Source organism: Pseudomonas trutticola BRTCR10, assembly GCF_056155105.1.
Map to the genome: position 1 here is coordinate 2,603,323 of NZ_CM149552.1, position 230,686 is coordinate 2,834,008.

At 59.5% G+C, this 230,686-nt stretch carries 193 protein-coding genes and 4 pseudogenes (2 of these 197 running past the window's edge); 101 read left to right on the plus strand and 96 right to left on the minus strand.

From position 1 onward, the window contains the following. On the plus strand, positions 1-237 hold the end of the coding sequence (gene arsH, locus ACVVH8_RS11665) for an arsenical resistance protein ArsH (protein WP_401297556.1). It extends 462 nt beyond the left edge of the window; the window shows 237 of its 699 coding nt (coding positions 463-699); the start codon falls outside the window, past its left edge; it ends in the stop codon at positions 235-237. 21 nt (positions 238-258) lie between these two features. On the opposite strand, the gene ACVVH8_RS11670 is transcribed toward arsH, so the two are convergent. Genes ACVVH8_RS11670 through ACVVH8_RS11700 form a run of 7 tightly spaced genes read right to left on the minus strand, consistent with a single transcriptional unit; the run spans position 259 to position 6,598 of the window. After that, entirely contained in the window at positions 259-1,671 is a 1,413-nt protein-coding gene (locus tag ACVVH8_RS11670) for an ATP-binding protein (RefSeq protein WP_213028310.1), read from the minus strand. Then, the gene (locus ACVVH8_RS11675; RefSeq protein ID WP_103303375.1) at positions 1,668-2,330 is read right to left on the minus strand and encodes a response regulator; all 663 of its coding nucleotides are present in this window, start codon (positions 2,328-2,330) and stop codon (positions 1,668-1,670) included. Before ACVVH8_RS11675 ends, ACVVH8_RS11670 begins: the two co-directional genes overlap by 4 nt. 11 nt (positions 2,331-2,341) lie before the next feature. Continuing rightward, positions 2,342-2,986, minus strand: coding sequence for a tetratricopeptide repeat protein (locus tag ACVVH8_RS11680; RefSeq protein ID WP_123528894.1), 645 nt, complete (start codon positions 2,984-2,986; stop codon positions 2,342-2,344). Continuing rightward, positions 2,983-3,792 (minus strand): SDR family oxidoreductase, encoded by an 810-nt coding sequence (locus tag ACVVH8_RS11685; RefSeq protein ID WP_475230224.1) that lies wholly within the window; start codon positions 3,790-3,792, stop codon positions 2,983-2,985. Before ACVVH8_RS11685 ends, ACVVH8_RS11680 begins: the two co-directional genes overlap by 4 nt. Continuing rightward, positions 3,779-4,453: a TenA family transcriptional regulator gene (locus ACVVH8_RS11690; protein WP_475230227.1), complete on the minus strand. Its 675-nt coding sequence runs from the start codon at positions 4,451-4,453 to the stop codon at positions 3,779-3,781. The genes ACVVH8_RS11685 and ACVVH8_RS11690 overlap by 14 nt, the downstream gene beginning before the upstream one ends. After that, positions 4,450-5,931 (minus strand): AMP-binding protein, encoded by a 1,482-nt coding sequence (locus tag ACVVH8_RS11695; protein WP_475230230.1) that lies wholly within the window; start codon positions 5,929-5,931, stop codon positions 4,450-4,452. Before ACVVH8_RS11695 ends, ACVVH8_RS11690 begins: the two co-directional genes overlap by 4 nt. Continuing rightward, positions 5,921-6,598: a thermostable hemolysin gene (locus tag ACVVH8_RS11700; RefSeq protein WP_475230233.1), complete on the minus strand. Its 678-nt coding sequence runs from the start codon at positions 6,596-6,598 to the stop codon at positions 5,921-5,923. Before ACVVH8_RS11700 ends, ACVVH8_RS11695 begins: the two co-directional genes overlap by 11 nt. A gap of 208 nt (positions 6,599-6,806) precedes the next feature. Between ACVVH8_RS11700 and ACVVH8_RS11705 the strand changes: the two genes are divergently transcribed. The 8 genes from ACVVH8_RS11705 to ACVVH8_RS11740 all read left to right on the plus strand — a co-directional run bounded on the left by ACVVH8_RS11705 (position 6,807) and on the right by ACVVH8_RS11740 (position 12,453). Then, a complete protein-coding gene (locus ACVVH8_RS11705) occupies positions 6,807-7,361 on the plus strand; it encodes a cytochrome b (RefSeq protein ID WP_475230236.1) in 555 nt (184 codons plus the stop codon). A 127-nt stretch (positions 7,362-7,488) separates the two neighbouring features. Beyond that, positions 7,489-8,328, plus strand: coding sequence for an AraC family transcriptional regulator (locus ACVVH8_RS11710; protein WP_213028317.1), 840 nt, complete (start codon positions 7,489-7,491; stop codon positions 8,326-8,328). Between the two features lie 68 nt (positions 8,329-8,396). Further along, positions 8,397-8,975 (plus strand): LysE family translocator, encoded by a 579-nt coding sequence (locus ACVVH8_RS11715; RefSeq protein WP_475230239.1) that lies wholly within the window; start codon positions 8,397-8,399, stop codon positions 8,973-8,975. 311 nt (positions 8,976-9,286) lie between these two features. Continuing rightward, positions 9,287-10,090, plus strand: coding sequence for a tetratricopeptide repeat protein (locus tag ACVVH8_RS11720; RefSeq protein ID WP_475230242.1), 804 nt, complete (start codon positions 9,287-9,289; stop codon positions 10,088-10,090). Positions 10,091-10,197: 107 nt separating this feature from the next. Further along, a complete protein-coding gene (locus tag ACVVH8_RS11725; protein ID WP_103303384.1) occupies positions 10,198-10,413 on the plus strand; it encodes a DUF4287 domain-containing protein in 216 nt (71 codons plus the stop codon). A 13-nt stretch (positions 10,414-10,426) separates the two neighbouring features. Then, positions 10,427-10,906: a GNAT family N-acetyltransferase gene (locus ACVVH8_RS11730; RefSeq protein ID WP_475230244.1), complete on the plus strand. Its 480-nt coding sequence runs from the start codon at positions 10,427-10,429 to the stop codon at positions 10,904-10,906. A gap of 163 nt (positions 10,907-11,069) precedes the next feature. After that, a complete protein-coding gene (locus ACVVH8_RS11735; protein WP_475230246.1) occupies positions 11,070-11,591 on the plus strand; it encodes a GNAT family N-acetyltransferase in 522 nt (173 codons plus the stop codon). A gap of 499 nt (positions 11,592-12,090) precedes the next feature. After that, entirely contained in the window at positions 12,091-12,453 is a 363-nt protein-coding gene (locus ACVVH8_RS11740) for a DUF6124 family protein (RefSeq protein ID WP_475230249.1), read from the plus strand. Positions 12,454-12,534: 81 nt separating this feature from the next. On the opposite strand, the gene ACVVH8_RS11745 is transcribed toward ACVVH8_RS11740, so the two are convergent. Then, a complete protein-coding gene (locus tag ACVVH8_RS11745) occupies positions 12,535-13,302 on the minus strand; it encodes a hypothetical protein (protein ID WP_475230251.1) in 768 nt (255 codons plus the stop codon). Positions 13,303-13,678: 376 nt separating this feature from the next. Between ACVVH8_RS11745 and ACVVH8_RS11750 the strand changes: the two are divergent. The 3 genes and pseudogenes from ACVVH8_RS11750 to ACVVH8_RS11760 form a co-directional block, all read left to right on the plus strand. After that, a pseudogene (locus ACVVH8_RS11750) lies at positions 13,679-14,064 on the plus strand (DUF2931 family protein); the annotation flags it as partial. Between the two features lie 11 nt (positions 14,065-14,075). Beyond that, entirely contained in the window at positions 14,076-14,735 is a 660-nt protein-coding gene (locus ACVVH8_RS11755) for a DUF2931 family protein (RefSeq protein WP_475230254.1), read from the plus strand. A 32-nt stretch (positions 14,736-14,767) separates the two neighbouring features. Next, positions 14,768-15,424, plus strand: coding sequence for a DUF2931 family protein (locus ACVVH8_RS11760; protein ID WP_213028327.1), 657 nt, complete (start codon positions 14,768-14,770; stop codon positions 15,422-15,424). Between the two features lie 236 nt (positions 15,425-15,660). On the opposite strand, the gene ACVVH8_RS11765 is transcribed toward ACVVH8_RS11760, so the two are convergent. Genes ACVVH8_RS11765 through ACVVH8_RS11775 form a run of 3 tightly spaced genes read right to left on the minus strand, consistent with a single transcriptional unit; the run spans position 15,661 to position 18,004 of the window. Next, entirely contained in the window at positions 15,661-16,140 is a 480-nt protein-coding gene (locus ACVVH8_RS11765) for a YbaK/prolyl-tRNA synthetase associated domain-containing protein (protein WP_150602826.1), read from the minus strand. Positions 16,141-16,156: 16 nt separating this feature from the next. Then, positions 16,157-16,915 carry a sulfite exporter TauE/SafE family protein gene (locus ACVVH8_RS11770; protein WP_103303395.1) on the minus strand — a complete coding sequence of 253 codons (759 nt, stop codon included), beginning with the start codon at positions 16,913-16,915 and terminating at the stop codon, positions 16,157-16,159. A 3-nt stretch (positions 16,916-16,918) separates the two neighbouring features. Further along, positions 16,919-18,004 (minus strand): TauD/TfdA family dioxygenase, encoded by a 1,086-nt coding sequence (locus tag ACVVH8_RS11775; protein WP_475230257.1) that lies wholly within the window; start codon positions 18,002-18,004, stop codon positions 16,919-16,921. Positions 18,005-18,113: 109 nt separating this feature from the next. Between ACVVH8_RS11775 and ACVVH8_RS11780 the strand changes: the two genes are divergently transcribed. Continuing rightward, positions 18,114-19,046 carry a LysR family transcriptional regulator gene (locus ACVVH8_RS11780; RefSeq protein WP_475231160.1) on the plus strand — a complete coding sequence of 311 codons (933 nt, stop codon included), beginning with the start codon at positions 18,114-18,116 and terminating at the stop codon, positions 19,044-19,046. A gap of 167 nt (positions 19,047-19,213) precedes the next feature. Here the strand turns inward: ACVVH8_RS11780 and ACVVH8_RS11785 are convergent, their stop codons facing one another. From ACVVH8_RS11785 to ACVVH8_RS11810, 6 genes are all read right to left on the minus strand, one after another. Further along, positions 19,214-19,558, minus strand: coding sequence for a hypothetical protein (locus tag ACVVH8_RS11785; RefSeq protein ID WP_103303398.1), 345 nt, complete (start codon positions 19,556-19,558; stop codon positions 19,214-19,216). A gap of 215 nt (positions 19,559-19,773) precedes the next feature. Next, positions 19,774-20,046 carry a hypothetical protein gene (locus ACVVH8_RS11790; protein ID WP_475230259.1) on the minus strand — a complete coding sequence of 91 codons (273 nt, stop codon included), beginning with the start codon at positions 20,044-20,046 and terminating at the stop codon, positions 19,774-19,776. A 233-nt stretch (positions 20,047-20,279) separates the two neighbouring features. Next, entirely contained in the window at positions 20,280-20,600 is a 321-nt protein-coding gene (locus tag ACVVH8_RS11795) for an isochorismate lyase (protein WP_475230262.1), read from the minus strand. A 161-nt stretch (positions 20,601-20,761) separates the two neighbouring features. Next, the gene (locus tag ACVVH8_RS11800) at positions 20,762-21,868 is read right to left on the minus strand and encodes a DNA alkylation repair protein (RefSeq protein ID WP_475230265.1); all 1,107 of its coding nucleotides are present in this window, start codon (positions 21,866-21,868) and stop codon (positions 20,762-20,764) included. A gap of 2 nt (positions 21,869-21,870) precedes the next feature. Continuing rightward, entirely contained in the window at positions 21,871-22,476 is a 606-nt protein-coding gene (locus tag ACVVH8_RS11805; RefSeq protein ID WP_475230267.1) for a glutathione S-transferase, read from the minus strand. A 60-nt stretch (positions 22,477-22,536) separates the two neighbouring features. Further along, positions 22,537-23,457 (minus strand): MurR/RpiR family transcriptional regulator, encoded by a 921-nt coding sequence (locus ACVVH8_RS11810; RefSeq protein ID WP_103303402.1) that lies wholly within the window; start codon positions 23,455-23,457, stop codon positions 22,537-22,539. 313 nt (positions 23,458-23,770) lie between these two features. Between ACVVH8_RS11810 and ACVVH8_RS11815 the strand changes: the two genes are divergently transcribed. From ACVVH8_RS11815 to ACVVH8_RS11885, 15 genes are all read left to right on the plus strand, one after another. Further along, positions 23,771-25,708 (plus strand): bifunctional 5-dehydro-2-deoxygluconokinase/5-dehydro-2-deoxyphosphogluconate aldolase, encoded by a 1,938-nt coding sequence (locus ACVVH8_RS11815; RefSeq protein ID WP_475230270.1) that lies wholly within the window; start codon positions 23,771-23,773, stop codon positions 25,706-25,708. A 158-nt stretch (positions 25,709-25,866) separates the two neighbouring features. After that, complete coding sequence (iolE, locus tag ACVVH8_RS11820) at positions 25,867-26,757, plus strand: myo-inosose-2 dehydratase (protein ID WP_475230273.1); 891 nt, start codon at positions 25,867-25,869, stop codon at positions 26,755-26,757. Continuing rightward, positions 26,757-27,566, plus strand: coding sequence for a 5-deoxy-glucuronate isomerase (gene iolB / locus ACVVH8_RS11825; protein ID WP_475230276.1), 810 nt, complete (start codon positions 26,757-26,759; stop codon positions 27,564-27,566). The genes iolE and iolB overlap by 1 nt, the downstream gene beginning before the upstream one ends. 30 nt (positions 27,567-27,596) lie before the next feature. Continuing rightward, the gene (locus ACVVH8_RS11830) at positions 27,597-29,096 is read left to right on the plus strand and encodes a CoA-acylating methylmalonate-semialdehyde dehydrogenase (protein WP_475230278.1); all 1,500 of its coding nucleotides are present in this window, start codon (positions 27,597-27,599) and stop codon (positions 29,094-29,096) included. Positions 29,097-29,121: 25 nt separating this feature from the next. After that, positions 29,122-29,943: a TIM barrel protein gene (locus tag ACVVH8_RS11835; RefSeq protein WP_475230281.1), complete on the plus strand. Its 822-nt coding sequence runs from the start codon at positions 29,122-29,124 to the stop codon at positions 29,941-29,943. Positions 29,944-29,991: 48 nt separating this feature from the next. Next, entirely contained in the window at positions 29,992-31,923 is a 1,932-nt protein-coding gene (gene iolD, locus ACVVH8_RS11840) for a 3D-(3,5/4)-trihydroxycyclohexane-1,2-dione acylhydrolase (decyclizing) (protein WP_475230283.1), read from the plus strand. A gap of 29 nt (positions 31,924-31,952) precedes the next feature. Beyond that, positions 31,953-32,963, plus strand: coding sequence for a bifunctional inositol 2-dehydrogenase/D-chiro-inositol 1-dehydrogenase (iolG, locus tag ACVVH8_RS11845; RefSeq protein ID WP_103303409.1), 1,011 nt, complete (start codon positions 31,953-31,955; stop codon positions 32,961-32,963). 184 nt (positions 32,964-33,147) lie between these two features. After that, positions 33,148-34,008, plus strand: coding sequence for a sugar phosphate isomerase/epimerase family protein (locus ACVVH8_RS11850; RefSeq protein ID WP_475230286.1), 861 nt, complete (start codon positions 33,148-33,150; stop codon positions 34,006-34,008). Positions 34,009-34,168: 160 nt separating this feature from the next. Further along, a complete protein-coding gene (locus ACVVH8_RS11855) occupies positions 34,169-35,221 on the plus strand; it encodes a Gfo/Idh/MocA family protein (RefSeq protein ID WP_475230289.1) in 1,053 nt (350 codons plus the stop codon). Between the two features lie 111 nt (positions 35,222-35,332). Next, entirely contained in the window at positions 35,333-36,259 is a 927-nt protein-coding gene (locus ACVVH8_RS11860) for a sugar ABC transporter substrate-binding protein (RefSeq protein WP_103303412.1), read from the plus strand. 70 nt (positions 36,260-36,329) lie between these two features. Continuing rightward, positions 36,330-37,895, plus strand: a complete 1,566-nt coding sequence (locus ACVVH8_RS11865; RefSeq protein ID WP_475230292.1) for a sugar ABC transporter ATP-binding protein — start codon at positions 36,330-36,332, stop codon at positions 37,893-37,895. A gap of 169 nt (positions 37,896-38,064) precedes the next feature. Beyond that, positions 38,065-39,087, plus strand: a complete 1,023-nt coding sequence (locus ACVVH8_RS11870; RefSeq protein ID WP_103303414.1) for an ABC transporter permease — start codon at positions 38,065-38,067, stop codon at positions 39,085-39,087. Positions 39,088-39,414: 327 nt separating this feature from the next. Next, positions 39,415-39,819: a TraR/DksA family transcriptional regulator gene (locus ACVVH8_RS11875; RefSeq protein ID WP_103303415.1), complete on the plus strand. Its 405-nt coding sequence runs from the start codon at positions 39,415-39,417 to the stop codon at positions 39,817-39,819. 605 nt (positions 39,820-40,424) lie between these two features. Next, positions 40,425-41,648, plus strand: coding sequence for a methyl-accepting chemotaxis protein (locus ACVVH8_RS11880; protein ID WP_475231162.1), 1,224 nt, complete (start codon positions 40,425-40,427; stop codon positions 41,646-41,648). 112 nt (positions 41,649-41,760) lie between these two features. Continuing rightward, positions 41,761-41,964: a hypothetical protein gene (locus ACVVH8_RS11885; protein WP_103303573.1), complete on the plus strand. Its 204-nt coding sequence runs from the start codon at positions 41,761-41,763 to the stop codon at positions 41,962-41,964. A 6-nt stretch (positions 41,965-41,970) separates the two neighbouring features. Here the strand turns inward: ACVVH8_RS11885 and ACVVH8_RS11890 are convergent, their stop codons facing one another. Next, positions 41,971-42,207 (minus strand): DUF2789 family protein, encoded by a 237-nt coding sequence (locus ACVVH8_RS11890; RefSeq protein ID WP_103303417.1) that lies wholly within the window; start codon positions 42,205-42,207, stop codon positions 41,971-41,973. A 48-nt stretch (positions 42,208-42,255) separates the two neighbouring features. Next, a complete protein-coding gene (locus ACVVH8_RS11895; RefSeq protein ID WP_103303418.1) occupies positions 42,256-42,531 on the minus strand; it encodes a hypothetical protein in 276 nt (91 codons plus the stop codon). Positions 42,532-42,953: 422 nt separating this feature from the next. Between ACVVH8_RS11895 and ACVVH8_RS11900 the strand changes: the two genes are divergently transcribed. From ACVVH8_RS11900 to ACVVH8_RS11910, 3 genes are all read left to right on the plus strand, one after another. Continuing rightward, on the plus strand, positions 42,954-43,403 hold the full coding sequence (locus tag ACVVH8_RS11900; RefSeq protein ID WP_177431379.1) for a hypothetical protein: 450 nt from the start codon (positions 42,954-42,956) through the stop codon (positions 43,401-43,403). Positions 43,404-43,411: 8 nt separating this feature from the next. Then, entirely contained in the window at positions 43,412-43,609 is a 198-nt protein-coding gene (locus ACVVH8_RS11905; RefSeq protein WP_103303574.1) for a hypothetical protein, read from the plus strand. 127 nt (positions 43,610-43,736) lie between these two features. Further along, the gene (locus ACVVH8_RS11910) at positions 43,737-44,753 is read left to right on the plus strand and encodes an ABC transporter substrate-binding protein (RefSeq protein ID WP_315446626.1); all 1,017 of its coding nucleotides are present in this window, start codon (positions 43,737-43,739) and stop codon (positions 44,751-44,753) included. Between the two features lie 115 nt (positions 44,754-44,868). Here the strand turns inward: ACVVH8_RS11910 and ACVVH8_RS11915 are convergent, their stop codons facing one another. After that, positions 44,869-47,001, minus strand: a complete 2,133-nt coding sequence (locus tag ACVVH8_RS11915; protein ID WP_475230295.1) for a TonB-dependent receptor — start codon at positions 46,999-47,001, stop codon at positions 44,869-44,871. Between the two features lie 92 nt (positions 47,002-47,093). Beyond that, positions 47,094-47,480 carry a DUF2946 domain-containing protein gene (locus ACVVH8_RS11920; RefSeq protein WP_103303422.1) on the minus strand — a complete coding sequence of 129 codons (387 nt, stop codon included), beginning with the start codon at positions 47,478-47,480 and terminating at the stop codon, positions 47,094-47,096. 93 nt (positions 47,481-47,573) lie between these two features. On the opposite strand from ACVVH8_RS11920, the gene ACVVH8_RS11925 reads away from it, so the two are divergent. Next, positions 47,574-48,014: a DUF3995 domain-containing protein gene (locus ACVVH8_RS11925; protein ID WP_475230298.1), complete on the plus strand. Its 441-nt coding sequence runs from the start codon at positions 47,574-47,576 to the stop codon at positions 48,012-48,014. 160 nt (positions 48,015-48,174) lie between these two features. Here ACVVH8_RS11925 and ACVVH8_RS11930 read toward each other — a convergent pair whose 3' ends face one another. The 7 genes from ACVVH8_RS11930 to ACVVH8_RS11960 all read right to left on the minus strand — a co-directional run bounded on the left by ACVVH8_RS11930 (position 48,175) and on the right by ACVVH8_RS11960 (position 55,418). After that, positions 48,175-48,537: a Na+/H+ antiporter subunit G gene (locus ACVVH8_RS11930; protein WP_103303424.1), complete on the minus strand. Its 363-nt coding sequence runs from the start codon at positions 48,535-48,537 to the stop codon at positions 48,175-48,177. After that, positions 48,534-48,812, minus strand: coding sequence for a K+/H+ antiporter subunit F (locus ACVVH8_RS11935; RefSeq protein ID WP_007910754.1), 279 nt, complete (start codon positions 48,810-48,812; stop codon positions 48,534-48,536). Before ACVVH8_RS11935 ends, ACVVH8_RS11930 begins: the two co-directional genes overlap by 4 nt. Continuing rightward, positions 48,809-49,297 (minus strand): Na+/H+ antiporter subunit E, encoded by a 489-nt coding sequence (locus ACVVH8_RS11940; protein WP_475230300.1) that lies wholly within the window; start codon positions 49,295-49,297, stop codon positions 48,809-48,811. The genes ACVVH8_RS11935 and ACVVH8_RS11940 overlap by 4 nt, the downstream gene beginning before the upstream one ends. Then, positions 49,294-50,973 carry a monovalent cation/H+ antiporter subunit D gene (locus ACVVH8_RS11945; RefSeq protein WP_475230302.1) on the minus strand — a complete coding sequence of 560 codons (1,680 nt, stop codon included), beginning with the start codon at positions 50,971-50,973 and terminating at the stop codon, positions 49,294-49,296. The genes ACVVH8_RS11940 and ACVVH8_RS11945 overlap by 4 nt, the downstream gene beginning before the upstream one ends. Beyond that, a complete protein-coding gene (locus ACVVH8_RS11950) occupies positions 50,970-51,314 on the minus strand; it encodes a Na+/H+ antiporter subunit C (protein WP_008085854.1) in 345 nt (114 codons plus the stop codon). Before ACVVH8_RS11950 ends, ACVVH8_RS11945 begins: the two co-directional genes overlap by 4 nt. Beyond that, on the minus strand, positions 51,314-54,232 hold the full coding sequence (locus ACVVH8_RS11955) for a monovalent cation/H+ antiporter subunit A (RefSeq protein ID WP_103303427.1): 2,919 nt from the start codon (positions 54,230-54,232) through the stop codon (positions 51,314-51,316). The genes ACVVH8_RS11950 and ACVVH8_RS11955 overlap by 1 nt, the downstream gene beginning before the upstream one ends. Before the next feature lie 250 nt (positions 54,233-54,482). Continuing rightward, complete coding sequence (locus tag ACVVH8_RS11960) at positions 54,483-55,418, minus strand: DMT family transporter (protein WP_475230305.1); 936 nt, start codon at positions 55,416-55,418, stop codon at positions 54,483-54,485. An 85-nt stretch (positions 55,419-55,503) separates the two neighbouring features. Here ACVVH8_RS11960 and ACVVH8_RS11965 point away from each other — a divergent pair, with 85 nt between their 5' ends. Both ACVVH8_RS11965 and ACVVH8_RS11970 read left to right on the plus strand, forming a co-directional pair. Next, entirely contained in the window at positions 55,504-56,067 is a 564-nt protein-coding gene (locus tag ACVVH8_RS11965; protein WP_103303430.1) for a helix-turn-helix domain-containing protein, read from the plus strand. Next, a complete protein-coding gene (locus tag ACVVH8_RS11970; RefSeq protein ID WP_475230308.1) occupies positions 56,068-57,471 on the plus strand; it encodes an FAD/NAD(P)-binding protein in 1,404 nt (467 codons plus the stop codon). A gap of 206 nt (positions 57,472-57,677) precedes the next feature. On the opposite strand, the gene ppnN is transcribed toward ACVVH8_RS11970, so the two are convergent. Beyond that, positions 57,678-59,051 carry a nucleotide 5'-monophosphate nucleosidase PpnN gene (gene ppnN / locus ACVVH8_RS11975; protein ID WP_103303432.1) on the minus strand — a complete coding sequence of 458 codons (1,374 nt, stop codon included), beginning with the start codon at positions 59,049-59,051 and terminating at the stop codon, positions 57,678-57,680. Between the two features lie 224 nt (positions 59,052-59,275). Between ppnN and ACVVH8_RS11980 the strand changes: the two genes are divergently transcribed. After that, a complete protein-coding gene (locus ACVVH8_RS11980; RefSeq protein ID WP_475230310.1) occupies positions 59,276-59,803 on the plus strand; it encodes a DUF3087 domain-containing protein in 528 nt (175 codons plus the stop codon). On the opposite strand, the gene ACVVH8_RS11985 is transcribed toward ACVVH8_RS11980, so the two are convergent. Beyond that, the gene (locus tag ACVVH8_RS11985; protein ID WP_103303434.1) at positions 59,800-60,186 is read right to left on the minus strand and encodes a DUF2784 domain-containing protein; all 387 of its coding nucleotides are present in this window, start codon (positions 60,184-60,186) and stop codon (positions 59,800-59,802) included. The genes ACVVH8_RS11980 and ACVVH8_RS11985 overlap by 4 nt on opposite strands. Positions 60,187-60,319: 133 nt before the next feature. On the opposite strand from ACVVH8_RS11985, the gene ACVVH8_RS11990 reads away from it, so the two are divergent. From ACVVH8_RS11990 to ACVVH8_RS12000, 3 genes are all read left to right on the plus strand, one after another. Continuing rightward, positions 60,320-61,018: an AzlC family ABC transporter permease gene (locus ACVVH8_RS11990; RefSeq protein ID WP_475230313.1), complete on the plus strand. Its 699-nt coding sequence runs from the start codon at positions 60,320-60,322 to the stop codon at positions 61,016-61,018. Further along, positions 61,018-61,329 carry an AzlD domain-containing protein gene (locus ACVVH8_RS11995; protein WP_177431384.1) on the plus strand — a complete coding sequence of 104 codons (312 nt, stop codon included), beginning with the start codon at positions 61,018-61,020 and terminating at the stop codon, positions 61,327-61,329. The genes ACVVH8_RS11990 and ACVVH8_RS11995 overlap by 1 nt, the downstream gene beginning before the upstream one ends. A gap of 63 nt (positions 61,330-61,392) precedes the next feature. After that, positions 61,393-61,542 (plus strand): hypothetical protein, encoded by a 150-nt coding sequence (locus ACVVH8_RS12000; protein ID WP_177431380.1) that lies wholly within the window; start codon positions 61,393-61,395, stop codon positions 61,540-61,542. 44 nt (positions 61,543-61,586) lie between these two features. Here the strand turns inward: ACVVH8_RS12000 and ACVVH8_RS12005 are convergent, their stop codons facing one another. From ACVVH8_RS12005 to ACVVH8_RS12020, 4 genes are all read right to left on the minus strand, one after another. Further along, complete coding sequence (locus ACVVH8_RS12005) at positions 61,587-61,859, minus strand: hypothetical protein (protein WP_103303437.1); 273 nt, start codon at positions 61,857-61,859, stop codon at positions 61,587-61,589. A gap of 332 nt (positions 61,860-62,191) precedes the next feature. Beyond that, positions 62,192-62,872 (minus strand): SOS response-associated peptidase, encoded by a 681-nt coding sequence (locus ACVVH8_RS12010; RefSeq protein WP_475230316.1) that lies wholly within the window; start codon positions 62,870-62,872, stop codon positions 62,192-62,194. Positions 62,873-62,919: 47 nt separating this feature from the next. Beyond that, positions 62,920-63,762: an ABC transporter permease gene (locus ACVVH8_RS12015; protein WP_475230318.1), complete on the minus strand. Its 843-nt coding sequence runs from the start codon at positions 63,760-63,762 to the stop codon at positions 62,920-62,922. Between the two features lie 61 nt (positions 63,763-63,823). Next, positions 63,824-64,810, minus strand: coding sequence for an aliphatic sulfonate ABC transporter substrate-binding protein (locus ACVVH8_RS12020; RefSeq protein WP_401297468.1), 987 nt, complete (start codon positions 64,808-64,810; stop codon positions 63,824-63,826). Between the two features lie 293 nt (positions 64,811-65,103). On the opposite strand from ACVVH8_RS12020, the gene ACVVH8_RS12025 reads away from it, so the two are divergent. From ACVVH8_RS12025 to ACVVH8_RS12035, 3 genes are all read left to right on the plus strand, one after another. Beyond that, positions 65,104-66,051, plus strand: a complete 948-nt coding sequence (locus ACVVH8_RS12025; RefSeq protein ID WP_475230321.1) for an ABC transporter substrate-binding protein — start codon at positions 65,104-65,106, stop codon at positions 66,049-66,051. 131 nt (positions 66,052-66,182) lie between these two features. Next, a complete protein-coding gene (locus ACVVH8_RS12030; protein WP_475230324.1) occupies positions 66,183-67,082 on the plus strand; it encodes a polysaccharide deacetylase family protein in 900 nt (299 codons plus the stop codon). A 110-nt stretch (positions 67,083-67,192) separates the two neighbouring features. After that, positions 67,193-67,435: a DUF1652 domain-containing protein gene (locus ACVVH8_RS12035; protein WP_103303443.1), complete on the plus strand. Its 243-nt coding sequence runs from the start codon at positions 67,193-67,195 to the stop codon at positions 67,433-67,435. Between the two features lie 3 nt (positions 67,436-67,438). On the opposite strand, the gene ACVVH8_RS12040 is transcribed toward ACVVH8_RS12035, so the two are convergent. Further along, the gene (locus ACVVH8_RS12040; RefSeq protein WP_103303444.1) at positions 67,439-67,801 is read right to left on the minus strand and encodes an NUDIX hydrolase; all 363 of its coding nucleotides are present in this window, start codon (positions 67,799-67,801) and stop codon (positions 67,439-67,441) included. Positions 67,802-68,023: 222 nt separating this feature from the next. Between ACVVH8_RS12040 and ACVVH8_RS12045 the strand changes: the two genes are divergently transcribed. Continuing rightward, positions 68,024-68,221 carry a DUF2188 domain-containing protein gene (locus tag ACVVH8_RS12045; protein ID WP_103303445.1) on the plus strand — a complete coding sequence of 66 codons (198 nt, stop codon included), beginning with the start codon at positions 68,024-68,026 and terminating at the stop codon, positions 68,219-68,221. A gap of 59 nt (positions 68,222-68,280) precedes the next feature. Here ACVVH8_RS12045 and ACVVH8_RS12050 read toward each other — a convergent pair whose 3' ends face one another. Beyond that, a complete protein-coding gene (locus ACVVH8_RS12050; protein ID WP_103303446.1) occupies positions 68,281-68,520 on the minus strand; it encodes a hypothetical protein in 240 nt (79 codons plus the stop codon). A gap of 200 nt (positions 68,521-68,720) precedes the next feature. Here ACVVH8_RS12050 and ACVVH8_RS12055 point away from each other — a divergent pair, with 200 nt between their 5' ends. Continuing rightward, a complete protein-coding gene (locus ACVVH8_RS12055; RefSeq protein WP_103303447.1) occupies positions 68,721-69,056 on the plus strand; it encodes a hypothetical protein in 336 nt (111 codons plus the stop codon). 74 nt (positions 69,057-69,130) lie between these two features. Here ACVVH8_RS12055 and ACVVH8_RS12060 read toward each other — a convergent pair whose 3' ends face one another. Continuing rightward, a complete protein-coding gene (locus ACVVH8_RS12060) occupies positions 69,131-69,679 on the minus strand; it encodes an RrF2 family transcriptional regulator (RefSeq protein WP_475230327.1) in 549 nt (182 codons plus the stop codon). Positions 69,680-69,970: 291 nt separating this feature from the next. Here ACVVH8_RS12060 and ACVVH8_RS12065 point away from each other — a divergent pair, with 291 nt between their 5' ends. Beyond that, complete coding sequence (locus ACVVH8_RS12065) at positions 69,971-71,173, plus strand: NAD(P)/FAD-dependent oxidoreductase (protein ID WP_475230330.1); 1,203 nt, start codon at positions 69,971-69,973, stop codon at positions 71,171-71,173. A gap of 267 nt (positions 71,174-71,440) precedes the next feature. Beyond that, positions 71,441-72,046 (plus strand): annotated as a pseudogene (locus tag ACVVH8_RS12070) (DUF6338 family protein). A 203-nt stretch (positions 72,047-72,249) separates the two neighbouring features. Here ACVVH8_RS12070 and ACVVH8_RS12075 read toward each other — a convergent pair. Then, the gene (locus ACVVH8_RS12075) at positions 72,250-73,134 is read right to left on the minus strand and encodes a LysR substrate-binding domain-containing protein (protein WP_213028363.1); all 885 of its coding nucleotides are present in this window, start codon (positions 73,132-73,134) and stop codon (positions 72,250-72,252) included. Between the two features lie 159 nt (positions 73,135-73,293). Here ACVVH8_RS12075 and ydiJ point away from each other — a divergent pair, with 159 nt between their 5' ends. Further along, the gene (ydiJ, locus tag ACVVH8_RS12080; protein WP_475230333.1) at positions 73,294-76,320 is read left to right on the plus strand and encodes a D-2-hydroxyglutarate dehydrogenase YdiJ; all 3,027 of its coding nucleotides are present in this window, start codon (positions 73,294-73,296) and stop codon (positions 76,318-76,320) included. Here the strand turns inward: ydiJ and ACVVH8_RS12085 are convergent. Genes ACVVH8_RS12085 through ACVVH8_RS12095 form a run of 3 tightly spaced genes read right to left on the minus strand, consistent with a single transcriptional unit; the run spans position 76,253 to position 78,481 of the window. Then, positions 76,253-76,942, minus strand: a complete 690-nt coding sequence (locus ACVVH8_RS12085) for a paraquat-inducible protein A (RefSeq protein WP_475230336.1) — start codon at positions 76,940-76,942, stop codon at positions 76,253-76,255. The genes ydiJ and ACVVH8_RS12085 overlap by 68 nt on opposite strands. Beyond that, positions 76,939-77,535 (minus strand): paraquat-inducible protein A, encoded by a 597-nt coding sequence (locus ACVVH8_RS12090; RefSeq protein WP_103303454.1) that lies wholly within the window; start codon positions 77,533-77,535, stop codon positions 76,939-76,941. Before ACVVH8_RS12090 ends, ACVVH8_RS12085 begins: the two co-directional genes overlap by 4 nt. A 46-nt stretch (positions 77,536-77,581) precedes the next feature. Further along, positions 77,582-78,481 (minus strand): LysR family transcriptional regulator, encoded by a 900-nt coding sequence (locus ACVVH8_RS12095; protein ID WP_103303455.1) that lies wholly within the window; start codon positions 78,479-78,481, stop codon positions 77,582-77,584. 264 nt (positions 78,482-78,745) lie between these two features. On the opposite strand from ACVVH8_RS12095, the gene ACVVH8_RS12100 reads away from it, so the two are divergent. Then, the gene (locus tag ACVVH8_RS12100) at positions 78,746-80,281 is read left to right on the plus strand and encodes an MFS transporter (RefSeq protein WP_475230339.1); all 1,536 of its coding nucleotides are present in this window, start codon (positions 78,746-78,748) and stop codon (positions 80,279-80,281) included. A gap of 336 nt (positions 80,282-80,617) precedes the next feature. Here the strand turns inward: ACVVH8_RS12100 and ACVVH8_RS12105 are convergent, their stop codons facing one another. Further along, positions 80,618-82,009, minus strand: a complete 1,392-nt coding sequence (locus ACVVH8_RS12105; RefSeq protein ID WP_475230342.1) for an aldehyde dehydrogenase family protein — start codon at positions 82,007-82,009, stop codon at positions 80,618-80,620. Between the two features lie 103 nt (positions 82,010-82,112). Between ACVVH8_RS12105 and ptrR the strand changes: the two genes are divergently transcribed. After that, on the plus strand, positions 82,113-82,991 hold the full coding sequence (ptrR, locus tag ACVVH8_RS12110) for a putrescine utilization regulator PtrR (protein WP_103303458.1): 879 nt from the start codon (positions 82,113-82,115) through the stop codon (positions 82,989-82,991). Positions 82,992-83,068: 77 nt separating this feature from the next. On the opposite strand, the gene ACVVH8_RS12115 is transcribed toward ptrR, so the two are convergent. Both ACVVH8_RS12115 and ACVVH8_RS12120 read right to left on the minus strand, forming a co-directional pair. Then, the gene (locus ACVVH8_RS12115) at positions 83,069-84,646 is read right to left on the minus strand and encodes an aldehyde dehydrogenase (NADP(+)) (RefSeq protein ID WP_475230345.1); all 1,578 of its coding nucleotides are present in this window, start codon (positions 84,644-84,646) and stop codon (positions 83,069-83,071) included. Next, the gene (locus ACVVH8_RS12120; RefSeq protein WP_475230347.1) at positions 84,643-85,281 is read right to left on the minus strand and encodes a cysteine hydrolase family protein; all 639 of its coding nucleotides are present in this window, start codon (positions 85,279-85,281) and stop codon (positions 84,643-84,645) included. The genes ACVVH8_RS12115 and ACVVH8_RS12120 overlap by 4 nt, the downstream gene beginning before the upstream one ends. A gap of 99 nt (positions 85,282-85,380) precedes the next feature. On the opposite strand from ACVVH8_RS12120, the gene ACVVH8_RS12125 reads away from it, so the two are divergent. Next, positions 85,381-85,881, plus strand: coding sequence for a winged helix-turn-helix transcriptional regulator (locus ACVVH8_RS12125; protein ID WP_475230350.1), 501 nt, complete (start codon positions 85,381-85,383; stop codon positions 85,879-85,881). 6 nt (positions 85,882-85,887) lie between these two features. Here the strand turns inward: ACVVH8_RS12125 and ACVVH8_RS12130 are convergent, their stop codons facing one another. Both ACVVH8_RS12130 and ACVVH8_RS12135 read right to left on the minus strand, forming a co-directional pair. Further along, entirely contained in the window at positions 85,888-86,511 is a 624-nt protein-coding gene (locus ACVVH8_RS12130; RefSeq protein ID WP_475230352.1) for a glutathione S-transferase family protein, read from the minus strand. Between the two features lie 99 nt (positions 86,512-86,610). Further along, positions 86,611-88,026 carry a purine-cytosine permease family protein gene (locus tag ACVVH8_RS12135; protein ID WP_475230355.1) on the minus strand — a complete coding sequence of 472 codons (1,416 nt, stop codon included), beginning with the start codon at positions 88,024-88,026 and terminating at the stop codon, positions 86,611-86,613. Positions 88,027-88,392: 366 nt separating this feature from the next. Here ACVVH8_RS12135 and ACVVH8_RS12140 point away from each other — a divergent pair, with 366 nt between their 5' ends. Further along, positions 88,393-89,304 (plus strand): LysR family transcriptional regulator, encoded by a 912-nt coding sequence (locus ACVVH8_RS12140; RefSeq protein ID WP_103303464.1) that lies wholly within the window; start codon positions 88,393-88,395, stop codon positions 89,302-89,304. An 18-nt stretch (positions 89,305-89,322) separates the two neighbouring features. Here the strand turns inward: ACVVH8_RS12140 and argE are convergent, their stop codons facing one another. The 5 genes from argE to ACVVH8_RS12165 form a co-directional block, all read right to left on the minus strand. Next, positions 89,323-90,474 (minus strand): acetylornithine deacetylase, encoded by a 1,152-nt coding sequence (argE, locus tag ACVVH8_RS12145; RefSeq protein WP_475230358.1) that lies wholly within the window; start codon positions 90,472-90,474, stop codon positions 89,323-89,325. Then, entirely contained in the window at positions 90,471-91,148 is a 678-nt protein-coding gene (locus ACVVH8_RS12150) for a DUF1028 domain-containing protein (RefSeq protein WP_315449357.1), read from the minus strand. The genes argE and ACVVH8_RS12150 overlap by 4 nt, the downstream gene beginning before the upstream one ends. A 343-nt stretch (positions 91,149-91,491) precedes the next feature. Beyond that, complete coding sequence (locus ACVVH8_RS12155) at positions 91,492-91,908, minus strand: RidA family protein (protein ID WP_038367990.1); 417 nt, start codon at positions 91,906-91,908, stop codon at positions 91,492-91,494. Between the two features lie 58 nt (positions 91,909-91,966). After that, positions 91,967-93,286: a flavin-containing monooxygenase gene (locus ACVVH8_RS12160; protein ID WP_475230361.1), complete on the minus strand. Its 1,320-nt coding sequence runs from the start codon at positions 93,284-93,286 to the stop codon at positions 91,967-91,969. A 340-nt stretch (positions 93,287-93,626) separates the two neighbouring features. After that, positions 93,627-94,445: an alpha/beta fold hydrolase gene (locus ACVVH8_RS12165; protein ID WP_475230364.1), complete on the minus strand. Its 819-nt coding sequence runs from the start codon at positions 94,443-94,445 to the stop codon at positions 93,627-93,629. Between the two features lie 175 nt (positions 94,446-94,620). Between ACVVH8_RS12165 and ACVVH8_RS12170 the strand changes: the two genes are divergently transcribed. The 9 genes and pseudogenes from ACVVH8_RS12170 (at position 94,621) to ACVVH8_RS12210 (ending at position 101,067) form a co-directional block, all read left to right on the plus strand. Beyond that, complete coding sequence (locus ACVVH8_RS12170; RefSeq protein WP_315446537.1) at positions 94,621-95,070, plus strand: winged helix-turn-helix transcriptional regulator; 450 nt, start codon at positions 94,621-94,623, stop codon at positions 95,068-95,070. 230 nt (positions 95,071-95,300) lie between these two features. Beyond that, positions 95,301-95,558 carry a hypothetical protein gene (locus ACVVH8_RS12175; protein ID WP_475230367.1) on the plus strand — a complete coding sequence of 86 codons (258 nt, stop codon included), beginning with the start codon at positions 95,301-95,303 and terminating at the stop codon, positions 95,556-95,558. Between the two features lie 27 nt (positions 95,559-95,585). Further along, positions 95,586-95,855: pseudogene (locus ACVVH8_RS12180) on the plus strand (winged helix-turn-helix transcriptional regulator); the annotation flags it as partial. 356 nt (positions 95,856-96,211) lie between these two features. Continuing rightward, on the plus strand, positions 96,212-96,523 hold the full coding sequence (locus tag ACVVH8_RS12185; RefSeq protein ID WP_213028378.1) for a DUF7957 family protein: 312 nt from the start codon (positions 96,212-96,214) through the stop codon (positions 96,521-96,523). A gap of 1,253 nt (positions 96,524-97,776) precedes the next feature. Beyond that, on the plus strand, positions 97,777-98,178 hold the full coding sequence (locus tag ACVVH8_RS12190; RefSeq protein WP_475230370.1) for a hypothetical protein: 402 nt from the start codon (positions 97,777-97,779) through the stop codon (positions 98,176-98,178). A 91-nt stretch (positions 98,179-98,269) separates the two neighbouring features. Continuing rightward, positions 98,270-98,521 carry a hypothetical protein gene (locus tag ACVVH8_RS12195; RefSeq protein ID WP_475230372.1) on the plus strand — a complete coding sequence of 84 codons (252 nt, stop codon included), beginning with the start codon at positions 98,270-98,272 and terminating at the stop codon, positions 98,519-98,521. A 337-nt stretch (positions 98,522-98,858) separates the two neighbouring features. After that, entirely contained in the window at positions 98,859-99,200 is a 342-nt protein-coding gene (locus ACVVH8_RS12200; RefSeq protein ID WP_475230374.1) for a hypothetical protein, read from the plus strand. A gap of 663 nt (positions 99,201-99,863) precedes the next feature. Beyond that, the gene (locus ACVVH8_RS12205) at positions 99,864-100,559 is read left to right on the plus strand and encodes a transposase (protein ID WP_475230377.1); all 696 of its coding nucleotides are present in this window, start codon (positions 99,864-99,866) and stop codon (positions 100,557-100,559) included. 115 nt (positions 100,560-100,674) lie between these two features. Further along, positions 100,675-101,067 carry a hypothetical protein gene (locus ACVVH8_RS12210; RefSeq protein ID WP_475230380.1) on the plus strand — a complete coding sequence of 131 codons (393 nt, stop codon included), beginning with the start codon at positions 100,675-100,677 and terminating at the stop codon, positions 101,065-101,067. Positions 101,068-101,182: 115 nt separating this feature from the next. Here the strand turns inward: ACVVH8_RS12210 and ACVVH8_RS12215 are convergent. After that, a pseudogene (locus ACVVH8_RS12215) lies at positions 101,183-101,407 on the minus strand (LLM class flavin-dependent oxidoreductase); the annotation flags it as partial. A gap of 338 nt (positions 101,408-101,745) precedes the next feature. Between ACVVH8_RS12215 and ACVVH8_RS12220 the strand changes: the two are divergent. The 7 genes from ACVVH8_RS12220 (at position 101,746) to ACVVH8_RS12250 (ending at position 106,591) form a co-directional block, all read left to right on the plus strand. Next, entirely contained in the window at positions 101,746-102,117 is a 372-nt protein-coding gene (locus ACVVH8_RS12220; protein WP_475230383.1) for a hypothetical protein, read from the plus strand. Between the two features lie 407 nt (positions 102,118-102,524). Next, positions 102,525-103,049 carry a hypothetical protein gene (locus ACVVH8_RS12225; protein WP_475230386.1) on the plus strand — a complete coding sequence of 175 codons (525 nt, stop codon included), beginning with the start codon at positions 102,525-102,527 and terminating at the stop codon, positions 103,047-103,049. A 285-nt stretch (positions 103,050-103,334) separates the two neighbouring features. After that, complete coding sequence (locus ACVVH8_RS12230; protein WP_475230389.1) at positions 103,335-103,586, plus strand: hypothetical protein; 252 nt, start codon at positions 103,335-103,337, stop codon at positions 103,584-103,586. A gap of 171 nt (positions 103,587-103,757) precedes the next feature. Then, the gene (locus tag ACVVH8_RS12235; RefSeq protein ID WP_475230392.1) at positions 103,758-104,303 is read left to right on the plus strand and encodes a hypothetical protein; all 546 of its coding nucleotides are present in this window, start codon (positions 103,758-103,760) and stop codon (positions 104,301-104,303) included. Positions 104,304-104,442: 139 nt separating this feature from the next. Next, positions 104,443-104,862 (plus strand): hypothetical protein, encoded by a 420-nt coding sequence (locus tag ACVVH8_RS12240; RefSeq protein WP_475230394.1) that lies wholly within the window; start codon positions 104,443-104,445, stop codon positions 104,860-104,862. Positions 104,863-105,282: 420 nt separating this feature from the next. Further along, the gene (locus ACVVH8_RS12245; RefSeq protein WP_103303475.1) at positions 105,283-105,519 is read left to right on the plus strand and encodes a hypothetical protein; all 237 of its coding nucleotides are present in this window, start codon (positions 105,283-105,285) and stop codon (positions 105,517-105,519) included. A gap of 580 nt (positions 105,520-106,099) precedes the next feature. Next, complete coding sequence (locus ACVVH8_RS12250; protein WP_103303477.1) at positions 106,100-106,591, plus strand: hypothetical protein; 492 nt, start codon at positions 106,100-106,102, stop codon at positions 106,589-106,591. Between the two features lie 112 nt (positions 106,592-106,703). Here the strand turns inward: ACVVH8_RS12250 and ACVVH8_RS12255 are convergent, their stop codons facing one another. Then, a complete protein-coding gene (locus ACVVH8_RS12255; protein WP_315446542.1) occupies positions 106,704-107,747 on the minus strand; it encodes an LLM class flavin-dependent oxidoreductase in 1,044 nt (347 codons plus the stop codon). A gap of 157 nt (positions 107,748-107,904) precedes the next feature. After that, positions 107,905-108,390, minus strand: coding sequence for a flavin reductase family protein (locus tag ACVVH8_RS12260; protein ID WP_016987069.1), 486 nt, complete (start codon positions 108,388-108,390; stop codon positions 107,905-107,907). Between the two features lie 324 nt (positions 108,391-108,714). On the opposite strand from ACVVH8_RS12260, the gene ACVVH8_RS12265 reads away from it, so the two are divergent. The 3 genes from ACVVH8_RS12265 to ACVVH8_RS12275 all read left to right on the plus strand — a co-directional run bounded on the left by ACVVH8_RS12265 (position 108,715) and on the right by ACVVH8_RS12275 (position 112,267). Next, entirely contained in the window at positions 108,715-110,154 is a 1,440-nt protein-coding gene (locus ACVVH8_RS12265; RefSeq protein ID WP_213028385.1) for a purine-cytosine permease family protein, read from the plus strand. 292 nt (positions 110,155-110,446) lie between these two features. Further along, complete coding sequence (locus ACVVH8_RS12270; protein WP_401297420.1) at positions 110,447-111,547, plus strand: polyamine ABC transporter substrate-binding protein; 1,101 nt, start codon at positions 110,447-110,449, stop codon at positions 111,545-111,547. Between the two features lie 132 nt (positions 111,548-111,679). Next, positions 111,680-112,267: a LysE family translocator gene (locus ACVVH8_RS12275; protein WP_103303481.1), complete on the plus strand. Its 588-nt coding sequence runs from the start codon at positions 111,680-111,682 to the stop codon at positions 112,265-112,267. A gap of 184 nt (positions 112,268-112,451) precedes the next feature. Here the strand turns inward: ACVVH8_RS12275 and ACVVH8_RS12280 are convergent, their stop codons facing one another. Continuing rightward, complete coding sequence (locus ACVVH8_RS12280) at positions 112,452-113,285, minus strand: AraC family transcriptional regulator (RefSeq protein ID WP_213028388.1); 834 nt, start codon at positions 113,283-113,285, stop codon at positions 112,452-112,454. Positions 113,286-113,320: 35 nt separating this feature from the next. Next, positions 113,321-113,824, minus strand: coding sequence for a VOC family protein (locus ACVVH8_RS12285; RefSeq protein ID WP_315446546.1), 504 nt, complete (start codon positions 113,822-113,824; stop codon positions 113,321-113,323). Positions 113,825-113,972: 148 nt separating this feature from the next. Here ACVVH8_RS12285 and ACVVH8_RS12290 point away from each other — a divergent pair, with 148 nt between their 5' ends. Next, complete coding sequence (locus tag ACVVH8_RS12290; RefSeq protein WP_475230398.1) at positions 113,973-115,310, plus strand: FG-GAP repeat protein; 1,338 nt, start codon at positions 113,973-113,975, stop codon at positions 115,308-115,310. A 13-nt stretch (positions 115,311-115,323) separates the two neighbouring features. On the opposite strand, the gene ACVVH8_RS12295 is transcribed toward ACVVH8_RS12290, so the two are convergent. The 3 genes from ACVVH8_RS12295 to ACVVH8_RS12305 all read right to left on the minus strand — a co-directional run bounded on the left by ACVVH8_RS12295 (position 115,324) and on the right by ACVVH8_RS12305 (position 119,343). After that, on the minus strand, positions 115,324-117,765 hold the full coding sequence (locus ACVVH8_RS12295) for a TonB-dependent siderophore receptor (protein WP_475230400.1): 2,442 nt from the start codon (positions 117,763-117,765) through the stop codon (positions 115,324-115,326). A gap of 86 nt (positions 117,766-117,851) precedes the next feature. Continuing rightward, positions 117,852-118,814, minus strand: coding sequence for a FecR domain-containing protein (locus ACVVH8_RS12300; protein ID WP_475230403.1), 963 nt, complete (start codon positions 118,812-118,814; stop codon positions 117,852-117,854). Between the two features lie 4 nt (positions 118,815-118,818). Continuing rightward, the gene (locus ACVVH8_RS12305; RefSeq protein WP_103303488.1) at positions 118,819-119,343 is read right to left on the minus strand and encodes a sigma-70 family RNA polymerase sigma factor; all 525 of its coding nucleotides are present in this window, start codon (positions 119,341-119,343) and stop codon (positions 118,819-118,821) included. Between the two features lie 280 nt (positions 119,344-119,623). Here ACVVH8_RS12305 and ACVVH8_RS12310 point away from each other — a divergent pair, with 280 nt between their 5' ends. Further along, a complete protein-coding gene (locus ACVVH8_RS12310) occupies positions 119,624-119,866 on the plus strand; it encodes a transmembrane sensor/regulator PpyR (protein ID WP_475230405.1) in 243 nt (80 codons plus the stop codon). A 141-nt stretch (positions 119,867-120,007) separates the two neighbouring features. Here the strand turns inward: ACVVH8_RS12310 and ACVVH8_RS12315 are convergent, their stop codons facing one another. Together ACVVH8_RS12315 and ACVVH8_RS12320 are read right to left on the minus strand one after the other, a co-directional pair. Then, entirely contained in the window at positions 120,008-120,676 is a 669-nt protein-coding gene (locus ACVVH8_RS12315; protein ID WP_475230408.1) for a class I SAM-dependent methyltransferase, read from the minus strand. A gap of 100 nt (positions 120,677-120,776) precedes the next feature. After that, positions 120,777-121,139, minus strand: a complete 363-nt coding sequence (locus ACVVH8_RS12320; protein ID WP_103303491.1) for a DUF6124 family protein — start codon at positions 121,137-121,139, stop codon at positions 120,777-120,779. Positions 121,140-121,940: 801 nt separating this feature from the next. Here ACVVH8_RS12320 and ACVVH8_RS12325 point away from each other — a divergent pair. Next, a complete protein-coding gene (locus ACVVH8_RS12325; RefSeq protein WP_475230410.1) occupies positions 121,941-122,333 on the plus strand; it encodes a GFA family protein in 393 nt (130 codons plus the stop codon). A gap of 159 nt (positions 122,334-122,492) precedes the next feature. Here the strand turns inward: ACVVH8_RS12325 and ACVVH8_RS12330 are convergent, their stop codons facing one another. Next, entirely contained in the window at positions 122,493-123,323 is an 831-nt protein-coding gene (locus tag ACVVH8_RS12330) for an alpha/beta fold hydrolase (RefSeq protein ID WP_475230413.1), read from the minus strand. Between the two features lie 257 nt (positions 123,324-123,580). On the opposite strand from ACVVH8_RS12330, the gene ACVVH8_RS12335 reads away from it, so the two are divergent. From ACVVH8_RS12335 to ACVVH8_RS12350, 4 genes are read left to right on the plus strand one after another with little or no spacing between them, the layout of a single operon-like run. Continuing rightward, positions 123,581-124,036 (plus strand): (2Fe-2S)-binding protein, encoded by a 456-nt coding sequence (locus tag ACVVH8_RS12335; RefSeq protein WP_003224136.1) that lies wholly within the window; start codon positions 123,581-123,583, stop codon positions 124,034-124,036. Positions 124,037-124,049: 13 nt separating this feature from the next. Further along, positions 124,050-126,212 (plus strand): xanthine dehydrogenase family protein molybdopterin-binding subunit, encoded by a 2,163-nt coding sequence (locus ACVVH8_RS12340; protein ID WP_475230416.1) that lies wholly within the window; start codon positions 124,050-124,052, stop codon positions 126,210-126,212. A gap of 1 nt (position 126,213) precedes the next feature. Next, the gene (locus ACVVH8_RS12345) at positions 126,214-126,792 is read left to right on the plus strand and encodes a hypothetical protein (RefSeq protein ID WP_475230418.1); all 579 of its coding nucleotides are present in this window, start codon (positions 126,214-126,216) and stop codon (positions 126,790-126,792) included. A gap of 60 nt (positions 126,793-126,852) precedes the next feature. Next, a complete protein-coding gene (locus ACVVH8_RS12350; protein WP_475230421.1) occupies positions 126,853-127,818 on the plus strand; it encodes a GGDEF domain-containing protein in 966 nt (321 codons plus the stop codon). A 378-nt stretch (positions 127,819-128,196) separates the two neighbouring features. Here ACVVH8_RS12350 and fabI read toward each other — a convergent pair whose 3' ends face one another. The 8 genes from fabI to gloB all read right to left on the minus strand — a co-directional run bounded on the left by fabI (position 128,197) and on the right by gloB (position 139,013). After that, positions 128,197-128,991 (minus strand): enoyl-ACP reductase FabI, encoded by a 795-nt coding sequence (fabI, locus tag ACVVH8_RS12355; protein ID WP_007910591.1) that lies wholly within the window; start codon positions 128,989-128,991, stop codon positions 128,197-128,199. 19 nt (positions 128,992-129,010) lie between these two features. Further along, positions 129,011-130,621, minus strand: a complete 1,611-nt coding sequence (locus ACVVH8_RS12360) for an ABC transporter ATP-binding protein (RefSeq protein ID WP_213028400.1) — start codon at positions 130,619-130,621, stop codon at positions 129,011-129,013. A gap of 1 nt (position 130,622) precedes the next feature. Continuing rightward, positions 130,623-131,642 (minus strand): ABC transporter permease, encoded by a 1,020-nt coding sequence (locus ACVVH8_RS12365; RefSeq protein ID WP_475230424.1) that lies wholly within the window; start codon positions 131,640-131,642, stop codon positions 130,623-130,625. 1 nt (position 131,643) lies between these two features. Further along, positions 131,644-132,717, minus strand: a complete 1,074-nt coding sequence (locus tag ACVVH8_RS12370; RefSeq protein ID WP_454563581.1) for a microcin C ABC transporter permease YejB — start codon at positions 132,715-132,717, stop codon at positions 131,644-131,646. Positions 132,718-132,721: 4 nt separating this feature from the next. Further along, entirely contained in the window at positions 132,722-134,563 is a 1,842-nt protein-coding gene (locus ACVVH8_RS12375; RefSeq protein WP_475230427.1) for an extracellular solute-binding protein, read from the minus strand. Further along, positions 134,560-136,392, minus strand: a complete 1,833-nt coding sequence (locus tag ACVVH8_RS12380; RefSeq protein ID WP_475230429.1) for an extracellular solute-binding protein — start codon at positions 136,390-136,392, stop codon at positions 134,560-134,562. The genes ACVVH8_RS12375 and ACVVH8_RS12380 overlap by 4 nt, the downstream gene beginning before the upstream one ends. Before the next feature lie 290 nt (positions 136,393-136,682). Beyond that, the gene (locus ACVVH8_RS12385; RefSeq protein ID WP_475230431.1) at positions 136,683-138,146 is read right to left on the minus strand and encodes a transglycosylase SLT domain-containing protein; all 1,464 of its coding nucleotides are present in this window, start codon (positions 138,144-138,146) and stop codon (positions 136,683-136,685) included. Positions 138,147-138,245: 99 nt separating this feature from the next. Continuing rightward, a complete protein-coding gene (gene gloB / locus ACVVH8_RS12390; protein ID WP_475230434.1) occupies positions 138,246-139,013 on the minus strand; it encodes a hydroxyacylglutathione hydrolase in 768 nt (255 codons plus the stop codon). A gap of 66 nt (positions 139,014-139,079) precedes the next feature. Between gloB and ACVVH8_RS12395 the strand changes: the two genes are divergently transcribed. Next, positions 139,080-139,838: a class I SAM-dependent methyltransferase gene (locus tag ACVVH8_RS12395; protein WP_475230437.1), complete on the plus strand. Its 759-nt coding sequence runs from the start codon at positions 139,080-139,082 to the stop codon at positions 139,836-139,838. 91 nt (positions 139,839-139,929) lie between these two features. Further along, positions 139,930-140,400 carry a ribonuclease HI gene (rnhA, locus tag ACVVH8_RS12400; protein WP_064390484.1) on the plus strand — a complete coding sequence of 157 codons (471 nt, stop codon included), beginning with the start codon at positions 139,930-139,932 and terminating at the stop codon, positions 140,398-140,400. Between the two features lie 120 nt (positions 140,401-140,520). Here the strand turns inward: rnhA and ACVVH8_RS12405 are convergent, their stop codons facing one another. After that, positions 140,521-140,826, minus strand: coding sequence for a DUF2388 domain-containing protein (locus ACVVH8_RS12405; RefSeq protein ID WP_315446563.1), 306 nt, complete (start codon positions 140,824-140,826; stop codon positions 140,521-140,523). A gap of 188 nt (positions 140,827-141,014) precedes the next feature. On the opposite strand from ACVVH8_RS12405, the gene dnaQ reads away from it, so the two are divergent. The 3 genes from dnaQ (at position 141,015) to ACVVH8_RS12420 (ending at position 144,904) form a co-directional block, all read left to right on the plus strand. After that, on the plus strand, positions 141,015-141,773 hold the full coding sequence (dnaQ, locus tag ACVVH8_RS12410; protein WP_103303506.1) for a DNA polymerase III subunit epsilon: 759 nt from the start codon (positions 141,015-141,017) through the stop codon (positions 141,771-141,773). Positions 141,774-142,019: 246 nt separating this feature from the next. After that, positions 142,020-144,275 carry an Orn/Lys/Arg family decarboxylase gene (locus tag ACVVH8_RS12415; RefSeq protein WP_475230439.1) on the plus strand — a complete coding sequence of 752 codons (2,256 nt, stop codon included), beginning with the start codon at positions 142,020-142,022 and terminating at the stop codon, positions 144,273-144,275. Between the two features lie 14 nt (positions 144,276-144,289). Then, positions 144,290-144,904, plus strand: a complete 615-nt coding sequence (locus ACVVH8_RS12420) for a GNAT family N-acetyltransferase (protein ID WP_475230442.1) — start codon at positions 144,290-144,292, stop codon at positions 144,902-144,904. On the opposite strand, the gene ACVVH8_RS12425 is transcribed toward ACVVH8_RS12420, so the two are convergent. Both ACVVH8_RS12425 and ACVVH8_RS12430 read right to left on the minus strand, forming a co-directional pair. Then, positions 144,870-145,763: a LysR family transcriptional regulator gene (locus ACVVH8_RS12425; protein ID WP_475230444.1), complete on the minus strand. Its 894-nt coding sequence runs from the start codon at positions 145,761-145,763 to the stop codon at positions 144,870-144,872. The two genes, ACVVH8_RS12420 and ACVVH8_RS12425, sit on opposite strands and share 35 nt — an antisense overlap. A gap of 85 nt (positions 145,764-145,848) precedes the next feature. Further along, positions 145,849-146,079, minus strand: coding sequence for a hypothetical protein (locus ACVVH8_RS12430; protein WP_103303510.1), 231 nt, complete (start codon positions 146,077-146,079; stop codon positions 145,849-145,851). A 183-nt stretch (positions 146,080-146,262) separates the two neighbouring features. Between ACVVH8_RS12430 and ACVVH8_RS12435 the strand changes: the two genes are divergently transcribed. Then, positions 146,263-146,820, plus strand: a complete 558-nt coding sequence (locus ACVVH8_RS12435) for an NADPH-dependent FMN reductase (RefSeq protein WP_103303511.1) — start codon at positions 146,263-146,265, stop codon at positions 146,818-146,820. Between the two features lie 156 nt (positions 146,821-146,976). Further along, the gene (locus tag ACVVH8_RS12440; RefSeq protein ID WP_475230446.1) at positions 146,977-148,260 is read left to right on the plus strand and encodes an arsenic transporter; all 1,284 of its coding nucleotides are present in this window, start codon (positions 146,977-146,979) and stop codon (positions 148,258-148,260) included. A gap of 545 nt (positions 148,261-148,805) precedes the next feature. Here ACVVH8_RS12440 and ACVVH8_RS12445 read toward each other — a convergent pair. Beyond that, positions 148,806-149,756: a DUF1853 family protein gene (locus ACVVH8_RS12445; protein WP_401297378.1), complete on the minus strand. Its 951-nt coding sequence runs from the start codon at positions 149,754-149,756 to the stop codon at positions 148,806-148,808. 115 nt (positions 149,757-149,871) lie between these two features. Here ACVVH8_RS12445 and ACVVH8_RS12450 point away from each other — a divergent pair, with 115 nt between their 5' ends. The 8 genes from ACVVH8_RS12450 (at position 149,872) to pepN (ending at position 158,412) form a co-directional block, all read left to right on the plus strand. Then, positions 149,872-150,762: an NAD(+) kinase gene (locus ACVVH8_RS12450; protein ID WP_003224174.1), complete on the plus strand. Its 891-nt coding sequence runs from the start codon at positions 149,872-149,874 to the stop codon at positions 150,760-150,762. Next, positions 150,759-151,733 carry a metallophosphoesterase gene (locus ACVVH8_RS12455; protein ID WP_371919307.1) on the plus strand — a complete coding sequence of 325 codons (975 nt, stop codon included), beginning with the start codon at positions 150,759-150,761 and terminating at the stop codon, positions 151,731-151,733. The genes ACVVH8_RS12450 and ACVVH8_RS12455 overlap by 4 nt, the downstream gene beginning before the upstream one ends. A gap of 57 nt (positions 151,734-151,790) precedes the next feature. Then, positions 151,791-153,140 (plus strand): ATP-binding protein, encoded by a 1,350-nt coding sequence (locus tag ACVVH8_RS12460; RefSeq protein WP_103303516.1) that lies wholly within the window; start codon positions 151,791-151,793, stop codon positions 153,138-153,140. Beyond that, the gene (locus tag ACVVH8_RS12465) at positions 153,140-153,625 is read left to right on the plus strand and encodes a hypothetical protein (RefSeq protein ID WP_103303517.1); all 486 of its coding nucleotides are present in this window, start codon (positions 153,140-153,142) and stop codon (positions 153,623-153,625) included. The genes ACVVH8_RS12460 and ACVVH8_RS12465 overlap by 1 nt, the downstream gene beginning before the upstream one ends. Then, positions 153,625-154,548, plus strand: coding sequence for a tetratricopeptide repeat protein (locus tag ACVVH8_RS12470; RefSeq protein WP_475230448.1), 924 nt, complete (start codon positions 153,625-153,627; stop codon positions 154,546-154,548). Before ACVVH8_RS12465 ends, ACVVH8_RS12470 begins: the two co-directional genes overlap by 1 nt. A gap of 108 nt (positions 154,549-154,656) precedes the next feature. After that, positions 154,657-154,917 (plus strand): YeaC family protein, encoded by a 261-nt coding sequence (locus ACVVH8_RS12475; protein ID WP_008079610.1) that lies wholly within the window; start codon positions 154,657-154,659, stop codon positions 154,915-154,917. Next, the gene (locus tag ACVVH8_RS12480; RefSeq protein ID WP_103303520.1) at positions 154,914-155,744 is read left to right on the plus strand and encodes a DUF2797 domain-containing protein; all 831 of its coding nucleotides are present in this window, start codon (positions 154,914-154,916) and stop codon (positions 155,742-155,744) included. The genes ACVVH8_RS12475 and ACVVH8_RS12480 overlap by 4 nt, the downstream gene beginning before the upstream one ends. Positions 155,745-155,754: 10 nt before the next feature. Continuing rightward, entirely contained in the window at positions 155,755-158,412 is a 2,658-nt protein-coding gene (gene pepN / locus ACVVH8_RS12485) for an aminopeptidase N (protein ID WP_475230451.1), read from the plus strand. Positions 158,413-158,533: 121 nt separating this feature from the next. On the opposite strand, the gene katG is transcribed toward pepN, so the two are convergent. Next, positions 158,534-160,804, minus strand: coding sequence for a catalase/peroxidase HPI (gene katG / locus ACVVH8_RS12490; protein ID WP_475230453.1), 2,271 nt, complete (start codon positions 160,802-160,804; stop codon positions 158,534-158,536). A gap of 337 nt (positions 160,805-161,141) precedes the next feature. On the opposite strand from katG, the gene ACVVH8_RS12495 reads away from it, so the two are divergent. Continuing rightward, the gene (locus ACVVH8_RS12495) at positions 161,142-163,178 is read left to right on the plus strand and encodes a TonB-dependent receptor (protein WP_475230455.1); all 2,037 of its coding nucleotides are present in this window, start codon (positions 161,142-161,144) and stop codon (positions 163,176-163,178) included. Between the two features lie 70 nt (positions 163,179-163,248). On the opposite strand, the gene ACVVH8_RS12500 is transcribed toward ACVVH8_RS12495, so the two are convergent. Next, the gene (locus ACVVH8_RS12500) at positions 163,249-165,480 is read right to left on the minus strand and encodes an LTA synthase family protein (RefSeq protein WP_475230458.1); all 2,232 of its coding nucleotides are present in this window, start codon (positions 165,478-165,480) and stop codon (positions 163,249-163,251) included. A 380-nt stretch (positions 165,481-165,860) separates the two neighbouring features. Between ACVVH8_RS12500 and ACVVH8_RS12505 the strand changes: the two genes are divergently transcribed. Together ACVVH8_RS12505 and ACVVH8_RS12510 are read left to right on the plus strand one after the other, a co-directional pair. Beyond that, positions 165,861-166,460: a hypothetical protein gene (locus tag ACVVH8_RS12505; protein WP_475230461.1), complete on the plus strand. Its 600-nt coding sequence runs from the start codon at positions 165,861-165,863 to the stop codon at positions 166,458-166,460. Between the two features lie 56 nt (positions 166,461-166,516). Beyond that, positions 166,517-167,038, plus strand: a complete 522-nt coding sequence (locus ACVVH8_RS12510; RefSeq protein ID WP_475230463.1) for a DUF2846 domain-containing protein — start codon at positions 166,517-166,519, stop codon at positions 167,036-167,038. A 59-nt stretch (positions 167,039-167,097) separates the two neighbouring features. Here ACVVH8_RS12510 and ACVVH8_RS12515 read toward each other — a convergent pair whose 3' ends face one another. From ACVVH8_RS12515 to ACVVH8_RS12550, 8 genes are all read right to left on the minus strand, one after another. Next, positions 167,098-167,295, minus strand: coding sequence for a helix-turn-helix transcriptional regulator (locus tag ACVVH8_RS12515; RefSeq protein ID WP_103303527.1), 198 nt, complete (start codon positions 167,293-167,295; stop codon positions 167,098-167,100). Then, on the minus strand, positions 167,292-167,666 hold the full coding sequence (locus ACVVH8_RS12520) for a hypothetical protein (RefSeq protein WP_475230466.1): 375 nt from the start codon (positions 167,664-167,666) through the stop codon (positions 167,292-167,294). The genes ACVVH8_RS12515 and ACVVH8_RS12520 overlap by 4 nt, the downstream gene beginning before the upstream one ends. 88 nt (positions 167,667-167,754) lie before the next feature. Further along, positions 167,755-168,210, minus strand: coding sequence for a MarR family winged helix-turn-helix transcriptional regulator (locus tag ACVVH8_RS12525; protein WP_103303529.1), 456 nt, complete (start codon positions 168,208-168,210; stop codon positions 167,755-167,757). A gap of 184 nt (positions 168,211-168,394) precedes the next feature. Continuing rightward, on the minus strand, positions 168,395-168,847 hold the full coding sequence (locus ACVVH8_RS12530; RefSeq protein ID WP_315446576.1) for an Ohr family peroxiredoxin: 453 nt from the start codon (positions 168,845-168,847) through the stop codon (positions 168,395-168,397). A 206-nt stretch (positions 168,848-169,053) separates the two neighbouring features. Further along, positions 169,054-169,533 carry a copper chaperone PCu(A)C gene (locus tag ACVVH8_RS12535; RefSeq protein WP_401297358.1) on the minus strand — a complete coding sequence of 160 codons (480 nt, stop codon included), beginning with the start codon at positions 169,531-169,533 and terminating at the stop codon, positions 169,054-169,056. After that, positions 169,533-170,138: an SCO family protein gene (locus tag ACVVH8_RS12540; RefSeq protein WP_090284058.1), complete on the minus strand. Its 606-nt coding sequence runs from the start codon at positions 170,136-170,138 to the stop codon at positions 169,533-169,535. Before ACVVH8_RS12540 ends, ACVVH8_RS12535 begins: the two co-directional genes overlap by 1 nt. 157 nt (positions 170,139-170,295) lie before the next feature. After that, complete coding sequence (locus ACVVH8_RS12545) at positions 170,296-171,690, minus strand: efflux transporter outer membrane subunit (RefSeq protein WP_475230469.1); 1,395 nt, start codon at positions 171,688-171,690, stop codon at positions 170,296-170,298. Positions 171,691-171,970: 280 nt separating this feature from the next. Beyond that, complete coding sequence (locus ACVVH8_RS12550) at positions 171,971-172,765, minus strand: helix-turn-helix transcriptional regulator (protein ID WP_475230471.1); 795 nt, start codon at positions 172,763-172,765, stop codon at positions 171,971-171,973. Between the two features lie 487 nt (positions 172,766-173,252). Between ACVVH8_RS12550 and ACVVH8_RS12555 the strand changes: the two genes are divergently transcribed. The 5 genes from ACVVH8_RS12555 to ACVVH8_RS12575 all read left to right on the plus strand — a co-directional run bounded on the left by ACVVH8_RS12555 (position 173,253) and on the right by ACVVH8_RS12575 (position 213,939). Next, positions 173,253-179,657 carry an amino acid adenylation domain-containing protein gene (locus ACVVH8_RS12555; RefSeq protein ID WP_475230473.1) on the plus strand — a complete coding sequence of 2,135 codons (6,405 nt, stop codon included), beginning with the start codon at positions 173,253-173,255 and terminating at the stop codon, positions 179,655-179,657. A 204-nt stretch (positions 179,658-179,861) separates the two neighbouring features. Continuing rightward, positions 179,862-192,917, plus strand: a complete 13,056-nt coding sequence (locus ACVVH8_RS12560) for an amino acid adenylation domain-containing protein (protein ID WP_475230476.1) — start codon at positions 179,862-179,864, stop codon at positions 192,915-192,917. Continuing rightward, a complete protein-coding gene (locus ACVVH8_RS12565) occupies positions 192,914-210,763 on the plus strand; it encodes a non-ribosomal peptide synthase/polyketide synthase (protein ID WP_475230479.1) in 17,850 nt (5,949 codons plus the stop codon). Before ACVVH8_RS12560 ends, ACVVH8_RS12565 begins: the two co-directional genes overlap by 4 nt. A gap of 66 nt (positions 210,764-210,829) precedes the next feature. Continuing rightward, on the plus strand, positions 210,830-211,978 hold the full coding sequence (macA, locus tag ACVVH8_RS12570) for a macrolide transporter subunit MacA (protein ID WP_103303537.1): 1,149 nt from the start codon (positions 210,830-210,832) through the stop codon (positions 211,976-211,978). Positions 211,979-211,980: 2 nt separating this feature from the next. After that, a complete protein-coding gene (locus tag ACVVH8_RS12575; protein WP_475230482.1) occupies positions 211,981-213,939 on the plus strand; it encodes a MacB family efflux pump subunit in 1,959 nt (652 codons plus the stop codon). Between the two features lie 200 nt (positions 213,940-214,139). On the opposite strand, the gene ACVVH8_RS12580 is transcribed toward ACVVH8_RS12575, so the two are convergent. Further along, positions 214,140-214,889: a helix-turn-helix transcriptional regulator gene (locus tag ACVVH8_RS12580; RefSeq protein ID WP_475230485.1), complete on the minus strand. Its 750-nt coding sequence runs from the start codon at positions 214,887-214,889 to the stop codon at positions 214,140-214,142. Positions 214,890-215,215: 326 nt separating this feature from the next. Between ACVVH8_RS12580 and ycaC the strand changes: the two genes are divergently transcribed. Continuing rightward, a complete protein-coding gene (gene ycaC / locus ACVVH8_RS12585) occupies positions 215,216-215,848 on the plus strand; it encodes an isochorismate family cysteine hydrolase YcaC (RefSeq protein WP_103303540.1) in 633 nt (210 codons plus the stop codon). A 92-nt stretch (positions 215,849-215,940) separates the two neighbouring features. On the opposite strand, the gene ACVVH8_RS12590 is transcribed toward ycaC, so the two are convergent. From ACVVH8_RS12590 to ACVVH8_RS12620, 7 genes are all read right to left on the minus strand, one after another. Continuing rightward, positions 215,941-216,678: a Fic family protein gene (locus tag ACVVH8_RS12590; protein WP_315446600.1), complete on the minus strand. Its 738-nt coding sequence runs from the start codon at positions 216,676-216,678 to the stop codon at positions 215,941-215,943. Further along, positions 216,675-216,938, minus strand: a complete 264-nt coding sequence (locus tag ACVVH8_RS12595; protein WP_103303542.1) for a hypothetical protein — start codon at positions 216,936-216,938, stop codon at positions 216,675-216,677. The genes ACVVH8_RS12590 and ACVVH8_RS12595 overlap by 4 nt, the downstream gene beginning before the upstream one ends. 72 nt (positions 216,939-217,010) lie before the next feature. Further along, positions 217,011-218,246, minus strand: coding sequence for an MFS transporter (locus tag ACVVH8_RS12600; RefSeq protein ID WP_475230487.1), 1,236 nt, complete (start codon positions 218,244-218,246; stop codon positions 217,011-217,013). Between the two features lie 7 nt (positions 218,247-218,253). Beyond that, complete coding sequence (locus ACVVH8_RS12605) at positions 218,254-221,166, minus strand: PAS domain-containing hybrid sensor histidine kinase/response regulator (protein WP_475231164.1); 2,913 nt, start codon at positions 221,164-221,166, stop codon at positions 218,254-218,256. Positions 221,167-221,319: 153 nt separating this feature from the next. Continuing rightward, positions 221,320-222,858: a cryptochrome/photolyase family protein gene (locus ACVVH8_RS12610; RefSeq protein WP_213028427.1), complete on the minus strand. Its 1,539-nt coding sequence runs from the start codon at positions 222,856-222,858 to the stop codon at positions 221,320-221,322. A 103-nt stretch (positions 222,859-222,961) separates the two neighbouring features. Further along, entirely contained in the window at positions 222,962-224,086 is a 1,125-nt protein-coding gene (locus ACVVH8_RS12615; RefSeq protein WP_315446584.1) for an alkene reductase, read from the minus strand. A 108-nt stretch (positions 224,087-224,194) separates the two neighbouring features. Continuing rightward, complete coding sequence (locus ACVVH8_RS12620) at positions 224,195-224,872, minus strand: type 1 glutamine amidotransferase domain-containing protein (RefSeq protein WP_213028429.1); 678 nt, start codon at positions 224,870-224,872, stop codon at positions 224,195-224,197. 210 nt (positions 224,873-225,082) lie between these two features. On the opposite strand from ACVVH8_RS12620, the gene ACVVH8_RS12625 reads away from it, so the two are divergent. Continuing rightward, positions 225,083-225,667 carry a TetR/AcrR family transcriptional regulator gene (locus tag ACVVH8_RS12625; RefSeq protein ID WP_103303547.1) on the plus strand — a complete coding sequence of 195 codons (585 nt, stop codon included), beginning with the start codon at positions 225,083-225,085 and terminating at the stop codon, positions 225,665-225,667. Between the two features lie 55 nt (positions 225,668-225,722). Here the strand turns inward: ACVVH8_RS12625 and ACVVH8_RS12630 are convergent, their stop codons facing one another. From ACVVH8_RS12630 to ACVVH8_RS12645, 4 genes are all read right to left on the minus strand, one after another. Continuing rightward, positions 225,723-228,161 (minus strand): TonB-dependent siderophore receptor, encoded by a 2,439-nt coding sequence (locus tag ACVVH8_RS12630; protein ID WP_475230489.1) that lies wholly within the window; start codon positions 228,159-228,161, stop codon positions 225,723-225,725. 99 nt (positions 228,162-228,260) lie between these two features. Next, positions 228,261-229,229 carry a FecR family protein gene (locus ACVVH8_RS12635; RefSeq protein WP_475230492.1) on the minus strand — a complete coding sequence of 323 codons (969 nt, stop codon included), beginning with the start codon at positions 229,227-229,229 and terminating at the stop codon, positions 228,261-228,263. Beyond that, on the minus strand, positions 229,226-229,732 hold the full coding sequence (locus ACVVH8_RS12640; protein ID WP_315446589.1) for a sigma-70 family RNA polymerase sigma factor: 507 nt from the start codon (positions 229,730-229,732) through the stop codon (positions 229,226-229,228). Before ACVVH8_RS12640 ends, ACVVH8_RS12635 begins: the two co-directional genes overlap by 4 nt. Positions 229,733-229,828: 96 nt before the next feature. Next, a protein-coding gene (locus ACVVH8_RS12645; protein ID WP_315446590.1) for a LysR family transcriptional regulator crosses the window boundary here: on the minus strand, positions 229,829-230,686 show its 3' portion. The gene runs 66 nt beyond the window's last position; 858 of the gene's 924 nt are visible here — the last part of the coding sequence; its start codon lies beyond the right edge, outside the window — the gene reads right to left on this strand; its stop codon occupies positions 229,829-229,831.

A 230,686-nucleotide genomic window follows, 5' to 3' on the forward strand; every position in this document is an offset into this window, starting at 1 on the left:
ATGCGCATGTTCACCATCCCCAACCAGTCTTCGGTACCGAAGGCCTATATGGAATTCGACGACGCCGGGCGGATGAAACCGTCGCCGTTCTATGACCGTGTCGTCGATGTGATGGAAGAACTGGTGAAGTTCACCGTGCTGCTGCGCGACCGTCAGGAGTTTCTGGTCGATCGCTATTCGGAGCGCAAGGAAAGCGCCGAGCAACTGATGGCGCGGGTCAATCAGCGGTCGATTTGAAGCTACAGTTACGCGTTTCAGCTAGGGCGGTGGCTCGCGGGTGCTGCGCTGCGCCGAAGGGCGCGGCCCTCCGTCAGGGATCGACAACGTCGCCCGCAATCCGCCCTCGGCGCGATTGATCAGCGTAATCCGCCCACCCAAGCGCGTTGCGATGGTGTTGACGATGGTCAGCCCCAATCCCGCCCCCTGCACGTTGCCACGGCTGTAGAACCGTTCAAACAACCGTGCCCGATCCGCCTCATCAATGCCCGGCCCCTGGTCTTCGACGCTCAAATGGCAGAAGCCATCGGCTTGCCTCAGTGTCACGGTGATCACACCGTGCTCCGGGGAAAAGTTCGCAGCGTTGGTTATCAGGTTGTTCAGGGCAATGTCGATGGCGGCAACACTGGCCATGACGTGGAACGGTTTGGCACTGTCTTCGAAGGCCAGTTCCAGACGCTTGCTTAGCAGCCACGGCGTCAGTTGCACGAGGCTGTTGCGCACGGTGTCGCTGAGATCGATACGTTGCAGCGGCGGCGGATCGGGTTTGGGTTCCAGGCGCGCCATGGTCAGTAACTGGTTGACGAGGCGGCTGGTACGGTCGACGCCAGCGATCAGAAAAGCCAGCGAGTCGCGGCGCTCCTGCTCGGTACCGGCCTCCAGCAGGTTTTGCGCATGCACCCGCAGCACCGCCAGCGGGGTGCGCATTTCGTGGGCGGCGTCGGCGATGAAGCGGCGTTCGCGACCGAGCACTTCTTGAATCTGCGCGAGCATTCGGTTGAGCGCGGCTTGCATCGGTTCAAGTTCGCTGGGTAACGGTGTCAGTTGTAACGGCTCCAGTGATCCACTGTGACGTGCGCGCAGGGTCGCGGCCATGTTCGCCAGTGGCTTGAGCCCCCAGCCAATGGCGAGCCAGACCATCGCCGCCAGCATCAGACTGCCCAACACGTTCGGCCACAGCGTGTGGCGAACGATGCGGTCAACCAGGTCGGCGCGCACATCATCGCGCTCGCCGACCCAGATGCGCAGGCCGTTCTGTTTGTCTTCCAGCAGAAATGCGCGCCATTGCCGACCTTTCAAATCCACCACGTCACTGAAGCCGGGCAGGGTGGGCGGGGCGGTGAAGGAGGGCGCACTGGCGGTGTGTACCAACACTTCGCCTTTGGGATTCCACACCTGAAAGGCGATTTTGCTTTCGTAAGGATGGCCATCCACCCGTGGCTTGGCTTCGCCGAGGGCCTGATTGAACGCCTGATACAACTGCGTGTGCTCGGTACTCGCCATCGGCATGCGCATCACGCCTTGCAGCAGTCGGGCGTTCTGCGCCAGTTGCGCATCGTAGACTTCGGCAATTTCGTGGTTGCTGTCATGCAGGTTGAACGTACTGAGCACTGCCAGACCGGCCAGCAACAGGCCGATGATCAGCGTCAGCGTGCGGCGGCGGATCGAGGTCATCGGCGCTCCTCCACCAGATAACCCACGCCACGAATGGTACGGATCAGGTCAGTGCTGAACTTCTTGCGCAGGTGATGGATGTGCACTTCCAGGGTGTTGCTTTCCGCCTCTTCATTCCAGCCGTAGAGCAACTGGATCAGTTGATCGCGGGTCATCACCCGGCCCGGCGGCGAGAGCAGTTCATGCAACAGCTGATATTCCTTGGGCGTCAGCGCCACGGGCTGGCCTTGATAACTGACCTGCTGGGTGCCGGGATTGAGGCTGATGCCGGCGTGCTCGATCAGCGCCTGAGCGCGTCCGGCACTGCGCCGCAACAGGGCGCGCAAACGCGCCTTGAGTTCAGCCAGATCGAAGGGTTTGACCAAGTAGTCATCGGCGCCGGCATCCAGCCCGGCGATGCGGTCTTCGGTGGCATCGCGGGCGGTGAGGATCAGCACCGGCAGATTCGAACCGCTGTCGCGCAGACGCCGCAGCACATCGAGGCCATCCATGCGCGGCAGACCGAGATCGAGCACCGCTACGTCGAAGGTTTCACTGAGCAGCGCATGCAGCGCGCTGCTACCGTCCCTGAGCCAATCGACGGTGTAGCCTTCGCGCCCCAATGCCTGATGAATGCCTTCACCGAGCGCCACATCATCCTCAATCAGTAGTAAACGCACACGGACTCCTGTCAGTCGAGTTTCTTGTTGACGTCCACCAGCAGGGCGGCGATTTCTTTGCGGCGCCCGGCGTCGGCACTTTCGCGGCCAGGGCGCGGTGCCGCTTGCAGGGCTTTTTGCAGCGCCTGTTTGGCTTCAGCGTAGCGTTTTTCACGGTAGAGGTGATCGCCCCAGAAGTACAGGGTGTCGATGCCGTTGGGGTTAAGTTGCAGCGCTTGCTTGAGCAGTTGCTCGGCCTTGTCGCTGTCACCGAAGCCGATCGGCCAGCCGGGGACGCGGTCGTACAGGGCGGCGAGGCTGGTGTAGGCCGAACCTTGCAAGGCCTTGGGGTCGAGGGTCAGGGATTTTTCCAGATCAGCCTTGGCGTCCTTGGCTTTGCCCAACGCACCAAGCCCACCCTCGGCACCGGCCCAACTGCTGGTGACGATGCCTTTCCAGATCCACGCTTCGGCCACGGCCGGGCGTTGCGTGGTGAAAGCGCTGGTTTCGGCGGCGAGCTGTTCGAAGGCGGCGGCGCGCTGTTTCTCCGCCACTTCGTATTGAATGTGCGCCCAGCTCTGCTGGATGCCACTGAGGCGTTGCTGATCGGCGGCATCCAGCGCCCAGACGCTTTGACTCAGTACGGCCAACAACAGGCATGCGGAAAGTTTTTTCATGGCTTGTGGGTCTCGTTATCAGGTTTTTCACTGAGGCGGCGGATCAGCGGCAACTGCTTGCGCAGGCCGCGATCAACCAGATGCGGCAATAGATTGTTGAGGCGCACGAAAAAGCGTTCGGGCCAGCCCAGATACAGATCGCGGCGGTCACCGGCTATGGCGTGGATCACCGCCGAAGCCACGGTTTGCGGGTCGTCTACGTTGGCTTTCAGTGCATCGTTCAAGGCTTGCGCCGCAGTGCTGTTCATCGACGTGCGCGTGGCGCGTGGCGCGACGTAAAGCACGCTGACCCGAGTGTCAGCCAGCTCTCGACGCAGCGCTTCGGAAAACCCGCGCAAGGCAAACTTGGTCGCGCAATAACTGGCGTAACCGGCATAACCGATCGAACCATAGGTGGAGCCGACGTTGACCACCATGGCGCTGTCGGCCTCTTTGAGCATGGGCAGCAGCAGTTTGGTCAGGCAGATCGGCGCGCTGATGTTCACCGCCAGCATCGCGTTGATGTCGCTATCATCGAGCTGTTCAAGCATGGCGAAGTGATTGACACCGGCCGCGTTGATCAGCAGGTTGATACCGCCGATGCCTTCAGCGGCGGCCAGCACTTTGCGTCGGTCGCTGAGGAAGGTCAGGTCAGCAGCGACCCAGCACAGGTTCTGCGGATAACGCTCGAGCAGCGGCATCAGCGCTTCCTGATGCCGGGCCACGGCCAACACCTTGGCACCGGCGGCGCACAAGGCGCTGGCGATGGCCATGCCGATGCCGCCACTGGCGCCGGTCAAGACCACACGCGCATCACGCAGCTGCATGTTGAGCCTCCGCGTCACGCGGCAAGCCACGGAACATGTCGGTGTACAGGCGATAGACGACTTTCGAGGCGTGGATCACCGCCGCCTGATCTTCGGGATCCTCCAGTTTGTTCATCAGTCGGCGGTAGGTCTGCATGTGCTCGATGTCCAGCGAGCCATGGGAACTCAAGTAGCTGAACGCCGTTTCCGGCAACGCCAGACGCTCACGAATGCTGCCCGCCGCGTGGGTGGCCAAAGCGATGCTGGTGCCTTCAAGCACATTGACCATGCCGAACAGCCCGACAGGATTGCCCCGCGCGATCAGGTCGTAGAGGAAACTGACCATCAGCTCGATCGACAGCGACGGCTGGCCATCGCGCACCGCATCGCGGTCGCCGCCACACGCGGCAATGTCGTTGAGCACCCACTGTTCATGGCCGTATTCATCCTCGATGTACTCGCACACGGCTTTGCGTAACCACTCCAGACGTGTCGGCAGTCGAGCACCGCACGCCATCATCAGCGGCACGGTGTGGCGCACGTGGTAATAGGCCTGGGCGAGAAATGCCCGATAGCTTGCAAGACTGACCTTGCCTTGCAGGGCATCCAGAATAATCGGCAGGTTGAACAACTCGTGGCGTTCCTGCTGTGTGGCTTCTTGCAGGGTGTCGAAAAAATTCATGATGCGGATTCCTCGGAGACGGCGGATTCGGTCAGTTGGGCGTGGTAGTGCGCGACGATGGCTTCGCGGCGCGGGCGGCCATTGGCGGTGAGCAGGCCATTGGCGGCGCTGAAGGGGTGGGGTAGACGTGTCCAGCGATGCACCTGGGCGTAATCGGGCAGCGCCTCATTGGCTTCGGCGACGGCGGCGGCCAGTTCCGCGTCGCTGCAATCGGCGCGATGCGGCCAGAGCAGGGCGTGGTTGTGTGGCATCGCCTCGCCATAGACGAACGCCTGGGCAATGTGGCGGCGCTGGGTCAGCTCGGACTCGACCCATTCCGGGTTGACGTTGCGCCCGAAACTGGTGACGAACTGATGCTTTTTGCGGCCCTTGAGGTAGAGAAAACCTTCCGGATCGAACTCGCCCAGATCGCCGCTCGGCCACCACTCTTCGGCATACGGCGCATCGCCCAGATAACCCAGCAGCGGCGAGCCCTTGATCAGCACTTCGCCGTCCTCGGCCAGCCTTACTTCAACATGCGGCAACGGCCGGCCAACACTGCCCGGACGCCGTGCGCCGGGGCGATTGAGGCATACCACCGATGAGCATTCGGACAAGCCATAACCTTCATAAACCGGCAGGCCGACACGTTGCGCGCGGTGCAGCAGATCTTCGGACACCCGTGCGCCACCGACCGCGGCGAAGCGCAGATTTTGTGGGTCGAAGGCTTTCTGCTCAGCAGCGCTGACCAGCATCAGTAACAGCTGCGGCACCAGAATCAGACTCTCCGGCGCGCGGATGGCCAGATAGCCGAGCAGGCGTGGAATGTCGACACCGCTGGCGCCGTGAATGCCGAGGGTTTTCTGGCTGGGCAGGCTTAGCATCGCACCGGCATACAGCGCCGCGTAACAACCGAGGTTTTCCAGCAGAATCGCCAGCGGCAACAACGCCAGATGATGCTGCGGGCCGGTCGGTTCGCTGGCCTGATCCAGCTCACGCGCCACCCGCAACAAACTGTCGGCACTCAGGCAAACGCCTTTCGGTGTGCCGGTGGTGCCGGAGGTAAACGTCAGTTTGGCAGTGCCAGCGGGCAGGCGGCTCGGGCCGCTGAAGATTCGGCACCAGAACTCGCCATTCTTCACGTAACCGGCACCGAGCAATTCAGCTTCCAGCTCCGGCTCGGCAATCACCCGTTCAGCCTGGCTCAGCTCCAGACAATGGGCGCGTTGCGCCGGGCTGAAAAACGGCGGCAGCGTCACACAGGTCAGGCCTTCGAACAGCACGGCCAGATCCCAGAGCATCGCGTCGACCCCGTTATCCAGCGCCAGTGCGACCACTTGCACGTGCTCGTCGCGCAAACGCTCTTGGCGATACAGCACCTCGGTGTACAAGGTCGTGTAATCCAGCTTTAGGGTGTCGTCCCACAGGGCGGTGGCGTTGTCATTGCGCCCGGCATGGCTGCGCAAGGTTTCCTGAAAGCGTTGCAGTTCAAGCGACATGGAAAGCTCCTTCAATCGAAGTCGGCAATCCCAGCCGGTTAAACAGTCCGATATTGCGCAAATGGATAAACCCGGCGCGAATGTTGCCGACGTGAACCCAAGGTTTGCTTTCGTAATAACTGCCCCAATGTTGACGCTCGTCACCCAGTCGCTCCGGGTCGGCGGCGCACAATGTCACCGGTTTCAGACCTAAACGATGGAAGCTGTTGACCAACCCGATATTGCCGGTAAACGTCACCCACTCCAGACCACCCATGGCCAGCAAATAGGTGATAGCGATGATGCTCAGGCGCGCACTGCCGGTGTCGTTTGCCGCGAGGTTGCCGACCTCGACAATCGCTGCGCGATCCACAGGATGATCTGCCGCCGCGCTGATCAGCGGCTCGATCGGCTCATCCAGATAGCGCTCCAGAAACAACGGCTCCAGATGCGCGCGGCGTACACCGGCCACCGCACACAGTTCACCGTCGCTGTTGTGCATGCCGAACAGTTCGGGCATGAAGTGGCGGATGTCGGCGCCGTGAGCTTTACGAAAGCGTTGCTGGATAAACGCCTCAAAAGACGTTCGATGGGCGTCGTCCGGCAAGGCATGGGTCAGTGTCATCTGCGGCGTTTCGGTCTGGCCGAAATGCAGGGGCAGGGGGATGTTCCAGTCGAAATCGGGCATGGGCAGAACGCCTCCCTCATGGATTTGAGCGAAGTATCCGAGCCATTTCTTAACGAAGTCTGAAGGTGAAAAAAGGTTAATCTGCCGGCCGATCTTCAGACTGTCTTAAGACTCGCCGGGCAGGGTGACACCGTCGGTCAGCCCGGCCAAAGGAACGTGACCGTCGACGCCATCGACCGTCACTCACGACAATCACGAGGCGCTACTTATGACCCGCGACAATGCCGCAAGCCGTTATGGAAAACTCTCGATCACAATGCACTGGCTGATGCTGGTGCTGTTCGTAGGTGTTTACGCCTGCGTTGAAATCAAAGGCTACATGCCCAAGGGCAGCGTAGCGCGCGGTCTGCTGATGGGCTTTCACGGCCTGTTCGGTGCGAGCATCTTCGCCCTGGTGTGGGTCCGCCTCATCGGCCGCCTGACCCCGCGCCCACCGATCACCCCCAAACCCCCGACGTGGCAGGTCGGGATTGCGCACTTGGTGCAACTGGGCCTTTACGGCCTGATGATCGCCACCCCGATCCTCGCCTGGCTGATGCTCGCCGCCGGCGACAAACCGTTCCCATACTTCGGCTTCCACGTACCGGCCCCGGTCGCCATCGACCCTGACTTCGCCAAACGCCTGAAGTACTGGCACGAACTGATCGGCAGCACCGGCTACTGGCTGATCGGCCTGCACGCGGTGGCGGGGTTATTCCACCACTATTGGGTGCGCGACAACACGCTGGTGCGCATCCTGCCCGGTCGCTCGGGCAACCGCTGAACCGCTAAAAGCGCAGGCGGGCTACCACAGGGGGCGTCGGTTCAGCGGACGAACGTTGCACAAACCTTCTAGCCGCACGAGGTCAACTGTGGGTTACTAGCCCCAGCCCACCACTCTGTAGCAAGCCATGAGCAACTGGATCAACCTCACCCACGACCGGGAAACCGGCATTGAAACCCTGCATGCGCATTTTGCCGGGCACGCGCACGCGTACGATCCGCACTGGCACGAAACCTACCTGATCGGTTTCACCGAGCAAGGCGTGCAGCGCTTCAACAGCCGCCGGGCGCGGCATGACAGCACGCCGGGCAAGGTCTTCATGCTCGAACCCGGCGACATCCACGACGGTGATGCGCCGAGTCCCGACGGTTTCACCTATCGCATGCTCTACCTGCAACCCACGTGGCTGGAACAGGCGCTGGACGGTTTACACCTGGGCCGTTTCGGCAGCGGTTTGCCGGGTATCGGCAGCGTGCTCAACGACGATCCAGAACTGGCCCGCGCAACCCTGTTTGCCTTCAATGCGCTGCATCAGCAGGATGTGCGCATGGTGCGGGACGTCGCGCTGGATTCTTTCCTGGAACGCCTCGCCAGCCATTTGTACCGACGGCCGCAACCCACAACGGCAACCCGCGCACCCTTGATCGCCCGACAAGCCCGGGATTACCTGATGGCCTATCACGAACAGGACATCAGTCTGCAAACCCTGGCAGAGGTCTGCGGCACCGACCGCTTCCGCCTGACCCGTGCGTTCAAGGCTGCCTATGGTTTGGCGCCGCATGCCTGGTTGATCCAGTTGCGCCTCAGTCGTGGCCGACAGATGCTCGCTGCCGGTGTGCAACCGGTGGACGTCGCCAGCAGACTCGGTTTCTCTGACCAAAGCCATTTGGGCCGCTGGTTTGTGCGCGCCTATGGCATCACCCCGGGCGCCTATCAACAGCGCGCCACAGGCATCATCCGCCGCTGAACAAACGTTCAAGACCGCCGCACACCGCAACCGCCACAGTAGGCCCTGACTTCCTAAAGGGCCGTGCCATGCTTGCATTCATTCTCTTCGCCTTCGTCGCCTCCATCACCCCGGGCCCGACCAACCTGATCGTCCTCAGCACCAGCGCCCGGCGCGGTTGGCGACCGTGTTTGCCGATCATTCTGGGCGCCGGCGTGGGTGCCGCTTCGCTTGTCTGGGTCGCCGGCGCCGGCGCCAACACTTTGATGCTGCCCGGCGTGCGCCCGATCATCAGCGGCCTCGGACTATGCTGGATGCTGTGGCTGGCATGGCAGATCTTCACGGCCCCGGTCACCGACATCGATGCCGCCGCCGGGGAAGAAAAGGCTGAGATGGGCCTGATCGGCGCTGCACTGTTGCAATGGGTCAACCCTAAATCCTGGTTCATGGCGATTGCCGTGATCAGCGTGTTCACCGCGCAAGGGCAGGGGTTGAATGCGCTGTGTCTGGTGTTCTTCGTGGTATCGCTGCCCTGCCTCGCGATCTGGGCGCTGCTCGGCCGAGGGGCTGCGCGATGGCTGAGTAACCCGGCGCAGCTGCGCTGGCTGAACCGGATCCTCGCCGTGCTATTGGTGGTCTCATCCGCGACAGCCATTCTGCACAGCTGATCTTTGATCGCACGCAAAACCCCTGTAGGCCTTCGCCTGCTCGCGATAGCGGTGGTTCAGTCAATATTGATATCAACTGAACAGACGCCATCGCGAGCAGGCTCACTCCTACAGGGTTTTGTGCAAAGTTTGAGTAATCGAAGCTTCAGCTTTTGAGCAGGCCTGCCGATCAAGTCAGCACGATTTCAATGGAAGCAGTCATGAACAAGGTTGTCACTTTACTCGCGCTTACGGCACTCATCTCCGGGTGTAAAACCCTTGGCGAACCTCAACTCCAATCCTCAAAGAATCAGCTCCCCGATGCTCGTTGTGTGTCTTTCTACAAACAACAGTCGATCAGCGCCAGGCAAGTCGAGGAAATTCGTTATCTCAGTACCCAGTACGTCAACTGCGCAGTGGTGCTCGGCTTGATGTACGAGCATGGTCACGGCGTAGCGCAGGACTTTCCCAAGGCCAGAGGTCTTTACGAGTCGATGGTCGGCAGAGACCCCAGCGTCTATAGCCGACTGGGCGCCATGGCCGAAAACGGCGTGGGCGGGCCCGTCGATCTGGTGGCTGCCCGGGACTTCTATCAGCGCTCCGTGGTCAATCCCGGCCATGCCGACGCGGAGTTCAAAGTGGCCGAGTTCCTCGAATTCGGCAAAGGTGGCCCGCAGGATCTGCAAGGCGCGCTGAAGTATTACCTCAGCAGTGCCAATGGCGTCGACGGCGCCTTGAGTGGCCTGCAACGTCTGCGCTCCCGAGGCGTAACGATGACCACCGCGCAACAAGCGCGCTACAACGAAATCTTTGAAAGCGACGTGCGCTACCGCTTGAAAAACAGGGCACTGGCCATCGAAGAAACCTTGAAGAAAGAGCGAATGACCGCGCGCGACAGCCAACCGGTGACGGTGCAACTGGAAGGCATCCCCGGTGTGCCGGTGCCGACGATCTCACTGGTGCAAAGCTCCGGGAATAGCGCTGTCGACCAAAAGGTATTGCAGGGCTACGCCGATTACCGATTCCCTGCCGAGCCAATCCTGCCGCCGGAGCAGAAAACCTACTGGATCAGGTCCACCGTCATGACCGACGGCAAGACTGATCTGCAGAGAATGGCAGAACTCATTTCGAAGTAAGCGAACAACCCGGGCCACTTGCCGGATTGGCCTCTCCCGTCCACTCTATGGCTTGCCGACAAGGAGCGTCCGCCGACCCTCCGTCGCGATCCCAGGGAGCTTGCAGCATGAGCGAAGACAACAAAGTAAAAGGCCCGGCGTCGTACTTCCCCTCCATCGAAAAGAAGTACGGCCAGCCCATCGACCACTGGCTGAACCTGCTCGCCAGCATCACCGACAAGAAACACATGGAACTGGTGGCGTGGCTCAAGGACGAACACGGCATGGGCCACGGCCATGCCAACGCACTGGTCGCGCATCATCTGGCGGCCAGCAAAAAGTGAGGGCAGGGCAGCGATGAACTTCACCCACCGACCCGTGCTCGCCGAAGACGTCAAAACCGTCTGCAGCTTTCCCCAAGGCGAACAAGAGCTGTTTTTCATGTTCCCGAAAGCGCACTTCCCGCTGACGGAAGAGCAACTGCACACGGCGATCAGCCAACGTTTCGACTCGACCATTTTCGAGGCTGATGGATCAGTCGTCGGCTTCGCCAATTTCTACCGCGCCGAACACAACGGCATCTGCTGCATCGGCAATGTCATCGTCGCGCCAAGTGCCCGTGGCAAAGGCGTGGCCCGATACATCATCGAAACCATGACCGCAGTGGGCTTTGAAAAGTATCAGGCCAACGAAGTGCAACTCTCCTGCTTCAACGAAAACACCGCAGGATTGTTGCTCTACCCGAAACTCGGCTTCGTCCCGTTCGCCATCGAAGAACGCCCCGCGCCGGGTGGCAGGCGATCAGCGCTGATTCACATGACACGCCACAAAACCTGAGCAACCCACGAAACCTGTGAGAGCCAGGCTTGCCCGCGATGGCGTCCGTCCAGCCAGAAATGATCTAGGGTCTGGCCCGCCCCCTGTAGGAGTGAGCCTGCTCGCGATGGCGCCCGCCGAGCCAACCTGTGTTTCCGAGAATCTTCCAACAAGGTTTTTGATCATGTCTGCCACCAAATCCCGCCTGATATACCGGCAACCGCAACTCGCCGACCTACCCGCCGTTTTCGCCATTTTCGGCGACCCGCAGACCAACCTGTTCAACCCTGCCGGGCCCATGACCGACCTCGCCCAGGCTGAGGCGTTGCTTGAGCGCTGGATCAAGCACTGGGCTACCCGCGGCTATGGCTGGTGGACCATCAGCAGCGCCCAATCCCCTGACCACATACTCGGATTCGCCGGCATCGCGACGCATGACTATCTGGGAAAATCGGTGATCAACCTCGGCTATCGCTTCGCCGTCGAAGCCTGGGGCCACGGCTACGCAACAGAAGCGGGGCAAGCCGCGTTGACCCACGCCTTCGACCACCTCGGATTACCCGAAGTGTTCGGCCTGGTCAGGCCTGATCACGCCGCGTCGATAAAGGTGCTGGAGAAAATCGGCCTGCGCCGCTTCGGACTGCTCGACGACGTGCCGGGCAAAGCCCCCAGTCTGGTGTTTCGAATCCAGCGCAACCCCGCCTGAACAAGGCCGGTGATTCGAAACGCATACCGCCCGTAGGAATGAGCCTACCCAGCCGCTACCAGGCCCAAGCCAACCACATCCCCTGTGGGAGCGGGCTTGCCCGCGATGGCGCCAGCCCAATCACCACCTCATTCACTGAATGCAATAAACGGCAAACAACGCCGATGTTTAAACGAAGCCTCCCGTAACCACCTGCGCCCTACAACGTCTTGCGCCATCGCCTACGACTACGCCAGAATCCGCCGGCTTGTGCGTCTAGGTCGCGGGTTCTATCGTTTGTCGGTCACTAAAAAACAGTGATCGGGTTTGGTAGCCCGCCATAACTAGTCGCATCGCGCACCGTTCGCAGACCCTGTCGGGTCACTGCTCAATGGTGGCCATGCGCAGGACACCTTCGGGTGTGCCGGGTCCTAGTTACCGGTCTACCAACCCGCGTATGGCCGCCACCTTCGTTTGGTAGCGAATGTGAAGGCTCCTTTTATCAACTAGGAGTATCACCATGTTCAAAGTAACGCCGAACCCGCCACAAACCGACCCCGCATCCCCGTACGAATCCCCCGACTCCAAGAAATTCCACGAAGCCGCCGAACGCGCCCTCGACCACTACCTCAAACCCTCCGACCAAATCATGGCCAGCACCAACGAGCCCGAACCCATGTACCTCGCCAACCCGAAGTACGACACGGAATCGCTCCTGGCCAACGCCAGCGAAACCCTCGGTTCGGCCAGCGAAATGCTCCTCAACTTCGCCGCCACGCTCGACAACTCCCACCGCAAAACCGCACTGGGCATCGCCCAAGTCGTCATGCTCGGCGAACTCGCCGTAAACCGGGCGCTGGATAACGTAGTGTTGAAGGAGTAGTTAAGTAGTCCGCTGTGGCGAACGCTCTTCCGTCGCCACAGTGGGTGTTGCTGGTAACGAAAAAATCATTGCTTATATTAGCTACGCTGGGGTTGTTGCTTTGTCAGTCTTTCTCTGTGCTGAATCGGGAGGTGACTGCTTTTTTATTGGGTGGGTCTTTAGTCTTATTTCACCTGTGACTTTTGCTAGTCTTAATGCAATTGCTGCACCGAGTAAAATGGAAGCTGCGTACTTTATTTTGTCAAAGATTCTTTCAAAGTTTCTGAAATTGGTGTTCGCCTTTTCGATTGCGTCAGCTTGTATTACATGTTTGGCGTAATCTTGAATCAGGTCGTCAAATCGTTCTTTGATTAAGGGATTGTTGTATCTAATTATCCCTTTGTCCAGATCGGCAAAGTAATGCACAATTTTCAAATCAATTTGTGTTTTGGTCGGCTCATCAGGTCTGATTTTCTTAAATTCATCGCACGCTGCAGACAGCTCACTGGAAGAAATTTTCACGCGGCTATCAGCATTTAGCGATGAAGGTTGCAGGCAAATTGGGGAGTCGCTGAGCCTTGCGGCAGTCATATTGAGGTTTTGACTAGTGAGGCGGCCGATGCTTTCTTCCATATTTACAGTGGATTGATTAATTGCAGTTCCTGCCTGAATTGATTGGATGACCAATCCAAAAGCTCCAATTGTAATCCACCAATAATCAGCTTTTTTCCATCCTATGTCATCCAAGCGAGTCGGGAGGTACTTGGTTTCCCTAACAAATAGCCAATAAAAAACGAAGTATAGAAAGGCTATGCTGCTCGCAATGATGCATGCAATTACTACCATTTGCGTGATCGGGTCATACTCCATGACGCTGCTCCTATGTTTTTTGAAATGGTCAATATTCTCCATATCGGCAGAAGTTAATTTAGCTAAAGTTTAATGTTTGGGGGGGTAATTTTACTCATTGGAGTTGTGGAATCAAGGGCGCCTTATTAAGCGGCAGTCTTACTGCTGTTCTACAGTAACCCAACTCCAAGTACGACATCGGATTCAACCTGGCCACTGCAAGTGAAACTCCGGCCTCAGCAGGCTGGATCAACGAAGCTGGCACACGGCCACGCCTTGCGCCTACCAGTCTCGACTGTCACTCTTTCGGCCGTTTAAAAGGATCAGAACAAGGAATCAAGGATTGAGTGGCTACGTTCCCACCTCCCCGAAAAACCATCGCTACGCAGAAGCCGAAGGAATGCCGGTGACTGACGCCGATCTTCCAAGAATGATCTTCGTACGTTGGCAGTCCATATCAGAGCAAAAAACCTATAAAGGCTTCATAGAAATTCCAGAAGAAGCGAGGCAGTTGATGGTGAAATCAACACACCAACGCTGCCCGGAAACTCCAGAAAGAACCGCCCGATACATGGCGACACTGTAGGGCTAGTTCCCGGTGGTGTGCTGCAGGCTTGGGTCAGAGACTCGTGCCACCGCCCAATCAAAGTTGCCCATGCCCAAGGCGAGATCGAACCGCTCGGCCCGCAGCAGGGTAAGCACGGTGATCGATACGCCTATCCCGTGACTGAAAAGGCCAAGCGCTATATCGAGAAATTCGGCATTCCGTATGGGAGTTGGTAAACCCTAACCCAATGAAGCAACTCATTACGATGCTGTGCATGTTTCTGGTCTTGGGTTGCCAGGCTACTGATCCACTTTCGGTTAAGAGCGATCCGAAATCCGAGTGGTGGGAGTTGGCCTTTGTTGAGCCGGATTACATGAAAGTCTGGGTAGAGAACAGTTCTGTTCAAGACATCACCGGCAAAATTTTCCACAAAACTGGTAGCGGCACCGCTGCGGGTGGAGAACCTGAAGATGGCACAGAGTCAGCCCGTGGGTGGACGGGAGGGGTAGGCGGCAGCGGGAAGAGAGTCGTGGGGGCAGATCTGCCCGTCCGTATTTGGGTTCGTTGGCAATCGATTGTGGAACAGAAGACGTGGCAGGCTTCGGTGGATGTTCCTGAAGAGGCCAGGCAGTTGATGGTGTCTTCCGTCAATCAGCGTTGCCCGCAAACACCGGATCAAGAAGCTAGATTCATGGGGTCGGTCTATCTGGGATTAGCCCCCGGTGGAGTAGTGCAGGTTTGGGTCAGAGATTCGTGTAATCACCCGGTTAAAGTCGCACGCGTCCAAGCCGAGATTGAACCTTTGGGGCCGAGTCAGGGCAAGAACCAAGGGCGTTACGCATATCCCGTGAGTGAAAAGTCTGAGCGCTACATCCAGAAGTTCGGCATTCCATATGGAAGTTGGTAGCCGTGACACCTGCCTGAATGGAAGTTTTGGTAATGAAAACTCTTGTAATCTTGCTGGGCGCGCTAATCATGGCGGGCTGCCAACCTGCTGATCCTCTGTCAGCGAAAAACGATCCCAAATCTGACTCGTGGGAGCTCGCGTTCACCGAGCCCTATTACATGAAGGTATGGGTTGAAGACAGCGCCGTCGAAGACATAAACGGCAAGTTGTTCAGACGCACCGGGGGAGGCACAGCCGCAGGTGGGGAACCAGAAAACGGTAAAGAGTCCGCACGAGGCTGGCACGCTGTGGGCGGTGCCTCAAAAGCGGTGATTGGTGCTGATCTACCCAAGCGCATTTATGTACGTTGGCAATCCATTGTTGAACCGCAGACGTATAAGGTTTGGGTCGACGTGCCTGAAGATGCGAGGCAGTTGATGGTGAAATCAGTTAATCAGCGGTGCCCTGAAACGCCGGAAGAGCAAGCCGTTTACAGCGCATCTATTTACTTGGGTTTGGCTCCAGGAGGCGTTGTTCAGATTTTTGTTCGGGACTCGTGCCATCGCCCCATCAAAGTGGGTAAGGCCCAAGCCGAGATCGAACCGTTAGGCCCTAGTCAGGGCAAGAATCAAGGACGTTACGCATACCCGGTTAGTGAAAAATCCAAGCGCTATATCGAGAAATTCGGCATCCCTTACGGAAGTTGGTAAACGGTAAACCTATGAAGCTAAGCATCACGCCGCCATTCGTCGAAAGGAGCCTTTCGTGAATGGCGACTATTGGCCGATTGCTGTGGGTCCCGAATAGCCGCTTCTGGCAGATGGCGGCCGCTCAGGAACGAACGCATTTGGGCAAAAGCGGACTGATTTATTTCCAAGATCTGTTTTTCAAGACGTATGAAAATAAATCTGTCCCCCTCTTTTGCGGCGTAGGTGAAAACGTCTGCTCAGGCCTGGCTGATATCCAGCAATCGAGGCATGGCAATCGCCAGATAATCCTTCGTATCGAGCACCATCGACGCATCCAGCCGCCCCGCGTTGAAGGCTATTTCAGCGTAGCGTGTGGTCAATGCCGGATCGACTATCAATTGAATCCGCTCATCGAAAACAAAAGGAGGGATGGCGCCGATCCGGCACCCGGTCAGTTCCATGGCGGTTTCGGCCTTTACCAGTTCGGCTTTTTTCCCGCCCAGGGCCGCGCCGACTTTCTTCATGTCCAGCTTCTGGTCGCCCGGCAGGATCACCAGTGCATAGGGTTCGGCCTGACCCTTGAGGGAGCAAAGCATGGCCTTCGCGCCTTGGCCGGGCTCGGTGCCACGGATTTCGGCGACGCGCGCCGACTGGCCCTCGGCATCGTGCATCAACACCCGGTAGGAGGCTGAGCGGGCATCGAGTAGTGCCACGAGGCGATCGAACATGGGATGCATGTAGTTTTCCTCTGGTTTACAGGAACAGGTCGTAGGACAGTTTGCTGATCAGAATCACCAGCAACACCAGGAAGAGAGCCCGGACAAAGGGCACGCCTTTATGAACCGCCAGCCAGGTGCCGGTGAGCGCGCCCAGGATGTTGAATGCCGCCATGGGGATTGCGATCAGGTAGAGCACGTTGCCCGTCGGAATGAAGAACATCAGTGCCGCTACGTTGGTCGCGATGTTCACTAGCTTTGCCGATGCCGAGGCATGAAGAAAGTCGAAGGCGAAGCAGCGGATAAACAGGAAGATCAGGAAGCTGCCAGTGCCGGGACCGAACAGACCATCGTAGAAACCGATGGCACCGCCGATGACGATCGCCAGCAGTTTTTCCTTGGTACCGATGCGCATGGGTTTGTGCAGGGCGCCGAAATCCTTTTTCCAGAAGGTGTAGATCGCCATCAGTACAATCAACACCAGCACCGCCGGCCGGATCATCGACTGGGGTACGAACGACACCGTGGCGGCTCCGAAGAAGGCCATGACAAAAGCCGCGCAGGCGGCGGGGATCACAAGCCCCCAGTCGATCACCACCTTGCGCACGAAGGACCGGGCCGCGAATGCGGTGCCGCAGGCGGCCGCGACTTTATTGGTACCCAGCAGCGCCGCCGGTTGAGCGGTAGGTAGCACGTTGAACAGCGCGGGAATCTGGATCAGTCCGCCGCCGCCCACCGCCGCATCGATCAGGCCGGCGGCGAAGGCGAACACGCAAAGGATGACAATATCGACCATGAATCAGGCTCTGACTATATAGGGTTGATGAGGGTCCAGCGGCACGACGCGTGCCGGATCATTGACCCCGAAGACGCGCAACATCCAGCGATCACGGCCGTCGTAGCGGGGTGTAAAACCATCTCGGGCATGCAGGGTTTGCTGGTTCTTGAAGATCAGCATGTCGCCTGGTTGCAGCAGTATGTGGTGCACGACATCGGAATGATTGGCGGCGGCGGCGAACAGTTGGAGGGCAAACTGCGCATTGGCGCAGGTCGTTTCGACACTCGCTTTGTTGTAGCGGCAATACAGGCCATCGGTTGCGCTTCTGTACAGCAAGGGGACGTTTTCCAGCACATTCCCCTGTTTGCCGAAGGAGGCCGGCCGGCGAACGGTGAATTTCGGCCGTGACAATTCTTCTTCGACCCAGGCCGGCAGAATGGCCAGCACCTCGTCAATGGCGACGATACGCGTCGGTACGTCGAGCTCACAGCGCAGGCCGGTCAGGGACAGGTACTCCGGACAGGCCGACAACTGCGAGACGGGTTCGCAGGTCAAAGGCAGGTGAGGGTTGTCGACATGCATGTCCAGATCCGCGCGCGAGCCATAGGAGCTCTTTTCGGTCTCTCGCTTTTGCTTGGGCGAAACGTGACGGAACACGGTGTCGCTGCTTTCACCCTCGTACGCCAGTGGACGGGTTTGCAGCGTTTGCAGCACGGACAAAATAGCCCCGGCCAGCGTCGACAGGTTCTCGATACCCGGCTCCAGGTCATAGGGCGTGGCGGGCAATTGCGGGTCCAGCGGCAACCCCCTGACGATCATCGCCACTTCACGGGACTTTGGAAAGTTGCGTAGCTGCTGGATTTTCTCGGTGCACAGGATACTTTCCAGCAACTGCCCCAGGACCGGCATGTGGCGGATACCCGAGGCGCTATCGGTCACGTCCAGCGATGCCAGACCGACCTGAAGTGTGCGTTGTTCTTCGAGCGACAGATGAATTTGCGGTATCTCCCGTCGAATCGACGTCACTGGTTTTTTTTCCAGCCATTCATGAATGACTTCATCAACACAAGCTGCGACTTTCCCGATTTCTTTATCCAGCTTCGACACGTCCTTGCGCTCCTGTTTGCCCAATCCTTGTGGGTTAAACGGGAAGGTTAACGGAAGGGACTTTTTTGTGTTGCAATGCCGCGTTGTGAAAAATGCAATGAGGTGGAGAGTGGCATTGAATATGTTGGGGGAACTTGAAGCCTTCGCGACCGTGGCTCGCAAGCGCAGCTTCGTCGCCGCGGCACGGACTCTGGGGCGCTCCCCCAGCGCACTGACCCGCGCCGTTCAAGCCCTGGAGGAAAGTGTGGGGCTCAAGTTGTTCAATCGCTCGTCCAATGCCGTGAGCTTGACCGAAGCGGGTGAATGCTTATTGCACCACGCGTACAAAATGCTCGATCTGCAACGTGAGGTGGATGAAGACCTCGCCGGCCTCAGCGGTCTGGCCTCCGGCTGGATCCGTTTTTCCGCCCCCGAGATTCTCGGAAACGGGGTATTGCCCCGGTTGATCGCGCAGTACTGTGAGCGTTATCCAGACGTAAACATCGATGTGATTTTCACCGATGAGATCATCGACCCGGCCAAGAGCAAGCTGGACTTCTCGATTCGCGGCGCGTTTCCACAATCCAGCGAATTGATCGGCTTTGCGCTCTGGAGTTACTCACGTTATCTGTATGCCAGCCCCGGCTACCTGGCGCGCAACGGCATACCCGACTCCATCGAGGCACTGGACTCGCATTCGCTGATCCTGCATACGGCGCCACGGATTCTCAAGGAGTGGAATTTTCGCAGTGAGCAGCAGGCCATCAGCTTTCGGGTTCATCCAAAATTTCGTTTCAGCTCCGGTCTGGCGGTATTCCAGGCAGCCCTGGCAGGCGTCGGGATCGCCCGCTTGGCGGACTGGATGGCGGAGCCCGAAGTGGAAGCGGGGCGCCTGTTGCGGGTTTGTCCTGAGTACAAACTCACCTCCAGCAGCGGTGAGAGCCCACAGATGCACGCGGTATACCCGGCCGGAAATTTACCGCTGCGGGTGAAGGCATTGATGGAGATGATCCGTGGCTTGGGTGAAAGTCTCGAATGTAAACGCGGCTCAGCACTGATATGAGGTTAGGGGGCGTTCAGCCCTGTCCGCTCACTATCGAGAGCACGCTGGGTTTTGATGTTTACCGGACGACGTCATGAGTGCTTGGCCGATTGTGGCCTTTTACGAACGGCTGTAAGCCAGTCATAAAAGGCTGCTTTCGACCCAAAGTGGATATTGCAGAGATGAAATCACGCTTGTTTAAAAGCAACCTTAATCGCCGCACCAGCTTGACCGGCGAGCAAAGCAATCTCAGAGTTGATGACAACCTCGTTCCAAGACAATTTGGTTGCGACGCACACTATTAAATACAGCTCACAGTAGCGCCCGCCGAGTTCGGTTTTGACCCAGGCAAGGGTGCCCCCTGAGGTAGCCATCGTGACTGGGATAGAGATATACCTGCTTCCGTCCGTCACTCGCATGCCGCCACGACGACATTCGAAGTGAACGGCCAATCGTTCGTAGGTCTCAATGTCAACGCCATGCACGACGACGAAATAGCTTAAGCAATCATCTTGGCTCACTGTAGTAATCATACTTTTACAGCCTATCTCAAAGACCAAATCGCTATTGGTGTCATAGCAGATAAATTCCGCTTTTGACCCACTTCTGCCAGTGCAGACCGGCTGTATTGGGCCGTTTTCTCCCGTCTCGCGACGGGCAGAAGGCGACCCAAAGCTGCCCTTCGTGAAGGACAGCTAATGGCCGGTTGAGTCCACAATCCGAAGCGGACATCGGCGGGACATTCCGATTAGCTGAATTGACGCTCATACAGGGTGACGTGCTGAGGAAACAGCTCGCCATAGAGCGGATGTGGAATGCCGAAAATGTTCACTTCGATGCTCGGTGGCGCGAGCTCTTCGGAGTAATCCAAGATGGCCAGACCCGCACATGGAATGACCAGACCCGCTTCGGTCTGAACAGAAAGATCCAGAACGGTCTGGTCGAGATGGTTCGTGGAGCACTGGTTCTGGATAGCTGCGTACCCATCGGCAGGTTCGAATTGGCCGAAAGCAACGCCCATCGGGGGATCTCCGTAATCGAGCGCCGAGTAGCCCACCAAAACCAATCCGCTATAAATTGAGAATCGCATCTTGAGATTGCCTGTTTGTGTCATGCATTAGACCCAAGCGCGGTATATCACTTGGCTGGTCCTTAAGCGAGGGTGAAGCAGTTGGGCGACCGCTTTTGGCCGATTGCTGCCTGTCATGACTGACCGAAATCCAATCCTCACGGCAGACAGCCCGGCCACTGGTTTCAAGTGTCAGCTTGTTGAGCAGCCCAGTGCTTCATCTCTTCTGCAATGAAGTGATTCACCAGGTCGCTGTACATTTTCTCGACTGCATCCGGATTCAGTCCCTCCGCCTCTGCCCACTCGCGTCGAGTGACCAGCATGGCTTTGAACCGCTCTGGCGCACGAACTGAAGTCGCCGAGGTCTTGAACTTCGAGGCCGCGAGTACGTAGTGAAAGCGCTTGCCCAACAGCTGAATGACAGCCTGATCAAGGGCATCGATCTCGCGCCGGATTTCCTCCATGCCTGCACACGCTTCTGGCTGCAAATGATTGATGACTTCCATGTGGGGGACTCCGTTTGTTGAAAAAATCTTGGGACTTCATCGTCCTGTTCCGACCGTTAGCAGTCCTTCGTGAATAGCTGCCCAATATGGGCTAAAACTGGCTCACCCTCGATTTCGCACCTGTTCAACCCTTTCCAGACCCACTAAATCTCTTTGTGGCGTCATCCCGCAATGATGTTAAACGCGGTAGCTGCCAACACCTCCCCATTAACCATCACTTTCACCCCATGTCCCCCAGCAAAATGCTTGCGCGTCGTAAAATCCTTAATCACCTGGCGCCGTCCCACCACCACACTCCCAAACCCCGCCAATACCACCGTCTTCAACTTAAATACCTTGGCCGAAACCCCGCCATTCGCCTTCACATAGTCAATCGCATAATCAATCACCAGCCGCTGCTCTTCCGCCACCGTCGACTTCAACACAAATGACAACGTAATCGCTTCCCCCAGCCTCACCACCGCCGGCTCAACTTTCACATCAAGCAACTCGACCTCAGGCTTCCGCCCAGCCCCAATCACTGTCAGCGCCCGCAAATCCCCCTGTTTAATCAAACTCCGCAGCGCATGCTTGGCAATCCACGCCGTGTGTTTGTTTTCCAGCGACCAACCTTCAATCGTGTCCAGCACCCACTTCGGATGCACCTTCGTCACGTCATTCAAATGATTCGCCACGGATTTGCGCACGTACAAACTCTCATCCGCCTTCAACCGATCGAGTATCCCTGCGGCCAATTGCGGATCAGCCTGCACCGGTTCCAAGCGGAACGACCACGGCAGGCGAGGGCGGCTGCCTTCGCTGGCGAGTCGGCGGACGTGGTGGTTTTCGTCTTGGGTCCAGTCGTGCATCAGTTCCAGTGAGCGTTCGAGGTCGTTGCGCAGGAAGTGGCGGATGGCGAATTCGGAGGAGCCGAAGGTGGTGAAGTACTTCAGGGCTTGCATTGAGGTGTCGAAGGCGTGCGCGCCGTAGCTGGCGACGTAGTGCGGCAGGCACATGCTGACGAATCCGCTGTTGAGCCGTGGTGCGAGTTCGCGCAGCACGTCGAGGGAATCTTCGTAGTCCAGCGGCAGCACGGCGTGCAGGCTTTCGCTGACGCGGGCCATGCGTTGCATCACGGATAAATCAGCGAGGCCTTCATTGGCGTGTTTGAGAAACGCCTTGGCCTTGAACGCCGGATACACGGAGCTCATTTCTGTGGCGATGTGTTTCAGGCGTTCGGCGTTGAAGATTTCCTTGAGCGCGGGTGCGGCGGTTTCGGTCGCGCTCATGGTCAGGTCATCGGCGTGCTGACGAACGCTTCAAGCGTTTCGGCGTACGCGGTGTATCGGGCGATGTGGGGATAGCGCGCTACATCGATCTGATCGGGGACGACGAGGTCGGTGAAGCTCCAGGCGACGGCGAGGCTGATGCCGGCTTGGGTCAGGGTGCCGTCGGTGGGCAGGCCGGTCTTTTCTAGTTCATGTTCGAGTGCGGTGAACGCGGCGGCGAGTTGGCCTTCGACGCGTTCGACCCACGGCTGATACTGGATGTCGGCCGGGCGCAGGTTGCGTTCGTAATACAGCTGCACGGCTTTTTCGCAGGCGGCGAGGCTAAGGCCGATCAGGCGCAGGGCGTGTGCGCGCTGGCCCAACTCTTTGGGCAGGAGGCTTTTGCCGGAGGCGGCTTCGAGGTAGTCGAGGATGAGGGTCGAGTCCATGAGCACAACGCCGTCGTCGAGGATCAGCGTGGGCGCCTTGACCACCGGATTGATCTGCTGGAATTGCTCGAAGTGGCGGAACACCGAGACCGACTCGTGTTCGAGGTCGATCCCCAGGCGTTTGGCGGAGATCGCCACGCGGCGCACGTAGGGGGAGTCCAGCATGCCGATCAGTTTCATGACGCGTTCCTTCAAGTCGAACCGGGGGAAGGCATAACCTAGCCGAGCTTGAAGGAATTGTCAGTCCTCGAATCCAACCTGTTCGTGAATCTCGTCCACCTTCAGTTCGAGCCTATACGCCACGGCGATAAACAACGCCTGACACAAACACAGCGTCGCGCTCAACGAGCGGAAGGCGAACGAGCTGCCTTCGTTGACCAGCAGCACGGTGTTGGCGCGTTTCGCCAGTGGCGAGAGGTTGCTGTCGGTGAGGATCAGGGTTTTCGCCTGATGGTGCTGGGCGATGCGCAGGCAGTGTTGGGTTTCCTTGGCGTACGGGGTGAAGCTGATCGCGATGACGAGGTCGTTGGCGCGCACGCTGCGCATCTGTTCGCGGTAGCTGCCGCCGAGGCCGGAGACCAGGTGGATGCGTTTGTTGGTGTGTTGCAGGTTGTAGACGAGGTAGTCGGCGACCGCGAAGGAGCGGCGCACGCCGACCACGTAGATGTTGTCGGCGTTGACCACCAGATCGACGGCTTTTTCAAACGCCGCGTCGTCGAGTTCCTGGCCCAGGCGTTCGATGCCGGAGAGGGTGGCATCGACGCATTCGCGGGCGAGGTCGCCGGCGCTGGCCTTCTGCGACTTGTTGGCGATCATGCTGCGGATGCGTTGCTGGTAGTTCTGCACCGGCGTGGCTTTGTGTGTGTAGGCCTCGCGGAACAGCGCCTGCATTTCGCTGAAACCGCTGAAACCGAAGCGCTGCGAGAAGCGCACGATGGCCGACGGGTGCACTTCGCACTCGCGGGCGATGTCGCTGATGCGGTCGACCATGATCCGGTCGCTCTGCTGGCTCATGTAGCTGGCGATGCGTTTGAGCTGGCGCGGCAGGGCTTCATATTCTTCGGTGATCAGCTGCAGCAGACGCTCGGCATTGATCGGGGGGCTGGCGAGGTCGCTGTCGGTGGGGCGCTCGTCGGTAGCCGGCTGATCGGTGCGGGACATAAAAAATCCTTCTGGCTTGTTCTTATAGGCCTGGGGTGATGCGCGGCAGGCCATGACAATAGGTTGGCTGTGCGCAGTCTACAGGGTAGGCCCTAATAAAATCTTGGCTTGCACGGTTGGCGGTCGATGCTGAATCGATGCACCGCGTCTGGAGCGCCCGTACGAAAGTGTATTGGAAAAAATATTCCACGTAAAAAATAATTAGAATAAATATTGATTATTGCTGGCGGAGCGTTTTAGTCTGCGTCCACTCAATGTGTTTTCTTCGACGTATCGACGAAAACCACGGCTGATAAAAATAACAGGAGCCAGCATGGGCCAGACTCGTTTTGCCAGTGGGCGTCAATTGGATCTGATTTGCCTCGGGCGCCTCGGCGTCGACCTCTATGCGCAGCAGGTCGGGGCGCGGCTTGAGGACGTTTCCAGCTTCGCCAAATACCTCGGCGGCTCGTCGGCCAATATCGCCTTCGGCACGGCGCGGTTGGGCTTGAAGTCGGCGATGTTGAGCAGGGTCGGCGACGATCATATGGGGCGTTTTCTGCTCGAATCGCTGGCCCGCGAGGGTTGTGATGTCAGCGGCATCAAGGTTGATCCCGAGCGTCTGACTGCGATGGTCCTGCTCGGTCTCAAGGACCGCGAAACCTTTCCTCTGGTGTTCTACCGCGAGAACTGCGCCGACATGGCGTTGCGCGCCGAGGACATTAACGAAGCGTTCATTGCCTCCAGCAAGGCGCTGCTGATCACCGGCACGCATTTCTCCACCGAGTCCGTCTACAAGGCGAGCATTCAGGCGCTGGATTACGCCGAAAAACATAACGTCAGACGTGTGCTCGATATCGACTATCGCCCGGTGCTCTGGGGCCTGGCCGGCAAGGCCGATGGCGAGACGCGGTTTGTCGCTGACCGCAATGTCAGCCAGCACGTGCAGTCGATCCTGCCGCGTTTCGATCTGATCGTCGGCACTGAAGAAGAGTTTTTGATTGCCGGTGGTGCTGAAGATCTGCTCACCGCGCTGCGCAATGTGCGGCGCTTGAGCAACGCGACGCTGGTGGTGAAGCTCGGGCCGCAGGGTTGCACGGTGATTCACGGGGTGATTCCGGTGCGGCTTGAGGACGGCGCGATCTACCCCGGCGTGCGGGTCGAGGTGCTGAATGTGCTCGGCGCTGGTGATGCCTTTATGTCGGGGTTTCTCAGTGGCTGGATCGAGGACGCCACGGATGAGCGTTGCTGCCAGTTGGCCAATGCCTGCGGCGGGCTGGTGGTGTCGCGCCACGCTTGCGCCCCGGCGATGCCGACCCGCGCCGAACTCGACTATCTGTTCAACAGCCCGGTGCCGATCACCCGGCCGGATCGGGACGAGACGTTGCAGCGCTTGCATCAGGTCAGCGTGCCGCGCAAACAGTGGAAACCGCTGTTCATTTTTGCTTTCGATCATCGCTGGCAGTTGGTCGAACTGGCGCAGAAGGGTGGGCGCGATCTGGCCAGCATCAGCGCTTTGAAGCAACTGTTCATACAAGCGGTGGAGCGCGTTGAAGCCGATCTGCGCGAGCAGGGTGTCGAGGCGGATGTCGGGTTGCTGGCGGATCAGCGTTTCGGTCAGGACTCGCTTAACGCCGCCACCGGTCGCGGCTGGTGGGTGGCGCGGCCGGTCGAGGTGCAGAACTCACGGCCGCTGGCGTTCGAACATGGGCGTTCGATTGGCAGCAATCTGATTGCCTGGCCACAGGAGCAAATCATCAAGTGCCTGGTGCAATTTCATCCTGATGACGAGCCGATGTTGCGGCTGGAGCAGGAGGCGCAGCTCAAGGGTTTGTACCAGGCCTCGCAGGTCAGCGGGCATGAATTGCTGCTGGAGGTTGTGCCGCCGAAGGATCTGCCGTCGGCCCATCCGGACGTGCTCTATCGCGCCTTGAAGCGCCTGTACAACCTCGGCATCTACCCGGCGTGGTGGAAGATCGAAGCGCAGAGCGCCGAAGAATGGCAGCAACTGGATGCACTGATTGAAGAGCGCGATCCGTATTGCCGTGGCGTGGTGCTGCTGGGGCTGAATGCGCCGGCAGCGGCGTTGGCCGAGGGCTTTCAGCAGGCCAGCGGCAGCCGCACGTGCCGAGGGTTTGCGGTGGGGCGGACGATTTTTCAGGAGCCGAGCCGGGCGTGGATGGCCGGCGAGATCGATGATGAATCGCTGATCCGCCAGGTGCAGGGCACGTTTGTCGAACTGATCGAAGCCTGGCGCAAGGCGCGTGGCTAAGCATTCACACCGAACGTGTGGGAGCTGGCTTGCCAGCGATGACGGCGGCACATTCAGCATCGAAGGTGACTGACGAAACGCCATCGCTGGCAAGCCAGCTCCCACAGGGTTTACGGTCGTATTCAATGGTTAGGTAAGAACAATAAAAAGGTGCAGTCATGCCCGCAATCCGAATTGGCATCAACCCGATTTCCTGGAGCAACGACGATCTGCCGTCCCTCGGTGGCGAGACGCCGTTGAGCACAGCGCTGAGTGAGGGCAAGGAAATCGGTTACGCAGGTTTTGAGCTCAACGGTAAATTTCCCAAGGATGCCAAAGGCGTCGGTGACGTGCTGCGGCCTTACGATCTGGCGCTGGTGTCGGGCTGGTATTCGAGTCGACTGGCGACACGTTCGGTGGCCGAGGAAATCGACGCCATCGCCAGCCATGTCGAGTTGCTGGCGCACAACGGCGCCACCGTTCTGGTGTACGGCGAGGTCGCCGATTCGATTCAGGGGCAGCGCATTCCGTTGGTCGAGCGGCCACGTTTTCATAGCGAACAGGCGTGGCAGGCCTACGCCGACAAACTCACTGAACTGGCGCGCTTCACCCTGTCCCGAGGCGTGCGTCTGGCGTATCACCACCACATGGGCGCCTACGTCGAGTCGCCGTCGGACATCGACAAACTCATGGCCCTGACAGGCAGCGAAGTCGGTTTGCTGTTCGACTCCGGTCATTGCTACATGGGCGGTGGCGAGCCGCTGCAAGTTTTGAAGAAACACCTCGAACGCATTTGCCACGTGCATTTCAAGGATGTGCGCAAACCGGTGGTGCAACTGGCGCGCAACAATCTGTGGAGCTTCCCGGATTGCATCATCAACGGCACGTTCACCGTGCCCGGCGATGGCGACATTGATTTCGCCGCGCTACTGGACGTACTGGTGGCCGCCGATTACCACGGCTGGCTGGTGGTCGAGGCCGAACAGGACCCGGCAGTGGCGCCCAGTTACCTCTACGCAAAAAAGGGCTACGACACCTTGCGCGCCCTGCTCAACGAACGGGGTTTGTGATGAGCCTTCTAGTCAAGAGCCAGGCCCATGGCCGCACCATGGTCGAGCTGGAACAGGGACGTCTTCAGTATGTCGGGTTCGCCGCCTATCGACTGAGCCTCGGCGAAACTCTGCCGGTGACAGCCGGTGATCAGGAGTTGTGCCTGGTGCTGCTCAGCGGCCGGGTCAGCATCAGTGGCGAGGCGCCGGGGCAGGGCGCATTCGAGTGGGACAATCTAGGCGACCGGCAATCGGTGTTTGAAGACAAATCACCGTTCGCTGCGTACCTGCCGCCCGGCAGTCAGGCGCGGGTGACTGCGTTGAGTGACGCACAAATCGCCGTCTGCGCCGCGCCCGGTTCGCTCAGCACCAACCTCGGGCCACGGCTGATCCGTCCGGAGTCGATGAAACGCAGCGTGCGTGGCAAAGGCGCCAACACCCGTTACGTCTGCGACATCTTGCCGGACAGCGAACCGGCGCATTCGCTGCTGGTTGTGGAAGTGCGCACGCCATCAGGGCATTCGTCGAGCTACCCGCCGCACAAGCACGACACCGATGACCTGCCGCACCAGAGCTTTCTCGAGGAAACCTATTACCACCAGATCAACCCGCCGCAGGGTTTCGTGTTCCAGCGCGTGTACACCGATGACCGCAGCATTGATCAGGCCATGGCCGTGGAAAACAGCGATCTGGTGGTGGTGCCCAAGGGTTATCACCCGGTCAGCGTGCCGTACGGCTACGAGTCTTATTACCTGAATGTCATGGCTGGGCCGAAACGTGTCTGGCAGTTCCATAACGACCCGCAGCACAGCTGGCTGCTGGATCTCTGACTTCCCACGTTTGAACGGAGCACGATAACAATGAGCAATGCCCCGGTAATTGGCCACTACATCGATGGTCAGGTGCAGGACAGCGGCGAGCGGTTCAGCAAGGTGTTCAACCCGGCCACCGGCGAGGTGCAGGCGCAAGTGGCGCTGGCCAGCGTCAAGACTGTGGAAGAGGCTGTCGCGTCCGCGCTGAAGGCCTTCCCGGCGTGGTCCGAGCAATCGTCCCTGCGGCGTTCGCGGGTGATGTTCAAGTTCAAGGAGTTGCTCGACCGTCATCACAACGAGCTGGCTGAAATCATCACCCGCGAGCACGGCAAAGTGCTGTCCGATGCCAAGGGCGAGGTCACTCGCGGCATCGAAATCGTCGAGTACGCCTGTGGCGCGCCGAATCTGCTCAAGACCGACTTCAGCGACAACATCGGCGGTGGCATCGACAACTGGAGTCTGCGCCAGCCGCTGGGTGTTTGCGCGGGTGTTACGCCGTTCAACTTCCCGGTGATGGTGCCGCTGTGGATGATCCCGCTGGCGCTGGTCACCGGTAACTGTTTCATCCTCAAGCCTTCGGAGCGTGATCCGTCGGCGAGTTTGCTGATGGCGCGTCTGCTCACTGAGGCCGGCCTGCCGGACGGCGTGTTCAACGTGGTGCAGGGCGATAAGACGGCCGTGGATGCGCTGTTGCAGCACCCGGGCATCGAGGCGATTTCCTTTGTCGGCTCGACGCCGATTGCCGAGTACATCCATCAGCAAGCCACTGCACGCGGCAAGCGTGTACAGGCGCTGGGCGGGGCGAAGAATCACATGATCGTCATGCCCGATGCCGATCTCGATCAGGCCGCCGATGCCTTGATCGGCGCGGCTTACGGCTCGGCCGGCGAGCGTTGCATGGCGATTTCGATTGCTGTCGCGGTGGGCGATGTCGGTGATCGTTTGATCGCCAAACTGCTGCCGCGTATCGATCAGCTCAAGGTCGGTAACGGTATGCAGGGCGACAGCGAAATGGGCCCGTTGGTGACGGCTGAGCACAAGGCCAAGGTTGAGGGCTTTATCAGCGACGGTGTGGCCCAGGGCGCGCAGTTGTTGGTGGATGGCCGGGGTTTCACAGTGCCGGGGGCCGAGGGTGGTTTCTTCGTGGGTGCGACCCTGTTCGATCAGGTCAGCAGCGAAATGAGCATCTATCAGCAAGAGATTTTCGGCCCGGTGCTGGGCATCGTCCGCGTGCCGGACTTCGCCAGTGCCGTGGCATTGATCAACGCCCATGAGTTCGGCAACGGCGTTTCCTGCTTCACCAGCGATGGCGGCATCGCCCGCGCATTTGCCCGCACCATCAAGGTCGGCATGGTCGGTATCAACGTGCCGATTCCGGTGCCGATGGCCTGGCACTCGTTCGGCGGCTGGAAGCGCTCGTTGTTCGGCGATCACCACGCTTACGGTGAAGAGGGCGTGCGTTTCTACAGCCGCTACAAAAGCGTGATGCAACGCTGGCCCGACAGCATCGCCAAAGGCCCCGAATTCAGCATGCCGACTGCCAAATAATTCGTCTGCGCGGAGAACAACAAGAATGACTCACCCCCTGCGTTTTGCCCTTAACCGGATGGTCGCTCCACGGCTTTCCCTGCCTGCGTTCATTGATCTGGCGGTGAGCCTCAAGGCCGATGCCATCGAGATCCGCAATGACCTCAAAGGCGTGGAAATCGAGGACGGCACGGCCGCGCAAACCGTCCGTGAATTGTGTGCGGCGAAAGGCATCAGCGTGCTGTCGATCAACGCGCTGTATCCGTTCGATGTGTGGAATGACGAGCGTCGAGCCCAAGCCACAAAACTCGCCGCGTATGCCCGGGAGTGTGGGGCGCAGGGTTTGGTCATGTGCCCGCTGAACGATAGCGGCGACATGCGCACTCAAGCGCAACGCGCCGTTGGCCTGCGCACGGCGTTGAGCGAACTCGCGCCGATCCTGCGTGAGCACGGCATTCTCGGCTTCATCGAGCCGTTGGGGTTCGAGGAGTGCTCGCTGCGGCGCAAACGTACGGCGGTGGATGCGATCCAGGCGGTTGGCGGGCTGGATGTGTTTCGGCTGGTGCATGACACCTTTCACCATCACCTCGCCAGTGAGCACGAGTTTTTCCCCGAGCTGACCGGGTTGGTACATATCTCCGGCGTCGAGGATGCCGAGGCGCCGCTGGCGAGCATTCGTGATGGCCATCGGGTGTTGGTGGGCGAGGGCGACATTCTCGGTAACGCGGCGCAGATCGACACGCTGTTGAGCACCGGTTACACCGGCTATCTATCGTTCGAACCGTTCGCTGACAGCGTTCACGGTTTGCCGGATATCGAACAAGCCATCAACGCCAGCATGGCCCACCTACAAAAATCCCTGACCTGATACGGCTCCTGCAGGGGAATGGGATTTACCTTTGGAAAAGGTGCAAGCATGACCACAACAAGACTGACCATGGCCCAGGCCCTGGTGAAATTTCTCGATAACCAGTACATCGAAGTCGATGGCGTGCAGAGCAAGTTCGTCGCCGGGATCTTCACGATTTTCGGTCACGGTAATGTGCTCGGCCTCGGTCAGGCGCTGGAGCAGGACAGCGGCGACCTGATCGTCCATCAGGGCCGTAACGAGCAGGGCATGGCTCACGCCGCCATCGGTTTCGCCAAACAGCATCTGCGCCGCAAGATCTACGCCTGTACCTCGTCGGTAGGGCCGGGCGCAGCGAATATGATTACCGCAGCGGCCACCGCAACCGCCAATCGCATCCCGTTGCTGTTGTTGCCCGGCGACGTCTACGCCAGCCGCCAGCCGGACCCGGTGCTGCAACAGATCGAGCAGTTCCACGATCTGAGCATCAGCACCAACGACGCCTTCAAAGCCGTGAGCAAATACTGGGACCGGATCAGCCGCCCCGAGCAGTTGATGACCGCCGCGATCCACGCCATGCGCGTACTGACCGATCCCGCCGAAACCGGCGCTGTGACTCTGGCGCTGCCGCAGGACGTGCAGGCCGAGGCCTACGATTACCCGGATTACTTCCTGCAAAAACGCGTGCACCGCATCGAACGCCGGCCGGCCACCGAAGCCATGCTCGGCGATGCGCTGGCGCTGATCAAAGGCAAGCGCAAGCCGTTGCTGATCTGTGGCGGCGGCGTGAAGTATTCCGGGGCCAACGCCGCGTTGCAGGCGTTCGCCGAGCGCTTCGGCATTCCGTTCGCCGAAACCCAGGCGGGCAAAAGCGCGGTGCTTTCCAGCCATCCGCTGAACCTCGGCGGCATCGGCGAAACCGGCTGTCTGGCAGCGAACCTGCTGGCACCCGAGGCGGATCTGATCATTGGTGTCGGCACCCGCTACAGCGATTTCACTACCGCGTCGAAATCCTTGTTCAAACACCCGGATGTGCAGTTTCTCAACCTCAACATCAGCCCGTGCGATGCGCTGAAACTCGACGGCGTGCAACTGCTGGCCGACGCGAAAAGCGCTTTGCAGGCCTTGAGCGAAATTCTCGGTGACTACCGTGCCGAGTGGGGCGATCAGCCGCGTGCGGCCAAGGCACAGCTTCACGCCGAGGTTGAGCGGATTTATCAGGCCGAATACCAGACTGAGGATTTCGTCCCGGAAATCAACGACCACATGGACCCCGCCGTACTGCGCGAATTCATCGAGCTGACCGGTTCGTGCCTGACCCAGAGCCGCGTGCTGGGCGTACTCAACGAAACCCTGGCCGATGACGCGGTGATCGTCGCCGCCGCCGGCAGCCTGCCCGGTGACTTGCAGCGCAGTTGGCGCAGCAAGGGGGTCAACACTTACCACGTCGAGTACGGCTATTCGTGCATGGGTTATGAGGTCAATGCGGCGCTGGGCGTGAAGCTCGCCGAGCCGGATCGCGAGGTCTATGCGCTGGTCGGCGACGGCTCTTACATGATGCTGCACTCGGAGCTGGCGACCTCGATTCAGGAGCGCCGCAAGATCAACGTGGTGCTGCTGGACAACATGACGTTCGGCTGCATCAACAACCTGCAGATGGAACATGGCATGGACAGCTTCGGCACCGAATTCCGTTTCCGCAACCCCGAGACCGGCAAGCTCGACGGCGGCTTTGTCCCGGTGGATTTCGCCATGAGCGCGGCGGCCTACGGCTGCAAGAGCTACAAGGTGAACACGGTTGAAGCGTTGCAGGCAGCGCTGGCCGATGCGCGTTTGCAGACGGTATCGACGCTGATCGATATCAAGGTTCTGCCCAAGACGATGATCCACAAATACCTGTCGTGGTGGCGGGTCGGGGTGGCGCAGGTGTCCACCAGTGCGCGCACCGATGCGGTGGCGAAAACCCTAAATGAACGGTTGGCCAAGGCCCGCCAGTACTGATTGTCCTGAACCCGAAATGGAGAATGTTCATGTCTTTGAAGCTTGGCGTTATCGGTACCGGAGCCATCGGCCAGGATCACATCCGTCGTTGCAGCCAGACTTTGCTTAATAGCCAGGTCGTCGCTGTCACCGACATCAACTTGCAGCAAGCGGCCAGGGTTGTTGCCGATCTGAAGCTGACTGCCGAGGTTTACCCGGACGGTCACGCGTTGATCAAGGCGCCAGAAGTCGAGGCCATCCTCGTCACCTCCTGGGGTCCGAGCCACGAAGAGTTTGTGCTGGCAGCGATTGCCGCCGGCAAACCGGTGTTCTGCGAGAAACCGCTGGCGGTGACTGCCGACGGTTGCCGCAAGATCGTCGAAGCAGAAGTCGCCCACGGCAAGCGTCTGGTGCAGGTGGGTTTCATGCGTCCTTACGATGAAGGTTATCGCGCGCTCAAAGCGGTGATCGACAGCGGCCAGATCGGTGAGCCGTTGATGCTGCACTGCGCGCATCGCAACCCGAGCGTGGGCGAAAACTACAAGACCGACATGGCAATTACCGACACGCTGATCCATGAACTGGATGTGCTGCGCTGGTTGCTTGATGACGATTACGTGTCGGTGCAAGTGGTGTTCCCGCGCAAGTCGAGCAAGGCGTTGGCGCATTTGAAAGATCCGCAGATCGTCCTGCTGGAAACCGCCAAGGGCACGCGCATCGATGTCGAGGTTTTCGTCAATTGCCAGTACGGCTACGACATCCAGTGCGAAGTGGTGGGGGAGACCGGCATCGCCAGACTGCCGGAGCCGCAGCAGGTGCAAATGCGCAGCGGCGCCAAGCTGTCGAACGCGATTCTGATGGACTGGAAGGACCGCTTCATCGGCGCCTATGACGTCGAGTTGCAGGCGTTCATCGATGGCGTGCGCGCCGGTCAGGTGGGCGGCCCTTCGGCATGGGACGGCTTCGCCGCCGCCGTCGCGGCAGATGCATGCATCGAAGCTCAGAACAGTGGCCAGATAGTAAAAGTCAGCCTCCCTGACCGGCCACGCTTTTACGGTTGATTTTGAGATCACCCCCTCACCTCAACCCTCTCCCCGAGGAGAGGGGGCTGATCTCCTTGTCTTTGAGATATTCATTCAACCTGGACTTTCAGGTCGCTGCTCCTCCGGAGAAACACCCGGTCGGCTCCCTCTCACTCCGGGAGGCTGGGATGAGGGGGGCGCCAAGTACAATCAGGAGAAAAAGATGCGCATCGCACTGGATCCCTACATGTACCGCCATCTGCCCTTGGGCAAGATGGTCAACAAGGTCGCCGAGCTCGGTTACGAACACATCGAACTCTCGCCTCGCGAAGACTTTCTGCCGTTCTACAAAGCCCCGCGCGTCGACAAGGCGCGGATCAGGGAGTTTCGCAAAGCCTTGAGCGACACCGGGGTCAAACTCTCATCCTTATTACCGATGTACCACTGGGCCGCCGCCGATGAAGGCTTGCGTGTTGCCGCCGTGCGCAACTGGAAGCGGGCGATTCAGATTGCCGTGGAAATGGACTGCGAACTGGTCAACACCGAATTCACCGGGCAGTCGGACAACCCGCTGGTATGCGAGAACCAGTTCATGCGCTCGATGGACGAGTTGATCCCCGAGTTCGAGCGCGAAGGCATCCAGCTCGATATTCAGGCCCACCCTTATGATTTCTGCGAGCGCAACAACGAGTCAGTGGACATCATTCGCGGGCTTGATCGCGACTGGATCAACTACCTCTACGCCGCACCGCACACGTTTTTCTACGACGACGGCGTCGGCGATATTGCCTCGATGCTCAAGTATGCCGGCTCGAAACTCAGCCACCTGATCATCGCCGACACCTACAACCACAAGGCCTCGTCGGGGTTGCGCTACATCGTCAACCCGCCGGGTGTTACCGCGACCGTGCATCAGCATCTGGACATCGGGCAGGGCGAGGTCGACTGGCAAGCGTTTTTCAGCACCTTGCGCGAGATCAAGTTCGACGGCATTGCCACGGTCTCGGTGTTCGCCTGGGAAGACCGACCGGATGAATCCAACCGGATGATGCTCGAACGGGTGAAAAGCGAACTCTGCCGCTGACTCAGTGCGCAATACCCGTGGGAGCGAGCTTGCTCGCGAAGGCGGCAGTACAGTCAGCATCGATGTCGCCTGAAACATCGCTATCGCGAGCAGGCTCGCTCCTAAACAGGTCGCGCTTACCCAGTAAGCGGCTCACAGAACAATAAGAAGGAGTCGAATCATGCGTATCGGACTTGTCGGTTACGGCCACGGCGGCCGTTTTTTTCATGCGCCGCTGCTCAGCAGTCTGCCCGGTGCCACATTCGCTGGCGTGGTGACTCGCTCCCCGGAGCGCCGACAATTGCTGGCCGCTGAATACCCCGGCGTAGCCGCGTTCGACAGCATCGGCCAACTGGTCGAGGCCGGCGTCGATGTGTTGGTGATTTCCACGCCACTGAAGGGCCGTCCGGCGCTGGTGCTCGATGGCCTCGAACACGGGGTCATGGTTGTCAGTGACAAGCCGTTCGCCGCCGATGCGCAACAGGCGCAAACCCTGATCACCATGGCCGAGCGCCAGGGTGTGCGGCTCAGCGTTTATCAGAATCGCCGCTGGGATTCGGACTTCCTGACCGTGCGTAAACTCATCGAGTCAGGCGCCCTGGGGCAGGTCACGCGCTTTGAATCGCGGGTCGAGCGCTACTCGCCGCAGTCAGTGAACAACAGCAGCGGCGGTGGTTTTCTGCGCGATCTGGGCAGCCATCTGGTGGATCAGGCGTTGTTGCTGTTCGGCCCGGTCAGACAGGTGTATGCCGAGCTTGATTACCAGGACAAAGACCAGGCCTGCGACAACGGTTTTTTTGTCTCCCTGACCCACGTCAACGGGGTGGTCTCCCACCTCGGCGGCAGTTGCCTGCAAAGTTCGCCCGGTCCGCGCTTTCGCGTCACGGGAACGCTGGGTTGTTACAGCGTTGATGGCCTCGACGGACAAGAGGCTCAAGCGCTGGCCGGGCTCTCGCCAAAATCTGCCGGTGAACGCTGGGGTGTCGAAGAGCATCGGCGCTGGGGCTGGTTTGAACACGCTGGCGAACGCGAGCGCGTGCCGTCGGAGCGGGGTTGCTGGCAGCAGTTCTATCTACAGCTACAAACCGCGTTACAGACTGGCGGCCCATTGCCGGTCGAGCCCCGTGATGCACTGGCGAGCACTCGTGTTCTGGATGCTGCGCGGCAAAGTTTCGAGCAACGTCAGGTGGTCGAACTGAGCCCGTTTGCGGGCCATGGAATGGATTTGGAATAAAATTCTAAAATGAGTTGATATAGAAAATAAATTCCAATAGAGTCAATTTTGCCTACAGAAATCGTCACGACTGATCCATAAAACCAACAAGAATGTGGAGAAAGACAGTTCATGAAGACCCATCTGCGTTTTGCCTCGCTGGCCCTGTCCTTGATGTTTGTCAGCGGCGCTGCCCTTGCCGATATGAAGATCGGCGTCAGCATGTCCCAGTTCGATGACACCTGGCTGACTTACCTGCGCGAATCCATGGACAAGAAAGCCAAGTCCTACCCCGATGGTGTGCAACTGCAATTCGAAGATGCGCGCAGCGACGTGGTCAAGCAGTTGAGCCAGGTTGAAAGCTTCATCAGCCAGAAGGTCGACGCCATCGTGGTCAACCCGGTGGATACCGCCGCCACCCGAAAAATCACCGAAGCCGCGGTAAAAGCCGGAATACCGCTGGTCTATGTCAACCGTCGCCCTGATGATCTCAAGCTGCCAAAAGGTGTGGTCACGGTCGCGTCCAACGACTTGGAGGCCGGCGAAATGCAGATGCAGTACCTGGCCGAAAAACTCGGCGGCAAAGGCGAAATCGTGATTCTGCTCGGTGACCTCGCCAACAACTCCACCACCAATCGCACCAAGGGCGTCAAAGAGGTGCTGGCCAAGTACCCGAACATCAAGATCGAACAGGAACAGACCGGCATCTGGCTGCGGGATAAAGGCATGACCCTGGTCAATGACTGGCTGACCCAGGGCCGCAAGTTCGACGCGGTGGTTTCCAACAATGACGAAATGGCGATTGGTGCCGCCATGGCGCTGCAACAGGCCGGTGTCGAGAAGGGCAGTGTGTTGATTGCGGGTGTCGACGGCACGCCGGACGGCTTGAACGCGATCAAGAAAGGCAACATGGCGGTGTCAGTGTTTCAAGACGCCAAAGGTCAGGCAGACGGCTCGATTGACACTGCAGTGAAGATGGCCAAAAACGAGACGGTGGAGCAGAACGTCTGGGTGCCTTATCGCCTGATCACGCCGGAAAACGTCGACACTTTCAAATAGTGCTTCGGTTCAATAACAACAATAATCCTGCAGGGTTGCTGCTGCGACCTTGCTGACGGAGTACCTGAACATGTTCGCTTCAGCGACCGCTTCGAGCACCTCGTTGGTGGATATCCAGCCAACTGCAACACCTGTCGATGAGCCGTACCTGCTGGAGATCACCAACATCAGCAAGGGTTTTCCCGGTGTGGTGGCCTTGTCCGATGTGCAGCTGCGAGTACGTCCGGGGTCCGTACTGGCCCTGATGGGCGAGAACGGCGCGGGTAAATCGACGCTGATGAAAATCATCGCCGGCATTTACCAGCCCGATGCTGGCGAGTTGCGCTTGCGCGGCAAACCGGTGGTCTTCGAAACACCGTTGGCGGCACTTCAGGCGGGGATCGCGATGATCCACCAGGAACTCAACCTGATGCCGCACATGAGCATCGCCGAAAACATCTGGATCGGCCGCGAGCAGCTCAACGGCCTGCACATGATCGACCACCGCGCCATGCACCGCTGCACCGCGCAACTGCTGGAGCGCTTGCGCATCAACCTCGATCCCGAGGAGCAGGTCGGCAACCTGAGCATCGCCGAACGGCAAATGGTCGAGATCGCCAAAGCGGTGTCCTACGACTCCGACATTCTGATCATGGACGAGCCGACCTCGGCCATCACCGAAAAGGAAGTCGCGCACCTGTTTTCGATCATTGCCGACCTCAAGCGCCAGGGCAAAGGCATCATCTACATCACGCACAAAATGAACGAAGTGTTTGCCATTGCCGATGAAGTGGCGGTGTTTCGCGACGGCGCCTACATCGGCCTGCAACGGGCCGACAGCATGGACGGTGATAGCCTGATTTCGATGATGGTCGGGCGCGAGCTGAGCCAGTTGTTCCCGGTGCGTGAAAAGCCGATTGGCGATCTGTTGCTGTCGGTCCGCCATCTGAAACTCGACGGCGTATTCCAGGGCGTCTCGTTCGACCTGCATGCCGGGGAGATTCTCGGCATCGCCGGGCTGATGGGCTCGGGCCGCACCAACGTTGCCGAAACCATTTTCGGCATAACGCCCAGCGACAGCGGCGAGATCCGTCTGGATGGCGAGGTGGTGCGCATTACCGATCCGCACATGGCCATCGACAAGGGGTTCGCGCTGTTGACCGAGGATCGCAAGCTCAGTGGCCTGTTCCCGTGCCTGTCGGTGCTGGAGAACATGGAGATGGCGGTGCTGCCGCATTACGTCGGCCACGGCTTTATCCAGCAAAAGGCCCTGCGCGCTCTGTGTGAAGACATGTGCAAGAAGCTACGGGTGAAAACCCCGTCGCTGGAGCAGTGCATCGACACCTTGTCTGGCGGCAACCAGCAGAAAGCCTTGCTCGCCCGCTGGCTGATGACCAATCCACGGATCTTGATTCTCGACGAGCCGACTCGCGGCATCGATGTCGGCGCCAAGGCCGAGATCTATCGGCTGATCTCCCTGCTAGCCAGCGAAGGCATGGCGGTGATCATGATTTCCTCGGAACTGCCGGAAGTGCTGGGCATGAGCGACCGGGTGATGGTCATGCACGAGGGCGACCTGATGGGCACCCTCGGCCGCGACGAAGCCACCCAGGAACGCGTCATGCAACTGGCCTCGGGCATGGCCCAGGTCCATTGACAGCTTACGGTCTCTGTGGCGAGGGAGCTTGCTCCCGCTGGGCAGCGAAGCGGTCCTCCAGCATGGGCTTGCTGCGCAATCGCGGGAGCAAGCTCCCTCGCCACACGAAAGCAGCTTGCATCCAAAGGTATGTATTCGATACCGGGTTTTATTTGAAGGGTGAGTGGTTATGAACGCGATACTGGAAAACAAGCCTGCAACGGCACCGACCAAGAGTCGTCGGCGCTTTCCAACCGAACTGAGCATTTTTCTGGTGCTGATCGGTATCGGTCTGGTCTTCGAAGTGTTTGGCTGGATCGTTCGCGACCAGAGCTTCCTGATGAACTCCCAGCGTCTGGTGCTGATGATCCTGCAAGTGTCGATCATTGGCCTGCTGGCCATCGGCGTGACTCAAGTGATCATCACCACGGGGATCGACTTGTCATCCGGGTCGGTGCTGGCGCTGTCGGCCATGATTGCCGCGAGTCTGGCGCAGACATCGGATTTCGCCCGCGCGGTGTTTCCGTCGCTGACTGACTTGCCGGTGTGGATTCCGGTGATCGCCGGGCTCGGGGTCGGGCTGCTGGCTGGGGCGATCAACGGCAGCATCATCGCCATCACCGGCATTCCACCGTTCATCGCCACGCTCGGCATGATGGTTTCGGCGCGCGGTCTGGCGCGTTACTACACCGAAGGCCAACCGGTCAGCATGCTCTCGGACTCCTACACCGCGATCGGTCATGGGGCGATGCCGGTGATCATCTTCCTGGTGGTGGCGGTGATCTTTCACATCGCGTTGCGCTACACCAAGTACGGCAAGTACACCTACGCCATCGGCGGCAACATGCAGGCGGCGCGGACCTCGGGGATCAACGTCAAACGCCATTTGGTGATCGTCTACAGCATCGCCGGTCTGCTGGCGGGGCTGGCTGGCGTAGTCGCGTCAGCCCGGGCGGCGACGGGGCAGGCCGGGATGGGCATGTCCTACGAGCTCGACGCGATTGCTGCTGCGGTGATCGGCGGTACCAGTCTGGCCGGCGGCGTCGGACGCATTACCGGGACGGTAATCGGCGCGCTGATTCTCGGGGTGATGGCCAGCGGGTTCACCTTCGTCGGCGTCGATGCCTATATTCAGGACATCATCAAAGGCTTGATCATTGTGGTGGCGGTGGTCATCGACCAGTACCGTAACAAGCGCAAACTCAAGCGGTGAGCGCCGAATAATCGAGAAAATGCGCCACACCCGATCGGTGTGGCGTAGCCGTTTGTCTTCTATATACAGCCGCTCGACTGAATTTCTTGCTATAAACGCACTCCGATAATCGCCGTGAAGCCTGTATCAGAGCAGTTTCCGGGCTTTGTCGGACAAATTTGCTGGATTTCCAGTTGCTGAGGCCTCAAGTCGGCCTTAGACTGCCGCCCCTCGTAAATTGAGTGCCGGGTGGCGTTTGCCATAAACGATGCCTTTCCGTCGACCGGACACGGTTCGCCGGAACGCTCCCTAATTCGCCTTAATGCACGTTTTTTTATAGAGATATCAATGACAAAGGACAAGTTGCTGGCCATGCCGGCAGATGACTACATGAATTCCGAGCAACACGCTTTCTTCAGCGAGCTGTTGCAGAACATGAAAGTCGAAACCCATGAGCGCATTGAGCAAAACCGTATCGCCATCGAAAGCCTGGACACCCCGGCTGACCCGGCGGACGCGGCTTCGGTTGAAGAAGAGCGCACTTGGCTGGTCAACGCGATCGATCGCGACCAGCGCATGCTGCCGCAACTGGAACAAGCCCTCGAGCGCATCAAGGAAGACAGCTTTGGCTGGTGCGACGACAGCGGCGAGCCTATTGGCTTGAAACGTCTGCTGATCAGCCCGACCACCAAGTACTGCATCGAAGCTCAAGAGCGTCACGAGCAAATCGACAAGCACCAGCGTCAGGCCTGATTCCTGAGGCGACCCATGAAAGTGGGTCACCCCGAAAAGATCGCAGCCTTCGGCAGCTCCTGAACAGAGCTGGCGGGGCTGCGATCTTTGTTTTTGCTTGTCTGCGATATTCCCCGCCGTTCCATTGACCTGCCACAGGCCCCACGACTAACGGACCATAGATAATGGCGTTGTAGTGGCGTTTAATGCAGCCACAACAATGAGAACAAGCGTGGGGTGTTGATATGACGAGAGATGGATCTCTGGTTGGGGCGCTGCCTGCACCAGTGCTTTTGCCGAAAAACCGCTGGATCGCACCGACCCTGCAAAGCATCGCCCTGATGCTGTTGTTGGCCGGCATGACGCTGGGTGAGTGGTCGCTTTACGTTGGCATGCCGTTGGCGGTGCTGATTGTCTGGCTGCCGCGCCTGCGCTCCCGGACCCTCCCCGATGTACAGCCTGCCGACAATGGCAGCGCCATTTCCGAACTGACCCGAGACCTTTCTTACACCACCAGCCATAACGCCTTGTCGGCGGCCGGGGTGGCGTTTTCGGTCAAGGAGCTGGCGAGCAAACTTGAATCGCAACTCGATGCTGCGGCGCGAATCGTCAGCAATGCCGAAGTGATGATCGCCACGGAACAGGCGACTTCGCAGCTCAGCCGCGAAGCACTTGAGGCTGCCAGCGAGGCACATCACAGCAGTGCGGCGGGACGTACCGAACTGGTTGACTCAATTACGCGTATGCATCAGCTCAGTCAGCGCGCCAATGCCAGCCGTGAATTGATCGAGGCCTTGAGCCTGCGCAGCGACGACATTCAGCGGGTGACGCTGGTGATTCAGTCGATTGCCAGTCAGACCAATCTGTTGGCGTTGAACGCAGCGATCGAAGCGGCGCGGGCCGGTGAGCATGGGCGGGGCTTTGCGGTGGTGGCGGATGAGGTGCGCGGGTTGGCGGCGCGTACGGCGTCGGCAACCGGTGAAGTCGGCGAGATGGTCGCCGACATCCAGCAACGCACGGCGCAGGTGGTGGAGCAGATCCGTGAGCTGTCCAGCGATCTGCAAACGGGCGTCGAACAGGTCGAGCACACCGGTCAGCATCTGGAGAACATCGCGCGTCTGGCCGCCGGGGTGGAAAGTCAGGTCGGCGAGATCGCCCGTGGCGCGGAGACCAATCGCGAGCAACTCGACAGCCTGTTTAAAGCCATTGAGCAGATGCGCAGCGATTTGGCGATCAGCGATCAACAGACCCGTCGACTCGCCGAAGCGGCGGTGCAGATGGAAGGGCAGGCGGAAACCATCAGCGAACGTCTTGCTGAAGTCGGTCTGGATGACTATCACCAGCGCATTTATGACCTGGCGCGAGAAGGCGCGAGCCAGATCGCGGCGCGGTTCGAGGCGGATGTCGAGCAAGGGCGGATCAGCCTCGAGGATCTGTTCGATCGTCAGTATCAGGCGATCCCGAATACGCAGCCGGCGAAGTATCAGACACGGTTCGACCGCTACACCGATCAGGTTCTGCCGGCGATTCAAGAACCGTTGTTGCCGCACCACGAGGGGCTGGTGTTTGCCATCGCCTGCACGCAGCAGGGTTATGTGCCGACGCACAATCAGGCGTTCAGCCAGCCGTTGACCGGTGATGCCCAGGTCGATGCGGTCAACAATCGCACCAAGCGCAAGTTTGCCGACCGCACCGGGATTCGCTGTGGCAGCCATCAACAACCAGTGCTGTTGCAGACCTATACGCGTGATACCGGCGAGCTGATGCATGACTTGTCGGTGCCGATCATGATCAAGGGCCGGCATTGGGGGGGATTGCGTCTGGGCTATAAACCGGAAGGTCCGCGCTGAGCGATTGTTACGGTTGATGCAATGAATCTGTGCAGGGCCGTTGCTGTTTCCTCCTTGGGGAAATCATTAACATGCCGACTTAGTTAGGTGGCTAATGATTTTGGAGGTCAGCATGCAATGCAGAGTTGATGTCGCCGTGATGATCGGCAGTGGCGTGCCCGCCGGTTTGCGCGCAATGGGGCAAAGCGTCTGCTGGGTGGTGTTGCTCAATGGTGAGCGGCGCGGCACCGCGTTTGCCAGTCGCGATGAGGCCGAAGAGTGCAGGGCTGCGTGGCTCGCGCAGTTGCAGGCTGAGCCTGGGGACAGCCTGCACTGATCAGGGTTACTTGCCGTCGTGTATGCGTACGTTCAGTTCATCGAAGACTATTGCCCTGTCGTCGTCCTTGCCAATCCACTCTTCAAGCGTTTGCTTTTGCGATTCTGACCAGAAGGGGGCATCGACCAGTTTGGTGTCGGCATCCAGTGGATGGGCTTCAATGAAGTCGTCGATATCTGCGCTTTCTGAAGGCAAACCCAACTGATCGAACAGTGTTTTCAAGTTGTAAGCTTCCAGATCCATCATGTGCTCCTTTCTGAAATGCGCCGGTATGGCGCAGTCAATCACTCTTTATCTGAGGCAGCTGCTGGCCAGGAGTTCGATTTGCATTTCGAGTGAGCGAGCCAGCGCACACGCCTCGTTGTGATCTTCGCGGAAACCTCTTACGCGTCCGGTCGATTTTTCCTTTATGTGGTAAAAGGCATTGCCCGCCGGCACCACTTGAAAGCGTGGGGCCTGAGCGTTTTCGCCGGGGTGCTGCAGATCGTTCATATCGGTCACATGCAGGATCAGAGGCGATTTGAGTCGGGCGTCAGCGGACATGGCGAAGTGAGTCAGGGTGCACATGTGAAGTCCTTTTCATCAGTTGGCCGATAATTACAGGCCGTTTCGGGTAGTCGTGAAGAGCATCGCTGCTCTAGAATCGCCAGTACCTGTTGACGACAGGGCTTATCTAAAGCAATTTTTCGCGAGCGATATGTCGGAAAAGTGCTTTTTTTCGTGCGAATTTTCCCTAAAGTTCGTAGTCAGCTTTCTCTGTCAGCCGTTAAGGATTTTTCCTTCGAGCTTTGGCGACATCGGGTGGCGTTTCGCGAGTGACAATCCCGTAGTCTTGCAAACCTCGCGTTGAACGAGTTCGCTGCTCGGTTCGGGTTTTTATTTGAGTATTTCGCAGTTCCATCGGCCTGGCCGTTTTTTTGCCGTGCGCGTTTTCCGTGTGCGGTTTTTTCAGATCTGGGGATGTTTCTTTGGCAGTCAGTAATCTCGATATGCATGCTTTGTTCGTGTTGGGTGATTTGCGTGCAAAGCTGGTCAAGTTGTTCCAATCGCGTTTTGTTTACATCACCGAGCAAAACGCCGAAGGCATCTATGTCGCTGAAATCGACACCGAAAATGCTTTGGTGGTGGATGACAAGCCGGGGCTCAAGCTCAAGGTCGGCGATCATTTCAGCGCCTCGGTCTTGCCCAGCCGCGAAGGCGGCAAGATGGACATCCGTTTTCGCGAAATCAAACTGACGGTCTATGGAATTGGCGATTACGCCTTCGTCGAGACCGCTGATGGCCATGCGATCCTGTTCAAGGAAGGTCATAGCGTGGTGACCGTGTTTGCCGCCCATCAGCAATTGCAGGAAGGCCTGACCAAAACTCTGAAAGCAGTCACCGCCAAAGCCGCGAAGTGGCGCAAGGGCGAGCTGGTGACGTTCAAGGCCAGTGAGTGATCGGTGGTTTGAGCCGCGCCGATTTCCATTCGCAGAACCTCGACAGCGCGCGTGAGGACGCCAGGCGGTTGTTCGCGGCGAAGGCCGAATTGCGAGGCGCGTGGCTGGGTTGGGTGGCGTCGCAGATCTACGCGCTGCGTCCAGCGGAATACGCCAGCATGGTCAGACGCGAGTTGCAGAGCTTGCAGGAAAATTCTGATTCGTAACCTCGTCCGGGCCCAGGCCCTGAAAAAGCAGGAACCTCGTCTACAGTCAGTTGACTGAGTATTCAGAGGCTTGCGGTCTTCTCTCAGGCCATCCTGCCATTGCTGTGAACAGCACGAGGTGCAATGCATGAACGGATTTCGACGGTTACTGGCCGCCAGCGTGGCCACATTCGCTTTGCTGGGTTCGGCGCAATCGGTCGTGGCGGCACAAGCGCCGATCCATTTTGCCGACCTGAACTGGGAAAGCGGCAGCCTGATCACCGATGTCCTGCGGATCATTGTCGAGAAGGGCTATGGATTGCCCACCGACACCCTGCCCGGCACCACCATCACCCTAGAGACCGCGCTGGCCAACAATGACATTCAGGTCATCGGCGAAGAGTGGGCGGGGCGCAGTCCGGTGTGGGTCAAGGCCGAGGCCGAGGGCAAGGTTGTCAGCCTGGGCGATACGGTCAAGGGCGCCACAGAAGGCTGGTGGGTGCCGGAATACGTGATCAAGGGCGACCCGGCCAAAGGCATCAAGCCGCTGGCGCCGGACTTGCGCAGTGTCACTGACCTTAAAAAATACAAGGACGTGTTCAAGGACCCGGAAAGCCCGAGCAAGGGACGTTTCCTCAACAGTCCGATTGGCTGGACGTCGGAAGTGGTCAACAAACAGAAGCTGACGGCTTACGGGTTGCAGGATGACTTCACCAATTTCCGCAGTGGCTCGGGTGCGGCGCTGGACGCCGAGATCAGTTCTTCGATTCGTCGGGGTAAACCGGTGCTGTTTTACTACTGGTCGCCAACGCCGCTGCTGGGCAAATTCAAACTGGTGCAGTTGGAAGAGCCACCGTTTGATGCCGAGGCCTGGAAGACCCTGACCGACGCTGATAATCCCAATCCGAAACCGACGCGCTCGTTGGCGTCGAAGCTGTCGATTGGCGTGTCTACGCCGTTTCAGAAGCAGTATCCGCAGATTGCCGAGTTCTTCAGCAAGGTCGATTTCCCGATCGAACCGCTGAACAAGGCATTGGCGGAGATGAGCGAGAAACACACGGCACCGCGGCAAGCGGCGGAAGCGTTCATGAAGGCGCATCCGGAAGTGTGGCAGGCGTGGTTGCCGAAGGATGTGGCGGACAAGGTTTCAGTTGAGCTGAAATAGAGGTCGTTGCGGCTGGACTCATCGCGGGCAAGCCCGCTCCCACAGGTTTTATTGTCGGGCACAAAGTGCATGTACGACACTAAACAATGTGGGAGCGGGCTTGCCCGCGATGCTTTTAGAACCGGGTTTGTACCGCCAGTTCGAAGGTGCGCGGTGTGCCCAGGTAATACGCCGGCGACACATGCGCGAATTCGGCATACACCTCATTGGTCAAATTGCGCACGCGGCCGGTGACGGTGGTGTGCGAATCAACCTTGTAGCTGAGGAAGCTGCCAAACAACGTGTAAGACGGCACGGTCATGGTGTTGGCGCTGTCGGCGTACACCGAGGCCACGTAACGCGCATCGACTCCGCCTTGCCAATGCGGTGAGAAATCATAGGTCAGCCACAGATTGCCGACCCGGTCCGGAACGTTGGTCGGCGTGTTGCCCTTGCGCGACACCACCACGCCAGCGGCATTCTTTTCAGTGAAGTCATCGTACTGCGCGTCGACCCAGGCGAAGTTGCCCTCGGCCAGCAGTTTGTCGGTGATCCGTAATGAGCTGGCAATCTCGATGCCTTTTGACGTCTGCTGGCCGACCGGAATGCTGCTGGTCGGGTCCAGCGGATCGGTAACGGCGAAGTCCTTTCGTTCGATGGTGTAGGCCGCCACCGTGGCCGAGCCGCGTCCGTTCAGATAGTCGAACTTGCTGCCGATTTCCCATTGTTTGCCGGTCGAGACGTCGAAGTCCTGCGTGCCGTTCGGTTGCTCCGCCGCAGTGCTGTACTGCACGTAGACATTGGCCGACGGTATGAACTGATAGGTCAACCCGGCACGACCGGTCAGCGGTTCCCAGCTACGTTTGAGATGCTTGGGATTGGTCGCGGTGACGGTGCGGTGGTTGGTCACGTCGAGGTCGATATCGTCATAACGCAGGCCGGTAAGGAGCGACAGTTTGTCGGTCAGCGCCAGGCGGTTTTCCACAAACAGCGCTTTGGTGGTGACCTCGTTGGTCTTGTCGCTGATCAGCTTGGGATTGGTGCCGGGAATATCGTAGAAATGCCCGGGCCGATAGCTGTTCGGGTCCACCGTGCTCGCGCCTTTGATGTTGAGCGGCGAGTTGGTGGTCTGATTGACCTTGTACTCGAAGCCACCGGACCACGTCGTGTCCAGACCGAACAGCGTGTTGTCGTGACGCAGTTCGAACTGGTTGCCGTTCTGTTCGCCTTGATGCCGCACCTGATAGGCCGTCGAGCGGTTCACCGCGGAATTGTCGGCGTTGTACTGGTAGGTTTCGAGGTTGCGGTAATCGCGCTGGCTGTCGAGGTGATACAGCGTGTTGCGCAGTGTGGTGCTGTCGTTGATCCGGTAGTCGATGATCGAGCGTACCCAGATCGTCCGCTGCTCGTAGCGACCGTCTTCGACGTTGTAGTTGTTGAAGCGATTGTGTTTATCGATCTTCAACTCGCCGGCCTTGGGGTTGAGCACGGGGGTGCCCCAGTACGGACTGTCTTCGTGTTCATCCTGATATTCCAGAGCCAGGGTGTGCGACAGGTTTGGCGTGAGGTCGCTGAGCAACGAGAACGCCACGCTCCAGGCATCGCGCTCCTGGCGGTCGATGTAGCCGTTGCTGGTGTTGTGACTGACGTCCAGTCGCGCGTAGTGCTGCACGTCGCTACCCGGGTCGGTCAACGCATGGTTGAGACCGAACGCGGTTTCGGTGGTGTCGTAGCTGCCGTAGCTGACCCGGCCTTCAACAGTCTGTTCATCGCGGCTCGCCAGTTTGGTCACGTAGTTCAACGAGCCGCCCACTGAACCTGCGCCGTTGATCAACGACGACGGGCCGCCGACCAGTTCGACCCGATCGTAAATCCACGCGTCCACCGGCCGTGCGAGGCCGCCGGATACGTTAATGCCGTTGAACATCTGGGTGATCTGGCTGCTGGTGAAACCGCGATAGGAGACGAAGCCGCCAAAGCCCGGCGGTGCGCTGGCGTTGACTCCGGGCAGGGTGTTGGCGGCGTCCTGGAAGTTCTGCGCGCCGTGGCGTTCGATGTCGTTGCGGTTGGCGATGGCGACCGAGGCGGGCGTGTCGCGCATGCTCAAGCCGAGGCGCGAGGCCATGCCGCTGGATTGGTCGAGGCTCAGGCCCGGCTCCGTGCCGTATTCGCCATCGATGGTGATGGGCGCCAGATCTACGGTGGATTGCGCCCAGACGTTAACGGACAGGCAGCCGCACAGGCTCGCCAGCAGAGTGAGTTGTTTCATTGTTGAATCCTGAATGCTTGTCTAGGAATCAGCGCACAGGCAAACGCCGCGCATTGGCGCAGTGAGCTGAAAAATCAAAAAGGCAAAGTCACTCAGGCGAGCGGCGGGGCGCGAGGGTTGGCGGAGGGCCAGGTGAAGCGAGCAGGGAGGTCGGCACTGAAGATAGGGGCCAGTGGCGGGCTGTGTTGCTCCGGCAGGATCGCCAGGGTCAGGCTGGAGTTGAACGCCGGGCCCATGCCGCCAGTCGAGCACAATGGGCAGCCAAATGCTTTGGACAGCGTCGGCAGTTTTTCTTCGGTGGGATTGCTGGTGAGCGGCGCTTGAGTCGCCGGATCGACCGTACAGAACTGACCACCGATGCCGTTGAGCTGCATTCCGACCATTTGTCCGTGACCGATGCTGCAGGCGAACACGTTGAACAGGACGCAGCAGTAAAGCATCCAGGCCAGCAGTGAACGATCGGTACGGGAGAATTTCATGGGGCGGCACTTTACCGTACCGCTGATCGGTCGTGCACTTGAAAAAATTGCGACTAGGATGATTTGTTCAAATCCCTTTCAAGGATTTCAACCATGACCTTTGTGTTGGCTCAATGGCTGGTGACTGTTTTTGCGGTAATCGCCCTGGTGCATGTGTACTGGGCGCTGGGCGGGCAATGGGCGGCGGTGGCGGCTGTGCCACAAGTTCCGGTGGCAGGCTTGGTGCCGACAGTGCGACCGGCATTCAAACCGTCGGGCTGGATCACGTTGGTGGTGGCTGCGGCTTTATTGGCGATTGCCGCGTTGGTGTGTCTGCGGGTCGGCTGGGGCGTGCCGGCGGTGCATCACAAGGCGTTGCAATGGCTGATCAGCGCGATTGCGCTGTTGATGTTTGCCCGGGCGATTGGTGATTCGCATCTGGTGGGGTTTTTCAAGGACGTGAAGGGTTCGCGGTTTGCCCGGCTGGATACCTGGGTGTATTCGCCATTGTGCGCGATGTTGGGGGCGGGGTTGTTGGCGGTGGCTTGGGTTTGAGGTCAGGTCGGATTTGTGTGGTTGCTGAACTGGCCTCATCGCGGGCAAGCCCGCTCCCACAGTGATTGTGGGTGTACGCAAATACCGGACCCCACCTAAAACCCTGTGGGAGCTGGCTTGCCAGCGATGAGGCCAGCACCAACACCACAAGGATTCGGAATCAACTACCGCTTTCAGTGCGGCGGCTGCTGACTTCGGCCGGCACATCATCCCCGGCCATGCGCTTGCGGAACAACGCCGCCCGGGCCAGCAGCAGTGTGGTCACCGGCACGGTGATCGCCAGCAGGATCGGAATCAGCCACGCGTGCACCACCGGCCCGGATTTCAGCGCCGAAAAGCAGATGATCGAGGCCAGCGCCACGCACCACGCGCCCAGCGTCGAAGCCAGTGCCGGCGGATGCATGCGCTGGAAATAGTCCTTCATCCGCAACAGTCCGGTCGCGCCGATCAGCGCAAACAAACCGCTGAGCACCAGCAGGATCGCCACCGGAATCTCAACCCACAGAGACAGTTCCGCATTCATTCGATCACCTCGCCACGCAGCAGGAATTTCGCCAGGGCAAACGAGCCGACGAAGCCGAACAGCGCGATCAGCAGCGCCGCTTCAAAGTAAGTGTCACTGGAGTAACGAATGCCCAGGGTCAGCATCATCAGCATCGCCACGATGTACAGATAGTCCAGCGCGAGTACCCGATCCTGCGCCGACGGCCCTTTGAACAGGCGTACCAGCGTCAGCACCATGGCCAGCGAGAACAGGAACAGCGTCAGCAGAATCGCGTTCGACAGTAATGGGCTCATTCGAAAATCTCCATCAACGGCCGCTCGTAAGCACTCTTGAAATGCGCGATGAATTGCGCCTCGTCATCCAGATCCCAGACGTGCAGCAAGAGAATGCTGCGATCCAGTGCCAGTTCCGACCACACCGTGCCGGGCACCACCGTGCAGATCATCGACAACGTGGCCAGGCCGTGGGCGTCGCGCAGGTCCAGCGGCACTTTCACGAAGCACGAGCGAGGCGGGCGGCGACCGGCGTTGAGCACGCCCCAGGCAACGATCAGGTTGGAAACCACAACATCGCGCCCGACGAGGAAGAACAGGCGCAGGATCGTCAGCGGTCGGCGGATGCGCACTTGTTTCGGACGCAGCTTGCGCATCATCAAAGGTGCGGCGAATCCCAGTATTGCGCCGAGCAGCAGGTTGCCCGGGCTGATCGACAGGTTCAGGGTCAACCACAACGCACATAGTGCAAGAGAGAGTAACGGTGCCGGAAACACGCGCTTCATGGCTGCACCTCCAGCACGGCTGCCTTGGCTTCCGGACTCGGCACCGCGCGGGTGCCGAGCACCGCCATCACGTATTGCTGCGGATTGTTCAGGGCATCGGCCGTGGCTTGGGTGTAGCGCAGCAACGGTTCAGCCTTGAAGGTCAGGGCGATGCTCAAGCCCAGCAGCAGGAAAATCGGCGCGCATTCAAGTTTGCGCAGGAGCGGCGATGGGCGTTCTTCCGGTGTCCAGAAACGCTGGATGCCGAGGCGCGAGAACGCCATCAACGAAGCCAGACCGGACAGGATCAACAGCGCCAGCAAGGCCCACGCGGCATTGGATATCGGTGCGCCGGTGCCCAATCCCAGCGGATTGAGCAGCGCGCCGATCAGGCTGAGCTTGCCGATAAACCCGGACAGCGGCGGCATGCCGATGATCAGCAGGGCGCAGGCAATGAAGCTCAGCCCGAGAAAGGCCATGGTCCACGGAATGACCTGACCGACAACGGCCTTCTGCTCGTCGTCGAGGTTGATGCCTTTGGGCGGCTGCAGGGATTCCTGCGGTCGCGGCAGCAGCTCGCTTTCGTCTTCCAGCGGGATCTCGTTGGCCGAGCGCGAACGCTCGATCAACTCGGCCAGCAGGAACAGCGCGCTCAGGGCCAGGGTTGAGCTGACCAGATAGAACAGCGCCGCGCCGATCAGGTTCGGCTGGGCGAAGCCGACGGCCGAGAGCAGGATCCCCGCCGAGACCAGAATGCTCAGGCTGGCCATGCGCTCTAGGCGTTGTGCGGCAAGAATCGCCAGCGCCGCGCAGGCCATGGTCGCCATGCCGCCGTAGATCAGCCAGTCACCGCCGAAGAACGCCGACGCCCCGGCTTGCCCGGAGAACAGCAGCGTCCACAGACGCAGCAGGGTGTAGACGCCGACCTTGGTCATGATCGCGAACATCGCCGCCACCGGGGCACTGGCCGAGGAGTAGGCCGGCACCAGCCAGAAGTTCAGCGGCCACATGCCAGCCTTGGCCAGGAACGCTACGGCGAGAATCCCCGCGCCGGCATGCAACAAGCCACGGTCGGCTTCCGGCACCAGCGGAATTTTCAGCGCCAGATCGGCCATGTTCAGGGTGCCGGTCACGCCGTAGATCAACGCCGCGCCGATCAGAAACAATGACGAGGCCAGCAAATTGATCGAGATGTAATGCAACCCCGACGACACCCGCGCGCGACCCGACCCATGCAGCAACAGGCCATAAGACGCGGCCAGCAGCACTTCGAAGAACACGAACAGGTTGAACAGGTCCGCCGTCAGGAACGCGCCGTACAGGCCCATCAACTGAATCTGGAACAGTGCGTGGAAACTCGAACCGGCGCCGTCCCAACGCGCCATGGCGAAGAGCAGGGCGCTGACGCCGATGATCCCGGTCAGCACCAGCATCAGCGCGGACAGGCGATCGACCACCAGCACAATGCCGAATGGCGCCTGCCAGTTGCCCGGCAGGTACACGCCGATCGAGCCGGGCACGCCAGTGGTCTGCGTCCATTGCAGCAGCATCACCGAAATGAACAGGCCGAGGAGGCTGGAGAACAGGTTGATTTTCGCCTTCAACGGCCGGTGCCGTTCGCCGAGCATCAGCATGATCGCGGCGGTCAGCAGCGGCAGCAGGATCGGTGCGGCGATCAGGTGAGTCATCGCCATCATTCCTTGGGCTCCCGGCCGTCGACGTGGTCAGTGCCGGTCAGGCCCCGCGAGGCGAGCAGCACCACCAGGAACAGAGCGGTCATGGCGAAGCTGATGACGATTGCGGTCAGTACCAATGCTTGTGGCAGTGGGTCGGTGTAGTGCAACAAGTCTTGCGTCACGCCGTCCTTGATCACCGGCTCCTTGCCGATGAACAGGCTGCCCATGCTGAAGATGAACAGGTTGACTGCGTACGACAGCAGGCACAGACCCATGACCACCTGAAAGGTCCGTGGTCGCAGGATCAACCAGACGCCGGAAGCGGCGAGGACGCCGATGGCGATTGCGATGACTTCTTCCATCAGACGGCTCCTTTGCTGGCGACGGACTTGGGCAGCGATGCGGTCTTGTGACCCCGCACCGATTGGTGGGCAAGGGCGGTGAGGATCAGCAGCGTCGAACCGACCACGACGCCGTACACGCCAATATCAAAGAACAGCGCACTGGCGATATGGATGTCACCCAGCAGCGGCAGGGAGAAATGCCAGGTGTGCGTGGTGAGGAACGGATACCCGACCACCATCGCGCCGAGCCCGGTAGCAGTGGCGAACAGCAACCCGGTGCCCATCCAGCGCAGCGGCCGCAGGCTCATTTGCGCCTCGACCCACTGTGTGCCGGCAACCATGTATTGCAGGATGAACGCCACCGACATCACCAGTCCGGCGACGAAACCGCCGCCCGGTTGATTGTGTCCGCGCATGAACAGGTAGAACGAAACCACCAGCGCAATCGGCAGCAGCAGGCGCACCAGCACCGCCGGCACCATCATGAAGCCGAGCGCGGTGTCGCTGGCCGAACGCGGGTTGACCAGATCGGTGACCACGTCCGGTGCCAGCAGGCGTTGCTGGGCTGGCAGTTGCAGGCTTTCTTTCGGTGGGCGGAAGCGGCGCAGCAGAGCGAACACAGTCAGCGCTACGGCAACGAGTACAGTGATTTCGCCGAGGGTATCGAAGCCGCGGAAATCCACCAGCATCACGTTGACCACGTTGCTGCCACCGCCTTCGGGCATGGCGCGGCTGAGGTAGAACGAGGAGATGTCGTTTGGCGTCTGCCGGGTGAGCATGGCGTAGGACAGCAGCGCCATGCCGCCGCCCACGGCAATCGACAGCAGCAAGTCGCGCAGGCGTCGAATACGCGCCTTGCGCAGGCTGCTTGGCAGTGGCGAGACTTCTTCGATGCGTCGCGGCAGCCAGCGCAAGCCCAGCAGGATCAGCACGGTGGTCACCACTTCGACCGCCAGTTGCGTCAGTGCCAGATCCGGTGCGGAGAACCAGACAAAGGTTACGCAGGTCATCAGGCCACAGACGCTGACCATGGTCAGGGCGGCGAGACGGTGATATTTGGCCTGCCATGCGGCGCCGAGGGCACAGGCAATCGCCAGCAGCCACAGGGTTACGAAGACGATGGAGCCCGGAATCTTCGGCCGGTCGCCCCAACTCAGGCTGCTGTGCAGCATCGGGATCAGGCCGGCGAGTACGGCCGCCAACACCATCAGGAACAGTTGCATTTGCAGGCGCCGGGTACCGAGTCGACGTTCTACCCGACGGGCCATGCGCATCATCTCCACCAGACTGCGCTCGAACAGGCGCTTGCCGTTGAAGCGGCCTACCAGTGGCGGATATTTGAAGCGGCCCTGTCTGAACTGATTGCGTAGCAAGAGGTAGAGCACGATGCCGCCGGACATGGCGATCAGGCTCATGATCATCGGTGCGTTCAAGCCGTGCCAGATCGCCAGGCTGTATTCCGGCAGAGGACCGCCGACAACCGGCAATGCTGCGGCGGCCAGTAATGGACCGACGATCTGTGCCGGGAAAATCCCCACCAAAAGGCAGGTAAACACCAGCAATTCGACGGGGGCGCGCATCCAGCGCGGTGGTTCGTGCGGGGTGTGCGGCAGGTCGGTGGCCGGTGGACCGAAGAACACATCGACCGTGAAACGCAGCGAATAGGCGACGCTGAAGGTACCGGCGATGGTCGCGACAATCGGCAGCGCGGCTTCGACCCACGCGGTGGCGTTGATGAACACGGTCTCGGCGAAGAACATTTCTTTCGAGAGGAAACCGTTGAGCAACGGCACGCCAGCCATCGAGGCACTGGCGACCATGGCCAGCGTCGCGGTGAACGGGATCAGCTTGATCAGACCGCTGAGCTTGCGGATATCCCGCGTGCCGCTCTCGTGGTCGATGATACCGGCGGCCATGAACAGCGAGGCCTTGAATGTCGCGTGGTTGAGGATGTGGAACACCGCCGCGACCGCTGCCAACGGACTGTTCAGACCCAGCAGCAAGGTGATCAGGCCAAGGTGGCTGATGGTCGAATAGGCCAGCAGACCCTTGAGGTCGTTCTGGAACATCGCGCAATACGCGCCGAGCAGCAGCGTACAGGCGCCGGCGCCGCTGACTATATAGAACCATTCTTCACTGCCGGACAGCGACGGCCACAGGCGTGCGAGCAGGAACACCCCGGCCTTGACCATGGTTGCCGAGTGCAGATAAGCCGAAACCGGGGTGGGCGCCGCCATTGCGTGCGGCAACCAGAAATGGAAGGGAAACTGGGCGCTTTTGCTGAGTGCGCCGATAAGAATGAGAGGTAGCAGAATAGGGTAGAGGGCATGTGCGCGAATCTGATCGCCGGCGGCCAGGACCTTGTCCAGGTCATAGCTGCCGACGACATGGCCGAGGATCATGACCCCCGCCAGCAGGCATAAACCACCGGCCCCCGTGACCATCAGCGCCATGTAGGCGCCACGACGGGCGTCGGCGCGGTGATGCCAGTAGCCGATCAGCAGGAACGAGAAGAGGCTGGTCAACTCCCAGAAAAACACGATCTGGATCAGGTTGCCGGAAATCACCAGCCCGAGCATGGCGCCCATGAACGCCAGGAAAAACGCGAAAAAACGCGGCACCGGGTCGTCCGGCGACATGTAATAGCGGGCATATAAAGAGACGAGGGTGCCGATGCCCAGCACCAGCATCGAGAACAGCCAGGCAAAGCCGTCCATGCGCAGAACGAAGTTCAGGCCGAGGCTGGGCAGCCACATGAACTCTTCGCGGATGACGCCGCCATGGGCGATTTGCGGGTACAACAGCGCGACCTGGACGGTGCCGATCAAAGCGACCAGACCTGCCAGCAGGGATTCTGTATTACGCGCGTTATGTGGCAGCACCGCTGCCAGACAGCTGCCAATGAATGGCAGAAGCAGTAGAACTATCAGGGACATAGGCTTCTAATCTGCGGAAGTTTGTGAAGCATCATACGTGCCAGCTCCCCGATCACCAAACGCCAGGATGTCTCAGAATCCTACAAAGTAGTCTGAAATTTGTGTTTGGCCTTATTTCAGGAGGGGGACGTCGTCTTTGAGGGCCCCATCGCGGGCAAGCCCGCTCCCACAGTATTTGCGTCGTGCACAAACCCTGTGGGAGCGGGCTTGCCCGCGATGACTTTCGTTCAGACGCTCAAGACGTTGCGGATCAGCGCTGGGTTTCCCGCTCCAGTTCAGCCTCTGCTTCAGCAACCTTACCCTTGGTCTTCAACTCACTGACAATCACCGCCGCCACAATCAACCCGGCCCCCACCAAAGCAATTGCCGGCAGCCGCTCTCCGGCGATCCGCCCGACAATCCCGGCCCACACCGGCTCACCGGCATAGATCAAAGTGGCCCGGGTCGGCGAAACGCTCTTCTGCGCCCAGTTCATCGCCACCTGAATCGCTGCACTCGCCGCGCCCAGGCCCAAAGCTGTCACCAGCAGGGTCCAGGAGAAGTCCGCAATCACCTCACCCGTTGGCACCACCAGCAGAAACGACAACACCGACGTCGTCGCCAGTTGCACCACGGTCACCCGGCGCACATCGACCTGGCCGGCATAGTTACTGATCAGAATGATTTCGGCAGCAATCGCGATGGCGCTGATCAATGTCGCAATTTCGCCGGGACTGAAGTTCAGCGAAGCCCCGGACGGCCCGGACAGCAGCATCAACCCGGTGAACGCCAGCATGATGCCGATGCTCGGCATCAATCCCGGACGCCGCCCAAGCACCAGCCACTGCAGCAAGGGCACAAACGGCACATACAACGCGGTAATGAATGCCGACTGACTGCTCGGAATGGTCTGCAATCCGACCGTCTGCAAGCCGTAACCGAGCATGATTGCCACGCCGATGAAGGCGCCAGCCTTGAGTTCGAACAGGGTCAGTTCACGCAGATGGCGCCAGGAGAACAGCGCAACGATGCACGCTGCAGCGGCAAAGCGCAGGCCGACGAAGAACATCGGACCGCTGACGGTCATCGCGTGTTGAACCAGCAAAAACGTGCCGCCCCAGACCATGGTGATCAGCACCAGCACGCACTCGGCCTTGCTGAAACGGGAGAAACGGAGGGGGGTGTCGGGGCGATTCACTGACGTCATGTCCTTGCACGCTGGAGAAAGAGCGACGCACAATGCGCCAAATGTTGCGCAGTATACTGCCCAACCCCATCGAGTGAGCAATATAGTGCACAAAGATTCCAGCCAACGAGCCTCCGTTCTGCAACACGTCAGCCAGAATGTGCGGCGCTTGCGGCATGCTGCCGACATGAGCCAGACCGCGCTAGCGGAAAAGTCCGGGGTGAGCCGGCGTATGCTGGTGGCGATCGAAGCCGGCGAAAAGAATGTCAGCCTGACCACTCTCGACCGCGTTGCCGAAGCGCTCGACGTTGCTTTCAGTGATCTGATCCAGGCCCCCGATGCCCGCGATCCGAGCCGCATCAATGAAGTGGCCTGGGCCGGGAAGATTCCCGGCAGCAAAGCGGTGCTGCTGTCCAAAGCCACCGCCACCCGCGAGGTCGAGCAATGGGAGTGGTGCCTGCAACCGGGCGAGGTCTACCCCTCACAACCGGATGCCGACGGCTGGAGCGAGCAGATCTATGTGTTCGAAGGTTGCTTGACGCTGATGCTCGGCGACCAGCCGCAGCGCATCAACGCGGGCGAGTTTTTCATGTTTGCCAGCAATCAGCCGCATGCCTATCGCAATGATGGCAACGTGGCGGCGCGGTTCGTACGAAATGTGGTGATTTGAATGAGTCAGTGCGCAGACATCCTGATCATCGGCGGTGGCCTCAGTGGCACGATGCTGGCGGTGCAATTGTTGCGTCTGCCCGGTCAGCGCAAGATTCTGATTATTGAGCCGCGTGCCGAACTGGGTCGCGGCGAAGCCTACAGCGCGGTCGAATTGGGCCACACGCTCAACGGCAATGCTGCGCGTATGAGCGTTGATCCGGACAACCCGGATGATCTGACGCAATGGCTGACCGAACATATTGCTGCTGGAGGCTGGCCGCAGTCTTCCGAGCAGCAAGTGCCGGTCTGTGAACTGTTCCCGCCTCGGGGATTGTTCGGTGTCTACGTGCAGCAGCGCCTCGCTGAAGCGCGAAAGGTCGGCGAGCAATACGGTTCGACCGTCGGGCATATCTGTGCAGAAGTCATCGACCTGCAAACCGAAGCCGAATCGGTGCAAGTCACGTTGAATGATGGCCAGCACATTCGGGGTGCTTATGCGGTTCTTGCCACGGGCATGTTCCCCGCTGCACGTACGCCACAGAAAGAATCCAGCGGCCTGAATGCCGCCGCACTCGATCCATGGGCTGTCGCGGCCATGCGCCAGCTGGATCCGCAATCGACCGTGCTGATCATCGGTTCCGGTCTGACCATGGTCGATGCCGTGGTCTCGCTGGAGCAGGCCGGGCATCGCGGGCCTATCGAGGTGTTTTCCCGTCACGGCTTGCTGCCCCATGTGCGCCGGCAACCGCCGGCCTGGGTGGATTTCCTCGCTGAAGATCACAGCATCCGCTCGCCGCGCCAGTTGTTACGCGAACTGCGCCGGCATTGCCGTGATGCTATCGCCCAAGGCATCGATTGGCAGGCGCCGCTGGACACGGTACGGGTGCACATCGCTCGATTGTGGAGTCAGGCAGCTGACGTGCAGCGTCGACAATTCGTACGGCATGTGCGGCCGTGGTGGGAAAGCCATCATCATCGTTCGCCGCCGCTGAGTGCGCAGTTGGTTGAGCGTTTGCTGGGAGAGGGGCGGCTGCGGATTCATGCGGCTTCTTTCAAAGGGCTCGAGCCGTACGGGGAAGGTGGTGTGCGTATTCGCATTCGGCGCCGGGGTGAGACCGAAACTTGTGTGTTGGAGGGGGCGGCGTTGATCAACTCCAGCGGGATCGAATACGACTGGCGGCGTGTTGCCAGGCCGTTACCTCAACAGTTGCTGGCCCGTGGACTGGTGCGACCGGGGCCGTTGGCATTGGGGATTGCGGCTGCGATTGACGGTGCGGTGTTGAGCGAAAACGGGCAGGTCGCGAATCGGTTGTTCGCCATGGGGCCGCCGTTGCGCGGGATGTGGTGGGAGAGTACGGCGGTGACGGATGTGGCGTTGCAGGCCAAGGCACTGGCGGCGCGGTTGGGCTCTGAGCAAGGTTGAGGATTGAGGTTGTCGAGCGGGGCCTCTTCGCGGGCAAGCCCGCTCCCACAGGACTCTGGTTGTAAACACCATTTGTGCCACGCCACAGAACCTGTAGGAGTGAGCCTGCTCGCGATAGCGGTGGTTCAGTCGATATAAAAGGTGACTGATCTACCGCTATCGCGAGCAGGCTCGCTCCTACATTTGTAGCGTGGTAAGCGAAAGAGTTACGCCACGACTCGATAGCACGGCACATATGCCGCGCCGCCCGGCAGTTTCATTCGGTGCTGGGCGACGAAGGCTTTGAGCAGCGCGTCCAGCGGTTGCATGATCGCCGCGTCACCACGGATCTGATAAGGCCCGTGCTCTTCGATCAGGCGAATGCCCTTGTCCTTGACGTTACCGGCAACGATCCCCGAGAACGCCCGGCGCAGGTTGGCCGCCAGTTCGTGGGGTGGCTGGTCGCGGTGCAATTTGAGGTTGGCCATGTTTTCGTGGGTCGGATCGAACGGACGCTGGAAGCCCTCGTCGATCTTCAACAACCAGTTGAAGTGGAACGCGTCGTTGCGTTCACGGCGGAACTGCTTCACCGCTTTCAGGCCCTGAGTCATCTGGCGCGCCACTTCGGCCGGGTCATCGATGATGATTTCGTAGTGCTGTTTGGCGGCTTCGCCAAGCGTGGCGATGACGAACGCGTCGAGTTGCTCCAGATACGGCGCGGCATGCTTCGGACCGGTCAGGATCACCGGGAACGGCAAGCCCTCGTTGTCCGGATGCATCAGGATGCCCAGCAGATATAGGAATTCTTCAGCGGTACCGGCGCCGCCCGGGAAGATGATGATGCCATGGCCCACTCGCACGAACGCTTCCAGACGCTTTTCGATGTCCGGCAGGATCACCAGTTCGTTGACGATCGGGTTTGGCGCTTCGGCGGCGATGATGCCCGGCTCGGTCAGACCGAGGTAGCGGCCGCCGTGAATGCGTTGTTTGGCGTGAGCGATGGTCGCGCCCTTCATCGGGCCCTTCATCACGCCGGGACCGCAACCGGTGCAGATGTCGAGGCTGCGCAGGCCCAGTTCGTGGCCGACTTTCTTGGTGTATTTGTATTCTTCGGTGTTGATCGAGTGACCGCCCCAGCACACGACGATTTTCGGTTCGACGCCCGGGCGCAGGGTGCGCGCGTTGCGCAGCAGGTGGAAAACGTAGTCACTGATGCCTTGCGAGGTGCTCAGGTCGATGCGTTGGCTGTCGAGTTCGTTTTCGGTGTAGACGATGTCGCGCAGGGCGCTGAAGAGCATTTCCCGGGTGCTGGCGATCATTTCGCCGTCGACGAAAGCATCGGCCGGAGCGTTCAGCAGCTCCAGGCGCACACCGCGATCCTGTTGGTGAATGCGGATTTCGAAATCTTTGTAGGCTTCAAGGATGGTCTTCGCGTTATCGACATGGGCGCCGGTGTTGAGGATGGCCAGGGCGCACTGGCGGAAGAGGGTGTAGGTACTGCCGGATCCGGCTTCGCTCAGTTGCTGGACTTCACGTTGAGAAAGGGTTTCCAGGCTGCCTTTCGGGCTGACCGAGGCATTGATTACGTGTCGTTGGGTCATGCAATGATCCTTAAAACGATGTCATCCCAAAACCAGGCGAATGGCATCCGAATAGTGTGTATCCATGAATGAAGATGGCACGATCTGCGCTGTACCGCCATGTCCCCGTTGGACGCTGAAAAGATGAAAAGGAGCCCCAGCATAGCTAAATCCTTCGCAGAGGCGATAATGCGCGGGCGAGTTTTTTCCGTTGCTCTTTTTGTCGCTCAAGGAAGTCATAAGTGATGTTCGAGATTCAGCCGATGGACGCGGTCACCTTTCGCCAGCAGACCCGGCGCAGCACACTGATCATCGCGGTGCTGTTTTTGGTGCTGGCGATGTTGTTTTCGACGACGGCAGTGGCGCTGTTCGGCGAGCCCGGTGGCGATAACCTGCGCTTCAATGTCGGCGGGGTGTTTGTCGCGTTTCTGTTGACGGCGGCGCTGTTGCGCGGGCGGTTCTGGACCCAGACGTGGATGGCCCCGGCGGTCTATAGCTGGCGGCTCAAGCGCAGCCTGATGAGCGTCACCAATGTGATGCACCAGGTGACGGCAGCGGTTGAGAAAAATGATCCGACGGCCATGAAAGTGTTGCGTTTCTATCACCTGGGGCTGACGCAAATGCATGAATTGGACGGCAACTCCAGCGATCATGCGCAATTGCACCGGGAAGTCGAAACACACAAAGAGCGGATGCGGGCGCTGGGGCTCGATATCGACCAGCCACGCCTCGATCCGGCGTGGCTGGAAGCCTTGAAACCGGCGTCGCGTTAAAGCGCAATACGCCGGGCGCGGCGCTGTTTCCACGAGCGAATCAGGCGCCCATACACCAGCAGGTTGACCGCCAGGACCACGCTACCCAGCACCAGTTGAATCCCCGGTGTCAGCCCGGCCGGGTAGATGATCGGCCAGATGTAGTGCTCGATGAATCCGCCGGCGTATTCGGTTTGCCCGGCGGCGTGACGCATCAGGTTTTCCCAGTAGGTCAGCGGACAGGTCAGGTGCAACACCTCGACCGCAAAGCCCCATGCGGCGGCCGGCAGGTGCAGCCACATCAGCCGTGGCCACTTGAGGACCAGCAGCCCGCCGAACAGCACGAACAATATGAACAGCAAATGAAACAGCACCAGCCCGTCGGCTGCGATTCGGTACAGCATGTCGTCTCCCTGACGCAATTGTGAGTGGCGCTATGTTACGCGCAGGGCCTGGGTAATTGCGCAAGATTGTTCAAGACCGGGCGGCGTTTTTACTGGCACAGTCGTCGACCGTTTTCCTGGGTTGAAAAGCGTTATGTCTGACTCACTTATGCCGCGCAATGCGTTTCTTCGCGGCGCTGCTGCGATCATGCCGTTGTCTCTGGCGACCGCGCCGTGGGGGCTGCTTGCCGGTTCCATGGCGATTGAAGCCAACCTCACACCACTGCAAGGGCAGGGCTTGTCGAGCATCGTGTTTGCCGGCGCTGCGCAGTTGGTGGCAATCGGTATGCTCAAGGGCGGTGCCGGGATCTTCTCGATTCTGCTGACCACGCTGCTGCTGACTTCGCAACATTTGCTGTATGGCATGAGCATGCGCTCGGTGATTTCGCCGCTGCCGGGACGTTGGCGGATCGGGCTGGGTTTTTTGCTCACCGACGAATTGTTCGCCCTGACCAGCCAGCATGATCGTCAACAATTCAATCGCTGGTATGCCTTGGGGGTTGGCCTGACGTTCTACATCGCGTGGAACCTGTTTACCCTCGCCGGGATTGTCCTGGGCAGCAGCATTCCGGGCCTTGAGCATCTGGGCCTGGATTTTTCGATTGCCGCGACCTTCATTGCCCTGATCACGCCGGTGGTGCGCAACGTGCCGACCGTGGTGTGCGTGGCGGTCTCGTTGTTCTGTTCGGTGTTGTTCAGCTATTGGCAATGGGGCTCGGCGCTTGTCCTGTCGGGATTGGCCGGGATGACTGCAGGGTTTATCTGCAACAAGCTGTATCGGGGGCGCACATGATGGTTTGGGCAGTCATTGTCGGGATGGGATTGCTGGTGTTCCTCAACCGCTATGTGTTTCTTGAGCCGCGTTTGCCGCTACGTCTGAGCAGTAACGCGCGGCAGTTTCTCGGTTTTGCGGTGCCGGGCATGTTGACTGCAATCTGTGGGCCGATTGTATTCATGCCGGAAAAACAGCTGAATTTGCAGTGGGATAACCCGTATTTGCTTAGTTCGCTGGTGGCGATCGGACTGGTGATCTACACACGCAGTACGCTACTGAGCATGTTATTGAGCATGGCGTTTTTCTTTTTGCTGCGTTGGTGGTTGTAAGTTGTCCGATGAAAACTGATCTACGCTTTATGGAAGATGATTTGCTCTGAGAGCGAGGTGGGCATGGCAACCGAGAAAACGCGTCCGAATGATGACGATGAGCCGACAGAAGCGGAGATTGAGGAACAGGAAAGAAGAGAAAAGCAGACCTGGAAACACGACGACAGCAGAGAGCTGTCTGATCGTGATCAGGAAATGCCTTTGAAACCCTGAATGCTGCAAACAAAAAGCCCCGCTCATGCGGGGCTTTTTGCGTTTCAGAGGTCTTCCAACTGCGTGAAATCGGGGTGTGCCGCCCGATAACCCAGCGTTCTGTCGATCCAGGCATTGAGCTCGTTGACCATCACCGGCGGATGGCCGGGATAGCCTTCGAGGGTGGTGCGCAAGATACGTTCGATGTCAGGCACTGAACGCAGGTTTCGAGTCTTGATGTAGTGGCCGATAAAACAGTCGAGTTGAAAGCGTTCTGTCATGGACAGATAAATACACTCCAGGCCGTTGGCCTGTTTGATTGCAAAATCGTCGCGCAACTTAGTTCTCTGCAAGGCTTGTTAAAATTGTAGGGGATTCCTGGTTTTGTTGACTCTTTGGTCAACTGGTATGCCAAATGGAAATGCGGCGCGCATGCTATCCGTAGTGCAACTAAATGTATGTATGACGGTTGAAATGTCAGACAGGCGGTTAGTTCGCTCAAACGATCGTTTTGTCAGCCTTGTCTCAAGACTGAAACACCCCCTGTAAAGATCGCGCATCAGCCTGCAGACGGTGCCGAAGGCTCCGATCATTGACTTTGGATTTGCAGATCAAAAGATCACAGCCTTCGGCAGTTCCTACAGAAAGAACGGGCGCCGTCGATGGATTTTTAGACGAATTGGGCAATCAGGTTACGCCCCTGATTGCGTGCGTTGCCCACGGCTTTGTCGACTTTGTGCCATTCGAACGCCTCCGCAGCTTCACCCTCGAACAGCAGCATTTGTTCGGCGCGCTCCACGGCCGTGGCAGGATCGAGCCATTCGCGGGCCAACTCTGCACACAGCACCACAGGGCGGCGATCATGAATGTCGAGCATGCCGCCGGCACTGTCAGCGGTGATGATCACGAAACCATCATCGTCGCGAGGGGCCGTGCCGGGTGTGGGAAATTGCCCGATGCCAGCGCAGAAAACCGGCCCGTGATCCGCCCGACGGATCAGCCACGGTTGTCGGCTTTTATCCTCTGCGTCCACCCACTCGAACCAGTTGTCGACAGGCACGATCAGGCGCTGACGCCAGATCGCCCGGAAGAACGGCCCGTGGGCGACTTTCTCCACTCGGGCGTTGATCGGCGCCGCGCGGTCCTTGGCCCAATGCGGGCGCCAGCCCCAGCGCAAATTGTCGGCGTAGATACGCTGATCGTGCTGGTAGAGAACCGCCAGCGCGGTAGTCGGCGCAGCGTTGTATCGAGCCAGCGGCGCGTCGCCGACGTGATTGATCAACGCATCGGGAATGCTCAGCACCGCGACGAAGTCGTGAATGCCACGGTACTGCGAGAGTCTTCCGCACATCGGCTGAATCTCCTGGTGGACGATGTCAGCTTAGTTGGCTCTGCGGCTCACTTATTGGCGGCCTGACCGGTGAACGTGTCGCGCCATCTCAGCCAGCGACGTTCCAGTGCGGCGAGCAAGCCGTCGCTGAGTTTGCCGAGCAGGGCGAGGACGATAATCGCCGCCAGGACGATGTCCGGGCGCGATGTTTCGCGACCGTCGCTGAGCAGGTAGCCCAGGCCTTTGGTCGCGGCGATCAGTTCGGCGGCGACGAGGAACATCCACGCCAGGCTCATGCCGCTGCGCAGTCCCGTGAACAGGCCGGGCAGGGCGGCGGGCAGCAGAATCCGCCGCACCAGTTGCAGGCGGCTGAAGCCGTAGATATGGCCGACCTCGACCAGTTTGCGGTCGATGTTGCGAATCGCCGCAACCACGTTGACGTACACCGGAAAAAACGCGCCGATGGCGATCAAGACAACTTTCGAGGTCTCGTCGATGCCCAGCCATAGCAGCAACAACGGCACCCACGCCAGGCTCGGAATCGAGCGCAGCGCAGCGAAGGTCGGCTCCAGATACGCCTCGGCTTCTCGGCTCAAACCGACCCACGCGGCGAACACCAGGGCCAGACCGGCACCGATGGCAAAGCCCAGGACCACGCGAATCAGGCTGGCGCCGATATGTTTCCACAGCGCGCCTTCGGCAAGATCGGTGAGGGTCAGGGCGATCTCGCTCGGCGCCGGCATCTGATAAGACGGCAACCAGCCGACGCGCACGATGATTTCCAGCGCAATGACGATCAGCGCCGGCAGGGCGAGGCCTTTGAGTCGGCGCTGCCATGCGGGGTTAAAAATGGGCGGCTGCCGATGCGGCGCTGTGAGTGGCGCGGGCAGGTCTTTGCTGTGACTGGTCATGGTGATGGCTCCGCTCACGACGAATCCGCGACGCGCGCGGATTCGGGGTGAGTCTTTTCGATTACTGGCGGGCGACGGCTTGCTGCACACCGCTGTCGAGCAACTGGTCGATGACTTGATCGACATTCACGCCACGGCGCACCAGTTCTTCGGAGACCAGAATCGGCGCGGCCGCTTTCGAGGCGACGACATCATTGGCGGTCAGTTGCGGGCTGCTCAAGTCGGTGCGCGACAGCTGCAGTTTGGCCACGTCCAGCGGCAGTCCGGACTCCTTGGCGAGCAGGGCGGCGAACTCATCAGGGTTTTTCAGCGCCCATTCGCGGGCCTGTTCGTAAGCCTTGATCACCGTGTCGATGGTCTGCGGATGTTCCTTGGCGTACTGCTCGGTAACGCTGACCACGCCGTAACTGTTGAACGCCGGGTTGCGATACAACAGGCGCGAACCCGCCTGCACCTGGCTGGCGGCCATGTGCGGATCGAGACCGGCCCAAGCGTCGACATCGCCTTTTTCCAGCGCGGTGCGGCCGTCCGGATGTTGCAGGTGCACCAATTCCACGTCGTCCTTTTTCAGCCCGGCCTGTTGCAGGCTGCGTAGGGTAAACAGATACGGGTCGGTGCCTTTGGTCGCGGCGATCTTCTTGCCCTTGAGGTCGGCGATGCTCTGGTACGGCGAGTCTTTGCGCACGACCAGCGCAGTCCATTCAGCGCGGCTGTAAACGTACACCGATTTGATCGGGCTGCCATTTGCGCGGCTCAGCACGGCGGCGAGGCTTGCGCTGGAGGCGAAATCGACGCCGCCGCTATTGAGGTACTCCAGTGAGCGATTGCTGCCCTGGCTCAATACCCAGCTGACTTTGCTCTGCGGCAGGGCTTTTTCGAGGAAGCCGAAATGTTTAAGCACCAGGCTGACCGGGGAGTAATAGGCGTAGTCCAGGTGTACTTCCGCCGGAGCGGTTTCGGCGGCTTGGGCCAGCGGTTGCAGGCTCAGTGCCATTGCGCTGGCGGCGAGCAGTGTTTTGAGACGGGAAAAGGGCAATGACAATTTCATGGGGCGCTCCGGCAAAGGCACAGGTTCTTATGTCCAAAAAGATATTTTTTTTGAATGCTTCCTGCATGAATGGAATATTGCAGGCTCTGTGCCATGTGCCTCGAAGTGCCGGTTTACAAGGGGTTTATTGAAGAATGCCAAGGTGTCGCTGTTGCTCTGCGAACAGTGTGATTTGCCACTGTTGCTGGATGGACAGTAGAGATCCGAGGTGCTGAGCTTATGCATTAATCGAATTTCAAAGTGATCATTTAACGGCGTTATGTTCTATGCAATCTCTCTTTGCAGGACTCGCCATGAAGCTTTCCCGTTTCCTCCGTTGCGCGTTGACCGCTGCGCTGTTTGCGTCGCCACTTTCCTACGCTGCCGAACCTTTGGTCCTGCATGTCGGTGACCAGAACTACTACAACATTCGCGCTTCGGTGGAAGCTTCCGGTGTGTTGAAAGACGCGCCTTACACCGTAGACTGGAAACATTTCCAGGCGGCTGCACCGTTGGCGGAGGCTTTGCAAACCGGTGCGATTGATCTGGGATTCCTCGGCGATTCCGGTTTTCTTTTTCTGGCAGCGAAGCAAGCGCCGGTGAAGTTGATCGGCGTCTCCCGACAAAACCCCGACACGATTGCCTTGCTGGTGCCCAAGGATTCTCCGGTGAAAACCATCGCCGACCTCAAGGGCAAGAAAGTCGCCTATTGGCCCGGCGCCTGGAGCCAGCAATTGACCTTGCGCGCATTGGAGCAGGGTGGCCTGCCGGAGAATTACGTCGACTTCGTCAAACTGATGCCAATTGATGCCGCTGCCGCTTTGCCGCAGGGCAGCATCGACGCCTTTCCGGTTTGGGAACCGTACATTTCCCAGCAGATTGTCTTCTCTGGTGCTCGACCAATTCTCACGGCGAAGAATCTGATGCCGGGGCTCAGCGCGATCGCGGCTTCAACCCCTTCCATTGATAGCAAACGTGAAGCGATCGCCGATTTTCTCGGACGTTTGAAGCAAGCGCGGGCCTGGGTCGATAGCCATACCGATGAGTACGCCGACCTGTGGGCGAAGAAAGCCAATCTCGATCAGGAGGTTTCGCGGCACTGGCTGCGCCAGGCGCACATGACTGTCGGGCCGGTGGATCAACAGGCGGCCACGGATCTGCAAAGCACCGCAGACTTCCTGTTTAAAGTGAAAGCGCTACCGGCTCCGCTGGCCACGGCGGGGATTATCGACAGCTCCTTTCAGCAGGCACTGGCTCACTGAACGAGCGCCGGAACCAAACCCTGTGTACCTTATCCAACCTCGGCTCTCAGAACCGGGCACAAGGATGGATAAGGGCGAGGGAGTTTTGCCAATCGACAACATGACCGCAGTGGTCGGGCTCAAGGCAAAACATGACATCCGGATTCAGACTTCTTTGTGCAGCGGCCATGGTGTTGGGGTTGGCCGGCTGCATCGCCGCGCCCATCGAAATGACCGCACAAACCGAAACACGCCTGAAGGTTCAAGCCCCCGTGCGTTTTCTGCTGACGTTCGATGACGGCCCAAGCGCTTCGAGTTTCTGGAACCCGTCGGCCACCGTACTCGACAGTCTCAAGGACAATCCTGTGCAGCCGGGCATCAAAGCGGTGTTCTTTGTCCAGACCCGTGCGCCCCGGGCCGGCAACAGCGATATCGGCCGCGGCATCATGCGTCGAGAGTTTGCCGAGGGGCACATTCTCGCTTTCCACACCGCGACTCACTGGCACACCAATCACCGATCGCTCGATCCTCAAGAGCTCGAAGAGTCGCTGACCAACGGCACAACGGACATCGCCGCCATCACTGGTGCGCCACCGACGTTGTTGCGTCCGCCGTTCTGGAACTACGACAAACGTACATTCGCTGCCTATCAACAGCATGGGCTGCACGTGTTACTCACCGATTTGAGCGCCAATGACGGCAAGATCTGGGGCTTCAATGCCAGTCCGCGCCGGCGGGCAAACATGCTGCGGCAGTTATCGGAGGTTCGTGAGCGCATTGCGCTGGGGCAATTTCCGACCGTCGATGGCGTGATTCCGGTGGTGGTGACGTTTCACGACCTCAACCGTTACACCGCGCGGCACACTCGCGAATACTTGCAGATCCTTCTCGATAGCGCGGCGGCCATAGGTGTGAGGCTGGCGGACAAGCCTTTCTACGATGATCACGCCGATCTGGAACGGGCCGCGTTGGCGCGTACCGTGGAAAAAAGCTCGGAGCCAGTGCAGCTGCCGGGTATCTGGAACTGGATTTGGGATCACGACGCGCACTGAGTGACTGCGTTAAAGTTGTGACCGGGTTAACGGTTTTGTACCGGGCACGGTACAAATTGCTCATCTATGCTCTACGGATCGATTGATTTTCGCCTGCGAGGCGTCCGTCCATGCTTGCCATTGCCGAGATTTGCCGCATCGTCGAATCCGGGTTTCCGGCGTTCAAGTGCGACTGCGTTCCCTCCACGCAGGGGCTGCTGCAGATCAAGGTGTATGAGCCAGAAAGCGGACGCGTCGAATTGCTGCTCAATGGCGTTTCCCCAGAGCACCTCGTCACCATCCGTGACATTTCCAACTTCATTGGTGAGTTGCGCACGGAAATGAGCGCGGGTCGCCGGGCGTTCGCCGGTTAGTCCTCATAAACGCCGTTGAAATGCCTGGACGATGCGCAATGTCGCATCACTGGTGTTGAGGTTGCACACCGCATTCAGCGGGTGCCAGATGCAGTCGATAATTTCATTTTGCGGGCGCACCTGATCAATGTTCAGCACTGATGCCTCGTAGACGTGATGCCGGGTGCCACCGCTTTCCAGTTCCATCAGATACAACATTTCGTCGGCATTCAGGCCGGTCTCTTCCTGCAATTCGCGTACGGCGGCATCGGCTCGGGTTTCCCCGGGCTCGACCTTGCCGCCGGGCAATGTCCAGCGGCAGCGGGGTTTGCGCACCAGGAGAATATGTCGATCCTGTTCGCAAATGACGGTGGCACGTACTTTCATCTGTTACCTGTTTACTGCTTGTCACAAAATAGTCATAAAACTGCAATATTCGAGCCGGGCCTTTGGTTAAAGGTTCCTTCTCGGTTTGGAGCTTTTTTTTGTATGAAAAGTGCCAGCCCCCTGACTGGCAGGCATGACGACACCCGGTAGGCACCGCGGCGAAAACAGGGTGTAAGGTAAAAGCGTGAAGCTGAACCTGTCCGTTAGCGAAAGGAGGTGACCGTGAGCATTGCGATGCTGAACAAGATGCACATGAACGGTTATGACGTGCTCAGCGTGAACAACGGCCCATGGCGGGTGTGCACCCAGGGTGATCGGCTGGCGTCATTTGCCAGCAGAGAAGAGGCGCTGGCCTACGCGGCCGCACTTCCCGGTTACCAAAAACGCTCGAAGTGTGCGCAAAGTCACAAGGCAAGTTGAATGGCGGCAATGAACAGCCCCGGTTTAGGCCGGGGCTTTTGTTTGGGGGCGAGCCAGTGTCAGTGGACTTTGGTTCGACTGATCGCGCGGGCCTTCACTTCCTTGGCGTACAGTTGCAGCCGCTCCTCATCACTCTGCAGGACCTCGCAGGATCTCAGCACTGCCTGGGCGTCCGCCTCGTTGCCGGATTTGCGCAGTTGCTCGGCGATGCGTTTGAGGTCGACTGCCGACCAGCGCAGATCCGATGCAACGCTTTGCAGGTCGCGCTGAAGTTCGTGTTCGTATTCATTGAGCCGCATGATCACCTCCAGAACATTCTCGGTAGAAAATAGTAGTCGGATTTTTTGCGGGTAGCGTGTAGCTCGTCTGTCAGTGGCCAGAAAGGTTGTGAAAAATTGTGCCGTCTCCCCCGAGGGCGCGGTGCCATGATGGATGTGTATCCTGTTAGGCGTTACATTCGCTTTTTTTTCAGCACGCTTTCTACAAATAAGGAAACACCATGCGGATATGGATCGGAGGGCTGGCGTTAGCCATGTTGGCAGGCTGTTCATTGCCGACATCGTTGGTGCCGGGTGAACCGAACGTCAGCAAGACCAGTAACAAGGCGCCGAAGGATTACGCCGCGTGTGTATTGCCGTTGTGGCAGCAGGATGTGGCGAAAACGTCGCAGACGTCGATTTCCAACGGCTATCGCATTACCGCCCCGAGCATCATTACCGCTGACGAGATTCTCGATATCGTCAAGTACAAGGATGGCAGTCGCGTTTCGTTGTATCAGGGGCCGCCGTGGGCCAAGTCCGGCTCGTTGCGCAAATCGGTGCGTGATTGTCTGTAGCGCTCTCGTCTGGCGCAAAAAAGCAGAAACCGGATCAGCGGTTTCTGCTTTTTTTTCGATTTTTTGCGGGGCGGTCAGTCGGAAATGTCGGTCAAAGGGATGGTCGCGAAGTTGCCTTTTTTCTCGCGTCGATCCTGAATCCAGTCTTCCACCTGTTGGCCAAATTCTGCTGGTGCCTTGCGCCCGACCTTTCTGGCGATGTCGAGAATGGTCTGTTGGGCGAGGGCCTCTTCCATGCGTTGCTGCGCGGTCATCATCGCGGCGTGGATCGAGCAGGTGCCTTCGGTGGCCCATTCTGGCGGCTTGCCTTCAAACAGGGCGCAACGCCCACGGATGTCGCGACATTCGAAAATGTTCTTGCGCCCATCGATCGCTTTGACGATATCGAGCAGGGTGATTTCATCGGCCGGGCGCGCCAGGCTGAACCCACCGCGTACACCTTCGGACGCCACCACCAGTTTGCTCTTGGCCAGTTTGGTGAAGATTTTCGCCAGATATTCCACCGGCACGCCCTGCAGTTCGGCGAGGTCACGCGCGCTGGCCTCACGAGTATCGCCGCCGTTACCGACCAGAAATGCCAGGCAATGAATGCCGTATTCGACGCCTGCGCTGTATAGAGACATGGTTAAGTCCGACTTGATTTGTCGTAAATGTTATCAGCCATGATCCGAGTGGGCAATCTGCGGAGAGAGGTGGAATTGCATCAATAAAGGGCTGTGAGTGCATTCTCTGTGCGATTTGTCCGGATTTTAGCTACCGATGTCATCGATAAATCCGATCAAACCTATCGGATAATCTGACTTGTGAGAAATATATCCGACTAATAAAGTCGGCGCTATTGAGTTGGCAGTGACTGACTCAAAACGAATTCGATTTCTCTCTTACAGTCGCTGGGCGTTTTCTGGAGAAACACAATGAAGCAGCAGATTCTGGTTATCGGCGCAGGTTTTGGCGGCATGTGGTCGGCATTGAGTGCTACGCGTCTGGTCGACCTTCATGGCCGCAACGACGTTGAAATCACCGTTCTCGCGCCTCAGGCGGAGCTGCGTGTACGTCCGCGATTTTATGAGCCGAACGCTCATCAACTGGCTGCACCGTTGCATGAACTGTTCGAAGCAGTCGGCGTTCACTTCATCAAGGGTGCGGCGCAAGCCATCGATGTGGCAGAAAAAACCGTCGGTTACACCGATCAGTCGGGTCAGAAGCAGACGTTCCACTACGACAAACTCGTTCTGGCCAGCGGCAGTGGTCTGGCGCAGTCGGCGACACCGGGCGTCGCGCAATACGCATTCGACGTCGATCAGATCGAAGCGGCGATTCGTCTCGAAGCACACCTCAAAGCCCTGAAAGACCTCCCTGACAGCAATGCGCGCAACACGGTAGTAGTTGCGGGCGGTGGTTTTACCGGTATTGAAACCGCGACAGAAATGCCGACGCGCCTGCGCGCAATCCTCGGCGAACAGGCCGACATTAACGTCATCCTCGTTGATCGCGGGCAGAAGATCGGTGCTTCGATGGGTGAAGAAATCAGCAAGTCCATCGTCGAGGCCAGCGAGGAGCTGGGCGTTGCATGGCGTCTCGGTGTGTCGATACAGTCGGTTGATGCCGACGGCGTGACGCTGTCGGACGGTCAGCATATCGAGGCGAAAACCGTCATCTGGACCACGGGCGTACGCGCCAGCTCGCTCACCGAGCAAATCCCGGCCGAGCGTGATAAACAAGGGCGCTTGCACGTCGATGCGCACCTGAAAGTCATCGGTCAGGACGACATTTTTGCCACCGGCGACGTCGCCTACGCCGCCACCGACGACATCGGCAATTACGCGCTGATGACTTGCCAGCATGCGATCTCGTTGGGTCGTCACGCCGGCAACAACGTCGCGGCGCAGATTCTCGGTGTCGACCCGACGCCGTACAGCCAGCCGAAATACGTCACCTGCCTGGACCTCGGTGCCTGGGGCGCGGTGTACACCGAAGGCTGGGACCGTCAGGTGAAACTGGTTAAACAGGAAGGCAAGGCGTTGAAGACCCAGATCAACACGCAATGGATCTATCCGCCTGTGGCTGATCGTGCCAGCGCGCTGGCGGCAGCGGACCCGATGATTCCTGTGGCGTAATCCATGCTGCGCAGAAAAATCCCGCTCATTGAGCGGGATTTTTTTGTCTGCGCAATAGGCTGTTACCAGGCTTCTCGACGCATGCTTTTCAAGTTTGTCGCTGCGTTAGAGGGGGCGGCGCTGATCTGGCTTTGCGCAGATCGGCGCCTGCAATGAGAAGTGACAGTTGTGCGAGGGCGGCTTTCTTGGGTCGGCTAGGCTTTATCACGCCAGCCCTTGAAAGAGGCGAGGGAAGGATTGTTTCGATATCTGAAGGAGATGCGGATCATGGATGATCTGGTGAAAGAGGTAATTCCGCTGTTGCAGTACTTGATTCCCGGGTTTCTATCGACCTGGATTTTTTACTCGCTCACAGCGTTCAGGCGACCGGATACATTTGGTCAGATTGTGCAGGCTTTGATTTTTACGTTTGTGATTCAAGGAGCTGTGTAGGGGATCGGAGGGATATCTTTGTGGGTAGGGACCAAAGGCATCTCAGTTGGTCCGTGGAGTGCCAAGGCAGAAACACTGTGGGCTCTGGTTGTTTCAATCTCGCTCGGTCTGTTTTTCTGTCGCCTCGCCACCAGTGGCAAGTTGCACGGGTGGTTGCGTGGCAGAAATCTGACGAAACAATCTTCCTACCCCAGTGAGTGGTTCAGCACGTTCGCGCAGCATCATCGTCTGGTCACACTGCATTTGACCGATGATAGACGCCTTTTCGGCTGGCCCGCAGAGTGGCCTCCCGAGTCCGCCAAAGGTCAGTTTGTGTTGCAGAACCCCAGATGGTTGAAAAGTGATGGAACCGTGGCGTCTTTTGGCGCTGAGTATTTGGTGATAGATTCCGCGAAGGTCCAATGGGTTGAATTCAGCCCGCTATCAGGGGGTTCGACATGACTGCCAGAGCAACGCAACCAATGCCTCCCAGCGTGGCGCGCCTTTTTGTCGGCCCGGACGGCAAGCCTTCACCAAACCTGAAGGGACCCAGCGCACCACCTCCGGCACCAAAGCGCTAACACGCCAGGCGCGCCGCTTTATGAGCGGCGCTTCATTGGTGCGGCAGTTATCCAGGATTAGTGGTCCGCTGCCGCACACCGCGGTCAAACCGTCTCCACCAACCAATCCCGAAACGCCTTCAACGACGGCAACGCTTCATTGCGTGGCGGATACACCAGGTAATAGCTGCGCCGGCTGGTGATCGGCTCGCCCAGTTGCAGCAACTCACCGTTGAGCAACTCATCCTCGACCAGAATTCGCGGCACCAGGCCCACGCCAATGTTGGCCCGCACGGCCTGAATCAAATGTGAGGTCATTTCAAAGCTCGGGCCGATGCGCATGCTGCGGTGCGGCAAGCCGTGATGGCTGAACCATTCGGCCCACGCCTGAGCATTGCTGCTGACATTGAGCAGCAATTGCCCGGCGATGTGCTGCTCGGCGTCGTTGCGCTCAGCGGCCGACAATTGCGCACTGGCGATCACCACCAGTTCCTCGGTGTGCAAGGGCAGCGATGTCAGCCCTGGCCATTCACCCCCTCCAACGCAAATCGCCGCGTCGATTTCGCTGGTGTCGAAGTCGATGGCTTCGATACGCGAATGCAGGTGCACGGTCATGCCCGGGTGCGCGGTGTAGAAATCCTTGAGGCGCGGCAGCAGCCACTTCGAACCGAAGGTCGGTAATGTCGCCAGGCGCAAACTGTGGATGCCGGAACCGAACGCCATTGCTTGCAGCGTGGCACTGCGGATTTGCCCAAGGGCTTCAGCCAGTTCACGCTGATACATGCGCCCGACATCTGTCAGCACGACTTTGCGCCCCTCGCGATTGAACAGGCGCATGCCGAGCATCTTCTCGAGAATCTGTACCTGACGGCTGACCGCGCTTTGCGTCAACGACAGTTCGTGGGCGGCGCGGGTGTAGCTTTCATGGCGGGCGGCAGCCTCGAAGGCGAGCAGTAACGACATGGAAGGGGTGAGCGTTCGCGGATTCATTCGGAAAAGTCATTAATAACGGGTCGAATTTACGGTTGTCCCAACGAGTCTCAACAATGAACATGGGCAACATGAGATGGCGGAGCCTGACGCAATCATTCGTTGCGTACAACTGTTCACCGCCACACGGCCTGATTTTGACCCGAGATGCCCTGACCGATGATTGCCCAGCTGTCGCCCGCTACCGCTCTGACATCCGATTACCAGCAGTTCCTCAAAGCCCTGAAAACCAGTGGTTTTCGCGGCGAGATCAGCGCCGACTACGCCAGCCGCGTGGTGCTGGCCACCGATAATTCGATCTATCAGCGCCTGCCGCAAGCCGCTGTATTTCCCATGGACGCTGACGATGTGGCGCGGGTCGCACGACTGATCGCCGAGCCGGCATTCCAACAAGTGGTGATCACCCCGCGTGGTGGTGGCACCGGCACCAATGGTCAGTCGTTGACCGACGGCATCGTGGTCGACTTGTCGCGGCACATGAATCACATTCTTGAAATCAACGTCGAACAACGCTGGGTGCGCGTGCAGGCCGGGGTGGTCAAGGATCAGCTCAATGCCGCGCTGAAATCCGCCGGATTGTTCTTCGCGCCGGAGCTGTCGACCTCCAACCGCGCCACCGTCGGCGGGATGATCAACACCGACGCCAGTGGCCAGGGTAGTTGCACCTACGGCAAGACCCGCGACCACGTCCTCGAACTCGACATGATTCTGCGTGGTGGTGAACGTCTGCACGGTCAACCGCTGCAAGAAAGTGAACTGCAAACGTTGTGCGCCCGGGAGGATCGGGTCGGTGAAGTCTACCGTTGTGCGCGGCAGATCATTGATGAGCAGGGTGAGCTGATCAAACAGCGTTTCCCGGATTTGAACCGTTGCCTGACCGGTTACGACCTGGCGCACCTGCGCGAGGCGGACAACCGTTTCAACCTCAACAGCGTGCTGTGTGGCGCTGAAGGCTCGCTCGGTTTTGTGGTCGAGGCGAAGTTGAACGTGCTGCCGATTCCCAGGCACACGATGCTGGTCAACATCCGTTACGCCGGCTTCATGGATGCGCTGCGCGATGCCCGTGCCTTGATGGCGCTCAAGCCATTGTCGATCGAAACCGTGGACTCGAAGGTGTTGTTGTTGGCGATGCAGGACATCGTCTGGCACGGCGTTGCCGAGTATTTCCCGGAGAATGCCGAGCGAGCGACGTTGGGCATCAACCTCGTCGAGTTCTGTGGTGATGATCCCGAAGAACTGCAACGGCGGGTCGAGGCGTTTGTCGAGCACCTGAGCAGCGACCTCACCGTTGAACGTTTGGGGCACACGCTGGCGGTCGGTCATGCGGCGGTGAACAAGGTCTACGGCATGCGTAAACGCGCAGTCGGCCTGCTCGGCAACGTCGCCGGGGAAGCACGGCCACAGCCATTTGTCGAAGACACCGCCGTGCCACCGCAACATCTGGCCGAATACATCGCCGAGCTGCGCGACCTGCTCGACAGCCACGGTCTGCAATACGGCATGTTCGGTCATGTCGATGCCGGCGTGTTGCATGTGCGGCCGATTCTCGACATGAAAGATCCGCAGCAAGCGGCGCTGGTGCGCCCGGTGTCCGATGGCGTTGCTGCATTGACTCAACGTTACGGGGGCCTGCTGTGGGGTGAGCACGGCAAAGGTCTGCGCTCGGAATATGCCCCGGCATTTTTTGGCGAACTGTATCCGGCGCTGCAAGCGTTGAAAGCGGCGTTTGACCCGTTCAACCAGTTCAACCCCGGCAAGATCGCCACCCCGGCCAACACGGGCGCGGCGTTGTTGAAAATCGACGAAGTGACCCTGCGTGGCGAACTGGACCGGCAGATCGACGAGAAAGTCTGGCAGGACTACGGCGCCGCCATGCACTGCAACGGCAACGGCGCCTGCTATAACTTCGATCCTGACGACGCGATGTGCCCGTCGTGGAAAGCCACCCGCGAACGCGCGCAATCGCCCAAGGGCCGCGCCTCGTTGATCCGCGAATGGCTGCGCTTGCAGGGCGAGGCAGGCGTCGATGTGTTGTCCGATGCGATCCGCCGGCCGGGGTTTTTCACCACGTTGTGGCAGCGCTGGCGCAACAGTCGTACGCAGACTGAGGATTTTTCCCATGAGGTTTATGACGCCATGGCCGGGTGCCTGGCGTGCAAATCCTGCGCGGGGCAGTGCCCGGTGAAGGTCAATGTGCCGGAGTTTCGTTCGCGGTTTCTTGAGCTGTATCACACGCGGTATCTGCGTCCGGTGCGGGATTACCTGATCGCCTCGCTGGAGTACAGCATCCCGTACATGGCGCGGATTCCGGCGCTGTACAACGGTTTGATGGGCGCGTCCTTTGTCCGCAAGCAGCTGGAGCGTCTTGGCGGCATGGTCGATGTGCCATTGCTCAGCCGCTTCGATTTCCATGCGGCACTGCGTCGCTGGCAAGTGCAGCCGGCGACGCTGGCGACCTTGTCTGCGCTGACCCCGGCGCAGCGTGAGCGCAGTGTTGTGCTGGTGCAGGACGCGTTTACCCGTTACTTCGAAGCACCGCTGCTGGCGGATCTGCTCGAGCTGATCTCGCGCCTCGGTTATCAGGTGTATCTGGCACCGTTCAGCGCCAACGGCAAGCCGCTGCATGTGCAGGGTTTTCTGTCGGCGTTCAATCGTGCGGCGTTGCGCAATGCACGGCAACTGCGTGAGTTGGCCGATATCGGCGTGCCGCTGGTGGGGCTGGACCCGGCGATGACACTGGTCTATCGCCAGGAATACCTGAAAGTGCCGGGCATGGAGCAATGCCCGGAAGTCTCTTTGGTGCAGGAATGGCTGCTCAAAGTGATGCCGCAGCAGACGACTCACCGCAGCGCTGAGACCTTCCGCTTGCTGGCGCATTGCACGGAGAAAACCAACGCACCGGCCGCCACTCGGCAGTGGGAACAAGTGTTCGAGCGCGCAGGCTTGAAACTGGCGACCCAGGCCACCGGTTGCTGCGGCATGTCCGGGACCTACGGCCACGAGGCGCGCAACCAAGAAACCTCGGCGGTGATTTATAAGCAGTCGTGGGCGTGTCAGGTCGATGCGCCGGCGGAGCAGGGCGAGGCACTGGCCACCGGTTATTCGTGCCGCAGCCAGGTCAAGCGCCAGTCGGATCGGGCGTTGCGCCATCCGTTGCAGGTGCTGCTGGAGGGCGTTCGTCGCTGAGCGGCTCGTCGTCCGCGGCGTTGTCCCAGATCAGGCGTGGGTCGAAGCTCATCGCCGAGAGCATGGTAAATACCACCACCATGCCAAAAAACAGGATGCCCGGGCGCGGCTCGATGTCGCCCAGCGCCTGGAACTTCACCAGCGCCGCGACCAGCGCGACCACCAGCACGTCGAGCATCGACCAATAGCCGATCAGCTCGACGAAACGGAACAGCTTCGAGCGCTCCCGGCGCGCCCAGGCACTGTCGCGCTGCACGGTGATCAGCAGCAGCGACAGCGCGACAAATTTGATCCCCGGCACCGCGATGCTGGCGATGAAAATGATCAGCGCGATGTCCCACGCACCTCCTTCCCAGAACTCCAGCACGCCGCTCATGATCGTGCTGTCGGCGCCGTTGCCGAGCATCACCGTATTCATCACCGGCAGCAGATTGGCCGGCACATAAAACGCCAGCGCAGCGAACAGATAGGCCCAGGTGCGAGCCAGGGAATTGGTCTTGCGCCGGTGCAACGGCGCATCGCAGCGCGGGCACTCGTGTGGCTCATCACTCATGTCACAGGCCAGCCCGCAGCTGTGGCACAGGCACAGATTGAGTTCACTGGCAGTCGGTGGCCGTTTCATAGGATGTCCCAGAGCTCACGGATATCGCGGCCGGCAATGCGGATCATCATCAGGCTCAGCACGGCCAGCGCGAACAGGCCGATGCCGGGCAAGACATCGAGCAGCCCGGCGAGTTTGAACACCGCCACCATCGCCCCCAGCAGGCACACTTCGAGCATGCTCCACGGGCGCAAGGTTTCCAGCCAGCGCATGCACAACTTGAAGCCGGGTGCGCGTCGCGAGGAGAGGGCATAACCGAGCACCCAGGCCAGCAACACCAATTGAAACGCCGGGGCGATGATGATCGAAATGGCCGCGACCATGGCCATGAACGTGATCGGCCCCTGACTCAGCGCCAGAACCGAATCCCACAGCGTTGCGCTGTTTTTCAGGCCTTTCATGCTGATGCTCATCACCGGATAGAAATTGGCGAACAGCCACAATATCGCCGCCGTGAACGTCAGGGCCAGACGTTGCTCGACGGTCAGACCATTGAAGCGCTGGAGCACCCCGCCACAGCGCAGGCACAGGGTCTTCTGATGCTTGGCGAGCACGGCTTTTTCGTACACGCAATCGCAGTGCTCACAGATGATCAGGTGTTCGGTGTTGACCATGGACAACGCTCGACGCAGGGACCTGATCACTATAGACGCTGATCCGTCAGAGGCGCGGCGGGAAGTGGCGGGCGAAGTCGATGAACGCCTTGAGCGGAGCCGGGACGTGGCGGCGGCTCGGGTAATACAGGTTCAGGCCGGGGTAGCTGGGGCACCAGTCTGCCAGCACTTGCACCAGACGCCCGGCGCGCAGATGGTCGCTGACCATCTCTTCGAACACATACGCCAGCCCCAACCCTTGCAGCGCCGGGCCGACCATCAGGCTGACGTCGCCGAGGGTCAAGGGGCCGTTGACTTCGATTTCCTCGGCGATGCCGTCCCGTTCGAATTCCCAGCGATACATCGCGCCGCTGGGGAAACGATGGCGGATGCACGGCAGGTCATGCAGGTCCTCGGGTTTCTGTGGCGCGGCGTGGCGTTGGAAAAATGCCGGCGAACCGACCACCACCGAGCGCATCGACGGCCCGATCGGCAGCGACACCATGTCTGCCTCCAGGCGATTGCCAAAGCGCACGCCGGCATCAAAGCCGTTTGCGACGATGTCCAGCAGAGCGTCGCTTTCGACGACTTCCAGGCGAATGTCCGCATACGCCTGTAAAAATTCACTGGCAATTGGCAACAGCACCAGTTCACAGGCTTGGCGCCCGCAGGTGATGCGCAGATTGCCTGAGGGTTTGTCGCGAAAGTGGTTGAGGTCTTCCAGCGCATCGTCGATGTCGCGAAACGCCGGTTTGAGCCGCGCGTACAGGCGCTCGCCGGCCTCGGTCAATGCCACGCTGCGGGTGGTGCGATTGAACAGACGCACGCCGAGCCTGTTTTCCAGCGCCTTCACCGAATGGCTCAGCGCGGAGGGCGTCAGGCCGAGTTCGATGGCGGCTTTGCTGAAGTTCAGCTGCTGCGCCGTGCATAAAAATACCGAGAGATCTGCCGCTGAGGGGGATTTCATCTGTGAATGCCTTTCACAAAGCCATGCGATTTTGCTGGGATTATCACATCAGTAGCACGGCCTTAAAGTCGCATCAACTTTCGAGCAGGGCCGGCACCTCGGCTGAGTCGCAGATCCTGTGGGAGCGGGCTTGCTCGCGAAGAGGGCGTGTCAGTCGACAAATAGTGTGACGGTCGAATGGTCTTCGCGGCAAAGTTGCTCCCACAGCGAAAGCGCTGTGCAGTGTATTCACGCAATGATTTTCTTTTGACAAGGGATTGCCTCATGACTTCTGTAATTGAACAGCGCGGAGCACGCGACAAGCTGCTGATCCTCGCAGCCGTGTGCCTTTCAGCACTGGTACTTCCTTTGAGTTTTACTGGCGGCGCGGTGGCGACACCGGCCATTGGCCGTGATCTGGGCGGCAGCCCCGCGGCGCTGACCTGGATCACCAATGCGTTCATGTTGTCGTTCGGCAGTTTGCTGATGGCGGCGGGGGCACTGGCCGATGCTTACGGGCGCAAGCGGCTTTTCACGTTCGGCATGTTGCTGTTTACCGCGGCATCGATTGCGCAGAGTCTTGCGCCATCGGTGTTCTGGCTGGATGTGCTGCGTGCCGTTCAGGGCGTGGCCGGTGCGGCGGCACTGGCCAGTGGTTCGGCATCGCTGGCCCAGGAGTTCGACGGCCATGCCCGCACGCGGGCGTACAGTCTGCTCGGCACCACATTCGGCATTGGCCTGGCGTTTGGGCCTTTACTGGCCGGAGCGCTGATCGAGGCGTTCAGTTGGCGGGCGATTTTTGTCTTCACCGCGCTGGTTGGCGTGATCGCCATGGTCTTCGGCCTGCCACGCATGCATGAAAGCCGCGATCCGGACGCCAAAGGTCTGGATTGGCCGGGCACCGTTCTGTTCAGTTCAATGTTGGCGCTGTTCACTTTTGGCCTGATCCAGGCGCCGGACAGTGGTTGGGGCAGCCTGTGGGTGATCGGGTTGCTAGGTGCTTCGGCATGCTTGCTGGTGGCCTTCGTGATGGTTGAAATGCGCGTCAAGCGGCCGATGCTCGATCTGACCCTGTTCCGCTTCCCGCGCTTCATTGGCGTGCAGATGCTGCCGATCGGCACCTGTTTTTGCTACATCGTGCTGGTGGTCATGCTGCCATTGCGCTTTATCGGCGTGGAAGGCTTGAGTGAAATCGATGCCGGTCTGCTGTTGCTGGCGTTGTCGGCGCCGATGCTGGTGGTACCGATGCTTGCCGCGTCGATGACGCGGTTTGTCTCGGCAGGCATCTTGTCCGGTGTCGGCTTTCTGATGGCTGCCTTAGGCCTGCACTGGCTGAGCCTGTACAACGTTGGCGAGCCGAAATTCGCGCTTATCGTGCCGATGGTGTTGATCGGAATTGGCGCCGGGTTGCCGTGGGGCCTGATGGATGGTTTATCGGTCAGCGTGGTGCCGAAAGAGCGCGCCGGCATGGCGGCGGGGATCTTCAATACCGTGCGGGTGGCGGGAGAGGGGATTGCCTTGGCGGTTGTGGCGGCGATCCTGGCTTCACTGCTGCACACCGATCTGTCGAATACGCTGGCGGGCGGTGCCGATTCGGCACTGATTGCCGAAACGGCGCATCGTGTCACCACCGGCGACATGGCCCATGCGATCAACAGCGTGCCGGGGCTGGCCAACGAGCGACTGGTGCAAGGTTACGCCTCGGCGTTCCAGTATCTGCTGCACATCCTGACGGTCATCACCTTGCTGTCGGCGGTGGTGGTGTTGGGGTTGTTGAGCAGGGATCGCAACGTCACGGCGACGCAAAAGGCAGCGGCATAACACCATCCCTGTGGGAGTGGGTGTACTGAAATTCAGGGCCACGGCAAATCCCTGTGGGAGCGGGCTTGCCCGCGAAGGCGTCGGCCCGGGCAACATCGATTTCGCCTGACCCACCGCCATCGCTGGCAAGCCAGCTCCCACAAGTTTCACGGGTGTACTCAAAATCCAGAGCCACCGCATATTCCTGTGGGAGCGGGCTTGCCCGCGAAGGCGCCGGCCCGGGCAACATCGATTTCGCCTGGCCCACCGTCATCGCTGGCAAGCCAGCTCCCACCGGGTTTACGGGTGTACTGAAATCCAAGGGCCACGCAGCTTCCACAGGTTTCGGTCTCGCTTTTACTTGCGATCCAGCCACACCGTTTGCGCGTTGCAGAACTCGCGCACGCCGAAGTGCGACAACTCACGGCCGAAGCCGCTTTTCTTCACGCCACCAAAGGTCACGCGTGGGTCGCTGGCGGAGTAGCCGTTGATGAACACGCCGCCGGTTTCCAGTTCGCTGGTCAGTTGCTGGGCCAGTTGCACATTGGCGGTGTAGATCGTCGCGGTCAGGCCGAAATCACTGTCGTTGGCCAAAGTGACGGCATGCGCACAATCCCGGGCGGTGATGATCGAAGCGACCGGGCCGAACAGTTCCTGTTTGAACGAAGTCATGCGATCGGTAACGTCGGCCAGCACAGTCGGTTCGTAGTAGTTGCCAGCGCCTTCAGCCTTGCCGCCACCCAGCAACAGCGTTGCGCCTTCTTCGAGGGTGTCGCGCACTTGCTGATCGAGTTCGTCACGCAGATCGAAGCGCGCCATCGGCCCGATGTAAGTCTCGGCGGACAGTGGATCGCCGACCTTCAGCTTGCGCGTCGCTTCGACGAATTTGCGGGTAAATTCCTCGACCACGCCTTCTTCGATGATCAGACGCTTGGCTGCCGCGCAGACCTGGCCGGAATTCTGGTAGCGACCGATCACGGCGGCCTGAACGGCTTCGTCGAGGTCAGCGTCATTCAACACGATGAATGGATCGGAACCGCCCAGTTCCAGTACGCATTTCTTCAGTGCAGCGCCGGCCTGCGCGCCGATGGCCATGCCGGCACGCACGCTGCCGGTCAGGGTCACAGCGGCGATGCGCGGGTCGGCGATGGCTTTCGAAACGCCTTCAGGCGTCACATTGATCACCTCAAATACACCGGCGGAAAACCCGGCGCGAGTAAACGCATCGCGCAGCAGATAAGCGCTGCCCATCACGTTCGGCGCATGCTTGAGCACGTAGGTGTTGCCAGCGATCAGCGCGGGCACCGCACCGCGCAGCACTTGCCAGATCGGGAAGTTCCACGGCATCACCGCGAGGATCGGGCCGAGTGGACGGTATTCGATACGCGCCTTGCCACCTTCGACTTGCGTCGGCTCGGCGTCGAGCATCGCCGGGCCGTGTTCGGCGTACCATTCGCAGAGCTTGGCGCATTTTTCGATTTCGCCACGGGCCTGGGCGATGGGTTTGCCCATTTCCAGGGTGATCATGGTGGCCATTTCTTCGGCGGTTTCACGCAGGGCGCCGGCCAGCGCAGTCAGTGCGCGGGAGCGGTCTTGCAGCGGCTTGCGTTTCCATTTGCCAAAGCCGAACGCGGCGCGGGTCAGGGCGGCGTCGAGGGCTTCGGCGGATTCAAAGGCGTAGGCGCCGATTTGCTCGCCGGTGGCGGGGTTGATCGAGATGGCGTGGGTCTGGCTGGAAATCTGGCTCATGGCGTCGTCCTGCGTGTTCAGTGGATGGGCCTAGAGTAGGGTGGCGTTTGTCTTCTGGAAACTGAATAATAAAGATCGTTTCTTTCACGTTTGGAGAATGACTGTGGATCTGGTGCAGCTGGAAATCTTCAAGGCCGTGGCCGAGCACGGCAGCATCAGCGCGGCGGCGGCGCAGATCCATCGCGTGCCGTCGAACCTGACCACGCGGATCAAGCAGCTGGAGCAGGATCTGGGTGTCGATCTGTTTATTCGCGAGAAAAGCCGTTTGCGCCTGTCACCGGCCGGATGGAGTTTTCTCGAATACGCGCGGCGCATCCTCGATCTGGTTCAGGAAGCCCGGGCCACCGTCGCGGGCGAAGAACCGCAGGGCGCCTTTCCCCTCGGTTCGCTGGAAAGCACGGCGGCGGTGCGCATTCCCGAACTGCTGGCGGCGTACAACCAACTGCATCCGAAAGTCGATCTCGATCTGTCCACCGGGCCGTCCGGAACGATGATCGACGGCGTGCTTTCCGGGCGTCTGGCGGCGGCATTTGTCGACGGTCCGGTGCTGCACCCGACGCTGGAAGGCGTGCCGGCATTCGAAGAAGAAATGGTCGTGATCGCGCCGCTCAATCATCCGCCGGTGCGGCGCGCGGCGGATGTCAACGGCGAAAACATTTACGCCTTTCGCTCCAACTGCTCGTACCGCCATCACTTCGAAAAATGGTTCAGCACCGACGCCGCCGTGCCCGGCAAGATCTTCGAAATGGAGTCCTATCACGGCATGCTCGCCTGCGTCAGTGCGGGTGCCGGTCTGGCCCTGATGCCGCGCAAGATGCTGCAGAGCATGCCCGGCAGCGCGACGGTGAGTGTCTGGCCGTTGGCGGCGGATTTTCGCTATCTGACCACTTGGCTGGTGTGGCGGCGGGGCACGGTGTCGCGCAGTCTGAGCATGTTTGTGCGCTTGCTTGAGGAGCGCGGTGTCGTGCGGGCTGAAGAGTAACGGACACGTTGTGTCATGGCCGTAGCGTTCTTGGCCAGTCCTGAAACGGCTGTAAACCTTATTCAGGACCGGACATATCAAACAGCGCTGTGTGCCCCATCGACATTGCGCGGTAGATTCAGTGGATTGTCTTCGCGCAACACCTCGGGCAGCAACGCATCGGGAAACCCCTGGTAGGCCACCGGCCGCAAAAAACGCTCGATCGAAGTCATGCCGACCGAAGTAAACCGGCTGTCGGAGGTGGCCGGGAACGGCCCGCCATGGACAGTGGCATAGGTCACTTCCTGCGGATGAGCGAAGGCGTTAACCACGATGCGCCCGGTGCGGCGTTCCAGAATCGGCAGCAGGCGCCGGGCCAGTCCCAGATCGCGATCTTCAAGATGCATCGCCGCGCTGAGCTGTCCTTTGAACGAGCGGGCGACCGCCAGCAGTTGCGCTTCATCATCGACTGAAACCAGCAGCGCCGACGGGCCGAACACTTCGTGGGCCAGCGCTGGTTCGTTGAGCAAACGTTGCCCGTCGACTTCCAGCAATGCCGCGCGACCGTCCAACGTTGCATCGGCTGGCGTGCCCACGGCGATCAGGTCAGCCCCGGCACTTTCCATCGCCATCAGTCCTTTCACGTAGGCACCATGAATGCCCGGTGTCAGCATCGTGCGCGCCGGTGCCTCGCTGACCCGTTTGCGCAGGGCGCTGCGCAGCGTTTCAAACCCGGCGCCTTTGATGGCGATCAGAATCGACGGGCACAAACAGGCCTGGCCGACGTTGACCAGCATCCGTTCGATAAAGCCGTCACCGATCTCTGCGCCGCGAACGGCCAGGGCTTCGGGAAGGATGAACGTCGGGTTGACGCTGGTCATCTCGGTGAACACCGGTATCGGATCAGGGCGCAGTTGCGCGCGACGATAGAGGGCCATGCCACCCTGCTCGGAGCCGGTGAATGTCACCGCTTTGATCAACGGGTGATCCACCAGCGCCTCGCCAATGGCATTGCCGTCGCCGCGCACCATCGAGAACACACCTTCGTGCAGACCATGGGCCTGCACGGCATTGCGAATGGCGCGTGCCTGGATTTCCGATGCGCCGGGGTGCGCGTTGTGTGCCTTGAGAATCACTGTCGCGCCGGCGGCCAGTGCCGACGCGGTATCGCCACCCGCCACCGAATAAGAGATGGGGAAATTGCTCGCACCAAAAATCGCCACCGGGCCGAGGGCGATTTTTTGCAGGCGATGATCCATGCGCGGGCGCGGCTGACGTTCGGGTTGCGCAGGGTCGATCGCCAATTGCAGGAAGCGACCCTTGCGCACCACGTCGGCGAACTGGCGGAACTGGGTGGCGGCCCTTGCGGCTTCGCCTTCGAACTGAGAGTGCGGCAGACCGGTTTCCAGTGCCGTACGCGCCGCCAGCTCAGGACGAACGGCGTCGAGGTTGTCGGCAATGGTTTCTAGAAATGCCGCGCGTTCGGCCAGTGAGGTGTGGCTGTAGCTGTCGAATGCTGCATCGGCAAGCGTCGCGGCCTGATCGACCTGCGCGGGTCCACCGAAGGCAAACTCGGGCTCGATCAATTGGTTTGTTGCCGGATTCAACGCTTTCATCGTGCCTTCGCTGGCGGGCACATCAGCCGCGCCGATCAGCAGGTGGCCGCTCAGACTCATTTTGATTCCCCTTGCGGGTTGAGGTTGGCGATCAGTTCGTCGGTGCTGGCGATGACATGGGCAAAGGTCGGGCCATTGAGTTCGTGGGCGGCGTGCATCATCTCTGGCTTGAACGCGGCGGTCGCGTCGCGCACCAGGGTCACGTGGTAACCCAGTTCTGAGGCGTAACGCGCAGTGGCCTCGATACAGGTGTTGGCCAGCAGGCCGACGATGATCACGTGGGTGATGCCTTTCTGCTTCAGGCGAAAATCCAGATCGGTATTGGCAAAACCACTGGAGCCCCAGTGTTCCTGCACCACGATGTCGCCGTCCTTCGGCGCGAAATCCGGGTGCCACTCGCCGCCCCATTCGCCACGGGCAAAATGGTGCATGTGCATGATCTTGCATTGCGTGGGCGTCGGGTGCTGCCAGTTTTCGTAGTCGCCTTTTTCCCAGCGGTGATGGGGTACGATGACCACCGGAATTTCCAGCGCACGTACGGCGCGGTCGAGTTTGCGCAGGTTGTCGAGCAGGCCGTTGTCCTCGGCCATCGGTTTGATCAGCGGGAAGATCTTGCCGCCGTCCGAGAGGAAATCGTTGTACGGATCGACTAGCAGGTAAGCGGTTCTGTCCAGCGGATAGAGAGAGTTCGACATGACTGTTTGCTCCGGCGATGGGATTGATCGGTGCGCAGGGCTTGTCCCGGCATCATGTAGATATGATAATCATAGTAACTGTAAAAGAGGCAAGCCCTGATGTCAGTAAACGATAGTCCTGCCGCGCAGACGCTGTGCCCGATTGCCCGGGCCGAGGCGATCGTCGGTGACCGCTGGACGGTGCTGGTCTTGCGCGAGTTGTTCATGGGCAATCATCGCTATGACGAGATCCAGGCGCAGACCGGCGGCACGCCGCAAATGGTCGCCGCTCGTCTGAAATGCCTGGAGGCGGACGGGCTGATCGAGCGTCGCTTGTACAACGAGCGGCCGAAACGCTACGAGTACCACCTCACCGCGAAAGGCGAGGCGTTCTACCCGGTGGTCATTGCTTTGCGTAAGTGGGGCGAAACCTGGTGCAAGGCACCGGAGGAGGGGCTGGCGGTGAACATGACCCACAAGCTCTGCAATCACAGCGCCGGTCTGGGCCCGCTGTGCGATCACTGTGGCGAGCCGTTGCGCCGTGAGGATTTGATCAGCCAACCGAGAGAAGCCTACGCCGCCGAACGGCAGGCGCGGCGTGAGGCGTTCAAAGCGAAATAGTGTGCGTCATGGCGTGCCGTTGCGCCCGTGCAGTCGATAGCCGGGCCGTTGAGTCAGGCGTTCGTAGTAGGCGCTCACCGCTGGAAAATCAGGGTGATCCAGTGGCGTCTCAAACCAGCGATTGACCGACAGCCCGATAGGAATATCAGCGAGCGAAAACTGTTCGCCGCTGATGTAGGCGCCGGTTTTCTCCAGCTGTCGGTCGAGGATTTTCATGGTGTTGGACCACTGCTCGATACCGTTGGCCAATGCCGCGCGATCCTGATGGCCCGGCGACTTGCGCACCAGCGACAAAAACGCATATGACCACGAGCGATTCAGCTCCGACGCCTGCCAGTCGATCCACTGATCGACCCGCGCTCGGCCTTGCGCGTCAGTCGGGTAAAGGTGCGTGCCGTCATAGCGCGCCACCAGATAACGGATGATCGAATTGGATTCCCACAAAGTGAAATCACCGTCCTGAACCACCGGCACCATGGCGCACGGATTCAATGCGAGAAACTCCGGTGTATCGGTCGGTTTGAACCCGGAACCCCAGTCCTCATGCTCGAACGGAATCTGCAATTCGGCGCAGGTCCACAGCACTTTGCGCACGTTGATCGATGAAGCTTTACCCAGGATTCGCAGCATTGGAGTTCCCTGTCCGGTAGTCGTCGGTCGCAAACAAATACCACAGGACAATGCAAAAGGCCCGCACATGGCGGGCCTTCCTGGGGCATCGAAGCGATTTCAGAGACTGCTCGCCAGGTTGCCACCGGTCATCCGCCGACGGTAAGCGCTGTCACGATTGGCCAGCCAGAAATACAGCGGCGACGTCACCAACAACCCCACCAGCCACGACAGGTCTGCGCCGTTGATGTGCGCCGACACCGGGCCGACGTACAGCGGCGTGTTCATGAACGGGATCTGCACGGCGATGCCGATCGCGTAGGCCAGCAAGGCCTGCGGGTTGTAACGCCCGTAGATGCCGCCGTCGACCTGGAAGATCGACTGGATGTCGTACTTGCCCTTGTGGATCGCGTAGAAGTCGATCAGGTTGATTGCCGTCCACGGCACCAATACCACCAGCAGCACCAGCACCATGTCGACGAAGTGACCGATGAAGTCCTTTGAGGCGCCCACAGCGGCAAAGCAGCAGCCCAGCAACACGATGATCGAGATCACCGCACGGCTCTTGGCGGTCGGAATCCAGCGATAGGCGAAGGTCTGCACCAGGGTGATCAGCGACAGCACTGCGCCATACAGGTTGAGGGCGTTGTGGCTGATCACGCTGAGCAGGAACAGCACCAGCATCAGCGGGCCGATGGAGCCGGTGGCGAGTTTGACCGCTTCCATGGTGTCCATGCCCACCGGTGTCGCCAGCACGGCAACGGCGCCGAAGATGAACGCTAGGCTCGACCCCAGCGCCGAGCCCAGATAGGTGGTCCAGAACGTCGACGACACCTTCACATCGGCCGGCAGATAACGCGAGTAGTCGGAAACGTAAGGCGCAAACGCGATCTGCCACAACGCCGCCAGCGACACGGTGGCCAGCCAGCCGGAGAGGTTGAAGCTGCCCCGGGTGAGGAAATCATCGGTCTGGATGTGCGTGAAGATGTAGCCGAAACCGACGACGATGCCGATCCCCAGCACCCAGGTGCCGATGCGGTTGAGCACGTGGATGAAGCGGTAGCCGATGATGCCGATGATCCCCGAACCGAAGGCGCCGATGACGATGCCGACCGGCACCGGAACGCTGTCGACCACGCCATGCAGCGACTTGCCTGCGAGCACGATGTTGGAAGCGAAGAAGCCGATGTACATGACGCCGGCAATCAGCACCACCAGCAGAGCACCGAGGGAACCGAACTGGGCGCGGCTCTGGATCATCTGCGGAATGCCCATCTGCGGGCCTTGCGCCGAGTGCAGCGCCATCAGCACTCCGCCAACCAAGTGGCCGACCAGAATGGCGACGATGCCCCACACCAGATTCAAGTGAAACAACTGCACGCCCAATGCACCGGTGACGATGGGCAACGGCGCGATGTTGCCGCCGAACCAGAGCGTGAACAGATCCCTGACCTTTCCGTGGCGATCTTCGGGGGGCACGTATCCTATCGTGTGTTTTTCAATGAGCGGGGCGGACGTTGTTGCAGAGGTGGACATGACGAACTCCAAGGCAAGGATGAGTACGTGGACGTACTTCGGTAAGCGCCGACACGGACGGCGCATTTCTTGTTGAAGCGATCATGTGCAAAGGTTCGGGAGAGATAAATTAGTAAGTTTGTTGCTATAGACCTTAAAAAAAGTATGCCGCGCGTGGCGGGGCTGTCCGGTATGTTCAGTCTTCACTCTTATCTGAATTTGCACAGTCCTGTGGCGAGGGGATTTATCCCCGATGGGCTGCGCAGCGGCCCTTGGTTTTAGAGTCAAAAGTGTGGCCGCTGCGCGACCCATCGGGGATAAATCCCCTCGCCACAGATAAGTCCTTTTGCCACAAAAGTGATGTCAGGCTGATCCACCGGAGGTTCCATGGCCGCCTACAACCTGCGCCAGCTCAAATATTTCGTCACCACCGCCGATTGCGGCAGCGTTGCCGAGGCCTCGCGCAAGCTCTATATCGCCCAGCCGTCGGTGTCGACCGCCATCAAGCATCTGGAAGAAAGCTTTGGCGTGCAGCTGTTCATTCGTCATCACGCCCAGGGCGTTTCCCTGACGCCGAGTGGTTCGCGGTTTTATCGCAAGGCTATGGAACTGTTGCGGGTGGCCCACGAGTTCGAGCAGAACGCCCTCGCCGATAACGACGTGGTGTCCGGCCAGATCGATATCGGCTGTTTCGAAACGGTTGCGCCGCTGTACCTGCCACGGCTGATCGCCGGCTTCAAGGAACGCTGGCCGGGGGTGGAAATCCGCATTCGCGACGGTGAGCAACAGGAGTTGGTACAGGCGCTGACCGCCGGCAGTATCGACATGGCCATGCTGTTCGAACACGACCTCGACAGCACCATCGAAACCACGCCACTGATGCCGCCACAACAGCCGTACGCCTTGCTGCCGGCCAATCACCGCTTTGCGCAACAGGCGAAAGTCTCGCTGCACGAGCTGGTGCTGGAACCGATGATTCTGCTCGACGTGGTGCCGAGCCGTACCTACTTCGTGAGCATCTTTGAAGAGCGCGGCTTGACCCCGCACATCGTGTTCAGCTCACCGTCGATTGAAATGGTGCGGGGCATGGTCGGCAGTGGCTTCGGCTTTTCGATTCTGGTGACCAAACCGTTCAGCGACTACACCTACGACGGCCAGAAAGTCGTGTGCGTGCCGCTGGCAGAAAGCGTGACCGGTTCGGGATTGTCGGCCGCGTGGCTGCGACGCGTGCAACTGACCAAACCGGTGCAGTTGTTTGTCGATCATTGCCGGGAGGAGTTGGCTCGGCTGTACCCCTGAGTAGCGCCGAGCCGGTTTTCAGCCGCTGATAGACGCCAGCATCCGATGCAGCATTGCATCGCAGGCCTGCAGTTGAGCGAGGCTGACGAACTCATCCGGTTTGTGGCCTTGATCCATGCTGCCGGGGCCACAGACCACGGTGGCAATCCCTGCCGCATCGAACAGGCCGCCCTCGGTACCAAACGCCACCGTGCCGAATTCACTTGAACCGCAGAACGCGGCAATCAGCTCGGCGGCCTGACTGTGCGCATCGGTGGCCAGGCCCGGATAGGCCGACAATTCGCTGAAGCGGATATCTGCGTGTTCGCTGACTGCACGCATGCGCGGCAGCAGCTGTTGTTCGGCGTAGGTTTTCAGCGCGGCGGCGACCAGAGCGGGATCCTGCGAGGGCAGGGCACGGATCTCGAAGTCGAAGCGACAGTCGGCGGGCACGATATTCAAGGCCTTGCCGCCGCTGATCACGCCGGTTTGCACGGTGCTGTAAGGCGGGTCGAAGCGTGCGTCGTGATGCTCCGGCGCTTTCAGTTGCTGGCCGAGGCGCCCGAGTTCGCCGATCAATTCGGCGGCGTACTCGATGGCATTTACACCCAGCGGCGCATAAGCGGAATGACACGGGTGGCCGTGCACGTCACAGCGCATCGCCAGTTTGCCCTTGTGCCCGAGCACCGGTTTCAGTTCGGTGGGTTCACCAATGATGCACAGCAGCGGCTTGATCGGACGCTGTTCCAGGACCTTGAGCAGCGAGCGCACGCCGAGGCAGCCGACTTCTTCGTCGTAGGACAGGGCGATGTGCACCGGCATGCGCAATGCTGCGTTCACCAACGCGGGTACCAGGGCGAGCACGCAAGCGATGTAGCCCTTCATGTCCGCCGTACCGCGACCGAACAGTTTGCCGTCGCGCTCGCTGAGTTCGAACGGCGGCAATGTCCACGGCTGGCCATCGACCGGCACCACATCGGTGTGCCCGGACAGCACGATGCCCGGTTGATCCGCCGGGCCAATGGTCGCGAACAGGTTGGCCTTGCTGCGCTCATCGTTGTAGATCAGCGCGCACGGCACATCGAAGCGGGCGAGGTAATCGCGGACGAACTCGATCAACTGCAAGTTGGATTCACGGCTGGTGGTGTCAAACCCCACCAGCGCCTTGAGCAACTCGACGCTGCTGTTCATCGATCATCTCCGGCGACGCCATAGCCCGGGGCCTTGGCTGGGTCGAGGGCGCGATCGATGTAGTCCTGCAGCTGCGGCTGGTAGGCGTCCCAGAGTTTCTGCAACTGGCCGATCGGGTTTTCATCGGCCCAATCGACCCGCAGGTTGACGATCGGCCAGGTCTGCTCGCCGACTACCACCACGGCGGCCGAATGCACCGGACCGGCTTCACCGCCGAGTGCCTGGGCGGCGTGCAGGGCTCTGAGCAAGCGGTCGGTCAACTGGCCTTCAGCGTCTTCAAAGGCGCTGACCATGGCTTCGATCACCGAACGCCCGGCGAGCATGTTGCCGGCCGCCACGCATTGTTCGCCGGCCACCGCGTTGTGCACACCGAGGGTTTGCGCGCCGCTGAAATGTGCGGTCTGGCCGAGGTGGTTGATCGCGGTTATCTGGCGGTACTGGCTGTAGCCGTTGCGGGTCAGCACTTTGTCCAGTGCGTCGTCCGGCGCCAGGCCTTGTTCCATCAACGCGAGGACTTCAGGGCCGAGCGACGGCAGGGTGATGTTCTGGCTCGACACTGCGCCCACGCCGGGCAACAGCCACGGGCAGCGCGCGCCTACAGCGATGCTGGAGGAACTGATGGCGACACCGAACTGGCCGGTTTCGGGGCAACGTGCGGCGATGGAAAAAGTCATGGTTATGCTCCTTGTTGTGTGTGTCCCGGCCTCTTCGCGAGAAGGCTCGCTCCCACAGGGAAATGCATTTCAAGCAGGGAGGATGAGGTACCTGTGCTGGCCTCATCGCTGGCAAGCCAGCTCCCACAGTAATTTGTGTATGTCACAGACTTTGTGAACACCCCCGATACCTGTGGGAGCTGGCTTGCCAGCGATGGCGGCGATGCGGTCTGTCGACTTACCCCGGAAATACCGCCACCACATCAATTTCCCAAAGTGATCTGTGTATGTCACAGACTTTGTTAACACCTCGATTCCTGTGGGAGCTGGCTTGCCAGCGATGGCGGCGATGCGGTCTGTCGATTTACTCGGGAATCACTGCAATCACGTCAATCTCCATCAGCCACTGTGGCTGCCCCAGCGCCGAGACCACCAGACCGGTCGAAATCGGGAACACACCCTTGAGCCACTTGCCGACTTCGCCATACACCGCTTCGCGATAACGCGGGTCGATCAGGTAAGTGGTGGTCTTGACGATGTGGCTCATGTCGCTGCCGGCTTCTTCCAGCAGTTGTTTGACGTTGCGCATGGCTTGTTCAGCCTGCGCACGCGGATCGCCGAGACCCACCAGGTTGCCGTCGAAATCAGTGCCGACCTGACCCCGGACATAAATGGTGTTGCCAGCGCGGACGGCCTGGCACAGATCGTTATCCAGCGTCTGGTTCGGATAGGTGTCTTTGGTGTTGAACATGCGAATACGGGTGTGCGTTGGCTGGCTCATGGAAAGCTCCTGACGAATAAAGGCACGGCGCAATCGGCGCCGCGGCGAAAAAGTAAAATCAAGCGTCGACGGTGTCGGCAGCCTTGTGTTGGGCGCCCGCATGCAGAGCGGCTTCACGCTGCTCGGCATCGCGGTAGTCGAGGTACTTGCGCTGGGTGGCGATGTGATCAGCGACATGTTTGGCGTCATGCCACACGCCCCAGATAAACGACGAGCCCCGCCGCGACTGCCACGGCAGGCCGAGGAAATACACGCCCGGCTCACTCGACACGCCACGCTGATGCACCGGTTTGCCCTTGTCATCGAACGCCGCGACTTGCAGCCACGAGTAATCCACGGCAAACCCGGTGGCCCAGATGATCGAGGTGACACCAGCCTTGGCCAGATCCAGATCGGCCAGCGGATTTTTCACACACTCCGGGTCCGGATAGGTTTCGCGTGCTTCAGGTTCTTCCGGCAGGTCCAAGCCGTTACGCTCGATGTAGGCGTCAGCGGCATCCAGCAGCGCCAGATAGTTCTCATCACCGCGAGTGAGGTTGCCGAGCAGATCCTGCTTGAAAGTCACTACGCCGTCGTTGAACGACTCGGTCACGCCGACCAGGGTCATGCCGCGATGGGCCAGACCACGAAAATCGATGGTGCGCCCGCCATGGGCTCCGCTGACCGCAATGGTCACGTGCTCGCGGCCGGGTTTCATCGCCGCTTGATCCCACTCGCCAAGCACCCCCAGCCACCAGCAGAAATCACGATTGCGATAGGCGCGAGGCGGGCGGTCATGCGCGCCAACGGAGAGGTAAACCTGCTTGCCGGAGCGCTGCAGTTCATCGGCAATCTGCACGCCTGAAGAACCCGCGCCAACCACCAACACTGCGCCGGCAGGCAGTTGCTGCGGATTGCGATAGTCAGCGGAGTGAATCTGCAACAGGCGTTCGTCTTGGGGGGCAATCGCCGGGATCACCGGTTTTTGAAACGGGCCAGTGGCAGCGACGACGCGTGCGGCCTCGATCACGCCTTCGGACGTCTCGACGGTGAAGCCGGGGCGACCGACATTGCGCACCACGCTTTTGACGTCGACGCCGGTGCGGATCGGTGCATTGAATTTCTTCGCATAGGCCTCGAAGTAATCGGCCACGCGTTCTTTCGGGGCGAAACCGTCGGGATCGACGTCATCGAATTCAAGACCAGGAAAGCGGTCGTGCCACGCCGGACCGTTGGCGACCAGCGAATCCCAACGCCCGGTGCGCCAGCGCTCGGCAATACGATTGCGCTCCAGTACCAGGTGCGGCACACCCAGTTTGCTCAGGTGTTCGCTCATGGCCACGCCTGCCTGGCCGGCACCCACGATCAGCGTGTCTGTTTTTATTATTTCAGTGGTCATCTCTACATCCTTCCTAGCAAGGCAGTTGGATTCGGGCGCTGTTGGCTTGTCCGTTTTGCTTGCGGTCAGACTAGGGAGGAGGGGGATATCGGTAAAATATTATTAAGCTGGGATGTGAAGATAAAATTCTGATGCAGAGGGCTGAAAGCCTTTAAATACGGGCATTTCCTGGAAGAGCAATAGCAAGGTTTGCGTACAAAAAAGCAATGTCTGAGTGATTATCGTGGCGAGGGGATTTATCCCCGATGGACTGCGAAGCAGGCCCATTCTTTTCGGGGCCGCTGCGCGACCCATCGGGGATAAATCCCCTCGCCACAAATGCAGCAACACGCGAGCGCTATTAGCGGTTAAGGAACGCCAGCAGATCCTCATTCAATGCCTGCGCATGCGTCACCGCAAAACCATGCGGCGCACCGGTATAGACCTTGAGTTCAGCCCCCTTGATCTGCGCTGCCGCCAACTTGCCAGTGGTTTCAAACGGCACAATCTGGTCGCCGTCGCCATGGATCACCAGGGTTGGCACATCAATTTTGGCCATGTCCGGGCGGAAGTCGGTTTCCGAGAACGCCGTCACGCAATCCACAGTGCCTTTGAGCGAGGCCAGCAGCGCGACATTCAGGGTTTGCGTGAGCACGCCGTCAGAGACTTTCTGGCCCTGATTGGTGCCATAGAACGGTGCGGCGAAATCGGCGATGAACTGCGCGCGATCCTGCAGCAGGCCCGCCTTGATGCCGTCGAACACCGACTTGTCGACGCCCGCGGGGAAGTCGGCTTTCTTGCCGAACAGTGGCGTCACCGCGCCGAGCAACACCAGGCCGGCAACGCGCTCGCTACCGTGGCGGGCAATGTAGCGGCTGACATCACCGCCGCCCATGGAGAAGCCCACCAGGGTCACTTCATGCAGATCCAGATGGTTGATCAACTGCGCGATGTCATCGGCAAAGGTGTCGTAGTCGTAACCGGTCCACGGCTGATCGGAACGACCGAAACCGCGACGGTCGAAGGCGATGGTGCGATAACCGCGGCTGCTCAGGTATTCCATCTGGTATTCCCACATGTCGGCATCCAGCGGCCAGCCGTGGCTGAACAGCACGGGCTTACCGCTGCCCCAGTCCTTGTAATAGATTTCGGTACCGTCTTGGGTCTTCAACGTGCTCATGGAAACTCCTGCGTTTTGGGTTCAATCGTGGGCATGGCAGCCGCCACTATCTGCGCAAAATCCGCTGACAACTTGTACGCAGGTGCTAAGTTTTCCCGCCGCTTGCGCAACCAACTTTCATCAGGAGTTGTAAGATGCAACCGCATGGAACTGTAGTTTGCCGGAGACACCTGAAATGAAGCGCAAAAGTCTTGAGGGTAATGCCTGCCCCGTCGCCCGAACGCTGGATCTGATCGGCGACTGGTGGTCGTTGTTGATCGTCCGTGATGCGCTGGATGGCATTCGCCGATTCAGTGATTTCCAGAAGAATCTGGATATCGCCAAGAACATGCTCAGCGCCCGCCTCAAAAGTTTGGTGGAGCAGGGGATTCTGCAAACGGTTCCCGCCGCTGACGGCGGCGCCTATAAGGAATACGTGCTGACGGATCGCGGCAAAGCCTTGCAAACGGTGATCGTCGCGTTGTCGCAGTGGGGCGGCGAGTTCATGTACGCACCGGGCGAGCCGGGCTCGGTGATGGTCGATGCGAAGCATCGGCAGCCGATTCGCAAGCTGGAATTGATGGCCGCTGATGGCCGTCTATTAGCGCCGGAAGACGTGGCGACCAAGCTGAGTGTTGAGCATTGACGGACGAGGTCTGTTGCGGTTGTCTGTGACGTTCACCTGATAGTTGCCAGGCTTAATGGTTGTATTTTTATTGATGTTCTTTGACTGGCAGAAGGCGCAAAAGAGTTGGATGACTTTATGTCAGCGACTGTAAAGGTCATCAATACTCGCTTCTCGCTTTCTTTTCAGTACGAGTCGATCTACACCGTTAGAGATCGCGAACTGTTGACTTACAAGAGAATGATTGAACCTTGATGATAAGTGAGCTATTCCAGCGCTTCCTGAATGAGGAACTTGACTGGCGAATTTGTGAATTGTTGCGCACGGAAATTTTCACTGCCCAACAGTCCGACGGGGTCGTGTGCATTCGTGAGTTCACTTTTAATCTGTTTGATGTCGTGATTGATTTTGAAGCGCGCACAGTCGTGGTGACGGATGTGCTATTGCCGGAAAGTGATGCAGGTGCGGTCATGTCACTGGACGAGTTTACAAGTGTCTGCAAGCTTTGATGGAACAGGTGTGAGGCAGTCGTTTCGGTGGAGCAGGGGATTCTGCAGACGGTGCCCGCCCCTGACGGCGGCGCCTATAAGGAATACGTGCTGACGGAGCGCGGCAAAGCCTTGCAAACTGTGATTGTCGCGTTGTCGCAGTGGGGCGGCGAGTTCATGTACGCACCGGGCGAGCCGGGCTCGGTCATGGTCGATGCGAAGCATCGGCAGCCTATTCGCAAGCTGGAATTGATGGCCGCCGATGGCCGCGTGCTGGCACCGGAGGATGGCGCAACCCGCCTGGCTGTTGAGCACTGATTGGCTAAGGCGCTACGTCGCGGAGCCGTGGTAGCTCCCATTGTTCAATCCTCGATACAAACCCGACGCAAGGTCGAAACGATTGTTTGACGCCAAAATGATGGCCATCTAGTATCGCGCCACTATTGTGATGTCACTTTCCGTCTCGAGGGATCGAATATGTACCCACCCGTCCTCGTGACGAGGTTGTGCGTAGCGTTGCTGTGCCTGCCTTCAGTCCAAAGTGCTTTCGCTGCACCCACTCCTGGTGAAACCGACCTGATTCGCGAACGTCAGAATCGCTTGCTCGAAGAGCAGCAGCCAAGCCTCGAAGAACTGATACCAAGTGAAAGTTTTGGGGTTTCGAGGGCCTTGTGATGACTAGAGTTATTGAGATGGATGCAGTTTCAAAAGCTATTGCCGTTTCAGAGTTGTTTAGTGTTGTTCTACTTGATCGTCTGGGTCAGGAGGCGTTATACGGTTCGAAGGAGTGCTCAAGCAATATTTTTCTGGTTGATAACGTGGGAAACGTAGTTTGGCAGGTGAGTTCTGATTTTGATTCGGATGGGGGGGCATTCACCCATATTTTTGTGGAGGGGGGACAGCTTAAAGCTTACAGGTGGGATGGTGGTAGTTATAACCTCGACTTTCAAACAGGCAGAGCGGTTCCGAGCCAGCTATTGAAATGAGTCATCCCGGTGAGAGATGAATGGTGAGGAGTAAATGGGGACAGGCCACGTTTAGATAAAGGGGTTGGGCTACGGCTTTCAAATTTACTCAAAAAAGCCTGGTCTGTCCCCGTTTTCTCCCGTCTCTCTTTGACCGATTGCTAAAAGTGTTTGGGAGAAGCACATCAAAGGGATGAAACCTGAGGGTGTCAAAATCTCAAATAATTTAAAGGGTCTTTAGTCTATGAAGATTGAGAATGAAGAAGGCCAACTCCTAAATGTTATTGCTGATATCGGCGCCTTGGAGTGGCGGAAGTATCGGCAGAGGTTTCCTGAGGTGTGGGTTGGAAATGAAATTCGGCGAGAAGATCATTCTGCTTTTCCCCCTTTCATCGCTTTCAGGTTTAAGTGTGTTGCCAAGATAAAATTGATAAGTTGAGGGCCGCGGTGGATGGCTACAAGGGGGCTTTGCCATGGTCGTTTGTTGGTCGGGCACGCGAAAATCTACCGGGGACTAACTTTATGATCGCTCCCACAAGGCTGTTGGAGGCGAGTGAATGCGGTATGACAAATATGGCTGCTGCAGTGTATTTATCTATTCACGAACCGCTACTTGGCCCACTGGCGTACGAGGATTTGGTTGGGCTGGCGGATCATATTCGCTCGGAGTTTTCGTTTTGTTAACTACTGTTGTGTTTAGGCAAGATACTAAAGGTGGGTGTGTTTATCTAGATGATCATATCGAGATTGGAAAAGATTTAACGTTCACTGCGCTTATTGTGGGGTAAATGGGGACAGACCACGTTTAATCCATAAGTGGCGACAGGCCCTGAGGGATCCCCATAAACCTACTCCAAGCTTAGTGCCTGATGATGGGGAAGAAATGGGAATAGACCAGATTTAGACAGTACTCCGAAAGCATGGTCTGCCCCCTTTTTAACAACTATGTTCCATACGTGAATTAAGAAAATGTCGGGAATTCGAAAGGGGACAATCACGGCAGGCGAGTGCTGTGGCTGGAGGGTGATCGTAGATGATAATCGCGAAGGTGAGACCGGTGGTTATTATCTCTATATTAAAAAATAAATAATCTGGGATTTGATTATTGGTTCGAAGCTGAGGCGGGAGTAGAGGCGCAGCTTGAGGGTTTCGAGGTTGATTGGGGGGACTTAACTTAGAGAATATGGGGGCACGTTTAGAAAGCACTCCAAAAACGTGGTCTGTCCCAATTTTTCTCTTTTTGTGTATGGTGCCAGCAGAAGAGGGTTATAACCATGTCGTTATCGGCAATGATCATTTCATCAGAAAAGTTGAACACAGAAGACTTCAAAGAAGTCATCCTGGCGCACGGTGGATTTGTGAGTTCCGGCAAGCCCTTTCGGGGCAGCGTTAGCGAGGGCAATTCGGAAATCTGGCTGGCCTTGCATTCAAAAGATGTTCTTGAAGAATTTTACGATGCCGAAGATCTGCAAGGGTGGCAGGATGTCTTAGGGGGGGAACCGCAGGTAATGATTGAGCTTGACCTCGATCATACCGAGCATGCGAAGTTAATTTACTTGAAGGTTTTTTTGAGTTTTGCGAAAGCTTGGCCTTGTGTTTTAAATGACGTAGACGATTCTATTCTTTCCCAAAGTTCATTTTGTGTGAAATATGAGAACCTTCTGGGCGGGTTGTAAGAGGATAAAAGGGGACAGGCCACGTTTAAAAAGCACTCCGAAAACGAGGTTTTCCCCCTTTTTACCGCGTTCCCACTTTGAGGTTTTGATGATGCGTGAGTTGTTTCAGCGTATTTTAAGTGAGGAATTTAATGAAGGTACACTTGAGCTACTGCGTAGAGAGGTTTTAAGTGCACAAGAACCCGATAGTGTTATGTGCATTCGCGAGTTTAATTTTAATTTGTTTGACGTTTTGATTGATTTTGAGAAGCGGTTTGTAGTAATTCAAGACGTGCTGCTGCCAGAAACTGATCCAGGGTCAGTGATGTCGCTGGATGAGTTTATATGTTTATGTGGAATTTGAGGGTGCGAACCGCTGAGCAGTACCTTTACACCACAGTTGAGCAAGGTTTATCCGGTGGGGTTCCAGTTTGTCGGAGCGGGATAAATGAGGCAAATCACGTTTAGAAAGCACCCCAAGAACGGAGTAAATGGCGGAGTAAATGGGGACAGACCACGTTTAGCAGAAAACACTCGGAAAACGTGGTCTGTCCCCATTTTTCCAAAAACGTCGTCTGTCCCCGTTTTCCCGTTTTCTTTTGGGAGTTCTTGAGTAATTAAAAAATAAAATATCCAGGTGTTAGGGTGGGTCTTTTGATGATAATGGGGGGTGTTGCGCCCTGTGCCAAAGAGTTATTAAAATGAATAAAAGAGCTGTCTATTCAGAGATAAAAGAGTTGTTGCTTTCTTGCTATTGGAGAGGGTGTAGGGATCATGGCGTGTCTGGATGGAGTCACGAGGAAGTTTGTGCGTGGGCTTATGGTGAGTTTGAAGGTTGTTATGGTCTGCAAATTGAAAATCTGATGTTGGAGGTTGCTATCTATGTTTTGTTCGGATGTTGGTGTCCTGATCAGAGTGGTCATCATAGAAAAGAAGTGGTCAGGATGCTGAGTTTGTTGGGGATGGATGAGTCAATGAAAGAGTTACCTTCCGATGAATCTGAAGAGTTTATCAACGATCTCGCTATCCTCAAGCTTGTTTAAGGCGAATAATGGGGGCGGACGAATATGAGGACAGACCATGTTTAGAAAGCACTCCGAAAACGTGATCTGCCCCCTTTCTGCGCCAGAAGAACTCTTCAAGCCTAGGTAATCGCATTATGGACGAAAGAATAAAGGCGTTGTGTGTGAAACTAGCGGAAATGACTTCTGAGTTGGCTGCTGACTGGTTAATTTTCAACTATCCAATTGATTAGGTAGGTTGGGGGGGCGTTGTTGCTAATACCTCATCGTACTTGGAAGCGTTCTGATCAAAAGCGTTTAGCACAATACTATTTTGTTAAGTTGCCATTTTCTGGGGATAGAGGATATGAAGCCTTCGCATCTATTATGCGTCTGCGGGTACTAATTACCTGCATTTCGGATCATTTGCCTGTAGAGTTGTCCAGGGTCGAATTACTTTGCTACTACTTAATTCCTGTCCTTCGTCGTTATGCCAAAAATGAATCGGATCTCAAGATGGTTGATGAGTTTGTAACAATACTCAATGCGAAATAAAAAGGTAAGCTACAGTGACGAATAATTAGGGAGTAAATGGGGATAGGCCACGTTTAATCTAATTAGCTGAAACAATACGTAAAACTTTGCCATCATTTTAGCCTTGCGGCCCGCTAAGCTTTCAGTTCGACCAATTGAAAGGATTCAACGATGCCGCGTAGACCCCGAGTTTTGATACCAGGCGTACCACTGCACTTGATTCAGCGAGGGAACAATAGAACTGCCTGTTTTTTTACCGAGGAAGACTACCTTTTTTATTTGGAGCTTTTGGCCGAACAGGCCTCTAAAAATGATTGTGATATTCATGCGTGGTGTTTAATGACTAATCACGTTCATTTGTTAGTAAGTCCTTATAATACCAGCAGCGCAAGCCTGCTGATGAAGGGTGTCGGCCAGAGATACGTCCAATATGTAAATCGTACGTATCGTCGCAGCGGAAGTTTGTGGGAAGGCCGATATCGTTCATGTCTTGTTGAGAGTGAACGATATTTGTTGTGCTGTTATCGATACATCGAAATGAATCCAGTCAGAGCGAAAATGGTAGCTCATCCGGCACAATATCGCTGGTCAAGTTACCGTATTAACGCACAATCAGAGCACTCGCACATTGTTACCCCTCATGCTCAGTATTTGGCGCTTGGAGGGCAGGGCGGGCAGCCGGCAGATGCTTACCGCGAACTGTTCAAAAATGACTTGGAGTCAGAGTTGGTTGACCAGATTCGTGATGCGACCAATGGAAATAATGTTTTTGGCGGTTCAAAGTTTGCTGCTGATGTCGAGACAATGATCGGTCGTCGCGTGCAGCGGGGTAGCCCGGGAAGGCCGAAAAAATCGACAATCCGATGAAACGTGGTCTGTCCCCGTTTTTCCTGTCCCCGTTTTTCCAAAAGGGAATTGATATAGCTAATAAATATGTAGAGAAAGTTTGGGAGCAGAATCCCGATCAACTTAAGGCAGATGCATGGGTGCCGAAATGAACGATCTTCTTAAAGAATTTGATATGCTTTGCGATAAAGCTATAGCCGCATTTGACGAAGAACTCGCTATCTCTTATGAAATGTCTATGGTAGAAATTCTGAAGTTTGTTAAGTCCAACATGGAGCAGAGGGGTTTTTTTGTATCGCGATTTGAGGAGATATTGATGTCTAATAATTCCCCATTTGAGGTTGTGGCTTTCTGTATGCGGGAGTTGCAATGGCCTGAAATAAAAGAGTTTGTAGTTTCGAGAATGAATCCCTCACAAGATCCGCGGAGTGAAGCACTGCGAGGTGTGCTGACGGCATTTGATGAGGTTTGGCCTGATGCTGATCTGTACAGATATTATGACGCGGGTAATGATGCTTGCGAACATTAGAGTATTATTAGAGTAATGGGGGCGGACCACTTTTAGAAAGCACTCCGAAAACGTGGTCTGTCCCCGTTTTTCTTAGAAAGCACTCCGAAAACGTGGTCTGTCCCCGTTTTTCCACCAGTTCCTGGTAGTACTTGATCCGCGGAATAATCACTTCCGGCGTACCAATCATCGCCGTCTTGTGCAGGCTCTCCAGTTCAAACTCCGGACGCCCGGAAAACTTCTCTTCCGGGCTTAGCGCGAGGAAGCCATTGACCGGCGTCTCCTTGTTACCAAACCACGCATCGAAGGTGCGGTAGAAACGTGAGATGGCTTTCGCGCCGATTTTCCAGCCGTCCGGATCATAGAGGAAAGGGGGAGACCACGATAAAAATATTCTGACAATCGTGTCCGTCCCGTTTTGGTCCTTGTTCGACTCGCCTCTGCCGGTCTTCGACAACATGCGTACAGTGGGCGCGTTCCACCGCACTCCGTGCTTGGTTCGGATCGTCGCCAGTACGGTTGACGCCTATTTGGCGGTGAATTAGATGGGCCCGGGCATGAAGGATCCATGCAACGATGGTAAATAGAGTCGATCAACAACCCAACCTGCACAAATACTTGATCAAAACCAATCCGGCAAATACCCTTACAGTCAGCGGGATATTGATTTTGCTGAACAGCTAATAAAGGATGTCGACGATGCTCTTCGCCGATGAGTGCTTCAGAAAATTTGTTATATGGTTGGTTTCTTTGCCTTTCTTTTCCGTTGAAGCTTTGGAGGCTTCATTAAAAGAATTAGGTGGGGTGGATGGCGTTATTGAAAACTCATACTACATATCTGCGTACGAATTTTTAAGTTGTACTCTGGTGCAGATAAACTCATTTGATCGTGTGCTGGAATTTTTTCGGGATTTCGAGTTGAAGTTGAGTGAGGATCCTGAGCGTCTGTATTATTTTGTTGAGTATGTAGTCGGCCACTCTCTAGTTCGCGGTGGTGATGTCGAGAAGTTAATAAGTGCGGCGCCCGACAGCTACAAAACTTTTTTGCATAGACGATTTTTGTCAAAATAAACGGCGGTCGACCAAATTTTTTCGCAATTAATCCTTACGGGGGATTGGTTCACTATTGAATGTCGGGTGGAGAGTGGGGTACAGTTTTTATATTTTTGGGAAAATAGAAATGTCCCAGTTTTCCGTCAGAGTTAAGTGCAAGTGCGGTGGTGTAGAGGTCTCGTTGGGGCGTATTGAGAATGGAATGCTGCCTGTTGATGTTTTAAGGGCGTGATCTTGGTCAGTCCCGATATTTCCAATTCCGATCTCGCAGGGTTGATTTTCGACGGACTCCCGATGGTAGGCGGAATGGTATTTAAAAATATCGATTTTTAGGTCATGCTATCTAAATTAACACGGAAGGGCGGATTTGTTGTTTTTTATTTGTTCAAAAATAAATATATCCCGATTTTTTCAAGGTTGAAATAATGAAGGCTTATAAAGGTAATATTTCTAAAGAATCATTGAAGCTGTTTGCTTCGGATATTGGGTCCGGAGAATTTTTCTCGTATGCAGGAAATCTCGTTTCACTCGAACACACAATTTCTGTTCTAGGTTTGCTTTCTCCTGATTTTATTGAGTCTGATGGCCACATTTTCTGGTCGCCCAACGCCGAGCAATACGACCCGCAGAAGTTTCCTTTGACGGGGCTGGTCGAGACAGGGTCTGGTGTATTGGAGCAAAGTAAATCACGTAGAGATGTTGAACGATACAGAAATGTTTTTTCAATAAATCAGTTCTTTTCAAAGTGGGAAGATGCGCCGGATCGACTCATATTTAAGTCGGGGCTGTCGGAAGAAGATTATCGTCTTTGTCATTTGTTCGCCGATCAGCTCGCCGGATATTGGAAGCGAGCATTGTCAGACTGTTTTCCAGGAAAGGTTTTTCAATTTGAAATTGCTGATGATCTTCTCGATGAATATGGGGTTTGTCTGACGTTCTGGCAGTCCTAGTTGGGGGAAATAAATCTGTGCAGCTTTCCGGGTTGCATGTTTCAAGTCGGAAATAAGTTAATTTGGGAAGATGGCAATCTTTACAAAAAGGCATCCGTTGTCACCCATATTCCTACGGGCTTTAAATAGTGAAAACCGTTTCTTATTTTTGATTGCTTCCGGATTCGATGTCTGAAGAAGATGTGGGCGATAAAAGGGATAAAAGGGGACGGGCCACGTTTAAAAAGCACTCCGAAAACGAGGTTTTCCCCCTTTTTACCGCGTTCCCACTTTGAGGTTTTGATGATGCGTGAGTTGTTTCAGCGTATTTTAAGTGAGGAATTTAATGAAGATACACTTGAGCTACTGCGTAGAGAGGTTTTAAGTGCACAAGAACCCGATAGTGTTATGTGCATTCGCGAGTTTAATTTTAATTTGTTTGACGTTTTGATTGATTTTGAGAAGCGGTTTGTAGTAATTCAAGACGTGCTGCTGTCAGAAACTGATCCAGGGTCAGTGATGTCGCTGGATGAGTTTATATGTTTATGTGGAATTTGAGGGTGCGAACCGCTGAGCAGTACCTTTACACCACAGTTGAGCAAGGTTTATCCGGTGGGGTTCCAGTTTGTCGGAGCGGGATAAATGAGGCAAATCACGTTTAGAAAGCACCCCAAGAACGTGGTCTGTCCCCGTTTTTCCTAGGTGGTTGGAGTTTTGGAGTCGCCAGAAATGATTAGTGGGAAAGTCGGGCAGTTAGGTGTTATGCGTTTGTGGCGCGATGAGCCTAACAAGGTTCTTTGTATCGTAGACGGGGTGGAAGAGAGGCTTTCATACCCAGCGCGTTGCGAATCCATAAAATCTATTGAGCGCTATTTAGTCATTGAAGTGATGCTGCCCAGGGGGGCGAGAGCATTATACGGATTGTTAGGTGTGCGTCATATTGCCTCGACTGGCAGCGCTACTCTAAAAGTTAGGGTTGCAAGCTCTGGATCTACTGGTGCGATATACAAAGGGTCGCTAATTGATTCGTTTGAAACCGTAACTGTCGGATTGCCTGAGCTATACGCGGATGCTGCAGTTTCTGGGTTTGAGCGCGCTTTTGCAGGCGGTGTCGATGTGCAAGCTGGAGTTGTAGAAATTGCTTGTGCCGCTTTTGGTGAAGTTTCTTCGAGTGAACCATTTTTTGAGCGGTTAGGGTTTGCGTTGGCAAAAGCATTATCCTTGCCGGTTGAAGAAGTTTCCGTTGATACAGTTGGTTTATATTTATTTGAGTGAATGTGTAAATGGGGGCATGCCACGGATTTGAAATTTATTAAAAAAACGTGGTCTGTGCCCGTTTTCTTCACAAATGTTTATTCCAAATTTTGAGAATGTGTTGATCCATTTTGTTCAATTCCATTTAAGAGGTGATGTCGTGACTAGGCAAGATATTAAAAGTGGGTGTGTTTATCTAGATGATCATATCGAGATTGGAAAAGATTTAACGTTCACTGCGCTTGTTGAGCAGGGTGTTAAATTTGATGGTGAAATAGATATGGGTAATGGCTGGATGCTGTTTTCCAGTTGGAATCATTGCATTTTAGGTCGCCAAGTTAATGTGAGTTTCGGTTTTTTCAAAGGTTGTCTGAAAAAATTTGGCTTCGCATTGATAAGTGGTGATGGGCGTGATCTCGAAGGGCTAAAGATCAAGCACGACGCCTTATTAAATGAGCTGTTTGGTATTCCTCAGAAAAAAAATGAAATTCTAATAGCTTATGATTTTGTATGGGGGACTGTATCTTCACAATTGGACCCAAGAGGTGGTTCGTGTAGCGTGGAGTTCTATTGGAAGTGAATGTGGAGAAAAAGCCTGCATGGTTTCCGATTGAGATTGATAGCCACGTTTTCCGCCTACCTAACGCTAAGCAATACGATCCGCGAAATTCCAGTTGAGTAGACTGGTCGAGACATGGAGTAAATGGGGGGAGACCAAGTTCAATATAATTGGCTGAAAAAATACGTAAAATTTTGCCGACATTTTAGCCTTGCTGCCCGCTAAGCTTTCAGTTCGACCCATTGAAAGGATTCTGTACTTGAAAGTTTTTTTGAGCTTTGCCAAAGCTTGGCCTTGTATTTTACATGACGTAGACGACGCCATTCTTTCCTGTCGTTCGGTTTTGGTGAAATATAAAGCTTGTTCGGGATAGAGGTAAGTGGGTGTGTGATTTTTTGGGGCGGCGTATTTATTTTTCAATTGTTGAGTTGAGTAGCCGATATGGCGTTTTATATAGAGATGGATAAAACAGCAGAGACTGAGGAGTATGTTGAGTATACGTTTGGCCGGGGGGTGGAGGTGGGTTTGATAAGGCTGGATAAAATAAAGGGAACTATTGCTGTTCTAAAGGAGTGTCCATTGGATGCGAAAGGTCAATGGTCAGATAGAGTCGGTATGAAATTGGCTCGTTTTTTCGTGAGTGGCGAGTTTCCTGAAAAAACCCAGTGGGCGTCTTGATAGAAAAAGCGACGTGTGCAACGTTATGCTGGAGTTGATGTGCAGGAAGCCGATCCAGTAAAGACTGACGTAAAACACCAGCCATTGATGACTTCAAGCCGATGAGCGGTGTATAGCCGTTGCGGATCTGCAGAAGAGGCGAATCTTCGGATTATTGACTGTGGTAACCCCTAATGAATGAATCCTGCGGCGTGAAGTGCGAGCAGTGTGGGGGCAATTTGATCTTCTTCGAAGAAGGTCGTGCCCAGGGAACACGATGCGATCAGTGTGACTGGTCGGTAGTGACAACGAATATGCCCGGCATCCAGCTGGATAGGTGCAGGTATGAAGTTCGCTGTCGCGGCGACTATCGGAATCAAGCCCAGGTAAAGGCTGTCTCCGAGGTGACAGGTCAAAATTATTTGATTTCCAGGCTTACACTCCAGCAAGGCGATGCTCTGGTATTCAGCGGTCAGGCGCAGGAGGTCTTACAGGCTAGAAATATTCTTGCGTCAGCGGGTGTTGTTTGTGAAATCACGCCTGATTTTCCTGGATATGAATAGAAATCTGGCGATAAGAGCAGTTTTTTCGGAGGCGGGCTATGAATCAACAACAGCAGGACTTGATGATTGATCTGGTGTCGCATCGGATCTCAACAGACTGTTTTCTTGAGTCTTTATTTAATGGTGGGGATATCCCCGAAGATTACCTGCGTGCTGAACTGGAAACTGCGCTTGAAATTAAAGACGCTGACAGCGTGGAATGCTTGCTGATATTCGGTGCGGTGTTCGGTTTCACTCAAGACTGTGCGGATGTGTTATGCCGCTTACTCGTTGAAGAATGGCACATCAGTCACGAGAATATTGCAAGGGAGTTGAAGGTTTTCAGATACCCTGGTGCGGTCGACTATTTATTCAAGACGGCGCTGACCTGCTTTCCGTATATCGCTTCCGAGCATGCTCTGGGTGTGAAATGCATTTATGCTTTACACGAGATCGGTACCGATAAGGCTAGAGAAAAATTGCAATTGCTGGCCAAGGTTGATAACGCTGAAATGTCCGAGCGTGCACGCCGTTTATTGGCGCGAGTGTGATGTTGCTTTAAAAGTGGTTGAGTTCGCAGGCAGGAATATGCATTTTCCGATTTAAAATAAAAAGCCCCGAATTGCTCGGGGCTTTTTATTTCGGCTGGCCATCGGCAGTGACTTAACGAAACGCCGGCACCACGTGCTTGATAAACAACTCCAGCGACTTCTTCTTCTCCGCATGCGGCAAGCTGTTGTCACACCAGAAACTGAACTCATCCACCCCCAGTTCCTGGTAATACTTGATGCGCGGAATAATCTCTTCCGGCGTACCAATCATCGCCGTTTTGTGCAGGCTCTCCAGCTCAAACTCCGGACGCCCGGCAAACTTCTCTTCCGGGCTCGGCGCGAGGAAGCCGTTCACCGGGGTTTGCTTGTTGCCGAACCACGCATCGAAGGTGCGGTAGAAACGTGAAATAGCTTTCGCGCCGATTTTCCAGCCGTCCGGATCATCCGCCGTGTGCACGTGGGTGTGGCGCAGCACCATCAGTTGCGGGCGCGGCACATCAGGATTGTTGTCCAGCGCGGTCTGGAATTTGTTCTTCAGATCGAGGACTTCTTCGTCGCCCTTCATCAGCGGCGTGACCATCACGTTGCAGCCGTTGGCCACGGCAAAGTTGTGCGAATCCGGGTCGCGGGCGGCGATCCACATCGGTGGATTTGGTTGCTGAATCGGCTTCGGCACGCTGGTCGAGGTGGGGAATTTCCAGATATCGCCGTCGTGGGCGTAGTCGCCTTGCCACAGGGCGCGCACGACCGGGACCATTTCCCGCAGGGCCTGGCCGCCGGATGAGGCGGGCATGCCGCCGGCCATGCGATCGAATTCAACTTGATAAGCGCCGCGTGCGAGACCGACTTCCATGCGGCCGTTGCTGATCACGTCGAGCAGTGCACATTCACCGGCCACCCGCAGCGGGTGCCAGAACGGCGCGATGATGGTGCCGGCGCCGAGGTGGATGGTGGTGGTTTTTGCCGCGAGGTAGGCGAGCAGTGGCATCGGGCTCGGCGAGATGGTGTATTCCATGGCGTGGTGTTCGCCAATCCACACGGTGCTGAAACCGCCGGCCTCGGCCATCAGGGTCAGTTCGGTCAGGTCTTCGAACAGTTGACGGTGGCTGACGCTTTCGTCCCAGCGTTCCATGTGGATGAACAGGGAAAATTTCATGACGCTTCCTCGGATCTTTTGTTGTTATGGCTACAAAACTGTAGGAGCGAGCCTGCTCGCGATGGCGGTGTGTCAGAAAACTCATCGACATCGGATAAATCGCTATCGCGAGCAGGCTCACTCCTACATTTGATTTGTGCGGGGCTTGAGGTTTTGATCAGGCCAGAACGGGCAGGGCGCCCATCTTGCCGTGGCAGTACACCAGCGGCCCGGCGATCTGTTCGGGAACGATGAGGTTCTTCACCGCGCCGACCATGATGGCGTGGTCGCCGCCTTCATATTCGCGCCACAACTCACACTCGATGATAGCTGTTGCATTGGCCAGGATCGGGTTGCCCAACTCGCTCAACGTCCACTCGATGCCTTGCGCCTTGTCCTTGCCTTTACGGGCGAAGGCGTAGGCTTCGCTTTGCTGGCCGCCGGACAGGACGTGAATCGCAAAACGCTTGTTCTTGATCAGGACAGGATAGGAGTCGGAACTGTAATTGGGGCAGAACAGCACCAGGGCCGGGTCCATCGACAGCGAGCTGAAGGCGCTGGCGGTCAGGCCGACGATCTGTCCGTCGTCATCCAGGGTGGTGATCACGGTGACGCCGGACGGGAACGAACCCATGACTTGTTTGTAGATGGCCGCATCGATCATTGGACGATCCTCGGGTGTTGTGACGCTGTTTTTATGTGTTTGTTGGTCTGATGGTATACCGCTATTTTATCTTTGCAAGGGCTTTTAAGCTGAACCGATAAACGTACCGCGTTCGTCGGAAACTCAATGTTTATGGGGCTTTCGGCTGGCCGCTGAGCTGCGGTATCAGCGAGGATGGCGCATCAGATAGCGCCGTAAACTACGGATCAGTCTTGTGAATTGTTTGGAATACCATAATATGGTTTCCATCTGAGGGGTGACCAATACGTCCTCCCGGTTTGGCTTCATACAACGATAAGAACAGACAAACTCGAGTTCATGCATATGTCCCAGATGTCCCGGCAAGATCCGTTGATCGAGAATCACACGGTCGATTACGTCCCACTCGCGGAACGCCACGGGAAGGCCCGCGACCTTTTCACTCTTTGGTTCAGCACCAACATTGCGCCACTGCCCATCGTCACCGGCGCCATGGTGGTTCAGGTGTTCCATCTCGATTTGCTCTGGGGGCTGCTGGCGATTGTGCTGGGGCACATGATCGGTGGGGTGGTGATTGCGCTGGCGTCGGCACAGGGCCCGCGCATGGGCATTCCGCAAATGGTTCAGAGCCGTGGCCAGTTCGGGCGTTACGGCGCGCTGTTGATCGTGTTCTTTGCGGCGATCATCTACATCGGTTTCTTCATTTCCAACATCGTGATCGCCGGTAAATCCATCGTCGGGATTGCGCCGTCGGTGCCCGCACCGCTGAGTATCCTGATCGGGGCGCTGGCCGCTACGGCTATCGGCGTGATCGGTTACAACTTCATCCATACGCTGAATCGCATCGGTACCTGGGTGATGGGCAGTGCGCTGCTGGCGGGGTTCATCTACATCTTTGCCCATGACTTGCCGGCGGATTTTCTCACCCGTGGCAGTTTCAACCTGTCCGGCTGGCTGGCGACGGTGTCGCTGGGGATCATCTGGCAAATCAGCTTTTCGCCGTACGTCTCCGATTACTCGCGTTACCTGCCGGCGGATATCGGTATTGCCAAGCCATTCTGGGCCACCTATCTGGGCGCGACACTGGGCACGATTCTGTCGTTCAGTTTTGGCGCGGTGGCCGTGCTGGCGACTCCGGAAGGCACCGAAGCGATGGTCGCGGTCAAGCAGTCGACCGGTTGGCTGGGGCCGATTCTGATGGTGCTGTTCCTGCTCAATATCATCAGCCACAACGCGCTGAATCTGTACGGCGCGGTGCTGTCGATCATCACCTCGATCCAGACCTTCGCCAGCCAATGGACGCCGAGCATCAAGGTGCGCGTGGTGCTGTCGAGCGTGGTGCTGGCTGGTTGCTGTGTGGTGGCGCTCGGGGCGTCGGCGGATTTCATTTCCGAGTTCATCGGGCTGATTCTCGCGCTGTTGCTGGTGCTGGTGCCGTGGGCGTCGATCAATCTGATCGACTTCTACCTGATCAAGCGCGGCAACTACGACATCACCTCGATCTTCCGCGCCGACGGCGGGATTTACGGGCGCTTCAATCTGCACGCGATCATTGCCTATTTCATCGGCATCATCGTGCAGCTGCCGTTCGCCAATACCTCGCTGTACGTCGGGCCTTACGCCAACCTGGTCGATGGTGCGGATCTGTCGTGGCTGGTCGGCCTGGTGGTGACCGTTCCGCTGTATTACTGCCTGGCAACGCGCGGCCAGACGCAGCAGAGCAGGGCGGTGCGGTTGGGGCGTGGCGAGGGGATTTATCCCCGATCGGCTGCGAAGCAGTCGTGAAATCTGCGAATGCGGTGTCCTTTGGTTGAGGGGGCCGCTTCGCAACCCATCGGGGATAAATCCCCTCGCCACAAGTGATGCTCGCCCGGTCCTCCGCATTCGAGCGGTCATTCAAATTGGCCACATCGATCCCCTTTTGGCCAATCCCCCACTGTGATCCGTTTGCGCTGTCAGCAAGAATCAAAGCCATAACGAGACGCCAGACCTTTTTGCCCTCGGCTACCTTTAACGCCGCTGCCGTGTACAGAACATAAAAACCATCGAACTCACGCCGCTTTTTGGGGAAACAACCATGGTCACGATGAAACGTATTCTGGGTGCCACCGTGTGTGGGCTGACGCTGCTGGCCAGCGCCGTCCACGCCGAGCAGCGCGAACTGCGGGTGTACAACTGGGCGGATTACATCCTGCCGTCCGTGCCCAAGGATTTCGCCGCGAAAACCAACATCAAAGTGACCTGGGATACCTTCGACACCAACGAATCCCTGGAAGCCAAACTGCTGACCGGCAACTCGGGTTACGACCTGGTGGTGCCGTCGAACCAATTCCTTGATACGCAGATCAAGGCCGGCGTTTTCCAGAAACTCGACAAGACCAAGCTGCCGAACTGGAGCCATCAGGATCCGGAACTGTTGAAGCTGCTGGACAAAAACGACCCCGGCAATCAGTACGGCGTGCCCTACATGGTCGGTACCGTGCTGATCGGCTTCAACCCGGCCAAGGTCAAGGCGGCACTGGGCGACAACGCGCCGGTGGACAGTTGGGATCTGGTGTTCAAACCCGAGAACATGGAGAAGCTCAAATCCTGCGGTGTGGCGATGCTCGATTCGCCCTCGGAGATCTTGCCGCTGGCCCTGCATTATCTCGGCCTCGACCCTAACAGCCAAAACCCTGCCGACTATGAAAAAGCCAAGGAGTTGATGCTCAAGGTTCGTCCGTACGTGACCTATTTCAACTCGGCCAAATACATGACAGACATCGCCAATGGCGATATCTGCGTGGCCATCGGTTACTCCGGCAGCTTCTACCAGTTCGGCAACCGCGCCAAAGAAGCGGGCAACGGCGTGGTGGTCGACTGGCGTTTGCCGAAGGAAGGCGCGCCGATCTGGTTCGATACCTTCGCCATTCCGAAGAGCGCGAAGAACGTCGCCGAGGCCCATGAATTCCTCAACACCCTGCTCGATCCGAAAGTGATTGCGCCGATCAGTGACTTCCTCGGTTACCCGAATGCGAACAAGGATTCGATGCCGTTGATCAACAAGGAAATCACCGGCAATCCGAACCTGACACCGACCCCCGAAGCGCTGAAAAACCTTTACGTCGTCCAGCCATTGCCGCAGAAGCTTGAGCGCGTACGGACCCGGGTCTGGACCAGCATCAAGTCCGACAAATAACCATCAGCACAATCCTGCAAGGGATTGTCGATGGACGAAGTATTTGTGCGGTCAGGGCGATTTTCTTCAATACCGAGGGCAGGGCGCTGGTTACTTTGAGCGCCTTGTTCCTCGTTTTGAAGAAGGTGTGCAATGAGTCTGATTGTTTCGATGGCGGCGTTTGCCCTCGCCGCGTCCATCACCCCCGGGCCGGTCAATATTGTGGCGCTGAGTGCCGGTGCGCAGTTCGGCTTTCGTGCCAGTCAGCGGCATGTCGCCGGGGCGACGCTGGGGTTTGTGCTGCTGTTGGTGCTGATGGGGTTGGGCCTGCATGAAGTGCTGAAGCTATGGCCGTTCATGACTCGGCTGGTGCAACTGGCGGGGGTGGCATTTCTGCTGTTCATGGCCTGGAAACTCGCCAGCGATGACGGGCAACTGAACACTGGCGACTCGGCACGTGCGCCGTCGATGCTCTATGGCGCAGTGATGCAATGGCTCAACCCCAAAGCCTGGCTGGCCTGCGTGGCCGGGATGGGCGCGTTTGTCGCCGATGGCGAGGCGCGGCTGGTCTGGCAGTTTGCGGCGGTGTATCTGGTGATCTGCTATGTGTCGGTGGGCTGCTGGGTGTATGCCGGGACGTTTTTGCGCGGGTATCTGGGCAATCCGGCAGGGATGCGCTTGTTCAATCGACTGATGGCGGGGTTGTTGGCGGTGAGTGCGATCTACTTGCTGCTACCTTGACGAGGAGCAACCCTGACTCCAACGCTGACCTTTGTGGCGAGGGAGCTTGCTCCCGCTGGGTTGCGCAGCGACCCCAATCCGGCTCAATCAGAGCTGCCAGATGTAGCGCATTCTTGCGGATTTGGGAGCGCTTCGCCCTCCTGCGGGAGCAAGCTCCCTCGTCACAGACATCGATGCGTTCCGGTCAGCCGCGATACTGCCCCGGCGTCGCCGCCAGATGCTGTTTGAACGCTCGCTGAAAATGCGCCTGATCGGCAAACCCCGCTTCCAGCGCCACATCGGCGATCAACTGACCACTGCGCAAACGGCCACGGGCGAACTGGATGCGCTGGTTCACCAGAAACGCATGCGGGGTCATCCCGTAATACTGTTTGAAGGCGCGAATCAGGTACGACGGTGACAGCTGCGCCGCGAGGCAAATGTCATCCAGGCTGAGCAGATCCGTGCAATGTTCGCGGATGTAATCGGCGGCGCGTTCAAGCTTGAAATTCGGCTCGCGCACGGGAGCTTGTGCCGGGTTCAGACGCAGTTGCAGATCGCTGAAGAATTCCACCGCCACGCTCTGTTTGCGCAAGACGTCCTGCTGCTCGTCGATCAACACCTCGTACAGCCCGTTGAGATCGCCGAACAGCTTGGCGTCGGCGAGATGAGTGGTGGCAAACCGGCGAAACTCAAGCTCGGCACTGAAGCCCAATTGATGTTGCAGATCGGTCAGCCATGGCGTCTCGACGTACAGCATCAGGTACGACCACGGCTGATCATCGATCGGGTTGCACGCATGCACATCACCGGGATTCATCAGCACCACGGTGCCCGCCGTGACTTCGAACTGCGCTTGTTCGTGTACATAGGTGCTGCGCCCGGCGGTGATCGCTCCAATCGAAAAATGCGCATGGGAATGCCGGGCGTAACACACCTCGCGACCATCGGCGATCGCCCGCGCCTCGATGAAGGGCAGGGCGTCGTCGCGCCAGAAGCGCGGGGCTTTTTCAGGGTTTTTCGCGGCAGCGTGTTTCATCAACGTCATTCCCGGCAGGCCAGCGCCCGAGTGTATTAGCTCTGGCCGGCAAAGGCCCGTTCCAGTTCGGCGATATCGAGTTTTTTCATCTGGAACATGGCCTGCATCGCCCGCTGGGATTTGCTGGTGTCCGGGTCTTGCATCATGTGCATGAACGCCACCGGCACGATCTGCCACGACACGCCAAACTTGTCCTTGAGCCAGCCGCATTGCTGGGCTTCTACTGGCCCGCCGGCTGAGAGGTTGCCCCAAAAATGGTCGACTTCCTCCTGGTTCTGGCAATTGACCTGAAACGAGATGGCTTCGCTGAACTTGAACATCGGCCCGCCATTCAGCCCGGTGAAAGCATGGCCATCGAGTTCGAAACTGACGGTCATCACCGCACCTTCCGGCTTGCCGTGAAATTCCTGACCGACCTTGCTGTAGTGGGTCACGCCGGTGATTTTCGAGTGGTCGAAGATCGCGCAGTAGAACTTCGCCGCCGCTTCGGCCTGATCGTCGAACCACAGGCACGGTGTGAGTTTTTGAAAGCGTTGCATGACAGTCATCCTCGGCAGGTTAGACACGCAGGATTAACAGCGTAGTCAGTCCTTGGTCGACTGGCGGTGCCGTAGATCGACAAGTGCGCCGCGATTGGATTGTCGATAGACTTGCCGCCCCGATTTTGCCGCAAGGACGCTTCGCATCATGGTTGCCCCACGTTCCCTGTTTTTCACCTGCCTGTTCGCGACGGCATCAGCTAGCGCGGCCCCATTGAGCTGCCAGCTCCAGGACCCGGCCGGCAACTACCTTGTCGACGTGCGTGTCGAGCAGCCGCCGGCAGACAGCTTCGACCCGGTAGCGGCGCAGATCATCCTGCGCGATAAAGTCAGCGGCGATGTGCTGCAAACAATCGCAACACCCGACGCCTCCGAGCTGTTAAAGACTGACGGCGCAGCACCCACCTTGTGCTGCGAGGATCAGCGGTTGCTGGTGTTCGGCGACTTCAATTTCGATGGACAGCAGGACCTGGCCGTGCGCAACGGCAATGACGGTGGCTACGCGGCGGCGTCGTACGACGTTTATCTGTTCGATGCGGCGAATCCGCTGCTGATGCCGAACAAGCAATTCTCCGCCCTGACCCGTGAGCCGAACCTGGGCATGTTCGAGATCGATAGCGCAGGCAGACGTCTGGTCACCCGCTCGAAAAGCGGTTGCTGCTGGCGTCAGCAGGCGAGCTGGGAAATTCAGGACAAGCGCCCGGTGCGCGTGGCGGAAACCGTCGAAGTGGCGCAGGCGCCCTCCGAAGCCAATCCGTTCATGCCCAAAGGCTACACCGAAATCACCCAGCGCAATTTGCAGGGGGGGCAGTGGGTCGAGCAACGTCGTTTCGAAGGGCCGACAGGTGAGGCGCCGGTGATGTTGCGCGGCAAGCTCGACGGGAAAATCGCTTTCCAGTTGTGGTGGCAATTGCAGGGCGCTGTCTACATCGGCGAAGTGCGCTACACCGGTGGCAGCGGCAAACCCATCCGACTGGTCGGCGAACCTTACGACGATGGCGGCATTGCCCTGCATGAGATCAGTGAGCAGGGCACGATTACCGGCAACTGGTTTATTGACGGTGAACCCGATGAGAACGGCTTCCAAGGCGGGACCTGGCACAGCGGGGACAAGTCGTATTCCGTTGAATCGCGCCCGACCGCGTTCCATATTGCGCCGCAGAAACTCGCCGCGGTGGCGGCCGATCAACGTGAAGGACGCTACGTCATGGTGACCGATGATCAGCGCTCGGCATGGCTGACATTGAAGATCACCCGCGATCCGCAGGGTAGCGAAGTGGCGTCCCTGCAGATGGCGGTCACGCAACCGGACAAACCGGCCGGTCAGGTGAATGAACAGTGGCCATTGTTGGCGGGCAATCTGCTGATCGCACAGAAACAAGTGACTGAGCCGCTCTACCGCGTACGTCTGCTCGACGGTGCCGTGTGGGTGGAAGCCTATGGCGAGTACGACGCTTTCCGGGGCACGTATCTGAAGCAACCCTAACCGGCGCGCACCATCAGAAATCCCAACGCGTGGTCAGTTGCAGGCTGCGCGGTTCGCCATAGAAGCCGGTGCCGAAGTTGCCGAGCCCGGTGTAGTAGGTTTTGTCGAACAGGTTCTTGATGTTGAGCGTGGTGCTCAGGTGCTCGTTGAAGCGATAGCGCGCCATCGCATCGACCAGGTAGTAACTGTCCTGAGTGATGCGCACGTTCTCGCCAGCATCGGGTTGGAACACGTTGCCGAAAAACTCGCTCTGCCAACTGACGCCGCCGCCCAGCGTCAGGTTCTGCCAGTGGCCGGGCAGTCGATAGCTGCTGAATAGCCGGATCAATTGCTCCGGTGCGGTGGTTTGCAGGATCGAGGCGTACACCGGGTTGCCGTGGGCATCGCGGGTATGGTTGTAGGCGTAGCCGGCGGAGAGGTTCCAGCCGTCGGCCACCTCGCCCGCCAGTTCGAATTCAAAACCTTTGGTGGTCGCGCCTTGCACGGCGCGGTACACGGCCTCGTTGTCGAAGCCGCTGACCTGTTCGGCGACGTTGTCTTGCTCGATGCGAAACACCGCGAAACTCGCATTCAGCCGACCGTCGAAATACTCGGCCTTGATGCCCGCTTCATAGCTGTCGCCCTGCACCGGGTCGAGGACCTGGCGCGAGGCGTCTTTGCTGAGCTGCGGTTGATAGATGCGCGTGTAACTGGTGTACAGCGAATAGGAATCGTCGAGATCGTAGACCATGCCCGCGTACGGCGTAACCACACCGGTCTGGCGGTAGCCGTCGCGCACATCCGCTGTGGCCGGATCGCGGTAGTCGAGGTGGTCGCTGGCGGTGAAATCGCTGACCCGTCCGCCAAGGATCAACGCCAGATCGTCGCTGGCCTTGAAGCGCGTTGAAAAGTACGCGCCGGTCTGGCGCTGAACGATGGCGTCCGTGCCGATCTGCGGGATATCGGGCTTGGGATATTCGCCACGCCAGTCAAAAATACTGCCATTGAGCGGCGGGTAGACCGAGCCGTAGACCGGGTTGTCCTGTCGGGTGTTCATCGACATGAAACCGATAAGCAGCTGATGTTCGCGGCCGAACAGGCTGAACGGTCCGCCGAGGTTGATATCGACGTTGTCTTGCACCTCATCGCCCTTGAACTTGCCCATGTACAGAAACATGCCGTCGCCGGTTGCCGGGTCCGGATTGCCGCCGCTGGCCGAGCCGAGGAGGGTGTCGTGCTCGCGGTGTTTGCGGTCGTAGCTGAGTTTCAGCGTCCAGTCGTTTTGCAGTTGGTGGGCGAGGGCGGCGAACAGCGTCTGATTGATGAAATCGCGGCGGCTCCAGTCGGTGGCCGGGTTGAACGAGCGCGAGAACTTCGTTCGCGAACCGTCCGTGAAGAACATCGGGAAACCGGTCCAACTGGCGCCGCGCGAGCGGGTGTTCTGCTGGTCGAAACCGAGGGTCAGCAGGGTGTCCGGAGTCAGGTCGGTTTCGACGATGCCATAGGCAATGTCCTTGGTGTTTTGGTAGTGATCGGCGTGAGCGCTGCGCTGCTGATGGACGCCGACAAAGCGTGCGCGCACGTTGCCGCTGGCAGACAACGGGCCGGCAATATCGGTTTCAGTGCGCACGTTATCCCACGAACCGAGGCTGCCACTCAGCGCCGCCTGGAACACTGGCGTCGGGCGCTTACGGATCAGATTGACCGTGGCCGACGGATCGCCCGAACCGGTCATCAGGCCGGTGGCGCCCTTGATGATTTCGACGCGGTCGAAGGTCGCCATGTCGGTGCTGGTGGTGCCGTAATCGTAGACCCCGTCGTAGTCGGTATTGACGCCGTCGTACTGGAAATTGCTGATCGGCGCGCCCCGACTGGAAAACTCCCAGCGCTCACTGTCGTAGTTCTGCACGCTGATGCCCGGCGCGTGACGCAGGACGTCGGCAATCGCGGTGGCGCCCTGGTCGTCGAGTTGCTGGCGGGTGATCACCGTGACCGATTGCGGGGTTTCGCGCAGGGACAGCGGCAGGCCGGTGGCCGATGACGATTGGCCGGTGGTGTAGGCGTGGCTGCCTTCGGTGATGGCGCCAAGCGGCTTGCCGGAAATTGTCGTGGCGTCCAGTTGCACGGGGCTTGCGGTATCGCTGATACGCAGGACAAAACCGCCGCCGTTTTGCTGCTGCGCTTGCAGGCCGCTGCCATCGAGGAGGATTTGCAAGGCTTGCCGCACGCTGTAATCGCCGTTGAGGCCGGGGCTGCGCTTGTCGGCGGCGAGATCGTTATGGCCGGCGAGGAACACGCCGCTCTGCTCGGCAAAACGGTTGAGCACCGTGACCAGTGGGCCGGCAGCGATGGAATAGTGATGCCTTGGCGCTTGATCGACAGCGGGCGCCGCCAGCGCCATCGACACGCACGCCCCCGGCAAGGCAGATGCCAGGGCCAGGGCGAAACGGCTGCGGGCGAGGGTGGAGCGCAACATGAAGTTCCCGGGGCGATCAACGAAAAGAGGGGCTGCTGAGGGTCAACCGAACGAACCGGCAAAAAGGGAACCGTGCGCCGAAAAAATCACACGCTCGGCCCGACGCTGACCCACCAGTTGAAGGTTTTATCGACACGAATGGGCAGCGCCGCTTCCAACAAACGCAGGGCTTGATCGGTATCCTTGAGCGGGAACGAACCCATCACCGGCAGGCTCGCCACGACCGGATCGCAGTGCAGATGCCCCGGGCGATAACGGCTCAATTCTTCAATCAACTCGCCCAGCGGCAGGTTGTCCGCCAGCAACAGACCCTGACGCCAGGCCTCGCGGGACGGGCTGGCCGGAGCTGTGTTGCCCAGGCGCCCGATGCTGAAGGCCAGTTGTTGGCCGGCCTGCACAACCTGGCTTTCGCCTTGCTGGTTACGCACCTCGACCGCGCCCTGATAGACATTGAGCAGGGTATTGCGCTCGTTTTGGCGCACGCTGAACCGCGTGCCCAGTGCGCGCATCCGGCCGTGCTCGGTATCGACCAGAAAGGCGCGGCCCAGCTCCTTGGCGGTGTCGATCAGCACTTCACCGGCATGCAATTGCAACAGGCGTTGCGTGGCGTCAAATCGCACATTCACGGCGCTCAGGGCGTTGAGCCAGATGCGGCTGCCGTCGCTGAGTGTGGCCTCGCGGGTTTCTCCGGTGCCGGTCGACAGATCCGCGCTGAGGCGTTCGACCATCGGCGTACTGCGCCACGCGGCCCAACCGGTCAGCCCGGTTGCCGCGAGAATCAACAGCCCTTTGAGCGACTGTCGACGGCTGATCGAGGTGCGTGTGCTGGTGCGCAGGGTGTGGCTGATGGCGTGGGCTTCGTTATCGCCCTGCAACGGCGCAAAGCGCTGGCCGACGCGTTCGACATAACGCCAGGCAGCCTGATGCTCAGGACTTTGCGCCAGCCACGCCTGCCAGCTCAGGCGCTCGTGCTCGGCGACGTGGTCGTCATGCAATTGCACGTACCACTGCGCCGCTTGCTCAAGGCTGGCGTGGCTGAGCTTGTTCACCGGGCTACTCAATCAGCAAACCATCGAGTTCGGCTTCGAGCATGGCGCAATGCATCATCGCCTGAGCCAGGTATTTCTTGATCATCCGCTCGCTGACGCCGAGCTGTTCGGCGATCAGTTTGTAGGGCATGCCATGCAGCTGCGCGAGAATGAATGCATCGCTGACCCGCTGTGGCAGACGCTGCAACATGGCGTCCACTTCGTGCAGGGTTTCGACGATGATCGCCTGTTGCTCGGGCGAGGGCTGCAAGTCCGCTGGGCGACTGGCGAGGGTTTCCAGCCAGGTCTGCTCCAGTTGCCGACGTCGCCAGTGATCGACGCACAGGCCCCGGGCAATGGTCGCCAGATAGGAGCGTTCGTGAACTTCGCCATTGAAGGTTTGCGGGCGCTTGAGCACGCGGATGAAGGTGTCGTGCGCCAGGTCCGCCGCATCCATCGCGTTGCTCAGGCGCCGACGCAATAGCTCATGCAGCCAGCGGTGATGGCTGAGGTAGAGATTCTGCACGAGAGAGGCGTCGGCGACCGTCATCAGAGCAAGCGTCCAGAGCGACCGTTACGGGTCTAAATAAGAATGGGTCGCGATTAAAGCAAAAGGACGGATGGTGTGCAAATGATATTGGTTTGCTTTTGGGTGGTTGGGATGTCGGGCGTGGAGTTGTGTAGTCTTAATGACAATTCAGTGAGTCAAAATGACTTTTATTGATCTGGGTCAAATTGACTCTTTTTTTCGCAAGTAGCTGATTTTATGGGGGAGGAAATCTGGCACAAGAATTGAAACGGCTTCTGTACCTACTCAGGAGTACCGCGCTATGTTCACCTTCTTCGAAAGTCCGCTGAACGTTCTGCACCTGTCGAGCAAAGTGCTCGTCGCTGGCCTGATTGTCTTGCTGGCGGGTATTTACGGCGCTTATCTGTATCAAGGCAACATGCCGATCGCGCTGCTGGTGGCCATGCACGCCATGACCATCCTCGGCCCGACCTTGCTGAAAATCGGCTACGTCATGCGCCTGCTGGCGCAGTATCAGACCCGCCGCCCACTCGCCATCCACTGAATTCCTGTGGGAGCTGGCTTGCCAGCGATGAGGCCAGCAGCCCCGACATCCAGGTTGCCTGACCCAACGCCATCGCTGGCAAGCCAGCTCCCACAAGTGCGCGGCGTATGCAAGACCCATGTCTCGACGATGATTCCTGCATCATCGGCGTTCAGCGATCATCAGCAACGACTGCGGCACCGGGCTCTGCGGGTGCTGGGGTTCTTGCAGTCCGATCAAACGAAAACCCGCCATATCCAGCGCATTAAGCCAGCTCGACAAGGTGCGGAAATACCAGGGCATCGGCTGCCACTGGCCCTTGAAGCCGTCGAAACTTTCCTCGCGCCAACCATCCTGATAATCACCAGCCGCAACCGCCCACGGATGCAGCGTCTGAATCACCAGCGCGCCTCCGGGCACCAGCAACGCATTCATCGCGGTGAGCAACGGGATGATGTCTTGATGCAGCAGCGAGAAGTTGGCGCAGATCAGGTCGTAGTCGCGTCCGATGTCCACCGTCGCCTCGACCAACGCCTCATAAGTGGCGACATGCACCGCCGAAGCTCCGGCCGAACGCGCTGCCTCGATCAGCGTCGCATCGCCATCCACGCCTGTCGCGTCGATGCCGCGATCTGCCAACGCCCGCAACAACCAGCCTTCGCCGCAACCAAGGTCAAGCACGCGTGCTGGTTGTCGGCCCATGATCGCCAGCAGAATCGCCTGGTCGGTGACCTGCTGACGGCTTTCAATCGCGCCGCTGCGGATCACCTCGATCCAGGCGTGGGCGTTGTCGTGCCAGCTCTGCAAAAGGGTGGATTCGGGGGAGGGCATGTCGTGGTCCGATGCGGTGCAAAAAAATCAGTATGGACGCCGGATTGAAGATCGCCATGCAGGATGTACCGGCCCGGCATGGCGATCCGTCTGGCAACGACTACGGCAGGCGCAGCTTATCCAGTAATCGATTGACCAACAGCTCGTTCAACATGATCACCTGTTGCAACGCCAGCAACGGTTTGCGCTCCGGGCCGCCTACGGAGTTGGCGATATTGCCGGCCATGGCATGGGCGTATGACAGCGATTCACAGGCCTCGACCAGCAGGGTTTCGTCATCCAGCGTGGGGTCGACGAGATAGACGGGGCGAAACTTGGGCGATGCTGGCGGAGCCGCCAGGTCTTCGGGCTTGAGGTAGTAGTCGAGGGCGCGATCAGTCGCTTCTTTGACCTTTTGCGGGTCAAGCGCGGGGTCGTGGGGGATGGGATCGGTGGACGGTGGGTTTGGCGTGATTTTGAACATAGATAAAGCTCCAATTTAAAAAATGGGAGCCATCACCCTCGCTACCAAACGGCGGGTGGCGGCCATGCGCAGGTTGGTAGACCGGTTAAATTGGGAAACCCGGCGCTCACAGAGGAGCCCCACGCATGCCCACCATCAAAGCTGTACCTCAAAAAAGAGACAGCATCGAAGGTGTCGCAACAACGACAATTTAAAGCGGGCTACCAAACCCGATCACTGTTTTTCAGTGACAGGGAAACGATATAGCCCGGCCCATAGCCGTGTAAGCCGGCGGATTCTGGCGCACGCGTAGGTAACGGCGCAAGGTGTTGTAGGGAGGATGGCGTAACGGTTTGTGTGCTTTAAACGCGATCACGGCTTTGTGTTTATTGATGAAATACTGGATGGCGGGGCTTTGGGTTTTGCGGTGTGTCAGTGGGATTCCCCCTCACCCCAGCCCTCTCCCCCAAAGGGGGCGAGGGGGAAAGGGAGCCGATCTCCATGTACTCCAGAACCTGAGTTCAACTCGATATTTCAGGTCGGCGTATTTCGAGCATCCAGCTCGGTCAGTTCCCTCTACCTCTGGGAGTGTATGTACCGGAGACATGGTGGACAGGTGTTCGGAGACATGGTGGACACTTTTTAATAGACACATTGCTCATCACCAAGGAGATNCGTTACGGCAGGTAAGAAGATCTAAAACCGTCCACCATGTCTCCGAACATGTGTCCACCATGTCTCCGGTACATACAGGGAGAGGGTTAGGGTGAGGGCTGTCGTCTGGATGATCGGTAATTTCAAATTCTGAAGTGGAGGTGAGACATGAATCGATCGACTGGTGGTTGCCTGTGCGGCGACGTCCGTTTCGAAGTGACAGGTCAGCCCTACCGCGTCGGCATTTGCCACTGTCTCGACTGCCGCAAACGTCACGGCGCGCTGTTCGGCACCTCGGCAATATTCCCCGAAGATGCGTTGAAGGTCACTGGCCAAACCCGCGACTACAATGGGCGCTTTTTCTGCCCGCGCTGCGGCTCTCCGGTGTTCACGCGTTCGGCGGATGAAGTCGAGGTCAACGTCGGTTCACTCGATCAACCCAATCAGTTCAAGCCTACTTACGAACTCTGGACCATCCGCCGCGAGTCATGGCTGTCGGCGCTGCCATTGGCTCACCATTACGAGCGTGATCGTGAAAGTTCAGGGCGCACAGAGGAATAATGGGGCCCTTGTGGTAACCGAGATGGATGTCCTCTCACAAAACCTGTGGGAGCTGGCTTGCCAGCGATAGCAATCTGTCAGACACATCAATGTTGGGTGTGCTGCCGTTATCGCTGGCAAGCCAGCTCCCACAGGGGACCGCGAACAAGATTACAAATATCAACCGCGAATGAATGCCAACAGATCAGCGTTAATTGTCTCTGCCTCCGTTGTAGGCATCCCGTGCGGGAACCCCGGATACGACTTCAACGTGCCATTGGGCAGCAGTTTCGCCGACAAAGGCCCCGAGTTCGCATACGGCACGATCTGATCATCCTCGCCATGCATCACCAGCACCGGCACGGTGACTTTCTTCAAGTCTTCGGTGAAATCGGTCTGCGAGAACGCCACGATTCCGTCGTAATGCGCCTTGGCGCCGCCGATCATGCCCTGACGCCACCAGTTCGCAATGATCCCCTCGGAAGGAATCGCCCCCGGCCGGTTGTACCCGTAAAAAGGCCCGCTCGGAATATCCCGATAAAACTGCGCGCGATTCGCCGAAAGCTGCGCCTGAAAATCATCGAATACCGATTTCGGCAAACCGCCCGGATTGCTTTCAGTCTGCACCATCAACGGCGGCACGGCGCTGATCAGCACGCCTTTGGCAACGTTGTCCTGTCCATGCCGGGCGATGTAATGGATGACTTCACCGCCGCCAGTGGAGTGGCCGACATGCACGACGTTCTTCACGCCCAGGTGATTGACCACCGCCAACGCATCATCGGCGTAGTGATCCATATCGTGGCCGTCCCAGACCTGGCTCGATCGCCCATGCCCACGGCGATCATGGGCAATGACCCGAAAGCCCTTGCCGAGAAAGAACAGCATCTGCGCATCCCAGTCATCCGAACTCAGTGGCCAGCCGTGGTGAAAATGAATCACCGGGGCGTCTTTCGGGCCCCAGTCTTTGTAAAAGATGTCGACGCCGTCTTGGGTGGTGACAAATCCCATGCTCGCTACTCCTGACCAATGTGATGGATAACCCGCGCAGTGTTCGCGGACCGGTTTCGCTCATGCAGCGTGGCTGGCTCGGTGAGAGCCGTTATCAACTGTAGGATTAAAGTCGACATCTGCATGACCGGTGGTCGCAACGTCTGGCTTCAAACGCAAATTACGCTTAGCTGAAAGGGATAAGCCGAGGCGCGCGCAGGCTGTTGTGGCCGCAGCGACGCCCCTTCAGAACACCGTGAGTCTGAGGAAATCCCCCGATGCTGACCTTGAATATCAATGGCAAGGATCAGGAGCTCGATGTCCCCGCGGACATGCCGTTGCTCTGGGTCCTGCGCGATGTCGCGCACCTGACCGGTACCAAATTCGGCTGTGGCATGGCCCAGTGCGGCGCCTGCACGGTGCATGTTGACGGGGCGCCGTTGCGCGCCTGTATCACCCCGGCCACCGCCGTCGCCCACGGGCAGAAAATCCTCACCATCGAAGGCTTGTCGACAGACGGTTCGCACCCGGTGCAGCAAGCCTGGGCCGAACTCGACGTGGTGCAGTGCGGTTACTGCCAGTCGGGGCAGATCATGTCGGCCGCCGCGCTATTGGCGAAAATCCCCAAGCCCACTGACAGCGATATCGATCAGGCGCTCTCCGGCAATATCTGCCGCTGCGGCACTTATCCAAGAATTCGCGCAGCCGTGAAGCGTGCGTCCGAAATTGGCTGATGGGGGATAGACGATGAACAGTCCTGTATCGCGTCGCGGTTTTCTCAAGGGCAGCGCTATGTTGGGCGGTGGGTTGGTGGTGGCGTTTGTCGTCCCCAGCGGTCACAAATTTGCCTTTGCGGCAGAGAATGAGGGCAAGGTTTTTGCGCCGAATGCCTTCCTGCGGATTGCCGCTGATAACAGCGTCACCGTGCTGCTCGGCCATTCGGAAATGGGCCAGGGCATCTGGACCGGCCTGACCATGCTGATTGCCGAAGAGCTGGACGCCGACTGGTCGAAAATTCGCGTCGAACACTCGCCCGCATCCGCGGCCGATTACGGCATGCCCGGGTTTGGCGGCATGCAGATTACCGGCGGTTCGACGTCAACCTGGATGGAGTTTGATCGCTATCGACTGGCGGGCGCGACTGCGCGGCAGATGCTGGTGGAAGCGGCGGCCAAGCGTTTCGACGTGGCGCCCTCGACGATTCGCACCGAGTCGGGCGTGGTGATTGCCGGCGACAAGCGTGCGACCTACGGCGAACTGGCGGACGCCGCTGGGCAACTGCCTGTGCCGGATCCGAAGTCGATCACCTTCAAGGAAGCCAAGGACTGGAAAGTCATCGGTAAACCGACCAAGCGCCTCGACACCCCGGAGAAAATCACCGGCCGCGCCAAGTTCGGCATGGACGTGCAATTCGAGGGCTTGATGACGGCCATGGTCGCCCGTGCGCCCGTGTTCGGGGCGACGGTCAAATCCTTTGAAGGCGCCGAAGCACTGGCGGTGCCCGGCGTACACAAGGTGCTGCAGGTGCCGACCGGTGTGGCGGTGATTGCTGATCACTACTGGGCAGCAAAACTCGGCCGAGATGCGCTGAAAGTCGATTGGGATCTGGGGCCGAATGCGGAGCTAAGCAGTGAAAAACTACTGGAAAGCTTTCGCAAACTGGCCACCACGCAGGGTACTTCAGCCAGTCAGGCCGGGGATGCCAAAGGCAACTTCAGCAAAGCGGCGAAGAAGATCGACGTTGAGTACAGCGTGCCGTTTCTGGCACATGCACCGATGGAACCGCTCAACTGCACCGTGAAGATCAGCGCCGAGAAATGCGAAATCTGGACCGGCACGCAGTTTCAGACGCTGGATCAAATGGTCGCCGGCAAAATCACCGGGCTCAAGCCTGAACAGGTCGAGATTCACACCGAATTCCTCGGCGGCGGTTTTGGCCGCCGCGCCAACCCGACCTCGGACTTTGTCGCCGAAGCCGTGCAAGTGGCGAAAGCCGCGGCGATGCCGGTGAAAACCGTGTGGTCGCGTGAAGACGACATTCGCGGTGGCTATTACCGTTCGATGTTTTTGCATCAGGCGCGCATCGGCCTAGGTGCCGATGGCATGCCGCAGAGTTGGCAGCATGTGTTGGTCGGGCAGTCGATCATGACCGGCACGCTGATGGAAGCGACCATGGTCAAGAACGGCATCGACCCGACGTCGGTCGAAGGCGTTGCCGACAGCCCTTACGTCAAGGGTCTGGCCCATCATCAGGTCGATCTGCATTCGCCGCAGACCGGGATCAACGTGCTGTGGCTGCGTTCCGTGGGGCATAGCCACACGGCATTCGTCATGGAATCGCTGATCGATGAAATGGCCACGGCGGCGGGCAAGGACCCGGTCGAATACCGACGAACACTGCTCAAGGAACACCCGCGGCATTTGGCTGTTTTGAATCTGGCAGTGGAGAAGGCCAACTGGACAGCGCCGCTGCCGGACGGACACGCGCTCGGTGTGGCGGTGCATGAATCATTCGGCAGTTATGTCGCGCAGGTCGCGGAGGTATCCCAAGACAATCTGGCGATCCGCGTGCACCGTGTGGTGTGCGCGGTGGATTGCGGGATTGCGGTCAACCCGCAAAGCATCGCCGCGCAGATGGAGTCGTGCATCACCTTCGGCCTGGGCATGGCGCTGCACAGCAAGCTGACGCTCAAGGACGGCATGGTCAAACAGTCCAACTATCACGATTATCAGGTACTGCGGCTCAACGAGATGCCGGTGGTCGAAGTGCACATCGTACCGAGCAGCGACAAACCCGGCGGCATCGGCGAGGCCGGTGTACCGCCGACGGCTCCAGCGGTGGCCAACGCGGTGTACGCCCTGACCGGGCAACGCCTGCGCGAACTGCCACTGCAACTGTCGGGGGTGTGAGATGAAACGACATCTGCTGTTGGGCGCGGTAGTTTTGCTGGGGCTGGGCGGCTATGCCTCGGACCTGTTTGCCGATGATCAGCAAGCCTTGAAGGCTTTCGGCACGATTCAAAAAGTCTTCCAGAGTCCGCGTTGCCAGAACTGCCACATTCCCGGAGATTCGCCGCTGCAGTTTGACGCCGGCATTCCTCACGCAATGAACGTGGTGCGCGGCATGGACGGCAAGGGCGCCGCCGGTTTGCCTTGCGCCACCTGTCACGCCGAAAGCAACCCGCCCGCCAGTTACGGCCTCCATGCACCACCGGGCGCGCCGCACTGGAGCCTGCCGCCGGCCGCGCACAAAATGGCCTGGATCGGCCTGCCGCCAGACAAACTCTGCGCGATGATCAAGGATCGTTCCAGCAATGGCGATCGCGATTTTGCCGCGCTGCTCAAACACGTCAGCGAGGACAAGCTGGTGCTGTGGGGCTGGAACCCCGGGGCAGGGCGCGCGCCGGTGCCGGTACCGCACGATATATTCGTGAACCAGTTCAAGCTCTGGGCCAATGCGGGCGGGCCATGTCCGGTGGCGGGCAGTTGATGGGGTGCCATCGGCCATTAAGCGCTACTCTAAAGGCCATTGATGCCAATGGAGTGTGTGATGCTGGTTCCCGGAAAACCTGCCAATGAAGCGACGCGAATTCAAGTGCTGCACGGTCTCGACCTTCTCGACTCGGCGCCTGAAGAGCGTTTCGACCGGCTGACACGGCTGGCCAGACGCCTGTTCAACGTGCCGATCGCCCTGGTGACGCTGGTGGACAAGGATCGCCAGTGGTTCAAGTCCTGTGTGGGGCTCAACGCCACGGAAACCTCGCGAGACGTTTCCTTCTGTGGTCACGCGATCCTCAATGACGACCTGCTGCTGGTGCGCGATGCCCGCGAGGATGAGCGCTTCCACGACAATCCGCTGGTCACTGGCGAGCCGAACATTCGTTTCTACGCCGGCTACCCGCTGACCGTGCCCAATGGCAACAAGATGGGCACGTTGTGCCTGATCGACACCAAACCCCGTGACCTCGACGAAGAGGAGCGTGCACTGCTGCGGGATCTGGCCGAGATGGCCGAGCAAGAGCTGACGGCCGTGCAAATGGCGAGCATGGACGAGCTGACGTTGCTGTCCAACCGTCGCGGCTTCAAGCAGTTGGCCCAGCATGCGCTGGACGCCTGTGCGCGACTGGAGAAACCGGCGACGTTGCTGTTTTTTGACTTGAATGATTTCAAACAGATCAACGACCTCTACGGCCATGCCGAAGGTGACAGCGCGTTGAAAACCTTCGCCGACGTATTGCGCATCGCCTTTCGCGAAAGCGACGTGGTCGGGCGCCTCGGTGGTGATGAATTCGTCGCACTTCTGACCGGTTCCAGCCATATCGAAACCACCGCAATCATGGCGCGACTCAAGGAAATCCTCGAAGAGCGCAATGCCACCCTGCATCGCGGGTATGCAATTCGCTTCAGCGTGGGTCAGATCGAGTACGACCCAAAACGCCACGAAAGCGTCGACCGCTTGCTGGCGGATGCGGATGGCGCGATGTATGCGCACAAGCAGGCCCTGAAGCGTATCTAGCCAGGACGCCATCGCTGGCAAGCCAGCTCCCACAGGTTTCACTGGTGTACTCAAAATCCGGGTATACCCGAAACCCCTGTGGGAGCTGGCTCGCTCGCGAAGTGGCAGCCCGGCCAACATCGATTTTGCCTGACCCAACACCATCGCTGGCAAGCCAGCTCCCACAGGTTTCTCGGGTGTTCACAAAGTCCCGGTTCACTGCAGATTCCTGTGGGAGCTGGCTTGCCAGCGATGGCGTCTGCCCGTTCAACTTGCATTGACTGACCTACCGCTATCGCGAGCAGGCTCACTCCTACAGGGGGATTTGGGGCGTGGCGGGAATAGTGGGCGCACAAAAAACCCGCCTGAGAGGCGGGTTTTTTATTGGCTAACCGAAGATCACTCTTCGATGTTGCCCATGGCGGTGGTGTTGAAGCCGCCGTCGACGTACATGATTTCACCGCTGATGCCCGACGCCAGGTCGGAGCACAGGAAGGCGCCGGCGTTGCCGACTTCGTCGATGGTGACGTTGCGACGCAGCGGGGTTTGCGCTTCGTTGGCAGCCAGCATCTTGCGGAAGTTCTTGATGCCGGAAGCGGCCAGGGTACGGATCGGGCCAGCCGATACGCAGTTGACGCGGGTGCCGTCCGGGCCCAGGGAGCCGGCCAGGTAACGGACGCCAGCTTCCAGCGAAGCCTTGGCCATGCCCATCACGTTGTAGTTAGGCATGGTGCGCTCGGCGCCCAGGTACGACAGGGTCAGCAGGCTGCCGTTGCGACCTTTCATCATTTCGCGGCCGGCTTTGGCCAGGGCCACGAAGCTGTAGGCGCTGATGTCGTGAGCGATACGGAAACCGTCACGGGTGGTGGCTTCGGTGAAGTCGCCGTCCAGTTGGTCGCCCGGGGCGAAGCCAACGGAGTGGACGATGCAGTCCAGGCCGTCCCACTTCTTGCTCAGCGCTTCGAAGACCTTGGCGATTTCTTCATCGCTGGCCACGTCGCACGGGAAGCACAGCTCAGGGCTCGAACCCCAGCCTTGGGCGAATTCTTCAACACGACCTTTCAGTTTGTCGTTCTGATAAGTGAAGGCAAGCTCAGCGCCCTCGCGATGCATGGCGGCAGCGATGCCGGATGCGATGGACAGCTTGCTGGCGACACCGACGATCAGTACGCGCTTACCGGCGAGAAAACCCATGTGTTGCTCCTCTTTCAGGTTATTGCGCAGTGGCTGGTGCCAAAAAAGCGGCTTCCAGCAACTGCTGTGTATACGGATGTTGGGGGGCGGCAAAGATTTCTTGCGCGTCTCCCTGTTCGACCACTTGGCCATGCTTGACCACCATCAACTGGTGGCTCAGCGCTTTAACAACAGCCAGATCATGGCTGATGAACAAATACGTCAGGTTGTACTTGGCTTGCAGTGAACGCAACAGCTCCACCACTTGCCGCTGCACCGTCCGGTCGAGCGCGGATGTCGGCTCGTCCAGCAGGATCAGCGCCGGTTTCAGCACCAGGGCCCGGGCAATGGCGATTCGTTGCCGCTGCCCACCGGAAAATTCGTGGGGGTAGCGGTGCCGGGTTTCCGGATCCAGACCTACCTCCTTCAATGCCGCAATGATCGCCGCTTCCTGCTCGGCGGCGGTGCCCATCTTGTGAATCCGCAGGCCTTCGCCAACGATGTCACTGACGCACATACGCGGGCTCAGGCTGCCAAACGGGTCCTGAAACACCACCTGCATCTCCCGACGCAACGGGCGAACCTCGTTCTGCGTCAGGCAGTCTAGCTGCTTGCCTTCAAAACGAATGGCGCCTTTGCTGCCGATCAGCCGCAAAATCGCCAGACCCAGCGTGGATTTGCCGGAACCGCTTTCCCCCACAATCCCCAGAGTCTGACCCTGAGGCAGGCTGAAATTGATGCCATCCACTGCCTTGACGTAATCCACCGTGCGCTTGAGCAGGCCTTTCTTGATCGGGAACCAGACTTTCAGGTTCTCGACTTCGAGCAGTGGCGCCCCGATTTTATTGCTCGCCGGGCCTCCGCTGGGCTCCGCGCCGAGCAATTCCCGAGTGTACGGATGCTGCGGCGAACGGAACAGCTCTGCGCACGATGCCTGTTCGACGATGCAACCGCGCTGCATGACACATACGCGATGCGCAATTCTTCGCACCAGGTTCAAATCGTGACTGATCAGTAGCAGCGACATGCCCAATCTGGCCTGCAATTCCTTGAGCAAATCGAGGATTTTCAGCTGAACGGTCACGTCCAGAGCCGTGGTCGGTTCGTCGGCAATCAGCAGTTCCGGCTCGTTGGCCAGGGCCATGGCGATCATTACGCGCTGGCGCTGCCCGCCGGACAATTCGTGGGGCAGGGCCTTGAGACGTTTGTGCGGCTCGGGGATGCCAACCATCTCCAGCAGCTCCAGCGTGCGCTTGGTCGCGACTTTGCCGGTCAGGCCTTTGTGGATGCCGAGGACTTCGTTGATCTGCTTCTCGATGGAATGCAGCGGGTTCAGCGACGTCATCGGCTCCTGAAAGATCATCGCAATGCGGTTGCCGCGAATGTGACGGATGGTTTTTTCGCTCAGCCCCAGCAGGTTTTGCCCGGCATAGTTGATGCTGCCAGCCGGATGACGCGCCATCGGGTAGGGCAGCAGGCGCAGGATCGAGTGTGCCGTCACCGATTTGCCCGAGCCGGATTCGCCGACCAGCGCCAGGGTTTCGCCGCGCTTGATGTCGAAGCTCACGCCTTCGACGACCCGGTGCACACGCTCGCCAAAACCGAATTCGACGGCGAGGTCGCGCACTTCGATCAGATTGTCCTGATTCATTTCACTTCCTCGGGTCGAAGGCATCGCGAGCGGACTCGCCGATAAACACCAGCAAACTCAACATCAGCGCCAGCACGGCAAAGGCACTCATGCCCAGCCACGGCGCTTGCAGGTTGGATTTGCCCTGCGCGACCAGTTCACCCAGCGACGGACTGCCGGCCGGCAAGCCGAAACCAAGGAAGTCCAGCGCGGTGAGGGTGCCGATGGCGCCGGTGAGGATGAACGGCATGAACGTCATGGTCGAGACCATCGCGTTGGGCAGGATGTGGCGGAACATGATCGCACCGTTCTGCATGCCCAGCGCCCGGGCTGCGCGCACGTATTCGAGGTTGCGGCCACGGAGGAACTCGGCGCGCACCACATCGACAAGACTCATCCACGAAAACAGCAGCATGATCCCCAGCAGCCACCAGAAATTCGGCTGGACGAAACTGGCCAGAATGATCAGCAAGTACAGCACTGGCAAACCCGACCAGATCTCCAGAAAGCGCTGGCCAGCCAGATCGACCCAGCCGCCATAGAAACCCTGCAACGCACCGGCAATCACGCCAATGATCGAGCTCAACACGGTCAACGTCAGGGCAAACAGCACCGAAATACGGAAACCGTAAATGACCCGCGCCAGCACATCACGACCCTGATCGTCAGTGCCGAGCAGGTTGTCCGCCGAGGGCGGAGCCGGCGCCGGGACCTTCAGGTCGTAGTTGATGCTCTGGTAGCTGTAGGGGATCGGCGCCCACAACACCCACGCATCCTTGGCCTTGAGCAGTTCGCGGATGTACGGGCTCTTGTAGTTGGCCTCCAGCGGGAATTCGCCGCCGAAGGCGGTTTCCGGGTAGCGCTTGATCGCCGGGAAATACCAGTTGTTTTCGTAGTGCACCACCAGCGGCTTGTCGTTGGCGATCAATTCAGCGCCCAGGCTTAGCCCGAACAGCACCAGAAATAGCCACAGCGACCACCAGCCACGCTTGTTGGCCTTGAACAGTTCGAAGCGGCGGCGGTTGAGAGGGGACAGGTTCATCTCAATGCTCCCGGCTTTCGAAGTCGATGCGCGGATCGACCAGGGTGTAGGTGAGGTCGCCGATCAGTTTCACCACCAGCCCCAGCAGGGTGAAGATGAACAGGGTGCCAAACACCACCGGGTAATCGCGGTTGATCGCCGCTTCGAAACTCATAAGGCCGAGGCCGTCGAGGGAGAAGATCACCTCGACCAGCAACGAGCCGGTGAAGAAAATGCCGATGAACGCCGACGGGAATCCGGCGATCACCAACAGCATGGCGTTGCGGAACACATGGCCGTAAAGCACACGATGACGGGTCAGCCCCTTGGCCTTGGCGGTGACCACGTATTGCTTGTTGATCTCGTCGAGAAAGCTGTTTTTGGTCAGCAGGGTCATGGTCGCGAAGTTGCCGATCACCAGCGCCGTCACCGGCAACGCCAGGTGCCAGAAGTAGTCAAGGATCTTGCCGCCCAGGCTCAGTTCATCGAAGTTGTTCGAGGTCAGCCCGCGTAACGGGAACCAGTCCAGATAACTGCCGCCGGCAAACACCACGATCAGCAGGATCGCAAAGAGGAATGCCGGGATCGCGTAGCCGACGATGATCGCCGAACTGGTCCAGACGTCGAAGTGACTGCCGTGCCGCGTGGCTTTGGCGATCCCCAGCGGGATCGACACCAGGTACATGATCAGCGTGCTCCACAGTCCCAGCGAGATCGACACCGGCATTTTTTCCTTGATCAGGTCGATGACCTTGGCGTCGCGGAAGAAGCTGTCGCCGAAATCCAGCGTGGCGTAATTTTTGACCATGATCCACAGGCGTTCCGGGGCCGATTTGTCGAACCCGTACATGTGCTCGATTTCCTTGATCAGCGCCGGGTCCAGGCCTTGCGCGCCGCGATAGGACGAGCCGGCCACCGACACCTCGGCACCACCGCCGGCAATACGGCTGGTGGCGCCCTCGAAGCCTTCAAGTTTGGCGATCATCTGCTCCACCGGTCCACCGGGCGCGGCCTGGATGATCACAAAGTTGATCAGCAAAATGCCGAACAAGGTCGGGATGATCAGCAACAGTCGTCGAAAAATGTACGCCAGCATCTGATTACTCCGTGCCCACAGGTTCGGCTTGCAGTTGGTTTTGCACTTCTACCGCAGGTTTCGCATCGGGTTTGACCCACCAGGTGTTAATGCCGATGTCGTACTTGGGGGAGACTTTCGGGTGGCCGATGTGGTTCCAGTACGCCACGCGCCACGTCTTGATGTGCCAGTTGGGAACCACGTAATAGCCCCACTGCAACACGCGATCCAGCGCCCGGGCGTGGGCCACCAGATTTTTGCGTGAATCGGCGTTGATCAGGTTCTCGACCAGTTGATCGACGATCGGATCCTTCAAACCCATGGTGTTGCGGCTGCTCGGCTTGTCGGCGGCGGCGCTCATCCAGTACTCGCGCTGTTCGTTCCCCGGCGAGTTGGACTGCGGGAAGCTGCCGACCACCATGTCGAAGTCCCGCGAACGCACGCGGTTGATGTATTGCGAGACGTCGACGCGACGGATCACCAGATCGATGCCGAGGTCGCTGAGGTTGCGTTTGAACGGCAGCAACACGCGCTCGAATTCGGTCTGGGCGAGAAGGAACTCGATGACCACCGGTTTGCCGGTGGCGTCGACCATTTTGTCGTCGACGATCTTCCAGCCAGCTTCTTGCAGCAGTTGATAAGCCTCGCGCTGTTGCGTGCGGATCATGCCGCTGGCGTCGGTTTTCGGGTTCTCGAAGGCTTCGCTGAACACTTGCGCCGGCAGCTTGCTGCGGAACGGCTCGAGGATCGCCCGTTGATCGGCATCAGGCAGGCCGGTGGCGGCCATTTCCGAGTTCTCGAAATAGCTGCGGGTGCGGAAGTAGGCACCGTTGAACAGTTGTTTGTTGGTCCATTCGAAGTCGAACAGCAGACCGAGCGCCTGACGCACGCGTGCATCCTGAAAAACCGGGCGCCGCAGGTTGAAGACGAAGCCCTGCATGCCGGTCGGATTGCTGTTGGCGATCTGTTCCTTGATCAAGCGACCTTCGGTGACCGCCGGGATGTTATAGGCGTTGGCCCAGTTCTTCGCGGTCATTTCCAGCCAGTAATCGAACTGGCCGGCCTTCAGCGCTTCGAGGGCGACGGTGTTGTCGCGGTAGTAATCGGTAGTCATCACGTCGAAATTGTAAAAGCCGCGATTGACTGGCAGATCCTTGCCCCAGTAGTCCTTGACCCGTTCGTAACGCACCGAACGGCCGGCCTTCACTTCGGCGACCTTGTACGGGCCACTGCCGAGCGGAATTTCCAGATTACCTTTGCTGAAATCACGATCGGCCCACCAGTGTTTCGGCAGCACGGGTAACTGGCCGAGGATCAGCGGCAATTCGCGGTTATTGGTGTGCTTGAACTTGAACAGCACCTTGAGCGGGTCTTCGGCGATGACTTCGGCGACATCGCTGTAGTAACCACGAAACAGCGGCGAACCTTCTTTGGTCAGTGTGTTGAAGCTGAACACCACGTCCTCGGCGCGTACCGGGTGACCGTCGTGGAAGCGCGCTTCGGGGCGCAGGTAGAAACGCACCCAGCTGTTGTCCGGGGCTTTTTCGATCTGGCGGGCGATCAGGCCGTACTCGGTGAACGGCTCGTCGAGGCTGTGCTTGGTCAGGGTGTCGTAGATCTGCCCGACGTCATCGGCCGGCACACCTTTGCTGATGAACGGGTTGAGACTATCGAACCCGCCGAAACCGGCCTGACGGAAGACTCCGCCCTTGGGCGCATCGGCGTTCACGTAATCGAATTGCTTGAAATCGGCCGGGTATTTCGGCGGCTCGTTGTACAGGGTCACGGCGTGCTGCGGGGCGGCGAAGGCCAGCCCTGCGAACAACAGGCCGCTGGCCTGCACGAGCAGGGCGCGGATGGGGCTCATTGATCTTTCTCCGAAGATTTCAGCCACCACGCGCTCAAGCCCAGGGTATAGGGCGGCGTGGTGACGAAGGCCAACCGGTTGCGGTAGGCCAGACGGTGATAATTGAGGTACCAGTTGGGAATGCTGTAGTGCTGCCAGAGCAGTACGCGATCGAGCGCCTTGCCGGCGGCGACCTGTTCATCGCGGGTTTGCGCGGCGAGCAATTGTTCGAGCAGGTGATCGACCACCGGGTTGGCGATGCCCGCGTAATTCTTGCTGCCCTTGACCCCGACCTGGCTGGAGTGGAAGTACTGCCATTGCTCAAGGCCCGGGCTGAGGGTCTGGTTGAGCGTCATCAGGATCATGTCGAAGTCGAACTGATCGAGGCGCTGTTTGTACTGGGCGCGATCCACCGTGCGCAGGCGTGCATCGATGCCGATGCTATTGAGGTTTTCAATGTACGGCTGGAGGATCCGCTCAAGGTTCGGATTGACCAGCAGCAGCTCGAAACTCAACGGCTGGCCGTTGGCGTTTTGCAGGCGCTGACCGTTGAGCTTCCAGCCGGCCTCGGCGAGCAGGGCCAGGGCTTTGCGCATGGTTTCCCGAGGAATGCCGCGACCGTCGGTTTGCGGCAGGGTGAACGGCTCGGTGAACAGCTTGGCCGGCAGTTGTTCCTTGTACGGCTTGAGCATCAGCCATTCATGCCCGACCGGCAGCCCCGTCGCGGAAAACTCGCTGTTGGGGTAATAGCTGGTGGTGCGCTTGTAGGCGTCGCTGAACAGTGCGCGGTTGGTCCATTCGAAGTCGAACATCAGGCCCAGCGCTTCGCGGGTCTTCACGTCGGAAAACGTTGCGCGGCGGGTGTTCATGAACAGGCCCTGGCTCTGGGTCGGGATCTGATGCGGGATCTGCGCTTTGATTACGTCGCCACGGCGTATCGCCGGGAAGTTGTAGCCGTTGGCCCAGTTCTTGGCCTGATGCTCGATGTAGATGTCGAACTCGCCGGCCTTGAAGGCTTCGAAGGCGACGTCGCTGTCACGGTAGAACTCGACTTCCATGCGATCGAAGTTGTACTTGCCGCGATTGACCGGCAAGTCCTTGCCCCAGTAATCCTTGACTCGCTCGAAGATCAACTGCCGACCCGGCGTCACCGAAGTAATGCGATACGGCCCGCTGCCCAGTGGCGGCTCAAAAGTGGTCGCTTTGAAATCGCGGTCTTTCCAGTAATGCTGCGGCAGCACCGGCAACTCACCGAGACGCAGGATCAACAGCGGATTGCCCGAGCGTTTCATCACGAAGCGAATGCGCTGCTTGTTAAGGATGTCCACCCGCAGCACTTCCTGCAAAGCCGTGCGGTACAGCGGATGACCATCCTTGAGCAGCGTTCGATAGGAGAACGCGACGTCGTAGGCGGTGATGGGTGTGCCGTCGTGAAAGCGTGCTTCGGGGCGCAGATTGAAGACGACCCAGCTGCGATCTTCGCTGTACTCCACCGATTGCGCGATCAAGCCATAACTGGACGCCGGTTCATCACCGGACGGCGAGTATTGGCCGGTGCCGACCATCAGCGGCTCGTTCAGCTCGTTGATGCCGTACTGAAGGAAATTCGGCGTGGTGACCGGGCTGGTGCCCTTGAAGGTGTAAGGGTTCACCGTATCGAAGGTGCCGAACGCCATCACCCGCAACGTACCGCCCTTGGGCGCTTGCGGGTTGACCCAGTCGAAGTGGGTAAATCTGGCCGGGTACTTGAGCGTGCCGAACTGCGCATAACCGTGACTTTCGGTAATCGTCGCGCTTGCGGTTGAGCTCAAGGCCAGGCTGATCAGGAGCAGGAGGAGGGGACGCTTCAAGTCAGATCCGATCCAGGCGGCTTGGGCTTAGTGGGCCGTACAGTAACAGCTTGTCTGGACAGGAAAAAGATCGGGGGTTAATGGCAGGTTAATCGCTGCGCGATGTTGAGCCTATTTACTTCTGTGGTGAGGGGATTTATCCCCGATGGGGTGCGGAGCAGCCCTTCTTTGCTCTTGAAGAAGCGGACTGCTGCGCAGTCCATCGGGGATAAATCCCCTCGCCACAGGGTTCCGCCTGGCACAAAACAATCGGCAATAAAAAAGCCCCTGAAATTTCAGGGGCTCTTTTATCAACGCGACTGATAAACCGTAAGCATCTGCCCCGGTTTCAACGCCTTGCCCGCACCCGGATTCCAGCGCTTGAGATGTTGCATCTCAACGTTGAAACGCTTGGCGACCACGTACAGCGTATCGCCGCGTTTGACCTTGTATTGGGTCTGCTGCTGGCTGTCGTCATTGCCTTTGCTTTTGCTGTTGGCCGCAATCACCGTGTTGACCCGGCCGGACTTGCGCACCGGAGCGCGCTTGGTGGTGTCCTGCATGACCAGGGTCTGGCCGACCTTGAGGTTCTTGCCGGTCAGTTTGTTCCAGCGCTGCAGATCCTTGACTTCAACCTTGTTGGCCTTGGCGATGGAACCGAGGTTGTCGCCACGCTTCACGCGATAGGCGCGCTTGAGCTGCGCCACTTCCGAAGGATCGGCGCCTTCGAACACCGGTTTCAGTGAACGCGGGCTGATCAGCTCTTCCGGACGCATGGTTTGCAGACTGGCCGTCAGCAATTGCGCCTTCGACGTTGGTACCAGCAGATGCTGAGGGCCGTCGATGGTGGTGCGCTGCTTGAACGCCGGATTGAGCTGGAACAGTTCGTCTTCGTCGATGTTGGCAACGGCAGCAACCTTGGACAGGTCCATGCGCTGGTTGATCTCGACGACCTGGAAGTACGGTTCGTTGGCGATCGGGTTGAGGTTGACCCCGTAGGCTTCCGGTGCCAGTACCACTTGCGACAGGGCCAGCAGCTTCGGCACGTACGCCTGGGTTTCCGCCGGCAGCGGCAGGTTCCAGTAATCGGTTGGCAGGCCAAGCTTCTCGTTACGTTCGATGGCGCGGCTGACCGTGCCTTCGCCGGCGTTGTACGCCGCCAGGGCCAGCAGCCAGTCGCCGTTGAACATGTCGTGCAGACGGGTCAGGTAATCCATCGCCGCGGTGGTCGAGGCGGTGATATCGCGACGGCCATCATAGAAACGGGTCTGGCGCAGGTTGAAGTAACGCCCGGTGGAAGGAATGAATTGCCACAGGCCCACCGCATCGGCGCGGGAATAGGCCATCGGGTTGTAGGCGCTTTCAATCACTGGCAGCAGGGCCAGTTCCAGCGGCATGTTGCGTTCTTCGAGGCGTTCGACGATGTAGTGGATGTAGAGACTGCCGCGTTCGCCGGCATTCTCGAGGAAAGAGGGATTACTGGCGAACCACAGTCGCTGTTGCTCGATGCGCGGGTTTACGCCCAGGCCTTCCTGCAACTGGAAGCCTTGGCGCATGCGCTCCCAGATGTCCTGGGGAACCTGTGGGCTGGGCTTCTCGCTCAGCCAGATCGGCTTCTGCTTGGCTCGCGCAGCGATATTCGGCGTATGCGTTGCTTCAGTCTGCGGAGCATGGCTGGAACAGCCCGCCAGCGTGGCGGACACAGCCACCGCAATGGCTTGCGCCAGGCGGGTCAATGCGTCTGAATTGACGGACTTACGTATGGATGACGACATTGGCTGGAAGTAAGTTCCGGGCAAAAATGTCGGGCGATTCTAGAAAGCGCACCCCTTGCGGTCAACCATTCAGAATTTTTGTACCAAGCCGTGAGTCACTTAGAACTTATCTTTCCATGCCCGCAGGGCCGCAAAAACCTCACTCGGCGCCCGGTTTTGAGCGCCTGTCCGTTCGTCCACTTTTTGTGTAACTAATGTTTCAGAGGTGCGCAAAAACGGATTGGTGAGCTTTTCCAGGGCCAGGGTCGAGGGCAGGGTCATGACGCCGTTCTGCCGTTGCTGGGTGACTTTTTCCAGACGGGCGGCAATGTCCGGGTTATTCGGCTCGACGGCAGCGGCAAACTTGAGATTGCTCAGGGTGTATTCGTGGGTGCAGTAGACCAGCGTATCTTCAGGCAACGCGGCGAGGCGGCTTAGCGAATGATGCATTTGCTCTGGAGTACCCTCGAACAAGCGGCCGCAACCGGCTGCAAACAGAGTGTCACCGCAGAACAGCAGCCCATGGTGGTAATAGGCAATGTGTCCCAAGGTGTGACCAGGCACCGCGTAGACATCGAAGTCCCAGCCGAGCACGCTGACGCTGTCGTTGTCCTTGAGGGCTACATCCCGCGCCGGGATGTTTTCGCTGGCCGGGCCGTAAACTTTCGCACCGGTCGCCGCTTTCAAGCGTTCGACGCCACCGACGTGGTCATGGTGATGGTGGGTGATCAGAATGTCGCTCAGTACCCAGCCCGGATGGGCGGCGAGCCAGGCCTGGACGGGCGCAGCATCGCCCGGATCGACCACCGCGCAGCGTTGGCTGCGGTGATCCTGTAACAACCAGATGTAGTTGTCGGTGAACGCGGGCAGGGCACTGATCTGTATCATCGTCGGAATTCGCCAAGCGGAAAACATTGGCGCATCTTAGTAGTTCCTGGCGCGTTGGAGAATGACATGACCGATAAAGCGTTCGCTCAGGCCGATCCCGACTGGCTGGCGTTGATCAGCGCCGCCCGCGAATGGCTGTCGGGCCCGCTCGGGCAGTTTCTGCTCGATGAAGAGCGGCGCATGCTCGAATACGAGCTGGGCCGGTTCTTTGGTGGTTATCTGGTGCATTACGGGCCATCCGCCGAAACCCCGCCGGCAGCGCCGCAAGTGCAGCGTAATGTGCGCCTCGGTGCGCCGTTGCCCGGTGTCGAAATCGTTTGCGAAGAGCAAGCCTGGCCGCTCAGCGAACATGCTGCCGATGTCGTAGTAATGCAGCACGGTCTGGATTTCTGTCTGTCGCCCCACGGTTTGCTGCGTGAAGCGGCGAGCAGCGTGCGCCCCGGCGGGCATCTGCTGATCATCGGCATCAACCCCTGGAGCACTTGGGGCCTGCGTCACGTATTCGCCCACGATGCCTTGCGTCAGGCACGTTGCATCTCGCCATCACGGGTCGCCGACTGGCTCAATCTGCTGGGCTTTGCGCTGGAGAAACGCCGCTTCGGGTGCTATCGTCCGCCGCTCGCGTCGCCCAAGTGGCAGGCCCGTCTGGCCGGCTGGGAGCGCAAGGCCGGTGACTGGCAATTGTCGGGTGGCGGCTTCTATTTATTGGTCGCGCGAAAGATCGTGGTCGGGCTGCGGCCGCTGCGTCAGGAACGTCGCGAGCCGATGGGCAAGCTGATTCCGCTGCCGATGGCCAAGGTCAACCGCCGCCGTATCGAACCGTAAACCTTCTTTTATTTGTGGCCGGGTGTGTCCCGGCCCGGGCTATCGTCGATCCGTGATCGGTGAGGCAAACATTTATTCTGGATAGAGTGGCATGAGCGAAAGCGTTGAAAGCGTCGACACCGTAGAACTGTTCACCGATGGCGCCTGCAAGGGCAACCCCGGCCCGGGCGGCTGGGGCGCGTTGCTGGTGTGCAAGGGCGTTGAAAAGGAACTGTGGGGCGGCGAGGCCAATACCACCAACAACCGTATGGAGTTGCTCGGCGCCATCCGTGGCCTCGAAGCGCTCAAGCGCCCGTGCGAAGTGCTGCTGGTGACCGACTCACAGTACGTGATGAAGGGCATCAACGAGTGGATGGCCAACTGGAAAAAGCGCGGCTGGAAAACCGCTGCGAAAGAACCGGTAAAAAATGCTGACCTGTGGAAGGAGCTGGATGAGCAGGTCAACCGCCACAAGGTCACCTGGAAATGGGTGCGCGGGCACATTGGGCATCACGGTAACGAGCGGGCTGACCAGTTGGCAAACCGTGGCGTTGACGAAGTGCGCGGTTACAAGCAGACCTGAGTCGTTCCTGACGTACGGCGGTGCGGCCATTCTCGAGCAAGCCCGCTGCCACAGGGGCTTTGTGCACGACACAGATCCAATGTGGGAGCGAGCCTGATCGCGAAGAACGATAACGCGGACTCACAGAATCAAAATAGCCTCGGCCAGTTGCTGGTCGGTGTATTCCGAATCCTTCAGCACCTCCCTGATCCGCAAAAACGCCGCCTCCATCCGCGCCCCGCGAATCTCCCCGCCACTCCCCACAAACGCCGCCGCATCATCTTTCGCCGCCAGCACAATCTTGTCGTCCTTGAACGATCCGCTGGTGCCTTTGCTGGAGCTGAGAATCAGGCTCATGGTGATGTCGGTGCTGATGACGAAACTGGTGGCATGCGCTTGCGCAATCAGCAAACAGCCGCCCAGCAATAAAACCTGTGCAGTCTTCATGACGCGTTCAAATCCGTGGGAAACAAGCCGCGCACGCTAACAAGTCGATTCCCGGCAGACTTTATGAACATTGCTAATGATTGTTAAAAACTGCATGAGCGCCGATCACCTGGCGGTGCGCGACTCACCCTGCGGGCGTGTTAACATCCGCGTTTTTGCACGATTGACCCGTTGAGAGCTGAGCACTGATGGCCACCAGATCCGTTGTACTCGATACCGAAACCACCGGCATGCCGGTGACCGATGGTCACCGGATTATCGAAATCGGCTGTGTCGAACTGATCGGTCGGCGCCTGACGGGCCGGCATTTTCACGTTTATCTGCAACCGGATCGCGAGAGTGATGAAGGCGCCATCGGCGTCCACGGCATCACCAACGAATTCCTGGTCGGCAAGCCACGTTTTGCCGAAGTCGCCGATGAGTTCTTCGAGTTCATCAAGGGCGCACAGCTGATCATCCATAACGCGGCGTTCGACGTTGGCTTCATCAACAACGAATTCGCCTTGATGGGTCAGCACGATCGCGCCGACATCACGCAGCATTGCTCGATCCTCGACACCCTGATGATGGCTCGGGAACGTCACCCGGGGCAGCGCAACAGCCTCGATGCGTTGTGCAAACGTTATGGCGTCGACAACTCCGGCCGTGAACTGCACGGCGCTTTGCTCGACTCGGAGATTCTCGCCGACGTTTACCTGACCATGACCGGTGGCCAGACCAGCCTGTCGCTGGCCGGCAACGCGTCGGACGGTAATGGTTCGGGCGAGGGCGCGGACAACTCCGCTACCGAGATCCGTCGTTTGCCTGCTGATCGTCGGCCAAGCCGGATCATTCGTGCCACAGAAGAAGAGCTGGCGGCGCATCAGGTGCGCCTGGAAATAATCGCCAAGTCTGCCGGTGGCCCGGCGCTGTGGACTCAGATTGCCGAGGCTGACGCCCAAGCCTGAGAGATCTTCTGTGGCGAGGGAGCTTGCTCCCGCTCGGCTGCGAAGCAGTCGCAAAACCTGTACACACGTTTTGTCTGAAAGAGTGCGAAGGGGATGCTTCGCGCCCCAGCGGGAGCAAGCGCCCTCGCCACAAAAGCGGTACGCCGGCGCATGAAGCCAAGTGGCCACCCTCGCGCCTTTCGCTGCAACCCTCTACCCTGAGTGCATTGGCGGATCCGAAACCGCCGCCTCAGGACACTGAGCCCCATGTACAAAGATTTGAAGTTTCCGGTGTTGATCGTCCATCGCGATATCAAGGCCGACACGGTCGCCGGTGACCGTATCCGTGGCATCGCCCGGGAGTTGGAGCAGGAAGGTTTCAGTATCGTTTCGGCCACCGATTACGCCGAAGGGCGTCTGGTGGCTTCGACCCATCATGGCCTCGCGTGCATGCTGATTGCCGCCGAGGACGCCAGCACGAATTCTCATCTGTTGCAGAACATGGCCGAACTGATCGGCCTGGCGCGGGTGCGCGCACCGGATCTGCCGATCTTTGCCTTGGGCGAACAGGTGACTCTGGAGAACGCCCCGGCCGATGCCATGGCCGAACTCAATCAACTGCGCGGCATTCTTTATCTGTTCGAAGACACCGTACCGTTCCTCGCCCGGCAAGTGGCGCGGGCGGCGCGCAAGTACCTGGACGGCCTGCTGCCACCGTTTTTCAAAGCGCTGGTGCAGCACACCGCCGATTCCAATTATTCCTGGCACACCCCCGGTCATGGCGGCGGCGTGGCGTATCACAAGAGTCCGGTGGGGCAGGCGTTCCATCAATTCTTTGGTGAAAACACGCTGCGTTCGGACTTGTCGGTCTCGGTGCCGGAACTGGGTTCGCTGCTCGATCACACCGGCCCGCTTGCTGAAGCTGAGGCAAGGGCGGCGCGCAATTTCGGCGCCGATCACACCTTTTTCGTGATCAATGGCACCTCGACCGCCAACAAGATCGTCTGGCACTCCATGGTTGCGCGCGACGATCTGGTGCTGGTCGATCGCAACTGCCACAAATCGGTGTTGCACGCGATCATCATGACTGGCGCGATCCCGTTGTACCTGTGCCCGGAGCGTAATGAGCTGGGGATCATCGGCCCGATTCCGCTCAGTGAATTCAGCCGCGAATCGATCCAGGCCAAGATCGATGCCAGCCCGTTGACCAAGGGCCGCGCACCGAAAGTGAAGCTTGCGGTAGTGACCAATTCGACCTACGACGGGCTCTGCTATAACGCCGAGCTGATCAAGCAGCACCTTGGCAACAGTGTCGAGGTGCTGCACTTCGACGAAGCCTGGTACGCCTACGCGGCGTTTCACGAGTTTTTCGCCGGGCGCTACTGCATCGCCACCTCGCGCAGCGAAGACAGTCCGCTGGTGTTCACCACCCATTCCACGCACAAACTGCTCGCCGCGTTCAGTCAGGCGTCGATGATCCATGTGCAGGACGGCGGCGCGCGGCAACTGGATCGGGATCGTTTCAACGAAGCGTTCATGATGCATATCTCGACGTCGCCGCAGTACAGCATCATCGCCTCGCTGGATGTCGCTTCGGCGATGATGGAAGGCCCGGCCGGGCGCTCTCTGTTGCAGGAAACCTTTGACGAAGCCCTGAGTTTTCGCCGTGCGCTGGCCAATCTGCGGCAGCACATCGCGGCCGATGACTGGTGGTTTTCGATCTGGCAGCCGCCGGGAGTCGAAGGCATCGACCGCGTGCAAACCGCAGACTGGCTGCTGCAGCCGGACGCCGAATGGCACGGTTTCGGCGAAGTCAGTGACGATTACGTCTTGCTCGATCCGATCAAGGTCACGTTGGTGATGCCGGGCCTTAATGCCGGCGGCGCGTTGAGCGAGAAGGGCATCCCCGCCGCCGTGGTCAGCAAGTTCCTCTGGGAGCGCGGGCTGGTGGTGGAGAAGACCGGGCTGTATTCGTTTCTGGTGCTGTTCTCCATGGGCATTACCAAAGGTAAATGGAGCACGCTGCTTACCGAGTTGCTGGAATTCAAACGCAGTTACGACGCCAACGTCAGTCTGGCCACATGCCTGCCGTGTGTCGCACAGCAAGACACCGCGCGCTATCGCGGCATGGGCCTGCGTGATCTGTGCGATCAATTGCACGCCTGCTATCGCAGCAATGCCACCGCCAAACATCTCAAACGCATGTACACGGTGCTGCCGGAAATCGCCATGAAACCGGCTTACGCCTACGATCATCTGGTGCGCGGTGAAGTCGAGGCGGTGCCGATCGATGAGCTGGAAGGCCGGGTTGCTGCGGTGATGCTGGTACCGTATCCGCCGGGTATCCCGTTGATCATGCCCGGCGAGCGCTTTACCGAATCGACCCGCTCGATCATTGATTACCTGAAATTTGCCCGCACGTTCGATAGCAGCTTTCCCGGTTTTGTCGCCGATGTGCATGGACTGCAACATGAAGATGAAGGCAATGGACGGCACTACACCGTCGATTGCGTCAAGGAATGAGGACTTTTCCCAGTATGCAACCGGTCATGAATCCGAAATACCCAGGGCTGTCGGTGCGGGTCGCCGATGAAGGTTTTGCGCCTTATATCTGGGGCAGCGACTTCAGTTTTGAAGTCACCGCTTATGGTGCCGCGGTGATCGGCAAGCCAGTCGAGCAATGGCTGGTGACGCCGATCGTGCCGTACCGCAAGTGCTACGGCATCGATCCCGAGGAATTCAGCAGTTTCCATAAAGCCGCCGACAGCGCGATTTTCATGGCTTACCTCGATGACGAGCCGGTCGGCCATCTGGTGATCAGCACCAACTGGAACGGCTTTGCCCATATCGATGAACTGGCCGTGCACGCGCCGGCACGTCGTCACGGTGTGGCCAAGGCGTTGCTCGATGTCGCACAGTTCTGGAGCCGCAAGAAGAAGTTGCCGGGGATCATGCTGGAAACCCAGAACAATAACCTCGGAGCCTGCCGGTTGTATGAACGGTGTGGCTATGTGATCGGCGGTATCGACCATTTACGCTATCGGGGGATTGACCCGAATACCGCCGAAGTGGCGCTGTTCTGGTATCGATTGTTCGATAATCCGCTGGAACACGCGGTCAACTCGACAGCATCGCCTCGGCTTGTTCCGTGAGGATCGCCAACAGGGTGTGAATGGCTGCGGGGGTGGGTGCGTGTTTGAAGGTCAGCGCGTAGACACTGATCGGCACGGCCGGTGACAACGGGCACACATCGAGGCCTGCGCTGCGGGCGCCAAGGGCCGTGAATGGGTCGACGATGGCCAGGCCTTCGCCGGCCTCGACCATGCTGCGCATCATCTGGTGGGTTTGCACCCGGGTCTGGATGCTCGGTGCCGGGCGCAGGGCCTGGAGTTTGTTTTCCAGCGCCGGGCTCAGTGGGTCCTGGCCTTCGAGGCCGACCATCGCTTGCCCGGCCAGGTCCTGCAGGGAAATGTATTTCTGCTTCGGTTGCAGCCAGCCGTGGGGCGCGAGCAATTGCAGCTTGCCCTGGGCCAGTGGCTGGCAATTGATGTCGGGATGTTCAGGATCGTGCAGGCTCAGCCCCAGATCGCTCTCGCGCAACAACAGGCTGCGGACGATGTCGCGAGTCGCTGCGCTGATCAGGCTGCAAGGTGCGTCGGGCAAGCGTCGGCGCAGGGCGGCCAGACTTTGCGGGAGCAATTGCTGAGCCAGCGGCGGGGTGCCGATGATGCGGACGGGCGGGGCGAGGTACTGCTTGAGGCTGCCGGCCAGCCGTTGCACCGGCTCCAGCGCCTCATAGACATGAGCGATTTCGACCTGTAGCGCCCGTGCCTCGGGGGTCGCCTGCAAGCGTCCGCGAACGCTGGCGAACAGCATGAATCCCAACTGACTTTCGGCTTCGCGCAAACGCTCTTCGACTTCGGCCACTGGCAATTGCAGCCATTCGGCGGCGGTGCCCAGGTGACCGGTCTGCAAGAGCGCCTGAATCACTTCGATATGACGTAAACGCATGCGTGAAGTCCATGTTCAGCAGGTGGGGTCAGTGGCTGAATCCTACCCCAAGTCTGCGTATATGACTTCAGCTCATAACGCCGGGTTATGAAGCGATGGTTGGCTCAGGTTCGCGAACCAGAGTAATGCCTGACTGAACCAGCAAAAACTCGTTGTCGCTGACCTTGTTGACGCGATCGCCAATGGCCAGTTTGTAAATAGGCTCCGAGCCAGTGGAACCGTCTGCCGACGGGTTGGATTCCTGGAATTCATGCACGGAATAAACGCGGCCTTCCGCATCTCTTGCATGGAACTGACCGACGAGTACTGCTGCCATCTGCTTAGAACCTCTGGAGATAAAACGCTTGATTTGCGGCTTGGTAGACCGTCATCAAGGCCTGTAAGTTTTCCTACAGGAAAAAAATAATCAGCACGCGGGAATTTCCCTTGCCTGCTGGTGGAATCGTCACCGAATCATCTATAACTAGTGGCTCCTCCCACGGACCATCGAGAGTCTTCCATGAGCAATGTCTACAACGTCGCTGTAGTGGTCGGTAGCCTGCGCAAAGCTTCGATCAATCGCAAGGTCGCTCTGGCACTGGCCGAGCTGGCCCCCTCGAACCTCAAACTCGAGATTGTCGAAATTGGCGATCTGCCACTCTATAACGAAGACATCGACGGCGATTCACCGCCGGCAGCCTACAGCACTTTTCGGCAAAAAGTGGGTTCATCCGACGCGGTGCTGTTTGTAACCCCCGAGTACAATCGTTCCGTGCCTGCACCGTTGAAGAATGCCATCGACGTCGGTTCGCGGCCCTATGGCAAGAGTGTCTGGAGCGGCAAGCCGGGCGCGGTGATCAGTGTTTCGCCGGGTGCCATCGGCGGTTTTGGCGCCAACCAGCATTTGCGCCAGTCGTTTGTGTTTCTCGATGTGCCATGCATGCAGCAGCCTGAAGCGTATCTGGGCGGCGCGGGGTCGGCGTTTGATGAGGCGGGCAAATTGAGCGAGACAGTGAAACCTTTCCTGCAAAAATTCATCGATGCTTATGGGCAGTTCGTAGAACACCACAAAAAATAAGCCAAACACGGAACACGATGTAGGAGTGAGCCTGCTCGCGATAGCGGTGTATCAGTCGACTGATTGGTAACTGACAGTCCGCTATCGCGAGCAGGCTCACTCCTACAGTTTTTTGTGTTGGCTTCACTACTCCATTTCAATTTAAGGCTGTTGCGGATGCTTGCTGCGTCACTGATTTTCCTCCTGACCATTACCCTGGTGATCTGGCAACCCAAAGGCCTCGGCGTCGGCTGGAGTGCGACGTTGGGTGCCGTGCTGGCGCTGATTTTCGGCGTGGTGCACCTGAGCGATATTCTGCTGGTGTGGCAAATCATCTGGAATGCCACTGGTACCTTCGTCGCGTTGATCATCATCAGCCTGCTGCTCGACGAGGCCGGTTTTTTTGCCTGGGCCGCGCTGCATGTAGCGCGATGGGGGCGCGGCAGTGGGCGCAAGTTGTTTGCCTTTATGGTGCTGCTCGGGGCATTGGTCTCGGCGCTGTTCGCCAATGACGGCGCGGCGCTGATTCTCACGCCGATTGTTATTTCCATGTTGCTGGCGCTGCGGTTCTCGCCGGCGGCGACGCTGGCGTTTGTCATGGGCGCAGGGTTTATCGCTGATACGGCGAGTCTGCCGCTGGTGGTGTCGAACCTGGTCAACATCGTCTCGGCGGATTTCTTTCATATCGGCTTCAACCGCTACGCGGCAGTGATGGTGCCGGTCAACTTCGTCAGTGTTGCGGCGACGCTGGGCATGCTGCTGTGGTTTTTTCGCCGTGACATTCCGGCTGCTTACGACCCTGAACAGCTCGAACATCCGGAAACCGCCATCCACGACAAAGCCACGTTTTATGCCGGTTGGGCAGTGTTGGCGATTTTGTTGATTGGTTGTTTTGCGCTGGAGCCGCTGGGTATTCCGATCAGTGCGATTTCCGCCGTGTGCGCGGCGTTGCTGCTGGGTATCGCCGCCCGTGGCCACAAGATTTCCACGCGCAAGGTAATGAAAGAGGCGCCGTGGCAGATCGTGATTTTCTCGCTGGGCATGTATCTGGTGGTCTATGGCCTGCGCAATGCCGGGCTGACCGGGTATCTGGCGGGGTGGCTGGATGTTTTTGCCGGGCATGGTGTGTGGGGCGCGGCGCTCGGGACCGGGGTGCTCACGGCGTTGTTGTCGTCGATCATGAACAATTTGCCGACGGTGCTGATCGGGTTGCTGTCGATTGATGCCAGTCAGGCGAGCGGGGTGATCAAGGAGGCGATGATCTATGCCAACGTGATTGGCAGCGATCTGGGGCCGAAGATCACGCCGATTGGCAGTCTGGCGACTCTGCTTTGGCTGCATGTGCTGGAGCGTAAGGGGATCCGGATTGGCTGGGGATATTACTTCAGGGTCGGGATTGTGCTGACGGTGCCGGTGTTGTTGGTGACGTTGGCGGCTTTGGCTTTGCGGTTGTCTTTTTAACGCTTTCGCCTGGCGGCGACTTACTTTGGCAAAAGCCCCAAAGTAAGCAAAGGTCTTTACCCTGACGTCCGGCCCTCGCTGTGGCTCGGGTTCCTTCGCTCCGGGGTTCATCCGGGGCATCGCCTCCGGTTTGCTTCGCTGCACCTCCTCTCGATGTCCTCCCCGGATGAACCCCTCCGCTCAGCCTGCCGACGGGCCTTTTAAGATCAAAAGCGGTACTCGAGCTAACGCTCATTGTGTTGAGTGGTGAAGGTCAAAGGCGGTACTCGAGCTAACGCTCATTGTGTTGAGTGGTGAAGATCAAAGGCAGTACTCGAGCTAACGCTCATTGTGTTGAGTGGTGAAGGTCAAAAGCGGTACTCGAGCTAACGCTCATTGTGTTGAGTGGGGCGGCATGCGCCGCGTTTTGGGTGTAATCATTTCTTTATGGGAGCTGGCTTGCCAGCGATGGCGGCCTGTTAGCCGACCAATTTCCACCGGATGTAGTCGATACCCTAGAGGAGCGAGCCTGCTCGCGAAGAGGCCGGTATTGGCAAAATATTCTTTCAGGCCTGGCCCGGTACGTTCGGCCAGAGATCGGAAACGAGGAATAGCCGCTCTGCCTCTTCCCATTCCCCCTGCGCATTCTCGGTCAGGCGCACCATCAATTGCGCCGGGGCCAGCGGCTCCAGTGCATCCAGCCACATCTGCAAGTGCTGTTGCTCCCAGGCCTGATCCGCCGGGTAGTGCGCCGGCGCGAGCCAGGCGTGGCGGGGCAGGGGTTGCCAGCGGCCGGCCGGGCGCTGGGTTACGAAGGCTGGCCAGTCTTTCTGATGCAGCCAGCTGCCGCGCAGATGCTGTGGATGCGCGCCGCTCGGTGATTCAGCCGTGCCCGGCCATGGATAGAGCAAATACCCGCCCAGCCACAGTTGCGCACTGAATACTTCGATATCCAGCGCCGCCAAGACTTCGCGGCTTTCCGGGCGCGCCGAAATCGGCAGTTGATGCTCGGCCAGATGCGCCAGTTTGCGGTCCAGTCGATCATGGCAGCCCGGGCCCAGCCATTGCGCCGGGTCGCGGCCATCGCCGTTCTGCGGGCCGAGGTAGAGCTTGATCGCCAGTTCCAGGTGATGCACGCCGTCGCGATCACGCAGCAGCATGTCCAGTTCACCGAGTGTGTGGCCCTCGCGGCGGATCGGCAGGTTGGCGGCTATCAGTTCGATCCCCGGCGCGTGCTCTACGGCAAACTGCCACAGCCGCTCGTAATACAGGCCCAGGCGCCGGGTGCGTGCCTGGGACAACCAGTGCAGCAGGCCGTAGCTGTCGCGATCGAGTTGGCGTAGCCATTGTTCCAGTCGCTCGGGATCTCCCACCCAGTCGCTGCCCGCCAGCGGATGACGTTGCGGCCACGGGGTGGTGGCGAGCATCGGCGGGGCGAGGATGACCCACGCCAGATCGCGCACTTCGGGATGGCGTAATTGGTGGGGTAACGAGAGCAGCTCGGGAAATAGGATCATCTTGCGAGCATAGCCTTAAACATGAGGTCATCCTTGAGGCTGAAAGGATTTTGTCTAACGGCGGCTTTCGCCCATAATCGGGTTTTTCGCGTTTTCGATTGTCCGCAGAGGTCCCATGGAGCAATTTCGTAATATCGGCATCATCGGTCGCCTGGGCAGTTCCCAGGTGCTGGATACCGTCCGCCGACTGAAACGCTTTCTGCTCGATCGTCACCTGCATGTGATCCTCGAAGACACCATCGCCGAAGTCTTGCCGGGCCATGGCCTGCAAACCTCGTCGCGCAAGATGCTCGGTGAAGTCTGCGACATGGTCATCGTCGTCGGCGGTGACGGCAGCCTGCTCGGCGCCGCCCGGGCGCTGGCCAAGCACAATATCCCGGTGCTCGGCATCAACCGTGGCAGCCTCGGCTTTCTCACCGACATTCGCCCGGATGAGCTGGAAGTCGAAGTGGCCAAAGTGCTCGACGGCCACTATCTGGTGGAAAACCGCTTCCTGCTGCAAGCCGAAGTCCGCCGCCATGCCGAGGCCATCGGCCAGGGCGATGCGCTTAACGACGTAGTGCTGCACCCCGGCAAGTCAACCAGAATGATCGAGTTCGAGCTGTACATCGACGGCCAGTTCGTCTGCAGCCAGAAGGCCGACGGCCTGATCGTCGCCACGCCGACCGGTTCCACTGCGTACGCACTGTCTGCCGGCGGGCCGATCATGCATCCCAAGCTCGATGCCATTGTGATCGTGCCGATGTATCCCCATATGTTGTCGAGCAGGCCAATTGTGGTCGATGGCAACAGTGAGCTGAAAATCGTCGTGTCGAAAAACATGCAGATTTACCCGCAGGTCTCCTGCGACGGGCAGAACCACTTCACCTGCGCGCCGGGCGACACCATCACCGTCAGCAAGAAAGCCCAGAAGCTGCGGTTGATTCACCCGCTCGACCACAACTACTACGAAGTCTGCCGGACCAAGCTTGGCTGGGGCAGCAAGCTGGGCGGTGGAGGCGACTGATGCTCGATCCCGCGCGCAGTTATGACTTGATCGGTGACGTGCACGGATGCGCCCTGACCCTCGAACACTTGCTTGACCGACTCGGTTATCACAAGCAGGGCGGGGTCTGGCGACATCCTTCACGCATGGCCGTGTTCGTCGGCGACATCATCGACCGTGGCCCGCGAATTCGCGAGGCGTTGCACATCGTCCACGACATGGTCGAGGCCGGTCAGGCGTTGTGCATCATGGGCAACCACGAATTCAACGCGCTCGGCTGGAGCACTCCGGCGCCACCGGGCAGCGGCAAGCAATTCGTGCGTGAACATACGCCGCGTCACGCGCGTCTGCTCAACGAAACCCTGACCCAGTTCGAAGGCCATCCCGGCGATTGGCATGATTTTCAGCGCTGGTTCTATCAGTTGCCGCTGTTTGTCGATGCCGGGCGTTTTCGCGTGGTGCACGCCTGCTGGGATGCCGGGCTGATCGAGCCGTTGCGCGCGCTGTTCCCGAATGGCTGCATCGACGAGCATTTCCTGCAGTCTTCGGCAGTGCCCGGCAGTTTTGCCTGCACCGTGTTCGATCGTTTGTTGCGCGGCACCGATATGCGCCTGCCCGATGGCCAGACCATGATCAGTGGTGACGGTCTGGTGCGGTCGTTCTTCCGCACCAAGTTCTGGGAAGACGATCCGAAAACCTACGGCGACATCGTGTTCCAGCCCGATGCATTGCCGGAGCCGGTGGCGCAAACCCCGCTGACTTCCACTGAAAAGAATTCGCTGCTGCGCTACGGCGTCGACGAGCCGTTGCTGTTTGTCGGGCACTACTGGCGCAGCGGCAAACCGGCGCCGATCCGCCCGAACCTCGCCTGTCTGGATTACAGCGCCGTGCTCTACGGCAAACTCGTTGCTTATCGCCTGGATCAGGAAACCCGCCTCGATCCGCATAAATTCGTCTGGGTCGATGTCGAGCGGCCGGAGGTGCTGCAATGATCGCGGTCTGCTCATTCTGCTATTTCAATCTGCAACTGGCTGTCACAAGGATTCACCATGGATGACACGACGCTGGATCAACTCGAGGCCGCGCTGCTGGCCTCGCCGGGAAACGTCGCGTTGCTGACGCTGGTGCTCAAGGCCTGCCTTGAGCGCAATGACAGCCAGCGCGGCCTCAAACTGCTTCCCGCCGACCTGCACCAATTGCCGGACGCCGAGGCTCTGAAGCCGATCGCGGCGCAGTTGTACCTGGGCGCCGGGCAGGCTGAAAAAGCCTTGAACCTGGCGAGCGGTGAGGGCGCCCATCTGCAACTGTTGCGCGCACGGGCACTGGCCGACCTTGATCGCCTCAAGGAAGCGTTGGTCGAGTACCGCGCCGCCATCGCTGCCAACCCGGCGTTGGAAGACATGGCGCTGTGGCGTCGCCTGAACGTGTCGGTGGTGGATTTTGCCGCTGGCGAAGGGCGGCCGAAACTGCGGGTGATCTCCAACGACGACACCGATCAGACGGAAGTCCGCCGACTGTTGGTGCCAGACACCGAAACCGTGACGTTCAACGACATCGGTGGCCTGGACGATCTGAAAAAGACCATCCATAAAAAGATCATCCTGCCGTACCAGAAGCCGGGGTTGTTCGAGCGCTTTCGCAAGCGCGTCGGCGGCGGTGTGCTGCTGTACGGGCCGCCTGGCTGCGGCAAAACCTTACTGGCCCGAGCCACCGCCGGCGAGTGCAAGGCGAAGTTTTTCAACGTGGCGATTTCCGACGTGCTGGACATGTACATCGGCGAGTCCGAACGCAAGTTGCACGCCTTGTTCGAGCAGGCGCGGGCGCAGGCACCGGCGGTGATGTTCTTCGATGAAGTCGAGGCGCTGGGCGGCAAACGCTCCAATACCCGCGAGTCGACGTCGTCGAAACTGGTCAGCCAGTTCCTCTCGGAAATGGATGGCTTCACCCATGACAATCATGGCGTGCTGATCCTCGCGGCAACCAACGTGCCGTGGTCGGTGGACTCGGCGTTCCGCCGTCCCGGTCGCTTCGACCGCGTGTTGTTTGTGCCGCCACCGGATCGTGCCGCCCGCGAAAACATGCTGCAACTGATGGTCAAGGGCCGTCCGCTGGCGGCTGATATCGATTTCGCCTTCCTTGCCAAACACACCTCGGGCTTCTCCGGCGCGGACCTCAGCGAGCTGGTGGAAACCGCCGCCGATGAAGCCATCGAAGAGTCGATCAGTGAAGGCGCCGAGCAACCGATTTGCGACCGCCACTTCAAGCAAGCCTTGAAAGAAGTCCGCGCGACGACGCTGGAATGGCTGACCACCGCCCGCAACTACGCGCGTTATGCCAACGAAGGCAATCAGTACGACGAAGTGCTGGCGTTTCTCGACAAACATGGCAAGGGACGCTGATGGGAACCCAGAATATTTACCGCATTGAAGACGAACCGCGTCCGGGCGGCCTGGCGCGGTTTGCCGTGTCGCCGTTCTGGCCATTGCTGGCGCTGATGATGGGCGGGCTATGGCTGGGTTTGCCGTGGTTCGTGCTCAACTCGGTGGCCGTGGGCAGCCCGACGCGCAAGCGTGAGTGGATCTGGGTTGGCGTCGGTGCCGTGGGCAGCGTGATCCTCGGCCTGGCCTTGATCAGCTTGTTGAACAACGGCTACCTGAGCACTCAGGCACAGATCCAGTACGCCTTGCTGGTCCTGGTGGTGTGGAAACTGAGCATCGGTTACGTGCTGTACACCCTGCAGAACTCGACCATCGAGCTGTATCAATATTATGGCGGCGTGCTCAATCGCTTCGCGCCGCTGGTCGCGCTCGCAGGCGCCTTCCTGCTCAAAGGAATCGTGGTCACTCTGGTGCCCGCGACCCTTTGGTACCTGGTGGTGAGCTGATGAATACCTCTTATCTGCTGCAAGTGGCTTATCAGCGGTTGCAGTCCGGCCACAACGACGGCGCCATCGACAGCCTGCGACAGTTGCTGGCCGATGACCCGGAATGTGCCGAAGCCCACGCCTTGCTGGCGCTGTGTCTGCTCAACATGCGTCGTCTGCATGCCGGGCGCCACGAAGCCTCGATGGCATTGGCGATGGACCCGGCGTTGCCGTTGGCGCATTACGCCGCCGCGCATATCGACATGGCTGCGCGGCAATTCAAGAGCGCCGAACAGCACCTGTTGCAATTGCTCGACATGGAACCGACGGAGCCGCGTTACTACCGCAGCCTTGCGGATCTGTTCCAACTGACGGGGCGCCTTGCGCAGAGTCAGGCGCTGCTGGAGAAGGCGCTGGAGCTGGGCCCCGACGATCCGGCCAATCTGGTGGCGATGGCCGAATATCATCAGGCCTGTGGCCATTGGCAGCATGCCGAAACTTTTGCCCGCCAGGCACTCCAGGCCGATCCCGGGCATGCCGGTGCCGTGGTGGTGCTGGGTCGTTTGCTGCTGCGTCAGGGCGATATCAACGGTGCACGCGAACACGCGATCTGGGCCCTGCAGGAAAACGCCAGCAATGTCTCGGCGCTGAGCCTGCTGACCGCCGTGAAGGCTCGCAGCAATGTGTTCATGGGGCTCTGGTGGCGGTTCAACAGCTGGATGAACGACCGCAGTACGACTGGCGCCATCATCCTGTTGCTGGCGATGTTTGTGGTGTATCGCGTTACCGTGATCACCCTCACCGCACAGGGCTACCCCGGTGCCGCCGAGGTTATTGACTGGGTGTGGCTGGCGTTCGCCCTTTACACCTTCACCGCACCGCAGATTTTCCGGCGTGCGCTGGAGAAAGAGCTGACGCAAGTAAAGCTTTCAAGGGAATTCTAGGACGACAGGCCAGGGTGCCTGTCGTTCCGCTCGCTGACCTGATGCCCGGCAGTGTCTTGCCGCTTCAGCGCCGTTAAACTAGCGACATTCATTGGAGAGTGTTCAAACATGTCGTCTTTTGCCGAAATGATCAAAAACATCACCCCGGACATCTACGAGAGCCTGAAACTGGCCGTGGAAATCGGCAAGTGGTCGGACGGTGGCAAGCTCACCGCCGAGCAGCGTGAACTGTCGTTGCAGGCGATGATCGCCTGGGAAATCCAGAACCTGCCTGAAGATCAGCGCACCGGTTACATGGGCCCGCAAGAGTGTGCGTCGAAGTCGATCGAAGTGCCGAACATCCTGTTCAAATCGGATGCCATCCATTGATCGAGATTGGCCGCGGTGCAATCAGCAAAATGTCGGCGCGCCTGGACGGGCCGAATGTGCAATACGCGTTTCGTCTGGATGACGTCGAGGTGCCGGTCAACCCGTTGATCGGCACCACGGTGCGTCTGGAGTACCTGGGGGCGATTCACTGCACCCATTGCGGGCGCAAGACCAAAACCAGTTTCAGCCAGGGTTACTGCTACCCGTGCATGACCAAACTGGCACAGTGCGACCTGTGCATCATGAGCCCGGAGCGCTGCCACTACGACGCCGGCACCTGCCGCGATCCGCTGTGGGGCGAGCAGTTCTGCATGACCGATCACGTTGTGTACCTGGCCAATTCGTCAGGGATCAAGGTCGGCATCACGCGTGCTACCCAGTTGCCGACCCGTTGGCTCGATCAGGGTGCGAGTCAGGCGTTGCCGATCATGCGCGTGTCGACGCGGCAGCAGTCGGGCTTCGTTGAAGACTTGTTCCGCAGTCAGGTGGCCGACAAGACCAACTGGCGTGCACTGCTCAAGGGCGATGCGGTGGCGGTGGATCTGGCACAGGTGCGCGATCAGTTGTTCGAAAGCTGCGCCGAAGGCCTGCAAGGCTTGCAAGAGCGATTCGGCCTACAAGCGATTCAGACGATTGCCGATGTAGAACCTCTCGAAATCCGCTATCCGGTCGAGCAATACCCGGCCAAAATCGTCAGCTTCAACCTGGACAAGAACCCGATTGCCGAAGGCACGCTGCTGGGGATCAAGGGTCAGTACCTGATCTTCGACACCGGCGTGATCAATATTCGTAAGTACACGGCTTATCAGCTCGCCGTGCATCAATAAGGACTCCAGCATGCGCACCGAACAACCGAAGATGATTTACCTGAAGGACTATCAGGCGCCTGAGTACCTGATCGATGAAACACACCTGACCTTCGAGTTGTTCGAGGACCACAGCCTGGTCCACGCGCAACTGGTGATGCGCCGCAACCCGGCACGTGGCGCCGGCCTGCCGCCGCTGGTGCTCGATGGCCAGCAGCTGGAACTGCTCTCGGTGACCCTCGCCGATAAAGAGCTGGCTGACGGCGACTATCAGTTGTCCGAGAACCATCTGACCCTGCAACCGACCAGCGAAACCTTTACGGTCGACACCAGCGTCAGGATCCACCCGGAAACCAACACCGCGCTGGAAGGCCTGTACAAGTCCGGCACGATGTTCTGCACCCAGTGCGAGGCCGAAGGCTTCCGCAAGATCACCTATTACCTCGACCGCCCGGACGTGATGAGCAAGTTCACCACCACCGTGGTCGCCGAACAGCACAGCTATCCGGTGCTGCTCTCCAACGGCAACCCGATTGCTTCAGGCCCGGGTGAAGACGGCCGGCACTGGGCAACGTGGGAAGACCCGTTCATGAAACCGGCGTACCTGTTCGCGCTGGTGGCCGGTGATTTGTGGTGCGTTGAAGACACCTTCACCACCATGACCAAGCGCAACGTTGCGCTGCGCATTTACGTCGAGCCGGAAAACATCGACAAGTGCCAGCACGCGATGAACAGCCTGAAGAAGTCGATGCGCTGGGACGAAGAGGTCTACGGTCGCGAGTACGATCTGGACATCTTCATGATCGTCGCCGTCAACGACTTCAACATGGGCGCGATGGAGAACAAGGGCCTCAATATCTTCAACTCCAGCGCCGTGCTGGCCCGCGCCGAAACCGCCACCGACGCCGCGCATCAGCGGGTCGAGGCAATCGTCGCCCACGAATACTTCCACAACTGGTCGGGCAACCGCGTGACCTGCCGCGACTGGTTCCAGCTGTCGCTCAAGGAAGGCTTCACCGTATTCCGCGATTCCGGCTTCTCCGCCGACATGAACTCGGCCACGGTCAAGCGCATTCAGGACGTCGCCTACCTGCGTACCCACCAGTTCGCCGAAGATGCAGGTCCCATGGCCCACGCCGTGCGCCCGGACAGCTTCATCGAGATTTCCAACTTCTACACCCTGACCGTGTACGAAAAGGGTTCGGAAGTGGTCGGCATGATCCACACCTTGCTCGGCGCCGAAGGCTTCCGTAAAGGCAGCGATCTGTACTTCGAACGCCATGACGGTCAAGCCGTGACCTGCGACGACTTCATCAAGGCCATGGAAGATGCCAACGGTGTCGACCTGACCCAGTTCAAGCGCTGGTACAGCCAGGCCGGCACACCGCGTCTGGCAGTGAGCGAGTCTTACGACGCTGCGGCGAAAACCTACAGCCTGACCTTCCGCCAGAGCTGCCCGGAGACCCCGGACAAGGTTGAAAAACTGCCGTTCGTGATCCCGGTCGAACTGGGTCTGCTCGACAGCAAAGGCAACGAAATCGCCCTGCGTCTGGTTGGCGAGACCTCGGCTCAAGGCACCACGCGCGTCATCTCGGTGACTGAAGCCGAGCAGACCTTCACCTTCGTCGACATCGCCGAACAGCCGCTGCCATCGTTGCTGCGCGGTTTCTCGGCGCCGGTGAAACTGAGCTTCCCGTACAACCGTGACCAGTTGATGTTCCTGATGCAGCACGACAGCGACGGTTTCAACCGCTGGGATGCCGGTCAGCAACTGTCGGTGCAGGTGCTGCAAGAGCTGATCGCCCAGCAGCAGAAGGGCGAGAGCCTGGTGCTCGATCCACGGCTGATTTCGGCGCTGAAAACAGTGCTGTCCGACGAGTCGCTGGATCAGGCGATGGTTGCCGAGATGCTTTCGCTGCCGGGCGAGGCGTACCTCACCGAAATCAGCGAAGTGGCGGACGTCGACGCCATCCATATCGCTCGCGAGTTCGCCCGCAAGCAACTGGCGGACAATCTGTTCGAAGCGCTGTGGCTGCGTTATCAGGCCAACCGCGACCTGTCGAAGCAGACGCCGTATGTAGCCGAGGCCGAGCACTTCGCCCGTCGCGCGTTGCAGAACATTGCGCTGTCGTACCTGATGCTCAGCGGCAAGCCGCAAGTGCTGGCAGCGGCGCTGGAGCAATTCGAAACGGCCGACAACATGACCGAGCGCCTGACGGCGCTGGCGGTGTTGGTCAACTCGCCGTTCGAAGAGCAGAAAGCCCTGGCCCTGGCCAGTTTCGCCGAGCACTTCAAGGACAACCCGCTGGTCATGGATCAGTGGTTCAGCGTGCAGGCCGGCAGCACTTTGCCCGGCGGTCTGGAGCGCGTGAAAGCGTTGATGCAGCACCCGGCGTTCAACATCAAGAACCCGAACAAGGTGCGTGCACTGGTCGGTGCGTTTGCCGGGCAAAACCTGATCAACTTCCACGCGGCGGATGGTTCCGGTTATCGCTTCCTCGCGGATCTGGTGATCGAGCTGAACGGCTTCAACCCGCAGATCGCTTCGCGCCAATTGGCGCCGCTGACTCGCTGGCGCAAATATGATGGTGCGCGGCAGGCGTTGATGAAGGGTGAGCTGGAGCGGATTCTGGCTTCGGGGCAGCTATCGAGTGATGTGTATGAGGTCGTCAGCAAGAGCCTGGCCTAAGGTGTTTTAACACCAAGCCCTGTGGGAGCTGGCTTGCCAGCGATAGCGGTCTATCAGTCAACAGTGATGTTGAATCTGCTGCCGTCATCGCGGGCAAGCCCGCTCCCACAGTTATTTTGCGTTACTTCAAATCAAATCGATCCAGGTTGGTCACTTTCGTCCAGGCCGCCACGAAGTCCTTGACGAACTGCTCCTTGGCATCCGAACTGGCATACACCTCGGCCAGCGCCCGCAATTGCGCATTGGAACCGAACACCAGATCAACCCGCGTCGCCGTCCACTTCACGCTACCGTTTTTACGGTCGCGGCCTTCGAACTCATCGGCATCCCTTGAAGTCGGCTTCCACTCCACACCCATATCCAGCAGGTTGGTGAAGAAGTCGTTGGTCAACGCTTCGGTTTGCGATGTGAACACACCATGGCGGGTTCCCCCGACATTGGTATTCAACACGCGCAAGCCACCCAGCAGCACGGTCATTTCCGGCGCGGAGAGGGTCAGTAGTTGCGCCTTGTCGATCAACAGCGCCTCCGCTGAAACCCGGTATTTGCCCTTGCTGTAATTGCGGAAACCATCGGCAATCGGTTCCAGAAAACCAAACGAATCAACATCGGTTTGCTCCTGCGAGGCATCCGCACGCCCCGGCGTAAACGGCACCGTCACCGAGTGACCGGCGTTTTGCGCCGCTTTCTCGATCCCGGCATTGCCCGCCAGCACAATCAGATCCGCCAGCGAGACTTTCTTGCCGGAGGCGCCGCTATTGAACTCTCCCTGAATGCCTTCAAGAGTTTGCAGCACTTTGGCCAGTTGCTCGGGCTGGTTGGCTTGCCAGAATTTCTGCGGTGCCAGACGTAACCGGCCACCGTTGGCGCCGCCACGTTTGTCCGACCCACGGAAAGTTGAAACGGCGGCCCAAGTGGTTGAAACCAATTGCGACACCGAAAGCCCCGACGCAAGGATTTTGCTTTTCAGCGCGGCAGCGTCGCTCTCGTCGATCAGTGGATGCGTGACCTCTGGAATCGGGTCCTGCCACAGCAGTTCTTCGTTAGGCAGTTCCGGGCCGAGGTAGCGGGACAGCGGGCCCATGTCGCGGTGGATCAGTTTGTACCAGGCGCGGGCGAAGGCGTCGGCCAGTTGATCGGGATTGGCCAGAAAGCGCCGGGAGATCTGCTCGTAGGCCGGGTCAAAACGCAGCGCCAGGTCAGACGTGAGCATGGTCGGGTCAATGCGTTTGTTCGGATCGTGAGCGTGAGGAATGGTCCCGGCACCGGCGCCGTTCTTCGGTTTCCACTGATGCGCACCTGCCGGGCTTTTGGTCAGTTCCCACTCGAAGCCGAACAGGTTTTCCAGATAGTTGTTGCTCCATTGGGTGGGTGTGGTGGTCCAGGTCACTTCGAGGCCGCTGGTGATGGTGTCTGCGCCCTTGCCGGTGCCGAAGGCGTTTCTCCAGCCCAGGCCTTGCTCTTCAAGCCCGGCGGCTTCCGGCTCTGCGCCGACGTTATCGGCAGGGCCCGCGCCGTGAGTCTTGCCGAAGGCGTGACCACCAGCGATCAGTGCCACGGTTTCCTCATCGTTCATGGCCATGCGGCCAAAGGTTTCGCGGATATCGTGGGCCGAGGCTACCGGGTCCGGGTTGCCTTCGGGACCTTCCGGGTTTACGTAAATCAGGCCCATCTGCACAGCGGCGAGCGGGTTTTCCAGATTGCGCTCGCCCTGATCGGTGCGGCTTTCTTCTTTGCCATGCAAATCCGGTTCAGCCACCAGCGTACCGTCGCCGGGCTCCTGCATAGCGGATTTGTCTTTGCCGTAACGGCTGTCGCCGCCCAGCCATTCGTGTTCCGAACCCCAGTACACGTCTTCGTCCGGTTCCCAGACGTCGGGACGACCGCCAGAGAAACCGAAAGTCTTGAAGCCCATCGATTCCAGCGCGACGTTACCGGTGAGCACAATCAGGTCAGCCCAGGAAATATTGCGGCCATATTTCTGCTTGATCGGCCACAGCAGACGGCGGGCCTTGTCGAGGCTGACGTTGTCCGGCCAACTGTTGAGCGGGGCGAAACGTTGCTGTCCGGACCCCGCGCCACCACGGCCATCGGCCGTGCGATAGGTGCCGGCACTGTGCCAGGCCATGCGGATGAAGAGCGGGCCGTAGTGCCCGAAGTCGGCCGGCCACCAGTCCTGGGAGTCGGTCATCAGCGCGCGCAGGTCTTGTTTCAGCGCCTGAAAATCCAGGCTCTTGAAAGCTTTGGCGTAGTCGAAGTCCTTGCCCAACGGATCGGACTTGGGCGAGTGCTGACTCAGGATTTTCAGGTTGAGTTGATTCGGCCACCAGTCACGGTTCGTCGTACCACCACCGGCGGCGTGGTTGAAAGGGCATTTCGATTCGTTAGCCATGTTCGGGTCCTTATCAGGTCTGCTACGGCCGGCTCGTGCCGACTTCGGACTAGTAAGGCTAGACCCGACTGGATGAGTCAGCTAATAGCCCGACTATTGGGGGCTGATAGGCGCAGTCTTTCAGGATTTTTTCGCGACTGGCGCCTCTGCCTTAGGCGTTTGCTCAGAAGTTGAAATCCGCGTCCTTGAGCGTTTGGTGACACGCAAAAAGTCAAAATCGTAATGACAGGACGAAATGTTATTGTATAACATGAAATTCGTTTCATTCTGTTTCTGTCAGTGTCGTGTGCAAGACGCTGGCAGCGATGCTCACTTTTCTGCTCACGGAAGTTCTGAAATGCCTGCCCGTTCCCAGCCCCTGCAACGACGACTGACTCCCTTGGCCGCCGCGCTGCTGCTCGCTTCACCGGTATTCGCTGCTGACGCCCTCGAATTGCAACCGCAGGTGATTACCGGCAATCCCTTGGGCAGCCAGATGCTGGCCTCACCGGCGACAGTGCTCAGTGGCGATGACCTTACGCTGGCACAGAAGGGCAGCCTCGGTGAAACCCTGAACAAACAGCCCGGCGTGTCATCGTCGTATTTCGGCCCGGGGGCCAGTCGCCCGATCATTCGTGGTCAGGACGGTGACCGGATTCGCATCCTGCGCAACGGTGTCGGCGCGCTGGATGCTTCGTCGTTGTCTTACGATCACGCTGTGCCGCTGGACCCGGTCAACGTTGAACGCATTGAAATCATCCGTGGCCCGGCCGCGCTGCTTTACGGTGGCAGCGCCATCGGCGGGGTGGTCAACACCTTCGATAATCGCATTCCCACCGAAGCCATCGACGGTATCCATGGCGCTGGCGAGCTGCGTTATGGCGGCGCCGATACCACCCGCAGCAGCGCCGGCAAACTCGAGGCGGGTAACGGTGAGTTCGCCCTGCACCTGGACGCCAGTGCTCGGGAGTTCAATGATCTGAACATTCCCGGTTACGCGAAAACCGGCGCTGAGCGCGCCAACGATGATGGTGATTCACGCAAGCATCGTCTGGCCAATAGTGACGGTCGTCAGGACGGCGGTGCAGTCGGCGGTTCGTATACCTGGGATGACGGCTATGCTGGCCTTTCGTACAGCAATTACGACTCCAATTACGGCTCGCCCGCCGAAGACGACGTGCGCATCCGCATGGAGCAGGAGCATTACGCCTTTGCCTCGCAGATACGCAATCTCGACGGGCCGTTCAGTTCAATCAAATTCGACGCCGGATACACCGATTATCAACATCGGGAAATTGAGGGCGGTGAGGTCGGCACGACGTTCAAGAACAAGGGTTACGAGGCGCGGGTCGAGGCCCGGCATCAGCCGCTGGGGCCAGTCGAAGGGGTGATCGGCGCACAGGTCAGCCGCAACGAGTTTTCGGCGTTGGGTGAAGAAGCGTTTGTGCCGCAGACCGATACGAATGCCGGTGCACTGTTCATTCTTGAGGAGCTGCAAGCCACCGAGCGACTGTTGTTCACGCTCGGTGGACGGCTTGAGCACACTACGGTTGACCCGGATGCCAAGGGCAACGAGCGTTTCGCCAATGCCGACCGTTCGAGCAGTTTCACCGCCGGCAGCCTGTCGTCCGGTGCGGTGTACACACTGACGCCGGTTTGGTCGGTTGCCGCCACCGTCGGTTATACCGAGCGTGCGCCGACGTTTTACGAGTTGTACGCCAACGGTGCGCATGTCGCGACCGGCACTTATGAAGTCGGCGACGCCGGGCTGTCGAAAGAGAAAGCCGTCTCCAGCGACCTCGCTCTGCGTTTCGACAACGGCACGCACAAGGGCAGTGTCGGTGTGTTCTACAGCCACTTTTCCAACTACATCGGCTTGCTCGGTACGGGCCGAACGCTGAATGATGAAGGCGAGGAGGATAGCGGCGGCATTCCTGAATACGCTTACTCGGGTGTGCGTGCGCGCTTCAGTGGCATCGAAGCGCAGGATCGCTGGAGTCTTGGCGAGACTGCCTACGGCAAGTTTGCCCTGGAGTTGTCCGGTGATTACACCCGCGCGAAGAACCTGAATAACGGCGAGGATTTGCCGCGCATCGCGCCGCTACGCTTGAACAGTGGTTTGCTATGGGAGCTGGATCGTTGGCAGGCGCGGATCGACCTTGAACACGCCAGTTCGCAGCATCGTGTGCCGGCCAATGAAAGCAGCACGGATGGTTACACCACGCTTGGTGCCAATGTCGGTTATCACTTTGACGTCGGTCAGAGCAAATGGCTGGCTTTCGTCGATGCCGATAACCTGACCAACCAAACCGTGCGCTACGCCAGTTCGATCCTTCGCGACGTTGCGCCGGCACAAGGACGGAGCATTCAGGTGGGATTGCGCACCACGTTCTAAATCACTCCCCCCCATGCAGGAATTTGATCGTTCCCGCGCCGAGCGTGGGAACAATCAAGAGGGCGGGTAATCAGGTGGACTGTGCGGCTTCGTCTTCCGGCACGTCGTCGAGCGTGTCTTCCTGGCCTGGCAATTCCGTGATCACGCTGAAATCCGTGACCTCGACGGCTCCGAGGCCATAACCCAGCAGATGGAACGAAAAGGCTTTGCGCGGTTGCGGGTTTTCGAAGCTGAAATCCATCTCCAGCGGCTGATCGGCGGTGGCGACCATTTCCGCCGGCAAGCCCAGTTGCACGTCCTGTTCGAATTCCTTGGCCTTGAGTTGAATGAACGCCGCTTGCTGCGGATCCACCGAGCGCACGGTCAGGCGTACGCGGGTGTGCGAGCCCTTGGGCATTTCCAGGTATTGCGCGCCGATCAGGTTGTCGGCCCAATCGTCGATGATCTGCGCTTGCAGCGGGATGATGTTGTTGCTGCCGAACTGATAGCGATGATTGAGCGGGGTGCGTAGCAGCGACAGGTCGAGTGCCGTGGCGCGGGCTGCGATCTGGCGGGCGCGCTGACCGCTGTAGGTGCCTTTGAACGTGGCGCTCTCGGCGATGAAACCGGTGCTTTCGTAATAGCGGCAGCGGCGCGGCATGTCACATTCGGAAAAAATCCCCTTGCCGTCGTGATAGCGCAGTTTGCCGTTGGTGAACGACATGATCTCGCGCCCGGAATCGTAGTCGCGAAACAGCGAACGACCGCTCAGCGCGGTAGGCACCGGCAGGTCGAAGTAGTCGAGGATCGACGTGCTCAGATCGACATGGCCATACACCCCGGCATTGAGTCGCGGCAGTTGCTCATGTTCAGGTGCCAATGTCAGGTTGAAACCCCAGGAAGAGGCCAGGCGCACGCCGTCGATGCCGTGGGATTCATCCGAGGTGATCACCACGAGGGTGTCTTTCAATACACCCTGGCGCTCAAGTCCGCTGAGGAACTGATCCAGTGCATCGTCCAGATAACCGACAGCCGCCTGCTTCGGCGTGTCATAGCGCTGCAGATAATCTTCCGGCGCGGAGTAGGGCTGATGGGTGCCCACCGTCAACAATGTCAGCATCCACGGTTGCTTTTGCTTTTTCAGTTGACCGACATAATCCAGGGCACCTTCAAAGAAGGCCTTGTCGTCCTTGCCCCACGGGAATTCCAGATAGTTGCTGTTGGTGAACCACTCCAGGCCATGAGTCGCATCGAAACCGATGTGCGGCATGATCTTGTCTTTGGCCATGAAGCGCAGGCCGGCGCCCTGCAGATAGTGGGTGCTGAAGCCGTGTTCGCGCAATTGCGCCGGCAGACAGGCCTGATTGCGCTCCTTCTGGGTGAGCATTTCCACGCCTTTGGGCGTGCCGTTGTTCAGTTTGTCGTAATCACCGCAAAGCATGGCGTACAGACCGCGAATGGTCTGGTGTGTATGCAGGACGTAGTCCGGGGTGTTCATGCCGCGCTCGGCCCAACGGCTGAGTCTGGGCATCAGGTCTTCCTGATAATGGCTGCCGATGGCCTCGCGATTGGCGCGGATGTAGGCACCGGGAATGCCTTCCAGGGCGATGACCAAAACGTTGCGCGCCTGACCTGGCGCAGTCAGCAGCTTGTGACCATCGAGATCGACGTCGGTAAGGCCGGCCATGGATGGCGCGACTTCTTCGACATCACCGTCCAGCCATTCCTCGGCCTGAATCTGCACATCGGCGACCTGAGTGGCCAGCAATTGATGGGGCAGGTTGTACGCTCGCCACGGATCTTCCTCGCTCGGCCACAAATTCTGTGCGCCCCAGTGCGCGGCGAACAGCGCCAGCGGCGCCGCCCACAAGGCGCGAGGCAGGGCCGGGCGGGCGATGCCGCGTCCGGCAAACTGGGTTAGCAACCAGACCAGCAGCGCCAGCAACAACGTGACGCCCACACCTGGATGCGCCAGCCCACCGCCCGTGGAGTTTTCGACAAATTGCGGATCGAACAGGTAATGCAGATCGGCCGGGCTCGGCAGTCGGCCGACGGCGCTGACCAGTTCCGCCGTCGCCACTGCCAACAGGCCCCAGAACAACAGCACCGGCAATGCCAGCCACCACGCACGGCGATGCAGCAGAATGACCAGCGAGCTGCCGATGGCCAGATCCGACAGATAACCCAACGGTGTCGACCAACCGAGTGCTGCACGCAGGCACACCGGCACGATCAACAGCAGAAAAATCAGGGAATAGAGGCGGGCACGCGGATGTCGCAAGCCGTTCAAGAAAGCACTCACAAAAAAAGACCTTCCAGTCATTAAACCGTCAAAAAAGTGTGCGCGATGATACCAAGGGAGAGCTGTCTGATCGCCTTTTTAAACACACGGGTGATCTGTTGTCAGACGGCCCTGGAACCGGGGAAAAGGTGCTGGAGCCTTGACAGGCGTTCATGTCAGACGATCAGGGCGCATGCGGCAGGCGAATCGGTGCAGGCGCTTTATTGTTTCAGACTGTTTATCTGGCCGATCAAGCCGGGTAATCCCGCCAGCAAAGGCTGGAACGGGTGTACGGCCGAGGCAATGGCCAGCGCGCCGCTCAAGAATGCCGCTCACCGGGCGATACCAGTGATCTACACGTGCGCCGCAAACCATCGATACGGCGCACGGCATGAATCAGTTGTCAGACTCGGAAATCAAAAATGCTACGGAAAGTTTTCACCTCATTCGCTCATTGGGGCGCTATCACCCTGTGCCTCACGGTATTGAATGGATGCACGACTGCGCGCTATGACGGTTCCCGGCCACCGGATCCGGCCAAGGCGCTGATTGTGGGTTCGATTACCGAAGGTTATCTGACGCAACCGCATGGGCTGACGGTCGAAGTCAGACAATTGAACGAGCCGAACGCGTCGATCACGTTGCAGACGCTGTATAGCGAAGACGATCAGCCTTCCGCCAATCTGCTCGGGCACTTGTTCATGTACGAAGTGCCACCAGGGCGTTATCAGTTCACCGACTGGCGCTACCAGTATTACCTGGGTAATGCGCTCGCACGCCCGGCTCCGGTGGTATTTGAGGTGAAGGCCGGTCAGACACTGTACATCGGCGACCTTTACGCCAATGCCCTGACGTTCTGCCTGTCCAACGTCGATAACGCTGAGAAAACGGTTGAAGGCCTCAAACGCAAGTATGCAGTTCTGCAAAACCGCACGATTTACAACCTGACCGCTGAAAGCGCTTTCAAACCCTGGCCAACTTCTGACGCCAAAGACTCGGGCAAAGGACTTTGCATGTTCTGATGCATGCGTTCGCTCTTGCTGTCCTGCCACCGCTTTTCGCTCAAGGAAAAACATTGATGAGCCGCACCATACTGCTCTGGGCCAGCCTGTTGGCCAGCCTGATCCTGCTCGGCGGATGTAACACCGGACCCGACTTGAAGGGCCAGCCATTCTTCAGTGGCGTGGAACAAGCGCAGCCGGATCAGGCAACGCTGTATTTCTATCGCACGGCCGCGTCGGTCGGGTACTTTGTGACGCCCACGATCAAGGTCAATGGAAAAGACGTCGGGGTTTTACCGTCGGGCGGGTATTTCAAAACGAGCCTGCCGGCCGGGCGCTACAGCATTGAGTCGACGTCGCCGCCTTTTGTCAGCAGCAGCGTCAACAAGCGTTTCGACCTGAACGTCGAGAACGGCAAAACCTACTTCATTGCCGATCAGACCAGCTCGCAAGCCTTCAGTGATGAACAAACGCTGGGTGAGTTGAACGACGCCTACTACTCGGGGGCGCATTTCTTTTTCCGTTATGCGCTAGTGCCGGAGGAGGAAGCGTTGCGTTCGATCAAATGGTGTCAGCAAGTGCCGGTGGCCGTCAGGTAACCTTTTCAGCCGTTGTACCGAGTGGCGATGATGGGTCGAATCTCGCCACGCGGTTCACGTCAGTTCAGCCCATCATCAAAGATGCTTTCAATCGGCATCTCAAACGCCCGGGCGATCTGAAACGCCAGCGGCAGGCTCGGATCGTAGCGTTCGTTTTCAATCGCATTGATTGTCTGGCGTGACACGTTAAGCCGTTCAGCCAGATCGACCTGTGACCATTTGCGTTCGGCGCGCAGTTCCTTCAGGCGATTTTTCATTGGTAACGGCGTCGGGCGATTTGCAGGCCGAGGATCCACATCAAGCCCATCACTGGCCAGACGCATGTCCACGGAATATGCGGGGCACCGACGTTTTCCAGGAAACCGTAGCTGAAGGTCAGCAGGGCCGAGGCAGCGAAGGCGAAACCCAGCGCTTCGAACTGGATGCGCAGGTGCATTTCGTCCATGCGCCGCATGTTGCGCACGATCGCCCAGCACATCAATCCCGCCGGAATCATCGGCATCACCGCGACGGCCGAGCGCAGAATAATGTTGGCCTCCAGCAGATACTGCGAGGCGATCAGCGATGCAGTCAGCACCAGCATGTAAAGGATCAGGGCTGCGCCCAATTCGAGGTAATAGCGGTTCATGCTGCACTTCCTGTGTAAAAGACCCTTTACATAGTCGCTGATGATTTTTCTGATGTAAAGCCTGCTTTCCATAAATTCTGCAGACTGTTTAATCGTCGGCATTCATCGACTTGATCAGGTTGTTGCGCAATTTGACGATCGATTGCTGCATCTGGGTGAACTCGTCCACGGTCAGTCCGGTCGCTTCAAACAGACTGCTGCCTGAGGAGACGTTGCGCAGATCCTTGCCGCTCTGGGTCAGGCTGATGCGCACCTGACGCTCGTCTGCCGGATCGCGCTGACGTTGCAGGTAGCCCATGGCTTCGAGTTTTTTCAGGATCGGCGTGAGCGTGTTGGATTCCAGGAACAGCTTCTCGCCAAGGCTGCCGACGGTCTGGTCGTCTTGCTCCCAGAGTGCGACAACGGTGATGTACTGGGTATAGGTGAGGCCGAGTTTTTCGAGGATCGGTTTGTAGGCTTTGCCAAACGCCAGGTTGGTCGAGTAAACGGCAAAGCACAGGAAGTCGCTGAGTTTGAGATCGGTGGGGGCCTGGGTGTTTTTCATGTTCATCCTCGTGGTCTGTTGAACCGTTGAAACGTATGCGGCGAACTATACGTCGGATGCGATTGTATCGGGAGTGTTGGGTGTCACCATCGACCCAATCGGTTCGCCCTGTACAACAGAGCGAACCGATTGCTTATTTATCCTATGCGACTAAATCGCATGCGATATATCTATTTGGATAAAATCACGCGGTGATGACATTCAACGCCACATCAATGTTGCCGCGCGTGGCTTTTGAGTAGGGGCAGATCTGGTCTGCGGTGTGCGCGAGGTTTTTCGCGATGTCTTCGGCAATGCCCGGTACGCGCAGGGTCAGGCGAGCCTGAAGGAAGTAGGCCGGGCCGGTCTGGCCAAGGTCGACCTCGATGTCCACCGACATGTCGGCAGGCAACACCACATTGAGGTCGTTGGCGACCAGCCCGACCGCAGCGGTGTAGCAGGCGGACCAGGCACCGGCAAACAGTTGCTCGGCGGTGGGATGAGGCAGGGCGTTGGCAAACACATGAGCCGGTTTTGCGCTGCCCGGCGAGGACAATTGAATGTCGAGGTTGCCGTTGTGACCACGGGAGGTGAGGCCGGCGCTGGCAGCTGTGGTGTGGGTTTTGCCGGTGGCGAGTACTTTTTCGATCTTGCTCATGGGATTAATCCTCAAAGACATAATAGTTGGTTGTTATCGTATGCGGTTAGATCGCATGCGATTGAATAATAATCCTCCTGCCGCGGATTTCTGTCAACCCGCCCTGGCGGCCTCATGCGACGGGCGGTAAACGATGTCTCGCGCAAAAAAAACGGGGCGGCCTGATCAGTGATCAGGCCGCCCCGTGGGTACTGCAGTCAGTCAGATCAATGCATTTTGCTGTGATCGTGACCTTCCATGTTGGTCAGTGAACGCACGGCGGCCTTCACTTCAACGGTTTCTTTCTCGCCCTTGGCGTTTTCCACGGTCAGGGTCAGCGGCACGCTTTCGCCTTCTTTCAGTTGACCGTTCAGGCCCATCAGCATCACGTGGTAACCGTTCGGGTCAAGCTTGACGGCTTTGCCGGCCGGCAGTTCGACGAACTTCACCGGGCCCATGCTCATGACGTCGTTCTTCATGGTCATTTCGTGGATCTGCACGTCTTTGGCCACCGGGGTCGCGACGCTGAGCAGCTTGCTGTCGCTGTCGGCGGTGAGGGTCATGAACGCGCCGCTGGCGGACTGGGTTGGTACGGTGGCACGAACCCAGGCATCGTCGACCTTGGTTTGCGCGGACGCCTGGAACGCCAGGCCCAGCAGCGAGAGACCCAATACCGCGTGTTTGATCGAGTTCAGAACAGGTTGCATCAGCAAACCTCCATAACAGTAAGCAAATCTTCCGTGCATTGTTCTGCCGAAAGCGAGGTGGACAGACCCAGGCGCAAGCCGCCGTTGGAGTCGTAAACGTAACTGGTGGCGGTGTGCGAGATGGTGTACGTGTCGCCGGCGGGGACTTTCTCGTAGAACACGTCGAATTCCTTGGCCGTGGCCTGGGTTTCCTCAAGCGTGCCGTACAGCGCAACGAAGGTCGGATCGAAGGCTTTCATGTAGGCGTCGAGGATTTCAGGCGTGTCGCGTTCGGGATCGAGGGTGATGAAAATCACCTGCAAGCGATCGCCATCGGCGCCCATCAGCTTTTTGATTTTCGCCGCGCGGGCCAGAGTGGTCGGGCAGACGGCCGGGCACTGGGTGAAGCCGAAGAACACCATCGGCATCATGCCGCGAAAGCTCGACAGGGTCATGGTTTCGCCATCGGTGTTCTTCAGTTTGAAGGTGCGCCCCATGATCTTGTTACTCAGATCCTTGCCGTACTTGTACGACAGTTGGCCACGGGTGTCGCAACCGGCGAGCAGGCCGAGCCCGAGTACGCCCATTCCCGCAAGCACCTTGCGGCGAGTCAACAAAGCCGTCATCTAATACCGCCTTTTGCAGCCCGTCAGTCGACAGGACTGGCGGGGGGGTTAACCGTAAAAGCGGCGCATGATACCAAACTGAACCGGCGAGTCGGTTTTTGATCGGCTGACAGGGTGTCGCAGGGCGACAAAAGGTGTAAGAAAAAGTGACGGGTGCTTACTGAACTTTCGCCTCCGTTGCCCGCCAACCGCCGCCCAGCGCGGTGTACAGATTCACTTCGGCGACCAGTTGCGCGAGGCGGTCGGTGATCAGCCCTTGCTGCGAACTGAAAAGTGAACGCTGGGCATCGAGAAACACCAGACTGCTGTCGACGCCATTCTGATAACGGTGTTGCGCCAGGTTGTAATAGTCCTGAGTGGCTTGCACCAGATCGCGCTGCGCCTGTAATTGCTGCTGATACGTGCTGCGTGCCGCCAGCCCGTCAGCGACTTCCTGAAACGCCGTCTGAATCGATTTCTCGTATTCGGCCACGGCCACGTCTTTCTGCAATTTCGAATAATCAAGGCTGGCGCGCAGGCTGCCGGCATTGAAAATCGGCAGGCTGATCTGCGGCTGAAACGTCCATGCCCCGGAGCCGGCGCCGAACAAACCCGAGAGGTCGCGGCTGGACGTACCGGCGTTGGCCGTCAGACTGACGCTGGGGAAAAACGCCGCTCGCGCCGCGCCGATGTTGGCGTTGGCCGCTTTCAGTTTGTATTCGGCCTGGAGAATGTCCGGGCGCCGTTGCAGCAGATCCGACGGCACACCGGCCGGCAGTTGCAGCACCAGATCGCTGGCCAGCGGACGTGCAGGCAAGGACTCCGACACTGGCGCGCCGACCAGCAGCGTCAGGCTGTTCAAGTCCTGCGCGACCTGACGCTGATAACGCGCCAGATTCGCCCGAGAGGTATCAACGCTGGTTTTCGCTTGCGCCTGCTCCAGCGCCGACGACTTGCCGGCTTCGCGGTTGCGCGTGGTCAGGTGCAGGCTCTGCTCATCGGCGGCGAGGGTCTCGCGGGTCAGGGCCAGCAGTTCCTGATCGGCGCGCCAGGTCAGGTAGGCGTTGGCGACGTTGGCCACCAGGCTCAACTGCGCACTGCGCCGCGCCTCTTCGGTGGACAACCAGGTTTGCAAGGCCTGTTCACTGAGACTGCGCACGCGGCCGAAAAAATCCAGCTCATAGGCGCTGATACCGAGGTTGACCGAGTAGGTCGAGTTGATCATGGCTTTGCTGCGGGTCACGCTCGGCGGCATGCGTTGCCGCGATTCGCTGGCGTTGGCCGACACCGCCGGCAGCAGGTCGGCGCGCTGAATGCGGTACTGCGCCTGGAAGGCTTCGACGTTCAACGCCGCTACACGCAGGTCGCGGTTATTGATCAGGGCGCTTTCGATCAACTGTTGCAGGGCCGGGTCGTTGAACAGCGTGCGCCAGTCTTCGTCGGTCGTTGCCGCCTGCGGACCTTGCGGATATTGCGCGGCACTTGGTGAGGCGGGGCGTTGATAGTCGGGAATCAGTGAGCAACCAGCCATCAGCATGGCCATGGACAGCAAGGAAATTCGCAGGGTGGACATCGAACAGCCTCATGCGCGGAAGATGAAGGATTGAAAGCAGACGAGCATTTTGTGGTGAGGGGATTTATCTGTGGTGAGGGGATTTATCCCCGATGGCCTGCGCAGCAGGCCGCTTCTTTGAGATCAAAAGGGGGGCGCTTCGCGCCCCATCGGGGATAAATCCCCTCGCCACAGGTAAATTCCCAGATCACAGGTAAATCCCCAGATCACAGATAACTCCCGAAACACAGAAAGATCTCTCTCCACGGTGTTAACAGGTCAGGAAACTCAACGGTTCAGATCACGCCCCGGCCATCCATTTCGCCAGACCATGCCGGCCACTGACACCCAATTTGGCCGTAGCGCGTTTAAGGTAGGTCTCGATCGAACTGTTCTTGACCCGCAGCTTTTCCGCCATGTGCGGCACCGTGCCGCCGGTCAGCAAACCCAGGCAGACTTCTTTTTCGCGTGCCGACAGCACAACGCCGCTCAACATCAGGCGCTCATCGAACACCAGCGCAAGGGGGGCGTGATCCAGATCGATCGAGGGCAGGCGCGGTTGTCTGGCGATGGTTTGCCGACTGATCTGCGCATGTCGCTCGATCAGAGGCAGCAGGGTGTCGGACAGACTCTTGAGGAATGACAGCTCCGGCAGGGAAAACACCCGTTGAGTGTGCGGACGGTAAAACGAGATGACGCAACGGCGGTTGGACGTGCGTGACACCAGATTGCATTGGTGGACGCTGTGTTGCGGGTGGCAGGGCAGAAGCGAGGCTTTCAATTGGATCAACAGTGAATCATTCATCTCGATCATTTTCTGCAACAACGGGTGATCGTCCGGGCTCTCCAGGGGATCCGGCGGCGGGAAGGTTCGTGCCGGACCGGCACTGCCCAGCGGCTTGATCTCGACCACGCTGGCCTGACGCTCATCAAGCGTCCACTCGGTCAGATCGACCCGATTGACCGGCACCAGAGTGTCGACCAACTGGAGCATGTTCGTGGCGAAGTGATCATCGCCCGTGCTTGCAATCAGTTCCCCCAATTGCCAGTAGAAGTGCGGGTTTTCCATATTGCGAATGCTGCCGGTCAGATTCATATCCTTGTCATCCCTGGTACAGAGCCATCACTGAATCGTCTGCCGTCTATGTAAAAGCCGCCCACGCAGTCATTTCTCCTTGAACATGATCTGGAGCGGGATTTAAGCCTATGGATTTGTCCTACGTCTGTAGGGGAATCCGGGGACACAAAGTGCCAGCATTTCTGATTGTTGGCGCCGGGGTTCTGACGGGGTTGATTGCTGGAAAGTCGTTCACCGTGACCATCCAGTCACTGCAAGGGCCCGGAAAATCGGCAGATCGTGTTCCTCGATTGCTGAGGCTGGGGCAAATGGCAGCATTGGCATGTGGTTCTTTTCCTACAAACTTTTCAGTATTTTCTCTCCGAAAACTTAGACAGGACCTATGCGAAAAAGCCGATAAGCACTGTCGGGCGCGCCGGGGAGCGATGGTTGTCCGGGTTTCGGGTGTCATGTCGGCGCCGGGGCCGATGCTTGAATACGGGCAAAATCTCATGAGAAGGATCTTATGCCGCCTATTTCTGCCTCTGCGGCGGACACCTCGTCCGTTGCGCCCGCGACCTTTCCCCTGACCGCCGCACAGCTGGACATCTGGCTTGATCAATTGAGCCGGGGTGACTCGCCCCTGTACAACATCGGTGGCTACATGGAGTTGACCGGCCCGCTGGATCCTGCGCGGATGCAGGCGGCGCTCAGCCATCTGGTGAGCCTGCACGACGCGATGCGAATCGAGTTGTTGCCGGGTGCCGGCGCGGACGGACTGCCACGGCAACGTTTTGCGCCATCGATGCCGGGGCCGCTGATGACGTGGGATGTCTCTGGCCAGTCAGATCCAAAAGCGGCGGCGCGAGCGCTGATTCAGGAGCGGATCGACCAGACGTTCACGCTGGACGGCGGGCCGTTGTACCGTTTTTTGCTGATCCGGCTCGATGACGATCTGCACTGGTTCTCCATTCTGGCTCACCACCTGATCGTCGACGGCTGGGGCTTCGCCGAGATGATCAAATCGTTGGCCGCCATCTATAACGCACTGGCCGCCGATCAGAAGGTACCTGACACCGCGCTGTCCTACGTCGATTTCATCGAGGACGATGCGCGTTATTACCAGTCACACCGATACGCGCAGGATCGCGCGTACTGGCTGGACAAATACCGCCTCCTGCCCGAACCCCTGCTGGTGCCGCGTTATCAGGAGCGCTTTGTCGGGCATGCGCCGTCCAGTCAGGTCGTGGCGCGGACGTTCCCCGCCGTGCTGCATGAGCGCATGAAACAGCTCGGTCAGGGACTTGGCGCTTCGGCGTTTCACGTGCTGCTGGCGGCGCTTCATGTGTATTTCAGCCGTACCGCACAGCGTGACGAATGGGTGTTGGGGATGCCGATTCTCAACCGGTCCGGCGCTCGATTCAAATCGACCGTCGGCTTGTTCACCCAGGTCAGTGCGGTGCGCATGGGGTTTGGTCGCGACCTCACATTCGCCGACTTGATCAGGGCGATTCGCGATGAGCTGAAAGAAAACTTTCGTCATCAGCGGTTTCCCCTGAGCGAGATGAACCGCGCCTTGGGCTTGCTGCGCGAGGATCGCGCGCAACTGTTTGAGCTGACGGTTTCTTACGAACTGGATGATCAAGAACATATTTACGGCCAGGCACGGGGTCACGTGGTCAAGGTTTCCAATCATCAGGAGGCTGCGCCGCTGGCTATTTATTTGCGCAGTAACCGCTTCGACGAACAGGCCTGGTTGCACATTGCCTACTCCCCGATGTATTTCGAGGAAGGTGAAGTCGAGGCGTTTGCCGAGCGGCTGTTGTCGGTACTGGAGCAAGGGCTGGAAAACCCGCAACTGCCCGTGACCGAATTCGGCCTGCTCTCGCCGACGGAAACCGCGCTGCTGCAGCAATGGAACGACACTCGCGTGGTTTATCCGCAAGGGTTGACCATCGTCCAGCGCTTCGAGGCCCGAGCGGCGCAACAGCCCGAGGCAGTGGCGGCGGTTGGAGAAGGACAACCACTGACATATGCCGAGTTGAATCGTCAGGCCAATGCATTGGCGCATCAGTTGCTCGGGCTCGGCGTGCAGCCGGATGATCGCGTGGCGCTGGTGGCCCGCCGTGGACTCGACAGCTTGGTCGGATTGCTGGCGACTCTCAAGGCTGGAGCCGGTTATGTGCCGATCGATCCGGCGCACCCCGCCGAGCGTTTGAACTATCTGCTCAATGACAGCGCACCGGTTGTCGTCCTGACGCAAAGCGCTTTGCGCGCACGTCTGCCGAAACTGGATGTGCCAGTGATCGATCTGAATCTGCGCGACTGGCCGGCCGACAACCTTGCCAACCCGCGAGTGCCCGGCCTGACCCCGGCGAACCTCGCCTACGTGATCTATACCTCCGGTTCTACCGGCCTGCCCAAAGGGGTGATGGTCGAGCACGGGACACTGGGCAATCTGGTCGACTGGCATTGTGACGCCTTCGAGCTGCGCGCCGGTCAGCACACCTCAAGCCTCGCCGGTTTCGGTTTCGATGCCATGGCGTGGGAGGTCTGGCCGGCGTTGTGCGTGGGCGCGACCCTGCATCTGGCGCCCGCCACTGGCAGCAACGAAGACATCGCCGCGCTGCTCGACTGGTGGCGCGCGCAGCCGCTGGACGTCAGTTTTTTACCAACGCCGATCGCCGAGTATGCCTTTGGCAAACAACTCGACCACCCGACCCTGCGTACGCTGCTGATTGGCGGTGATCGCTTGCGTCAGTTCAACCGACAGCAGTCCTTCGAAGTGATCAACAACTATGGGCCGACCGAAGCCACAGTGGTTGCGACCTCGGGGCGGATCGACGCCGGCCAGGCGCTGCACATTGGCAAGCCCGTGAGTAACAGCACGGTGTACTTGCTCGATGATCAACAACGGCCAGTGCCGATGGGGATTACTGGCGAGTTGTATGTCGGCGGCGCCGGTGTTGCCCGGGGCTACCTGAATCAACCGGAACTGACCGCCGAGCGCTTTCTGCGCGACCCGTTCAGCAGCGAACCGCAGGCGCGTATGTATCGCACCGGCGACCTCGCACGCTGGCGTGCCGACGGTAACCTCGACTACCTGGGACGCAATGACGATCAGGTGAAGATTCGCGGTGTGCGCATCGAACTCGGCGAGATCGAAACTGCGCTCGGCAGCCATGCCGCCGTGCAGGAAGCGGTGGTGCAGGTGCGCGACGGGCAACTGTTGGCGTGGTTCATCGAGCATGAGCCGCTCGACATCAACGCCTTGCACGCCCACCTGAAAACCCGTCTGACCAGCGCCATGCTGCCGAGCGCTTATGTGCGCCTGACGGCGTGGCCTATGACTGCCAACGGCAAGCTTGATCGCAAGGGATTACCGGCGCCGTGTCAGGACGACCTGATCAGACGCGAATATGAAGCACCGACAGGCGAAGTCGAAGTGTTGTTGGCGCAGTTATGGGCCGAGGTGTTGCAGGTTGAACGGGTAGGGCGCCACGACCATTTCTTCGAACTGGGCGGGCATTCGCTGCTGGCGGTGGGTATGGCCGAACGTATGCGCCAACACGGTTTGAGCGTCGATGTGCGGCAACTGTTCGCTCAGCCCACACTAGCGGCATTGGCTGCCGCCGCAGGACGCAGCCAGGAGAGCGACGTGCCGCCCAGCCGTATCGTTGCGGATTGCGAACTCATCACGCCGGACATGCTGAGCCTGGTGCAACTGGACCAAGCCAGTATCGATCAAGTCACCCTGACGGTTCCGGGCGGAGCGGCAAACGTGCAGGACATCTATCCGCTGGCGCCTTTGCAACAAGGCCTGTTGTATCACCACATCACCGCTGAGGGCCGCGATCCGTATCAGCAGCACGCCGTGTTGTCCTTCGCCAGCCGCGCGCAACTGGAGGCATTTGCCAGCGCTCTGCAAAAGGTTATCGAACGTCACGATATCCTGCGCACCAGCCTGGTCTGGGAAGGCATCGAACCCGCGGTGCAAGTCGTCTGGCGTCAAGCGAAACTGGGTATCGAAACCGTCGTACTGGAGCCCTGCGCCGGTGATATCGCACAACAGTTGCGCGAAGCCTTCAGCCCGCTGCAACGGCCACTGAATATCCGCCAGGCACCGATGCTGGCGCTGGCAGCAGCCGAAGACAAACCTGACCGGCGCTGGCTAGGCCTGCTGCGCTTTCATCATCTGATCAACGATGCCACTTCGACCGCAGTATTGATGCACGAAATCCAGATGCATCTGCTCGGGCGCGAACATGAATTGCCGCTGTCGGTCCCGTATCGCAATTACGTCGCACAGGTTGGTTTGAAGGATCGGCAAGCGGAGCATGAGAGGTTTTTCCGCGAGCAACTGAGCGATGTCGATGAACCTACGCTGGCTTTTGCCTTGAGCGACCGTCAAGTCGACTCCAGTGGACACGACGATGCCAGACAACCCCTCGCTGCCAGCCTCGCGCAGCGCCTGCGCGATCAGGCGCGCCAATCGGGCGTCAGTCCGGCGAGCCTGTTCCATCTGGCCTGGGCCCAGGTGGTCGGGGCGTGTGCCGGGCGTGAGGACGTGGTATTCGGCACGGTATTGTTGGGACGACTGCAGGCCGGTAACGGTGCCGACCGTGCGCTGGGCATGTTCATCAATACCTTGCCATTGCGCCTGAGGTTGGCAGGAGCCAGCGTCAGCAGGGCATTGGCCCAGACTCACGAACGCCTTGCCGCGTTGCTGGCCCACGAACAGGCACCGCTTGCACTGACGCAGCGTTGCAGTGCGATAGCGTCCGGTACGCCGCTGTTCAACAGTCTGCTCAACTATCGACATACCGACGCGGCTCCATTGCTGAGCGCTGTGCCGGGAATCGAGTTGTTGAGCAGCGTCGAAATCGTCAGCTATCCATTGATGCTGTCCGTAGATGACGACGCCACGGGTTTTCATCTTGCCGCCAAAGCGCCGCGCCTGATCGGTGCGCAACGTGTATTGGATTATCTGCTCACAGCGCTCGAAGCGCTGATCAATGCGTTGGAACACACGCCGCAATTGTTGCTGAGCAACGTATCGGTTCTGCCACCAGCCGAGCGCGAGAAATGGCTGGTCGAGTTCAACGCCACCGAGGTCGCTTGCCCGCTGGAGCAGCCGCTTCAGACGTTGTTTGAACAACAGGTACGCCGCAAACCGGATGCCATCGCGCTGCAATCCGAGCAAGGAGATCTGACTTACGCCGAGCTCAATGCACGCGCCAACCGACTGGCGCATCATCTGCGCGAACAAGGCGTGCAGCCGGATACGCGCGTGGCGATCTGTGTCGAGCGCGGACTGGATCTGGTGGTCGGTCTGCTCGCCATTCTCAAGGCTGGCGGGGCGTATGTGCCGCTTGACCCGGACTATCCGCTGGAACGCCTGCGCTACATGTTGCAGGACAGCGCGCCGGTCGCCGTGCTGGTGCATGCCGCTACCCGTGAGCTGCTCGGTGAGCACGACGTGCCGCTGATCGATCTCGACTGTGGCAGTTGGCAGTACAACGGCGAGAGTAATCCGCAGATCCCCGGGCTGAGCGCCTCCAATCTTGCTTACATGATCTACACCTCCGGCTCCACCGGCCTGCCCAAAGGCGTGATGATCGAGCACCGCAGCGCCTGCAACATGGTGCACTGGGGCTCGCAGATCAGTCTGCCTACCGAGCACGGTGCGCTGCTGCAAAAAGCGCCGTTCAGCTTCGACAGCTCGGTGTGGGAGATCTTCTGGCCACTGTGTTCCGGCCTGCGTCTGGTGCTGGCACGACCTGACGGCAACCGCGATTCGGCGTATGTGGTGCAGACCATTCGCGAGCATCAGGTCAGCGTGGTCAAGTTCGTTCCGGCGTTGCTCCAGCAGTTCATCGAGCAGGACGATGTTGACCAGTGCACTAGCCTCACCGATGTGCTCAATGGTGGTGGTGAACTCAGTGCGGCACTGGTTCGCCAAGTGCGTCAGCGCCTGCCGTGGGTGCGTTTGCACAATGTCTACGGCCCAACCGAAACCACCGTCGACAGCACCGGCTGGACGCTTGAACCGCAAATGTCGGTGCCGGACCACGTCGTGCCGATCGGCAAGGCACTGAGCAACACTCGCCTGTACGTCCTCGATGCCCACGATCAGCCAGTGCCGCAGGGCGTCGCCGGTCAGTTGCACATCGGTGGCGTGGGCGTGGCGCGCGGGTATCACGGACTGCCCGAGATGCAGGCCGAGCGCTTCATCGACAGCCCGTTTGTACCGGGTGATCGGCTGTACCGAACGGGTGATCTGGTGCGCTACAACAACGACGGCGACCTGGAATTCCTCGGCCGCAACGATTTCCAGGTCAAGTTGCGTGGCTTGCGTCTGGAACCGGGTGAAATCGAAGCTCGGTTGATCGAGCATCCGGCCGTACGCGAAGCGGTGGTGATGGTGCGCGACGAGCGCCTGGTCGCCTGGTACACCGTGCGTGCCGGCGTTGCTGCGCCAGGTCTGGAGGCGTTGCGCGCCCATGTGCTGGAGCGCTTGCCGGAGTACATGGTGCCGGGGGCTTTTGTGTTGCTTGACGCTCTGCCGCTGACGCCCAACGACAAGATCGACCGCAAGGCCTTGCCTGAACCGGGAGCAGAGGCGGTGTTCAATCGCCCGTATCAGCCACCCGAAGGTGAAGTCGAAGCGGCGTTGGCGCAGATCTGGGCCGAGGTGCTCAACGTCCATCAGGTCGGGCGTCACGACAACTTCTTCGAGTTGGGCGGGCATTCGTTGCTGGCGGTCAGCCTGGTTGCGCGCATGCGCCAGACCGGGTTGCACACCGACGCGCGAGCGCTGTTCAGTCAGCCGACGCTGGCGGCACTGGCGGCCAACACTCGCAGCCAGGCACAGCACCTGGAAATCCCGCAGACCACCATCCCGAGCCTCAACCGCAAACGCCGGCTCTGACAATCCAGCCTGTGGGCGCTGCCGCAGCCTGCGGCAGCGCCTGCCGGGGGATGCAAAGGATCGCGGCTCATGGGGAGGTGGATTGTCCCTGCTTCCCATGTCAGCTCGCCAAGCCTTGATGTTTTAGTTTTTCCAGGCTGCGCGCAACTCGCACGGACTCGCGGCTGCGCGCTCCTTTTTCTCGTATTTACAGCAGGTTATCCCATGCATTTCAGCGAACTGATGGCTGTTATTTCGACCCATGCGATCCGCCTTCAACAGGAAGATGAAGACCTGGTCATTCTGGGCAGCGACGACGCGTTGGACGACGCGTTGTGGGACAGCCTCGCCGAACATAAGTCGCAGTTGCTGGAGCTGGTCGCCAGCCATGGCGGCGACTGGTTGAGCCCGGCCTTTCGCATCACCCCGGACATGTTGCCGCTGGTGCAGCTGGATCAACCGACCATCGACCGCATCGTTGGCGATGTGCCGGGTGGCGCCGCCAATCTGCAAGATATCTACCCGCTGGCGCCGTTGCAGGCGGGCATGCTTTACCTGCATTTGTCCGCTGCGGCAGGTGACCCTTATGTCTCGCAGGCGCGGTTCGCCTTTGACAACCGCGAACGTCTGGATGCCTTCGCGCAAGCGCTGCAATGGATGGTCGAGCGCCACGACATTTTGCGCACCTCGTTCATCTGGGAGCGGCTCGACGAACCCTTGCAAGTGGTGCAACGCCATGCGCCGCTGTTCTGCGAGGAAATCGAACTCAACACCGACGGTGACGTACTGACGCAGTTGCTGGAACGCCATGATCCACGGTTTTTCCGTCTCGATGTGCAGCAGGCACCGTTGCTGCGTCTGGTGTATGCCGCCGATCCGGACAATGATCGTGTGGTCGCGTTGTTGCTGTTTCACCACTTGATCATGGATCACGTTGCCCTCGACGTGGTGCGCCGCGAAACCCGGGCATACCTTCTCGGGCACGCGGAGCAGGTCGGCCCGGCCGTGCCGTATCGCGATCACCTGGCCAAGGCACTTCTGGGCCTGAACGAGCAGGCGCAGACCGCGTTCTTCCGCGAGATGCTCGCCGATATCGATGCACCGACGTTGCCCTGCGGTTTGCAGGACGTGCAGGGCGACGGCCAGGCTATCGAAGAGTCTTCGCTGCTGCTCGACAGTTCATTGAGCCGGCAACTGCGCAGCCAGGCCAGGCAACTCGGTGTCAGCGTCGCGAGCCTGTTGCATCTGGCGATGGCGCGGGTGCTCGGCCAGTTGTCCGGACGCACGGCTGTGGTGTTCGGCACGGTGTTGCTGGGACGCATGGAGGCGGGCGAGGGCGGTGAACAGGCGTTGGGGATGTTCATCAACACCTTGCCGCTGCGGGTGGATGTCGGTCAGGAAGGTGCGCGCGCCGCCGTGTTGGCGACGCATCGACGCCTGACCGCGTTGCTCGCGCACGAGCAGGCCTCGCTGGCACTGGCTCAGCGTTGCAGTGCTGTCGCGGTGCCGACGCCGCTGTTCAGTGCGATCCTCAACTACCGCCACAGCAGCGCCGAAGAAGTCGTCGAGGTCAACGAACTGGCGCCCGGTGTGCAGATTTTGGGCGCCCGAGAGCGCACCAACTATCCGTTGACCGTCAACATCGATGATCTCGGCGAAGACCTGCGTATAACCGCGCTCGCCGATGTCGCTCTCGGTGCAGAACGCATCGCCCGCTACCTGAACACCGCGCTGCACAGTTTGATCCAGGCCCTGCAAGCGACGCCGAATGCGCCGGTGCACGGCCTCGACATCCTGCCGGCCGACGAACGCGAGTACCTCCTGCACGGTGTCAATTCGCCGTTGCCACGCTTCCCCGACACGCCGCTGATTCACCAGCAGTTCGAAGCCCATGCGCAGGCGCGGCCCGACGCTGCGGCACTGCTTTTTGAGGGCCGCACCGTCAGCTATGGCGAGCTCAATCGCCGCGCCAATCAGGTCGCGCATCAGCTGTTGGCGCGCGGCATTCGCCCCGATGACCGGGTGGCAATCTGCGTCGAACGCGGGCCACAGATGATCATCGGCCTGCTCGGCGTGCTCAAGGCTGGCGCCGGTTATGTGCCGATCGATCCGGCGTATCCGCTGGAGCGCATCGCTTACACCCTCGAAGACAGTGCCCCGGTGGCGCTGCTGATACAGGCGCAAACCGTTGATCGAGTCGGCGCACCTGACATGCCGATCATCGACCTCGACGGCGAGCAGCTGCAGGCTGAACTCACCAGTAATCCACAGATTGCCGAGCTGACCCCGAGCCATCTCGCCTATGTGATTTACACCTCCGGCTCCACCGGTCTGCCGAAAGGCGTGATGGTCGAGCATCGCAACGTGGTGCGGCTGTTCTCGGCGACCCATGACTGGTTCAACTTCAATCCGCAGGATGTCTGGGCATTGTTCCATTCCTTCGCGTTCGATTTCTCCGTGTGGGAAATCTGGGGCGCGTTGGCATTTGGCGGGCAATTGTTGTTGGTGCCGCAGGCAGTCAGTCGCTCGCCGGACGACTGCTACGCGTTGCTCTGCCGCAGCGGCGTGACCGTGCTCAACCAGACCCCGAGTGCATTCCGCCAGTTGATCGCCGCACAGGGCCGCAGCCCGTTGCAGCACTCGCTGCGCGAAGTGATTTTCGGCGGCGAAGCCCTGGAACCTGGCCTGCTCAAGCCGTGGTATGCGCGGGTCGGCAATGCCGGCACGCGCCTGGTGAACATGTATGGCATCACCGAAACCACGGTGCACGTAACCTATCGCCCACTGGCGGCAGCGGATGCGCAACTGGTCGGCCGCAGCCCGATTGGCGTCGGCATTCCCGACTTGCAGCTGTACGTGCTGGACACGCAGCGCGAGCCGGTGCCGGCGGGCGTTGTCGGTGAGTTGTACGTGGGCGGTGCCGGGGTGGCCCGGGGTTACCTCAATCGCGAGGCACTGACCGCCGAACGCTTTATCGCCGACCCGTTCAGTGGCCGTGCCGAAGCGCGTCTGTACAAGACTGGCGACCTCGCCCGGTGGACGGCCGATGGCAGCCTCGAATACCTCGGGCGCAATGACGATCAAGTGAAGATTCGTGGTTTCCGGATCGAACTCGGCGAAATCGAAGCACGCCTGGCCGCGTGCGACGGTGTGCGCGAAGCCGTGGTCATCGCTCGTGAAGACAGCCCCGGCGACCAGCGTCTGGTGGCGTACTGGCTGGCAGCCGAAGGTGCTGAACCGAGTGCCGCGCAACTGCGTGAACAGCTGCTGGTCTCGCTGGCCGAGTACATGGTGCCGAGCGCTTTCGTGCGCCTCGATGCCTATCCGTTGACCACCAATGGCAAGCTCGACCGCAAGGCGCTGCCGCAGCCCGACAGCGACGCATTTGCCCGCCGCGGCTTTGAAGCGCCGGTGGGTGCCGTGGAAACGCTTATTGCCGATATCTGGCAGACCTTGCTCGGAGTCGAGCAGGTCGGCCGCCATGACAACTTCTTCGAACTGGGCGGCCATTCACTGCTTGCGGTGAAGCTGATCGAGCGCATGCGCCAACACGAATTGCATTGCGACGTGCGCGTGCTGTTCGGCCAGCCAAGTGTGGCAGCACTGGCGGCAACGTTGAGCGCAGCGCAAGCCATCGTGGTCCCGGACAATCTGATCGAGCCCGGCTGCGCGCGCATCACCCCGGACATGTTGCCGTTGGCCGCGCTGGATCAGGCAGGCATCGACCGGGTCATCGCAACGGTGCCCGGTGGTATCGGCAACGTGCAGGATATTTATGGCCTGGCACCGTTGCAGGCGGGGATTCTTTATCACCATCTGGCTACCCATGCCGGTGACCCGTATGTGTTGCAGGCGCAATTCGCCTTCGACGGTTTGCCGCAGATCAAGGCCTTCGTCCGCGCCATGAACGCGGTGATCGCCCGTCACGACATCCTGCGCACCAGCGTAGTCTGGGAAGGTCTTGAAGAACCGGTGCAAGTGGTCTGGCGCCGGGCACCACTGGCGCTGGAGCGAGTCGATGCCGATCTTCTGGAAGGCGATGTGCTGGAGCAGATGCAGGCACGGTTCGACCCGCGACACTATCGACTGGATCTCAATCGCGCTCCGTTGATGCGTTTCGCCTACACCGAAGATGTGGCGCGCCAGCGCTGGGTTGCCATCCTGCTGTTTCATCACATCGTGCTGGACCACACCGCATTGGAAATGCTGGTGGCCGAAATGGATGAGGCCATGCGCGAGCAATCGAGCGATCTGCCGGCCCCGGTGCAATACCGCCACTACGTAGCGCAGGCGCGGCTTGGCACGGATGCCGAGGCTCACGAAGCATTCTTCCGCGACATGCTCGGTGACATCGACGAACCGACCGTGGCCTTCGGCCTGCAGGACGTGCACGGCGATGGCAGCACGATTGTCGACACAGAGCTGATGCTCGATGCCGGCGTTGCCCAGCGTCTGCGGGAACAGGCGCGCCAGCTCGGCATCAGTGTGGCGAGTCTGGTGCATCAGGCGTGGGGCCAGGTTCTGGCGCAAATGTCGGGCCGTGATGATGTGGTGTTCGGCACGGTGCTGCTGGGGCGGATGCAGGGCGGCGCGGGTGCTGACCGTGCGCTGGGCATGTTCATCAACACCTTGCCGGTGCGCGTCAGCGTGGGGGCGACCACGGTGCAAGAGGGCGTGCGTGCCACGCACGAACGTCTGGCGCAACTGCTCGGACATGAGCAGGCCTCCCTGGCACAGGCCCAACGTTGCAGCGGCGTGTCCGGGTCGCTGCCGCTGTTCAGCACGCTGCTGAATTTCCGCCACAGTGCGCCGCAAACCGCCGCACTGGCGTGGGACGGCATTCAGATTCTCAGTTCCCGTGAGCGCAGCAACTACCCGTTGGTGATCAACGTCGATGACCTTGGCGAAGGCTTTCGTCTGGGTGTGCAGGCGTTGCCGCAAGTGGATGGCGTGCGGGTCTGCGATTACCTGCAAACCGCGTTGCACAATCTGGTCACGGCGCTGGAGTTGCACCCGACCACGCCGTTACAGCAGGTGTCGATCCTGTCGCCGAGTGAGCGCCAACGGGTGCTGGTCGGCTTCAATATCACCGGCCGTGACTATCCGCGTGAGCACACCGTGCAACGCTTGTTCGAAGCACAAGCGGCGCTGCGTCCGCAGGCACTGGCGGCGGTGCAAGGCCGGCAGCAGTTGAGTTATGAAGAGCTGAATCGGCGCGCCAATCGTCTGGCCCACCACCTGATCGGCTTCGGCGTGCAACCGGGGCACAGTGTGGCGACGTTGCTTGAGCGCTCGCTGGATCTGCTGGTGTGCATCCTCGCGATCAACAAGTGCGCCGCGGTGTACGTGCCGCTGGACATCAACGCCCCGGCCGAGCGTCAGAGCTTCATGGTCCAGGACAGCCGTGCGGTGCTGTTGCTGACCCAGAGCGATGCATCAGTCGAGTACTCGGTGCGGCGTCTGGATCTCGACACGCTGATGCTGGAGGAATATCCCGCGCATAATCCGAATCTGCCGCAGTCGGCAGAATCGCTGGCCTACATCATGTACACCTCAGGTTCGACCGGCGCGCCGAAAGGCGTACTGGTGCCGCATCGGGCCGTCACGCGGCTGGTGATCAACAATGGCTACGCCGATTTCAATGGCGGCGACCGCGTAGCGTTCGCTTCGAACCCGGCATTCGACGCCAGTACGCTGGAAGTCTGGGCGCCGCTGCTTAACGGCGGCGCGGTCGTGGTGATCGGGCAGGACGACGTGCTGTCTCGCGAGAGCTTCCTCAACGTGCTGCTGACGCAGGCCGTCAACGTGCTGTGGTTGACTGCCGGCCTGTTCCATCAATACGCCGATGACTTGATGCCGGTGTTCCGCCGCTTGCGCTACCTGCTGGTGGGTGGCGATGTGCTGGATCCTGCGGTGATCGCCCGCGTGCTGCGTGATGGCGCACCGCAGCATTTGCTCAACGGTTATGGCCCGACCGAAGCCACGACATTCACCACCACCCATGAAATCCGCGCTGTCGAAACCGGCAGCATTGCCATCGGCCGGCCGATCGGCAACGCCCGCTGCTATGTGCTTGATGCCCGTCAACAGCCGCTACCGGTGGGGGCCGTCGGTGAGCTGTTCATCGGCGGTGCCGGGGTGGCGAAGGGGTATCTGAATCAGCCGCAACTGAGCGAAGAGAAATTTCTTGCCGACCCGTTTGCCGACGCGCCGGATGCGCGGATGTATTGCACCGGTGACCTGGTCTGCTGGCTCGCCGACGGCACGTTGCAGTACCTGGGGCGCAATGATCAGCAAGTGAAAATTCGCGGCTATCGCATCGAACTGGGGGAGATCGAAACCCGCCTGAGCGCCTGTGCCGGGGTCCGCGATGCCGTGGTGCTGCTGCGCGAAGACGTGCCGGGCGATAAACGTCTGGTGGCGTGGTTCACCGCGCAGGACACTGCTCACGTGCCTGCGATCAGCGAGTTGCACGGGCAATTGCAAGGGCAGTTGCCCGACTACATGTTGCCCGCGGCCTATGTGCGACTGGACGTATGGCCACTGACGGCCAACGGCAAACTGGATCGCAAGGCATTGCCGGCACCCGATCAGGATGCCGTGCTCAGCCGGGAATTCGCAGCACCGCAAGGGGAAGTGGAAGTCGCGTTGGCGCAAATCTGGGCCGACCTGCTCAAGGTCGAGCGCATCGGTCGGTATGACCACTTCTTTGAACTGGGCGGGCATTCGTTGCTGGCGGTGAGCCTGATCGAGCGCATGCGTCAGCTCGGCCTCAGTGCCGATGTGCGCGTGCTGTTCAACCAGCCGACCCTCGCTGCATTGGCGGCGGCGGTGGGCAGCGGTCGCGAGATAGAGGTACCGGCCAACTTGATCCCGGCCGGATGCACGCACATCACTGCGGACATGCTGACCCTGACTGAACTCGATCAAGCCAGTATCGAGCGCATCGTTGCCACGGTGCCGGGCGGCGCGGCCAACGTGCAGGATATTTATCCGCTGGCGCCGTTGCAGGAAGGCATCCTCTATCACCACCTCAGCGCCGAACAGGGCGATCCGTACCTGCTGCAATCGCGTCTGGCATTCGACAGCCTCGAGCGTTTGCACCACTTCGCTGATGCTTTGCAGCAGGTCATCGTGCGTCACGACATTCTGCGCACCAGCGTGGTCTGGGAAGGCCTGCCGAGCGCTCACCAGGTGGTGTGGCGTCAGGCGCAACTGGTGGTGCGAGCGGTGCCGCTGGACCCGGCGCACGGCGATATTCTCGAACAGTTGCACCAGCGCTTCGACGCCCGACATCACCGCATCAGTCTGACCCAGGCACCGTTGCTGCGCATCGTTTATGCCGAGGACCCGGCGCAGCAACAAGTAGTGGCGATTGTGCTGTTTCAGCACTTGATCCTCGATCACACCGCGATGGACGTGGTCGGTCAGGAAATGCGCGCGATCATGTTCAATCAGGCGCACACCCTGACAACGCCAATGCCGTATCGCAACTACGTGGCGCAGGCGCGTCTGGGTGCTGACGAGCAAGCGCACGAGGTGTTTTTCCGCGAAATGCTCGGCGCTATCGATGAACCGACGTTGCCGTTCGGCTTGCAGGATGTGCAGGGCGATGGCAGCGATATCGAAGAAGCCCTGCAAGCGGTCGATGCCGGTCTGAACGTGCGGTTGCGCGAGCAGGCCAGACAGTTGGGCGTCAGTCCGGCGAGCCTGATGCACCTGGCTTGGGCGCAGGTGCTGGGCGTGGTTTCGAATCGCCGTGATGTGGTGTTCGGCACCGTGTTGATGGGGCGTATGCAGGGCGGCGAGGGCGCGGATCGAACACTGGGCGTGTTTATCAACACCTTGCCTTTGCGCGTGGATGTCAGCGAAGGCGTGCGCGCTGGCGTCAAGCGCACCCACGCCCGGCTGACTGCACTGCTGGGCCATGAACATGCATCACTGGCGCTGGCCCAGCGTTGCAGCGCGGTGTCCGCTTCGACGCCGTTGTTCAGCGCTTTGCTCAATTACCGCCACAGTGCCGCAGATTCCCAGGCACAAGAGGGGCAAGGAATCTGGGAAGGCGTGCGCCACCTGGGCGGTGAAGAGCGCAGCAATTACCCGCTGACCCTCAGCGTTGATGATCTCGGCGAGGGCTTTGCCCTGACGGTGCTGGCGGTCAGGCAGATCGGCGCGCCACGGATTTGCAGCTACATGCACACCGCGCTCGAACATCTGGTGACAGCGCTCGAGCAGGCGCCGCAACGTCCGCTGAACCGTTTACCGATTCTCTCGGTCGCGGAATACGAGCACCTGCTGGTCGGCTTCAACCAGCATTCAGCGGCGTATCCGCGTGGCGCGACGATCCATCGGTTGGTGGAGGCTCAGGCCGAGCAGCGGCCAGATGCTCTGGCAGTGGTCCAGGGCGCGCACCAGTTGACCTACGCTCAGCTCAATCAGCGCGCCAATCGCCTGGCCCATCACTTGCTCGGCCTCGGCGTGCAGCCCGATGACCGCATCGCCGTGTGCCTGCGCCGCAGCCCGGACATGCTCGTGGCGTTGCTGGCGATCCTCAAGGCTGGCGCCGGTTACGTGCCGGTCGATCCGGCGTACCCGGCGCAGCGCATTGCCTATCTGTTGCAGGACAGCGATCCCGTGGCGGTGCTCGCACAGGCTTCGACCCGCGATCTGCTGGGGCGGATGCCGGTGATCGATCTGGACAACCCCACCTGGCAACACCTGTCCGAAGCCAATCCGCAACTGCCGACCCTGACGCCGGCGCATCTGGCTTATGTGATCTACACCTCCGGCTCAACCGGTGAGCCGAAAGGTGTAATGGTCGAGCACTCGACCTTGGAAAACCTTGTGCACTGGCACTGCGAGGCTTTCGATCTACAGGCCGGCAGCCACACCGCGAGTGTCGCTGGATTCGGTTTCGACGCGATGGCCTGGGAAATCTGGCCGGCGCTGTGTGTGGGTGCGACCCTGCACCTGCCGCCGCAGTCGATCAGCAACGAACACCTCGATGACTTGCTCGACTGGTGGCGCGCGCAGCCGTTGCAGGTGAGTTTCCTGCCGACGCCGGTGGCCGAATATGCCTTCAGTCGCGACCTCGGTCACCCGACTTTGCGCACGCTGTTGATCGGTGGCGACAAGTTGCGGCAATTCCCTCGCAATCAGACCTTCGCGGTGATCAACAACTATGGCCCGACCGAGGCGACGGTGGTCGCCACGTCTGGCGCGGTTGAGGCCGGGCAGACGCTGCATATCGGTCGGCCGATGGCCAACGCCAAGGTGTATCTGCTCGACGAGCAACAGCGGCCGGTGCCGGTCGGCGTTGCGGGTGAATTGTTCGTTGGCGGTGCCGGCGTGGCACGCGGTTATCTGAACCGGCCCGAGCTGAGCGCCGAACGCTTCCTCGAAGACCCGTTCAGCGACGAACCGCAGGCGCGCATGTACCGCACCGGCGACCTCGCACGCTGGCTGGGCGACGGCACTATCGAATACCTGGGGCGCAACGACGATCAGGTGAAACTGCGCGGTGTGCGCATCGAACTGGGCGAAATCGAAGCGGCGCTGAGCCGCCACGATGCGGTGCAGGATTGCGTGGTGTTGGTGCGTGACGGGCAACTTCTGGCGTGGTTCACCGGGCAGGTGAGCGTCGAGATCGAGGATTTGCGCAGTCATCTGCAAGCGCAGTTGCCGCCAGCGCTGGTGCCGGCAGCCTATGTGCGACTGGACAGCCTGCCGCTGACCGCCAACGGCAAACTTGATCGCAAAGATTTGCCCGAGCCGGACCAAAGCGCCTGGCTCAGCCGCGAGTACGAAGCGCCGCAGGGCGCAGTCGAAACGACGTTGGCGCAGATCTGGTCTGACGTGCTGCAGGTCGAACAGGTCGGCCGTCACGACAATTTCTTCGAACTGGGCGGGCATTCATTGCTGGCGGTGACGCTGATCGAACGCATGCGTCAGGCCGATCTGCGCACCGACGTGCGCGTCCTGTTCAGCCAGCCAACCCTGGCTGCGCTGGCCGCTGCGGTGGGCAGTGGCCGCGTGGTCGAAGTGCCGGCCAATCTGATTCCGGCCGATTGCACCCACATCACCCCGGACATGTTGCCGCTGGTGCAACTGGACCAGGCCAGCATCGAGCGCATCGTCGCCACGGTGCCGGGCGGCGCGGCGAATGTGCAGGACATTTATCCGTTGGCGCCATTGCAGGAAGGCATTCTTTATCACTACATCACCGCTGAACGCGGCGATCCGTACCTGCTGCAATCGCGTCTGGCGTTCGACAGCCTTGAACGGCTGCAAGCCTATGCCGACGCATTGCGTCAGGTCATGGCGCGCCACGACATCCTGCGCACCGGGGTGGTCTGGGAAGGGTTGACCGCGCCTGTGCAAGTAGTCTGGCGCGCAACTGAACTGCCGGTGCAGGAAATCGCGCTCGACCCGGCGGCGGGCGATGTGTTGTTGCAGTTGAATGAGCGTTTCGACGCGCGGCAGTTCCGTCTGGATATCAGCCAGGCGCCATTGACGCGTCTGGTGTACGCGCAGGATCCGGTCAACGATCGGGTGGTGGCGATGCTGCTGTTCCATCACATCGTCATGGACCACACCGCGCTGGAAGTCGTGCAACAGGAAATGCTCGCGATTCTCTTGGGGCACGGCGAAGCGCCAATGCCGGCGGTGCCTTACCGCAACTATGTGGCCCAGACACGGCTGGGCATCAACCAGCAGGAACACGAAGCGTTTTTCCGCGAGATGCTGGGCGCCATCGACGAGCCGACGCTGCCATTCGGCATGCTCGATGTGCGGGGCGACGGCAATGACATTGAAGAAGTCCGCCAAAGCGTGCCCGAGGCATTGGCCATGCGCCTGCGCAGTCAGGCGCGGCAGTTGGGCGTGAGCGTTGCCAGCCTGTTCCATCTGGCATGGGCACAGGTGCTGGCGGCGACCTCGGGTCAGGACCGCGTGGTGTTTGGCACCGTGCTGCTGGGGCGGATGCAGGGTGGTAGCGGTGCTGATCGCGGCCTGGGGATGTTCATCAATACCTTGCCGATACGCGTGGATCTGGGTCAAACGCCAGTGCGTGCCGGTGTCAGGGCGACGCATGCGCAATTGACTGCATTGCTCGGCCACGAACATGCACCACTGGCGCTGGCCCAGCGTTGCAGTGGCGTGAGCGGGTCATCGCCATTGTTCAGCGCCATGCTCAACTATCGCCACAGCGTCAGCGAGCAACAGCAGCAAGCCGCTCGCCTGAGCTGGCAAGGCATCGATAGCCTCTCCAGCGAAGAACGCACCAACTATCCGCTGAGTCTCAACGTCGATGACCTCGGTCAGGGCTTTTACCTGACGGTCATGACCCCTTCGAACATCGGCGCAACGCGGGTTTGCGGTTACATGCAGCGGGCCTTGTCGAGCCTGGCCGAAGCGTTGGAGCAATCACCGCAGGCGCCGTTGAACCATCTGCCGGTGTTGCCAGAGGCAGAGCGGCAGAAATTGCTGTGCGAATTCAACGCTACCGAAGCCGATTATGATCTTGAGCAAACGCTCCATGGTCTGTTCGAGGCGCAGGTACAACGTACGCCACAGGCGCCGGCCGTGGCGACGGCAGCGCAACAACTGAGCTATGCCGAACTGAACGCCCGGGCCAATCAACTGGCGCGACACCTGCGAGGCCTGGGCGTGCAGGCGGATTCGCGGGTGGCGATTTGCGTCGAACGCAGCCTCGGTATGGTGGTCGGCCTGCTGGCCATTCTCAAGGCAGGCGGCGGCTATGTGCCGCTGGATCCGGCGTATCCGTTGGAACGTCTGGCCTACATGCTGCAGGACAGCGCGCCAGTGGCGGTGCTGGTGCAGGGTTCGACTCGTGCGTTGCTGGGCGAGGTTGATGTGCCGATGATCGATCTCGATCAACCGCACTGGCAAGCGCAACCGATGGACAATCTGCCCGGCGCTGGATCGACTCCACAGCACACTGCGTATGTGATCTACACCTCCGGCTCGACCGGCCAGCCCAAAGGCGTGGTCAACGAGCACGCCGGGGTGGTCAACCGCTTGTTGTGGATGCAGGACGCTTACCCACTGACGGCGGCGGACACGGTGTTGCAGAAAACCCCGTTCAGTTTCGACGTGTCGGTGTGGGAGTTTTTCTGGCCGTTGATGACCGGTGCGCGCCTGGTCATGGCTCAGCCTGGCGGGCACAAGGATCCGCAATACCTCGCAAAAGTGATTGAGGCCGAGAACATCACCACGCTGCACTTTGTGCCGTCGATGCTCGACGTGTTCCTTGCCAACAGTGACACCGAACGCAGCAGGGGGCTGCGGCGGGTGATGTGCAGCGGTGAGGCGTTGCCGGGCAGTCTGGTGCGACGTTTCAAACTGCAATTGCCGGGCAGCGAGTTGCACAACCTGTACGGCCCGACCGAGGCGGCTGTCGATGTCACCGCGTGGAACTGCGCCGGGCCCATCGAGCAGACACCTGACAACACCCCCATCGGCAAACCGATTGCCAACACCCGTATGTACATCCTCGACGCCCAGCAACAACCGGTGCCACAAGGCGTGATCGGCGAGTTGTACATCGGTGGCGTGCAGGTCGCACGCGGCTACCTCAATCGCCCGCAACTGAATGCCGAACGCTTCCTCGACGATCCGTTCCGGCCCGATGGCCGGATCTACCGCACTGGTGATGTCGCCCGCTATCTGCCCGACGGCAACATCGAGTACCTGGGCCGTAACGACGATCAGGTGAAAATCCGCGGCTTGCGTATCGAGCTGGGTGAGATTCAGGCGCGCATGACTGCGATCGCCGGCGTGCAGGAAGCCGCGGTGCTGGCCCGTGAAGAGGTCCCGGGGGACAAGCGTCTGGTCGCGTATTACACCGGCGAACGTCTGGAAGTCGACGTGTTGCGCGGGCATCTGCTGGAGCATTTGCCCGATTACATGGTGCCTGCGGTGTTCGTGCATCTGCACGCGTTGCCGCTGAGCCCCAACGGCAAACTCGACCGCAAGGCCTTGCCGGCACCGGATCAGAGCGCGCTGAAAACCCGTGAATACGAAGCGCCGGTCGGCGAAGTCGAAATCACCCTCGCACGGCTCTGGGCCGAGTTGCTCAACGTCGAGCGGGTAGGGCGGCACGACCATTTCTTTGAGCTGGGTGGTCACTCATTACTGGCGGTCAGCCTCATCGGCCGGTTACGTCAGGAAGGCATGGAAGCCGATGTCAGGGCGCTGTTCGAACAGCCGACCCTGGCCGGCTACGCCGCAATTACGGAAAGAATGGAGATCGTCCTGTGAATGTGATCGAACTGTTGGCAACCCTGAAAAGCAAAGACATTCAGTTGGCGGTCAGCGACGACCAGTTGCGCGTAAACGGCAACAAGCAGGCCTTGAGCGATCCGGCATTGCTGGCAGCGCTACGTGAGCACAAACCGGCGCTGATCGAACTGATCAAGGCCGGGCAATATTCGGCCACCAAGGCTGGCCAGATCGACGTGCCGGCCAACGGTATTGTCCCCGGCACCACGCGCATCACGCCGCAAATGCTGACCCTCGCCGAAGTTGATCAAGCGACTATTGACCGCTTGATCGCTGACGTCCCCGGCGGCGCCGCCAATGTGCAGGATATCTATCCGCTGGCGCCGTTGCAGGAAGGCATTCTTTACCACCATGCGAGCAACGAGCAGGGCGATCCGTACGTCATGCAGTCGTACTTTGCGTTCAGCAATCGCCAGCGTTTACAGGCTTTTGCTCAGGCCTTGCAAACGGTGATCGATCGCCACGACATCCTGCGCACGGCAGTGCATTGGGAGGGGCTGGATACGCCGCTGCAAGTGGTCTGGCGCCAGGTGCAACTGCCCGTAGAAGAAGTGCTGCTCGACCACGACGGCGATGCCTTGCAACAACTTCACGAGCGTTTTGACGCGCGACATTTCCGTCTCGACGTTACCCGGGCACCGCTGATGCGTCTGGCGTACGCCTGGGATGAGGCCGGTCAACGGGTCGTGGCGACGTTGCTGTTCCATCACATGGCGCTGGATCACTCGGCGCTCGACGTGGTGCGGCACGAACTGCAAGTCTGTCTCACCGGCCAGCATGAATTGCTGGGGCGGCCAGTGCCGTTTCGCAATTACGTCGCGCAGGCACGGTTGGGCATCACAGAGGCCGAACATGAGGCGTTTTTCCGCGACATGCTTGGCGATATAACCGAGCCGACGCTGCCGTACGGCTTGCACGATGTGCAGGGCGACGGACTCGGCATCGCCGAACTGAGCCTGCCGATCAACCCGTTGCTGGGGCAGCGTTTGCGGGCGCAGGCGCGTCAGCTCGGCGTGAGTGTCGCGAGCCTGTTCCATCTCGGCTGGGCGCAGGTGCTGGCGGTGCTGACCGGCAAACCCAATGTGGTTTTCGGCACGGTGTTGATGGGGCGTATGCAAGGCGCCGAAGCCACGGAGCGCGCACTGGGGATTTTCATCAATACCTTGCCGCTGCGGATCGATGTCGATGCGCAGGGCGTGCGTGCTGCGGTCGATGCGACGCACAAACGCCTGACCACGTTGATGCGTCACGAACACGCGCCGCTGGCGTTGGCACAACGTTGCAGCGGTGTGGTCGCGCCCACGCCGTTGTTCAGTGCCTTGCTCAATTACCGCCACAGCCACACGGCGGCGACGGCCAGTGCCGAGACCCTCGCTGCGTGGGAAGGCATCAGCACCCTCAGCTCCGAAGAACGCACCAATTACCCGCTGACCCTGAGCGTCGATGATTTCGGCGAGGCGTTCAGCCTGACCTTGCTGGCCACCACTGAGGTTGACCCGCAGCGTATCTGCGAGTACCTGCACTGCGCACTGGAAAGTCTGGTGCTGGCGCTGGAGCAAGCGCAGGACACCGCGCTCAACCAGCTGCCGATTCTGCCGGCGGCCGAGCGCGAGCAAGTCTTGCTGGCGTTCAATGCCACCCACGCCGACTACCCGGCAACGCTGACCATCGCGCAACGTTTCGAGGCGCAAGTGGTGCAGCGGCCGGAAGCCGTGGCGGCGGTTTTTCTCGATAAGCCATTGAGTTATGCCGAGCTCAACCGGCAGGCCAATGCGCTGGCGCATCACTTGATCGAACTCGGGGTGAAACCCGATGATCGTGTCGCCATCGTCGCCCGGCGAGGCCTCGATACCCTGGTCGGGCTGCTGGCGATTCTCAAGGCGGGCGCCGGTTACGTGCCGATCGACCCGGCGCATCCGGCAGATCGTCTGCACTACTTGCTGAGTGACAGCGCCCCGGTTGTGATCCTCACCCAGAGCACTTTGCACCAGCGCTTGCCGGCGCTGAATGTGCCGGTGATCGACCTCGATCAGCGCGCCTGGCCGCTGAGCGTGACCGCTGATCCGCAGGTGCCGGGCCTGACCAGCGCGCACCTGGCGTACGTGATCTACACCTCCGGGTCCACCGGCTTGCCGAAAGGCGTGATGGTCGAACACCGCACACTGTCGAATCTGGTCGACTGGCACTGCACCGCGTTTGACCTGTGCGCCGGTCGCCACACATCGAGCCTTGCCGGGTTCGGTTTCGACGCGATGGCGTGGGAAGTCTGGCCGGCGTTGTGTGCCGGCGCGACCCTGCATCTGGCACCGACTCACGAAGGCAGCGAAGACATCGACGCGCTGCTCGATTGGTGGCGCGCCCAGCCGCTGGACGTGAGTTTCCTGCCGACGCCAGTGGCCGAATACGCCTTCAGCCAAAACCTCGAGCACCCGACGTTGCGCACACTGCTGATCGGTGGCGACCGCTTGCGGCAGTTCAGCCGCAACCAGCAATTCGACGTGATCAACAACTATGGCCCGACCGAAGCCACGGTGGTCGCCACCTCTGGCCGGATCGAGGCGGGTGATGCGCTGCACATCGGCAAACCGGTCGCCAATGCCACGGTGTATCTGCTCGATGAACAACAACGTCCGGTGCCGATTGGCGTCATGGGCGAGTTGTATGTCGGTGGTGCGGGTGTTGCGCGTGGCTATCTGAATCGTGCCGATCTGACGGCCGAGCGCTTCCTCGACGATCCATTCAGCAGCGCGGCGAATGCGCGCATGTATCGCACCGGGGACCTCGCCCGTTGGCGCGCCGACGGCACGATTGATTACCTGGGACGCAATGACGATCAGGTGAAAATCCGTGGCGTGCGCATCGAACTTGGCGAAATCGAAACCCGCCTCAACCAGTTGCCCGGCATCCAGGAAGCGGTGCTGCTGGCCCGCGAAGACGAACCGGGCCAGCCGCGCCTGGTCGCCTATTTCACCGAGCAGGCGCAGGTCGAACCGCTGGCCGTGGCCGAGTTGCGCGCGCACCTGTTGACGCAGTTGCCGGATTACATGGTGCCGGTGGCCTTCGTCAAACTCGACGCGTTGCCACTGACGGCCAATGGCAAGGTCGACCGCAAGGCACTGCCCACGCCTGATCGTGCGGCGCTGTTCACCCGCGAATACGAGGCGCCACACAATGAGCTGGAAACCGCACTGGCACAGATCTGGGCACAAGTGCTACAGGTTGAGCGAGTCGGGCGTCAGGATCACTTTTTCGAACTCGGCGGCCATTCATTGCTGGCGATGCGCATGGTTTCCCAGGTTCGCCAACGCCTCGGGGTAGAACTGGCGTTGGGCGATCTGTTCGCCAACGCTGAACTGGCGGCGGTTGCCGCAGCGGTGGCGCAAGCCGGGCGCAGCACGCAACCGGAGATTGTGCCGGTGGCCCGTGACGGTGCTTTGCCGCTGTCGTTCGCCCAGCAACGGTTATGGTTTCTGGCGCAAATGGAAGGCGCCAACACCGCGTACAACATTCCCATCGGCCTGCGCCTGCGTGGCCATCTCAACGAAGAGGCGCTGCAACAAGCGCTGGGCCGCATCGTTGCCCGCCACGAAACCCTGCGCAGCCGTTTTGCCCAGTTCAACGACGAAGCACAGGTATTGATTGCCCCGGTCGACAGCGGTTTGCTGTTGCGCGTCGAAGATCTGCGGCAACACCCGCAACCTGAGAAAACCTTGTTGGCGCTGATTCAGGGCGAAGCTTCCGGGCCTTTCGACTTGCAGGACGACCCGCTGATTCGTGGGCGGCTGGTGCGTCTGGCCGATGATCACCATGTGCTGTTGCTGACCCTGCACCACATCATCTCCGATGGCTGGTCGATGGGTGTTTTGACCCGTGAGTTGATGGCGTTGTATCAGGCGTTCAGTCACGGTCAGCCCGATCCGCTGCCGCCGCTGGCGCTGCAATACACCGATTACGCGGTGTGGCAGCGCCGCTGGCTCAGTGGTGAGGTGTTGCAGCGCCAGAGCGAATACTGGCAACAAACGTTGGCCGGCGCGCCGGCGCTGTTGATGCTGCCGACCGATCGACCGCGCCCGGCAGAACAGGATTTCGCCGGCAGCACCGTCGATGTGCTGCTCGACGAGCGTTTGAGTGCCGGGCTCAAAGCCCTGTCCCAGCGCCACGGCGTGACGATGTACATGCTGATGATCAGCGCATGGGCGAGCCTGCTGAGTCGTTTGTCCGGGCAGTCGGAAGTGGTCATCGGTTCGCCTGTCGCCAACCGTAACCGCGTCGAGATCGAGGGCTTGATCGGCATGTTCGTCAACACCCTCGCGCTGCGCATCGATACCTCCGGTGAGTTGAGCAGCGAGGCGTTGCTGGCGCGAGTCAAGGCGCAGACACTGGCGGCGCAGGCGCATCAGGATCTGCCGTTCGAGCAAGTGGTGGAAATCACCAAACCGCTGCGCAGCATGGCGCACAGCCCGTTGTTCCAGGTGATGTTCAGCTGGGAAAGCGGCCACGGCACTGGCCTGAGCCTGGGTGATCTGACGCTGGAAAGCGTCGCCGAGCCGAGCCATTTTGCCAAATTCGATCTGTCGTTGACCCTGGCGGAGGCTGCGGACGGCATTCGCGGTTCGCTGGAATACGCCATTGCCTTGTTCGATGAGGTGACGATCCAGCGATATGTCGGTTACTTCCAGCGCTTGTTGCAAGCGATGGTCAGCAACGATCAAGCGGTGCTGGCGCAGGTCGAGTTGTTGGCGGACGAAGAGCGCCGGCATTTGCTGGTTGATCTGAACTCGACCGCCATCGAGCATGATCTTGAGCAGACTGTCCATGACCGCTTCGAGGCGCAGGTCTTGCGCACGCCAGAGGCTGACGCCGTGGTGTGCGCTGAGTTGCGTTTGAGTTATGCCGAGTTGAACCGCCGCGCCAACCAGCTTGCGCATCATCTTCGCGAGTGCGGTGTGGGCAGCGATTCGCGGGTGGCGATCTGCGTCGAGCGCGGACCGCAATTGCTGGTCGGTTTGCTGGCCATTCTCAAGGCCGGCGGCGCTTATGTGCCGCTGGATCCGGGTTATCCCGCCGAGCGTCTGGCCTACATGCTCGAGGACAGCGCGCCGGTAGCCGTGCTGGTGCATTCGGCGACGCGTACGCTGATCGGCGAATCTGCGGCGGTGCTGATCGATTTCGACCAATGCACCTGGCACAACCTGCCGCAGAGCAATCCGCAGGTGCCAGACCTGAGCGCTGCGAATCTGGCGTATGTGATTTACACCTCAGGCTCCACCGGCACCCCGAAAGGCGTGATGGTCGAGCACCGCAACCTGAGCAATCTGCTGCACTGGAGCGCCAGCCTGTGTCCGCTTTCAACCGGTGCCGCGCTGTTGCAGAAAACCCCATTCAGCTTCGACGCTTCGGTCTGGGAGCTGTTCTGGCCGTTGACCACGGGCATGAGTCTGGTCCTCGCCAGCCCCGACGGGCACCGCGACCCGGCGGCGCTGGTGCAGCTCATTCGCGAGCAACAGGTCAATGTCGTTCAGTTTGTGCCGGCGCTGTTGCAGCAGTTCCTCGAAGTCGAGGATGTCGGCGAATGCAGCAGCCTGACCGATCTGTTCTGTGGTGGCGGCGAGTTGACCGCTGCGTTGGTGCGCAGTGTGCGCGTGCGCCTGCCGCACGTTCGCCTGCATAACGTCTACGGCCCGACCGAGGCCACCGTCGACAGCACGGTGTGGACGCTGGAGCCGAATACGCCGGTACCGGAAGCCGCGCCACCGATCGGCAAACCGCTGTGCAATACCCGCGTGTACATCCTTGATGCTTATCAGCAACCGGTGCCATTCGGTGTCGTCGGCGAGATGTATCTCGGCGGCGTGCAGGTGACGCGGGGTTATCTGAACCGGCCCGAGCTGACAGCCGAACGCTTCCTCAACGACCCGTTCAGCGAGCAACCGGGCGCGCGCCTGTACCGTACCGGCGACGTCGCGCGCTATCTGGCTGACGGCAATATCGAATACCTGGGGCGCAATGACGACCAGGTCAAGATCCGTGGTTTGCGCATCGAACTCGGCGAGATTCAGGCGCATCTGGCGCAGGTCGACGGCGTGCGCGAAGCCGCCGTGCTGGCCCGTGAAGACCTGCCGGGCGATCAGCGGCTGGTGGCGTACTACAGCGGCGAAGCCTTGCTGATCGAGCAGTTGCGCAGCGAATTGCTCACGCATCTGCCGGACTACATGGTGCCCGCCGTGTTCGTGCATCTGGAAGCCTTGCCGCTGAGCCCCAACGGCAAACTGGACCGCAAAGCCTTGCCGGTACCGGACCAGACCGCGCTGCTGAAGCGCGAGTACGAAGCCCCGGTCGGTGAAGTCGAAACAGTGATTGCCGGGCTCTGGGCCGAGCTGTTGAAGGTCGAGCGGGTAGGGCGCCACGACCACTTCTTTGAACTGGGCGGGCATTCGTTGATGGCGGTCAATCTGGTCGCACGCATGCGCCGGGCCGGCCTGTCGGCGGATATTCGCGTGCTGTTCGGCCAGCCTACCCTGGCGGCGCTGGCCGCAGCCGTGGGCGGGGAACCTGAAGCGGCTGTCCCGGCCAATCTCATCCCGCCGGACTGCACGCACATCACTCCTGAGTTGCTGCCGCTGATCGCGCTGGATCAGGCGACTATCGACAGAATCGTGGCGAGCGTCCCCGGCGGTGCCCTGAATGTGCAGGATATCTATCCGCTGGCACCGTTGCAGACCGGGATTCTGTTCCATCATCTGGCGGCGGCTCAGGGCGATCCGTATGTTCTGCAAGCGCAGTTTGCCTTCGCCGATGAGCAGCGTTTGCAGGCATTTGTCGCGGCGCTGCAACGGGTGATCGAACGCCATGACATTCTGCGCACATCGCTGTTCTGGGAAGGCCTGGAACAGCCGGTGCAAGTGGTCTGGCGTCAGGCTTCGCTGAGCTGCGAGGCGCTGGAACTTGACGCTGATTCGGCTGATGCGCTGAGTCAATTGCGCGCGCGCTTCACCGTCGATAAATACCGCATGCCCGTCACCGAGGCACCGCTGATGCGCGTGGTGTACAGCCGCGATGCAGGCAACCAGCGCGTGGTCGCGTTGCTGCTGTTCCATCATCTGGTGATGGATCACGTCGCGCTTGAAGTGCTGCAACACGAGATGCAGGCGTTTCTGCTGGGTCAGCCACAGCATCTGAGCGAGCCGGTGCCGTACCGCAATTACGTGGCGCACACCCGTTCCGGGGTGAGCGAGCAGGATCACCAGGACTTCTTCCGCGAAATGCTCGGCAATATCGATGAACCGACCTTGCCGTACGGCCAGCACCTGGCGGACGACGGACCTGCGCAAGAGGCACAACTGACGCTGCAAAGCACACTCAGCCACAGCGTACGTCAGCAGGCACGGCGCCTGGGTGTCAGCGCGGCCAGCCTGATGCACCTCGCCTGGGCGCAGGTGCTGGGGCAACTGTCCGGCCGCGAAGCCGTGGTGTTCGGCACGGTTTTACTCGGCCGATTGCAGGGCGGTGAAGGTTCAGAGCGAGCGCTCGGGGTGTTCATCAACACCCTGCCGCTGTGCATCGAACTGAACGGACATAGCGTCAAAGGCGCCGCACTGGCGACCCATAAACGCCTGAGTCAGTTATTGGCCCATGAGCATGCGCAATTGGCGCAGGTACAACAATGCAGCGCGATGCCGTCGGGCACGCCGCTGTTCAGCGCATTGCTCAATTATCGTCACAGCGCACCGCTCGGGCCGACCTCCGCCGAGGCGCAAGCAGCATGGCAGGGGATGCAGTTGCTTGAGGCCGAGGAGCACACCAACTATCGCCTGACCCTCAGCGTGGATGACCTCGGCGAGGATTTCAGCCTCAAGGTCTTGGCCGCTGCCGGCATCGATGCGCAGCGGATCTGCGGATACATGCAAAATGCTTTGGGTGCATTGCTCGATACGCTGGAGCACACGCCGCACGTGGGTTTTGATCGCTTGTCAGTGGTGCCTGCCGCAGAGCGGCATCAGTTATTGGTCGAGCTCAATGCAACAGAGCGTGAATACCCGCAATCGCTGACAGTGCACGGCTTGTTCGAGCGCCAAGCCGTAGCGCACGCACAAGCTGTGGCAGCGGTGCATGGTGAGCAATCGTTGAGTTACTTTGAGTTGAACACCCGGGCCAACCAATTGGCCCATCACCTGATCGCGCAAGGCGTGCAACCGGGCAGCCATGTGGCAATCCTGCTGCCGCGTTCGCTGGACCTGCTGATCGCGCAACTGGCGATTGCCAAGTGCGCGGCGGCCTACGTGCCGCTGGACATCAATGCGCCAAGCGAACGTCAGGCATTCATGGTTGAAGACTGCCAGGCAGTGGCGCTGTTGACCCTGAGCCGCGAAGTGATCGACTACGCCGCGCCGCGCATCGATCTCGACAGGCTGACACTCAGCGGGCAACCGACGCACAACCCGAACCTGGTGCAATCCTCGGAATCGCTGGCGTACATCATGTACACCTCCGGCTCCACCGGTACGCCGAAAGGCGTGATGGTGCCGCACCGTGGCATCGGCCGGTTGGTGATCAACAACGGTTACGCCGATTTCAATCCGCAGGACCGCGTTGTGTTCGCCTCGAACCCGGCGTTCGACGCCAGCACCATGGACATCTGGGGGCCGCTGTTGAACGGCGGGCGAGTGGTGGTCATCGATCATCAGACCCTGCTTGATCCAAATGCTTTCGGCCGAGAACTGAGCAGCTCCGGGGCGACGATCCTGTTCGTCACCACCGCGCTGTTCAACCAGTACGTGCAACTGATTCCGCAGGCGCTCAAAGGCCTGCGCATCCTGCTGTGTGGCGGTGAGCGCGGCGATCCGGCAGCGTTCCGCCGGCTGCTGGCCGAGGCGCCAGCGTTACGCATCGTGCATTGCTACGGCCCGACCGAAACCACCACTTACGCGACAACGTTTGCCGTGCATGACGTCGCGGAAAACGCCGAAAGCGTGCCGATTGGCGGTCCGATTTCCAATACTCAGGTGTACGTGCTCGACGCCCATCAGCAACCGGTACCCATGGGCGTGACCGGAGAGTTGTACATCGGCGGGCAAGGGGTGGCGCTGGGCTATTTGAATCGGCCGGAGCTGACCGCCGAGAAATTCCTTCATGACCCGTTCAGCGACAGACCCGGCGCGCTGCTGTATCGCACTGGCGACCTCGTACGCTGGCTGGCGCCGGGGCAACTCGATTGCATCGGGCGCAATGACGATCAGGTGAAAATCCGTGGTTTCCGCATCGAGCTGGGCGAAATCGAAAACCGCCTGCTGAACTGCCCGGGCATCAAGGAAGCGGTGGTGCTGGCGCGCCGCGATGGCCAGGAGAACGCACGACTGGTGGCGTATTACACGGTGACTGGCGACAGTCTCGACAGCGCGGATCTGCACGCTCAGTTGCAAGCTCTGCTGCCGGAATACATGGTGCCGACGGCGTGGGTGCAACTCGATGTACTGCCGCTGAACAACAACGGCAAGGTTGATCGTAAAGCCTTACCCAAGCCTGATGATGCTGCGTTGCTTATCCGTGAGTACACGGCGCCGCAAGGCGAGTTGGAAAGCGTTCTGGCGCAAATCTGGATTGAAGTGCTGCAGGTCGAGCAGGTCGGCCGTCACGATCACTTCTTTGAACTGGGCGGCCATTCGTTGCTGGCGATGCGCATGGTCTCGCTGGTACGTCAGCGCCTCGGTGTAGAGCTGGCGCTGAGCGATCTGTTTGCCGATGCGCAATTGCACGCCGTGGCCGCGACGCTGAGTCGCGCCGGACGCAGCACGCTGCCGGAAATACTCCCGGCGCCGCGTGATCAAGCGTTGCCCCTGTCTTTCGCCCAGCAACGCCTGTGGTTTTTGGCGCAGATGCAGGGTGGCAACTCGGCGTACAACATCCCCATCGGCCTGCGTCTGCGCGGCCGTCTCGACGCCGATGCGCTGCAACGGGCGTTGACGCGGATCGTTGCTCGTCACGAAACATTGCGCAGCCGTTTTGTCAGCATCGACGACACCGCGCAGGTGTCGATTGCGCCGGTCGGCAGCGATTTGCTGCTGCGCGTTGAAGACCTGCGCCAACACCCGCAAGCCGAGCCTGCCTTGGAGACATTGATGACGCAGGAAGCCTCGGCCGCATTCGATTTGCAAAGCGATCCGCTGATTCGCGGACGGCTGGTGCGTCTGGCCGACGATCACCATGTGCTGTTGTTGACCGTGCATCACATTGTCGCCGACGGTTGGTCAATGGGCGTGCTGACTCGCGAGCTGATGGCGCTGTATCAAGCGTTCAGCCATGGCGAGGCAGATCCGTTGCCGCCGCTGGCATTGCAATACGGCGACTACGCCGTGTGGCAACGGCGCTGGCTCAGTGGCGAGGTACTGCAGCGGCAAAGCGATTACTGGCAGCAGACCCTCGCCGGTGCGCCCGCGCTGTTGACCCTGCCGACCGATCGGCCGCGCCCGGCGCAACAGGATTACACCGGCGGCAACGTCGAAGTGTTGTTGGACGCGCGCTTGAGTGCAGCGCTCAAGGCCTTGAGCCAGCGTCATGGGGTGACCTTGTTCATGACCATGACCGGCGCCTGGGCGCTGTTGATGAGTCGTCTGTCCGGGCAGTCCGATGTGGTGATCGGCTCACCGGTGGCCAACCGTACCCGTGCCGAGATCGAAGGGTTGATCGGCATGTTCGTCAACACCCTCGCGTTGCGTATCGACACCTCGGGCGAACCGAACGTCGAAGCGCTGTTGGCGCAGGTCAAGGCGCGAACACTTGAGGCCCAGGGGCATCAGGACCTGCCATTCGAGCAGGTGGTGGAAATTGTCCGGCCGGTGCGCAGTCTGGCACACAGCCCGTTGTTCCAGACCACGTTGAGTTGGGACAGCAGCGTCGGGCCGCGTCTGGTCCTCGGCGATCTGTCGCTGGAAGGTGTGGCCGGGATGGACGATGTCGCCAAATTCGACCTGACCCTGACGCTGGGGGAGGTCAACGGGGTGATACGTGGTTCGCTGAACTACGCCACGGCATTGTTCGACGAATCGACGATCCAGCGCTATGTCGACTATTTCCAGCGGCTGCTGGAAGCGATGGTCGGCGCTGATCACACCGTACTGGAACACGTACCACTGCTGGCGCCGGATGAGCGTCAACGCCTGTTGACGGATTTCAACGCCACGGCGCGTGAATATCCGCAGACGCTGACCGTGCACGGGATTTTCCAGCAGCAGGTCGCGGCGCATCCGAAAGCTGTCGCAGCGGTGCATGGTGCGCACTCGCTGAGCTACTTTGAACTGAACGCGCAGGCCAATCGCCTGGCCCATCATCTGATCGGCCAAGGCGTGCAACCGGGCGATCATGTGGCGATCCTGTTGCCACGCTCGCTGGAATTGCTGGTCGCGCAACTGGCGATTGCCAAGTGCGCGGCAGCCTACGTGCCGCTGGACATCAACGCGCCGAGCGAGCGTCAGGCGTTCATGGTCGAGGATTGTCGGGCGGTGGCATTGCTGACGCTGAGCAGCGAAGTCATCGACTATCCGGCATCGCGCATCGACCTGGACAGGCTGAAGCTCAGCGGGCAGCCGACGCATAACCCGAACCTGTTGCAGTCATCCGAATCGCTGGCGTACATCATGTACACCTCCGGCTCCACCGGTATGCCGAAAGGCGTGATGGTGCCGCACCGTGGCATCGGCCGCTTGGTGATCAACAACGGTTATGCCGATTTCAATCCGCAGGACCGCGTTGTGTTCGCTTCGAACCCGGCGTTCGATGCCAGCACCATGGACATCTGGGGGCCGTTGCTCAACGGCGGGCGAGTGGTGGTCATCGATCATCAAACCTTGCTTGATCCGAATGCTTTCGGCCGAGAACTGAGCAGCTCCGGGGCGACGATCCTGTTCCTCACCACCGCGCTGTTCAACCAGTACGTGCAACTGATCCCGCAGGCGCTCAAAGGCTTGCGCATTCTGTTGTGCGGCGGTGAGCGCGGCGATCCGACCGCGTTCCGCCGAATGCTGGCCGAGGCGCCAGCGTTGCGCATCTTGAATTGCTACGGCCCGACCGAAACCACCACGTTCGCCACGAGCTTCGAAGTCGATGAAGTGGCCGAAAATGCCGAAAGCGTGCCGATTGGCGGGCCGATCGCCAACACTCAGGTGTATGTCCTCGACGCTCATCAGCAACCCGTGCCGATGGGCGTGACCGGCGAGCTGTGCATTGGCGGGCAGGGTGTGGCGCTGGGTTACTTGAACCGGCCGGAGCTGACTGCGGAAAAATTCCTCCGTGATCCTTTCAGCGACACGCCCGGCGCACTGCTGTATCGCACCGGCGACCTCGCGCGCTGGATAGCGCCGGGGCAACTCGATTGCCTCGGGCGCAATGACGATCAGGTGAAAATCCGTGGTTTCCGCATCGAGCTGGGCGAAATCGAAAACCGCCTGCTGAACTGCCCGGGCATCAAGGAAGCGGTGGTGCTGGCGCGCCGCGATGGCCAGGAAACCACGCGTCTGGTGGCGTACTACACCGCTCACGACGAGGCGCTGGACAGTGCCGATCTGCACGCGCAGTTGCAGGCGCGCCTGCCGGAATACATGGTGCCGACGGCGTGGGTGCGGCTCGACGTATTGCCGCTGAACAACAATGGCAAGGTCGACCGCAAGGCGCTGCCGGCACCGACGCAGGAGGCGATGCTCAGTCGAATCTACGAGGCCCCGGCCAATCCACTGGAAGCAAGCCTCGCCGCCGTCTGGTCCGAGGTGTTGCAGGTCGGGCAGGTCGGCCGGCACGACAACTTTTTCGAACTCGGCGGTCATTCACTGCTGGCGATGCGCATGTTGTCCCAGGTGCGTCAGCAAATGGGTGTGGAACTGGCGTTGGCCGATCTGTTCGCCAACTCGCAACTGGCCGCCGTCGCCGAAGTCCTCGGTCGAGCCGGCCGCAGCACGCTGCCGGATATTGTGCCGGCACCACGTGATCAAGCGCTGCCGCTGTCGTTTGCCCAGCAACGTCTGTGGTTCCTCGCACAGATGGGCGGTGGCAACTCGGCGTACAACATACCGGTGGGTCTGCGTCTGCGCGGGCGCCTCGATGAAGACGCCTTGCAACGGGCGCTGGCGCGAATCGTCGCCCGCCATGAAACCCTGCGCAGCCGCTTCACCCCGCACAACGATCAGGCACAAGTGCTGATCCTGCCGGTCGACACCGGTCTGTTGCTGCAAGTCGCAGATTTGCGTGAGCATCCGCAAGCCGACGAGGCGTTGCAGCAACTGAGCGAAGCCGAAGCGTGCGCGCCGTTCAACCTGGAGCATGATCCACTGGTGCGCGGCCGGCTGGTGCGTCTGGCCGACGATCACCATGTGCTGTTGCTGACGATGCACCACATCATCTCCGACGGCTGGTCGATGGGCGTGCTGACTCGCGAGCTGATGGCGCTGTATCAGGCGTTCAGCCGTGGTGAAGCCGATCCGCTGCCACCGCTGGCTCTGCAATACACCGACTACGCGGTGTGGCAGCGCCGCTGGCTCAGCGGTGAAGTGTTGCAGCGTCAGTCTGATTACTGGCAACAGAACCTCGCCGGCGCTCCGGCCTTGTTGAGCCTGCCGACCGACCGTCCGCGTCCGGCGCAGCAGGATTACAGCGGCGGCAGTGTCGAAGTACAGCTGGACGAACAGACCAGCGCCGGCCTCAAGGCGCTGTGCCAGCGACGCGCCGTCACGCCATACATGGTGGTCATGAGCACATGGGCGATATTGCTCGCGCGCTTGTCCGGCCAGTCCGACGTGGTGATCGGCTCGCCGGTGGCCAACCGTACCCGCGCCGAGATCGAAGGTTTGATCGGCATGTTCGTCAACACCCTGGCACTACGCATCGACACGTCCGGCGAGCTAAGCGGTGAGGCGTTGCTGGCGCGGGTCAAGGCGCAGACCCTGCAAGCCCAGGCGCATCAGGATTTGCCGTTCGAACAAGTGGTGGAAATCACCAGACCGGTCCGCAGCCTGTCCCACAGCGCGTTGTTCCAGACCCTGTTGAGCTGGAACAACAACGACGGCCCAAGCCTGACCCTCGGCGACATGACGCTCGAAGGTGTCGCCAGCCCAAACCATTTTGTCAAATTCGACCTGTCGTTGACCCTCGGCGACTATCCGGGCGGGATTCGCGGTGCGCTGAACTACGCCACGGCGCTGTTCGACGAGGCGACGATCCAGCGCTATGTCGGGTACTTCCAGCGACTGCTGGCGGCGCTGGTCAGCGATGATCAAACGGTACTGGAACACCTGCCGTTGCCGGCGCCGGAGGAGCTTCAGCGATTGCTGGTCGAGTACAACGCGACCGAGGCCGAGTGTCCGCTGGAGCAGCCGCTTCAGGCGTTGTTCGAAGCCCAGGTTCGGCGTAAACCGGGCGCCGTTGCCGTGCAATCCGAGCAAGGCTCCCTGACTTATCAAGCGCTCAATGCGCGCGCCAACCGACTGGCTCATCATCTGCGCGAAATCGGTGTACAGCCGGACACGCGCGTGGCGATTTGCGTCGAGCGCGGGCCGGATCTGGTGGTCGGTCTGCTCGCCATTCTCAAGGCGGGCGGGGCGTATGTGCCGCTGGATCCGGGTTATCCGGCGGAGCGTCTGGCCTACATGCTCAAGGACAGCGCACCGGTAGCGGTGCTGGTGCAATCGGCTACCCGCTCGTTGTTGGCAACGTCTGCGGTCGCGCTGATCGACCTTGATCGCAGCACCTGGCAGCAACAGGCCGAACACGATCCGCAGGTGCCAGGCCTGAGTGCGTCCAGCCTTGCCTACATGATCTACACCTCCGGCTCCACCGGCCTGCCGAAAGGCGTGATGATCGAGCACCGCAGCGCCTGCAACATGGTGCACTGGGGGTCGCAGATCAGTCCGCCCACCGAGCACGGTGCGCTGCTGCAAAAAGCGCCGTTCAGCTTCGACAGCTCGGTGTGGGAGATCTTCTGGCCGCTGTGTTCCGGCCTGCGTCTGGTGCTGGCACGACCTGACGGCAACCGCGATTCGGCGTATGTGGTGCAGACCATTCGCGAGCATCAGGTCACGGTAGTCAAGTTTGTTCCGGCGTTGCTCCAGCATTTCATCGAACAGGACGATGTCGACCAGTGCACCAGCCTCACCGATGTGCTCAATGGTGGCGGCGAACTCAGCGCGGCGCTGGCCCGTCAGGTGCGTCAGCGCCTGCCGTGGGTGCGTTTGCACAACGTCTACGGCCCAACCGAAACCACAGTCGACAGCAGCGGCTGGACGCTGGAGCCGGGTAGTCCGGTGCCGGACAGTGTGGTGCCGATCGGCAAGGCACTGAGCAACACGCGCCTGTATGTCCTCGATGCCCACGATCAGCCAGTGCCGCTGGGCGTCAGTGGTCAGTTGCACATCGGTGGCGTGGGCGTGGCGCGCGGCTATCACGGACTGCCCGAGATGCAGGCCGAGCGCTTCATCGACAGCCCCTTTGTGTCGGGGGATCGGCTGTACCGAACGGGTGATCTGGTGCGCTACAACAACGATGGCGACCTCGAATTCCTCGGCCGCAACGACTTCCAGATCAAGCTGCGTGGCTTGCGCCTGGAACCGGGTGAAATCGAAGCTCGGCTGATCGAGCACCCGGCGATCCACCAAGCAGTGGTGATGGTGCGCGACGAGCGTCTGGTCGCCTGGTACACCGTGCGTGCCGGCGTTGCCGCGCCAGATCTGGAAGTGTTGCGCGCCCATGTGCTGGAGCGCTTGCCGGAGTACATGGTGCCCGGGGCTTTTGTGTTGCTCGACGCTCTGCCGCTGACGCCCAATGACAAGGTTGATCGCAAGGCGCTGCCTGAACCGGGGGTGGATGCGCTCATCAACCGTCCGTACGTGGCGCCGCAAGGCGAAGTCGAAACGGCATTGGCGCGAATCTGGGCGCAAGTGCTTGGTGTTGAGCAGGTCGGGCGTCACGACAACTTCTTCGAGTTGGGCGGGCACTCGCTGCTGGCGGTGCGTCTGGTCAATCTGATGCAGCGAGCAGGCTTGCCAGTGTCGCTGGCGCAGTTGTTCCAGCACCCGAGCGTCGAGTCCGCCGCTGCGCTGCTGAATCAGCGCCGCGACGTTGCCGGACAGCCCGACGGACTGGTCGTGGTGCGCGCTGGGGATCACGGTACGCCGCTGTTTCTGATGCACGAGTTCAGCGGTCGCGAGGTGTATTTTCCGGCACTGGCCATGCACATCGGCGGGGCGTTCCCGATTTATGGTTTGCCCGGCGTGCCACTCGGCGAGCCGCAACTGCGCACGATCGAGTGCATGGCCCGGCGTCTGGTCGGGATCATCCGTTCGGTACAGCCGCACGGGCCATATCGTCTGGCGGGATGGTCATTCGGCGGGGTGTTGGCCCTTGAAGTTGCCCAGCAATTGCTTGGCCTTGATGAGCCGGTTGCGTTCATCGGCATGCTCGACAGCTACGCGCCCAACCCACTGGCTCAGAACAAGGCGATGTGGAGCGGTGAAGGGCTGGACAAGCGCCAGTTGCTGGGCCATTGCCGGGGGCGTTCGATGATGCTCGGTGCAGAGGGGCAAACCGCGCTGGCGCGTGTGCAGGCGCTGGAGGCTGAAGTCGGGCAACTGGATTTCAATGAGCTGTTCCAGCGTTGCCTGGCGCAGCAACTGACGGATCCGGAACTGGCGACCGTCAGCACCGCCGATGCCAGACACTACTTCGAGCGCGAAGCCGCGCATCGACTGGCATTGGCGCATTACCGGGTCAGCCCGGCCAGCCAGACAATCCATCTGTTCCGCGCGCAGGAATTAATGGATGGGCAATCGGTGCCGAGTCCGACGCGCGGATGGGAGGAACGTTTTGCCAGCGCAATGCTGCGCTGTATCGATATCCCTGGCGATCACCGCACGATGATGAAAAACCCGAACATTCAGGCCCTCGGACAAGCCATCAGTCAGGCGCTGGAAGCTGCCGTGGCGCCGGAACCTGCGCTGTATCAGCCACTGCTGACCATTCAGACCGGGCACGTCGGGCATGCGCCGATCTTTTGTGTGCCGGGGGCGGGGGACAGCGTGACCGGGTTCATTCACCTGACCGAAGCGCTCGGTCCGGAATGGCCGATCATCGGCCTGCAACCGCGAGGTCTGGATGGCAGCAGTGTGCCGCACAGTCAGGTGGAGGCGGCTGCCGCGTTTTATTTGCAGGCGATCGAGCAGGTTTATCCGCAGGGGCCCGTGCACCTGATCGGCCACTCGTTCGGCGGTTGGGTGGCGCACGCCATGGCGGCGCAGTTGCAGGCTGCCGGGCGTGCAGTGGCGTCGCTGACGTTGATCGACAGTGAGGCGCCCGGCGGCGACGGCACGGCTGGTAAACCGTATACGGCGACGGCTGCGCTGGAGCGTCTGATCGAAACGCTGCAATTGTCCAGCGGCAAGTCCTTGGGTATTGACCCGCTGACCTTTGCCAATGCCGATGACACGACGCAGATGCGTCTTCTGCATGCCGGCATGGTGAGCGCCGGGGTGCTTTCGGAAAAGGCTGCGGCAGACGCCATGCACGGCCCGGTGCGGACCTTCGCCACGGCGTTGCGCACGGTCTATCAACCGACACTCGCCTACCACGGGCCGGTCAGGCTGGTGCTGGTCGACGACCCGACGCTGGACGCCTGGGGCAATCAGCGCGAGCAGGCCGCGATCCTGGAAGGCTGGCAGCGTCAGGTCAACGATCTGGCGGTGTGGTACGGGCCCGGCAATCACTTCACGATTCTCAAGGCGCCCAACGTCTTCAGTCTCGCGGCGTGGTGGCATGACGGCCTGTCGGTGCCGGTCAACGAAACGCTGTCCTGAATGTTGTTTCTCTACCCGAGCCCGGCCGCTGGCCGGGCCCACTCCTGAACGGACTTGTGGTCATTTATGGAAAAGTCGAAGTTGCGCAAAGTCGGTATGGGATTGGCGTTGGCCGCGGTGGCCGGATTGGTGTTCTACACGGTGCAGGCGCCGGCTGAAGCACCGCAGTACCTGACCGCCACGGTCGAACGCAGTGATATCGAAAACGCGGTGCTCGCCACCGGGTTGCTCGAAGGCATCAAGCAAGTGGACGTCGGTGCGCAAGTCTCCGGCCAGTTGAAGTCGCTCAAGGTCAAGGTCGGCGACAAAGTGAAAAAGGGCCAGTGGCTGGCGGAAATCGATCCGCTGGTGTTGCAGAACACCCTGCGTCAGGCCCAGGTCGATGAGGAAAACCTGCAAGCGCAAAAGCGTGCCACACAGGCCCAGCTCAAGCAGACCAAAGCGATTTACGAACGCTATAAAAACCTGCAGGAAGACGCCTCGATCTCTCGCCAGGATTTCGAAACCGCGCAGTCGGATTACGAAGTGCAGCAGGCCAATCTGTTGTCGCTGGACGCGCAGATCAAGAGTGCGCACATCCAGATCGATACCGCCAAGGTCAACCTGGCGTACACGCGGATCGTCGCGCCAATTGATGGCGACGTGGTCGGTATCGTCACCCAGGAAGGGCAGACCGTGATCGCTAACCAGTTGGCGCCGATCCTGCTGAAACTGGCGGATCTGGACACCATGACGGTGAAGGCCCAAGTTTCGGAGGCCGATGTGATTCACATCGCCCCGGGGCAGGAGGTGTACTTCACCATTCTCGGCGAGGACAAGCGCTATTACGGCAAGCTGCGCGGCACCGAACCGGCACCGCAGAACTTTCTGGAAACGCCGCCCGCCGGTACGCCCAAGCAAAACTCGGCGGTGTTCTATAACGCGCTGTTCGAAGTGCCCAACCCTGATCACCGCCTGCGCATTTCGATGACTGCGCAGGTGCGCATCGTCCTCGACACCGCCAAGTCAGTGCTGACCGTACCGGTGGCTGCGCTTGGCCCGCGCAATGCCGATGGCAGTTTTCCGGTGCGGGTGCTGGACGCCAAGGGCCATGCGCAGTCGCGCAACGTGCAGACCGGGATCAACAATAACGTCAAGGTGCAGGTCAATGAGGGGCTGGCCGAGGGTGATCGTGTGGTGATTGGTGATCCAGTGACCAACGTGGCGGGGGCTTGAACATGACGCAACCGCTGCTCCAACTCACGGGCATCACCCGCAGTTTCACCGCCGGTGACCGCGAATTTCTCGCGCTGAAAAATATCAACCTGACGATCAATGCCGGGGAAATGGTGGCGATCATCGGCGCCTCGGGCTCGGGTAAATCAACGTTGATGAACCTGCTAGGTTGCCTCGATTACGCCACTGCCGGCAGCTACAAGATCAACGGCCAGGAAACCCGCGATCTGGATAATCAGGCGCTGGCGGAACTGCGCCGCGATTACTTCGGCTTCATCTTCCAGCGTTACCATTTGCTGCCGCACCTGAGCGCCATGCACAACGTCGAAATGCCAGCGATCTACGCGGGTATTCCACAGCTGCAACGCCATGCCCGAGCCCGTGAGCTGTTGGCGCGATTGGGCTTGCAGGAGCACTTGAGCCACCGGCCGAGCCAATTGTCGGGCGGGCAGCAACAGCGGGTAAGTATCGCCCGCGCCTTGATGAACGGCGGCGAAGTGATTCTCGCCGATGAACCGACCGGCGCGCTCGACACCGCCAGCGGCAAGGAAGTGATGCGCATCCTGCTGGAACTGCACGCGGCCGGACACACGGTGATTCTGGTGACCCACGACCCGAAAGTCGCGGCCAACGCCGAGCGCATCATCGAGGTCAGCGACGGCGAAATTCTCAGCGATCGCAGCAACGTGCGTGACACCACGCAACTGCCGGATGAAGAATCGGTGACGCCAAAAGCCACGGCCTCACGGCGTCTGGTTGCCAGCCTCGGCCTGTTCAAAGAGGCGTTCAGCATGGCCTGGGTCGCGCTGATCTCGCACCGCATGCGCACGTTGCTGACCATGCTCGGTATCGTCATCGGCATCACGTCGGTGGTGTCGATCTCGGCGGTGGGTGAGGGCGCCAAGCGCTACGTGCTCAAGGACATCGCGGCCATCGGCAGCAATACCATCGATATTTATCCCGGCAGCAGCTACGGCGACAAGCGCGCCGCCGCCATCGAAACCCTGTTGCCCGCCGACGTCACGGCGCTGAATCAGTTGTATTACGTCGACAGTGCCACGCCGATGATCGGCCGCAGTCTGTTGCTGCGCTATCGCAATATCGATCTGGACGCACAGGTCAATGGCGTCAGTCACCAGTACTTCCAGGTACGCGGCATCAAAATGGCCGAGGGCATCCCGTTCAGCGAAAGCGATGCGCGGCGCCAGGCGCAAGTGGTAGTAATCGACCACAACACGCGTCAGCGCTTGTTCGGTGGCGGCGTCGACCCGTTGGGGCAGGTGATCCTGATCGGCAATCTGCCGTGCACGGTGATCGGCGTGGCGGCGGAGAACAAAAATCTCTTCGCTTCGGGCAAGACCCTCAACGTCTGGGTGCCTTATGAAACCGCCGCCGGGCGGGTGTTGGGCCAACGTTATCTGGACAGCATCAGCGTGCGCATGAAGGACGGTCAGCCAAGCAAAGTGGTCGAAGAACATGTCACGCAGTTGTTGCTGCAACGCCATGGCATCAAGGATTTCTTCACCAACAACCTCGACAGCGTCTTGCAGACAGTGCAGAAAACCAGCCGCTCGCTGGCGTTGCTTCTCTCGTTGATCGCGGTGATTTCGTTGGTGGTGGGTGGTATCGGGGTGATGAACATCATGCTGGTGTCGGTGACCGAGCGGACGCGCGAGATCGGCATTCGCATGGCGGTCGGTGCCCGGCAATCGGACATTCGCCAGCAGTTTCTGGTAGAGGCGGTGATGGTTTGTCTTTTGGGCGGGGCGATCGGGATTACGCTGTCCTACGCCATCGGCCACCTGTTTTCGGTGTTTATCAAAGAGTGGGAAATGGTTTTCTCGCTGACGTCGGTGCTGACGGCGGTGGTCTGCTCGACGCTGATCGGCATTGTATTTGGCTTCGTGCCGGCAAGAAATGCCTCGCGACTTGATCCGATCGAGGCGTTGGCCCGGGATTGAAAACGGCCCTCACCCTAACCCTCTCCCGGGGGGAGAGGGGACTGACCGAGTCGTACTTGCGAGCTTCACCGACCTGAACCACCGAGTCGAACTCGGCTTTGCAAGCCGCGAAGATCGGCTCCCTTTCCCCCTCGCCCCCTTGGGGGAGAGGGCTGGGGTGAGGGGGATGGATCTGAAGTCGTACGCAATAAACGGCATTGTCAGGCAGCGCTTGAAGCGGAGGTTTCCATTGGCGAATACATCCAGCGCATCAGCGAATGACGGCCGCTGATACCGAGCTTGATGGCTGCACGTTTGAGATAGCTTTCCACCGTGTTGACCTTCAACTGCAACTGCTCGGCCAGTTCCGGCGCGGTGCGGCCGGCGAGCAGGCCGACACACACTTCGGTTTCGCGATTCGACAGGCTCAACCCCAATTGCTGCAAGCGCTCGGTAAAACGCCCTCGCAGGGTTTCCAGCCCCGAGCCTTCGGCGGCCTCGCAGGGACGCCCGGCGTCAATGCTGGCAGGCTGCAGTGCGTTGATGTGTTTTTCCACCATCGGCAACAGGACCGGGGAAATGTCTTGCAAGAGGCTGCGTTCATGCGCGGAAAAGCGCTGCGACTGACCGTTGCGGTACACCGAAATCACATAACGGTAACCGTCCTTACGGCGGGTCAGATGCAATTGCGAGGCGTCTGCGCACGCCGAAGACTCAGGCGGCGACACAGCGTCGGGCGTCGCAGTACTGTGTTCGGAGAATACCGTTTCGGCCAGCAGAGCCGGATCTTTCATCGGTTCGGATTCACTGCGGCTCGCGGTGCGCCCCACGGGTTCGACGCGCATCTGGCGAATGTGCGTGGCATCGACCGCCAGTTGGGTGCGGATGAGGTCATGCAGCATGCGCGGGAAATGCCGGCTGCCGGTACTCGCAATGACTTTGCCGATGTGGGGGAACAGGTATGAATTCATATACGTCATCCATGAATTTGCGGGTTTACAAACGTCCCGGCAGCGTCGTCTACGATCTCCTTGAACGCACAATTGCTGCAGGAATTGGATCCTATCCTAGTACAGCGTTTGAGTGACGGCTGAATGAAGGGGTTATTTGTTAATAACCGCATGGCTTCTCCCTCTTGCGAAGTCCTGCGCCGGAAACACCGTGACGTCTGAGTGATTGTCCCTTTTGAGTTGACGGTGAAACGCTTTTCAGCTGATTTATCCCGTTTCAGTGTGTCAGTAATCTGTGCCCATCTTGAACGCAACAAGAACTCACACAACTGAAAAGGAATGCACAGATGAACACTCCAACCTACAACCGCCTCAACAAAGACGACGCCGTAGTGCTGCTGGTCGATCACCAGACCGGTCTGATTTCGCTGGTGCAGGACTTCTCGCCGAACGAGTTCAAAAACAACGTGCTGGCGCTGGCCGATCTGGCGAAGTTCTTCGACCTGCCGACCATCCTCACCACCAGTTTCGAACAAGGCCCGAATGGCCCGCTGGTGCCGGAACTGAAAGAGATGTTCCCGGACGCGCCATACATCGCTCGCCCTGGCCAGATCAACGCCTGGGACAACGAAGACTTCGTCAAGGCGATAAAAGCCACCGGTCGCAAGCAGATCATCATCGCCGGTGTGGTGACGGACGTCTGCGTCGCGTTCCCGACATTGTCGGCGCTGGCCGAAGGCTTTGATGTGTTCGTGGTGACCGATGCCTCCGGCACCTTCAACACCACCGTGCAACAGGCTGCATGGAGTCGCATGACCCAAGCTGGCGCACAGATGATGAACTGGTTCTCGGTGGCGTGTGAGCTGCACCGCGACTGGCGCAACGACATTGAAGGGCTGGGTAATCTGCTGTCGCAGCGGATTCCTAACTACCGCAATCTGATGAACAGCTACTCGGCGCTGACGGCTTTGCAAAAATAAACCGGCTTTGCTAATTGAAGAGCCTGCTCTGACCAGCAGGCTCTTACTTTTTTCTGATGTTTGTAAACCGAGTCAAAACGCAGAGATGATCATCATTTCAGAGGTATTGTCCGATACGATTTATAGAGCCGCTGAACCTCAGGATCATCCAGACTCTCGTACGTGATGCCTTCCTTGTCCAGACCGTCCAGCCCTTTGATACCGCCAATCATTTGCGGCCATTCTTCACGACTGGAGATGTCGCTGATAAACGGTGCCAGATAACCATCCAGATGGCCTTGAAAAGGATCTCGAATTTCGTCACTGAGCGCCCGTAAATAATTATCCTTGCTCGTCTCCGACCAATTGATGGCGAATCTGGTCCGAAAGCACAGTTCCATGTAAACGAGCAGAATGGTGCGACCATTCCCATCCAGAAAAGGATGAGCAGAAGCCAGCTGACCCATTACCTCGCCAGGTCGGGCACGGAAACGTTTTTTGTTGGCTGCGAGTTCAAGGGCGTATTCGACGGACCTTCTGATCAGGTCCGGGCGCTCGAATATTGTGTGATGCGGATCATCCTTCGAACCTTTGAAAACCGCCAAGTGGGGGACTAGCTCGTACCTGTCTTTGCCCGCCCAAGGGTAAAATCCGGAGAACAGGATTTCATGTGTTTTCAGGACCGCTGTGTAGTCGATCGGCTTTTTCTTGGCGAGATAGGCAAGAGCGTCGTCGATACTGGCTTCGAATGAGAGGTGCTCCGCCTCTTTTACTTCGACAGGGTCTTGGAGTTTGAGTGTGTTTTGAAGATAACCTTCAGTCTCGAAATCGCCGAAGGGGTCAAAAGTCATGCGCTGAGTTGCTTTTTGCAACGTCTTTTTTCCTGCAGATAACGTCCTTGCAGGGCCATGATTTCTGTTTTGCTAAGAATGCCCTTCCTTTTGAGGTTCACGAGTAATTGCTCAATACCGTCCAGTTCCACGACATCACCAGCCAGGCGCGTGATGGTGACCGCCATGCAGCTCAGGCTGTCACGGTCGGCGGTAACCTTGTGTTCCTGTGCGAGCTGGCGAACTTCATTCGCAACGCTGTCTGTGGTTGATTCAGGCATTTGGAATCCCTCGTATTCTCTATCGGAGCATAGCACGGTGTCGTTTCGACAGTCACAGGAGCGAGCCCTCGACTAGCCATGTCTGGACGCGAGCCCGAGAGTCGGCGCCCCACGCAACGTCTCCGGAACCCCCACCCAAAGCAACACAACGGCCACCGCCGCAATCCCCGCCAACGTCAGAAACGCAGCGCTATAACCGCCGCCTTGCACGACAAACCCGGCCAGCCCGTTACTCAGCGCCGCACCGAGACCAAACACGGTGGTCAGTGCGCCCAGGCTGATATTGAAATGACCGGTGCCTTGTGTGAGGTCTTTCACCATGATCGGGAACAACGCGCCGAACAGACCCGCGCCGACGCCATCGAGCATTTGCACCGCGACCAGCCAATAGGGATCGTCAGATAACGTGTAGAGCACGCCGCGCAGAGGCAGGATCAGAAAACCCGCCAGCAGCAGGGGTTTGCGTCCCCACTCATCGGCTTTGGCACCGACCAGCAGCGCAGCCGGAACCATGACCAGTTGCGCCGCGACGATGCACGCGGACGTCAGTGGCGTGGCCATTTGCAGATTGGTTTGCGCGAGTTTCTGGCTCACCAGCGGCAGCATCGCGGCATTGGCCAGGTGAAACAGTGCGCAGCAAATGGCAAACAACAAAAGTGGCCGGTTGCTGAGCAGCACCGACAAACCGGAGGGTTGATGCTTGTCCGCAGTGGGGTCGAGGCCGCGTGCCAAGTCGTGGTCGATGGCATCTGCGCTGACGAAGTGGATGGCGATCACGCTGGCGAGTGCCATGGCTGCCATCAAGTAAAACACCGCAACGGGGCCGAACAGATAGGCGAACAGTCCGGCGAGCAAGGCCGCGCAGGCGTTGCCGGCATGGTTGAAGGTTTCATTGCGCCCGGTGCGCCGGGTGAACGCTCGCGGGCCGGTCATGCCCAGGGTGATCGCGGAAATGGCCGGGGCGAAGATTGAGGCCGCCGCTGCGCTCAAGGCTTGAGTCAACGCCACCAGAGTGAAGGACGTGACGAAGGGCAGCACCAGGCAACTGCCGGTCACCAGCAGTGCCGCGAGGGCTATCAGCGCGCGTTTGCTGCGGCTGCTGTCGACCAGTGCGCCGGCCGGTGTCTGGGTGATCAGCGCGGCGATGCCGGCAAGGGTCATGACCACGCCGATACTGGCCGGGTCCCAGTGATGCACCGCCAACAGGTAAATCGCCAGGTACGGCCCGAGCCCGTCGCGCACGTCGGCGAGGAAAAAATTGAGGCTGTCCAGTGACAGGTTATTGCGGCGATCCAGTTGATTGCTCACAGCAGCCTCACTCGAAATTGGCAGACAGCAGATGGCTGACCCGTGCCACCAGGGTGTCGACGGCAAATGGCTTGGTCAGGACTTGCATCCCCGGTCCGAGTTGGCCGCTGCCGATCACGGCATTTTCGGCGTAACCGGTGATGAACAGGGTTTTCAGTTTCGGGCGGATTTCCCGGCCCGCTTCGGCCATTTGCCGGCCGTTCATGCCACCGGGCAAACCGACATCGGTGATGAGCAGGTCGATGTGGACACGCGATCGCAACGTTTCAAGGCCTTCGACACTGTCGGCGGCTTCCAGCACGGTGTAGCCGAGCTCGCTGAACACATCCTTGAGCAACATGCGCACTGTCGGCTCGTCGTCGACGATCAATATGGTCTCACCGGCCTTGGCCACCGGCGTAGTGGTGCTGTGGGTGGCATCGTGGTTTTGCTGTGCCTCACCGCGATAACGCGGCAAGTAAATGCACATCGTCGTGCCTTGCCCGACTTGCGAGTGCACGCGCACCTGACCGCCGGATTGCTTGGTGAACCCGTAGATCATCGACAGCCCCAGGCCGGTGCCCTGGCCGAGCGGTTTGGTGGTGAAAAACGGGTCGAAAGCCTTGGCGATGACTTCGGCGCTCATGCCGGTGCCAGTGTCGGTGACGCAGAGGCACAGGTACTCGCCTTCAGGCATATCGAGGGTTCGGGCAGATTCGAGCGCAATGGATCGATTGGACGTTTCAACGGTGATGCGCCCGCCATCCGGCATCGCGTCGCGGGCGTTGATGCACAGATTGAGCAGGGCGTTTTCCAGCTGACTGGCGTCAACCAGCGCCGGCCACAGATCGGGTGCCGCCAGCGTCTGCAAGCGAATGCTCGGGCCGACGGTGCGCTGGATCAACTCGGTCATCCCGACAATCAGTGTGTTGACGTCGGTCGGACGCGGATCGAGCGTCTGCCGTCGGGAGAAGGCCAGGAGTCGATGGGTCAGGGCGGCGGCACGGCGGGTCGCGCCTTGAGCAGTGGCCATGTACTTGTCGACGTCTTTCAGGCGACCCTGCGCGATGCGTTTTTCCATCAGCTCCAGCGCGGCCGAAATGCCGGCCAGCAGGTTGTTGAAGTCATGGGCCAGGCCGCCGGTCAGTTGGCCGACCGCTTCCATCTTCTGCGACTGTCGCAGTTTTTCTTCGGCTTGCATGAGATCGGCGGTGCGCGCCAACACACGTTGTTCGAGGGTGTCGTTGAGCGCGCGCAAGGCTGCGTTGGCACGGTCACGTTCGGCCTCGACATTGCGCCGGTCTTCGACATCGATGAGTACGCCGGGGAAGCGCAACGGGGTACCGTCGTCGGCGCATTCGACGCGGCCGTTGGCTTCGATCCAGTTGTATTTCCCGTCGGCGCCGCGCACCCGGTACTGATGGGAATAGGCGCCGCCACGGGCAATCGCCGCAGTCATTGCGCCGGTGAGTCCGGCCTGATCGTCGGGGTGTACGGTCATCACCACTTGTTCCAGGCTCAGGCCTTCGCGACCCAGCGCCGGGTCGAGGTTGAACACCCGGGCAAAGCCTTCGTCCACGGCGAAGCGATTACTCGGCAGGTCCCAGTGCCAAGTACCGATAATGGCGCCGGCGGCGAGGGCAAGTTGCACGCGCTCGACGTTTTCCCGGGCGACGGCTTCGCTGATCCGCAGTCGCTCTTCGGCGTCGCGGCGTGCGGTGACGTCGCTGAAAAAGATAGCAATCTGACGATCTGCCGGGTCACCGACGCGCACCGCCCGCACGTCGAACCAGCGCTCGAAGGTGTTGGCGTAGTTCTCGAAGTTCGCCGGTTCACCGGTCTTGGCAACGTGCCCGTAAGTCTCGAACCAGAACTTCTCCAGATTTGGCGCAAACTCGGTCACCCATTTGCCGCGCAGGTTGACGCCGCACTGACGCTCAAATGCCGGGTTGGCCTCGACGAAGAAGTAATCCACCGGGCGGTCGTCGGCGTCGAATTTGACTTTGACGATGGCGAACGCCGCTTCGATGGTTTCCAGAATGGTGCTGAAGCGTTCCTCGCTCAGGCGCAGTGCGGTTTCGGCACTGCGCGAGCGGGTCAGGTCGAGCATTGCGCCGATCATGCGTTCGGCCTGGCCGTCGGCGTTGCGGATCACGTGACCGCGGTCGAGCACCTCGGCGTAGGAACCGTCCTCGCAACGGAAACGATACTCGGCGCTCCAGGTCGAACCTTTTCCGTCAATCGTTGAGCGGATCGAGGTCCTGACGCTATCGCGATCCTGTGGGTGGATCTGCGCGAAGCGCCAATCGATGCTCGGGTCAATGGCGGCCGGCGGGAACCCGTAAGCCTGTTGAAGCGCTTCGTTCCAGACAATCTGTCCGCTTTGCAAATCCCAGTCCCAGACCGCATCGCGAGTCGCTTTGACCGCCAGGCGATAGCGCTCTTGAGTGTCGAAGAGCGCACGGCCGGCCAGATGTTCGCCGGTGCGGTCACGCAGGATTTTCACGAAACCCAGATGTGTTTGATCGTTAGCGTAAAGCGGCATCAGTTCGCCTGACGCCCAGAACAATTGGCCATCCTTGCGCAGGTGCCAACGTTCATCGGAGGCGCGTCCCTCCAGCAGCGCGCGCTGCATTTCCAGCGCTATACGGCCAGCGGCACGATCCGCCGGGGTGAAAAAGCGCTCGGCGCTGTGGCCGAGCATTTCCTCGGCCGTCCAGCCCATGACATTGACGGCGCCTGAGTTCCATTCGGTGATGGTGCCCTGCGGGTCGGTAACGACCATGGCGAAATCGATCGCGCACTCGAAGATCGCTCGCTGGCGTGCCTCGCTGCTGGCCAGCGCCGCTCGGCTGGCGGAGAGTTGCGTAGCCAGATCGTGCGGAACACAGGCGTCTGGCGAAGGCAATACGGCACTTTCGAGCGCCTGGCGCAGGCGCAGAACCTCAGCTTCAAGCGCCTCACGAGTAAGATCTTTCAGGGTTTCCACCACTCATGCCTTATTGATTTTTGTGGCAAACGAACACTACGGGTCACTCATTGACACGGCGCCTCATGCTTAAGTTGCAGCCGTGAAGCGCGGCGCAGCCTGATCTCAAAACGACTGCCCGTTATCCAGCCTGTCGAGCAGCCCCTGGCCCCGTTGCCAAAGGGCCTGTTGCTTGTCCGCGGGCATGCGGTCGAGGTTTTTGTAGAGCATGCCCATGCGTTGATTGCTGCGCAGCACATCGCCGTGGCGCATGAGGAAATGCCAGTACAGCGCATTGAACGGGCAGGCGTTGTCCGTGGTGCTTTCGCTGACCTTGTAGACGCAATCGCGACAGTAATCGGACATCCGCTTGATGTACTGACCGCTGGCGCAGTAGGGCTTGGAACCGAGATAACCGGCGTCGGCATGCATAACCATGCCCAACGTGTTCGGCAGCTCGACCCAGTCGAAGGCGTCCATGTAAATGGCCAGATACCACTCGCAGATCTGCTTCGGCGCGATGCCGGTCAGCAAAGCGAAGTTGCCGGTGACCATCAGTCGCTGAATGTGGTGGGCATAGGCGTGTTTCAGGCTTTGACCGATCGCCTGGCGCATGCAGTTCATCTGCGTGTCGCCGGTCCAGTAGAACTCCGGCAAGGGTCTTTGGTTACCGAATGCATTGCCTTCGGCGTAGTCGGGCATCTTCAGCCAATACACACCCCGCACGTATTCCCGCCAGCCGATCAATTGCCGAATGAAGCCTTCGGCGGCATTCAGGGCGACGCTGCCCGACCAATAGGCGGCCTCTACGTCACTGCACAACTGGCGCAGATCGAGCAGCCCGATGTTCAGCGCAGCACTGATCCGTGCATGGAACAGAAACGGTTCGTCGCTGGCCATGGCGTCCTGGTAATCGCCGAAACCGGCCAGACCGAAATCCACGAAGTATTCCCAGAGGGCTTGGGCATCGGCGTGTGTCACCGGGTAATTGAAATCCTCCACGGAACCGTAGTGGCTGGCGAAACGCTCTTTCACCAGCGCGATCACTTCAACGGTGATGGAGTCTGCGCAGAAGTTGAGCGGGTAGGGCGGCTTGACGCCTTTGGGCAGTGACTTGCGGTTGTCGGCATCGAAATTCCATGCGCCGCCCACCGGGCTGCCGTCGCCGTTGAGCAACAGGCGACTCTTGCGCCGCATCTCGCGGTAGAAGAACTCCATGCGCAGCTGTTTTTTGCCGGCAGCCCAATCTGCGAACTCGCCGCGTGAGCAGAGAAAGCGGCTGTCACTGTGCCAATGGATCGCCAGACCACACTCGCGCAGCGATTGCTCCAGACGCCAGTCGCCGGTTTCGCTCAGGTGCACTTCGTCTGGCCGTAAAAGCGCATGCCAGCGCTGCAACTCGCTTGGCACGGCGCCGGTATTTTCAGGGTCGTCGAGGCGGGCGTACTGCACCCGAAAACCCTGGCTGCGCAACGTTTCGGCAAAGTGCCGCATGGCGCTGAACACCAGCACGATTTTTTGCGGGTGATGAGGCACGTGGCTGGCTTCCTCCATCACCTCGACCAGCAGAACGGTATCGCGTTCGCGATCCAGCCCCTGCAACGAGGCGAGATCGAAAGATAACTGGTCACCGAGGACCAGGCACAGCCGGTGGGTTGCTTTCATTCGAACGGATTCAGCTTGATGAGAGGCAAAGGAGAAGCCAGTGGTTTAGGAACCTTTGTTCAGATAGTTGTACGGAATTGTGTTTTTGTATAGGTTTTTTTGATCAGCCGGGATACGTCGGGTAGTCGACGTAACCTTCGGCGTTGCCGCCGTAAACCGTGGCCGGGTTGAGGGCATTCAGCGGCCAGTCGTTGGCGATTCGCGCGGGCAGATCCGGGTTGGCCATGAACGGTCGACCGAAGGCCACCAGGTCGGCGAGGCCGGAGTCGAGTAATCGCGCCCCGGATTCGGCGTTGTAGCGCCCGGCGTAGATGATCGCGCCGCTGAAGGTTTCGCGTACTGCTTGGCGGAAGGTTTGCGGCATGGCGGGCGCATCGTCCCAATCGGCTTCGGCGATAGACAGATAAGCAATGCCGACCGCTTCGAGGATTTTGATCGCTTCGATATAGGTGGTGTGTGGATCTTCTTCGACCATGCCCAGATACGTGCGCGCCTCATCGGTGGTGGTGAACAACGGAGCGAAACGCACGCCGACTTTTTCCTTGCCGATGCACTCCGCCACACCCGCGACTACTTCGCGGAGAAAACGCAGGCGGTTTTGTAACGAACCACCGTACTGATCGGTGCGCAGATTGCTGTGGGCGGAGATGAACTGGTTGACCAGGTAGCCGTTGGCGCAGTGCAGTTCGATGCCGTCGAAGCCGGCGTCCATCGCATTGCGCGCGGCCTGAATATACAGCTGGACCAGTTCCTGAACCTCGTCGGTGCTCAGCGCTCGCGGTGCCGATGGCGGCACCAGTTCGCCTTTGCCGGGCGCGGTTTCGATGAACACGCTGACCCGATCGGTGGCGACGGCGGACGCCGAAACCGGCGCTGCGCCACCCGGTTGCAAGGCGCTGTGGGACACGCGGCCGACGTGCCAGAGTTGGGCAAAGATGACGCCGTCGACCGCATGCACGGCGTCGGTGACTTTGCGCCATCCGGCAATTTGCTCCGGTGTGTAAATGCCGGGTGTCCAAGCGTAACCCTGGCCACGCGGTTCGATCTGCGTGCCCTCGGTCACCAGCAAACCGGCGCCGGCGCGCTGCTGGTAATACTCGGCCATCAGTTCATTGGCGATGTTCCCCGGTTGGGTGCTGCGCTGGCGGGTGAGTGGTGGCAGGACAATACGGTTTTTCAGGGTGTGAAGGCCGAGTTTGGCGGGAGTGAAGTAAAGACTGTTGTTCATGGGGAACCTTGTGGAGGGGCTTATTAGACCAGTCGTCTATTGAACGGATGAAAAAAAACGCCGTGCGGCACGCGCACGGCGTTCGGATGGCTTTTTACGGTGCCGGCGTCAGCCGAGCATCTTCAACAGTTTCTCGGCCACAGCGGCGGAACTGGCCGGGTTCTGGCCGGTGACCAGTTGGCCATCGGCGACCACATGCACCTGCCAGTCAGCGACTTTGGAGTAGCGTCCGCCGAGGCGCTGAAACTCGTCTTCGATCAGGAACGGCACAACGTCCGTCAAGCCGACAGCCGCCTCTTCCGAATTGGTGAAACCGGTGACTTCGCGATGCTGGATCAACGGATTTCCTTGAGCATTCACAACGTGACGCAGCACGCCCGGCGCATGGCAGACGAAACCGTGTGGCTTGTTGCTGCGGTCGAAGGCTTCGATCAGGGCGATCGATTGCGCGTCTTCGGCCAGATCCCACAGCGGGCCGTGGCCACCTGGATAGAACACGGCATCGAAATCATCTGCGCTCACCTCGGCCAGACGCCCGGTATTGGCCAATGCCTGTTGGGCTGCCGGGTCTTGGCGGAAGCGGTCGGTCTCGGCGGTCTGCGCGTCGGGCTCATCACTTTTCGGATCGAGCGGTGGCTGGCCGCCGGCTGGCGAGACCAGGGTGACGTCGGCACCGGCGTCCTTGAAGGCGTAGTAGGGGGCGGCGAATTCTTCCAGCCAGAAGCCGGTTTTCTTGCCGGTGTTGCCGAGTTGATCGTGCGAAGTCAGAACCATCAAGATTTTCATAGAGCACCCTGGGGTTGATCGAGTGGCGTCGCTGCACAACGGATTTGCACAGCGGCGACACCGGAAGATTGCATGTCGGAGCGCAGCATAGTTTCCAATTAGACCAGTCGTCTAGTAATTTTTTAGCCGAAGCTTTTTCAGTGACAGGTGTGGCAAACTTCCGTTCCTCTGAAATAAACGACTGGTCTATTGCCTGGTATTTTGTGCCCCATGAAAGCGACCTACGACGATACCCGCCAACATTTGCTCGACACCGGCCACCGGATGATGGCCGAGAAGGGCTTCACCAGTGTCGGCCTCAATGAAATCCTGCAAACCGCCGGCGTGCCCAAGGGCTCGTTCTATCACTACTTCAAATCCAAGGAGCTCTACGGCCAGGCCCTGCTCGCGGACTACTTTGTCGGTTATCTCGCGGACATGGAGCGGCGCCTGACATTGCCAGGGCTGAACGCTTATGAACGGCTGATGGATTACTGGCAGGGCTGGCAGGATCGCTGCACCCTCGAAGGGCATGGTGATGAGTGTCTGGTGGTGAAGCTCAGTGCCGAAGTCGCCGACCTGTCCGAGTCGATGCGCCTCACGTTGCGTGATGGTGCCGAACAAGTGGTGGCGCGCATTACCCTGTGTATCGAGCAGGGCCAGGCGGAAAAAAGCCTGCCGGCCGCAGATGCCCGGCACTTGGCGGAAACCCTGTATCAGCTCTGGCTGGGGGCGAGTCTGCTGAACAAGCTGCAACGTACCGGGCAATCGTTGGATACGTCGATGGCGACCACCCGGCAACTTTTGGCTGTTTGATGTTCAGGTTGATCCGCCGGCAGCGAGTCCCGCGGATCGACGCTAAACCGATGACTCAGAACTCCGGTGTGTACTTCACGCTGAACATCACGTTGCGCGGGTCGCCGAAGTTGTTGTTGCCGTTGAGCTGGTTGTAGGCAGCGGTGTAGTAGCGCTTGTCGAACAGGTTGTTGGCGTTCACCGCCAGGTCGATTTCCTTGCTCAACTGGTAGCCGAGCCGGGCGCTCCACACGGTGTAACCGGCGACGTCGTAAGTGTGCTCATAACCCAGCGTGTGGCTTTGGGTGGTGAAACCCAGACCGGTGCTGACCCGCTCCCAATCGCCGCTGAACTGGTAGTCGCCCCAAACTCGCAGCATGTGTTTCGGCGTCCAGGTGCTGAAGACTTTGCCTTCATTGTCCGGGTCATCGAGGTATTTGGTGGTGTTGTAGGTGTAACCGGCGAACAGTTGCAGATTGCTCAGGACTTCGCCGCTGATCTCGGCTTCGATGCCTTGACTGCGGACTTTGCCGGCGGCGTTGGAGCAATACCAACCGTCGCAGATCATCCCCGATGCGAGATCGTTGACGGCACGGTTTTCCTGGTCATAGCGAAACAGCGCCAGGGAGGTGTTGACCCGGCCGTCCAGCAATTCACCCTTGAGCCCGACCTCATAGTTGCTGCCAACCACCGGTTTGAGCGTCTGGCCACTGGCGTCGCGGTTGGTTTGCGGCTCGAACACGTCGGTGTAGCTGGCATACACCGCCCATTCGCGGCTCAGGTCGTAAATGATGCCAGCGTAGGGCGTGACCACACCGGTTTCCTTCGCGGTGCTGTCCGGAAGGGGCGTAACGACGTCGCTGAAAGCCACTTGGGTCGCAGACTGGTAGTTGTAGTCATACCAGCTCACCCGCGAACCGAGTACCAAAGTCAGTGGCTCGATCGGTTTGACGCGCCAGCTGCCATACAGACCTTTTTGGCGGATGTCGTATTTACTCGGCGTGGCGCGACCACCCGGCGTATTGAGCAAGCCTTCGTAGCTGATTTCGGGACGGTCGTGGTCGATGTCGAAGATCGTGTCGGTGGTGTTGTTGTTGAAGGTTCGGGCGAATTTATCGTCGGACGTGTACTTGGCGTAGTTACCGCCCAGCATCACTTCGTGCTCCATCGATAGGGCTTCGAAGTGGCCGCTGAGGTTCATGTCCAGGCCGAGTTTGGTCGCGTCGAAGTCCGTGACGAAGTCGGCGTATTGAATACCGCTGCCATCGGGCTTGATCCCGTCGCCGCTGGTTTGCAGACGCTGGCTTTTGCCTTTGTTGGTTTCACTCATGCGCACGGCGCCGACCTTGAACGCCCAATCATCATTGAAGCGGTGTTCCAGATCGGTATAAAGCGTGGTGACGTCGATGTCCAAATGGTTCCATTGAGCGCCACCGTAGGTTGAGCGCGGCACATTCAGCGGCTTGCCGTCGGAGTAGCGTGGCAGGCCGCGAATCATTGGTCGTGACTCGCCGTCGGAGTTACTGACCGCCACGCCCCATGTGGTGTCGTCGCTCAGGTCGAAGTCCAGTGCACCGTACAGCGAGTGAGTCTTGCTCCATTCGTAATCGACGAACGACTGACTCTGGTCTTCATCGGCGACGAAGCGCCCGCGCACCGTGCCCGTCGAGTTCAGCGGCCCACCGGCATCCAGTTGCAAACCGTAGTGATCCCAAGAGCCGGCCTTGCCAGTGATGGTCACGGTCGGGGCATTCTGGCCGCGTTTGCGCACCAGGTTGACCGCGCCGCCGGGGCTGCCGGCGCCTTGCAGCAGGCCGGATGCGCCACGGAGAATCTCCAGACGATCGAAGAAAATCAGGTCTTGGGTCGCCCAGTTGCCCAGGGCGTAGGAGTTACGCGTGATCGGCACGCCGTCGTACTGCCAGTCGTCGATCTGAAAACCGCGCGAGGTGAGAATCATGCCTTTGCCCACGCCCTGAACGCCGACCAGGCCGGTGGTCTTGTTGGCCGCGTCCTTGAGATCGGTAAGGCCCTGATCGTCCATTTGCTTGCGGGTCATCACGGTGACCGACTGCGGAATTTCCTTGAGGGTGTGCATGCCTTTGCCGATGGTCACGGCCTTTGCTGCGTAGGAGCCCGAGCCCTCGGTGGTGGCGCCGTAGCTGCGTTCGACGATGTTGGTGGCACCCAGTTGCAGCGCTGCGCTGCTGTCGGTGGCGGGCTCGACGCTGAAGTTGCCTTGCCCGGTCACGCGTAGCTGCAAACCGCTGCCCGCCAGCGCCTTTTGCAGCGCTTGTTCAGCCGGCATCTGGCCAATCACCGCTGGCGCGCGTTTGCCCTGCACCAGGGCCGGCTCCAGCGAAATGATTTGCCCGCTCTGCCCGGCAATCGCATTGAGCGTGCTGGCGAGAGGGCCGGCCGGCAGGTTGAAACTCATGTCTTGCGCCAACGCTGAACTCGCCAGAGTTGCCAGGGCAACGGCGACGGGAAGGGTACGGGGCCACGTGTTGAGCACAACATTCTCCTGTTTGTTTTGAAGTGTCAGGAGATAGGAGGGATGAGAAATGAAAACCGGACACAAACAAGAACGGTTTTCAAAAAAACTTTTCGTCCCTCACTGTTTGCTGATCAATGTCAGCCAGGGACTGTAACGATTCACGCGAATGGGCAGGGTTTCGGCCAGGGCGCCGAGGGTGCGCTCGGGATCGTCCAGCGGGAACACGCCTTGCACGCGCAGACCGCGAACCTCGGGTGCCACGCGCACGAAACCACGGTGGTAGGGACGCAGCGCTTCGACCACTTGCTCCAGCGACTCGTCCAGCACATTCAAACGCCCGCTCAGCCAGTCGGCGCGTCGACGCTCATCGCCGCTGGCCAGTGTGATGCTGCGCGAGGAGAGCAGCGCTGCCTGGCCTTCCTTGACGACTTGCGTGGTGCCATCGAACAAACGGGCTCGTACGGAATGCTGCAGCACCACAAGGCGACTGGCGTCCTGTTCCTGAATGACCAGAAAACGAGTGCCCAGTGCACGCATTTCACCTTCGGCAGTGCGTACGATCAGCGGGCGACGCGGGTCGGGCGCAACATCAATCACCAGTTCGCCGTGGCGCAGAATGACCAGCCGTTGCTGCTCATCGAAGCGCAGATCTATGGCGCTGTCAGCGTTCAGGCTGAGGCGGCTGCCATCGGCCAGATTAAACGTCTGTCGTTGACCGCGCCCGGTGTGCAGATCAGCCAGAAGCGTTTCACCCAGGCGGGTTTTGCTGCCAAGCAACAGACTGCCACCGAGCAGACCGAGGCCGGCGATCATGCGCAAGGCATCGCGGCGCGAGGCCTGTGGCTGCAACAAAACCTGACGCGCCTCACTCGCCTGGCCGGGCAGGCGTCGATCCAGTGTGCGCACTGTGTTGAACGATCCGCCCAAGCGTTCCTGCAAATTGTCCCAGGCCTGGCTGTGTGCACGGTCCATCGCCAGCCAGGCGTTGAAACGCTGTTGCAGTGCAGCATCCGGCGTGCCGGCGCGAAGCTTGACCATCCAGTCGATGGCTTGCTCGCTGATCGGGTCCAGGCGTGTTTTGCTCATGGCGCCATGTCGCACAGGTAGCACTGGCGCAAGGCCTGTTTCATGTAACGGCTCACCGTGCGCTCCGACAGCCCCAGCTTCTGCGCAATTGCCACGTAGCTCAGCCCGTCCAGCTGGCTGTAGAGGAACGTCGCCTTGACGATCAACGGCAAGCCATCGAGGGCGCGGTCGATGGCCACCAGCGCTTCGATCAATTGCAGTTGCTCTTCAGGGGAGGGCGCCAATGCTTCTGGCAGCGCCGAGAGGCGCTCAAGGTAAGCCAGCTCCAGCTTGCGTCGGCGGTGACGGTCGAAGATCAACCGGCGCGCGATGGTCGATAGATAGGCCCGTGGCTGCTCGATGCTGTCGGGGTCCACTCGCGCCACCAACAACTGGCAAAAGGTATCGGCGGCAGTGTCCTCGGCATCCGCGTGGTTACGCAGATGCCGATTGATGTGCTGCAGCAGCCAACGATGATGATCGTTGAAAAAGAATCCCAGCTTGCTGGACGGAAGAGAGTGCACTGGTGAGCTTTCCAGATGTTAGTGAGAATCCCTCTCAATACTACCTGCGTGGCCAGAGCCAGTGCAATCTGTCTGTCGTGTCGGCTGTGTTTGCCGCTAAAGCGCCGCCCATTGATCGCGGTATTGCAGGAGGAAATCGACGAAGGCGCGCACGTGTTGCGGCACATAGCGACCGTGCGGGTAGAGCAAGGTGTAAGGCCTTGAGCGACCGCTGTAGGGCTGAAGCACCTCGACGAGGCGACCGTCCGCCAGTTCCTGTTCAACAATGAATTTGTAGGTCTGGAACACTCCCGCGCCATGCTTTGCCAGCGTTACGCCGCCGAGCACATCGTCTGAGCAGGAGTAACCACCGTCGGAAAACACCTCACGATCCTTGCCATTTTCCTGAAACAGCCAGGAGATCCGCCGCCCGCTGCTGGGCAGTTCGAACTGAATGCACTCGTGCTGCGCCAGATCTTCCAGGGTCTGCGGCACGCCCGCTTTGTGCAGATAGTCGGGCGACGCCACCACCACCAGTTTCGCGTCTTCCAGCAGGCGGGCAATCAGGGTCGAGTCCGGTTGAGCGCGGACGCGGATCGCCAGATCGTAGCCCTCCGCGACGAAGTCGATATTGCGATTGCCCAAGTGAATATCCACCGTGACTTGCGGGTAGAGCGCTCGAAAGGCTGGCAGCAACGGCAGAATGCGGTGATGCCCGTAAGTGGTCGGCAGGCTGATGCGCAAGCGTCCCGACGCGGTCGTCTGCGCGCCCATGACTTCTTGTTGCGCCTCGACCAGTTGGGTCAGGGCCTGGCTGCACTGGACGAAAAAATTTCGGCCAGCCTCGGTCAACCGAATGCTGCGTGTGGTTCTGGCGAACAGCCGGGAACCCAGGCGTTGCTCCAGCCGCAGAATCGATCGGCTCACCGCCGCTGGTGTCACCCCGGCCAGCTGTGCGGCGGCGGTGAAGCTACC

Bases quoted from the DNA above. Each gene is read 5' to 3' on its own strand.
- ACVVH8_RS11690 (WP_475230227.1), bottom strand. From the start codon at position 4,453: ATGAATTTTTTCGACACCCTGCAAGAAGCCACACAGCAGGAACGCCAC.
- ACVVH8_RS12580 (WP_475230485.1), bottom strand. From the start codon at position 214,889: ATGAATTCATACCTGTTCCCCCACATCGGCAAAGTCATTGCGAGTACC.
- ACVVH8_RS12120 (WP_475230347.1), bottom strand. From the start codon at position 85,281: ATGTCGAACTCTCTCTATCCGCTGGACAGAACCGCTTACCTGCTAGTC.
- ACVVH8_RS12495 (WP_475230455.1), top strand. From the start codon at position 161,142: ATGCCTGCCCGTTCCCAGCCCCTGCAACGACGACTGACTCCCTTGGCC.
- ACVVH8_RS12130 (WP_475230352.1), bottom strand. From the start codon at position 86,511: ATGCTGCGAATCCTGGGTAAAGCTTCATCGATCAACGTGCGCAAAGTG.
- ACVVH8_RS12060 (WP_475230327.1), bottom strand. From the start codon at position 69,679: ATGTCTCTATACAGCGCAGGCGTCGAATACGGCATTCATTGCCTGGCA.
- ACVVH8_RS11700 (WP_475230233.1), bottom strand. From the start codon at position 6,598: ATGCCCGATTTCGACTGGAACATCCCCCTGCCCCTGCATTTCGGCCAG.
- ACVVH8_RS11970 (WP_475230308.1), top strand. From the start codon at position 56,068: ATGAGTCAGTGCGCAGACATCCTGATCATCGGCGGTGGCCTCAGTGGC.
- ACVVH8_RS12065 (WP_475230330.1), top strand. From the start codon at position 69,971: ATGAAGCAGCAGATTCTGGTTATCGGCGCAGGTTTTGGCGGCATGTGG.
- ACVVH8_RS12525 (WP_103303529.1), bottom strand. From the start codon at position 168,210: ATGAAAAACACCCAGGCCCCCACCGATCTCAAACTCAGCGACTTCCTG.
- ACVVH8_RS12450 (WP_003224174.1), top strand. From the start codon at position 149,872: ATGGAGCAATTTCGTAATATCGGCATCATCGGTCGCCTGGGCAGTTCC.
- ACVVH8_RS11870 (WP_103303414.1), top strand. From the start codon at position 38,065: ATGAACGCGATACTGGAAAACAAGCCTGCAACGGCACCGACCAAGAGT.
- ACVVH8_RS11695 (WP_475230230.1), bottom strand. From the start codon at position 5,931: ATGTCGCTTGAACTGCAACGCTTTCAGGAAACCTTGCGCAGCCATGCC.
- ACVVH8_RS12540 (WP_090284058.1), bottom strand. From the start codon at position 170,138: ATGACGGCTTTGTTGACTCGCCGCAAGGTGCTTGCGGGAATGGGCGTA.
- ACVVH8_RS11960 (WP_475230305.1), bottom strand. From the start codon at position 55,418: ATGACGTCAGTGAATCGCCCCGACACCCCCCTCCGTTTCTCCCGTTTC.
- ACVVH8_RS12395 (WP_475230437.1), top strand. From the start codon at position 139,080: ATGACCGATAAAGCGTTCGCTCAGGCCGATCCCGACTGGCTGGCGTTG.
- ACVVH8_RS12320 (WP_103303491.1), bottom strand. From the start codon at position 121,139: ATGTTCAAAATCACGCCAAACCCACCGTCCACCGATCCCATCCCCCAC.
- ACVVH8_RS11815 (WP_475230270.1), top strand. From the start codon at position 23,771: ATGGGCCAGACTCGTTTTGCCAGTGGGCGTCAATTGGATCTGATTTGC.
- ACVVH8_RS12405 (WP_315446563.1), bottom strand. From the start codon at position 140,826: ATGAAGACTGCACAGGTTTTATTGCTGGGCGGCTGTTTGCTGATTGCG.
- ACVVH8_RS11740 (WP_475230249.1), top strand. From the start codon at position 12,091: ATGTTCAAAGTAACGCCGAACCCGCCACAAACCGACCCCGCATCCCCG.
- ACVVH8_RS11830 (WP_475230278.1), top strand. From the start codon at position 27,597: ATGAGCAATGCCCCGGTAATTGGCCACTACATCGATGGTCAGGTGCAG.
- ACVVH8_RS11835 (WP_475230281.1), top strand. From the start codon at position 29,122: ATGACTCACCCCCTGCGTTTTGCCCTTAACCGGATGGTCGCTCCACGG.
- ACVVH8_RS11770 (WP_103303395.1), bottom strand. From the start codon at position 16,915: ATGGTCGATATTGTCATCCTTTGCGTGTTCGCCTTCGCCGCCGGCCTG.
- gloB (WP_475230434.1), bottom strand. From the start codon at position 139,013: ATGATACAGATCAGTGCCCTGCCCGCGTTCACCGACAACTACATCTGG.
- ACVVH8_RS12020 (WP_401297468.1), bottom strand. From the start codon at position 64,810: ATGAAATTGTCATTGCCCTTTTCCCGTCTCAAAACACTGCTCGCCGCC.
- ACVVH8_RS11885 (WP_103303573.1), top strand. From the start codon at position 41,761: ATGCAATGCAGAGTTGATGTCGCCGTGATGATCGGCAGTGGCGTGCCC.
- ACVVH8_RS12560 (WP_475230476.1), top strand. From the start codon at position 179,862: ATGCATTTCAGCGAACTGATGGCTGTTATTTCGACCCATGCGATCCGC.
- ACVVH8_RS12305 (WP_103303488.1), bottom strand. From the start codon at position 119,343: ATGACGGTCGCCGACGCCTCTCTCGTGCAGAATCTCTACCTCAGCCAT.
- ACVVH8_RS12095 (WP_103303455.1), bottom strand. From the start codon at position 78,481: ATGAAATCCCCCTCAGCGGCAGATCTCTCGGTATTTTTATGCACGGCG.
- ACVVH8_RS11790 (WP_475230259.1), bottom strand. From the start codon at position 20,046: ATGGGCGTTGCTTTCGGCCAATTCGAACCTGCCGATGGGTACGCAGCT.
- ACVVH8_RS11880 (WP_475231162.1), top strand. From the start codon at position 40,425: ATGATCGCCACGGAACAGGCGACTTCGCAGCTCAGCCGCGAAGCACTT.
- ACVVH8_RS12040 (WP_103303444.1), bottom strand. From the start codon at position 67,801: ATGAAAGTACGTGCCACCGTCATTTGCGAACAGGATCGACATATTCTC.
- ACVVH8_RS11855 (WP_475230289.1), top strand. From the start codon at position 34,169: ATGCGTATCGGACTTGTCGGTTACGGCCACGGCGGCCGTTTTTTTCAT.
- ACVVH8_RS11895 (WP_103303418.1), bottom strand. From the start codon at position 42,531: ATGTGCACCCTGACTCACTTCGCCATGTCCGCTGACGCCCGACTCAAA.
- ACVVH8_RS11860 (WP_103303412.1), top strand. From the start codon at position 35,333: ATGAAGACCCATCTGCGTTTTGCCTCGCTGGCCCTGTCCTTGATGTTT.
- ACVVH8_RS12000 (WP_177431380.1), top strand. From the start codon at position 61,393: ATGGCAACCGAGAAAACGCGTCCGAATGATGACGATGAGCCGACAGAA.
- ACVVH8_RS11980 (WP_475230310.1), top strand. From the start codon at position 59,276: ATGTTCGAGATTCAGCCGATGGACGCGGTCACCTTTCGCCAGCAGACC.
- ACVVH8_RS12615 (WP_315446584.1), bottom strand. From the start codon at position 224,086: ATGAACAACAGTCTTTACTTCACTCCCGCCAAACTCGGCCTTCACACC.
- ACVVH8_RS12280 (WP_213028388.1), bottom strand. From the start codon at position 113,285: ATGAAACACGCTGCCGCGAAAAACCCTGAAAAAGCCCCGCGCTTCTGG.
- ACVVH8_RS11925 (WP_475230298.1), top strand. From the start codon at position 47,574: ATGACCTTTGTGTTGGCTCAATGGCTGGTGACTGTTTTTGCGGTAATC.
- ydiJ (WP_475230333.1), top strand. From the start codon at position 73,294: ATGATTGCCCAGCTGTCGCCCGCTACCGCTCTGACATCCGATTACCAG.
- ACVVH8_RS12460 (WP_103303516.1), top strand. From the start codon at position 151,791: ATGGATGACACGACGCTGGATCAACTCGAGGCCGCGCTGCTGGCCTCG.
- ACVVH8_RS12015 (WP_475230318.1), bottom strand. From the start codon at position 63,762: ATGACCAGTCACAGCAAAGACCTGCCCGCGCCACTCACAGCGCCGCAT.
- ACVVH8_RS12445 (WP_401297378.1), bottom strand. From the start codon at position 149,756: ATGATCCTATTTCCCGAGCTGCTCTCGTTACCCCACCAATTACGCCAT.
- ACVVH8_RS11940 (WP_475230300.1), bottom strand. From the start codon at position 49,297: ATGAAGCGCGTGTTTCCGGCACCGTTACTCTCTCTTGCACTATGTGCG.
- ACVVH8_RS12435 (WP_103303511.1), top strand. From the start codon at position 146,263: ATGAGCAATGTCTACAACGTCGCTGTAGTGGTCGGTAGCCTGCGCAAA.
- ACVVH8_RS12610 (WP_213028427.1), bottom strand. From the start codon at position 222,858: ATGAAAGCAACCCACCGGCTGTGCCTGGTCCTCGGTGACCAGTTATCT.
- ACVVH8_RS11920 (WP_103303422.1), bottom strand. From the start codon at position 47,480: ATGAAATTCTCCCGTACCGATCGTTCACTGCTGGCCTGGATGCTTTAC.
- ACVVH8_RS11800 (WP_475230265.1), bottom strand. From the start codon at position 21,868: ATGAGCGCGACCGAAACCGCCGCACCCGCGCTCAAGGAAATCTTCAAC.
- ACVVH8_RS12270 (WP_401297420.1), top strand. From the start codon at position 110,447: ATGGTCACGATGAAACGTATTCTGGGTGCCACCGTGTGTGGGCTGACG.
- ACVVH8_RS12190 (WP_475230370.1), top strand. From the start codon at position 97,777: ATGTCGTTATCGGCAATGATCATTTCATCAGAAAAGTTGAACACAGAA.
- ACVVH8_RS11950 (WP_008085854.1), bottom strand. From the start codon at position 51,314: ATGGAAGAAGTCATCGCAATCGCCATCGGCGTCCTCGCCGCTTCCGGC.
- ACVVH8_RS12515 (WP_103303527.1), bottom strand. From the start codon at position 167,295: ATGAAAAATCGCCTGAAGGAACTGCGCGCCGAACGCAAATGGTCACAG.
- ACVVH8_RS12620 (WP_213028429.1), bottom strand. From the start codon at position 224,872: ATGAAAATCTTGATGGTTCTGACTTCGCACGATCAACTCGGCAACACC.
- ACVVH8_RS12345 (WP_475230418.1), top strand. From the start codon at position 126,214: ATGAAACGACATCTGCTGTTGGGCGCGGTAGTTTTGCTGGGGCTGGGC.
- iolB (WP_475230276.1), top strand. From the start codon at position 26,757: ATGAGCCTTCTAGTCAAGAGCCAGGCCCATGGCCGCACCATGGTCGAG.
- ACVVH8_RS12235 (WP_475230392.1), top strand. From the start codon at position 103,758: ATGATTAGTGGGAAAGTCGGGCAGTTAGGTGTTATGCGTTTGTGGCGC.
- ACVVH8_RS12055 (WP_103303447.1), top strand. From the start codon at position 68,721: ATGCGGATATGGATCGGAGGGCTGGCGTTAGCCATGTTGGCAGGCTGT.
- ACVVH8_RS12415 (WP_475230439.1), top strand. From the start codon at position 142,020: ATGTACAAAGATTTGAAGTTTCCGGTGTTGATCGTCCATCGCGATATC.
- ACVVH8_RS12225 (WP_475230386.1), top strand. From the start codon at position 102,525: ATGAAGGCTTATAAAGGTAATATTTCTAAAGAATCATTGAAGCTGTTT.
- ACVVH8_RS12365 (WP_475230424.1), bottom strand. From the start codon at position 131,642: ATGAACCTGTCCCCTCTCAACCGCCGCCGCTTCGAACTGTTCAAGGCC.
- ACVVH8_RS12535 (WP_401297358.1), bottom strand. From the start codon at position 169,533: ATGCAACCTGTTCTGAACTCGATCAAACACGCGGTATTGGGTCTCTCG.
- ACVVH8_RS12425 (WP_475230444.1), bottom strand. From the start codon at position 145,763: ATGCGTTTACGTCATATCGAAGTGATTCAGGCGCTCTTGCAGACCGGT.
- ACVVH8_RS12275 (WP_103303481.1), top strand. From the start codon at position 111,680: ATGAGTCTGATTGTTTCGATGGCGGCGTTTGCCCTCGCCGCGTCCATC.
- ACVVH8_RS11760 (WP_213028327.1), top strand. From the start codon at position 14,768: ATGAAAACTCTTGTAATCTTGCTGGGCGCGCTAATCATGGCGGGCTGC.
- ACVVH8_RS12385 (WP_475230431.1), bottom strand. From the start codon at position 138,146: ATGTCGTCATCCATACGTAAGTCCGTCAATTCAGACGCATTGACCCGC.
- ACVVH8_RS12310 (WP_475230405.1), top strand. From the start codon at position 119,624: ATGTTCACCTTCTTCGAAAGTCCGCTGAACGTTCTGCACCTGTCGAGC.
- ACVVH8_RS12335 (WP_003224136.1), top strand. From the start codon at position 123,581: ATGCTGACCTTGAATATCAATGGCAAGGATCAGGAGCTCGATGTCCCC.
- ACVVH8_RS12140 (WP_103303464.1), top strand. From the start codon at position 88,393: ATGGCCGCCTACAACCTGCGCCAGCTCAAATATTTCGTCACCACCGCC.
- ACVVH8_RS12465 (WP_103303517.1), top strand. From the start codon at position 153,140: ATGGGAACCCAGAATATTTACCGCATTGAAGACGAACCGCGTCCGGGC.
- ACVVH8_RS12265 (WP_213028385.1), top strand. From the start codon at position 108,715: ATGTCCCAGATGTCCCGGCAAGATCCGTTGATCGAGAATCACACGGTC.
- ACVVH8_RS12205 (WP_475230377.1), top strand. From the start codon at position 99,864: ATGCCGCGTAGACCCCGAGTTTTGATACCAGGCGTACCACTGCACTTG.
- ACVVH8_RS12085 (WP_475230336.1), bottom strand. From the start codon at position 76,942: ATGAAACGGCCACCGACTGCCAGTGAACTCAATCTGTGCCTGTGCCAC.
- iolD (WP_475230283.1), top strand. From the start codon at position 29,992: ATGACCACAACAAGACTGACCATGGCCCAGGCCCTGGTGAAATTTCTC.
- ACVVH8_RS12330 (WP_475230413.1), bottom strand. From the start codon at position 123,323: ATGGGATTTGTCACCACCCAAGACGGCGTCGACATCTTTTACAAAGAC.
- ACVVH8_RS12595 (WP_103303542.1), bottom strand. From the start codon at position 216,938: ATGCCTGAATCAACCACAGACAGCGTTGCGAATGAAGTTCGCCAGCTC.
- ACVVH8_RS12285 (WP_315446546.1), bottom strand. From the start codon at position 113,824: ATGCAACGCTTTCAAAAACTCACACCGTGCCTGTGGTTCGACGATCAG.
- ACVVH8_RS12440 (WP_475230446.1), top strand. From the start codon at position 146,977: ATGCTTGCTGCGTCACTGATTTTCCTCCTGACCATTACCCTGGTGATC.
- ACVVH8_RS11765 (WP_150602826.1), bottom strand. From the start codon at position 16,140: ATGCATCCCATGTTCGATCGCCTCGTGGCACTACTCGATGCCCGCTCA.
- ACVVH8_RS12220 (WP_475230383.1), top strand. From the start codon at position 101,746: ATGCTCTTCGCCGATGAGTGCTTCAGAAAATTTGTTATATGGTTGGTT.
- ACVVH8_RS11735 (WP_475230246.1), top strand. From the start codon at position 11,070: ATGTCTGCCACCAAATCCCGCCTGATATACCGGCAACCGCAACTCGCC.
- ACVVH8_RS11875 (WP_103303415.1), top strand. From the start codon at position 39,415: ATGACAAAGGACAAGTTGCTGGCCATGCCGGCAGATGACTACATGAAT.
- ACVVH8_RS12100 (WP_475230339.1), top strand. From the start codon at position 78,746: ATGACTTCTGTAATTGAACAGCGCGGAGCACGCGACAAGCTGCTGATC.
- ACVVH8_RS12155 (WP_038367990.1), bottom strand. From the start codon at position 91,908: ATGAGCCAGCCAACGCACACCCGTATTCGCATGTTCAACACCAAAGAC.
- ACVVH8_RS12625 (WP_103303547.1), top strand. From the start codon at position 225,083: ATGAAAGCGACCTACGACGATACCCGCCAACATTTGCTCGACACCGGC.
- ACVVH8_RS12210 (WP_475230380.1), top strand. From the start codon at position 100,675: ATGGGTGCCGAAATGAACGATCTTCTTAAAGAATTTGATATGCTTTGC.
- ACVVH8_RS12575 (WP_475230482.1), top strand. From the start codon at position 211,981: ATGACGCAACCGCTGCTCCAACTCACGGGCATCACCCGCAGTTTCACC.
- ACVVH8_RS12470 (WP_475230448.1), top strand. From the start codon at position 153,625: ATGAATACCTCTTATCTGCTGCAAGTGGCTTATCAGCGGTTGCAGTCC.
- ACVVH8_RS11685 (WP_475230224.1), bottom strand. From the start codon at position 3,792: ATGCAGCTGCGTGATGCGCGTGTGGTCTTGACCGGCGCCAGTGGCGGC.
- ACVVH8_RS12250 (WP_103303477.1), top strand. From the start codon at position 106,100: ATGAATCAACAACAGCAGGACTTGATGATTGATCTGGTGTCGCATCGG.
- ACVVH8_RS12290 (WP_475230398.1), top strand. From the start codon at position 113,973: ATGGTTGCCCCACGTTCCCTGTTTTTCACCTGCCTGTTCGCGACGGCA.
- ACVVH8_RS12360 (WP_213028400.1), bottom strand. From the start codon at position 130,621: ATGAATCAGGACAATCTGATCGAAGTGCGCGACCTCGCCGTCGAATTC.
- ACVVH8_RS11850 (WP_475230286.1), top strand. From the start codon at position 33,148: ATGCGCATCGCACTGGATCCCTACATGTACCGCCATCTGCCCTTGGGC.
- ACVVH8_RS11785 (WP_103303398.1), bottom strand. From the start codon at position 19,558: ATGATTACTACAGTGAGCCAAGATGATTGCTTAAGCTATTTCGTCGTC.
- ACVVH8_RS12195 (WP_475230372.1), top strand. From the start codon at position 98,270: ATGCGTGAGTTGTTTCAGCGTATTTTAAGTGAGGAATTTAATGAAGGT.
- ACVVH8_RS11725 (WP_103303384.1), top strand. From the start codon at position 10,198: ATGAGCGAAGACAACAAAGTAAAAGGCCCGGCGTCGTACTTCCCCTCC.
- ACVVH8_RS11755 (WP_475230254.1), top strand. From the start codon at position 14,076: ATGAAGCAACTCATTACGATGCTGTGCATGTTTCTGGTCTTGGGTTGC.
- ACVVH8_RS11745 (WP_475230251.1), bottom strand. From the start codon at position 13,302: ATGGAGTATGACCCGATCACGCAAATGGTAGTAATTGCATGCATCATT.
- ACVVH8_RS11910 (WP_315446626.1), top strand. From the start codon at position 43,737: ATGAACGGATTTCGACGGTTACTGGCCGCCAGCGTGGCCACATTCGCT.
- ACVVH8_RS12375 (WP_475230427.1), bottom strand. From the start codon at position 134,563: ATGAGCCCCATCCGCGCCCTGCTCGTGCAGGCCAGCGGCCTGTTGTTC.
- pepN (WP_475230451.1), top strand. From the start codon at position 155,755: ATGCGCACCGAACAACCGAAGATGATTTACCTGAAGGACTATCAGGCG.
- ACVVH8_RS12430 (WP_103303510.1), bottom strand. From the start codon at position 146,079: ATGGCAGCAGTACTCGTCGGTCAGTTCCATGCAAGAGATGCGGAAGGC.
- dnaQ (WP_103303506.1), top strand. From the start codon at position 141,015: ATGGCCACCAGATCCGTTGTACTCGATACCGAAACCACCGGCATGCCG.
- ACVVH8_RS12420 (WP_475230442.1), top strand. From the start codon at position 144,290: ATGCAACCGGTCATGAATCCGAAATACCCAGGGCTGTCGGTGCGGGTC.
- ACVVH8_RS11730 (WP_475230244.1), top strand. From the start codon at position 10,427: ATGAACTTCACCCACCGACCCGTGCTCGCCGAAGACGTCAAAACCGTC.
- ACVVH8_RS11990 (WP_475230313.1), top strand. From the start codon at position 60,320: ATGTCTGACTCACTTATGCCGCGCAATGCGTTTCTTCGCGGCGCTGCT.
- ACVVH8_RS12555 (WP_475230473.1), top strand. From the start codon at position 173,253: ATGCCGCCTATTTCTGCCTCTGCGGCGGACACCTCGTCCGTTGCGCCC.
- ACVVH8_RS12475 (WP_008079610.1), top strand. From the start codon at position 154,657: ATGTCGTCTTTTGCCGAAATGATCAAAAACATCACCCCGGACATCTAC.
- ACVVH8_RS11930 (WP_103303424.1), bottom strand. From the start codon at position 48,537: ATGAATGCGGAACTGTCTCTGTGGGTTGAGATTCCGGTGGCGATCCTG.
- ACVVH8_RS12500 (WP_475230458.1), bottom strand. From the start codon at position 165,480: ATGACTGGAAGGTCTTTTTTTGTGAGTGCTTTCTTGAACGGCTTGCGA.
- ACVVH8_RS12135 (WP_475230355.1), bottom strand. From the start codon at position 88,026: ATGTCCACCTCTGCAACAACGTCCGCCCCGCTCATTGAAAAACACACG.
- ACVVH8_RS12350 (WP_475230421.1), top strand. From the start codon at position 126,853: ATGCTGGTTCCCGGAAAACCTGCCAATGAAGCGACGCGAATTCAAGTG.
- ACVVH8_RS11955 (WP_103303427.1), bottom strand. From the start codon at position 54,232: ATGTCCCTGATAGTTCTACTGCTTCTGCCATTCATTGGCAGCTGTCTG.
- ACVVH8_RS12025 (WP_475230321.1), top strand. From the start codon at position 65,104: ATGAAGCTTTCCCGTTTCCTCCGTTGCGCGTTGACCGCTGCGCTGTTT.
- ACVVH8_RS12050 (WP_103303446.1), bottom strand. From the start codon at position 68,520: ATGCGGCTCAATGAATACGAACACGAACTTCAGCGCGACCTGCAAAGC.
- argE (WP_475230358.1), bottom strand. From the start codon at position 90,474: ATGAACAGCAGCGTCGAGTTGCTCAAGGCGCTGGTGGGGTTTGACACC.
- ACVVH8_RS12325 (WP_475230410.1), top strand. From the start codon at position 121,941: ATGAATCGATCGACTGGTGGTTGCCTGTGCGGCGACGTCCGTTTCGAA.
- ACVVH8_RS12255 (WP_315446542.1), bottom strand. From the start codon at position 107,747: ATGAAATTTTCCCTGTTCATCCACATGGAACGCTGGGACGAAAGCGTC.
- ACVVH8_RS11710 (WP_213028317.1), top strand. From the start codon at position 7,489: ATGAGCAACTGGATCAACCTCACCCACGACCGGGAAACCGGCATTGAA.
- ACVVH8_RS12115 (WP_475230345.1), bottom strand. From the start codon at position 84,646: ATGAGTCTGAGCGGCCACCTGCTGATCGGCGCGGCTGATGTGCCCGCC.
- ACVVH8_RS12030 (WP_475230324.1), top strand. From the start codon at position 66,183: ATGACATCCGGATTCAGACTTCTTTGTGCAGCGGCCATGGTGTTGGGG.
- ACVVH8_RS12090 (WP_103303454.1), bottom strand. From the start codon at position 77,535: ATGGTCAACACCGAACACCTGATCATCTGTGAGCACTGCGATTGCGTG.
- ACVVH8_RS12520 (WP_475230466.1), bottom strand. From the start codon at position 167,666: ATGAACCGCTATTACCTCGAATTGGGCGCAGCCCTGATCCTTTACATG.
- katG (WP_475230453.1), bottom strand. From the start codon at position 160,804: ATGGCTAACGAATCGAAATGCCCTTTCAACCACGCCGCCGGTGGTGGT.
- ACVVH8_RS12635 (WP_475230492.1), bottom strand. From the start codon at position 229,229: ATGAGCAAAACACGCCTGGACCCGATCAGCGAGCAAGCCATCGACTGG.
- ACVVH8_RS12545 (WP_475230469.1), bottom strand. From the start codon at position 171,690: ATGTCCACCCTGCGAATTTCCTTGCTGTCCATGGCCATGCTGATGGCT.
- ACVVH8_RS11705 (WP_475230236.1), top strand. From the start codon at position 6,807: ATGACCCGCGACAATGCCGCAAGCCGTTATGGAAAACTCTCGATCACA.
- rnhA (WP_064390484.1), top strand. From the start codon at position 139,930: ATGAGCGAAAGCGTTGAAAGCGTCGACACCGTAGAACTGTTCACCGAT.
- ACVVH8_RS12340 (WP_475230416.1), top strand. From the start codon at position 124,050: ATGAACAGTCCTGTATCGCGTCGCGGTTTTCTCAAGGGCAGCGCTATG.
- ACVVH8_RS12370 (WP_454563581.1), bottom strand. From the start codon at position 132,717: ATGCTGGCGTACATTTTTCGACGACTGTTGCTGATCATCCCGACCTTG.
- ACVVH8_RS12165 (WP_475230364.1), bottom strand. From the start codon at position 94,445: ATGAGCACGTTGAAGACCCAAGACGGTACCGAAATCTATTACAAGGAC.
- ACVVH8_RS12160 (WP_475230361.1), bottom strand. From the start codon at position 93,286: ATGACCACTGAAATAATAAAAACAGACACGCTGATCGTGGGTGCCGGC.
- ACVVH8_RS11795 (WP_475230262.1), bottom strand. From the start codon at position 20,600: ATGGAAGTCATCAATCATTTGCAGCCAGAAGCGTGTGCAGGCATGGAG.
- ACVVH8_RS12230 (WP_475230389.1), top strand. From the start codon at position 103,335: ATGCGTGAGTTGTTTCAGCGTATTTTAAGTGAGGAATTTAATGAAGAT.
- ycaC (WP_103303540.1), top strand. From the start codon at position 215,216: ATGAACACTCCAACCTACAACCGCCTCAACAAAGACGACGCCGTAGTG.
- ACVVH8_RS11900 (WP_177431379.1), top strand. From the start codon at position 42,954: ATGCATGCTTTGTTCGTGTTGGGTGATTTGCGTGCAAAGCTGGTCAAG.
- fabI (WP_007910591.1), bottom strand. From the start codon at position 128,991: ATGGGTTTTCTCGCCGGTAAGCGCGTACTGATCGTCGGTGTCGCCAGC.
- ACVVH8_RS12530 (WP_315446576.1), bottom strand. From the start codon at position 168,847: ATGAGCAAGATCGAAAAAGTACTCGCCACCGGCAAAACCCACACCACA.
- ACVVH8_RS12315 (WP_475230408.1), bottom strand. From the start codon at position 120,676: ATGCCCTCCCCCGAATCCACCCTTTTGCAGAGCTGGCACGACAACGCC.
- iolE (WP_475230273.1), top strand. From the start codon at position 25,867: ATGCCCGCAATCCGAATTGGCATCAACCCGATTTCCTGGAGCAACGAC.
- ACVVH8_RS12550 (WP_475230471.1), bottom strand. From the start codon at position 172,765: ATGAATCTGACCGGCAGCATTCGCAATATGGAAAACCCGCACTTCTAC.
- ppnN (WP_103303432.1), bottom strand. From the start codon at position 59,051: ATGACCCAACGACACGTAATCAATGCCTCGGTCAGCCCGAAAGGCAGC.
- ACVVH8_RS12105 (WP_475230342.1), bottom strand. From the start codon at position 82,009: ATGAGCCAGATTTCCAGCCAGACCCACGCCATCTCGATCAACCCCGCC.
- ACVVH8_RS11805 (WP_475230267.1), bottom strand. From the start codon at position 22,476: ATGAAACTGATCGGCATGCTGGACTCCCCCTACGTGCGCCGCGTGGCG.
- ACVVH8_RS12150 (WP_315449357.1), bottom strand. From the start codon at position 91,148: ATGACTTTTTCCATCGCCGCACGTTGCCCCGAAACCGGCCAGTTCGGT.
- ACVVH8_RS12505 (WP_475230461.1), top strand. From the start codon at position 165,861: ATGCTACGGAAAGTTTTCACCTCATTCGCTCATTGGGGCGCTATCACC.
- ACVVH8_RS11865 (WP_475230292.1), top strand. From the start codon at position 36,330: ATGTTCGCTTCAGCGACCGCTTCGAGCACCTCGTTGGTGGATATCCAG.
- ACVVH8_RS12510 (WP_475230463.1), top strand. From the start codon at position 166,517: ATGAGCCGCACCATACTGCTCTGGGCCAGCCTGTTGGCCAGCCTGATC.
- ACVVH8_RS12260 (WP_016987069.1), bottom strand. From the start codon at position 108,390: ATGATCGATGCGGCCATCTACAAACAAGTCATGGGTTCGTTCCCGTCC.
- ACVVH8_RS11935 (WP_007910754.1), bottom strand. From the start codon at position 48,812: ATGAGCCCATTACTGTCGAACGCGATTCTGCTGACGCTGTTCCTGTTC.
- ACVVH8_RS11810 (WP_103303402.1), bottom strand. From the start codon at position 23,457: ATGTCCCGCACCGATCAGCCGGCTACCGACGAGCGCCCCACCGACAGC.
- ACVVH8_RS11715 (WP_475230239.1), top strand. From the start codon at position 8,397: ATGCTTGCATTCATTCTCTTCGCCTTCGTCGCCTCCATCACCCCGGGC.
- ACVVH8_RS12590 (WP_315446600.1), bottom strand. From the start codon at position 216,678: ATGACTTTTGACCCCTTCGGCGATTTCGAGACTGAAGGTTATCTTCAA.
- ACVVH8_RS12010 (WP_475230316.1), bottom strand. From the start codon at position 62,872: ATGTGCGGAAGACTCTCGCAGTACCGTGGCATTCACGACTTCGTCGCG.
- ACVVH8_RS12295 (WP_475230400.1), bottom strand. From the start codon at position 117,765: ATGTTGCGCTCCACCCTCGCCCGCAGCCGTTTCGCCCTGGCCCTGGCA.
- ACVVH8_RS11890 (WP_103303417.1), bottom strand. From the start codon at position 42,207: ATGGATCTGGAAGCTTACAACTTGAAAACACTGTTCGATCAGTTGGGT.
- ACVVH8_RS11670 (WP_213028310.1), bottom strand. From the start codon at position 1,671: ATGACCTCGATCCGCCGCCGCACGCTGACGCTGATCATCGGCCTGTTG.
- iolG (WP_103303409.1), top strand. From the start codon at position 31,953: ATGTCTTTGAAGCTTGGCGTTATCGGTACCGGAGCCATCGGCCAGGAT.
- ACVVH8_RS12245 (WP_103303475.1), top strand. From the start codon at position 105,283: ATGGCGTTTTATATAGAGATGGATAAAACAGCAGAGACTGAGGAGTAT.
- ACVVH8_RS11995 (WP_177431384.1), top strand. From the start codon at position 61,018: ATGGTTTGGGCAGTCATTGTCGGGATGGGATTGCTGGTGTTCCTCAAC.
- ACVVH8_RS11680 (WP_123528894.1), bottom strand. From the start codon at position 2,986: ATGAAAAAACTTTCCGCATGCCTGTTGTTGGCCGTACTGAGTCAAAGC.
- ACVVH8_RS12125 (WP_475230350.1), top strand. From the start codon at position 85,381: ATGTCAGTAAACGATAGTCCTGCCGCGCAGACGCTGTGCCCGATTGCC.
- ACVVH8_RS12185 (WP_213028378.1), top strand. From the start codon at position 96,212: ATGACTAGAGTTATTGAGATGGATGCAGTTTCAAAAGCTATTGCCGTT.
- ACVVH8_RS12035 (WP_103303443.1), top strand. From the start codon at position 67,193: ATGCTTGCCATTGCCGAGATTTGCCGCATCGTCGAATCCGGGTTTCCG.
- ACVVH8_RS12170 (WP_315446537.1), top strand. From the start codon at position 94,621: ATGAAGCGCAAAAGTCTTGAGGGTAATGCCTGCCCCGTCGCCCGAACG.
- ACVVH8_RS11915 (WP_475230295.1), bottom strand. From the start codon at position 47,001: ATGAAACAACTCACTCTGCTGGCGAGCCTGTGCGGCTGCCTGTCCGTT.
- ACVVH8_RS11945 (WP_475230302.1), bottom strand. From the start codon at position 50,973: ATGATGGCGATGACTCACCTGATCGCCGCACCGATCCTGCTGCCGCTG.
- ACVVH8_RS12075 (WP_213028363.1), bottom strand. From the start codon at position 73,134: ATGAATCCGCGAACGCTCACCCCTTCCATGTCGTTACTGCTCGCCTTC.
- macA (WP_103303537.1), top strand. From the start codon at position 210,830: ATGGAAAAGTCGAAGTTGCGCAAAGTCGGTATGGGATTGGCGTTGGCC.
- ACVVH8_RS12200 (WP_475230374.1), top strand. From the start codon at position 98,859: ATGAATAAAAGAGCTGTCTATTCAGAGATAAAAGAGTTGTTGCTTTCT.
- ACVVH8_RS11985 (WP_103303434.1), bottom strand. From the start codon at position 60,186: ATGCTGTACCGAATCGCAGCCGACGGGCTGGTGCTGTTTCATTTGCTG.